Below are 230,686 nucleotides of genomic sequence, written 5' to 3' on the forward strand. Positions count from 1 at the left end.
TTTTTTAAGTCCCTATGAGGATATGCTTTAGGGAATTATTTTTAAATCATGAAAATATTAATTTTTTCAAGTCCCGATTCAAATTATCTCATGGACCATCATACAAAGATACTGCAAAAAAGAGTAAGTTAAATTAATACTTCCAACAAACACCATTAATAATATTAAGTAAAGCTTGAATTTACTTACATGCCGAAGTGTTTTTCAACTTTTTTAAGCTCATCAGATATATACAAAGTGACTGCAGACATACACTTTCACACTTTCTGCAGGATGTACAGTTATGTGCCTGTCGGTCCTCATACAAATGAAACTTGTATTGGACAGAATTTACAGACTCATCCTGCAGCATGTCCATATTGTACTCCCTGAAACACTTGTTAATATCACATAAAATTTATAGGTATCCTTTAATCGAAATCATAATATCATTCAAAAATTAAACAATGATTAATATTTATAAAATAATATCCATAAATAATAATAAATAATAATAAATAATCAAATATGTTCATCATAATTATAAATAAATTTAAAATTTATTAAAAGAAAAATTTAAATATAAATGATATCTTAAAAATATAATTAATTAGGAGTTTATTAAATATGTCCAACTTTAAATTAATGGAAACATTACAGTATAAAAGTGAAAATAGCAATATTGAAGGTGATTTTTTAATTGGTGAAGACACACTATGGGCTTCACAAAGAGTAGTTGCAGAGATTTTTGGAACAACAACTCAAAACATATCCAAACATTTTAACAAAATTATAGAAAATGAAGAGCTTATAGAAAATGAAGTTAGTATAAGTTCTAAAAAACTATTTGGAGAGAATTCCGAGTTTATCAACTCAGAGTTGAAAAACTATAAAAAAGGTGGAAGACCTCAAAAATGGTACAATTTAGATGCAATAATATCCATATGATATAGAATTAACAGTAAAGAAGCAACACAATTTAGAAAATGGTCAAATAAAATTTTAAAGGAATATATGGTCAAAGGTTATGTTCTTGATAAAGAATTACTTAAGAAAGGTGGAAGATTTACAAAAGATTATTTCGATGAACTATTAGAAGAAATTAAAGAAATAAGAATATCGGAAAGAAGATTTAATCAAAAATTAACAGACTTATATGCAACAAGTTACGATTACGATAAAAATGCAGACATTACTAAGGAATTCTTCGCAACAGTTCAAAACAAAGTAATTTATGCCGTAACACAACAGACCGCCGCCGAAATAATAGATTCCAGAAGTGATGAAAATGAGACAAATATGGGATTAACAACATGGAACAAAGCACCTAATGGAAAAATACTTCTTAATGATATAGTCATATCCAAAAATTATTTAAATCAAAAGGAATTAAAAAGATTGAATAACCTGGTTGATGGATTCCTTAATTTAGCCGAATCAAGAACAATAGATATGATTCCTATGAGCATGAAAGATTGGAAATCATTGCTAGATGATTATATCAAATTATCAAGATTGCCAATACTGGTCGATAAATGAAAAATATCCTCAAAAACAGCAATAAAACACGTGAAAGAAAAATATGAAAAATTCCGTGTAAATCAAGATAAAAAATTCGAATCAGACTTTGATAAAATGATTGAAGAAATTAAACGTATCGAAGGGAAATAATCAATATTTCCCCTCCCCATTCTTCTATTGTATAAACCGATTAAAGAAGAAACAATTACACGATTTTAAACCAAGATAATGAATTAGAACAAAGTAAATAAATATTTCCATAAACATTACTGGAAATATCATCAAAAGTTTGATTTTACTTACATGCCGAAGTGTTTTTCCACTTTTTTAAGCTCATCAGATATACAAATTGACTGCGGACATACACTTTCACACTTTCTGCAGGATGTACAGTTATGTGCCTGTCGGTCCTCATTCAAATGAAACTTGTATTGGACAGAATTTACAGATTCATCCTGCAGCATGTCCATATTGTACTCCCTGAAACACTTAGGTATGTTTACACCGAATGGACATGGCATGCAATAGTTACAACCCGTGCATGGAATGCTGTTTAATTTTTCATATTCGGTTTTTACCTCAAACAACAATTGTTTATCCTCATCCGAGAGCATTCCAGTTTGTGCATTATCCACCAGTGCAATATTTTCCTTTACCTGTTTGAAATTACTCATTCCACTTAGTACGCAGTTTACCTCTTTTTTGTCCCATAGGTAATTGAATGCCCATTCACGGTAATTATATTGCCGATCTGATTTTTTAAAGATGTCTTCCACACTTTTTGGGTGGTTGCCGGCAAGTTGTCCTCCACGTAGCGGCTCCATTATCACTGTACCGATATTCAGGTCATGTAATTTACGTATACCCTCAAGTCCCGGGTTTTCATCATAGTCCAGGTAGTTTAGTTGTGTGAGTGCACACTCCCACTTGTCATAGTCCTCGAGTATCTGACTTAAAAGTTCATATGATCCGTGTGTTGAGAAGCATGCATGTTTTATTCTTCCATCACTTAAGGCTCTGTCTACAAATTCATATAATCCAGCTTCCCTAATATCCTCATAGTAGGAATCCTTTATGGAATGAACGTAGAACAACTCTATTGAGTCTCGTTGTAGTCTTTCTAATTGTTTGTCCAGTGTCGCGTCAAAGTATTCCCAGGAGGTTATCTCCCATGAGGGCATCTTGGTTGATATGTGTATATTGCTATATCCGTTTAGCAGTTCTCCGATTATGCTTTCGCTTACACCCGGTTTTGATCTGTCGATGGTGTGATATACCCATGCCGTGTCAAAGATGTTTACTCCCTTTTCTACTGCATATTCAATCATCTTTTCTGTTTCTTTAATATCCACGTGTTCCGGGTGTTCATCAATAAGTGGTAGTCTCATTGCCCCAAAACCCAGTATTGATGCTTTTATACCTGTTTTTCCCAAAGTCCTATATTTCATATGTATATATTTGTAAAAAGAGATTATTAAATGTGATAAGATTAGGTATCTTCTACCATTATTATTGGAGTTTCATACAAAAATAGATCCAATTAAAAAAAAAAAGATATAAAAATAGTAAAAAAAGAATTATGAATTATTTATATAATTCATGTTTTTATTTAACGCACTGATAGCATAAGCATCATTTACTATGCTTCTAAGATCATCAAAGCCGACATTTTTTCAAAAAAGATATCCGATTATTCTTTTTGGCCAAATTCGACTTCAAACAAGACTACCGGATATTCCAAATCAAAGTTTGTGATTACTTCAGGATGTACTTCACCATAGAAACCAGTGAATGTAAACGGTAGTTTATCATCCAAGGCGACTGCTTTGAAGTCTGCACATCGGCCGGGGATAAATATTGAATTGTCACTTTCTGATATGTTCATTTCAAAGCCCATGTTTGATACGAATGATTCGACTATGGCCTTTATGTCGGTATAGTTGGCATTTGAGGATACCATTGCGGCGGCCATTTTTTTAACTGTTCTCATTTTGACCTCGGCGGATTCATCAATGTAGCCTACATCACCTATTTCAAATATCTTCTGTGGAAGTTCCTCGTGTTTGTTGTCCTCGAGGAATTCAAGAAGGCTGTTTACCAAGCTTTTTCTTATCATCGTACGGTCCTGTGTTATTGGCTGGGCAACTGTGATTCTGTCTTCTTCTACCTCTTTGTTGAGTTTTGTGTAGTGTTGGTCTTCACTGGTTAGCATTAGGCTTTTTATCTCGGTAAATCCCAGTCCTATCATTACCTGTTCAAGGATTTGATCAAACTGTCTTTTAGGGTCCGGGTTGGCTATTGTGGAAAATGTTGGCAGTTCAGCAGGCAGATCATTGAATCCGTAACCTAATGCTATGTTTTCTATTATGTCAACTTCGTGGAGTATGTCTATACGATATCTTGGCACCGTTACGCGGACAGTATTGTCATCCACCTTTTCTGCGTTGAATCTGGTTTTTTCCAGTGTTTGGATGATTTTTTCCGCGGTCAGTTCCATTCCAATGTATTCGGATGCTGTGTCCACGTGTACATCAAGTACTTTGGCATCAAACTGTGGGTATGTTATGTTGTCATGGTATGGGTATACTACTTCAACTTCCTCTATTGAATCAGCGTTTTCCGATAGGTTTGATGCGATTATGTTTAGTGCATTGGTTACTGCAGTTAGGTCTGTTCCGGTCACGTCAATAAATAGGTTTTTGGTATCTGTTGTTAGTTTGGTTAGGTCACTGTTTATTATCGGTGGCATGGACATGATATTGTCGTTGGAGTCAACTATCAGTGGATATTTGTCATAGTCACTTATTAGCTTGGAGTATTTTTCTCCCTTGTCATGCGTTTTTAGTATTTGGTTTAAGGTTTCCTCATTTTCACAGTCCAGTGCTACAAACTTATCCTCATCCGGTGTTCCTGCCTTGTAGTAGAATGGCCCTGTTACCGTATCGTAGTCATGTATTCCTATTGCGACCTTTTTTCTGTCCCTTCCTATTACCCAGTGGAGATGTTCCTGAAATTCCATGATATTTTTTAGTTCATCATCATTTATTTCCACACCTTTTATTATACAGGAGGCTACATATGGACGTATGTCCTCCAAGTCGGCATCCACTGTCAGGGTTATGTCGGTTGGAACTACTTCATATTCGGGCATTCCAACTTCTATATCCAGGTATCCTTTAAGTGCCCTTACTATTCCCTCGATACTATAATAATCCGGTCGGTTAGGGAAAAACTCTGCTTTTACTTCCTCTTCATCGTATGATTCAACATCACTTGATATCATCGGCAGTATATCTATAAGCTCTTTTTTATCTAACGTACAACCTAATTGTTTGAATAATTCATCATATGTAAAGTTTATAACAGGCATTCTATCAATCCTTTAGTTTTTTGTTTTTATTTCTATAATGCTAATATTATCATGAAAAATATAGATTCTACTGTAAAGTGCAGACATCTATGCTGTAATGGTGTCATCTTCCATTCATAGAAATTATGTGTTAAATCTATTATCAAATGAATGGATCCTGCCAGTACTCCAATGGTAAATGACTGGAATACCAACGCCAATACTATAAAATGGAATATTGCCTCAAGCACTTCATGTACTATCCATGCTACAAATGCAGAGTTTACCATGTGGTATATCATTTCACCGAATATAATGTAGAAATCACTGAATGTATGCCATAGGATTCCATGCAATATATCAGAACATGCCAGTACAACTGCAATATAAAACCATAATATGCTCATAAGTATCACCCCATTGAAATTGGAGTTGAATTTCTATTTTTTTTAAATTTTTCAAATATATTACTATACTTATGTTAATATATATAATTTATATTTAATTAATGTTGGCAATTAAATGTATATATTGCTTTGTTAGAGGATATAAGAAATGGCGGATACCCCCATAGCATAACGGGTAAAAATGCACATGTGAAATGATTCGATAATTTAATAATTAAAGAAGCTTTATTATGTAATTTTTATATGACAAGAAGCATAATAAGTATTTATTTGCAAAAAAGTCGTTGTATCTTTAACTTGTTTTATTCAACAATGACCGTATTTTCCAACATGTTTTTTATTCAAAAAGTTGACCATGAAAAAATTACATAACATTGTGAAGTTTTAAATATTATCGTTTTTATAACATATATTATATAGTAATTTTCAAAAATCAACTAAGGAGGGGTTTAGATGAAACCACCATGTGAAATAGTTGTATGGTATGTTATCCCATCCATTAGATCAAAGCTTGCAAAAGAGTTATTTGAACTTGGCATGAAACAGAAGGATATTTCAGAGCAATTAGACATCACACAGCCCGCCGTAAGCCAATACCTAAGAGATAAACGTGGACATGAAATGGAATTCAACCCAGTGGTAAATCAATACATCAAGAATATGGCCCGTGACATGATGGATGGAAAACTGGAACCGATGGATTTGATACCAAGATTCTGCCATATCTGTAAGACAATCAAGACACAGGAAGTACTCTGTCAACTGCACAAAGAAAAGGTAAATATTCCAGAGTATTGTAGTGCATGTATGGGCAGTGAATCCGAAAACTGTCTAAACTAAAAAATCTATTTAATCTCCCTTTTTTTAAACATATTTTTTTGCATTAATTTAATTATTGACGTTAACGTTAAATTGTACTGTTTTGGATTTGATTTTTGAACTGGGATATACTGATTACATTTATATATCATGACATACATAATATACCTAACTAACGGTAGGTAGTTTATATGAATACTAAAGAAAAGATTTTTGATGTAGCCCTTGATTTATTTTCAAAAAAAGGATATGATTCAGTTTCCCTTAGAGAAATTGCTGAAGAAGTGGGAATTAAAAAAAGTTCAATATATAGTCATTACCCATCCAAAGAAGCAATACTTATGGACATATTTGACTATTTAACCAATCTTTTTGAATATGATGAATTGCTCAATAGTAAAGATTTGGATTTGAATGCAAACAATGAAATACTGCTTCAAAATCCGGAAAAATTTTATCATAAAGGTTCCGAAGCCATGAAGCAGATGTTTTCACAGGAAAAAAACCTTAAAATCTGGAAACTGTTATTCATTCAGATGCACCATAACGATGTAATCAGGAAATATTTCCAAGATGAAATTCTTGCCAAACCACTGATGTTCTGGGAGGGATTTTTCACTATTTTAAAAGAAAATAGTATAATTCGCCAGGAATGCAATCCAAAACTATTGGCAAAGGAATACTACAGTTTTCCGATTTACCTGATTTTGGAAATCTGTATGAAATATGATGACATTCCCCCAAGTTCGCTGGAAGATTTCTTTAACCAAGCAGAAGAGCATGCCAATTTCCTACTTGATTGTGTGAAGGTGAATTAAATGGATTTTGATATTCAAGATTATCTGGCAGGCGGTGTTGAAATCATCCTGAAGGATGCAATGCGTGCAACACTAAAAAATCCCAAGGAAAGCTTGTTTTTGCTTAAATTTTCAAAACATGCTAAAAAAGCTACTAAAATCAGACGAAAGTATGCTAAAAAAGGTAAAAATATTCCGGCTTTCCTGATAGCAAGCATTACAAGCAGTTGCAACCTGCACTGCACAGGATGCTATTCACGCGCACATGATGCATGTAATGATGACAAGCCACAAAAACAACTTACTGACGATGAATGGGAAGACATATTCAGGCAGGCAAAGGAACTTGGAATAAGTTTCATTGTTCTTGGCGGTGGTGAGCCGATGCTTAGAAGAGATGTCATACTAAAAGCAAGCAGACATCATGAAATTCTGTTTCCCATATTTACAAATGGTACCATGTTGGATGAAGAGTATTATGATTTGTTAGATAAAAATAGAAATCTGGTTCCGGTTTTATCAATAGAAGGAAATGAGGATGTGACAGATTTTAGAAGAGGAAAGGGTGTTTATAGGCAATTGATTGATTCAATGAAATATATGAGAAAAAATAATATTATCTTTGGGGCTTCACTCACATTTACTAAAGAGAATTTGCCAACACTACTTTCAGATGAATATATCAGTCAATTGCATGATTTAGGATGCAAAGTATTATTTTTCATTGAATATGTCCCTGTTGATGCCGATACTGTAAATCTTGCTCCCGGTAATGAGGAGAGGGAACTGTTATTGAATGAGATTAACTGTTTGCGTCAGGAATATTCCGACATGATATTTCTATCATTCCCGGGAGATGAAAAGACATCCGGGGGTTGTCTTGCAGCAGGTAGGGGATTTTTCCATATTAACTCACATGGCGGTGCCGAACCATGTCCTGCTTCACCATATTCCGATGTTAATGTCAATGATGCATCCCTTATTGAAGCTTTGAATTCAAACTTGTTTAAGTCCTTAAGGGATGGAGGCATTCTTATGGATGATCATGGTGGCGGTTGTGTGTTGTTTGAGCATAAGGATGATGTTGAAAGGATTTTGAAAGATGAAAGATAATTGGCAAGTGGTCACTTATATCCAACCATTTACCGGCATCCCCCCATTGTAAACTTTTAACTTTACCTGATGCTAAAAAAATATAATCCAAATGAAAGTACTGTTTAAATCCTCATTCCAATAAATTGTCAGTATTGATTCATCAGTTGTTGTTTTCAGGTTAAATAAGGAGATGTATCTAAAAATCAAATAATGTTGTTTGCTTTGGTTCAATATATCTTATTACTTCCGTATCAATTAGATTGTCATTTTCTTTAAGATGTCCAAGAAGTAATGGTGATTTCTCATCATGCAATTTAATAACATTTTTAGGAATATCGGGTTTTCGATTTGCATAGCAGTATTTGCACTCGTTTAAACAGGAGTTATATGCCCCTATATCCCTTGATGGAATACAGTGACAGTTTTTCCTAATTCCACTGGCTTTAACATCTTTATAGACTACTCCATGTGCCTGTTCCAATATTTCACGGGTGGTGCAACCTGCCGGATGAATACCATATTTCTCATAACTCTCATTTGTTGCACATGTTTGAGTGTAAAGATTATACTTCTCGGATATCTCTCCAATCCCCTTCAATAGCCTCACTTTATCTTCTTGAGTAAGCGGGATTATTTCTGGCATGTTCTGTTCAACTTTCTTATACATGTCAACAAAGCTGAAGATGCATCTGTAAACCAATGGTGAAATCCTTTCGGCCATATGTTCAAATGTTTCCAAGTGTTTTTCAACCGTGTATTTTTCAGTTAGAAGTATAGGATCGTATCTCCAAAGAATTTTATTCCTGCCAACAATACCTGATAAGCTTTCCAATGTTTTGATTGACCGGTCTATTGTTGGAACTTTAGGTTCTATATCATTTCCATATGCAGTAATCGTATAATTGCAGAGTATATTGTATTTTTCATCTATCTTGCCTATATGTTTCAATATTGGCTGGTAGTTTTTAGAGCAGAAGAGAAGACAATCCACATCTTCAGGCTTTAAACTTAACTTGTATACATTCTCTCTTGCAAATGGATTTCTTGAATATGCATATCCCTCACGAAGTCTGTTGAGTAGCCATGGAGTATAATAGTTTACTATATCTGTTCTTCCGCCAACATTTATTATCATATATCACACTACCGGTATATTTATCTGATTTAATTATTGGACGGGAAAATATTTAATGATAACTAAAAATTTCATGAAAAAATGATATGATGGAATTGATGAGAATACCTGCAGTATCATGACAAGAAAATGTATGGATAAAACTAGTCTTATTATTAACCTATATTACTTTTTTAAAAACTTTTTGAAAATAAAATGATTGAAAAAAAAATTAAAAGAAATTTAGAAGTCGGTTTCAGTTTCACTGAGCGGTAACCACTTCTTGTCCTTATCGGATAGGATGATTTCATCCAAATCATCGATTGGCCAGTTGATGGCAATTTCCTCATCATCCCATTTGATTCCGCCTTCATCATCTGCCTTGTAGTAATCGGTACATTTATATGTAAACTCCGCAGTATCTGATAAGACCACAAATCCATGTGCAAATCCGGGTGGTATGTAGAACTGTTTCTTGTTATCCTCGGAGAGTATTACACCCTCCCATTTGGCATATGTGGGTGAGTCTTTACGTAAATCCACGGCCACGTCAAAGACTTCTCCCCTGATTACACGTACAAGTTTTCCCTGTGGCTGTGTGTACTGGAAGTGAAGTCCACGGAGAACTCCCCTCTTGGATTTGGACTGATTGTCCTGTACAAATTCCTCATCTATGCCTGCTTCGGCAAATTCTTCCTTTTGGTATGTTTCCATGAAGTATCCTCGTTCATCACCGAATACCGTTGGTTCTATAACGTACACTCCCTCGATGGATGTTTCATTAAATTTGAACTTTCCCATATCCAGTCACCTACTGATTTTCAACATTTGAGTAGTAATCCAATTGGTCATCTATAATGTCACTAACTGTATGTTTAACCTCTACTCCCAGTTTCTGGATTTTCTCGGTGTTTGAAAATAGTATTGGCACCTCTGCAGGCCTGAATCTTGCAGGGTTAAACTCTACCTTAACTACTCCTTTATCGGTTTTTACGTTTATTCCCTTATCCTTGATTGTGTATTCGAGTTTGTTATCCAGCAGCATTGAGTCTACCTTGGTTTTCTCAAATGATACTCCATAGTATTTGTCCGTGTTGATTTCAGTCGGATTGTTAACCTGTTTGTCACCATTGAATGTCTCGATTGATTCGACGTTATAGCCTGCCTGATTCAAGCTTAGGAGGATGTATGTGATAATTGAGTTTGTTCTCATTGATCCCTGATTGTATACGTTTCCGCTTTTTGCCTTCTGTGCCAGTGCAATGTATCCTTCCACTATATCGTTTACGTGTGTCCAGTCACGGAAAGCGTTCACATTACCTATTACTATTTTATCGGTTAATCCCATCTTAAGCTGCATTACCTGATTTGTTACCACGCTTGTTACGAACATGTTTCCACGTCCGGCTCCTTCATGGTTGAATGCACGGCTGACTACAGTATCCACATCATAGGAGTGATAGTAGTTACGTGAGAGGTAGTCTCCGTATACCTTACTTACAGCATATGGACTCATTGGCCTGAGTGGGTTTGTCTCTGATATAGGCAGTTCATCTATTTTTCCATCTACTATATCCGGAAATATTGAACCGTATTGTTTTATGATTGAATCATATTGTTGTTTTGATGAAAATACCAATCCGTATTCTTCACTTGAACCTGCAAATACCATACGGGCATCTGTATCGGCTAGTCTCATTGCTTCAAGTAGGTTGTTTGTACCTTTTGAGTTGTTATCCTCGGTATCTGTTGGGTTGTCAAATGATTGTGGTACGAATGACTGTGCTGCAAGGTGGAATATGTAGTCAGGTTCGGATTCCTTTAATGCCTTGCTGACAGCAGTATAGTCTGTTAAGTCCCCTGTTAATGGTGTGAATTTACCGTTTAAGTCATGGTTTTTAATATTTTTTGGTATTGAACCGTCTGATCTTCTACGTACTAGTCCATATACGTTTGAACCTTCATTTATTAATTTTTCTGCGAGATAAGCTCCTACAAATCCACTGATTCCTGTTATTAGTATGTTTTTGTTTTTTAGTGACATGTTAATTATTTCCTCCAGAGAGTGTGTTCTTGAATCTATTGTTATATTATGATTTACTATGTTACTATATATGTTTCAAATGATAATTATAATCTGTTATTTTTTTATCATGGACTGTGCCAAGTCGACATATTCATCCACTATTTTATCCCAGTCAAAGTATTCTTCAACACGGGTTCTGCCATTGAATCCTATCTGTTTTTGAAGCTGTTTATCATTCAACAACAGTTCAATTTTTTCCTTTAATGCCTCCTTATCCCTTGGCTTTACAAGATATCCACTATATCCATCATCTATTACATTTACGGTTCCGCCTGATGCATATGCAATTACCGGTTTATTGCAGCAGTTTGCCTCCGCCAGTACAAGGCCAAATCCTTCACGTGTGGATGGAAGTACCAGCATTGCAGATTCTTTGATTTCACGTATCAATTCCTCATCCGTCAAGTCCTGCTTGAATGTTATGGAGTCGTTAAGGTGGTAATCGTCAACCATCTTCACAAGGTTTTCCTTTTCCTTTCCACGTCCCACTATAGTGCAGTTGACCTGGGGGTTTGTTTCTTTTATTTGTTTGACTACTTCTATAAGGTCATCCGCGTGCTTATGTGTGGCCAGTCTTGCAACGAAGATTATCCGATTGTCATCATATGAGTCCACATGTACCTTGTCAAACTTTTTAATGTCAACACCACAGTACAAAAGTTCGATGTTATCTTCACTTACGTTGAAGTCCTCAATCAGTGATTTCTGTGTTGCGGGACTTATTGTTAATATCTTATTATATGGCAGTTTAAGAAGTACTTTTTCCATCAAACTGGCAGTATTCTTGGATTGCAGCCATTGATCATTATTTGTTGTACTTGTATCATATACCACCCCTATTATTGGTGTTCTCTTGATTTTTGCCATCAATGATGAGGACAATAGTGGTGAATATGCCTGTGCATCTATCAGGTCATATTTGTGTGTCAATAACCACCTTGATACGGCAAAGAAGTATTTTATAAACGCTCCACCGCTTCTGAATGGGATATTCTCAATTTTTGGTCCGATGTGATATATGTTTATTCCATCCATCTGTTCATATTCCAAGTCTCCGGCTATCTTCATTGTGAGCAGGTCCACCTCGTGACCCAATTCCACCAGTCTCTTAGCCATATCATAGTATCTGTGTTCTCCTCCACCATTATAGTAGGGTACACAGAACTCTGCAACCATACATATCTTCATATTTTTTAACATCCTTAATCTGCTTTTGACATATTTTCTAAAAAAAAATATTTACTGTCTGATATATTTATCCGCTTTTTAATATTTTAAATGATTATAATTAAATATCTAATTATCATTATTGTTAAATATTTATCTGATTGAGGATATATAAGAAATTAGAAGTGGATATGAAATAGAAGTTATTGGATGTCCAATAGATATCTGCTAAAAAAATGATTACTATGCAAGTTTAAATAAGGGAAAATAAGGTGTTTTTTATGTTAAAAGTAGTTGGTATTGTAGGAAGCCCTAGAAAAGATGGAAATACTGAGTATATGGTTAGAAAATGTTTGGAGTATATTTCACAGGAGGATATTGAGGTGGAACTTGTAACGCTTCATGATAAGAATATAAGTTTCTGTGTAGGCTGTGATTCATGTAAAGCTACAAACAAGTGCGTGATAGATGATGACATGCAGATGCTGACAGACAAAGTCAGGGATGCCGATGGAGTGATAATGTCAAGTCCAGTATACTTCGGTGACATGACAGGCCTTGCAAAGACGTTTATTGACAGGTTAAGACCATTACGTAATGTTCATGCATTCAAATACAAGGTATGTGGTGCCGTCAGTACCGGAGGATTTCGTAACGGCGGACAAGAAAGTACCATCGCATCAATTCATGACTTCTTCCTGATTCAGGGAGGTATTGTTGTGGGTGATGATAGGCCAACGGCACACTACGGTGCTACGGGAGTAGGGGATACGTCGGATGATGACACTGCAGATATTACCTGTCAAAATCTGGCAAGAAGAATGGTGGACGTGCTTAAAAAGATTAATGACTAACAAGCATTACCTAAAAAAGATTTACAAAAAGATTATTAATGGAGTGTTATAATGGACGTGTTTGACAGATTTCTAATAGGAGATACCCATGACATTGAATGGTGCTTCGACAATACCCACTTCATCAAAAGACTGAATCAGAATAGAATATCAAGAAGTTTCATAGTGGATACCGTGTTTAATGAAGAACCCCTACGATATGAAGTAAACGGTAATGGAAAATATGAGGTATTCTTCAAGGCACCGGACAACAAGGATTACAAGGAGATTAAAGTGGTATTTGCATGTGCTGACAATAGAATAGACCTTGTAACCATTATGCCATTGGGAAGTACCGAAAGACAAAAGAACAGATACAAATCAGATAGCTATAAAAACTTGGAGAAAAAAAGGCTGCAAGCCATCAGAAAAAGAAAATAAGAGCGTATCCCATGATGTTAAAAAATGTAATGGTGGTTGTATGGATAATTATCTAATCGTAACACGAAGCACTGATTATGTAAAAGTGAAAGGATAATTGAAATATCACCGGACTTTGAGTTTTAGTTATTATTTTTCAAATCTTCGTCCAAAAAAAAGAAGTTGAGGAAAATGGGGATGGTTGTCCCCATAAATTATTTTTATTGATGTTCTACCTTTAATTTGTCACCAGGCACATCCACATTTAGAATATAACAATACTTATCATTAGATAATTTGATTACTACTTTTGCACTTTTTATCGTATTGGTTTTGGTAGCGTTTCCTGCAATTATAGGAGTTTTCACAGTACTGCCATCCGTAATCTCTGTTACATAATCCTTCTGATAGTCTTTAGACAAATCAACCTTTAATTTATTTGAGTCCAATGACATATTGTTAGCAATAGGATCCTGTTCAACACTATAATCCACTACATCCACTACAGATTTATTTTCATCATAATATGTGATGTTAACTTCTTTTTTCAAGGTATTGAAGTCTTTGGTTATATCCTCAACAAAATGTTCTTTAGCATAATCCGCATCACTTTTTGCTGATTGATTTGTCGGCGTGTAGTTAGCATCCCACGAAATCCTGTCCAAGTCAAGTGTTAAACTACCGTTCAATGTCTTATTATCATAATAGGCAGAGTCAGATCCACCCTTACCATAATCCATGAAAAAACTGGATGAATAATCATTATTGTACTTGAATGTTAACGTTGAATCATCGGGCGTTAAATTACCGCTATTTTCACTATGGCTATTTCCCAACAGCAACACCACAATACCGATAACTGCCAAAAGTGCAATAATAACCAGTATTGATTTCTTATTCATTATAATCCCACTTATGCTGTTGTTGTATTGTTGGTTGTGTCATTAGCATATACTTGACCTAATGACGTACCATTGGTATAACTTAACAGGAACGGATAATCATTTTCCATTTTAGTGATTTTATTTACGGTTTGATTCATATCCTTATCTTTTTTCTCAAATTTTGGTGCTATTTGAGTTATTTTATTAAATGCTTCAGATTGACCGATTTTACCGGATTTATAATCTTTAAATGCATTGAATACTTCTTTATAATCATCAATTCCAGACTGGGTTTGGTTAAAGTACTCAAGAATTGCTCCTATATATTCTTTACGTGTTTGATTTTTAACAGAATTATTTAAATCAACCAATATTTCCGTATCATTTTTAATTACTTCAGACATATTATCTGCTAAGGAAATCATTTGATCACATTGTTCAACTGTTGGTTCAGCACTTTCATTAATATTTAATGCTTTCGTTTGATTTTCAATTGTTTCCATATCTATTGACACTTGTGCCATCTTTTCATTGTATACTGTTTCTTCATCAGGGAATAATACCATAAATGCCACCAATGCAAGTGCCAGTACAACTATTATTCCAACGATTCCGAGAATTAATTTCTTCTGATCCATAATTATAAACTCCAAACTTTATTTATAATAAATCCAAAAACAAGCAATGACCCATTTTATGATTAGTATGCCACTTAGAATAATGGATAGTTAAGTAAATAACAACCAACCGTCATGTGCCTATTTAAAAATTTATTATATAATTATACTTTATTTTAATTAGAATATAAATCAAGTAAAGAATTTGGTTTATCCAGACATTTAAGTTTAACAAATGGAAATAAATAATATTGGTTAGAATAAAATAGGCAATATTAATTTAAATTTAATGAAAATACAATAATACTACAAAAAAAGCACTTGATTGAGTTGTCATGACAGTAGAAAATGAACATATTATGGATTAAATAATTAAATATAGATTATGAGCAAAATAATTAAAAAAGGCACCATCAATAAAAAAAAAAGAAGAATGGAGGATTATGTTTTAATTAAAACAGTATTTGCACGGCTTGAAACATACTTACCGTTTTCTCCGGCTATGATAGTCACCTGATGCAATCCTTTGGACAACGTTGCATTAACCTTATAATTAATGGTTCCAGTTGTAGTGTTGAAAGAATAACTCTTACCGTCAACCTTTATAACAACGGAAGTTTCCTTATTGAGTAGCTGATTGTTATCATCAAGAATTTTTGCCTTAATATAACTGGTAGCACTACTTGTAAACATAGGTTCTGCTTCAATGTGTGTGTTTAAGCGGTTCATCGTAAGCTGTGCTGTAAGTTCTACCCTTCCATACTTTTTGGAAGAGTATACTGCAGTCAGGTTGTGTGTTCTTGCGCCTAAGGAATCAGGTATCTTATAGTCAAGTATACCAAGACCTTTGGTTATATTAACAACAACTGCATTACCCTTAGCGTCTTTGAGTGAAACGCCATTTAATTTGAATACAAGCTGACCGCCATTGATATCCGCACCATCCTCCGATAGGTGTGCTATTAACTTAAGCCTATCACCAGGCTTAACGGTACTTGCACCCGTAAGTATACTCATGATATTATTACTTTTTGTATCACCACTCTTGGATGTTGACTTTGTATTTAATGTATTGTTGATGTAATTGGTAGTAATCATAGCAGATGACTTGATAAGTACCGTTTTAACAGTTGCACCCATATATTTACCGTTTTCACCGGAGATGATGGTCATATTGTAATAACCGTTTCCAAGTGTTTGTGTGATTTTGTAGTTTATTGTTCCGGTTGTTGTGTTTAATGTGTAGCTTTTACCGTTTAGTTTTATACTAATCGTTGTTTGTTTGTTTAGTGCATGATTGTTTTGATCTACTATCTGGGCTTTAACTTGTATTGTATTTGTTGTCGTGTATAATGGGTTTACATCGATGTGTGTGATGTATTTGGATATTGTCATTGGAGTTGTTAGTTCCACCCTTCCATAGCTATTAGATGCATATACCGCCGTTAAGTTATGTGTACGAGCACCCAATGTATCGGGAATCTTATATTCCAGTATTGCAAGTCCTTTCTTGATATTTACCACCACTGCATTGCCATTAGCGTCTTTAAGTGATACGCCATTTAATTTGAATACTAGCTGACCTCCATCAATATCCACTCCATTGTCCTTGATGTGAGCGATAAGTTTTACAGTATCCCCCGGTTTTGTATCAAATGATCCCGTTAAGAGTTCCATATCCGCCTTGTATGTTCTGTTTACTGTCAGGTTGCTTCTTGAAGCCTGTTGGGTCATATTTCCAAGGTAATTTGCAGTTATATTTATTGACTTGTCATTTTTGTTTATGGTATAGTTTGTTATGGCTATTCCACTGTTGTTTGTTTTTAGTGTACTTGTTTTACCGTTGATGTTTACTGTTATGTCCTGATTTTTAAGTGCCTTGCCGTTTCCATCCTTTAAGGTTATTGTTATTTTTACGTTATCATTTACTCTTGGCTTGGTATTATTTGTTTTTATTGTTATGCTGCTTTGTAGTACTTTTTGACTGATGAATGTGTTGTTTTTCTTGAAGTTATCCATCTGTGTACTTGGAACCATGTTACTGTAATCGGTATCATAGTATATCACATTACCTGTTGCGGTCGTGTTTTCTGTTATGCTTAATTGTGTGTCACTTCTATCGGTACTGTTTATGAATATGTTTTTGGTGATTTTGTTTTGTTGACCGTCATCATCTACTGCTGATCCGGCATTAGAAGCGTAGTTGTCTATGAAGATATTCTGGGTTATCGTTGCATTGTTTGCATATGTTTTTATTGCTCCACCATAAGGACTTGTGTTATTGACAAAGGTATTGTTTTTGATGAGTGTTTTTTGACCGGCATCATATATTGCTCCTCCATAGAGTTCATTTCTTTCCCACCAGTAATTGCTTGGCTGGAATATGGATGATCCTTGGACTTTGTTGCTGTCAAATAGGTTATTTGTTATTGATACATTTGTTCCGTTATTGTATATGGCTCCTCCATGGAATTCTAAGGCATAGTTTATACTTGAAAATTGTGAAGGTAGAACTGGTGTTACCTGATAATTACGTGTGAAGTTACTGTTTGTTATTATGGTATTGTTTCCTGTATTGTATATTGCAGCATTATAATGGGCTACATCAGCTATTATAATATTGAAAGCAGTTCTCATTTGATCTGCTGAACTCAGTGGAAGACCGGCAAATGATTTGATGATATCATGTTTAAATGTACAGTTATCCACTTTTAATGCTCCGTCAAGGTTTTCTATACTGCATTCACCTGCATCTCCCATGAAGTTAATATTTTTAAATGTTATGTTCTTATTTTCTATGGTAATTTTATCTTTGAATGTTATTGTCTTATTTTCCTGACCCATAATTGTAAATTTATTCGTTCCACTTTTTACAGTCTGGTTATTTATGATGTATTCATCATTATATGTGTCGCTGTTATTTTTAGTTACAAGGTATAATATTTCATTATCTTTTACTATGCTTAAGGCATATGTTAAGTTTGTTGGAGTGTTTATTGTTTTTCCATTACCTTTGGCGTTGCTTGATACGTAAATGTAACCTTGTATAGGTTTTGGTGCTTCTTTTACAGTTATCTTTGTGGTGTTTGTGCTTGCATTGTATATGTTGTTTCCGGAATATTGAATTGTTATTGTCTGATTTCCCTTGGTTGATGGAGTGTATGTTTTTGTTGCAATTCCATTGGCGTTTGTCTTGACTGTGGATTTTGTACCGTTGATATTGAAGATGATGTTTTGATTGTTTAGTTTATTATTGGATGTATCTGTCAGTGCTGCTGTTAGTGTTATGGCATTATATGCATAAGGTGATTTGTTTGATATGTTGAGCGTTAATTTAGTGTTTACTTTTGGCTTTGAGGTTATTTTTACTGTTGCATTACTCATGTTATAGACCGTATTTCCCTTGTATTTGGCTGTTATATTTATTGTAGCTGTTTTGGTTGGAGCATAGTTTTGTGTGACCAGTCCATTGGCATTTGTTTTGAGCGTGTAACTTTTACCGTCTATTGTGAGGGTAATGTTCTCATTTGCCAGTTTATAATTGTTCACATCACTAAGTGTTGCATTTATTGTCACATTGTTTGTTATTATTGGAGTGGTGTTTGATACTTTGAGAGTTACTTTAGTAGCTACCTTTGAGTTTGCACCGGACTTGCTGCGTACAGCAATTTTAACAGACAAACTGCTGGCATTATATGTTGTATTGCCATTGTATTTGGCCGTTATTGTTACTGTACCTATATTTGTTACTTTATGTGATTGTGTGATGGTTCCGTTAGCATTGGTTTTTAGGGTGTAATTTTTACTATCGGTTATGAGCTGGACATTTTGATTTGCCAGTTTTTTATTGTTTTCATCTGTTAATATAGCACTTATGGTTATGGTAGTGTTTACTATAGGTGTGGTGTTTGATACCGATAATGTCAATTTGGTAGCGTATTTTCCTTTGACTGTTATCTTGGTTGAATTAGTGCTAGAGTTATAGGCGGCAGTACCGTTAAATTTAGCGGATATTGTCAATGTTTTAATTGCATTTGTAGTGTATGTTCGGGTTGCTTGACCATTAGCATTGGTTTTAACCGTATATGCTTTACCGTCAATGGCAAATGTTATGTCCTGGTTTGATAGTTTGTTATTGTTTGAATCTGTTAATGTAGCCGTAAATGTCACGTTTTTTCCCAATTCAGGTGTAGCGTTAGATGCTTTGAGTGTCAGTTGGGTATATAACTTGGTATATTGATTATCGGCAATGTTTGTATCTTCACCTTCATCCACAATCATATTATTATCTTTTGATGGATTGTTTATCAATGTGTTATTAGTGATGTTTACTTTATTTGCCTGGTTATATATTGCCCCTGCATTTGTAGCATTGTTATTTGTGAATGTATTTTTGGTTATTGTGATTTTTGATGAATCATAATCCTCATCCCCATAATAACCTATTGCTCCACCATTATTATCTGCAGAGTTATAGTCAAATATATTATTTGAGATTGTGGTTTTATTTCCTATTTCTACAAGTACTGCTCCCCCATCGATATCGGCATGATTGCCTGTTAGGAGGTTATTTGTTATGACAAGTCCGTTGTTATTTGTTTCAACATCATCATAATCCTCTTCAAGGGTTACATAACTTGATATTGCACCACCATAATCGGCCGTGTTGTTTTTGAATGTATTGTTGTTTATTTTAGTATTTCCCAGATAAATTGATGGATCTGATTCTGAAAATACAAGACCGACGTTTTCTATGGCACCACCATATGTTGCGGTATTTTTGATAAAGGTATTTCCGGTAACGTTCAAGTCACCATAATAATTGCATATTGCCCCACCATCGGCTTGAGCACTGTTATTGGTAAATGATGAGTTTGTTACATCAGCATCTCCACAATATAATGATATTGCTCCGCCATTATATCCCGTATTGTTGATGAAGTTACTTTTTGTTACTTTTATATAGCCCTCTTCATTTACAATGGCCCCACCGTTTGTATCGAAATATCCATTGTTTTTAAAGGTACAATTATTAACAGTGATATTTCCACCATAGTTTCCTATAGCACCTCCACCACCACCATCATCGATTAAAGTATTAGAGATAAACGTGGAATTGCTTATTTTTATATCCGCGTAGTAGCTGTGGATAGCTCCCCCATAATATGAAGCAGTGTTGTTTGTAAATGTTGAATCAGTTACATTCAACTGACCATGTACATAAATTGCTCCACCATTATTTTGTGCTATGTTATTTTTGAATGTACTATTTGTTACCGTGATTGATGAGTAATCATCACCAAATATCACAGCTCCTCCTTCATCAGTGCTGAAGTTAGTTAATATTGCGTTTTTTAATATGAATGTATATCCTTCACCAACTTTCATGAATTGATATGTGTTTTTTCCATTAAATGTTGATCCGTTGGCATTGATTGTTAATTTATATGCCCTGCCTGTTTGATTCCATGTCATGGTTTGGGTTGTATCGTAACTTCCTTTTTTTAAGTTAATGGTATACTCATCATAATCGGATGATTTAGCATTATTGACTTTATTAACTAAATCATCATAACTTGATGCGGTTGTTGTATATGTTTGCAAAGGACCTTCCATATTCTTAGTATTCTTAGTATCGGTTTGTATTTTATTATTAGCAATTTTATTGTCCTGAACATCCACGTCATGTGATGTTGTTATGACCCTATCATCCGATTGTGAATCAGGAGTGATTGGATTATCTGATATGTTATCAGCAGCAACAAATGTCACTGATAACATTATAAGTGCGAACAATAATATTAGCTTTAACTTCTTGTTTTTCATAATATCACGATATTCTTTATTTACATAACAAAATCCCAATAAATCATTAATTATTAGTTATTTGGCAATTATATTTTGAAATAACAATAAAATAACCTATAATATGATAATAAAATGATTTAAAAGCTTTTATTATATAAGTAATGTTTTATCATTACAATTATTTATAATTAAATAATAACATTTGAAAGTTATTTGTTGAAAATGAACTTGAAGGAAGAAATGACTAAAAAATCCAGTTATCTTAAGGAGGATGTAAAAAAAGACACATACTGTAAAAAAAATAAAAAAAAGGGATTTCAATTATGAAATTGTATTATGACCAATTTGCCCAACACTCTCATCAGATGTTGATTCACCATAATTATTAATCATGTTTAAAATATTACTACACTTGTTAGTTTGATAAAAATAGTATATATAACAAGAAAAGCTTTTGATAACAAAATAAAACGTTTCAAAGCAAAATATTTAATCAAAAAAGGCGGCATAAGACATGTGGTTTTACTGAGAACTATTTACATACGATAAAAAAATATCTTAATATATTTAATAGAATAGATATTTTAATATATAATAATTGTTCCAGGTCAAATTATGAAAAATGTCAGCATCATAGTTCCATGTTATAATGAGGAAGAATCGGTAAATATTTTTTATGAGAGAATCAAAGAGGTCATAGATAGCCTTTCAAACTCTTACTCCTTCGAAGTTATTTTTGTTAATGATGGTTCAAAGGATGATACATTAACCAATATTAAAACTTTAGCAGACAGTGACCCGATAATCAGGTATATCTCATTCAGCAGAAACTTCGGTAAGGAATCAGCACTGTATGCTGGTTTGGAAAAGTCAACGGGTGATTATGTTGTTGTAATCGATGTTGACCTGCAGGATCCGCCGGAATTAATTGTTGACATGCTTGATATTGTTGAATGTGAGGATTATGATATCGTTGCAACCAGACGAAGCACACGTGAGGGTGAACCGATAATCAGGTCTTTTTTTGCACGGATGTTCTATAGGTTAATTAACAGAATCAGTGACGTTCAACTCGTTGACGGTGCACGTGATTATCGTTTGATGACAAGACAGGTGGTTGATTCCATTCTCAGATTATGTGAATACAATCGTTTCTCCAAGGGATTGTTTAATTGGGTGGGCTTTAATACGAAGTGGCTTGAATTTGAAAATATTCAAAGAACCGCCGGAGAAAGCAGCTGGTCATTCTGGTCATTGTTTAATTATTCGATAGAGGGCATTGTTGCTTTTACCACCGTTCCCTTATCCATTTCAACACTCCTGGGTGTGATATTTTCCATCATATCATTTATCATGATTATAGTGATAGTGTTAAGAAAGATACTCTTTTCAAATCCAGTCGAGGGATGGACTTCAACTGTAAGTATAATACTGCTTCTTGGTGGTATTCAGCTGTTGTCTATCGGTGTACTGGGCAAGTACCTGGAAAAGACTTACATAGAAACCAAAAACAGGCCCATCTATATCATTAAGGAAAGCAACTTGGATGACAACAAGAATCAAAAAATAGAATAAATTTTTTTTAAAAATGAAAAAAGAAGCCCTGTTAAAAGGGCTTTTTTAGCAATCTTTCCCCAATAATTAAACACAACATCTTTTAAATGCTTTTTCCGTTATACTTATCGAGATTTAATGCATTATTTTTAAATGAAACTATGAGTGTGCATATAGCATCTCCAGTGATATTTACTGCAGTTCTGAACATGTCAAGGATATGGTCAATTCCCATTATCATAGCGATTGCATCCGTTGGGAGACCGACCGAGTTAAACACCATATTCAATGTAATAAGTCCTACGGAAGGTACGCCTGCAGTACCGATTGATGCCATTACAGCCGTGAATATAACGGTTAGAAGTGCGGATAATCCCAGATCAATACCATATGCCTGAGCTGCGAACATTATGGCACATCCCTGCATGATTGCGGTACCGTCCATGTTGATTGTAGCTCCCAATGGAATTGTAAATGAGGACATTTCCCTTGAAACACCCATTTCTGATAGTTTTTCCATATTTAATGGTATTGTTGCATTGGATGTTGAAGATGAAAATGCAAAAAACATGACTGAGAAAAATCTCCTGAAAAACTTTATCGGATTTAGTCTCGTGAATATCACCAACAATACAGGATATACTACAAATGCATGAATTATCAGTCCCACTATTACGCAAATGAAATATTTCATCAATGGAAATAATCCATCGAAGCCCAGTCCTGCGATGTCCTGGCCATCAGACAGAAAACACCTATAGGTGCAAATTTCATTACGATACTTGTCATTTCCATCATGACTGTATTTGACTCTGTAAATAACTTATTAAGAGTTTCCGTTTCATCCTTTAATTTGGCCAGTATTAACCCAAAGAGTACTCCGAATATAATTACGGGTAACATGTCCCCATTAGCCAGTGAATTTATTGGATTGTCGGGGATAATGTTTAATATGGTATCGGTCATTGTGACGTTGGTCGTTACGGTTGTATTGGCTGTGATATTCATCATGTTCAGTCCGACACCAGGCTTGATTATCATGGCTATCATCAAGGATATTGTGATTGCCAATGCCGTTGTTATCAGATAGATGAGTATTGTTCTTCCACCGATTTTTCCTATCTTACTTATATCAGAGATTGATGCTGTTCCCACTACTATTGAAAAGAATACCAGCGGTACAACCAACATTTTCATTAACTTAATAAACCCATTACCTCCAAGATAGAATACATTGTTTATTAGAATTATGTCTTTTATGAATGGATTCTTTACATAGAAGTTCAATATTAACCCCAGTATAAAACCGAGAATCATTCCTATTAATATCCAATTGTTAAGGTTTATATTTTTTATCCTATTTAATATTTAAAAGCCCCCTGTTTAATGATTTAAAATATTTAATGAAGTATTTATTATTTTAAAGAGAAATCTATGATAAATTGATGATTTAATAATGATTATCCTAATTATAATATGTGATTAGTAAAATGTGATAATTTTTTAACTATAAAAAAAGTAATACAATAGTCATTCGACTATTATATAAATGGTACGGGATTTATTGTAGTTGTATTTACAAGTGTTTGCATGGCTGTCTTATTGTATTTACCTTTTACGTCCATTTTATATACTTTTTCATTTTTCTCGTAGTAATAAAAGGTATCCACTGAGTTATCGTTTTGTTTTACCGTTACACTTGTTAAGTTCACAGTACCTAGAGGATATGTTTTACTGTCTATTGTGTAGTTTCCCCCGGCTAAATGATACTGTTCAATGAGAGAATCCAACGTGCTTTGTTTATCCAATTCGTATAATGTATATTCCGTCTCGTTATTTGATATTACTGTACCGTTGTCTCTATGTTCTGATGTGAATCCGTCGGGTATGGATACAGATGATGCTCCTATCTTCGCATTATAAGTGGAATTATATGCCAGTACCGCATATATTGTAAACATAACAAGGAGTATTACCACTACAATACCTACTATTTTTCTATCCATATATAAAACGCCTCTTTCATTATTAATAATGTTTATATTTTTTATATTAAATATACTTTTGTATTATGAGAATATCATTCAATGCGGTTAATTTATAGTACAAATATAAAAATAGAAAAAAGCTATGAAAAAATGAGTTTATATGATGGCATGACTAATCAAATCCTCCTTGTTGGATAACAGCTGCACATAACCGTTTTCTGTCTTATATAGGAATGCATATTCCCCGTTTTCTTCCGAAAAAATCCCGTCTTTGTTGGCTATTGTCTTATGAATGCCCTCACTTTCTTCAAGAAGATCCACCTGACTAAGCAGGGAGTCGGATGTCAGAGAGTACCCAACCATATATGTTATATGGTCATCTCCATTATTAAAGACGCAACGTGATCCCCTTATTCCCTCAAGTGATGGATCATCACTGTAGAAATCCAATTGTGTGCTTTTCTTATCCTCCTTGAATCCGTCGGGAATGTTGAACGTCACGTTTTCCAATACAAGTTTGCCATCAGTCATGTTCATATGGCTTGAATCATTGGTAAATTTAAGCTTATCCGACATGACATTTGCAAGGTTTGTTCCATCCACGCTGTAAACTGCCGATAATGATAATGTCAGCATCAGCAATACCAAAATTATTTCCAGTTTATTTTTCATTTTTTTTATCACTAAAAAAGATTGTCATATTACTATATTTAAATGACAGTAAATATATTATTGCATGAAATCAGTTTTTTATGACAAATCTATCTGGTATCCTATTGGTTGAATGGAATACCCAATGTATTAACCTATATCATTTCATTATTGTTCATCCCCGACAATAGTGACATTCATGATAATCATTATTATCTACTTTTTACATAAATAGTATTAAATGAAAATTGAATAAATTAAACAAATTCTAGTTGAGGTCAAAAGATGAACAAAGAAGATATTCCACCAATTACATCGGATATATACATTATTTTATCCAGTTATAACGAAGAAGATACATTGGAAGAAGTTGTTGATGGCCTAGTAGAACGTGGATTTAAGGTTTTGATTATTGACGATGGTTCCAAGGACAATACTCCTGCAATAGCAAAAAACCTTGTTAGAAAATATAATCCTATGGTATTTTACTACAGACATAGGATAAACGTTGGCCTTGGAGGTGCCATAAAAACGGGTATCAAGGCCGCCCTAAAAAGAGGTGCGGATATAATGATAACCTTTGACGCCGACGGCCAGCATAACCCTGATGACTTGTATAACATGTATCCTCCCCTACAGGAGGGCAAGGCAGATATTGTAATAGCCAGCAGGGACTTTAGTGACATGCCTACCGGCCGTAGATTCGGTAATACCGTGATGAACTACATTACATATATATTCCAGGGAAAGATGGTTACCGATTCACAGTCCGGCCTCAGAGCCTTTACAAGTGAAACGGCAAGAAAGTTAGATTTGAAAAGTCCACAGTATGGTATTTCATCGGAGATTATTGGTGAGATTAAGAGGAAGAACTTACGATTTATGGAAGTGCCCATGACTACCATTTATGATGAACGTACAATCCAGAAGGGTACCAACACCACTGTCGGTATAAAGATTGTATTGGAGTTTATCAATGAAACACTTAAAAGGTAGGTGTTGGATGTGTTTACTTATCAGATAATAATTATAATAATCAGTATTTTAGCAATATCCTTTTCGATTAAAAAGTATTATGAAAATAACTTTAGCCTGGCTACCTTTGTGGCATGGATTCTCATATGGATATTGGTCATTGTAATATCGCTATTTCCATCCATAACCACCCATATTGCATCACTGTTCGGATTGGGTAGAGGATTGGATGCATTATATATTGCAGCCATCATCCTATCCTATTATGCCATGTTCAAGTTATACAACAAGATGGACAATCAACGTAAACGTATTGATGAATTGGTTAGTGAAATAGCCATCTACAACAATGAACAAGAAGATGACGATTGAACATAATTATAAATGAGCCTAACCTCCCCCTTTTTTAACATTTTTTGGCAATTATTTATTGAATTTATTAATTAATGTCCCACATTATGCATTTATACAAATTAATCATTTAATGATGGATTTTAAAATAAAATAATAATCATATATATTAAATCCAACATAAGAATAATTAATAAAAAAAGATTAAACATATCAATTTTTTTGAAAAAATATTAAAGAAGTGAAGCAAATGAGTTCTAAAAATTACTGGACAAAAATACGAGAAATAGCCATAGACTTAAACAAGATAGGTAAAGAAAACTTTGATGAAACAAGCCTGGATGAACTTGTCCCGATTCTTGATGAGATAGAAGTTATCGCACACAATGACAATATAGACTATGATTCAGCAAAACTAATCCTATCGGATGAGGGAATGATCAATTCACTGGAAACAATAAGGGACTTCTATATCTACATAGGTGCAAGACTGGAAAGGGAAAACGCATATGAAATCATTGAAGGCGGAGAAAATGCATGGGAAGTGCTTGACACATTCCACTTCTATGAAAGATATGAAGGCCTTCTAAGCAATGAATCAAAACTTGTACCCTTTGATGAAAATACCAAACTTGTGTTTATTGGAAGCGGACCACTGCCTGTTACACTGATAATGTTTAACAAGATGTTCGGATGCAAATGTGTGGGCATAGAAGTTCAGCCGAGCGTGGCAAAACTATCACGCCACATCATCAGAAGACTTGGACTGGATGACGACATTGAAATAGTTATCGGTGATGAAAGATACGTGGGCCATCTTGACTATGACGTTATCATGGTTGCTGCATTTGCAATACCAAAAAGCAAGGTATTCGGTAACCTGTGGGAGATTGTGGATACTGACACGCCAATATTATACAGGACATACTCCGGTATGAGACAGATGCTGTATGAACCTGTAAAGGACGTTGATCTACGTGGATTCCATCAGGAAGGATTGATGTTGCCTACAGGTAACGTTAACAACACGTCAGTACTTGTCAAGAAGATAGTGTAACTTCCAACCTTCTATTTTTTCAACTTCGCATTTAACAAAAGACATTAATAGATTTCCTGAATATAAATAATTGTTAAAAAATATATGTTAACATATACTTATATTTAGGATTAATAATATAAATTAAATATAACTTATGATTATCGATATAACATAATAAATCTAAGGAGGATTAACCATGTTTCCTGGTGGAAAGATAAACGCTAAACAATTAAAACAAATGGAAAAACAAATGAAAAAAATGGGTATGAACATGAAGGAACTTGACGATGTTGAACAAGTTGTCATTACCCTTAAAGATAAGGAAATAGTTATTAAAAATGCTGAAGTAAGCATCATGAAAGCTATGGGACAAGAGACATACCAAATATCCGGTGATGCCGAAGAAAGAATTAAAGGCAGCAATGAAGATACAAGCATTGAAATATCAGATGATGATGTGGAACTTGTTGCAAGTCAAACAGGAGTAAGTGCTGAAAAAGCAAGAGAAGTACTGGAAGAAGTTGGTGGAGACCTAGCTGAAGCTATAATGAAACTTGAATAAACATATTCATCATTTAACCTTCTTTTTTTTATAAAAAAACTATTTTTGTTTTTGATAATTGTCTATTGCTAAAGTTAAACTTATATTTCATTGTGATATTTTTATCGTCAATATTATGATAAACATCAAAGATAAATATAAGGAAATTTATATAGATATATTATATTAATAGAACAGACTAAAGATGAAAAAAAAAAATAATAATATAAAGGTGATCTTTTGAAAGTAATTGTTGATGGGTCAAACGTAGCATATTATGGACAACAACCCAATGAAGAAACAGGAAAAATAACTCCAAGTCTTAAAACTCTAAAAGTGGCTATAAGCACTCTTGAAAAATTAGGACATGAACCAATAGTATTAGCTGATGCACCATTACGACATGAAATTGATGATAAAGATAGCTTTAATGAAATGATTAAAAACGATGAGGTTTTCCCAGTACCTGCCGGAACCATCGCTGATCATTACATATTAAACTTAGCATATGAAAAAGATGCTAAAATATTATCAAATGATTTTTTCAGAGACTATCAGGATGAATTCCAAGATATTCCAAGCAGAAGACTACCATACAGAGTAAAAAACGGTAGATTCCAAATCGGTAAACCAGCACCACCTAAAAAAGTAAAAAATATACTTCAAAAAATCTGTTCTAAATCATTAAACGAATTTGAAAGACGCGGATTTGATGTGTACAAATCCAAGAAAAACAGAAAATTCAGCGGATTAGCCGTTGCTCAGGAAGCAATCAGTAGAGTAAGCAATGAAGAAGACAATGCCATTGACTCCAAGTTAGAGAACGTATTCCTCAAGATACCTATTCTCAACAAGATGGTCGGATTTGTAGATGACGATATGGAGGATTGCGACTTCCTAATATTCGTACTGGTAAATCCTAAAGACTATAAGGAAGCAGTACGTAACGCCGGGACCATTGCCGTAACGGTTAGAAACAAGTTGAACCTAGATCATTCTCCACTTGTAGCTGTGAGAAATGATTTGTTCACAAGACCGGGTACATTTGAATTGAACATAATCTACTCGGATGAAGTACTTGAAGAAAGTCCATATAACTTAAATATCATAATAAATGACTCAGACTACTCATTTATTAAACATAATTCAAGAAATATAGCAAGTACGCTAGCTTCAAGATTAGGAACATGGAAGTTTCCTATAGTATCAGTAAAACCAAGTATGTTAATGGAAAAACCAGGACAGTTTGAAATTTCTATTGAACGTGGAGGTAAGAGATAAATGGCTTTTGACGGAATTACAAAAAGCCTTTTTAGCCGATTATTAAACAAAAAAGTTATCAGTATTGGTACTAAGTATTTTGCAACAAATGATTTGGAAACAGAATATGTGGGCTTGATTAACCTGACAAAGACCATGCTCGTCGAGGTTGAGCCTGCTAAAATCAACAGCCAAAGCATATTTGAAAACCTGGAACGTGAAATTGACCAAAGAGACCTTCCGAAGAACAGGAAGTTTATCGAAATAAAGCCGGCAGATGATTCAATCAATGAATTTGCATTACTTAGTAATATCATAATGGGTAGTGACCGTTATCTATACATAGAACTTTTCATGCCTAATCGCATAATCGAGACATTCGCCAACATCATCATTGAAGCCAATGGAAAGATTATAGAAAGAAGCCATTCGGAGCTTGTAAGCCACATGCCATCTAAGAAAGAGGCAATCAGAATAGCTATCGAATTGATTAAACTGGGTATGAACAACAACTGTAACGTAAGGGCATCCGTTGGTATGACCGGAGCTGCATCCATTGAAAGGGCCATTGAAATGAACAATGAGATAGGCCAGGTATCGGGAGTAGCATTCACCAAGTTAGGTGGAGAATATGGAGTCATATTTGAAGAAAAGCCAACCGACAAGATGATACACCTTGCACCGGCAGAAATTGATAACTTCATGTACATCGATGCTAAGGATTCAACGGGTTTTATTGCAAAGTACGGTAAGGACAAGCTCATTGAAATAATGAACGACATCAATGAGTACATTGCAACCGAAAGTAACGGTAAGATAGAAGGGTATCGTATCGGTGGAGACGACTTGATTATTAACTTCGCCAACAAGGAAATAGCACTCAAGACAGCACTTGATTGTGCATGGTACGCGTTAAACAATAACCTTAACCTGCGTATAGGTATTGGAAAGTCAAGACGTGAAGCTGGTGAAAATGCACACCTGACCGACTCAATTAAAATACATGACGATACGCCCGTTATCGTATTTGACATTGCTAACGGTAAATATGCATATTACATTCCTACACCATTTACCAGAAGTGCTTTGGAGTTTTTAGAAACCAAGAAGTTAACCATGATAGGAGTATTCATATTTGTATTCCTGGCAACACTTATCGGATGGAATACCCAGAACACATGGCTGGGATTTGCCGCTATGATTATAGCAGTGTTGTTTGCATCAATAACTAACTAATATGGGTGATTATCATTAAAGCAGAACTTGAATCAAAATTATTTATATTATTACTGGTCGGTATAGTAGCAATAATGTTTGGTAGTGTTGCATCCATATTTATTCACATTGACAATATATTTGATAACACAAAAGATGGCGTTAGTGACATAGTATCCAATAATAACTCCAACTCCAACTATTACAATTCATCAAGCTATAACTCAAATTACAGCTCAAAAAGTTACAACAGTTCATATAATGACTATGATGATGAAAATGCTACGTTATCCGATAGGATAAAAGAGTATTTGAATAAAATATTGAATAACAACGACAAATAATGGACAAAAATCCATTATATAAAACTTCTTTTTTTAAGTGACCATGATGGATTTTTTTAAACAATAAAAAGACTATTTATTTTAAAGGAGGTACAATCTTCATGAAAGAATTAGATATGGGAATATGTTCCATTGATAGCATTAAAGCCAATGGCTATAGAGAAGGAAAATATGGAGTGACTATACTCTACCATGAAAACTCCACTGCAGCGGCTGTATATACATCCAATCAGGTATATGCGGCACCAATCACAATTACAAAAAAACATATCGCCGACGGAAAAATATCCGCCATTCTTGTAAACAGCGGAAATGCAAACTGTTATACCAAAGAAGAAGGAATCAAGAATGGATTGGAACTGGCAGAACTTGTAGCGGATAAATTGAACATCCCATTGAACGAAATGGCAGTCTGTTCTACCGGAGTTATTGGAAGACAAATGCCACTGAATATACTTAAGCCCGTTGCAATAAAATCGGTTGAAAAGCTTGCAAACTCAAGGGATAATGCTACAAATGCTGCAGAGGCAATTATGACAACCGATACCGTGAGCAAGGAGTGTGCAGTTGAATCAACATTGGCCGACGGTACGCCATTCAGGGTAGCGGGCATATGTAAGGGTTCAGGTATGATAGCACCGAATATGGGTACAATGCTTGGATTTGTTACAACCGATTTGACATTAGATAAGGATACCCTTCAGACGGCCCTTAACAAGGCAGTTAAAAAATCATTCAATATGGTCGTGGTAGATGGTGATGAAAGTACCAACGATACTGTTATCCTAATGGCCACAAATGACATTGAAGCAGAATATGATGAAAACTTCCAGGAAGCACTTGATTATGTATGTATGAGTCTGGCAAAGCAGATAGCCAAAGACGGTGAGGGAGCAGAAAAATTCATGGAAGTTACCTGCAGTGGTGCAAAAACACAGGACGATGCAATCCTTGTCTCAAAAAGTATCACGTCAAGCAGTCTTGTTAAGACTGCACTTAAGGGTGCAGATCCAAACTGGGGCAGAATCATCTCAGCCATGGGATACAGCGGTGTCGAATTTGACCCTGACATCGTGTCAATATCAATATCTTCAAAGACCGATAAGGCCGTGATTGTTGATAAGGGTTATGTGACAACATATGATGATGAAAAAATATTAGAAAAGGCTGAAAACATTATGAAACAAAAGGACGTGTTTATAGATGTCAACTTACATGATGGAGACTGTAGTGCAACCAGTTATGGTTGTGACTTAACATGTGAATACGTCCACATAAACGCTGATTATACAACATAACATTAATAGATGGTGAAACAAATGAAAACAGGAGAAGTAAAGAATAAAGAGGATGAATTAAATATTAGTAACGTTTTGATAGAGGCTTTGCCATATATCAAGAAGTTTCATGACAAGAAGATTATGATTAAGTATGGTGGACATGCAATGATTGATAAAGCTTCCATGAGTTCAACAGCCCGTGACACGGTACTTTTAAAGTATGTTGGTATGCAACCGGTTGTAGTTCATGGTGGTGGCCCGGAAATATCCCGTTCAATGGATAAGATGGGTAAAGAAGCAAAGTTTATCGGAGGATTACGTGTAACCGATCAGGAAACAATGGATATAGTTAAGATGGTATTGGTTGGTAAGATCAATATCGATATTGTGTCACAAATCTGTTTACATGGAGGTAAGGCTATAGGAATGTCCGGTAAGGATAACTTCCTTATTGAAGCATCCAAAAGGGATCCTGCCAAGATTAAACATGAAAACGGTGAAATTCTTGAAGTTGACCTTGGTTATGTAGGTAAGATTAAAAAAATTAATTCAAAACTTATTGAAGATTTAACCGCAAACAACTATGTACCTGTAATAGCACCTTTAGGAAGTGATGGCGAGGGAAATACATTAAATCTAAATGCCGATACTGTTGCAGGTTCCCTAGCATCCGCGATTGATGCCGAAAAGTTAATCGTTTTAACCGATGTTCCTGGTATCATGACAGACCCTGAAGATCCGGACAGTATCATCAGACGTATCCGCGTGGATGAACTTAGGGAATTGATGGATTCCGGAATTATCAAGGGTGGAATGATTCCTAAGGTGGAAACATGTATCAATGCCGTTGAAAATGGAGTTAAAACTGCACATATATTAGATGGCCGATTAAAACATTCAATTCTTCTTGAAATATTTACCAAAGATGGTATTGGAACAATGATCAGAGAATAAGCACCCACTTTACCTCCCCCTATACAATTTTTTTTTAAAAGGTTTAATTAATATGATGAAGTCACTTAAGTTAAATAATGCACAGATGAATCGGTTTATTGGAAAAACCAGTCATCTGCATCATCAAAGTCCACATCAATATGAGAAGATTAGAATCAATGATGATGGAATTATTTTTATACTCTACAACTCAGGTTCACTTGTTTATGAGGACAATACTCAAACGAGGAATTTTATTAACGGCAATCTTAAAGACGTTTTCAAGTATAGTCAGTCAAAAGGACAATCAAACAACAGGTCTCATGATAAAAAGTCAAATGACCATAAATATCAGAAACGTTATCATCACAAAAAAAGATATCCTAAAAAATCTAAAAAACAAGACGATGAAAATACTGAAGAATCCCTTAATAATTCAAATATTTTAATATCAAAGTATGATTATACGATAGGCTCTGATGAAACTGGTAAGGGGGAATGGTTTGGACCTCTTGTTGTATGTGCGGTAGCTACATCAAACAGTGAAAATATTAAGTTAAAGGATGCAGGAGTCAAGGACAGTAAAAAATTAAACAAGAAACAGATAATGGAAGTCTATGAAAATATTATGGAAATGAACATAAAACATGAAGTAATAGCACTAAGACCATTTAGCTACAACAAGCTCTACAACAAATTCAGAGATGAGGGAAAAAATCTAAACCACATGCTGGCATACCTTCATTCCAAGGTGATTAATATGCTGCTTGATGAAATAGACTCGGAGGATACATTGATAATCATTGACAAGTTCGATGCAAAAAAGATGAACGAATACCTCAATACGCAATCCAACATGATTCAGATAGAAAATGGTGAGAGATTCATACCAGTTGCAACAAGTAGTATTATTGCAAAGTATCATTATGAAAAAGTATTAAATGAATTAGAAGAAAGATATAATATTAGATTAAACAAAAAAATCAAGATAAGAAATATCGATAAAAAAATACTTGATAAAGTTGCTAAGACACACTTTAAGAACATAGCAAAACACTTGTATTAACAGATATCTTTAGAAAACAAGGAGTGATTAGATGAGTAAGATAGATGTAGCAATTATAGGAGCCAGCGGTTATACCGGTGGAGAATTGATGAGAATCCTATCAAGACATCCAAAAGTTGAAATTACCACGGTTACCAGCCGTAAGAGTGAAGGGGATGATGTAAGCACACTACATCCACACCTGGAAAACCTGGATTTGCAGTTCACAAATCCTGAAAACAAGGACGTGGATGCTGATGTGGTATTCTGTGCAGTGCCACACGGAGCATCAATGAAGATAGTGCCGGACTTCCTGGATAACGGTTCCAAAGTGGTGGATTTAAGTGGAGATTTCAGATTCCAGGACGTTCCCACATATGAGAAATGGTATGGAATGACCCATCTACACCCTGAACTTGAAGCTGTATTCGGTCTTCCGGAGATAAACCGTGACCTGATTAAAGATGCAAACCTGATAGCAAATCCGGGCTGTTTCCCTACCGGTGCAATTCTTTCCAGTCTTCCTCTTGTTGAAAACCAGTTAGTTGACAGGATTATACTTGACAGTAAAAGTGGTGTAAGCGGTGCGGGTATAAAGGCCACATCAAACAGCCATTTTCCAACATGCAGCGATAACGTAAAACCATATGCAATTGCAAGTCACAGACACACCCCCGAAATAAGGGAACAGCTCAGAAACTTCGGTTCAAAGGATGTTAAAGTATCATTTACCCCTCATTTGGTACCGGTAATACGTGGTATCATAACAACAAACCACAGCATATTGCTCAAGGACAATGTTACGGCTGATGACATCTACTCCTTATACAGCCAGTACTATAAGAACGAACCGTTCGTACAGGTTCTTAAAGACAACAACATTCCTCTTCTTGCAAGCGTAAGAGGTTCCAATTATTGTCAGATTGGTGGTATATCCCTTGATGATGAAGACGAGCTTGTAGTGATATCCGCTATTGATAACCTCGTGAAAGGGGCATCAGGCCAGGCTATTCAAAACATGAACATCATGTGTGGATTTGATGAAACGGAAGGACTTAAGGAATTAGGATTATATCCATAGGAGGACGAACAATGACGGACATAGTTATATATTACTCACGTACAAAAAATACAAAAAAGGTTGCAGAAGTAATTGCAAGAAAATACAATACAGAAATACTTGAAGTTAATGATAAACGGAAAAGAAACGGTATCCTAGGATTTATCACAGGAGGTTATGATTCCTTATTTGAAAAGGATACGAAAATCGAATATGAAAAGCTTGACTTGAAGGATTATGATACAATATTTATCGGAACTCCAGTATGGGCTTCAAAACCTACACCTGCAATTGTACAGTTTATTAAGGAAAATGAGTTCAGCGGTACCAATTGTGTTACCTTTGCTACTATGATGGGTAGTGGTGGAGAAACTACAATCAATGTTTTGAATAATATGATAATAAGCCAAGGTGGAAACGTCAAGGATTCATTTATCTTAGCCGTTAAGAATAATGATATTGAAGAATTGACAAATGAAGCCCTGGATGATCTGGAGTTATAACCACCCTTTTTTTCACTTTTTTAGAAATTATTTATTGATACAGCCCAAATTGGATATTTGTTTTGTATGAAAAAGAGTTTGAAGCTTGTTTTTGTAAAAATAGAATGTTTGTTATTGTCAATTGGAGTTTATGAAAAATTATTAAGAAAAGAAAAAAGCGATTATTCCAGTTCGATTGCCATTGCTTCTTCTTTTCTTAATGCTAATGAGAAACCTTGTATACGTATTGCTACTGGGTATCCTAATGGTGCTCTTCTTTCGAGTTTTATTGTTGTTCCTTTTACTAATCCCATTTCCCTAAGGTGTTTTCCTAGTGATCCGTGGATTCTATATTTTTTTACTCTTCCTATTTCACCTAATTCTAAATCGTCAACTGTTTTTACCATTTTTATTACCTCGATTATAATTTGATAATTACCTATACCCCCATGGGTATACTATATACTATACCCCCTATAGTATATAAAGTTTTCCCAAAATTCCCTTTAGCATAATCAAAAAAGATGGAATAATAATCACCAAAACCCCCATAAAAAGTACAAAATAAGAAAACTACAAAAAATAAATTACACATATTAAAGTTTTTTTGAATAAAATATCAAACAAATATATTTAACATAAAAACAAAAAATGATATTAGAAATTTAATCAATGATAATATGAGAAGCTTAACAATATACTATTCCAAAGGCGGTAACACAAGACTCGTCGCAAATACCCTTAAAAGTGAGATAAAAACCCATAGACTCGAAGTAATAGATTTATGGGAAAATAAAACACTATCAGAACTCCTTTTTCCAACAATAAGAAATTCAGCACAAATAAAACCAGATGGCATAACAGTAGACCCATATTATGAAGTGGTATTTGTAGGTACGCCTGTATACTTCGGATCAGTTACCCCAGCAATAGCACGCTTTATCAAAAAGACCGATTTTCAGAATAAAGACGTTATCCTGTTTAATACATTCAAATACGCAGGATATAAACATTCAATAAGAAGACTGGCCAAGCTTGTTAAAAAAAGTAACGGAAATGTTGTCCATGCATTCGGCATTAAATGTAACGGCACGGATGAGGACATAATAAATTGCACCAAGAAAGCCATCAAAGAATTAAGTATTTAAGCTAGTAAAAAGTAATATTTAATAAGTGATTAAAGATGTCATTACTAATAGTATATTCCTCCGGAAAAAAAATTCAATATATCTCAAACATAATAAATGAAAGGTATGACTCAGACATTGTTGAAGTAAAGGACCTTAATAGAAAAAAAGGATTTTTAAACAATCTTAAAAGTAACTACGCCGCCTTTCGCAATAACACTACAAAGATTTCACCGGAGCATATTGATTTAGAAAAATACAATCTGATATTGCTTGGATGTCCATCCACATTGGGAAATATCTCACCGGCACTAAATACGTTAATAGCAAACTGTGACTTCAGCAATAAAGATGTGATGATATACACAACAACAAACGGAACCAATGCCACCGGCGTGCTAAAACAAATGAAAAAAGCAGTTGATAAAAAGCATGGCAAAGTGGTAAACTCATTTATCATAAGAACAAACAATAAAACAAACCAAGAACTGCTCATCAATACAGTTAAGCTCCTGCCCCAACTAGATATAGACTTATATATCTAACATTTACTATTTTTTTGAACCTAAATATTATTTCTACTCCAAACAGTATTTGAATATATTAAATTATCTTGAAATGAAGTACATGATAAAAAATACTCTTACATCAAAAGCATGAAAAAATAGTTTGAAAAAATAAAAATATGGTGATTATTGGTTGGAATATTCCTCTTTCAACCTTCGTTTTACTTCATCCCATACCAATTGTTCCTCACCACAACCGGATACGAGGATGTAATTATACTTGGAGTGTTTAATTAACTTTATGAGATTGTTTATCCTTTTTTCAAAGTCATATTCCACAGGAATAAATTTACTGTCATATTCATCCTTGATTTGATTATAGTACTCCTGTGCCTTTGTAACAGATACTCTGCCCGGAACAACAATCAAACTAACAGGATTCAATCCCCTGATGGCTACCTTATGGTCCTCGAATACATCATCCTCATATTCATCAGGAGTATTGTAGATGAATTCCACATCACCTTCAGAGTATAAATCCATGAGCAATGCATTTACCTTAAGGGCATCCCCATTATCACCCTGACCGATACCAACCAACTTACCGTCAACTTCAAATATCTCAAATCTGCCAGGAGGAAGAATTGTAAAGTCCAGCTGGTTGAAGTAATCTTCAATCTTTTCATTAACATTCTCCATTTCATTGGTAAATGTTGCATATACCGCTGTAGAACATAATATGTTATACAGATTATGTATTCCAAGCATTGGTACGGTCATAGTCACGTTTATATCCAAATCTTTATCGATAATGTAGTTATATACCCTACCTTCAATAGTTATGAGCCATTTATCATCCTGAGTTTCAAATCGGGTAAGCTTAATATCAGGTTCGGGACGTTTGAATCCACAATCACATGAGTATATCCCTCTTTGATTCATATAATACTTAACATAAGTTAACTGCTTACCGCAATTCGGACATTTCACTACGGGTGATTCAAATATATCCTCAAGAAAGTCAAGTTCAAATCCGTAATAATTAACGTGAACGTCTTTCTCCTTGTTAAGTCCAATATAAGCAGTATTAGGATCATCACAGTTAGTTATTACTACCCCCTTATCCATGGCCTCACTAAGCAATGTCTTTGCCTTGACGTAATCCTCGAATGACTTCTTTACACCCAGTACCTGCGTGTGTTCACGGGAAATGTTGGTATATGTCACGCCTATCGGACTTACCAACCTTTGAACATTATCCGGCTCGCCGTGTTCAATATCACGTATACCATACTCGAATACTCCAAGTTCAGATTTGTTCTCCAATATTCCCGTTGTCAATGCATATATCGTGTTGTTGTCCACACTGGTAGACAGGTTCATGTCCCTATTCAACAGATCTATTGCCATGGTAGTTGTGGTGGTCTTACCGTTTGTTCCGGTTAATAATATTGAACCGATGGCTATCTGTTCATCGGCCAGCTGAGGCAGGTTTTCCCTTCCGGCATATTTGAGAAAGAGATATCCCGGAAAACTTTTTCCACCCGTAGGCAGATAATGCATCGACTTAAGCGTGAGCTGACTAAACTTTTTTACAATTTTATACTTTATATTGCTCATAATAAATAAACTCCCTAAAACGGCTATCGGTAAAAAGGATAAATTAAAATCAATACCCAATTATCCGTTATATTTTGATTTGAAGTTGAGTATATTCTCAAAACGATTAATCCATATGGATTAATATAATGCTATAATATGTTTTATATTAATAGATATTTAAAAGTATTTAGAATTACAAGGACTGTAATGGCTATGATAAAATAAACTGGAAAAGGACAAATAATCACAGAATAAAATATTTAATGAAAAAATTCCGGACTAATAAGAAGGATAACCTGCCAATTCATCGAATAAAACACAACAAATGATTTGAAAAGTCATTATTTGCTATTGTTCAACAAAAGAAGATCGTGATATACTATACAACAACTTATTAACAAACGCAAACACGAATGTATTTGTCAATGGGTATTTCATAAAGCAATAATCACATAAATTTTTATATATATTTATTAACATAACTAGTATTATGATATTCTAATAATTAATCCATTGAAATATTTCTTCTTTAATTATTATAGAATATACAACAACAAAACAATTTTACAATAAATCTAGGAGCGTAACGAGAATTGACAGATGTAATTAAATATATCAGTAGACAATCTCATAAGCCTCTTATTTTAATTCCCGTAATTTTAATGATAATATCCCTTCTATACATTGGTGTATTCGGATTGAATCAAGGTGTAGAATTGAAAGGGGGTACATTGGCTACAGTGGAATTAAAACATCCAATGACTGAATCAGAGATAACAAATTTAGTTAAAGACAAACTAAAAGTAAATGACGTTCAAACCTCATTAAGCGGTAACACTGCAACCATCACCGTATCGGGTGACTTGGATGCTGCACAGTTTAGTGAGATGTTTGCAAATGACTTTAATGTACTTAGTTTTAAGAGTGTTGGAGCCTTACTAAGTGATGCTGCAATGGGACAAATTGCATATGCATTGATATTTGCATTCTTATTCATGTCCGCTACGGTATTCTTTGTATTTAGAGACTTCATACCTTCCATAGCTATCATATTATCAGCATTGTGTAACATATCCGTTGCCGTTGGTGGTATGTCACTGTTCGGCATACCTATCTCAATTGCAAGTGTAGGTGCATTACTCATGCTTATAGGGTATGGTGTGGATACGGATATTCTTCTTACCACACGTTTACTTAAACGTAGGGAAGGAACTGTAGATGACAGGGCAGAAGGTGCATGTAAAACAGGTATCGTATTAAGTATCACGGCTTTAGCATCAATGTTAGTATTATTTATAGTTGTTAAAATATTCATCCCATCTGCACAGGTATTGGCTGACATATCAGCGGTGCTTGTAATGGGACTTTTATCAGATTTAATGTCAACATGGCTTATGAATCTAGGAATTCTAAAATGGCATATTGAAAGAGGTGGTCACAATTAATTATGAAACAATACAGTTTTTAAAAAGGCCACGAACACTATTACTAATAGCCTTAGTAGCAATAAGTATAGCTAGTGTAGCAATATTTGGATTACAGGAAGGACTTGACCTGCAGGGTGGATCCATGATTAACCTACACCTTAGTGAACCAGTTGATCAGGACACCATGAATACCGTAACTGCAATCTTAGATAAAAGGTTGAATGCATTTGGTATTTCAGACGTAAAGGTAAGACAAAGTGGAAGTCAAGACGTGATAGTGGAAATTGCAGGGGTAAAACCCGAGGAAGTAGAGCGAATCATCAGTACGCCGGGTAAGTTTGAAGCTAAAATCAACAATCAGACAGCCATTACCGGTGCAGACATTACTAGTGTATCCGGTGCTGAAGTAACAGGAAACAGATGGCAGGTACCATTCAGTGTATCAACGGCCGGAGCTGAAAAATTCGCAAAGATAGCTGAAGGCCAAGCAGGTGCAAAGGTAGAGATGTACCTTGACGATAAGCTCATCTCCGATCCTGAATTGGATGCCGGACTAGCAAACGGTAAGGCATCAACCGAAATATCAGTTTCAGGTGGAGAAGAATCCAAACAGGCAGCTCAAGAAAAAGCTACCGAAATCCACACAGTATTAGAATCAGGGGCTTTACCGGTTAAGCTGGAAGTAAATGGAGTAAACAGCGTATCTGCTGAACTTGGTTCACAGTTTGAACAGGGATGTCTCATGGCAGGACTACTTGCACTACTTGCAATAATCGTAGTAGTAAGTTTCAGATATAGGGCACCGTCACTTGTACTTCCGATAATTGTAACCACTCTTTCAGAGCTGATTATCATTCTTGGATTTGCATCCATCATTCACTGGAACCTAGATTTGGCTGCAATTGCAGGTATGATTGCATCCATCGGTACCGGTGTAGACGACCAGATTGTTATGACTGATGAGGTTTTAGCTCGTCGTGACAGAAGTGACAGAAAAAATATCGTTAAAACCAGAATTAAAGGTGCATTCTTCATTATATATGCATCAGCTGCAACCCTCATTGCCGCTATGCTTCCATTAGCATATATCGGATTTGCAAGAGGTTCAACAGGTATTGGTATGTTAACCGGTTTTGCAGTTACAACCGTTGTAGGTGTACTTGTAGGTATCTTCATCACAAGACCTGTATTTGCCGATTACATGGAAACCTTCCTTATCCAGTCCCCTAAAAACAAGATGCAAAATGTTAAAAAGGGTGAAACAAAAGTCAAAGACAAGAAGAAAGGAAGAAAAACCATTGCAAGAGAAGAAGCAGAAAAACAAAAGAAAAGACGATAATACCATTAACCCCCATAATTTATTTTTTTTAAAATCAATTCATCCAGCCAATGTATTCTACATTTAAATTCAATAATGAAAAAATTCTTATAGTATAAAATACTATTTTTTAAATATGTTAAACAAAGACCATCCTAGATATGAATCATTACTTTTAAGACATAAGATTGTAGAAGCACACAAAAATGGCATACTGGCAGATTCCGGTATGATAGCCCACGGTAGAGGGGAAACATACGATTATCTTATCGGTGAAAAGACTACTGACAACAGCATAAACACAATCAAGGTATCGGCGGCCTATTTTTTAAATGCAAAAAGACCTGTATTGAGCGTAAACGGTAACACCACCGCCCTGGTAGCTGAGGACATTGCAAAACTGTCCAAAATGCTGGATATTCCTGTGGAGATTAACCTGTACTATCGTACAGATGAGAGGGTTAAACGCATTGAAGAGGTTTATAAAAAATTGGGAGTCAAAGAAATCTTAGGTACCAACGATGATGAATTTATAGATACTCCCAATCTTAACGGGCCAAGAAGTCCAGTTAGTATCGATGGAATAAGCAAATCAGACCTTATATTCATACCATTGGAAGATGGGGACAGGGCAGAGGCATTATATAACCTTGGAAAAACAATAATATCCGTTGATTTAAATCCATTGTCACGTACGGCACAAACCTCCACGGTAACCATTGTAGATAACATTGTGAGGGCCATGCCCCTATTGATTAAATATGTTGAAGAATTTGAAGATTACAGTAGTGATGAATTAACAAAAATGATAAATAACTTCGATAACAAAGTAAACTTAGATAACTCAATAAGAGATATTCTAAATAGATTTGAATTATAATAATGTTTAATGTGTAATTAATAGATCATATAGGAGTTTATTAATTTGAAAGTTTATGGAATTACAGGTCTTCCAGGTTCCGGAAAAAGCATAATATCAAAATTTACTGAAAATGAAGGCATACACATTATCAGCATGGGAGACATAGTACGTAAAGAGGCCAAAACATTAAATTGTAGTTCTGAAGTTGCTGCCGTAAGCTTAAGAAAGAAATATGGCAACAAAATTATTGCAAAGCTATGTGTAGATGAAATACAGAACATCTCCAGGGAAAGTACTGATAAACAAAAACGCTTTCAGCATGAATTTGAAGATGACATTTATATAATCGAGGGAATCAGAAGTTCACATGAAGTGGACGTATTTAGGGAAAACTTCGATGACTTCACGATAATAGCAATTCATTCAAGTCCAAAGACCCGATTCGAGAGACTTAAGAAAAGAAATAGGAGTGATGATTCCTCCGACTTCAAAACATTCCTGGAAAGGGATATTAGGGAACTCGAATTCGGTATTGGAAATGTCATAGCCAGTGCAGATTTTATGATAATTAATGACGATCCGATTCAGGATAAACTGGCCCAAATGATAAGTGAATATAACAACGAGATTAACCAGTCAAATCAGTAGAATAGTCAAAGAAGTACTTATTGATAATTTAAAGATAATTAACAGAGTTTATAGGAGCATAATAATTTGAAAGTATATGGAATTACCGGCCTTCCCGGATCGGGAAAAAGTATCATATCACGACTTGCTAAAAATGAAGGCGTTCACATCATAAGTATGGGTGATATCGTACGTAAAGAAGCCGAAAAACAGAATTGTAGTTCTGGAGTTGCTGCTGTAAACCTAAGAAAGAAATATGGGGATAACGTTATTGCCGAACGCTGTGTCGAAGAGATACAGAACCATTCAAGAGACAGGCTGAACAATCAGGGCAATACCCTTACAAGGATATACACTACAAAAAACCAAAAGCAATCCCAGCGTAAGTTTAAAAGGGTTGAACAGGACGTTTATATCATAGAAGGTATTAGAAGTCCATTTGAGGTAAACATCTTCAGGAGAAACTTCAAAAACTTCAAAGTAATAGCAATCCATTCAAGTCCGGAGACCAGATTCAACAGACTTAAAAGAAGAAAAAGAAGCGATGATTCCACCGACTTCAAAACATTCCTGGAAAGGGATAGAAGAGAGCTTAAATTCGGTATTGGAAACGTTATAGCAACTGCAGATTTTATGTTGATAAATGATGGTCCCATACCTATATTCAAGAATGTTGTACGAGGATTGATTGATCATGAAATTAAACCAAAACGTAAGCCATACAAAAATCATAATAAAAACAAGAATAAACCAAACAGAAAGCATCGAAAAAATCCAAACAACTATAAGAAACATAACAAGCAAAACCCCAACAATAGAAACAAGAAGGACTTTAGAAATAAGAGGAGATATTAATCTTTTGAATACTGTAAAAAACAGAATCAACAGGGAAGGACTTAATGATGTAGCCGAAAATATTTTAAACAAGAATAAGGAAGATAATTCCACCTTCTTCTATATCAACAAGCAATCGGCTTACAATAACAAGTTTCACATCACCGACGTTGACTTATCACCCCTCGGGGATATCAAAGTAGAATTATATGATGATGATATTGATGAATTAATCGAATATATCATCAACTGACCACCAACTTTTTCTAAAAAAAATTGCTTATCATGATATGTAAGTATATGACAATAACGAGTTATCCGTTCGGATATGCAAAGGCGAGTTTATTGCTCGTTTATGGAATAGTCATATTTTTCTTCCAGATGTGCCTTCGTGATGTTATAAACTCCGCTGTCGACGTTCCATATGATTTCTGCATCATCTATTACTATTCTTCGATCGTAGAAGGGTGCATCAAGTACCAGCGTTTCTGCTTCTCCTCCCTCGAATGCAGGATGCAAACCGTATTTTTCATTCAATTTTATCAGTTCATCTATCACTTCATGGGTAATTGTTCTGCCCAGCCAGTCCTTTGTAAGTCCGTATGCCGCCGTACTGGATATTATTATTTCAAATCCTTCATCGACAAGTTCCCTCATATATTCAACCGGATTTACATGCCATAGTGGTGATACTGATTTTAGTCCTATTTTCTCACATATCCTGTCTATCCTGGATTTCTGATAGACCGATTCGAGTGCTCCAGAGTATACACATTCAACACCCTTGTTTTTAAGTCTTATCAGTGCATTTTCCACATCGTCAAGTTCCTCTTCCTTGACTCCGTCTGTCAGTACGTCAACTGTTGGTATTTCCATTGCCGCTGCACAGTAGTCAACCATGTGTATGTTTGGCACGTGGAACATGTATGATTCCTTGTTTCTTGATACCATGGCAAGCAGTGCGTATATTTCATCGTTATTTTTAATTGCCTTATAAACCGCCATTGTACTGTCTTTTCCACCGGAGTATAAAATTACTGATTTCATCATATTACCTCGTAAAAATTGCTTTAAAAAAAAAGTTTATTGGATAAAAAAAAGTTTTAGAAAGTGGAATATAAGCTACTTATTTACGTTTTGGACGTACACGTGGTGCATTCCTTTTGGTATTTGTTTTAGCGTTTGATTTGGTGTTTCTTTTAGTAGCTTTTTTGGTACTTTCATTCTTATTTGATGATTTTTTAAATGGATTGAATGAGAATCCTTTTTTGGATTTCTTTTCCTCTTCAAATATATCATTTGATGTAGTTGTTTTCTTTTCCTTTAAGTCATCTGCAGTTAATTGTTTGAATCGTTTGTTTGAACCTATGGTCTGTTTTGGACTTTCATTGAATGATTCATCAAAGATATCGATTGAATCCTTGCTAGCCCTTCTGGAACGTGTTTTTCTGTTTTCTGTTCCCGGTACAACTTTACGTTTGATTCTTTCACGGTCGGATGATGTTTTTCGTTTTTTCCTGAATTTGTTGATGAGTGTGAATATGCTGTCTACAAAGAATCCTGCAAGTGCAACCAGCACTCCCAGTACTCCCGATAGGATTACTGCATTAAATTGGTTCGGCAGGTATTTGTTAATCTGATTTATCATGTCCTCTGTTGGTCCTGTGATGTTAAGAACTACGGCATCATTTTCGCCTATTGAGGAGATTATCTTTGTTATGTTGTTTGCCTTGACTGTGGCATTTGCCTGCATTGAGGTGTATTTCAGGTGCGTGTATGTTTGTTGGCCGAATGTGTAGTATATTGAATCCAGTATGCCCTGCGGATCTGCCTGGTCGTTCATGTTTACATAGAACGTATCATTGGCTATTTCGTCTACCGACGTGATGTTCTCATTTGTTCCATTTAAGAATGACAGGAATCGTGCCTTTTCATCATTGTTGGCGAACTGTTCATCCACCTTAAATGTTATTCCTGTATATTCTACTTTTTCAACTCCTTCTATGGCGGAGATATTGTTTATTATTTCAGTCAGGTTTCCATTGGTTGATAATTCCAACTCGACGATATCCGTTCCGGCAACACTTTCTTCCACTATTGTACGTGTAACGTCAGGCAGGTCTTCCACCATTGGTGCTGCTAAAAATGCACCTGCAACTACTCCCACTACCAATCCCAATACAACTACTGTTATGAGATTCTTTTTACCTATGTATGGGGTCAATAGTGCAGATGAAAATACGAATATCATTGCCAGCAAGTACAATACCAGCATTATTATTACTATTATTACATCCATATTTTTCCACTTCCTTATAAATAAAAAATTTTTTTAGTAATTATTAGTATTTATATTCTTAGTAATATTTGTACTTTATTTTATATTCACCCGTGGACTGGTGTATGGAAAGTTATTTTATTTCTGCATTCGAAGGTAATCTTTAGGAAAAAGGTATTAATATATTGGAGTATATATATTATTAGTTTACTCGGTGGATTAGTATGGATTTGAAAAAAGAATTGATATTGTATGTTGTTTTTGGTGTTTTGACTACTGTTGTCAATATCATTGCATATGTTGTTTTTGCTAAGTTTTTGAATGTCGATTATATCATATCGAATATTATTGCATGGTTTTTATCTGTATTATTTGCATACATCACCAATAGGATTTGGGTATTTGAAAGCAAAAGTGATAATATTCTCAGGGAGATTTCATTGTTTTTTGGAGGAAGACTCTTTTCGGGTGTTGTTGACACGTCACTTCTATATCTAATGGTAGATATTTTATTGATTGGAGATTTTGTATCGAAGGTAGTCACGCAGATAATCGTTGTGGTATTAAATTACGTAATCAGCAAATTAGTGGTTTTCAAATGATTGGCTACATAATCCATAAAACGTCGCAATCATAACCTTCGTTTAAAAAGGGATTAATAATAAGCCGGGTTATGAATAAATGAATGTGCAAAATGATTAAAAAAAAGTATTAATTTTTAAAATAATTGTAATAAAAATAATATGCGTTAATCATATATATAGTTAATCCGGAATGAATTAAAAAATACTTAAAAATTAAACAAATTATGTTAAGTATATATATTATGATAAATATAACAAATATTATTAATTAAAAAGGAGGAAACACTTATGGCAGTTTTACCAAAAGCACCAGTTAAAAGAATTTTATCAAACTCAGGTGTATCAAGAGTAAGCGATGAAGCTGTAGATGCATTAATCAATGTATTAGAAGAATATGGTGAAGAAATATCAAGAAAATCCATTAAACTAGCAAAACACGCTGATCGTAAAACCATTAAAGCAAGTGATATTTTATTAGCAAGCGAATAACTAAATATCCTTTAAACATTTATTTTTTTCTATTTTTAATTTTCAATGAATAATATTTATCCATTAAATGCCTCCCCATTAAAGAGTTTCAATATACAAGCACACTATTTTTCCCATTAATCAAAAAATAAATATTGAAAAAATAATCATCTAAAAATTTATAACTTCAAAAACATATATAATTTTATAATAAGATAATAAATTATAATCAAAAAATATCTAAAAGCGAGGAAAAAACAATGAAAGAATTACTCAAAAAACTATCAGAAGCCTGCGGTATATCAGGTTTTGAAGATGATATACGTGAAATACTAAAAGAAGAACTATCAGACTGTGTTGATGAGATGGAAACAGATTTAATGGGAAATCTAATCACAACACACAAAGGTAACCAAGACAAACCTAGCGTAATGCTTGCAAGCCACATGGACGAAATCGGTTTAATGGTAAGCTACATCGACGAAGACGGATTTTTAAGATTTGTAAAAATCGGCGGAATAAACGACCAGATGCTACTAAACCAAAAAGTATACGTTAAAACAGAAAAAGGTGACATACCAGGTATAATCGGTTCAAAACCACCACACATCACAAGTGCATCAGAAGCCAAAAAAATAATCACATACAAAAACATGTTCATAGACATAGGTGCCAAAGACAGAAAACAAGCAAAAGAACTTGTATCAATAGGAGATCCAATCGTATTCCACACCGAATTTGAAGAATGTCTAAACGACCTTGTAATGGGTAAGGCACTTGACAACCGTGTAGGATGTGCAGTAATGGCACAGGTAATGAAGGAATATGACGGTGACGTTACAGTATACGGTGTGGGAACAGTCCAGGAAGAAGTGGGACTTAAAGGAGCAAAAACAAGTGCATTCAAATTAAACCCTGACATGGCAATAGCATTAGACGTTACAATAGCAGGAGACCATCCTGGGGTAAAAGAAGAAGAAGCATACATCAAGGCAGGAAAAGGAACCGTTATCTCACTGACTGATGCAAGCGGTAGAGGACTCATCACCCACCCAATGATGAAAAAATTACTTGTAGAAGCAGCAGAAGAGGCAGGCATCGACTACCAAGTGGAAGTAGGTGACGGCGGAACAACCGACGCTACAGCAATACACCTGACACGTGAAGGAATAGCAACCGCAACACTCTCCAGCGGTTCAAGATACATACACACACCTATAAGTGTTGTAAGTCTTAAGGACATGGATGATACAGTAAAACTCATCATCGCATTTTTAAACAAATTATAGATTGATGTATAGTTACATCAATACCCTCCTTTTTTTGTAAAATTATTATTATATTCAAATATCTCCGCCAAATCATAATACTGATTAAATAACTATTTTAATAAAAAAACCTAAGAGCATAGCTAAAAAAATAAAAAAAAGTAGTTTGAGGTAAATTAAGCTATGTTTAATCCACCTATCTGTATATGGCTTGTTGCATCCAATTTATCCTCAGATTGTTGATAAGCATCACCCATGAAGTTATCCCATCCTTTTATGGATTCCTGATGATAATTTCCAGGATTGTTTCCACCTAGTTCTATGCTTGAACGAACATAAAGCTTACCGTTGTTTTGTTGGAAGTTTAATCCTCCAACCTTGATTTCTGATTCCAGATGTGTATATCCTGATGGACTTCCTCTGACATCCAATCCACCGACGGTTATGTGTATGTCCATATCCTGTATCTTATTGTTGTTTAACTGTAATGTCACTCCACCAAGAGTTACATTTGCATTTAACTGTCTTACCTGGCTTTGTGGGGTGAAGTTTGTTGCAAATCCACCGCACAACACGTCACCGTTGATGTTGTAGATGTACTTGTTGCTTAGCACTACCGTATTTGCTGCACTGTTGGAGGACACGTCCACATCCAATGAGTCATTGTTTTGCGTGTAACGTACCGTCGTAGATGAGTTGTTGTAGTTTGATGAGGTAATGTTATATATGTTATCAGTATCTGCAAAGATTACGTTAACACTTCCCACCTTCTGATGTATGTTCATGTTTATTACTGGCTGAACCTGCGTTGAATTGTTTAATACGAAGTTCAATTCCGTTTTATTTGTAGCTTCATTATCAAAAAATGTTGCATTTTCTAAATTTTCCGGTAATAAAATTATTGAAGAGGTTGTTCCCTGCTTTTCATTTGATTTAATGAAATAGGAGTTTACTCCCACAATACCTATTGACAGAATTAATGCAACTATTATTATAATTGCTATTGTTTTACTTCCATCCATTATACTATCCCCATTAGAATTGCTAATATGATTAGCCATAAACCGTATGTTGATAGGAATGCCTTACCAAAGTCCATACCATACTCTGTAGCTACGGCAGTAATTACTATGACAAACTGCCATAATATAACTAGTAGTATGACCGGGAACAAGAACATCTTATTCAATACTGTTAATGCCAATCCCACTATTAAAAATATGTATAAACAACTAGGATAACATATCAAATTATAACATGCAAGTAACTTACCGTCTCCGCCAAACAATACTTTGGCAAATATGTGTATCGTTACTGCGTGTATGAATTTAAATATAAGCGTGAATATTATTGCGATTACTCCCACTACCACACCGAATGTTAAATCCTGCAGTAATATACCTATCATTAAAGATAAAAAGGCTAGATAGAATACTACTGATAATATTCCATAAAATCCTTTCTTTTGACCTCTTAAATAAAATAGTTCCTCTGGAGATATGATTAACTTACCACTATCTGAGAAAAATTCTATTATTTTTGATATCATAAATATATTTTTGTTTCTGAAAAATAAATATATTGCCCCATTTTACAATAGTGAAATTTAAAAAAATTTATTGCTTGGATAAAAAATACTTTAAACGAGTGTGACATATTATTATGTAGTGATTATATATGGATGCTATCAGTATTATTGCAAGCAGTAGAAGAAATGGCAATTGTAAACAGATTGTTGACAAGATAACAGAGGGAATCATTGAAAATGGCGGAACAAATAACATTTATTTCATAGAGGACATGAATATCAGGGGTTGTCAGGGATGCCGTCGCTGCAAAGACTTGGATAATCCGACAAAATGCATATTGGATGATGACTTCAATAGGGTTATGGAAAAGATTGAAGAGGGACGTGCACTGATATTTGCAGCGCCCAATTATTTCGGTGAGATTAACGCACAAGGCCACCTGTTCATGGACAGATTCTTTTCCATGACCAAGACAACCCCCAACAGGTTGAAGGACAATCCAAAAGCAGTTATCATACACACTTATGGTGCAAGTCAGGGACATTATGACGAATACATAAACTCCCGTACGAGACGATTCACATCAATAGGATTTGACGTAGTGGACGTACTGTCAGTAGGTGAAAACAAGCCATCAAAGGGTGATGGTAGCAAGGTACTTTTGAAAGCCAAAGAGATAGGATTGAATCTATAAGATAGCGGAGTAATTTAAAATGGATATTGAAGAGAAAATACTGGACATTCTCAATAACGAGGATAAGATCATATTGGCAGAAAGTCTGCCGGATGAGTACAAGAAGGAAATTCTAAAATTGGAGATGAAACGATTAAATGAGATGATACCCCTCATCAACAAGGGATTACAGGAAGCCTTTGAAAAAGAGCATATCATTGTAGTGATAAATGACAAAAGAGGATATATCATACCGGATGAGGATTTGATTCCCACATTAACCCTACAGACGGAAAACGGTAAGATAATAGGTGAAGAGATATATGACCCGGAGGAGTTGGAGGAGTTACAGGATGATCCCGAAGCATATTTCATATCGGAGCATTTCGTAACCTATCCAAACATGTCCACCCCCGGAGAAAAGCAGTTCTTTGTCATCTCACAATTATATGATGAACTGGAATGTGAAGATAAAATCAGAAGTCTCGGCACAAAGATGGTTATCTCTGCACCGTCAACCGAGGCTGACCATTACATCAAGGACTGCTATGACATATCACATGAGGATAGAATTACCACGATGATAATAGGATTTGACGAATAACTATTATAAAAAATAATTTTAAAAAAAAGATATACCTAATAAAATCAATATAGTTAAACATAGACAATAACTAAAGAGGATATCATAAAAATGTCAGCAAGGGACGATTTATTAAATGCGATAAGACAATTGCCACAGGTTTTAATAGCCGAGTTCATGGATGATGAGATGAAAAAAGCCGTTGTTGAATATGAAATGAAAAGATTGAATGAACTCATACCATTTATCAACAAGGGGATGGAAGAGGCATTTCAGCTGGAAGAGGCTATCGTTGTCGTAATAGACAACAGCATCAAATCAAAACGTATCGAAAATTCATATGACAACAATGACACCACATTTACCCTCAGAACAGAAAGCGGAAAGATAATTGGTGAAAGCATATATGATGAAGAGGAATTGGAGGAATTAAGAGATGATCCTAGTGTAACATTCTTATCAGATAACTTCGTTACATACAATGATATTTCAGCTTATGGAGAGAGGCAGTTTTTTGTTATGAGTAGTACCAATAGCAGTTTCTTTACGGATACCAATTTGGAATCACTTGTTAGCAAATTGACCGTTGCAGTTCCGTCAACCGAAACTGATCATTACATTAGGGATTGTTTTAATCTGGAACATGATGCGGAGATTGGCTCGCTAATCATAGGTTTTACCGAATAGTTTATTTATCATCCCCATAGAACAAGAGGATATTCATATTGATAGAAAAAAGATAATAAGTTTAAATTAAAAAAGAAAGAGGGAGAGTTTTTTATGAAAGTTGTAACATTAATAACGTCATCACACCGCAACGGTTATACCAAACAAATCGTTGACAGATTAACCATTGGAATTCAGGATAACGGCGGATCAAATGAGGTGCTGTTTATGGATGACTATGACATCAAGTATTGTACCGGCTGCAGGGCATGCCAGAAAGGTGGAGGATGCATTCTCGATGATGACTATAACGAGATTATCGACAAGATACGCCATGCCGATTACTTCATATTCACGGCACCGGTATTCTACAATGATATTGCAGGTCATTCCAAGATGTTTTTAGATAGATTGGGTTCATGCAACTATGACGCCGAACTTACAATTCCCGAGACAAAAGCTTTGCTTATGATTACCCACATGTCAAAAAATATCAATCCATTCGTCATAGAAAATACCCACAGATGCATGGCAACGGGTAACTTCCAAGTCAATAAGATTCTGGATATCGGCAGTTTGATTATGGATGGCAAACTTGATGAATTTGAGTTAGAAGATTATGAGGATATAGGATATGAATTGGAGGAATATGAGGTAATACCACATAAGTTAGACCTTGAATCCGCTACATTGTAGCTAAAAAAAGATGGGCTTTTGTTGGATTTGATGAACAATCCCACTTATTGCCCGTTATTTTTCATCCTATCCTCCTGCAATACATCATATATCGTTATGGCTAATTTTTCCGGTATTGATGGAACTTTCTTAATATCATCAAGGCTGGCATCATATAATCCGTCAAGATTTTCAAAGTATGTAAGCAGTGCCTGTTTTCTCTTTTTTCCCACTCCCGGTATGTCGTCGAGTATTGACTTTGTAAATGCATTTGCCCTCAATTGCCTGTGGAATGTTATTGCAAATCTGTGTGATTCATCACGCACGTACTGAAGCAGATGCAGGGCGGTTGACTTTCTTGGAAGTATTATGGGTTCGCTTCTGCCGGGTACGTATAGCTCTTCAAACTTCTTGGCCAATCCCACCAGTGGTACATCGGTTATGCCCAGATTTTTGAATACCTCAACTGCCATTCCGAGCTGTCCCTTACCACCATCAATCAGTACCAGATCCGGCTTTATAAACATTGAATCCTTTTCATCAATTATACCCTGATAATCAGGTGCTAATCGAGAGTATCTTCGTGTTATTACTTCTTTCATCATTGCAAAGTCGTTTGGTCCGGGAGTGTTCATCTTGAACTTGCGATACATCTTCTTTGCAGGCTTTGCATTCTCGAATACCACCATGGATGCTACTGCATGTATACCTGAAATGTTTGATATGTCGAATGCCTCTATATGATATGGAAGCCTTGGAAGGTTAAGGTATTGTTCTAGCGTAAGCAACGGATTTTCCATTTCCTTGGTCTTTTCTGTCAGACTGATATGTGCATTTTTCTTGGCTATCTTGATTAATGTGAAGTAATGTCCGTCCTCGGCAATCTTTATCTTTATCTTATGTCCATGCTTTTCTTCCAGCCATTCAAGTATGATTTCCTCATCTTCTATGTTATCTTCCAGTATCAGCTCATCAGGACATGGTGCTATGGAGTAGTATTGTTTAATAAACTCTGTGAGAATCTCCCTATCGCTAAAGGCATCTATCTGGTTTAACAATACGTCATCCTTTTTATTGGTTTTACCGTTTCGTACGGATAATATCACTACCGCCGCCTGTGAATCGTTATGGTCTATTCCGATGATGTCCTGGTTTACATCCATTGTTGGTTGAATGTTTTGTTTTTCAAGCGTTACTGTTATCGTCTCTATCTGGTCTCGTATGAGTGCTGCCTTTTCAAATTCCATATTCTTGGAGTATTGGTTCATCTGCCGGGTCAACTGTTTTATCAGTGTCTTGTGTTTTCCCTGTAGAAGCAGTTTTACCCTTCGAATGTTCTTTTGATAGTCTTCCTGTGAGATGTTATTCATGCATGGAGCACTGCATTGTTTTATCTGATAGTTAAGACAGGGCCCGTCCATGTTTTTACATGTTCTTATCTTGAAGTTCTTGTTGAGAAAGTCAATAAATCCCCTTGCATTTGTCACGTCGGTATATGGCCCGTAGTATGATGCTTTATCATCAATTATCTTTCGTGTTACGTGTATTCTTGGATATGTGTCATTTGTTATCTTGATGTATGGGTATTGCTTTCCATCCTTCAGGTCTATATTGTAGTGTGGCTTGTATTTTTTTATAAGATTTGCCTCTAGAATCAATGCTTCCTTTTCGGTGTTTGTAAGGATGTATTCAAGATATGCGAAGTGTCTCATCATTACCTGTGTCTTTGGCCTGTCCAGTTTATCTTCGTCCCTGAAGTAGCTTTGAACCCTACTTCTTAGTTTCTTTGCCTTACCAACGTATATTATTTCATCATCACTATTGTGCATGATGTATACTCCTGGCTTCTGGGGCAATTCACTGGGATTGGTTATTCTCATATTGACACTCCTTATTATTATAGAATATATTATCTATCTTTTATTTATTAATATTTTTTCGTGAAAGATTAGTGGTGTTTGGAGGTTATATATTAAATATTTGAATTTGATTCCCGTTGATTTTTCTAAAAATGGGAATGGGCGTGGAAAAGTTGCAAAAAAAGATTTGAAAAAATAGAAAGTCATGATGACTTTCTACAAGTTAGTTTTCACCTTTTTTATCATTATTGGATGAATCTGTGTTTTTAAAGTCCAAATCATTGTTGTTTTGATTATCATTTATTGGAGAATCATTTCCGGATTGTTCCGGATTGCCGTTTGGATAATTCTGTTGATATTGATTCTGTGAATTATCATAGCTTTGACTTGGATTGTTTTGTTGATTATAACCTTGTTGTGGCTGATTATAACCATGCTGTGGATAACCTTGATTAGGCTGATTATAACCCTGATTTGGCGGATATCCCTGATTTGGTGGATAATAACCGCCAGGTACTTGGTTATATCCTCCTTGAACCTGATTACCTGATTCATCAGCATATCTTGACTGATAGTTAGGAGCACCCGGTTGATACATGGCATTATATTGGGGTACTAATCGACTTTGATATACCAAACTAATCATACGTGCATTAGCCAATAACAGGTATGTTGTCGCAATTGCCATGATAATATTACCAATCAATGGAATAATACCTGCAAATGAAAATACTAATAATATCAAAAACATTATTATTACAAATATTATCTCTATAGCAAAGATGTTTCCTATACCTATCTGTTTTGCAAGATTATATATGTTTTTTACATCAAATGCTTCAGATAAACTGTTTGTTTCTGCCAGACGTGCAATGGCAACAAAATCCATAATTCCAAGTAGGATAAACATTATCAATGCTAGAACTATTACAAAAAGCAGTATCAATCCAATTATTGCATCCGAATCACTGTAATAATATGAGTTTAGCGTAACCATCAATAATGCCCATGCAATAATAAAGATGATTGTCGGAATGATGAAATATCCAATACGAACAATAACAGCTTTTAATCCACTTACAAAGAATCTTTGTATATCAAAATCAGGTAATTCAACAGATCCAAATGATTTCTTTATCGTTTCAATGCTTATTCCAGAATTTATTATAGTTACTGCCAAGTATATTAACAAAATAAGCAATAAACCCATCAATAACAATCCATAATCCATCCCGGATGCATTTTCAATATAACTATCAACATTCGTACCAATTGTGAAGTCCATGAAATTCATGAGAAATGTCATTACCTGTAATATTATAGCAGGTATGGACAGTATCACCAACTTTTTAAAATCCGACAATGGATATCTTAATGAATTCTCGAGTACGTAACCAAAATCCATATATTAAAACCTCCTTAATTAAAATATTTTCATATAGTATTATCTTTTTCAACAAGACATATTAAACTTATTTATTATTATAGAAGTTAATAAGAAGTACTTTTTACATAAATATATATCATGTCAAAATTCAACCTACATTCAGATTATAAAGCATTTGGAGATCAACCCCAAGCTATCAAATCCCTCGTTGAACACTTCCAAAACGGCAGCAAGGAACAGGTGCTTGAGGGTGTAACAGGTTCCGGTAAAACATTTACCATGGCCAATGTTATTGAACAGCTGGATAAACCAACACTTGTCATGAGCCACAACAAAACATTGGCGGCACAGCTTTTTGAGGAATTCAAGGAATTCTTCCCGGACAATGCAGTTGAGTATTTTGTTAGTTATTATGATTATTACCAGCCGGAGGCATATGTAGCCCAGACCGATACATTTATAGATAAGGAATCATCAGTTAATGAGGAAATTGACCGTTTAAGACATTCAGCCACACAGTCACTTCTTACCCGTGATGACGTAATTGTAGTAAGCAGCGTATCATGCATCTATGGTATCGGTTCTCCGGAGGATTATGCGGAGTTTACACTGCAGCTTGAAAAGGAACAGATCATCACACGTGAGGAGATTATCAGATCACTTGTTGAAATGCAGTATAATCGTAATGATATTGAATTTGAAAGGGGTAAGTTCAGGGTACGGGGAGATGTACTTGAAATCTTTCCGATTAACGCTAACTATGCCCTTAGAATAGAGATGTGGGGAGATGAAATTGATGTCATATACAAGATTGACCATTTGAAGTACAACATCATCGAAGAATTGAGAAAGGTAATCATCTTTCCTGCCAAGCACTTCGTTATAGCCAGAGAAAAACAGGAAATAGCAATAAATAACATTAAAAAGGAATTGGCCGAGCGTGTCAACACATTCAATGCCACGGGCAAATATGTTGAAGCCCAACGTATTGAACAGCGTACTAACTTTGATATTGAAATGATCCAGGAATTGGGTTACTGCAGCGGTATTGAAAACTATTCAATGCACATGAACGGAAGAACATGGGGTGAAACACCATACTCCCTGCTTAGATACTTCCCGGATGATTACTTGACAATCATCGACGAATCACACGTTACAGTACCACAGATTCGGGGCATGTATGAAGGTGACCGTGCAAGAAAGGAAAACCTCGTACAGTATGGATTCAGACTTCCAAGTGCAAAGGAAAACCGGCCGTTGAGATTTGATGAATTCATGGCACAACAGAACCAGGTCTTGTATGTATCGGCTACTCCCGCACCATTTGAATTGGGACGTTCACAGAATAAGGTTGAACAGATTATCAGGCCAACGGGACTGGTTGATCCAAAACCTATCATAAGACCTGTCAAAAACCAGGTGGATGACCTGTTAGGTGAGATTAGAAAACGTGTACAGAACGACCAGAGAGTGCTTGTTACCAGTCTGACCAAGAAGATGGCGGAGGACTTGACTGACTACTACATCAAGATGGACATAAAGGCAAGATATCTTCACTCCGAGATAACGACTCTTGAGCGTACCGAGATTATTGACGACCTACGTCGTGGAGAATTTGATTGCCTTATAGGGGTTAACCTTTTAAGGGAGGGATTGGATTTGCCTGAGGTATCACTTGTGGCAATTCTTGATGCCGACAAGGAGGGTTTCCTACGATCACAGACATCACTTATACAGACCATCGGTAGAGCTGCACGTAACGTTGACGGTGAAGTAATATTATATGCTGACGTTATGACCGACAGCGTACGTAATGCCGTTGAAATAACAGAGCGTAGAAGAAAGATACAGATTAAATACAACCAGGATCATGACATCATACCTAGAAGTGTTGTACGTAAACTTAAAGACAAGAAGATTAAAGAGAAAATGGATGACCTTCAGGACATCGACAACATTACATCCGATGAAGTGGATGAAATGATTAAGGAACTGGAAAAACAGATGAAACAGGCCGCCAAGGAACTTGACTTTGAACGTGCAGCCAAACTGAGAGATCAGATAATCCAACTCAAAGAATAAAAAAGTAGTTATGACACAAAGTTCATGATTGCTTATCAAGATGGTTAACTGATATTTATCTTGGCTAATCAATGGGGGGTCCTGAAAAGTTTTCTTTAAATATTAAAAGATTCAAATGTATTAGTTACCAAAAAAAATCAAAAAAATGATAAAAATATGGGAGACAAATTCCATGCAATCTAAGGATAAATTAAGAAAAGAAGCAATTCAAAATAAAAAGATAATAGTTAAAGGTGCCAGGGAGCATAACCTGCAAAATATTGACCTGACAATCCCACGTGACGAATTCATTGTAATAACAGGTCTTAGTGGTTCAGGTAAATCCTCACTGGCATTCGACACGATATACGCCGAGGGACAACGCAGATATGTCGAGTCATTGTCTGCATATGCCCGACAGTTTCTTGGACAGATGGAAAAGCCTGAAGTGGATTACATCGAAGGATTATCCCCAGCCATATCCATTGACCAGAAGACAACACGTGTAAATCCACGTTCAACCGTGGGAACCGTTACGGAAATATATGATTATCTTAGATTATTATATGCCAGAATTGGAATTGCCCACTGTTACAACTGTGGAAAGGAAATATCCCAACAGACGCCCGGCCAGATATCACAGATAATAATTGATGAAAATGAACACCAGAAGATACTGGTACTGGCCCCCGTAGTCAAGGACCGTAAGGGAATGCATCTTAAGGTCTTTGAAAAACTAAAGGAAAAGGGTTTTGTAAGAGTAAGAGTAGATGGTGAAATATTATCCTTAGATGAAGATATTAAACTTAACAAGAACAACAAGCATGTCATAGAGGTTGTAGTGGACAGACTTAAGGTGGCCAATAATGAAAACTTCAGAAAACGACTGGTCGAATCGGTTGAAACTGCCCTAGATATAGGTGATGGACTTGTAACAATAGCAAGCAATGATGCGGATACGCCAGATCAAATTTATAGTGAGGCACTGGCATGTCCAGATTGTGGTATCAGCTTTACTGAAATCAGTCCACGTATGTTTTCATTCAACAATCCACAGGCTGCATGTCCATTATGTAACGGTATAGGAAGTACCATGGAGGCAGACCCGGACCTGGTTGTACCAGATAAGACATTGAGCATACATGAAGGTGCAATAAAGCCTTGGAGTAACTCCACTAAAACGGACACATACTACAATAGGCTGCTGGCGGGTGTTGCCAACCATTACGGATTTAATCTTGACGTCCCATACCACACGTTAAGCCAGAAACATAAGGACATACTGTTATACGGCAGCGGTGATGAAAACATAACGTTTACCTTTGAAACTTCCGGAAAAATAAGAAATAAGACAAAACCATTTGAGGGCGTAATTCCATACATGAAGCGGTTGTTTATCGAAACAAAGTCACGTTACAGAAGAAAGGCCACCCGTACATACATGTCCCTTAATGATTGTCCGATGTGTCACGGTGACAGGCTCAAACCAGAGATGCTTGCAGTTACAGTGGGAGACATTAACATTGCAGATTTGACCAAGCTCTCACTCAGTGACTGTCAGGAATTCTTTAATAACCTCGAGTTAACCGAAAGACAGGAGTTTATCGGACATGAAATTCTTAAGGAAATCAATGAGCGATTATCCTTTTTAAATGACGTGGGACTTAACTATCTTACACTTGCCCGTTCATCAGGTACTCTCTCCGGTGGTGAGGCTCAGAGAATTAGACTGGCCACACAAATCGGTAGTCGATTGGTCGGAGTATTATATGTGCTTGACGAGCCGTCGATAGGTCTTCATCAAAAGGACAATATGAAACTTATCGAAACGTTAAAACACCTACGGGACATTGGAAATACTTTGATAGTTGTGGAGCATGATGAAGAAACCATTCTTGAGGCCGACCACGTGGTTGATATAGGCCCAGGTGCAGGTGAACATGGAGGACTGCTGATAGCACAGGGAACACCAGAGGAGGTAAAGAACAATGAGAATTCACTTACCGGCCAATACCTGTCAGGCAAGAAGTCCATTCCAATACCTAAGAAGCGTCATGAGGGTAACGGTAAGAAGATAACCGTTATAGGTGCATCCGAAAACAACCTTAAAAACATCAACGTAGACTTTCCTCTTGGTGAATTTATTTGCGTTACCGGCGTAAGCGGTAGCGGTAAAAGTACGTTGGTTAATGAAATACTTTATCATGGAATTGATGAAATATTAACCCATAAGCATAAGCATAAGGTCGGCAAACATAAAAGCATCAAGGGCGTTGAAAATATTGATAAAATCATCGTCATTGATCAATCCCCGATTGGACGTACACCCCGCTCCAATCCCGCAACATATATAGGACTTTTCACACATATACGTGAATTGTTTGCCCAAACTCCTGAGTCAAAACAGCGTGGATACAAGCCGGGCCGTTTCAGCTTTAACGTTAAGGGCGGACGTTGTGAAGCATGCAGCGGTGACGGTATCGTACAGATAGAGATGCACTTCCTGGCTGATGTATATGTGCCGTGTGAAGTCTGTGATGGTAAACGTTACAATCATGAGACCCTTGATGTTCGTTATAAGGGAAAAAACATCAATGATGTGCTGGAGATGACCTGTGATGAGGCACTTGAATTCTTCGAACATCTGCCTAAGATTAAAAGGAAGCTTCAGACACTTGTGGATGTTGGTTTAGGTTATATCAAATTAGGTCAGCCTGCAACGACTTTATCGGGTGGAGAGGCACAACGTGTTAAACTTGCAAAGGAACTTAGTCGTCAGAATACATCCAATACATTGTATATCTTGGATGAGCCTACAACAGGTCTTCACTTCGAGGACATCAACAAGCTCCTTAAGGTATTGTGTAAGTTGAGAAATCAGGGAAACACATTGATTGTCATTGAGCACAATCTTGATGTTATAAAGACCGCTGATTATATCATTGACCTGGGACCGGATGGGGGTAAGTATGGTGGTGAGTTGATAGCCAGCGGTACACCGGAGGAAATTATCAAGACAGACACATATACTGCCCAATATCTGAGGAGTACACTTGAAAAAGAATAGAAGACATGAATTGTTCGGGTAGTACAATATTATTCGTTAATAATATATCAACATGGATTCATATATTTACAAGCATATTATTGGAAAAGTATATATTAGGATTTTACCATAATAATATAATAAGTATATATAATACTAATATTAAAAAAATAATTAGGCGATGAAAATGAAACTCCAATTCTTAGGAACTGGTGGAGGTAGATTTGCAACGATTAGCCAGAAAAGAATGACAGGTGGTTTCAGAATTGATGATATGGGTAAGAGAAATATCCATGTTGACCCAGGACCTGGTGCACTAGTACGTAGTCACCAATATGGATTAAATCCACGTAAAATTAACATGTTACTTGTAAGCCATTGCCATACCGACCATTACAACGATGCAGAAGTATTAATAGAAGCTATGACACAAGGAATGACAAAAAGAACAGGACATGTAATTGCAAGTGAAAGCGTTTTGAACGGACATGAGGATATTGGTCCGGGGATATCACGATATCATCAAACCAAACCAACAGTCTCGACAATTCATCCAGGAGATGTTATCAAGAATGGCCCAATTACAGTAAGAGGTACTGCTACTCATCACGGCGATCCTACCTGCACTGGATTCAATATTGATTACAACGGTTTCTCCATTAGTTATACTGCAGATACTGAGTATTTTCCGGAGTTACATGAAGACCACGAAGGTGCGGATGTATTGATTGGCTGTGTGATTAAAGAAGGAGAACGCAGAATAAAAGGCCATTTAAGGACTATGGACTTTCAACAGTTAATCGAAGAAGTTCAGCCAAAACTAGCAATAATGACACACTTGGGGGTTAATCTTATAATGAATAATCCATTCCAGAATACAAGAGTTATAACCCAAAATACTGGTGTTAGAACTATTGCAGCAACTGATGGATTAGCTATAAACTTAGACCCATATTTAGAAGATTGATTTTCAAACCTTCTAAATTGTTTTTTTAGATGCCATGGTAGCTCAGCCCGGCACAGCACTTGATTCGTAATCAAGGGATCGAGGGTTCAAATCCCTCTCATGGCTTATCTTATTATAATAACTATTTTTTAATTAAAACTTTTGGGAATCAATTCCCGATTTCCAATATTTTTAAATGATTATTCTTAAGAATAAACAATAATTTTTAAAAAAAAGTATTTTATGGTTGTTAACAAATAACAACCAATATAATTATTTATTAATGTTATCAGGGTGAATAAATCCCGCCCTTATCATGTAATCAGCTATGACCATGTTACATGCTGATTCTGCCACGGTTGTTACCCTTGGACATATGCATGGATCATGACGGCCGGTTATGTCAATGGTATCGTCACATCCAGATTCGAGATTTATCGTGTTTTGAATGCCACTTATTGATGGAGTCGGCTTTACTGCTATTCTAAGAACCAACGGCATTGAATTGGTCATACCACCGAGTACTCCTCCTGCATTGTTTGTTCTGCTTTGTATTTTGTCATCATCCATATAAAACTCGTCATTCATCTGGCTGCCTTTGAGTGTTACGCAGTCAAATCCAAGCCCCACTTCAACGCCTTTTACTGCACCGATATTCATCATCACCTTTGCCAGGCTTCCATCGATCTTATCAAATACCGGCTGGCCCAATCCTATAGGCAGATTGTCTATGATTACCTCGACTATTCCGCCAAGTGAGTCACCGTCTTCTTTGGCCTTTAATATTTCCTCTTCCATTTTCCGAGCTGCTTCAAGGTCGGCACATCGAACGTTGTTTTTTGTTATGTTTTCCTTTATCTTATCTAGAGTGTATCTTTTTTCTGCCTTTACATTATATATCTGCGTTACATGTGCCGTTGTTGTTATGGAATATCTTTCAAGCAGTTTCTTTGCAACTGCTCCCCCGATTACATGGCCGATTGTTACTCTTCCGCTGCCTCGTCCTCCACCACGATAGTCATAGTTGATGTATTTTTCATACCAACATAAGTCACCATGACCCGGTCTTGGCTTGTTAATCAGATTGTCATAATTTTTACTAATCTGATCCTTGTTTCTTACTATGGCGGCTATTGGTGTTCCATCCGTCTTACCCTCAAATATTCCTGAGAGTATTTCCACCTGATCCTTTTCATCACGTGAGGTGGTTATTTTACTTGTTCCGGGTCGTCTTTTATCAAGTTCTTTTTGTATATCCTCACGTGTCAATTCAAGTCCCGCCGGACAGCCATCTATTACTGCCCCCAATGCTGTTCCATGACTTGAACCGAATGTTGTTACCTTAAATATTTTTCCTGTTGAATTTGATGACACTTCATTTACACCCATATTCGTTTTTTTATAAGTAATTATATTTTTCATTCTTAAGATTAATAATTTTATCTTTTGATTATATTTTTCGATTATTTTGAACAATAAGTTTAAACAACATTTTTCAATCTTGGAAATTATCATTTTAAATTGGTTTGGATTATTTAAATTAAGGGTTGGATGTCTTGATTCATTATCCTAAATTAACCAATAAGTTAGATTAATAATAATATCATTATATTAAAAAGGTTAAAATCATTGCTGCCTAGAAACACGTATTTTTGAAGTCGAAACACTTCTAATAAAAAGGGGAAAAATAGAAATATTGTCGGAATAGTTAAAAAGTTTACTGCCCTGACAATAATACATTAGAAATTCATGACTTGGAGTTTAAGTAGAAATGTGTTGTGTTATTGAGAATCTTATTGTTTTATACTTACTGCATTGACGACATCATGTAATTTAACATTATTATCGATATGTTGATTTAAATCCATTTCACATTCATTTTTCAGTTTAAGATTTAAATTAATACCAATTCTATCCCCATCAACATTAAACCGTAATTTCAATGTTTTAAAATCGATTAAATCCTCTTTTTCTACATCAAATTTCTTTGATACATTAATAATCTCTATTGACTTAGGTAACTTGTCAACATCATATTCCAAAAATACTCCCTCATCCACTTTCATCACACCATCAAACTCATAATCAACTGGTATGGAAACAAACATTGCATCAGCAACTTCATCATAAGAATATACTTCATGCAAAACCATAATAACACCTTCTTTCTAATTATATTTTTCTATCAACAGCATCCAAGTAATCTACTGATTGTATTATTGATTCACATACATTTGGTATTTTTGTATCGAGAAATTCAATTATTTCATCTTCCGTTTTATTTTCTGATTCATCACAAAAAGAATAATCAAGAGCAGTTGAGCAAATCCAATCATTTATCCATGACTTATCTATATGCATCAGTGGATAAACGACATCATTCTCCAAGCTGTTTGTTATCTTATTTCCTGTTATCATTAAACTGATGTAATCCGATACAAAGTCATTGATACACAGGGTACTTACCAGTTTATTTGCCTCGTCAATGTTGTCAGTTAGCCGTATCCCATACTTTCTTTTATATGGTTCCAGGACCACCTTCAACAATACACTTTCAACACTACCGTCATCTTCTATATAAAGTATGTCCCTTGGCATTATCTGATTTTTCACAGTCCTTGATACCTTAACGCATATCTTCTGGAATAGCTTTGATCTTATCACTTGAATATCTGGGTAGGACTGGTGAAACTCGTCCTCCTTCTTTCTTGAAAATCTTGAGAACTTAAGGTTATTGACGTATATCTCCTCTTCATAGAGACTGACATATCTTGTATCAACGCCCAACTTGTTAAGTGTCTTTATTAGCATACGCTCTTTATCATCCATATTAATCATGCTTCAACTGTTTTATCATTTCAATTGTCTGATGAATATCCAACTGTCCGGGTGCGGATTTGTTTCCAACCGATGCATATGTTATGGGTGAACCCATTATCGGTGCGACAATCCTCGTATATGTACCCAGATTGTCCATACTTATGGCAATTAGGTTATCGTTTTCCAAAAGCAGCCTTAAAATCACATACGTATCTTCAATGCTGTTGGGTTTAACAGCTATTTTAGCTATATCTCCCATGCCTGATGCCTCGTCTATAATCTTCTGAAGGCTGTCAAAGTCCATCGTTTGTGAAAAGTTATGATAGGATATGATTGTCTTATCGGCGGCATCGATTACCCTTTGAATAAGATCTTTTTCCGTGAAGAGTTCCACATCCACGATATCGGCCAAATCGGCATTATCAACGAGTATTTGAATACGCTCACCTTCGCTTCCCTCAAAGAATCCTCCCTCAAGCTTGGTCCTGTTTGTAAGTATTATCTTTTTATCGGTCAAATGCTTTACCTGACCCAGCAGTTCTTTGGCAATGTGAGTGTTGACATCATCTATCAAATCCAATCTTAACTCGATATAGTCTATATCCTCATCTTTTATCATGTTGACTGTCTTAATAATGTCTTCAATGTTATTATCAGTTATTGATGCACATACATTGGTTTTAATTTTTATCATCCCATTTATTTGTTTTGAAAATCATTCATCTTATTAATTAATATATTGCTAATAATAGAAATATATAACATAAGTTAAATTGTTGGGGGCAGATTTATATGAAAATGATTTGTATGGGACTGGACATATCGGATAATGATATTTCATGCAGCAAAGATATTGTAAATAATGTGGATGAATCGTTAAGTGAAATTGTTGATGATAATGTTATATTTTCAAAAATTACCAATGTAACAGGTGATGACATTACCGTTACCACAATCATTAATGATGATTCATCAAGAGATGCCACCAATAAACGGGTATATGACATACTCCATGAGAATGCGTTGGGATTTGATGACTTGGATGGTGTGGCAGAAAGTATGGCTGATGCCGGTGAAGGTATAAGCTATGCCGAGATTGAATTGAACCGGGATTTCTACCCTGATGCGGTGGTTGTGGCATTTGACACGTATTGTGGTGAATCATTCGTATCAGATGTGGCATTGAAGGCTACAAAGGCAATTGAGGGTATGGATAATGTTGGATGCGTATCATGCAGCGTTGTGGATGATGTTAAGAAAATCCCCGGTGTTGGATATGTATCACAAGATACCGATGACCCTGTTATTGTGGCTAGCGTTGAAAATACCGGTGATGTTGGAGTTGTAGCGGGAGCGGCCATTGGTGCAATTCTCGGTTATCAGAACACCTATCTTGTCAAGAGAAATACCCCCTGCAATGTCATACCGGGCAGTGCCATCTTCAGTGTCAGTGCCATTATGAACTGTAACATTATCGATTTATCACATGCGTTTATACATAGATGCAGAGTATTGGAATGAATCACTTATTAATTCTATCAATACAATTATTAAATTATGGATTTTTTATTATGGTTAAATGCTTAAAATCCCCATTATCATATGTAAAATAAACTTTTTATATGATTAATGATAAAAATATATAATGAATATAATAAAGAAAGTGTAAGTTTAAGAATTAAACTTAATCATGTTAGAAAAGTTTTAAATAAAAGGAGAGATTTAATTGATTTTACTTGATGAAAATACTGAAGCTATTGTACAAGGAATTACAGGAAAACAAGGAAGTTTCCACACAAAAGAAATGTTAAAATACGGTACCAACATCGTTGCAGGTACCAGCCCTGGTAAAGCAGGACAAGAAGTAGAGGGCATACCTGTATACAACTCAGTTGAAGAAATCAAAAAACATCACCCTAACATAAACGCAAGTATAATCTTCATTCCGGCACCATTTGTAAAAGATGCCGCATTTGAAGCAATATCCGAATTAGACCTTGTTATTATCATAACAGAACATGTGCCTATACAGGACTCAATGGAAATAATCAAGTACGCACAGGAAAATAATACCACAGTAATCGGACCAAATACTCCAGGTATCATCACACCTGAAATCGGTAAACTGGGAATTATGCCGACACACATATTCAACAAAGGAAAAGTTGGACTGGTATCAAGAAGCGGAACATTAACATATGAAATTGCCAGCCAAATAACAGATGCAGGACTTGGTCAAAGTACATGTCTTGGAGTAGGAGGAGACCCTGTAACAGGTATGGACTTCATTAGTGCATTGGATGCATTTGAAGCAGATCCTGAGACAGAAATGATTGTACTTCTTGGTGAAATAGGTGGAATAGCCGAGATTAAAGCGGCAAAATATGCACAGGAAAACATATCCAAGCCAGTCATATCATTTATTGCAGGTGTATCAGCACCACTAGGTAAACGTATGGGACATGCAGGTGCAATCATCGAAGGTACCGACGGTACAGCCCAACATAAAAAGGAAATCATGAGAGAATATGGAGTACATGTAGCCGATGTACCTAGTGAAATCATTTCAATAATTAAAGGATTATAATTAATTTACTAAAAAAACAATTTTTTAACATGAAAAAACAAGCATCATTACACGCTTGTACTCTTAAACTTCAATTTTTTTAAAGTTCTCGTTTTAACATAAATATAATAAAATACTTATCTGATACAAACAAGATATTTCAATAAGATAAAAAGCATTTATTACATGTGAACATGGGGGATTAATAGTGGACTTAAATATAGATGAAATATTAATGAAATTGGAAAGTGGTGAAATAAAGATTCATCAACTGGAAAAAATATGTGACAGTGCTAACCAGGCAACAGACATCAGAAGACAATTTATTGAAAACAAGACGGACACAAAACTGGAACACATCGGAAGCTATTCAATCGACATGACGGATACGTCCAAAAAGAATATTGAAAACCCTATCGGTACGATACAAGTACCAGTAGGTGTAGCAGGACCACTTAAAATAACAAATGATGAAGAGACAATAAATACATATGTGCCATTGGCAACAACTGAGGGAGCATTGCTTGCATCAGTAAACAGGGGTTGTTCAGTTATCAGACGTTCCGATAACTGTAAGATATCAATAGTCAACAACCAGATGACAAGGGCACCTGCCATTAAGACAAAATCAGTATTCGAGGCAAACAAGCTAAAAAAATGGATTGAGGACAACTTCGATAAAATCAAGCAATTGGCTGAAACCACTACAAGCCACGGCAAATTACTCAAGATAGATCCAATAGTAATCGTGGGAAGATACGTATATCCACGTTTTGTATACTATACCGGCGACAGTATGGGTATGAACATGGTTACAATAGCCACTGAGACAGCCTTATCCCTTATTGAAGAGGAAAACGACATCCAGGTAATAGCATTGAGCGGTAACCTCTGTGTTGATAAAAAGCCTTCCGCCATAAACATGGTTGAAGGTCGTGGAAAAAGCATAGTGGCGGAGGTAACCGTTCCCAAGGAAATAGTTGAAAAGACCTTGAAGACCACTACCGAAGCCATCGTAGAGGTAAACTATGTTAAAAACCTATTGGGTTCTGCCATAAGCGGCAGTTATGGTTTCAATGCACACTTTGCAAATATGGTGGCGGCCATATTCCTGGCATGCGGTCAGGATCCGGCACATGTGGTTGAAGGAAGTATCGGAATTACCTCAGCCGAAAACAAGGACGGCGACTTATACTTTAGCATAACACTTCCGGATTTACCTGTGGCCACTATCGGTGGAGGTACAAGACTTGAAACCCCATCAGAATGCTTGAACATGATGGACTGTAAAGGTTCGGGTAAGGTCAACAGATTTGCAAGTATCGTGGCCGGCATTGTACTGGCGGGAGAGTTATCCCTTGCAGGTGCACTTGCGGCAGGTCATTTAGCTCGTGCTCATAAGCAATTGGGCAGATGAGCTTTGAAATTCAAAGTCAGACAAAATATATTTATGAAATAAGAGTTAGATTAGATATGAAGATAACATTAAAGCAGATTATTAAGGATTATATAGAGTTAAGCAGGTATGTGGCGTTAGGATCGCTTGACGGCATATTGACCGTACTGAGTATATCCCTTACGGCTGCTGTTGTAGGAATAACAGGCGGCACTACAGTCAATCCATTGACAGTGGGATTAACCGGACTTAGTGGTGGTATAGCCATAGCATTATCCAACGGTTTTGGTTCCTATGTAGGTGAACAGGCAGAAGAGGGAAAGGTTATACGGGAACTTGAAAACAAGATGCTTCTTGAGGAAAGAACACTTGACGATACGCTTATTCACCAACAGGCAAAGTATCGTGTATTCATGAGTATGCTTACCCATGGAAGTGCCAGCTTTATGGGTTCATTCATACCGTCAATACCTTTCTTCATATTCAGTGACATATACACCGCACTTACGGCCACCCTTATAGTGTGTTTCAGTATGATGATTATACTCGGATGCTATCTCGGCAGAATATCCAAGGAGAGCATGACCAAGACAACACTAAAAATCATCAGTGTGGGTGTGCTCATTGTCATAATCAGTTATCTCATGGGCGGAGGACATGGAGCATAATAAGCCCCATTTTATTCTTTTTTTTAAAAACCAGCATTTTTTATCCCTTATTTTACCATTACACTTTAAATAATAAATCATTATCCCTACGGATAACTATCAATTACATTCTCTTGAAATCTATCTATAAGTTTCAATTTAAATTATCAAATTCAAGAGGCCATTATTCCATCCAATAGACTAGGCAGTTGCCCTTTCTTATGATGAAAAATTAATAGGGATATCCTAAAACATATTAGTTATAAAATAGATAAGTAAATATATAATATAAAATTGTATTATTTTTACTAATAATATTCAGAAGGAGAATTTAAATGATTAGATGTATATCATGTGGAGCAGAATACGACGATGATGAAATAATATACACTTGTAAAAAGTGTGATTCAATCCTTGAAGTTGAAGTTAATGTAGATAACATATCCAAAGACATATTTGAAAACAGACGTGACAACATATGGAAATATAAGGAATTCCTACCTGTTAATGCCGATAACAGAATAAGCTTGGACGAAGGTGGAACACCATTTTGTAAATGTGACAAGATAGGAGATGAACTCGGAATAGACCTATACGTTAAAGTTGAAGGATCAAACCCTACCGGCAGTTTTAAAGACAGAGGTATGAGTGTAGGTACAACAAAGGCTGTGGACTTGGGTGTTGGAATGGTGGGTTGTGCATCTACTGGTAATACATCCGCATCATTATCAGCATATGCTGCACGTGCAGGACTTAAATGTGCAGTACTGCTTCCGGCAGGAAAGGTTGCTTTAGGTAAACTTGCACAGGCCATGTTCCACGGAGCAAAAGTGTTTGGTGTAGATGGAAACTTCGATGATGCATTGAAAACTATCACCAAACTGGCATTGGATGGTGAATTATATCTTTTAAATTCAATTAACCCTTACAGACTGGAAGGTCAGAAGACCATAGGTATGGAAATAGTACATGATCTTGGATGGGAAAGTCCTGACAGAATAGTACTTCCTGTGGGTAATGCCGGAAACATATCCGCTATCTGGAAAGGTATAAGCGAATTTAAAGAAGCCGGATATATGAAAGATACGCCTATGATGACCGGTATTCAAGCCGAAAACAGTGCACCAATAGCAAATGCGGTCAAAGCAGGTACCGATGAGGTAATACCTGTAGAAAACCCTGAAACCATTGCAACCGCCATCAGAATAGGAGCACCTGTAAGTACCCTTAAGGCTATGCGTGCCATTAAGGAGTCAAACGGAACTGCCGAAACTGTTACTGACGATGAAATACTTGATGCACAGAAATACCTTGCAAGAACAGAAGGAATCGGTGTGGAACCGGCTAGTGCAGCATCTATTGCAGGTCTTAGAAAACTTGTTGCCAATGGGGATATCGATAAGGGCGAACGTGTCGTATGTGTCGTTACAGGTCACGTGCTTAAAGATCCTAATGTGGCAATTGAAGCATGTGAAGAACCAACACAGGTATCATCAGATCCCGAAGCAATTAGAGACGTTATAAGAACAATGTAACCCCTACACCCCCACTTTTTTTTAGATGGAATTTTTCAATTTCATAAGCATCCTACCATAATCATATTAATAAGTATTTCTAAATTAATATTAGTACGTTTTAACGAAGCCAAAAAATTAAAAAATAACGGGAATCAATATTTATGATTACAGGATATTTGAAAGAAATTTATAACATGGAAAATCTAAGGGGATACTTCCATAGAAACAGAAATTACATCATAGTTGTAATTGCCATATTTGTCATATCATTGATTATCGGATATGTTTTCAGGGACGTGTTCGCAGATTACGTGATTGAAGCCATCAGGAACATGGCAAAAAACATTACAAATGATACATCCTCCCTATCGCTTGGCATATTCCTAAACAACTTAAGGGTAGCATTTATTATCATATTGATGGGATTTTTGTTTTCAATATTTTCATTGATGATACTCTTTACAAATGGTGTGCTGATAGGATTTATGTTTACAATTGTACCGGCACCATTGATGCTGATTTATACATTGCCCCATGGAATATTTGAGATACCTCAGCTAATTCTGACTGTGGTATGTGCACTGCTTGTTACAAAGCTTGAAATCAACCTTATTAAGGGAGTGCTTCAACGTGACAAAACATTCAAGGGAGAAATAAGAAATTCGTCAACGATAATAAAAGACATTATACTTAGCATTACGATTATAGTGGTGCTTCTTGTCATAGCAGCCCTCATTGAAGGATATGTGACACCAGTTTTAGGTGGGGCTGTAACCAAGTTTTTGGGAATAACCTTTTAGGGGAGTTTTGATACGATGATGATAATAATTACCGGAACGCCGGGATGTGGAAAGACGACCATTTCAAAGATACTGTCAAATAAAATAGATGCAAAACTCATAAGTATCAATTATCTGTTGGACAATTATAATCTAAACCTTGGTACTGATGAAGTGCGAGGATATAAAATAGTTGATGTGGATAGGATGAATCCGATTGTTGATAAAATAAAGGAAGACAACACTGACAGGACCATCATCTTCGAGGGTCACCTTGCACAGGACTATCCAAATGCCGATAAAATAGTCGTTCTTAGATGTAATCCAACAGAACTTGAAAAACGATTAAACACGAGAGATTGGACAGATAAGAAAATCCATGAAAACATTGAAGCAGAAATACTTGGAATATGTACCCAGGAAAGCTATGAAACATATGGAGATATTGTCCAGGAAGTGGATACAGGCACCAGGACACCAATGGAAGTGGCAGAAGTCATTGAAGATATAATAAACGACAAAAAAGAATATCCGCTGGGTGAGATTGATTACCTTGAGCAATACTTCCACATGCTGAATTGACCAAACAACATATCCCTGTGAATATAAACCCCACAATATGGCTTAATTATATACATTAAGCCAAAAAAACTGTTTTTTTAAAAAAATAATAAAAGAAGCAATATAGAAAAATCATCCTAATTGTCATGTCTTATGTTAGAAATGGCAAATATCGGTAGAATTACCGGCCATATCCCTATTCTTCCAGCCCAAAAATCAAATATTAATACTAACTTGATAATCAATGGAAGTGATGAGTCAATGTATGATGGTGCAAGTCCTGTATTGCCCACTGATGCTGCAACAACTGAAACCGCCAGCTGTATATCCCGACAATGTATAAGCACTATTGCCGTACTTACTATAAACAGCAAAACATACAGAAATATATAAATGTGTATGATGCTGATTGTTTCGGATGAAATCTGCCGGGATTGTCTGTCGTGGAAGACCCTTCTTTTGATTACCATATTTTTAGGCAGGAACATGCGCTGGACTTCCCAGATTATTGACTTGAACATTATTATTATGTTATATATCTTTATTCCACCTGCGGTTGAACATACACATCCTCCTATAAACATTAGCAAAACAAGTATGCTTGTACTAAAGGGTGTCCATAGGTTTATGTCGGTTGTTGAAAATCCCGTTGATGTCAATACGCTCGTTACCTGAAACAGGGAATGTCTCAGTACCATTATTATGTCATGATTATAGAATCCTTCAAAATACAGATTCAATGCTATTACGATTGTGGCCACTATTATTATCGTGAAGAATACCCTCAATTCCACATCCTTTATAATATTGGACCAATCCCTCTTCATTAAGCGGTAGTGTATCAGAAAATTCGTTCCTCCCATAATCATCAAAAGCAATGTCACCAGTTGTATGAACGGATTGATGAAGTCATCAAGATTTGTCGGATTTACGGAAAATCCACCGGTACCCAGTGCGGTGAATGAATAGCATACCGCGTCAAAGGGACTTAATCCCGTAAGAAGATATAATGTTATTCCGATGATTGTCAGTACAAGATATATTTTTATGAAGTTTTTTGCATTGTGAACTATGTTCGGATTTATCTGCTCAGTTTTTCCTTCGGCCAGATATAACCTTTTCAAATTGGATATGGATGGACTTATCACCAGAAGCAAGAAGATTATACCCAAACCGCCGAACCATTGCAGTGTGCTTCTCCATATGGCAATGGAGTATGGTAGCAATGAACTTTCATATAATGTAAATCCGGTTGAGGTTATACCAGACATGCTTTCAAAGTATGCGTCAATGAAGGATAAATCCCCCGATATCAGAAAGGGCAATGCCGAAAAGAGTGTTGTTATTAACCATATTAGCATTACAAAAAATAGCGATGCCTTCAGGGACAGTTTCACATTCTTATCGTATTCGGTTTTATAGTACAATATTACTCCGACGATTATGGAAAGTAGTGCTGAGATTAGAAATGAATATAGGTATTTATCCGGATCATGAAATATCAGGGCATTTGCTATTGGAATTATCATGAACATACCCAATACCATCAGTACGATTGCAAGATAATATGCTATGATATTATATTCATTTGCCTTAATAGTAACCGTATTAAATACTTTCATTGTATCCCCTTTTGAAAATAAAAAAGTAATATATAAAATCATTTTAATATTAGTTTTTATAGTTATATAAATTTAATTATAAAAATTACCATAATCTTTGTATAAAAAAATATGAATGTAATCTATTACTTTTTATAAAATAAGATAACTTGAAAATCATAGATACAATAATCAACAAATCTTGGCCATATATTGTTATGATTAAAGATTTACTTGAATTTAATAAAAATAATTATTTTAAACAATTTTCTAATTTTTGTATTTTTGAAAAGAACAATTGGAATAGATATTTGATTTAAAGATTTTTGTATGATTTCATTGCCATTCTGATGGAATATGCCGAATCATAAAATAGGATTATTCTTAATTGATATTAGAGTTGAAGAACATTTTTAATAAATTTCCGATAAAATACCCCCCGACTATTATTATAATGATGGAGCATAATGACAAATCAGCCATAATGGAAATAAAAGAATATGACAGTAATTTGTGAAAGATTTCTTCCACATGAATCAGGTTATCGGCAATATCCAACCCACATTTATGGCAACTTTTTTAAGGAAAATTAGATTTTTTACATAACAAGCAACATAACATATTTAAGTAATGTAAAACATAAATTATATTATTGTTCTTAAGTTACTATCTAGATTTTATGCTTGTCATAAAGTCATTCCTTGCACTTAAGAAGAATATTCTATACTTTTTTAGAGGATTAGATATTTTTGAGTAGAAGAAAACGACCAAAATGGACAAATACTATCGCCTTAGAGCGTATGGAGATTTTATTTAATCTCGCCGAGAAGGAGTTTTCAAATCACCCGGAAAGATCTAATCGTTATGTTAAGTTAACTCGTAGTATCTCTACTAGATATAACATTACATTACCACATTATTGGCGAGGAAGATTTTGTAAAAAATGTAATTCATTCCTCAAACCTGGAGCTAACTTAAGAGTAAGACTTTCAGGTGATTGCATATCAAGAAAATGTCTTGAATGTGGACATACAACGAGAGTATTATATACTCCTAAGCAAGATTAGGTATAAAAGAGTGATTATATGAGCAAAATCCAAAACAAAAAAGAAATAATGAGAAATTCACTAAACGCTGTTGAAATTAATATTGGAAAAAACGGTATTAATGAAAGCGTATTTGAGGAAATCAGACGTCAGCTTAAAAATGGTGAAATCGTCAAGATACGATTTACTAGAAGTATCGCATCCAATAAGGATGAATTTTTAGAAGAAATCGTTACAAATACGAAAAGCCAACTTGTTGATGTCAGGGGCAATGTAGCCGTATTATATAAACGTAAGAGATGAATCTCTAAAAGATTATAGTCTTTATTTGATAATATATTAATTTAATAGGAGGCAAATTAAACCATGACAACAGCATTCGATGTACCTGCTGATAGTTTAATTAGCGCAGTAAGTAAAGAATTAAAAGAAAATGATAAAATTAACGAACCTTCATGGGCACAGTTTGTAAAAACCGGTGTACATAAAGAACGCAGACCGGAAAACCCAGATTGGTGGTATGTGAGAACTGCTGCATTACTAAGAAGAGTATATGTAGATGGTCCTGTAGGACTTAGCAGATTACAAACCAAATACGGTGGAAATAAAGATAGAGGAACCAACCCTGAAAAATTCAGAAAAGGTAGTGGATCTATAATTAGAACAGCTTTAAATCAATTAGAAGAAGCAGGATACGTACAGAAAACCGAAGAAGGTAGATGTGTAACACCTGCAGGTCAATCTTACTTAGATAACAAAGCAACCGAATTAATTAAGGACATGCCTGAATTATCAAAATACTAAGTATTGAAATGTATATTGGAGTTGTATTATCATGAGTGAACTTGATGATATTAGGCGTAGAAGAATGGAACAGTTAAGACAACAACAAATGCAAATGCAACAACAACAAGGTATGGATTACCAGCAGATGCAGCAAGAAGAGCAAATGAGACAACAGTACGAAGAACAGAAAAAACAAGCCTTAAGACAAATATTAACTCCCGAAGCACGTCAAAGACTAGCAAATCTTAGATTAACCAAACCGGAACATGTAAATGCATTGGAGATGCAGTTAATCCAACTGGCCGAAGCAAGACAGATTCAGATTCCAGTTAGTGACGCTACCCTAAAGCAAATCTTAAGACAGATGACTGGTCAAAAACGTGAAATTCACATTACAAGAAAGTAAAAATAGATTCTGTGTATTCTTATGAAAGCAGCTATTACTTATAGTGGAGGAAAGGACAGTTCATTGATGGCCGTCATATTGGATCGTTTAGGCTATGAGGTGGAATTGATAACCGTAAACTTTGGAGTATTCGATTCTACAAAACCGGCAACAGAGTCTGCTGCAAGTCTTGGCTTTAAGCACAAGGTATTGGAGCTTGATGAGCAGATACTCTTTGATGCAGTGGATATGATTATCGAAGATAACTTTCCAAACAACGGCATTAACCATATTCATCATAGCGTTCTTGAAATACTTGCAGACAGTTATGACATTATAGCTGACGGTACCAGACGTGAGGACAGAATTCCAAAGATGAAGTTTAACGAGATTCAAAGCCTGGAGGATAGGAAAAATATCCAATACATTAACCTAACAGGTATTGGCTATAAGACTATCAATGATGTGAGTGACAACCTGTTCATTTTACAGAAGGCTGAAAGTGACATCCATAACAGCAGTGATTATGAGATGGAAATAAGAGTCCTGTTAAACGAGAAAGGATATGACACCGATGAAATCTTTCCAAGACACATTCAATCAAGAGTTATAGGATGGAATAAAAATGAGTAAAAATAAAAAATTACCTGAAAAAATTAGATTAGCTAAAAAAACCAAACAAAACAGAAGAGTTCCTATATTTGCAATGATGAAAACATCAAGAAAACTAAGAACTCATCCAAAAGCTAGACAATGGAGAAGAAGTAAAATTAAAGTATAATCTTAATTTTATATTTAAAGCTATTAGGAGTGTATATAATGGAAAGAATTTACACAATCCCATTAAGGGATGTTAAAAGAGTACCTAGAAACAAAAGGTCACCTAAAGCAATGAGATACATTCGTGAATTCATAGAAAAACATATGAAAGCTGAAGATGTAATCATTGACCAATCAGTTAACGAAAAAATATGGGAAAGAGGAATCGAAAAAATCCCATCAAAAATTAAAGTTAAAGCTGTTAAAGAAGATGAAACAGTGGAAGTAACATTAGTAGAAAACTAGACATTTTTTTACTAATTTATGCTAACTATGAGATTATATATTACTTAAACAACCTTTATCATATAATACGAGTTACTAAAGGCTTAAGTAGTAAATGTATACATGTAAATAAGAGAACTTAATCACCTCTCTGCTACTTAAATATAATTTAATTGTTTAAGAGATGGGCAGTTGAATTATATTGTTACATTAATAATCAAATTAAATTCACAGATGGAGTGAAAATATGATACAACGTTTTGACATAGATGGTAATCCTAACTTAGGAGTATCCATACTAGCAAAGGATAATGTTGCTATAGTTTCTCCAGGACTTCAAGATTCATATACCAAAAGTATTGAAGAAACACTTAAAGTACCAATTATCAAAACACCAATCTGTGGTAGTAATCTAGCAGGAGCATTAATGGCTGGAAATTCAAACGGTCTAATTGTATCACCACATATCTTTTCACATGAATTAGATATTATTCGTGAACATGATATTAATGTTGAAATAATGCCTGATAAATTAACTGCAATAGGAAATATTGTTGTGGCTAATGATAATGGAGCTATTGTACATCCGGACTTATCAAAGGAATCAAGAAGGATTATCCGTAAGACACTGGAAGTAGAAGTCACAGAAGCTACCATAGCTGGTTTTGATATTGTGGGTTCAGCAATAGCTGCTACTAACAGGGGTGCGTTAGTACACCCAGATGCAACGGATGAAGAATTGGAACTTGTTGAAGATGCACTTGGAGTGACTACTAAAATTGGTACAGTTAACCGTGGAGTTAAACTCGTAGGAGCATGTATCATTGCAAATTCAAATGGAGTCATTGTAGGAAATAAAACTACAGGACCGGAACTAGCAAGGATTGACCAAGTATTTAACTTATTTGAGGAATAATTATGATAACTAAAATCTTTAGAGTAAAAGGAAAATTATTAGATATTGATAAAACAAAACCATTTACAAGAGAACTTAAAGGTATTACAGAAGACGATGTTAAAGAAAAATTATACTCCGACTTCGGAAGTAAACAACGTCTTAATAGGGATAAAATAATTTTTGATGAAATTATTGAAATTAGTGCTGATGAAGTTACAGATCCTGTTGTAAAAGATTTATTATAAAAGCTGTCAGTAGGAGTGTATCATTATGGATGATAGACAAAGATTAGAACAGATGGTCACAGAATTAAATCAACTACAGCAGCAGGGTGAAACAATTGCTCAGCAAATTGAACAGTTAAACGTTTCACTCAAAGATATTCAAACAGCCGAAGAAGCCGTTAAGGGTATCGAAGGTGCGGTGGGTAAGGAAACCCTTATACCAATCGGTGCCGGATGCTTTATTACCGCAGAACTTAAATCAGAAGATGTGCTTGTTGGCGTGGGTGCTGATGTTGCAATAAAAAAATCACGTGAAGAAACTGTTGAAACACTATCCAAGGACAAGGAAGAAGTTCAAAAACTAATCTCTTCATTGACCGAACAGTTACAGAAAATCAACGATTACATTGCACAGAAAAGACCTGAAGCAGAAAGATTAATGCAGCAAGAACAACACGTACATTAATCTTCTTTTTTAACCTTCTTTTTTTACTATTTTTGTATTGATTAGTATTTTTTTCCATATTTATTAGAAAGCTGTTCCAATTATTTTTTTTAATATGTTCAAATGGGTGTCATGAAAATAATAATATATACTTATTTAAAATGATAACTAATCATATATAATAAATTAAACTCCTAAAGAATAAATAACCTCCATCTTTAAAATCACAATATCCTCCCCAGATAAAGCCATAATAAACAAGAACACACCTATAACAATCACTCTAAAAGATGAAAACAACCAAACATTAGCAAATCAGGAAATACTATTAACAATAAATAATGAACCCCAAACAATCACAACAAACGAACAAGGAACATACACCTATAATTATACACCAACAGAAATTGGAGACATAACAATCACAGCCAAATTCAATCAAACAAATGAATACACCGAATCAGAAAATACCATAACTATTACAGTAATAGAAACAAAATTAACAGTAGCCCCTATCAATTCACAAGTAGGCCAAAAAATTAACATAACCGCAAGAATTCTTGCAAATGATGAAACATACACATCAATCAATTCAGGAAAAATAATCTTCAAAGTAAACGGAAAAACCCTGAAAGATGCTGACGGTAAAGTCATATATGCCAAAGTAGTAAACGGTGTTGCCACCATAGAAAACTATGAAGTACCAAACAACTGGGCTAAAGAAGACAATACAATTGAAGCAGTATATTCAGGATCAACACAATGCGACAAACTAACAAGCGAAAAAGTAAACATAACAGTAGAAAAAGCAACACCAACACTCACCACGGCTGACATCACAGCTCAAGCCGGTGAAACAATCACACTCACAGCAACAATAACAGATGGTAACAATGCAATCAACACGGGTAAAGTAGTATTCAAGATAAACGGTAAAACAGTCAAAGACACTAACGGCAAAGTAATCTACGCCAAAGTCACAAACAACCAAGTAAACTTCACATACACACTACCAAGTGACATGAAGTCTAAGGAGTACAACCTGACAGCTACCTTCATCAGTAGCGACTATGATAAACTTGAAGATGTTAAGACATTAACAGTAACCGTATAACCACCCCCATTAAATGAGAGAATATAAATATAACTCTCATATAACCACCATTTTTTTTCCAATCATAATATTTCAACACCCCCAAATCAGTTATATGGACATATTAGCCCGACAAAGCATGTAATTTTTGATTTGAATTATAATATTCAAAGTATTTAAATAATATTCCAAAGGATTATTCTAGCTTAATATTAAAATGAAGAATAATGATTAGGATATTTCTAAATTCAAGTATCGAATAGAAATACAGAGATACCTGAAGAAGCATTTGAGGAAAAACCCACGTATAATTATAAAAAAAAATTGTATAAAAAATATACAACTACAAAAGTATATAAAGAAGTATTGTATATAAAATATACATAGGTGATAGTAATGTTAAATGAAATACTTGGAGATTACCCCCAAATTAAAGTATTGGATTACCTACTGACAAATCCTTTCGCAGAATTAAGTAAATTACAACTTGCAGTCGGAGCAGAAATTTCCAGAATCACATTAAATAAATTTATTGATGACATGATAGATAAACAGTTGATTATAAAGTGTTCAAACTCAAAATATAAATTAAACATAGAATCACCGATTATTATAAAATTAAATATGATACTGGATGAATTAAATAAAATCGCAATAACAGAAGCAATGAAGTACGCTGATGAACCATATGATGAACTAAGTGATGAAGAATTAGACATGATATGTGATGAAAATGCACCCGACGTGGACTTATACAAGTTGGAAAAAGAAATAATGAATACAGAAAATTACAATATCCTCATCGAAGACAATAAGGAAAAATATCTACTGACAATAGAACGATAATCCAAAAAATAATGAGGCGTTAATTATGGAAAATGAAAATATACCCGTAAGCAATATTACAATTAACCCCCAATCTGAAATTATCCACACATCATCAGTAGGTGTAGGTGGAGATTCAGAGGAAATAAGAATATTATTATTCAACAAAAGAATAATATCCCAAGAAAACAAAATCGAAATCACCACCGAATCCAATACACAAATAGTAATGAATAAAAAAACAGCACTCCAATTGAAAGAACTGCTGGAAAATTATCTAGAAGAATAAGAAAAAGAATATTTTATGGTGATTACATTGGGATTGAAAGAAAATGAAAAAACAGAAATCAGAAAAGCTATCCTATTCTTCTTATATAGAAATCATTACTGGCAAAAAAGACACACTCCCATATCCAATATTTGCAATAAACTATCAAATCATCCCTGCAAATACATCAACAAAGAATTAAAAAAATTATATAAAGATAAACTAATCAGATTTAAAAAAACAAATCATGGTACAGATGTTTTTATGAATATCCACAAAAAAACAGAAATTGAAGAAGAAATAAAAGACAAACTAGAGCAATTAAACAGATGGCAATAAAAACACACGACAACAAAATCTGACCTAGATATCTATCAAATTAACAAATTCAAAAAACCTCTTCATCTATAGAAAAATAATCAAATAATACAAATATGAATCAATACCACAATAATCAAGGGTGATAAATTCATCAACACAGCAAGGTACGCCTCAAAATTAAAATAAACCAATCAAGAACTCAAACAGCAAAGTAATCTACGCCAAAGTCACAAACAACCAAGTAAACTTTACATACACACAACCAGCCGATATGAAGACCAAGGAGTACACCCTCACAACTACCTCATCAGTAGTGATTATGATAAACAGAAGACGTTAAAACATTAACCATAACAGCATAAAGTACATATGATAAGAGAGCATACCCTCTCTTATACTCCCCTCCTTATTCTGATTCTAATACCCATTTTTATCATCACAAAATTTTTATTTCGTTATGTAATTAGTATACCGAAGTAAAAAAATACAACACAACACTATCAAAAAAATAACACTACCTATCAAAACCAACCCCCAACTCAACAGCAACCCCATCACATCTTTTTTTAAACAGCAAAAAAATAATCATTTCACATTAGAATTTCCGAGATTAATGCCTGTTTTAATATAACAATCATGATAAATGGAGTTTATTACCTTTTATATGTGGTTATGTTGGTGTATTGATTGATGATTGGTGAATGATGTTATAATACCTATATCAGAAGGGTTCTGATATTGATTGAACTGATTTCTCATCATATAATGCAATGTGTGTTTTTTACATTATAATGAATTTTCCATTACATAATGCAATGTGTGTTTTATACATTATAATGAATTTCTCATTATATTTATATAAAATGTTTTCAAAAGATATTAACAAGGTGTTTTACTATGAGAAATTTACCATTGGGAAATGATAATGACTTGGATCAAAGTCAATTTTACAATAGAACAGAAGAAATTTCATTTATTAAAGATAATCTGGAATTGGCCAAGAAAGCTTCGACCCCAACGATACTGCTGACAGGTATTAGAGGAGTTGGAAAAACCGCTCTAATGAAAAAAATAAAAAAGGATTTGGAGAATGATTATTTGGTTGTATACATGGACTTGTCTGCTATGGATAAATATAAAAAGGATAAGCTGACACGCTTTTGTTTCATGAAACTATTCTATGAATCATTCATAAGAGCATGTAACGAATCGGATATCATAACTGTTGACAAGAGAATTATGAAGTTTTTCAAAACACGTAATTTTAAATTTGATAGACTGGAATCAGTCAACGATATTCCGGTTCCTATTCTTAAAAGCCAAGAGGATTATTCCAAATTTACTGATTTTGTCATGAATCTGCCTCAAAAAATTTATGATGATTACCTTAATGACATTGATGGCGTTTTAATATTCATGGATGAATTTCAAATACTCAAGCAACTTGATGAAGATGTAAATAGCTTTCTATGGTATATCCGAAGCGTTATCCAATCACAAAGAAATATCGGTTACATATTCTCGGGAAGTATGAGCATTAAGGATGAACTGATATCTGATATAGCAGGTCAGAAAGGTGCTTTTGGTGGAAGAATATTGAATTATGAAATTAAAACATTTTCCCATGCTACTACAAAATCTTATTTAAATGAAAAAGCTGAATATCTACAATTTACTGATGATGGTTTTGACAGGTTCTATAACTGCACTAAAGGCATTCCATTTTACATCAATACTTTTGCAAGATTATTACCACCATTTGAACAGTTGGATGAAGAAAGAATAGTAAGTGAATTTAAAAAGAGCCTCCCATATTTGCTAATCCACCTGACAAATGAATGGTATAAACTAACAGCCCAGGAACAGAGAATAATCACGGCATTAGTTGATAAGCCACTACGTAGGATTGAAATTGCAAAAAAGCTGAATGTCACCAGTGGAGCTATTGGTGCATCCCTAAAGAGATTACAAAACGAAACATTGATTGAATTAAATAATGGACAATACCAAATATATGATTCCATCTTCAGAACTTGGCTAAAAATGGAATATGAAGAAAAAGGGGATTATCCCTACTGAAACGTTATCACTTGCTGATAAAGACTTCATCATATTTTTAGTCCATGAACAAAATCAAATACTTCAAGTTGAACAGAATCAATATCATCTATCTTAGATACTTCATTAAACAACATTTAAACATCAACACTATAACAGTAAAGTAATTATATGTTTTAAATTAAACATATAGTCATTAAGAAGGAAAGTGATAAACATGTTCAAAGGTTTTTATAAAAGTTTAGAAAAACTATCTAAAAAGTTAACACAAAAACAGGAAAGAATTGATAAAGAAAAAAAATACAGGGTTAAAAAGGATAGAAAATAACTTACCTTTACCCATTAATTATTTATATTACCCAATTAACAATCAATAACTATTTTTTGGTGAATTTATGGACTTTAGAACTCGAAGAGTTTTACTTGGAACTCCTTTCGTTATGATATATGAATTTTTTGCATTCAAATACTTCTTTAGCCTATTTATGACCATGAATAATTTATATCTAATTCCTCTGATAGTAATTTTAGAAGCCACTCACATCATCCCAACATTTACCGAAAGGAAAAAATCGTCTAAAATAGGCAGATATATGTCCACATTCTACGGAGTATATGAATGGTTTTTGATGATGCTGTTTTTATATTTAGTGATTTTCTACGGCATTGGAGCATTTGTTGTGCTTCCAAAATCGATTTATTTAATGGCACTTGCAGTGATTATGGCAATAGGAGTCTATGCATATATACATGCACATAAGATAATCATCAAAGAACATGTACTGGAATTTGACAAGATAGATAAAGAGTATAATATACTTCACTTCTCAGATGTGCACTTCGGATCGGTCAGACACAAAGAACTCATCAAGGACTTATCATGTAAAATACAGGAAGTGGAGGATAAATGTGACTTGGTAATCATCTCAGGTGACCTTACAGACGGTTCATCAGTAATAGAGGAGGATGACATGATGGCCCTCAAAAACATTACGATTCCGGTAATCTTCACCTCAGGTAACCATGACTATTACAGGGATATTGAAAGTGTTCATAGAGCATGCCAAAAAGCCAATATCATAATACTGGAAAATGACAGTTATGAATATGAAGACCTGAACATATACGGCTTGAGCTATAGCTTCGGTGACATTCCAATGCCTACACGGGATGAACTTAAAAGTGCTGTCAAAGAGGATAAGCTGAACATTATCAACTTCCACATCCCTAACGGGTGGGATGAATTTACAAATATGGGATTTGATATCCAGCTATCAGGACATACCCATGGCGGTCAGTTTTATCCTGTGATACCTTTCGGCAAACTAATCTATGAGGGACATAATATGGGCCTTTTTAAAAAAGTTATAAATAACAAGAATCATTACCTTCATGTAACTACTGGCGTTGGCTCCATGGATGTTCCTATGAGGTGGGGTACCGACTCTGAGCTGGTAATTTTAAAATTGATTAAGACAAATTAACTTAATATTTTTCAATTACTTTTTATCCTATGAAATACATATATAATAACAGTATAATTCAAAATTTGAAATATTAATAAGGATTGTGAGAAATTGTTCGATTTTTTAAAAAAGAAGTTAAATAAAACCATTAAAGATGCTTCTGAGTCTACAGAAGAAGAAATGACACAACATGATAAAGAGTTTGCAAAAGATTTGGATAATCTCGAAGAAGCATTTAGTTCTATTGAAGATAAATATTCAAAGGATTCATCTGATGAAGAAAAAGTAGAAGAGGTATCGGATGAGGATGAAAAGACTATTCCTGAAGATGGTGATGAAAAAGAGGACAGCATTAGCGATGAAAGTACAGGAGTAGAAGAAGATGCTCCTGAGGCTGAAGAGGACTCATCAGTCGAAGAGAGTGCTCCTGAAGAATCGGAAGACATAGATGAAAGCAAAGTGGAGGAGGAATCAGCATCCGATGATGAAGAAACAATAGATAAAGAAGATGAAGAAAGTGGTCCGGAAGATACTGATGAGGATACTCAAGAAGAAGGCGAAAAGGATACTGATAAAAAGGATTCAGAAAAGTCTGATACGGTAGATAAACAGAAAACTGAGGAAACAAAAAAGGGCAGATTCTCATTCTTCAGACGAAACAAAAAAGAGGAAGAAAAACCTGAGGAAAGTGACGAAGAGGATGAAAAAGTCGAAGAGGATATTGCTCAAGATGAAGAGGACACATCCGAAGATACATCCGATGATGTGACGGAAGAAACATCTTCAACCAATGAAAGTACTGAAGAAACTAAAGAAGAAGAGAAAAAAGAAGAGAAAAAGGGCAGATTCTCATTCTTCAGACGAAACAAAAAAGAGGAAGAAAAAACGGAAGAGGCAAAAACTGAAGAAAAAACCGAAACAACAGAGGAAACTACTCAAGATGAAGAAGACAAGAAAGAACCTGCTAAGCAAGCCAAGAAGGATGAAGAAGAATCCGGTGGAATGTTCTCATTTATCACCAAGAAGACCATCAAGGAAGATGACATATCAGATATACTTGATGAACTGTTCATGTCACTTCTTGAAGGTGATGTGGCATATGAAGTTGCCGACAGAATAGTTGAATCTGTAAAAGAGGACCTTATAGGCAAGAAAATCCAACGTAGGGGAGATATGGAATTATTCACCACAAACGCATTGAAAAAGGCCATTACAGAGATTATTGATAATGGTTCCTTTGACCTATTGGGTGAAATTGAAAAGTCAAAACAGAATGGCGAACCTTATAAGATAATGTTTGTAGGTATAAACGGTACTGGTAAAACCACCACCATAGCCAAAATGGCTACATACCTTGAAAAACATGGATACTCCTCTGTATTTGGTGCATCAGATACATTCAGGGCAGGTGCTATCGAACAGTTAGAACACCACGCCAAGAAACTTAACCTGAAAATCATCAAACACGAAAGAAACTCTGATCCTGCCGCTGTAGCTTATGATGCCGTTGAACACGCCAAAGCTACAGGTAAAAATGTCGTACTCATCGATACATCCGGTCGTATGCAGACTAATGCAAACCTCATGGATGAGATGAAGAAAATCAAAAGGGTATCCCAGCCAGACTTTGTGATGTATGTGGGTGATGCACTTATGGGTAATGATGCAACCGAACAGGCAACGAAATTCAATGAAGTAATTGACATTGACGGTATCATACTTACAAAGGCTGATGCAGATGCTAAGGGTGGAGCGGCATTATCCATCGGACATGTAATCCATAAGCCAATACTCTTTATCGGTACTGGTCAATCATATGATGATTTAATGGAATTTAAACCGGAATGGATGATTAATCTCATATTCGAAGAATAAACCCCCATTTTATTTTTTTAAAACTTTAACCTGATTTTTATAATATAACTGTTAGATACTCTTATCCAGCTTACTAAAATAGATATTTTATTAAGTTAAATAGTTATATCAGCAAAAAATAGTTTTTGTATATACTTAAAATATTTTTATATAAAATACTGTGCTTTCTACACAAAGCACTCACCTGAAAATAGTATGGAACAATTCCTGCATAAAGCATGACAAGAAACTCGTTTCAATAGTCCAATAATTATAGTATAACCATGATAATTATAAACATCTAATCAAATATGTTAAAAAGTAGTTTTAATGTACCAGTCAACAGCACATAAAAATGCTGTTGACTGAAAAAATCTAATCAATAGTTGTAATTATCATATTTCGAAATATATTATGTAAAGATAATTACATTAATATTTCTATGTATACTAATTTTTATAGTTATTCTAAAATATTATCAAAAAAAGATAAGAAAAATTAAATTAAATTAATTTTCCGATTGGGTTATCGTTTGGTTGCACCGTATACGGCATTGCCGTAATATTTCCAGATGACATCAATATCCTCAAAACCCGCTTCTTCAAGTAGATTTAAGTGTTTGGTTAGCGTGATTGGTATATCATTGACATGCCTTTTATGTCTATGTTCACTGATATCCTGAGAGGATACCCCATTGTCTTTCATGAACTCATCAAAGACTTTCTGATTTAATTCTTCGTTATATTTACTGGCAGCCTTTATCACATCAGCGTTATAAAATACGCCCCCATTATTTAATGCAGCATATATGTGTTTGTACATCTCGAGTTTTGCATCATCAGATGGTATGTGATGTAGTGCGAGGGAGGATATGATTGCATCATAATTATCGATGATGTCAATTATCGTAAAATCCCCCAGCACGTATTCAATTGAATCATAACCGGATAACTTCTCTTTGGCCAACTCCAGCATATTTTTTGATAAGTCAAGGCAAGTCACATGTGCCTTCGGATATCTTTCAAGAACCTTCTTGGTTATGTTACCTGTTCCACAGCCAAGATCCAATATCCTTAAATCCTCTTTATCGAAGGGTATTGCTTTTATCAGTGCATCAATCATTTCATCATATCTTGGTATATTCTTATATACATTATCGTCAAAGTTTTCTGCTTCATTATCAAAGTGTTGTCCCAATTTTGACATTTAAATTCACCTTATATTATTTCATAGTTAAATTTGGTATCAACGAACAATACTATGAGCATTCCTATTATTCCTATTACCAGGCAGATAATTAATGAGAACAGATCTCCCATTACAATGTTTTGCATCGGCACACGTAGTGAACCCAACATTATACCGATTAATGCAGCTACTGTTAACTGTTTATGATTTTCCAGTAGGTATTTTATTATTCTGCTCATTATCATAAATCCACAGACTGCCCCTCCTACGAATACGATTATCTCCACTATTGATATTCTGTGAAGTACATCTATCATGTATTCATATTGACCCAACAAGAGAAGTAGTGATGAACCTGAAATTCCGGGAAGCAGCATTGCACATATGGCTGTGAAACCTGATATGAAAAGTACGGGCAGTGAATGTGATGCCTGTAATGGATTCAATCCAACAAATAGGTATGCGAGTATTGCAAATATTATTGTGGTCGTTATTGCCTTTATGTTCAACGCATCCAATTGCTTGTAGAGTATGTATATTGATGCAAGTATCAAACCTGCAAAGAAGGAATATGTATATCCTGCATAGCTTCCCAGTAAAAAGTTTATCACTCCGGCCATCAAGACCATAGCCAGTACTACTCCTAGACCCAATGGTATGAAGAATTCAAAGTCAACCTCCTCAAACAGCTGATCTTTAAATCCTTTCAGATCCGCCTTGAGCAATGGCTTTAAGAATAATAGTTTTATATTACTTATGGAGGCTATTAACTTGTCGTATATTCCGGTTATTAATGCTATAGTACCACCGGATATTCCCGGCATGATATCCGATGCTCCCATTAAAAATCCCCTAAGGAATATTTTAAGTAAGTCCATATAATCTGTCATGTCTTTTTCTCCCCCTTATAAAAAATTAATAATTTAGATATTAATAGTTATATAAATTATATGATATATTTTTAATTAATATATCTGTGAAAAAGATCAAATTTTGATAGAAAAAAATATCTTTTTATCATATTCATATAACAGTTAATTAAAATCGCATATTTTATCCAAAACTCCAAAAATCCCCATATTTTTTATTTAAATTAAAAAGTACCGAATTTAAAATAACATAACTAGATTTAAAATAAAATAAACATGATAAAATATATTAATAAAAATTCATATAAAACATATTAACAAAATAGAGATATTCTAAAAATCATATAAAAATTTTAAAAAGCATATATGAGTTAAATATTACTAAAAAAGACTAAACAATTAACAACAGACCCCGTGAGTAATATCCCTACTTTTGTTTTACATGTAATTCAATAATAGAATTACGTTGAAAAAAGAAAAATTGAAATTCAAATTTAGATATCAGGAGAAATAACTGATAAGTATGTTGAATAATAAAAAAACATTCTTATTCTTCACGATTCTGATAACAGCATTATTTGCCATGACAATTGTTAGTGCAACAGATAACAACGACATGACATCAGATACAGACATGCCGGCAATTGATGAATCCCCATCAGCAAGTGATAACGTTAACATGATTAGTGAGAAACAAGAAGTAAATAAAGATGATAATAACAACAAATTGAATACTGTTTCAACAACAAATACTCTGACAAAACACAATACAAAGAACATTAAAACAAAAACAGAAACAGTTACAAATTACAGTCAACTGGTAAGTAAAATCGAGGATGCCACGACAACAACCAAAATAACATCCAAAAAGATAAATACAAAAGTCACATCAACCGTTGTAAACAAGAAAGTAGGCAATAGCAGCATTAATGTAACGCTTAAAACGTCAGACGACAATGTAATATCCAACGCTAAGATAACCGTTTTAGATAAAAACAATAAGATAATTGCAAATGCCACAACAAACAATAAGGGAATTAGCAATATAAAACTTGACTTATCCGGTGGAACAAATTCATTAACTGTTAAATATGATGGTAACGCCACATATAATCCATCAAATACAACGGTTTCAATCAACGTAGAGAAACTTACGCCAAAAATTACGTTAACGGCTACAACACCGGTTGTTGTCAATCAAACAATTATAATAACTACAAGCGTTAAAGATGCAAACAACAAGCCAATTACTGGAAATGTAACAATCAGATTAAACAACAACATCCTTAAAACAATAACGCTCTCTAACGGACAGGCAACAACTACAACCAAGATAACAAACAGCGGCTCCAATCAGATTATAGCAACATACAATGGAAATGTCAATTTCACGACCATTACCGCAAACAAAACCGTGACGGTAAACAAGCTAAACACGACGTTAAATATATCAGCAAACAATACTGCTCCAAGGGTAAATGATAAAGTGAAAATAACCGTATCATTAAAAGACTCATCAAACAAAGCCGTTTCAAATCAAAATGTGACAGTCAAGATTAATGAAAAATCATATGCATTAACTACAGACAAGAATGGAAATGCAATTGCAGATTACACCCTAACCAAGAGTGATAAGGCAGTAAACGTAACGGCCACATTCAAATCAAACGGCAATTACCTGGCATCCAAGAATTCACTCAACATTACAAGAAAATACCAGGCGGATATGGAACTCTTAACAGGATCATTTGACACAAAACCTGGAGATACTGTTAAACTCATAGCACATATTCAGGACAATCACATGGACATTGATGGAGGTCAGCTAGTATTCAAACTAAATGGAATGTCACTTAAGGATGAAAACAGCAGTGCGGTAATAGTCATAATCAAGAATGGCCTTGCAATACTCGAATACAAAATACCTGACACCCTTGGTGCTAGAACACATAACTTAACTGCTGTATATGCTTCAAACACCTATGGAAGAGTAGAGTTGACAACGCCTATGACCATAGGAAAATACGTTACACACATCGACGTAAATCCATTATACACTACAAACAACAAAATACGCATCAAGGCACAAATAGTCGACCAGAACAATCAGGCATTAAACAAGCAAACAACTGTAAGCATAAAACTAAACGGTAAAAGTTACACATTAAACACGACCAACGGAACAATAGACTACCAAATAAATCAAACACTTGCAAACGGTTACTACAACATTACAATAATAAGTGGAGAAAACGGTAAATACCTGGGTTCAACTGCTAAAACAGTACTCATTAAATCGGTCACCGAAATAAAAACTAATTACATCAACAACACATTAAATACCAAAACAACGACAAAAAGTGGAGACATAAAAACGGGTAATGTAATGAGCATACTGACAGGTGCAAGTATTATAAAACCTGGTGACAGATTAAAACTAATTGCACACCTATCTGATGAGCAGATAGACATAAGCGGTGGACAACTTGTATTCAAACTAAATGGATTATCACTTAAGGATGAAAACGGCAGTGCAGTAATAGTTAAAATCAAAGACGGACTGGGAATACTTGACTATAAAATACCGGATACATTAGGTGCAAGAACACACAACCTGACGGCTGTTTACTCATCAAGCAAATATGACAGGGTAGAGTTATCCACAGACCTAACCATGAACAGATTAAACACACACATTGAAATAGACCCAATATTCACCAGTTCATCTACAAATTACATTAAAGCCCAGATACTGGATGACAACAACCAGCTAATCAACAAGCAAACACAGATAGTTATTAAAATAGACGGTAAAAGTTATAACCTGACAACGTCTAACGGTAAGATAAACTACAAAGTACCAACAATACTATCCAAGGGATTACATCAGATAACAATCATAGCAGGAGAAAACGGCAAATACATATCAAGCAGAAAGAATACAGTACTCATACAAACCTAAATACACTTTAACCCCCAATTTTTTACTTTTTTTACTACAAAAATAGCTTTTATTTAATTTCAATCATCCTAATTATAAGATACAGTTCTTCGGTTATGATAATTTTTGGAGTGTACTTTGAATTAGGATAATGGATGAAAAAATTTTTTAGTAACGACTTTAAGATATAATTTCATAAGGAGGATATCTTGATGTTAGGAGAACATGAATTGAAGAAATTATTTCCGGAGTATGCCGATTCAATAGAGGCATCCGGTATTGACTTGAAGGTAGATAGAATATTCAAACAGGCCAGTGGCGGTTCCTTAATTGATAACGTTAAAAATTTGCCAGAACTGGAGGAAATTACTGATGATATTGTCATATTGGAGCCTAAAACTGCCTATAGCGTTATGATGGAGGGCAAGATTAAGATTCCTAAGGGTTATACCATGCTTTATCTGCCAAGATCTACACTTCTAAGGTCATTTATCTCAGTTCATACTGCCGTGGGTGATCCTAATTTTTATGGAACCCTGCAGTTTATGGTTGTCAACAACGGTGAATATCCATTTAAACTAAAGAAGGGTGAACGTATTGTTCAGGCCGTTGTGTTCCCGGTTGAAGGTTCCGGTGAATATAATGGTTCATATCAAGAAAAGGAAGATGAATGATTAAAATGAAGACTGATAAAAATATTGCACAATATCTTGTTAATAAACTGGAAAAAGAGGGAGTGGAGTACATATTTGGTTATCCCGGCGAACAGGTTCTGCCGATATATGAGGCTTTACGCAATTCCAAGATTAAGCATGTGCTTGTAAGACATGAACAGGCAGCGGCTCATGCTGCTGATTGTTATGCCAGAATAACCGGCAAGTATGGTGTTTGTATTGCAACGGCCGGTCCCGGTGCAATGAATCTGGTTATGGGTGTTGCAACGGCATACAAGGATAATGTTCCTTTGATTGTAATTACGGGTGATGTTGAAAAGGCCGACAGGAATAGCGATTGTTTCCAAGAGATGGACATCAATGGTGTTTTTAAGCCGATAACCGTTAAGTCATACTATTCCTGTACTCCCGAGAAGCTTGAGAACAATATAGAGGAAGTGTTCAACTATAAAAAAAGTGGTATCAACGGGCCGTTCCACATCAATATACCAAAAGATGTTCAAAATAAACCAATGAATATACACCACAGGACCATTACAAAGAAAAAAATAGGGGATGTTATTGAATCTTCGATTTTAGATACAATTAAAGATATAGATGATAGCATAAAACCATTAATTATTGTAGGTTCCGGTGTGATTTATGGGGGTTGTATTGATGAGTTAAAAACCTTTGTTGAAAAAACACAAATACCACTTACAACAACATTCACATCACGTGGCATCATCTCCGAATATGATGATATCAACCTTGGATTGACCGGTACACGGGGAACAAAAGAGGCCAACTATGCTGCGGGTCATGCGGATTTGATACTTGCACTGGGCTGCAGATTATCCGACAGAACTCTCAAGCATGTGGCTACAAAAAACATCATACAGATAAACACCAACGTCGAACATAACCGTGCAGGCAAATTCTACAACTATAACATCAAGGAATTTTTGGAAAAAATGAACGAAAAGGACCTGCCCCAAAAAGATGACAAATGGCTGCATAGGATAAAGTCCCAGGGTGAATATCCACCTAATGAAATTGATAAAACGGACAATCTGCATCCTGAAGAGGTAATAAACACAATATTATCAAAGGAAAACAGGAACATAACCTTCATATTCGATGCGGGACAGAGCCCAACATACTTTACCACGAATTCAAAGGCAGAAAAACACGGACAACTGCTCTTTTCTGGTGGGTTTGGGCCTATGGGTTTTGCATTACCTGCAAGTATCGGTGCAAGCTTTGCCACGGATGACGTTATAATAGCATGTCCGGGTGACGGGTCAATACAAATGACGATAGAGGAATTGGCCACTATACATACCTATAAGCTACCCGTTATTATCATAGTACTTGACAACAACCTTCTTGGTATTATAAAGCAGTGGCAGGATATGCAAGAGTTGCCGAATTACCAGGTAAAACTGGATAACCCTGACTTCATAGGATTGGCCAAGGCATATGGCATAGACGCCGAAGAGATTACAAGCATAGAACAGTTAAGCATGAAACTTGAGGAGGCAATTGAAAAGAGGAAGGCAAAATTATTCCACGTTATGATTGAGGACGTGCATATACCAATGCCCAACCATTAAAACAAAAAAATAGCGTGACATGAGTTTTATTAAAAAAAAAAGTGATTGGTAAAAAAAAATAAATTTAAAAAAAAACGAAAAAATAATCGGTTGTAGTAAGTATCACTTCATGGCGATATCCATTACACTGAACTTCTTCTTATTATCCTCTTTTTTACCTAACCCCACATCCAAAGTGAAGTTAAAGTCTTTTTCTACGGTTTGATCCAATTCATCAAATGAAAACATCAGCTGTTCATCCATTAATTCATTTATCTTATCGAATATCATTTTATAGGCCGTGCAGTGTGGATCCACCTGGTTTACTTCATGATTTGACATTACCAGTGCATTATATGGACATCCTCCACGACAATACTTGATGTGTTTGCAGTCGGCACAGTCTGTGTCAACGAAATCCTTGAATTCATGCAATAACTTTTCTGCCCGGGAGTCCATAAGCTCCTCATATGACGGCTTATCCGATACGTGTCCCATCACATAGTCGGGCATGTCCACAAATCGGTAGCAAGGATAGATGCTCCCGTCAGGCCCTATTGCAAATGTTGAATCCATACAGTCCACATATGTACATACGAATCCTGTCTTCATGAAGACTGCCTTACATAGGTGGTCAATATTTTTTAGCTCTATCTCATCTGCCAAATCAAGGTATTCATCAAGCAGGTATAACAACAATTCACCATAATCTTCTGGTTCCAATGCGAAGTTATCGCTTTTATGACTCTTTATTGATGGAAGTGCAGGGTGTATCTTCATGTTAAAAGCATTGCCCTTGAAGAAGTTGAATATTTCCTCCTTGTATTTAATGGAGTAGTTTGTAAACGTGCTTATGAAACTGCATCGAAGTCCATGTTTTTTGGCTATTTCATATCCTGCCAACGTCTTGTCATAGTATCCAACTCCACGCTGAAGGTCATTCAATTCTTTTGGGCCGTCCAGGCTGCTTCCTATGGGAACTTCATATTTCTTGAAGAGACTTGCCAGTTTATCATCCATCAGCCACAGGTTTGTCTGGATTGCATATGCAGGATAAAGATCATCAAGATGCGTGCTTATCTTTTCAAGGGCATATTCATAGAAGTCATATCCTGCAAGTAATGGCTCTCCCCCATGGAATGTGAATGTCACCGGTTCTTTTTTAAAGTCCTCGAGCCATTCTACTATGTCATCCATGGTTTCTTTTGTCATCACCAGGCTTGTTGTCTCTGAACTCCAGCAGTAGCTGCAATTTGCGGGACATCCCATTGTCGGTATTATCATTATGTGCATATGGTTTTCACCTGAAATAATATGATTTGAAGGAAATTATTCCTCCAGATAGTAGTATTCGCCTTTTTCTTTTTGTTGACGGTCAAGGTAACTGTCGTATTTGTTTACTCTTGGCCTGTTGGTTTCCTTATCTCTACGGAAGGTTATTTCCACGTCGGATAGGAATTTGTTCATTGCATCCCTTAAGTTTATTGGTGCTGTCGCCTTACCGTATTGGCTTGATTTTCCATAGAATACCATTGCCCTATCAGATATGTAGTCGATGAATACTATGTCGTGGTCTATGATTATCGCTGATGTATCGTCCCTTGTGATTACGTGTTTTATTGCCTTTGCTATTTTGAGCCTTTGTTCCACGTCAAGAAATGCAGTCGGTTCATCCAAGAGGTATAGGTCTGCTTCCTGTGATAATGTTACGGCTGTTGCCAGTCTTTGCATTTCCCCACCGGATAGTTTGCTTACCTGTTTGTCGATTATTTTGTCCAGGTCAAATGGTTTTGATATGTCTGTTTTAAATACGTTTGATCCGTATCCCTTTGCATGGGTGTATAGGAAGTCTTCTACACTTCCATCGTAATCTGACTGTATGTACTGTGGTTTGTATGCTATTTTTATTTCCTCTTCTATTTCACCGGAATCTGGCTTTACCACACCGGCCAGCATTTTAGCATATGTTGTTTTTCCTATACCGTTTGGTCCGAATGCCGTGATTACCTGGCTTCTGTTGAGTTCTCCCTCTTCTACCTCAAGTTGGAAGTTTTCATATTTTTTGGAAAAGTCAGAGTATTTTGTTATTGTCTCTGATTCTATCATGTCACTTGGTGGTCTTATCTCGAATTCTATCGGCTGCTTTCTTATTCGTATATTTTCCTCGTTTAAGAATCCGTTGATGTAGGCGTTTATTCCTACTCTTACTCCACGTAGTTTGGATACTACACCGTATGCCCCTTCCTGGCCGTACATTACGTGCACGTAGTCACTCATCGCGTCAAGGGTCGCCAGGTCGTGTTCGATTACAAGTACGTTTCTTTTTTCTTCAGTCAGTTGTCTTATTACCTGTACAGTGTTTAGTCTTTGTTTTACGTCAAGCCATGAGGTCGGCTCGTCTATGTAGTAGAAGTCTGCGTCTTTGAGTACTGCCGCTGCTATTGCTATTCTCTGTAATTCTCCTCCGGATAGGTTTGCCAGTTTTCTGTCAAGTGTTGATTCCAACTCCAGTGTCTGGACTATTTCATCCATCTTGTTTCTTTCATCCACTCCCTCCAGTAGTTGGGATACGTTTCCTTTTACTACTTTTGGCAGTTGGTCTACCATCTGAGGTTTGTATGATAGTCTTATTTCATTGTTTGATAGTTTTTTGAAGTAGTTCTGCAGTTGGGATCCCTTGAAGAAGTCTATCGTTTCATCCCATGTTGCTTCATGTTCATAGTTTCCGTAGTTTGGTATGATTTGTCCGGATAGTATGTTCAGTATTGTGGATTTTCCTATACCGTTTGGTCCAAGTAGTCCCACTACTGATCCTTCCTCTATTGTTGGCATTCCGAATAGTTCAAAACTGTTTGGACCATAGCGGTGTATTGGCGTTTCGGTCAATACTTCTGGCAGGTTAATTATGTTTATTGCATTGAATACACATCTGTTTGTACATATTCCACAACCGGAACATAATTCCTCCGATATTACTGGTTTTTTATCTTCTTCACTTATGATTATGGTATCCTCTTCCATCCTTACTCCAGGACAGTATTCTATACACATATAATTACATTTTTTTGGTTGGCATTTATCTTTATCCAATATTGCAATTCGGCTCAAAAATAACACTCCCCCTTGATTTCGTATTTGTATAAATAATGTTGATTAAAAAGAATTGATATTAATATTTTTTTGATTGTGATAAACTGTTTTTAAAAATCATTGATAATTATATACTATATTTATAGTTAGTGATATATATCTTTATATTTTTTTAATGTGAAAGTTGAATTGAAAATAACCGAAGCATAATCACTATTTTTAATATTTAATTAGGTAGTATTAGTTAATTTAGATAAAAAAAATAGTTTTTGTAAGTATATGTGATTTTATATAAAAAATTGTTGAATAAATAGAAAAAGAGTAATAAAATGATTATATTCAATAATAACAGCACCATTGGACTATTTAGACAGGACTTAATATAAAAAATATACAATGTATAATATAATTGGCAATATTAAAACAATTTATACAAATATATTTCCAATACTAAAAATACCAGTATCAAGTTATATATAGATAGTCCCATTTTATGTCTAGTTAATGAATTACTTTTATTTTAATCTATGGTTAAAGTATTTATAGCAGCCATAGAAATCTACAATTAAAACTACTTAAAATCTTATTTTAAAAAAATAATATTAATCTTTTATTTTAGATAAACCTTTAATTTTATGTCTATTTATTTATTTTATAATATGTCAAGTCTTATATTTTCATATACCAATATATAAAAATTATGATGTAAAAAACAATACATATAAATACTACAAAGATATACTAAATTTTATAGGAGTGATAATATGGAACAATTACCAATTGCACCTATGGGTAGAATTTTATCTAATGCAGGTGCTTCACGTGCTACAAAAGACGCAAAAATAGAATTATCCAAAAAATTATCAGAACTTGGAGAAGCTATTTCTGTAGAAGCAGTAGCCATAGCAGAACATGCTGGTAGAAAAACTGTAAAAGTTTCTGATATCGAATTAGCAGTAAAATTAAAATTTTAAATAGAAAAAAAAAACTTTAATTGGTTAATTTTTTAATCAAAATCTGACACATTAGTTATTAAATAATAACTATAAAATAACTTTTTTTATTCACATATTTTTTTATTTTTTTATTATAGCCCAAAAGGATATTATGTTTAAAACGTTAAAAAAATAAAAAATAATTTTTTTCTTTCATTAAAAAATCCGAGGATAAACATACTATTGGCATTTAACTTTTTAGGATAGAACATAATTTATTTAATTAAAATAAAAATTTTAGTAAAGCATTGGAAAAACACGACCTGATTTTAAAAATAAAGCATCATTGAACTTTTTCTCAAAAATAACTTAATTTTGCATATTCTCATGTCAATACATGATTATACACTAAACATATCCCCCATAAAAAGAACACAAAAATACACCCCACTTAGTATGCAACTATTAAAAAGTATAATTCTAAGATTTGACAAATAGATAAATAGAAACATATAAAAAGATAAGGGGAAAGCGAATATATGATAAATGAGATTAAAGAATTTATTGACAGGAATCGTTTAGATATTTATTATATATTAATACTAGTGGCATTACTGTTAATCATAAGCATTCCCAAGTTATTAGTTCAATATAACGCGGGCATCATTAACTGGGACACATACCTGTACCTGGAAAATGGTCGTTTATATGCCAAGATGGGCTGGGGTGACGTTCCAAGCATATCACCAGTTCTTCCATTGATACTTGCAAAGATATTCCTGATAAGAGGACATACATTTCAGGAGGCAATATTTACTGTCGACGTATTATTTTACATACTGGGAGCAATAGCATTATACCTGCTTTTAAGATACAAGTTTGACTACAACACAAGCCTTCTTGCAAGCATAATCTATGCGACATTCACCCTGCTGTATTCATGGGTCGGCATTGGAGGAAACGACATCATAGGAGTAACCGGAACAATACTGACAGTCTACCTGATATTAATTTCAAATAAATATTCAAACAAGTTCTATCTTCTGGCAATTCCAATTGCGGCATATGCATTTCTATCAAGATATACTGCAGGAGTGATGATTTTTGCCATATTGTTTTTCATAATAATCAACAAGATAAATCTTAAAGAATTAAAATATATGATAGCAGGTTCAATACTTGGAGTAATCAGTATTTCATGGTTCTTATATGAATTCAACAAGGCACTGGACACTCCATTTCCGTTTCTTGGACAGTTCAGTGGAACTGTACAAAACACGCCCGTCCTTGATTCCGGTTATCTTCCTGATAACACATACTTCCTGAGAAATCTGCCGCAATACCTGTCAAGCCATATCAATTCAAACAATTTTAACAGCTGGGTAAATCCATCATTCAATGACCCGTCAATAATCTCATATATACTGATTATAATGATGATAATTGGATTTGCCGCCATAGTCTACAAGATATTTAAGGCCGTCCGTGACAACAAAGAGGATTTCCTTCAAATAAAAAACATTATCCTTCTGGCAGTACTTGCAATAGTTGCGGCTGTATGCATATTGACCATAGGAACATCATACATCATCACGATACTGCTGTTTATGGTTGTGCTTGGAGGATTATATTATCTGTTGAAGGATTACCCTATAGAAAAGCTCGACTATGAATTTCTGATGATAAGCCTGTTTGTGGTATATCTAGTGTTCCAGTCAATATTATCCACCAAAAACGATCGATACTTCATAACGGTCCTGCCGTTTATAGCATACTTCATAGCATGCGGAGTATCATGGATATATGAACTGATGGATAAGCATGTATCCCCATTAGAAGTCAAAAAGAGAAGTGTCAAACTATCAAGCATCATATCGGCGATATTAATAGTTTTCCTGATAGCAAACTCTTTGGCATACTGCTATGACACGCCGACGGAGAATCATTACGAAGACATTGAAGAAGCCTGCAGTTGGCTTACCGGCTATGACAACAACATAACAAATCAGACCATTATCGTATCGGACAACTGGCCAGCGGTTACGTGGTACTTGAATGTTTATGGTCAAAGGGGAGTGTTGAATGTCAAGAATCAGTCCCATTACTGGCTCTTTTCAAGAGACATACTAATCCAAAACGAGACCAATCATGCGGCCACCTATTACATCGACACACACAATGACATCAAGGCAGACTATCCTGGACTTACCAAGATATACCGGACGGGGGATGTGGTTATCTATGAAAATGATTACATACTAAACAACAGTAATGCAACTGTCGAATGCGACGATTATATTAACTATATCAACAATACACTAGAAAGCGTTAAGGGCAATTATGGTGATGTAAATGGAAAGTTATGATTATAAAACGGACAAGCTGTTATATCTGCTTGTGATTATTTCATGCGTTTATACGGGAGTTCTGATTTACTGCCAAAACATCATAGGAATCAGTTACTGGGATATCTTCGTTTACCTCAATAACGCCATGCTGTTTTCACATATAAACATCGGCAGCCAGCTGAGTGTTCCGCCGATTCTATCCCTGATTACATCAATACCATTCCAGATGGGCTTTATAAGCGAGTTGACGCTCTTTTGTGTAAGTGGAGTATTGTTTGTATTCTTGATGATAGGAATATACATATTGTTTAATTACAGATTCAAACGTGAGTATTCATTTATTGCAAGCATCATATTTTCAATGACATCACTTGTTGTTACATGGGCCGTAAGCGGATCCAATGATTTACCGTCACTGGCATTTGCCATATGGGCCATCATATTTACGATAAAGGCCGTCAATGAGGATTTCAAATACTACTATCCTGCTTTCGGATTGTTTTTATTATCCTTCTTCACAAGATTTACTGGAGGATTTGTACTTATTGTAATGATATGCTACATATTGTTAAATCGCAAGAAGGTTATGGGACAACTTACCAAGAAGAATATTATGCAATTTGTACTGTTCTTTTTATTGGTTTTTGGAGTCATATCAGTCATATATTATTCTTATCTTGGTGGCATTCCATTTATCAGCCAGTTTATTGAAGTGTCAAACAGCAATCAGGTATCAAGCGTCAATGTGGGATATGAGTTAAATACGTTCTATTACATTGAACACCTGCCTCAGTTTATCAGTTCATATTCGGTTAATGATTTGTACTTTTCATCATTATCTACAGTGTATAATACGCCCACACCGTTGGCATACGTGATTTTACTGCTGTCGACGGCGGGTGTGATCTTATTTATGGCAAAGATATTCAATGAGGACAATCGCATAGACAAATCATTCAAATATAAGATAGCATTATTGGCAATAATATGCATTTTTATAATAATTAGTTATTCACATATATCTTACTTGATAACAGAATTATTGTTTATAGCATTGGTGTTATTATTATACAAATTACTTCCAAATAAATTAAATAAAATCGACTTACTTATGATATTATGGATGGGAATTTTTATTATATTGCATTCTTATCACCCGGTAAAAGTTGATAGGTATATTGTGACAATAATAATACCAATAATATATTTCATGATTATAGCAGTAGACAACATAAGCCATTATCTTAATAATAACAAAGTACCATTAACCATATTGACGATAATCATGATATTGATGATAGCATTCAATGCTAGCTACATGCAGTCAATCACCCATGAAAATCCCCATACCACGGAGGAAAAGAGGGCAACACAATGGCTAAAGGATTATGACAATAACCTTACGACAGAAAACATATCCTCGGACAGGGGAGTAGTATTCAGCTGGTATCTTAAAAAATACGTCTACACCACAATACCAAGGGTACTTGAAAACGGTAACGAAAGCCTGGAGGATAAACTCGATTCGATAAATGCAAAATATTACATAGACTCAAGCAGTAACCTTACAGGAATAGAAGGATATCACAGGATATATTCAAACAACAACAGCCAATATAAACTGGCAATATATGAAAAGGACAACAGATAAAAATTCAAACAAATATATTAAGTATAAACCCATATATACCAATACAATTAGACTACAAATGGAGATAATATGTACACAAAACAACAGCTCATCCATGAAATAATGCAGATAAGAAAGGAAATAGGCCATGAGGAAGTAGTTCCAGAAATTAAGGAGATCCACTACAATAATGATGAACTGACAATCATAACACCAGATAGACCAGAGAAATCCATCATAATCGGAAAAGGAGGATGGGTAGTGGGAAAACTACGTGAAAAATTAGGGATAAACCAGATTCACATCGTAGCATATACTGACCTGATACTGAAAGAGTACCAAGTAGGCTTATCTGTAAAGCATGTCGAATCGTTAATCAAGGACAAAAAAATACCAGAGGAGTATTCTATTGTATTTAACGGCATACACGATCTTTTAAAACAAAAACATGAAGCGATATATGACAAGTCTGTGATAGAAATGTTCATTGACGAAAATATTGACAGAAAAAAAATAGATGGCACCAAGTGTTATGTGGCATTATCCGGTGGAGCAGACAGCAGTTTTTCAACCATATTTGCAAAGGCCTTGGGCTTTGACGTTAAATGCATAAGCGTATTTGCAGGTACCATCATCCTACCGAGCAAATTCCAGAGAAACATTAACAACCTGTGCAATAAACTCAACTTGGAGCATGAATACCTTGAAACTGATATGGATGAGGTGATACAGGAAGCATTGAAGGGAAACATCCACCCCTGCGGACAATGTTCAAGCCATACCTCAAGTGTAATAAAGCAGAAACTTGAAGATGATGACATTAAAATCGTTATCTATGGAGATTTACTGTCAACGGGTTCAAGATCAATAATAATCGATGATGACATTATTAGAATAAACCTGCCGGCACTATTTAGAATGGAAAAAACAGAGATTAAAAATATCAATGCAAAGTTTGATGTTGAAAAAATAAAGGGATATGGTTGCCCATTGATTGTTCAAGTGCATGAGAAATATCCACAGTATAAGCAATTCTCAATACAAAGAGTGCTTAGAGAAACACGTTCCGGTATATTGGAACCCGGCGAGGCACTTGAATTAATTAAAACTATTTAATTATCTGAAGCACACCATACACTATCAAAAATATTGCAATAACATAAGCCACTAAATTCGGATAGATTAATATCAATAAACCACCGATGATAGCGGCCACATTTAATAGTTGGTTTGTATTGTCTGACATAATACTATTATATATTACTTTGATTATTTAAAAGTAATGCAGACATATTGAAGATATCTTCCATAACAGAACATAATTATTATATAAAAGAGTTAAATGAAAAAAAGAGATTAAAAAGAGATTATTCATGAATGATTATTCACTCAAATAATCTTCCATTATTTCAATGGATTCTTCCACCGCACTAGGAGCACATCCACCCTTAACCGTCCTACTTTTTACGTTTTTAAGCGGATTTAATGCCTGTGATACCAGTTCATCCCCCAGATTTATTGGACTGCCCGTAACCATTTCTGATATCCGGTTTACATAGTCATCATCAATATCGTTAGTGCCTATTCCTTCATCTATAGCCTCTGAGACGATTCTTCCAACTATCTTATGGGCTGTCCTAAATGGGATATTCTTGTGGCGTACCATTACGTCAGCCAGTTCGGTTGCAGTTGCAAAGTTTGCACCCGCCAGGTATTCGGTACGGTCCTTATTTATCGTCAAGGTACTAATCATGCCGTGCATGATTTTCAATATTTCATTGGTGTTGTCTATTGCATTCCACAGGTGTGGAGATACTTCCTGTAAATCCCTGTTGTAGCTGTGTGGAATACCCTTTATCATGGAAAGAACAGTCATCAGTTCACCATATGCTATGGTACTTTTTCCTCGGGCCAGTTCTGCTATGTCCGGGTTTTTCTTCTGTGGCATGATTGATGATGTTGAGGAGTACTGGTTTGAACATTCCACCATTCTAAATTCATAACTGCTCCATATTACCACTTCATCAGCCATTTTACCAAGAGTTGTGGATAGCATTGCATAGTCAAATATTGCCTCTGCTGCAAAGTCACGGCTGCTTACGCCATCTATGGAGTTATCCATCACCTTAGTAAAGCCCAGCAATTCTGCCGTCCTGTTTCTGTTTATTGGAAATCCTGTGGTAGTTAGTGCTGCACTTCCAAGAGGTGACATGTCCACACGTTTATATGTATCTTCAAATCTTTCACAGTCCCTTCTTAGCTCATTGGCATATGCCATCAGGTGATGGGCAAATGTGTTTGGCTGAGCATGCTGCAGGTGGGTGTATGCTATAAACAGTGTGTCAAGGTTGTCCTTTGCCATGTCCACTATTGTCCGGATGAAATCCTTTATGGCACCGATTGTATTTTCTATTTCTTCCTTGAGGGCAATTCTAACATCTGTACATACCTGGTCGTTTCTGCTTTTGGCCGTATGCATGAAGCCAGCCTCTTGACCTATCAGTTTTGTTATGTAGTCTTCCAGTGCCATATGAATATCCTCAAATGATGGATTCATATCCAATGCATCAATTCCTTCCGTTTCCAGCTTATCCAATGCATCCAATATTTTTTTTGCGGATTCTTCAGGTATTATGCCCTCTTCCATGAGCATTGTTGTATGTGCCCGGTTGCATTTTATATCAGCGTCAAATAATCTTCTGTCAAATTCTATTGATGATGAGAACTTGGCTGCATCATCTGTCATTTGACCGTCAAAACGTCCTGCTCTAAGATCCATGATATCACTTCACATATTTTATTATTTTTTATTGTTAACGTAAATTAATGTTTTTTATTATTTCTCGTAATCTATTATTTATCTTTGTATTTTCCATCTAATGAAATTAACGAATGACACCCCACTCCTTTTAATTATAGCAAATTTTTTTTATTTTGAAAAGTTTGGATATGTTGGTGAATCCCTGTTAAAATGATTATGGATAATGATGTGATAAGATTAAATTAGAAAAAAATGTCTGAATAACTTTAATTATAAAAATTAGATTTTTGGATGTGAATTTGAATTATTGAAGATTTTTGAAAAAAAAATAAAAGGAAAAGAATAAAATTGTAATTTTATTATTGAACTTTTATGTCTGTAATGTTTTGTCTACAAGCATTGTATGCGTAGGTTGCACCAGCGACCATTTCAAGAGTTCTGATTGTTGTGTTAGCGAACTTGGTTGGAATATCCACTGTTATGTCAACGGTTCCGTTTACAATTGCAAATGTACTCGTACCGCTATCTTTACCATAGGTTTCACCGTTTATTTTTATACATGAAGTGGTTGTACCTACGGTGGTATGATTAGACGGATCTAAGAGTTTACCTTTGATGGATAATTTTCCATTAGATACCGTTGCCGTGACATTAAAGTGTGTGTCAACTGCTTCAATTGTTAGAGTTGCATTAGCTTTAGCACCATAGAAGTCTTTATATGAGTATGTAGCATTTATTGTGTAGTTTCTTGCTTTCATACCATCAGGGACTGTGTAGTTGAATACAGCTTGACCGTTTACAACTTGTACTTGTATTGGGTTTCCGCTAGCATCTTTTAATGTTTGACCATTAAGTTTAAAGATTACAACACCATTTTGTAGTTTAGCTTTTGTAGAGTTGTCTGTTACAGTAGCGATGAATTTAACTGTTTTATCCATGCTGCTTGTACCCGGACTTACGGCTAAGTTAATGTTTGCTGTTCTGTATTTCATGGTCAATTTATTTGGTCCTCCACGGCTTGCCTCATAGATTCTGTTGGTTCCACTGTATACTGCTGTAATGTTATAGCTTGATCCTCTCCAACTTAATGGAACTGTGAATTTGACCTTAGCTACTCCATTTTCTACTTTGGCAGATACAGGAGTTCCATTAGCATCTTTTAGGGTTACACCGTTAAGTTTTATTACTACAGTACCTTCTGTTACTTTATGGTTGTTTTCATCTGTTACTTTTGCAACAAATTCAATTGTGTCACCGATTACTGCTTCCATATCATTCAGATCTACCCTGGTTTCAAGTTTAATAACTTCTACGGTTGTGTTGTCCGTATCCTTATTGTATTTTGAAGTTCCAAGATATCTGGCTTCTACTGGATATATTCCATTTTGTTTGTTGGAGTAGTTTTTGTATATGGTTCCGTTTGTTAATTTGACCGTACCTATATCTGTACCGTTTACAAATAGCTGTACGTTTCCTTCTTTAACTAGGTTGCCATATGAATCTTTTACAGTAGCGTTTATTAGATATGTCTTGTTGATTTTTACAGTGTTTATCGGTTGAATTGTTATGTTCACGTTGAGTTTTGCATCCATTGTAACTGATTTACTTACTGGAGCATATGTACTGTCACCAGGAGAGGTAACGTTGAGTTTTGTTCTTCCGGCAGGTACATTTACAGGTATCACGGCATTTCCGTTTTTGTCGGTTTTGCCTTCTCCTACTTTTTTACCGTTTTCATCATAGATTTCAACCGGTGCATTTGCAAGAGGTTTGCCTGTTACAGGATCAGTTAGTGTTACATTTACACTGGCATTTCCTACGGTATTGTTATTGACGGTAGCGTTCATGGCGGATTTACGTCCTACCACATCAACATTCTTGATTGTTGCTGATGAGTTAGTGAAGTTTTTGTTTCCTCCATAGTCAAGGGTAATGTTATATTTACCTTTATCCGTTATGTTGGTGACTATTGTTGCCACTCCATCTTTAACTGTTCCTTTTCCTACTACTTTTCCATCTACAGTCGCAGTTACAGGACCGTTTGGAATACTTTCACCAGTTGTTTTGTCAGTTACGTTAGCTGTAATTGTTACGTTTCCTGCTGTTCTGTTTGTTACTTTTCCGGTTGTTTTTGTTGGACGTTTTGCTACGTCTATCGGAACAGTTACTTTAGCAGGGCTGTATGTTTCGTTACCAGGATAGTTTATTACAACATTTTGTTTTCCTACCGGTAGGTCAACTGGTACTACAACACTACCGTTTGAATCAGTAGTTGCTGGGATTTCTGTACCGTTTGGTAATTTTACTGTTATAGGTGCATTTGGAATAGGTTCTCCAGTTGCAGGATCTGTAAGTGTTACGTTTACTGTTGTGTTTCCAAGGGTACTGTTTGTTACTTTAGGAGTTATTGTTGCTTTACGTCCAACTACTTTGGTTGGAATTAGGCTTGACTGGCTTTCAGTGTAATTTTCATTACCTTTGTATTTAGCCGTTATGTTGTAGTCTCCTATTTCATCAATACCTGTTACTATGGATACAGTATTTGTACCATTTAAGACTCCGTTTCCAATAATTTTCTCATTACCATATTTGTCTACAGCTACTATGTCAACTGGACCATTTGTTACTGGTTTACCGTTTTGTTTATCGGTTACAGTTGCTTTGACTGTTACGTTACCAGCTGTTTTGTTGGTAACTTGAGCAGTTGTTTTTGTTGGACGTGGTTTTACATCCACTTTTGCTGTGGTATTTGTTGTGTTATATGTGTCATTTCCTGGGTATACTATGGTTAATTCTTCAGGTCCGACCGGTACGTTTGCGGTTATGTTTGCATTACCGTTTTTGTCAGTCTTACCTTCTCCTACTTTTGTACCGTTTTCATCATAGATTTCAACTGGTGCATTTGGTATAGGTTTACCTGTAGTATCATCAGTTAATGTTACACCGATAACTGTTTTGTTTAAGGTGTCGTTTACTACACTAGCATTTACTGTTGCAGTTCTACCTACTATTTCTTCCGGCACTTTGGCAGATTTACTTGGTAGGTATTTGTCTGTTCCATTGTATGCTGCTGTGAAGTTGTATTTGCCTTCTTTGTTTAGGTTTGTGACAACTGTTGCAATTCCATCATGTACTTCTGCCTGTCCGATAGTCTGTGTTTTGCCATCTGGACCTGTAGCTTGGATGGTTACTGTACCGTTTGGTACTTTGTTACCGTTTACATCAAGGACTTCTGCTTCAATTGTTACGTTTCCTGCTGTATTGTTAACGACTTCCAGTGTGGTGGTTGTATTGATTTTTGTTACTTTTACATCTTTTAGTGTTGTTTCATTACCGTTGAATACGTCATTTCCATCATATTTGATGTTGAATGTGTATTTTCCGACTTCATCAATATCTAATTTGATGTTTCTTGCAACTCCATCGACTACTTCTCCTTCTCCAACTTTTACGTCATCAACGAATACTTCTACTTTACCACTTAATACTTTTCCGGTTGTGTCTTTTCCATCAACTTTAACGTCTATTGTGACGTTTGTTACAGTAGCGTTTGTTACTGTAGCTTTTACAGTTGTGTTAAGTTTAGCTACTTCAAATGAAGTATTGTTATACTCGGATTTGAGGTATGCGTTTGTTGTGTTTTCCACATAGTATCCGGTAATTGTTACGTTTTTACCAACGGTTGTGTTGGTGTATTCGTATAATCCACTACCTTCAGTTATGTCTACTTCCACGATGTCACCGTCAACGATTAATAATACTGTACCGTTTACAGGGTTACCTAATTCATCGGTTACATTTACTTTAATGTTTGATGTTCCATTAATTATCACGTCGTTTGATGTGATGTTAATGAATGTTGGCATGTATTTTACGTTTACGACTTCTGTTGCGTTATCAGCACCTAGATATACTGGTGTTTCATTGTATACAGCGACAATATCAATATGTTCAGCATTGAATGGTGTATATGGTATTGTTACCTGACCATTTTCATCTGTGGTTAAGTTTCCACTAGCTATTTCTTTACCGTCTTGAGTTACTACAACACTTACAGTTTCACCAGCAGGTAATGTGCTTGTTTCATTTGAAACAGTTATTACAGCACTTGTTGGTTTGTGTGCAGTTACTGGTGCATCTGGTTCGATTACAATTGTAGTTTCTCGTTTGGCTATTTCTATTGTCACATCTACTGGTTCTACTTCTTCATAACCTTCTGTAGGTTCAGTTAACTCTGCAGTTATGGTTACGTTTTTACCTTCTTCAGTATCTTTGAATTCATATGTTCCGATACCATCTTTAACTTCAACAGGTACTGGTTCATCTACTCCAGGAATTGTTATAAGAACAGTTCCGTCAAGTGGATTACCATCCTCATCAGTTAAGTTGATGGTTACTATGCTTGTACCGTTGATTGTAGTGTTTTCAGCGGTAACGGTCATGTTGATACCCATAGCACCTACATCTTCAATGATTTCTGTTTCTTCACCATCATTGTATTGAGGTGTTTCATCAAAGATTACAGTAATTTCAATATCATCAGTATTTTCTGGTGTAAATGGAATTACTACCTGACCATTTTCATCAAGCTCAACTTCATCATTGAATAACTCAATATCACCTTGAGTTACAATCACACTTACAGTTTCACCAACAGGAATACTACCTTCCTCAGTTGAGACTGTGATTGTAGCATTTGTAGGTCTGTGAGCAGTCACATCATCCTCAGGTGCAATGTCAATAATGACATCTAACTTGTCTACATCAAATTCATCAGTATCAGGTTCTGATTCGGCATAACCATTATCCTCATCAGCTAATACTTTAGCACTTACTTCGACTGTTTTACCATCTTCCGTATCATCATATACATATACTGCTTTACCCTCTGTATCAGTAGTTACAGTTTCAACTTTAGGTTCACCAGTGCCATCATCAAATGTTAACTCCACAGTTGCACCGGCAACAGGATAACCTAATTCATCGGTTACAACAACTTCAACAGGAGTTGTACCGTTAATTGCAGTATCATCCACAGGAGTAATTTCAACATTTGTACCCATAGCATTTACATCAAGAATAACTGTACCGGCAATTGCTTCAATATATACATCATTTTCTGGATGTACAACATTAATCGTTACTGGTTCAGTTGTTACTGGAGTAAAGTCAACAGTTACCTGACCAGCATCATTTGTCTTAGCAGTTACTTCTGCTAATACATTGCCTGCTTCATCGGTAATTGTTACTGTTACCTCTTCACCTGCTACGTTATCTTCAGTTTCATTTGTTAATGTGATAACGACAGTTGCAGGAACATGAGCAGTTAACTCTTCTGGTGCATCGATATCTATGGTAATATCAAGTTTTTCAACTTCAAACGTTGTACTGTTTGTTTTTGATTTGAGATATCCGTTTTCTGGATCTGCTTCAAAGTAACCTGTTACAGTTACCTCTTTACCAACTGTTGTATTGGTGTAGTCATATACTGCTATACCTTCATCATTTGTTTCAACTTCTACCATTTGACCGTCAACGATTAATACGACAGTACCAGTTACAGGATTGCCTTCTTCATCAGTTACATTTACTGTAATGTGACTTGTACCATTGATGGATACATCTTCTGATGTGATGTTTAGGTATGTGTTTGTAGATTTAATGTTTCCAATTGTTGTTTCAGCATCACTAGCCAGATATACTGGTGTTTCATCGAATACAGCTGAAATTACTATATCATCAGTGTTTACAGGCACAAATGGAACATCTACAGCACCATTTTCATCAGTAGTAAATGACATGTTGTCCACTAATACTGTATCACCTTGTTTTACAGTAACATTTACTGTTTCACCAGCCGATAATGTGCTTGTTTCATTTGAAACAGTTATTGTAGCACTTGTAGGTTCATGTGCCTTAATAGGACTTTCAGCTACAATTTCCATAGTAGTGTCCAATTTAGCTACTTCAAATGTTACATCTACTGGTTCTACTTCTTCATAACCTTCTGTAGGTTCAGTTAACTCTGCGGTTATGGTTACGTTTTTACCTTCCTTAGTATCAATATATTCAATTGTAGCAATACCAGTTTCATCAACAGCTACAATTCTAGGTTCGTCTTCACCAGGAATTGTCACTTCAACAGTTCCACTGATTGGATTGCCGTCCTCGTCAGTCAAGTTAATAGTGATTACACTTGTACCGTTGATTGTGGTGTTTTCAGCGGTAACGGTCATGTTGATACCCATAGCCTCTACATCGTCAATGATTTCTGTTTCTTCACCATCATTGTATTGAGGTGTTTCATCAAAGATTACAGTAATTTCAATATCATCAGTATTTTCTGGTGTAAATGGAATTACTACCTGACCATTTTCATCAAGCTCAACTTCATCATTGAATAACTCAATATCACCTTGAGTTACAATCACACTTACAGTTTCACCAACTGGAATACTACCTTCCTCGGTTGAGACAGAGATTGTAGCATTTGTAGGTCTGTGAGCAGTCACATCATCCTCAGGTGCAATGTCAATAATGACATTTAACTTCTCTACTGTGAATTCTTCCGGTTCATCAGTTTCAGATGTTGCATAACCATCATCATTTGCTACTAATGCAGCAGTTACTTCCACTACTTTACCCTCTTTGGTATTATCGTAGACATATACTGCTTCACCATTTTCATCAGTAGTTACAGTTACAGCTTCAATATTTCCCTTTTCATCCTCAAATGTTAATCCCACAATTTGACCAATTACAGGATTACCTAATTCATCTGTTACAATAACTTTAACATCAGTTGTACCATTGATAATTGTATCTTCAGGTTCTTCAAGTTCAATTGTAGTTTTAATTTGAGCAACTGAATTTTCAGCCATAGCCGTACATTCTAGATATACATCATTTTCAGGATGTACAACATCAATTGTTACAGTTCCATCTGTTACAGGTGTAAAGTCAACAACAAGCTGACCCCTATCATTAGTAACAGCAGTCACATTAGCAAGTACATTACCAGCTTCATCCGTAATAACAACAGTTACCTCTTCACCAGGAACAACAACTGTTTTATCAGTGTCATTGGTTAATGTAACGGTTGCAGTTGCAGGAACATGAGCAGTTAAATCAGAACTGACCTCTAAATCCATGTAGATTGGTAATTTTTCAACTTCAAATGTTGTACTGTTTACTTTGGATTTTAGATATCCGTTTTCTGGATCTGCTTCAAAGTAACCGGTTACAGTTACGGTTTTACCAACTGTTGTATTGGTGTAGTCATATACTGCTATACCTTCATCATTTGTTTCAACTTCTACAAGGTTACCATCAATAGTTAAGACAACTGTTCCACTTACTGGTTTACCTTCATCATCAGTTACATTTAGTGTAATGTGACTTGTATGATTGATTGATACATCTTCAGATGTAATGTTAAGGTTTGTTCCAATAGATTTGATGTTTCCAACAGTTGCACTGTTTTCTGATGGGTTATATACATCGTCACCTTCATATGTAACTGTGATTACTACATCATCAGTATTTATTGGTGTGAAGTCTATTACAAGTTTTCCATCTTCATCAGTGACTAAATCATCTGCTGGTTGTTTGATAGGTACTGGAATACCATTTTGTGTTACGGTAACTTCAACTTTCTGATTAGGTAATAATACACCATCACTTGATAATGTAATAGTAGCACTTGTTTCTTTATTAGCGGTTATTGGACTTTCAGGTTCTATTTCAATAGTAGTGTCTAATTTAGCTACTTCAAATGTATCTGGTTCTGAAGGTTCTGATTCAGCATAACCATTATCCTCATCAGCCAATACTTTAGCAGTCACAGTTACATTCTTACCAACTGTAGTGTTGGTATAATCAACTGTTGTCATACCATTCTCATCAGTAGGACCAATAGTAATAGTATCTTCTTCACCATCTTCATTAACAATAGTTAAATTAACTTTTACACCAGCAACAGGATTACCTTCATCATCAGTTACGGTTACTTCTATAGGAGTCTTACCACCGATTGTGGTATCGTCTATTGGAGCAATTACAACATGAGTACCAATAGCATCTATATCAGTGATAGTTGCAGATTCTTCACCATCATAATATTGAGGTGTTTCATCAAAGATTACCAGTATTTCAATTTCCTCCATATTTTCCGGAGTGAATGGAATTACAACTTGACCATTCTCATCAAGAGTTACTTCATCATTGAATAACTCCTCATCATCCTGAGTAATAACAACACTTACAGTTTCACCTACAGGTATACTACCTTCCTCGGTTGTAACGGTAATAGTTGCAGTTGTAGGAACATGAGCAGTTACTTCATCTTCAGGAACAATATCAATTATAACCGGTAATTTTTCAACATCAAATTCATCACTTGTACTTGACTCATCTGAAAGATCATAACCATCCTCAGCAACCTCGGCAGTAACACTTACAGTCTTACCTTCCTCAGTGTCATCATAAGGAATAGTTATCGTACCATCTTCACCGGTAGTAATTGTCACGACAATAGGTTCACCAGTACCATCATCAATGGTTACTTTTACAGGTACACCCTCTACAGGATTACCATCCTCATCAGTGACAACTATTTCAACGTTATTTGTTTCATTAATCTTAATGTCATCCAGTTGAGTAACTTCAAGAGTAATCTCTTTTGTATCTACATCAAATGTAGGATATTCACCAGTTGCTTCATCTTTATTGTCTGCATATTGATATACATCATTTTCAGGATGTGTTACTTCAACAGTTATTTTACCACTATCTTCAGGAGTAAAGTCAACTACAACTTGACCTGCATCATCTGTAGTAGCAGTTACATTTGCAAGTACATTTCCATCCTCATCAGTTATTACAACTGTTACTTCTTCACCTGGAACAACAACCTGTTTCTCGGTGTCATTGGTTAACGTTACCGTAGCAGTTGCAGGCTCGTGAGCAGTTAAATCCTGACTTACTTCAAGAGTAATGTCAATAGGTAACTTACTTACTTCGAATGTTGTACTGTTTACGCTGGACTTGAGATATCCAGCTTCTGAGTCACCAACATAGTAACCGGTTACTGTGACATCCTTACCGACATGGGTATCATTGTACTCATATACAGCAGTACCATCACTTTCCAGTTCTACTTCCACAAGGTTACCGTCAACTGTTAACATTACTGTACCAGTTACAGGGTTACCTTCCTCATCAGTTACGTTTAACCTGATGTGACTTGTACCGTTAATGGATACATCCTCAGACGTAATGTTTAGATAGGTATTTGTAGATTTAACATTTCCAACGGTTGCAGTGTTTTCTGCCTCGTTGTAAACAGGACTACCCTCATATTCTACTGTGATTACTACATCATCAGTATTTTCCGGCATGTATGAAACTGTTACTTGACCGTTTTCATCGATAGTTAATGGCTCGGCTTCCTCACTTGAATCATATAATACCGTATCACCCTGTTTTATAACAACAACGACCGGTTCACCTTCAGGTAAAGCTTCACCATCACTAGTTAATGTAATAGTAGCACTAGTCTCTTCATGAGCAGTTACAGGTCTTTCAGGAACTATTTCAATAGTTGTGTCCTTCTTAGCTACCTCGAATGTATCTGGTTCTGAAGGCTCTGATTCAGCATAACCATTATCCTCATCAGCTAATACAGTAGCAGTCACAGTTACATTCTTACCAACTGTAGTGTTGGTATAATCAACTGTTGCCTTACCATTCTCATCAGTAGGACCAATAGTAATAGTATCCTCTTGGCCATCTTCATTAACAATAGTTAAATTAACTTTTACACCAGCAACAGGATTACCTTCATCATCAGTTACGGTTACTTCTATAGGAGTCTTACCACCGATTGTGGTATCGTCTATTGGAGCAATTACAACATGAGTACCAATAGCATCTATATCAGTGATAGTTGCAGATTCTTCACCATCATAATATTGAGGTGTTTCATCAAAGATTACCAGTATTTCAATTTCCTCCATATTTTCCGGAGTGAATGGAATTACAACTTGACCATTCTCATCAAGAGTTACTTCATCATTGAATAACTCCTCATCATCCTGAGTAATAACAACACTTACAGTTTCACCTACAGGTATACTACCTTCCTCGGTTGTAACGGTAATAGTTGCAGTTGTAGGAACATGAGCAGTTACTTCATCTTCAGGAACAATATCAATTATAACCGGTAATTTTTCAACATCAAATTCATCACTTGTACTTGACTCATCTGAAAGATCATAACCATCCTCAGCAACCTCGGCAGTAACACTTACAGTCTTACCTTCCTCAGTGTCATCATAAGGAATAGTTATCGTACCATCTTCACCGGTAGTAATTGTCACGACAATAGGTTCACCAGTACCATCATCAATGGTTACTTTTACAGGTACACCCTCTACAGGATTACCATCCTCATCAGTGACAACTATTTCAACGTTATTTGTTTCATTAATCTTAATGTCATCCAGTTGAGTAACTTCAAGAGTAATCTCTTTTGTATCTACATCAAATGTAGGATATTCACCAGTTGCTTCATCTTTATTGTCTGCATATTGATATACATCATTTTCAGGATGTGTTACTTCAACAGTTATTTTACCACTATCTTCAGGAGTAAAGTCAACTACAACTTGACCTGCATCATCTGTAGTAGCAGTTACATTTGCAAGTACATTTCCATCCTCATCAGTTATTACAACTGTTACTTCTTCACCTGGAACAACAACCTGTTTCTCGGTGTCATTGGTTAACGTTACCGTAGCAGTTGCAGGCTCGTGAGCAGTTAAATCCTGACTTACTTCAAGAGTAATGTCAATAGGTAACTTTTCAACTTCAAATGTTGTTGTGTTTACATTTGATTTGAGATATCCAGCTTCTGGATCTGCATCGAAGTAACCTGTTACAGTTACATTCTTACCTACCTGAGTATTGTTGTATTCATATACAGCACTACCTTCTACAACGTCCACTTCTACAATCTGACCATCAACGATTAAGGTAGCTGTACCGTTTACCGGATTGCCTTCCTCATCAGTTACATTCAATGTAATGTGACTTGTACCGTTAATGGATACATCCTCAGACGTAATGTTTAGATAGGTATTTGTAGACTTAATGTTACCAATTGTTGTTTCAGCTTCAGCTGAGTTATATACAGGTGTTTCATTAAATACTGCTGTGATTGTAACATCATCAGTATTCTCTGGTGTATAATCAACAGTTACTGTACCATCATCATTTGTTACAAATGTATCATTTACAAGTACAATATCACCCTGTTTAATGATAACTGTAACCTCTTCACCTGCAGCTAAAGCACTTGTATCATTATATACTGTAATGTTAGCGCTTGTAGGTTCATGTGCTTTTACAGGACTTTCAGGCACTATCTCAATAGTAGTGTCCAGCTTAGCCACTTCAAGCGGTACAACAACAGGTTCAACAGGATCATAACCATCGACTGGTTCAACCAATTCGGCAGTTACATCAATAACTTTACCTTCATCAGTATCCTCATAGATAATTGATCCGGTACCATTTACAACTTCTACAGGTATAGGTTCATCCAATCCAGGAATAGTTATGTTTACAGTTCCGTTAAGTGGATTACCATCCTCATCAGTTAATGTAACAGTAATGTTACTTGTACCGTTGATTGTAGTGTTTTCAGCAGTTACGTTCATAACAATGCCCATAGCTTCCACTGGAGTTATGACATCATCTGCATCGATATCCTTGTATTGAGGTGTTTCATCAAAGATTACTCTTACTTCAATATCCTCCGTATTTATTGGCGTAAATGGAATTACTACCTGACCGTTTTCATCAAGAGTACCTTCACCATTGTATAACTCCTCATTATCCTGAGTAATGATTACATTTACAGTTTCACCGACAGGAACACTTCCTTCCTCGGTTGAAACAGTAACTGTTACATTTGTAGGTCTGTGAGCAGTTATGCCATCTTCATAGTCGATATCGATTGTAGTTTCTAGTTTGGCTACTTCAAATTCATCATTAGCAATTCCTGATGCACCATAACCATTTACCCAATCATTTTGAGCTGCAGCACTTACATCTACATGCTTACCTTCTTCAGTATCGGTGTATGTATATACTACCATACCATTCTCATCGGTAGTGACATTTACTTTTACAGGTTCTTGACCTTCAACCTCAAACGTAAATGTTACGTTTACACCGGCTACAGGCTCATCAGTGAAATCAGTGAGTACTGTAGCTGTAATAATGCTTGTACCATTTATTATAGTGTCTTCGGCTGCGAGATTGACAATATGAGTGCCTATTGCATTTACGTCAGTTATTTCTTTTGAAGCTTCCTTTTCATTGTATGCATCACTTTCAGGATGTTCAACAGTAATTGTAATCTTTGAATCACTTGCAGCTGTTACAGGAGTAAAGTCAACATAAACCTTACCATCAGCATCAGTAACAGCGGTGACATTAGCAAGTACATTACCTGCTCCATCCTTAATTACTACAATTACCTCTTCACCAGGAACATTATCATCAGTCTCATTGGTTAACGTAATGGTTGCAGTGTAATCCGTGTGAGCAATCACCCGTTCAGGTACCTCAATATCAATGGTTAAATCAAGTTTCTTAACTTCAAACTCATCAGATGTCACAGGACTTCTAATATAACCATTTGTTACATTATCAGCAAAGTAACCAGTTACAGTTACGTTCTTACCAACACTGGTATTGGTGTATTGATATTCACCATGACCATTATCTACAGGAACTTCTACAAGTTGACCATCAACTGTTATTATAGCAGTACCTGTTACTGGTTTACCATTAGCATCAACAACTTCAACGTTAATAACGGCGGTATCATTGATACTTACATCATCGGTTGAGATTGTCATCACTGTGTCGATTGGTTTGATGTTATTTACGATTGCAGTGTTTTCTGCTTCATTGTATACATCGTCACCTTCATATTCAACTTTAATTTCCACATCATCAGTATTTACTGGCGTGTATTGAACTGTCACTTGACCGTTTGCATCAATAGTAGCTGTTGTCTGATTAAGTGGTATGCCATTCTGTGTTATAGTAACTTTTATCTCTGTACCTTCAGGTAAAGGTTCATCATCACTAGTAACTGTTATGGTAGCACTTGTTTCTTCATGAGCAGTTACAGGTCTTTCAGGAACTATCTCAATAGTAGTGTCCTTCTTAGCTACCTCAAATGTATCTGGTTCTGAAGGCTCTGATTCAGCATAACCATTATCCTCATCAGCTAATACCTTAGCTGTTACAGTGACGTTTTTACCAACGGTTGTGTTGGTATAAGGTACTGTTGCTACACCATTTTCATATGTAGGACCAATAGTTATAGTTTCCTCTTCGCCATCCTCATTGACGATAGTTAACTCTACTTCTACACCAGCAACCGGATTACCGAATTCATCAGTTACGACTACTTCAATAGGAGTAGTTCCGCCAATTACTGTATCATCTATTGGAGTAATCTCAACATGAGTTCCAATAGATTCAACACCAGTAATAGTTGCAGGTTGTTCAGCACTATAGTATTGAGGTGTTTCATCAAATGTTACTTTAATGTTAATCTCTTCAGTAGTTTCTGGTGTAAACATTATTGTAAATTTACCATCGTAGCTAAGTGTAATATCTTGTTCGAATAACGTGTCTTCATTATCACCTTGAGTTACGGTAACTGTTACAGTTTCACCAACAGGAATGATTCCTTCTAATGTTGTGATAGTTATTTCAGCACTTGTTGTTTTATGAGCAGTTACATCATCTTCAGGTACAATATTTATAGTAGGAGTTAACTTATCTACCTTGAATTCATCACTTGTACTTGATTCATCAGAAAGATCATAACCATCCTCGGCAACATCGGCTGTAACACTTACAGTCTTACCTTCCTCAGTATCATCATAAGGAATGGTTATCGTACCATCTTCACCTGTAGGAATTGTCACAACAATAGGCTCACCAGTACCATCATCAATGGTTACTTTTACAGGTACACCCTCTACAGGATTACCATCCTCATCAGTGACAACTATTTCAATATTATTTGTTTCATTAATCTTAATGTCATCCAGTGGAGTAACTTCAAGAGTAATCTCTTTTGCATCTACACTAAATGTAGGATATTCACCGGTTGCTTCATCCTTATTGTCTGCATATTGATATACATCATTTTCAGGATGTGTTACTTCAACAGTTATTTTACCACTATCTTCAGGAGTAAAGTCAACTACAACTTGACCAGCATCATCTGTAGTAGCAGTCACATTAGCAAGTACGTTTCCGTCCTCATCAGTAATTACGACTGTTACCTCTTCACCAGGAACAACAACCTGTTTCTCGGTGTCATTGGTTAACGTTACCGTAGCAGTTGCAGGCTCGTTAGCAGTTAAATCCTGACTTACTTCAAGAGTAATGTCAATAGGTAACTTGAGTACATCAAAGTCATCAGATGTTACAGGACTTCTGATGTAGCCGTTTGTAACATTATCAGCAAAGTATCCGGTTACAGGTACGTTTTTACCAACACTGGTATTGGTGTATTGAATTTCACCATGACCATTATCTACAGGAACTTCTACAAGCTGACCATCAACGGTTAATATTGCCGTACCAGTTGCAGGATTACCTTCAGCATCAACAACTTCAACATTAATGACAGCAGTACCATTGATGCTTACATCATCAGCGGTGATAGTCATAACCGTATCGATTGGTTTGATGCTTGAAACTGTTGTGCTGTCTTGTGTACCATAATAATAATCATCGTTGCCATCATATTCTACTATGATTTCAATGTCATCAGCAGTTTGTGGCGTGAAGTCTATTGTTACTTGACCGTTTTCGTCTGTCGTTAATGTTTCAGTAGCGATTGCTTCGCCATTTTGCATTACGGTTACTTTAACTTGTTCACCAGCAGGTAGTGGTTGATCTTCACATGAAACTGTTATATCTGCACTACTTTCCTTATGAGCAACCACAGGAGTTGCAGGGTCAATATCAATTGTAGTGTTTAACTTATCTACTTTGAAAGTTTCAGGACCAGCTTCGGATTCTGCATAACCATCGCCAGCTACCAGTTCAGCAGTTACACTGACTGTTTTACTTATTTCTGTTTTGTCATAAGTGTATGTTGCTACACCGTTTTCATCAGTTACTACTGGTACTGGTTCATCGATACCTTCAATTGTTAATTCTACTGTTTCACCGACAACAGGGTTTCCTTCATCATCAGTTACAACAACTGTTATAGTGCTTGTACCGTTGATTATGGTGTCTTCTGTTGTAAGTTCTATCGTAGTTTCACGTTCTCCAACATTATCAAATGTATCCTCATCGGTTGTGTATTTGTATGCATCACTTTCTGGGTGTTCAACGGTTACCGTTACCGGAGTGATTGTTATAGGAGTAAAGTCAACCATTACTTGACCATTGCTATCTGTAGTAGCAGTTGTATCGGCCAATACATTGCCTTCTTCATCTGTTATCACTACGTTTAGTACTTCACCGGCAACATTATCTGCCGTATCATTGGTTAATGTGATGGTTGCTGTTGCAGGTTTGTGAGCAGTTAAATCTGTACATGCAATGTCTGTGTATATGTCGAGTTTTAGAACTTCAAATTCGGTTGAATCGGTTCTTGATTTTACATATCCGTTATCAGCGTCTTCTTCGAAGTAACCTGATACTTCCACGGTTTTACCTACATGTGTATTGTTATATTGATATGTAGCAGCACCATTAGTTATGTCTACTTCTACGAATTTACCATCCACTAAGAGTAATACTGTACCGGTTACAGGATTACCTAATTCATCGGTTACGGTTATGCCAATATTTGCAGTTTCATTGATACTTACATCACTGGATGAAAGTTCAAGGTATGTTTTCATCTCTTTGATGTTCGTGAGTGTTTTATCGTCTTCATTAGCATTGTATACATCGTTTTCTGCATAGTTTACTGTTATTTCAATGTCTTCTGTGTTTAATGGTGTGAAGTCTACTGTGACTTGACCATCCTCATCGGTATATACTGTTGTTGAATTGAGTATTTCTCCATCCTGTGTTATGATTACTTCAAGTGGTTCACCTTCTGCTAGGTGACTTGTACTGTTGGATATTGTGATTGTTGCACTTGTAGGTTTATGTGCTTTAAGATTTGATTCTGTTTGTATGTCGATTGTAGTGTTTAACCTATCTACTACAAATGAAGTTGGATCACTTTCTGAAGCTTTATAACCATTTGTTTCATTTGCAATATATTTGGCTGATACACTTACTTCTTTGTATGTTTCTGTATCATCATATGTATATGTTGCAATACCATTTTCATCAGTTTCAATGGTTTGTGGTAAGTCTTGACCATCAATGGTAAATTGAACCTGACCTTTTACAGGATTACCTTCTGAGTCGGTAACGACAGCAGTAATGGTACTTGTACCGTTAATTGTGGTATTGGTTGCTGTTACTGCTGTAACTGTATCAATTAACAGGATAGGTGCAATTTCTTTAGTAGCCTCGGACCGGTTATATACCTCATTTTCTGGATGATCAGCAATTACTGTAATTTCACCGCCAGTAACTGGAATGAATTTAACTTCCACTTGACCATTCTCATCGGTTACTGCTTCAATTTCAGTAGCTAATATATTGTCATATGCATCTTTAATTTCTATGTTAACTACTTCACCAACAACTGGTTGTCCATCATGAGTTAATGTGATTATAGCAGTTGCTTCTTTGTGAGCGGTTACATCAGAACTGTTTGTGATTTCAATATCTGTACCTAACTTTAATACGTCAAATTCGGTTGAATTAACAGGTGATTCTAAATATCCTTTAGTTTCATTTGCCATGAAGTAACCTGATATCTCTACATGTTTACCAATCTCTGTATTAGTGTATTGATATAATCCAAGTCCATCAGTTATTGGTACATCTACAAAGTTACCATCTACACTTAATCTTACTGTACCATTAATATAATTACCATTTTCATCAGTAACTACTAGATTAATGTCACTTGTTTCATTAATTGAAACGTCAGTTGATGTAATATTTAATTGTGTAGGAATATGTCTGATTTTTATATCAATCTCTTTTGAAGCGTTGGATGGGTTGTAACTGTCATTTCCTGCATATGTAACAGTGATATTGTAATCGAATGTTGAATTGATCTTTATTGGAATGGATTCATATGTACCATCAGGGTTTACAGGAACCGTTAATGGCTCATTATTCCTACCAATAGTAATTACAACTTCCACAGGATTCTCATCAGTTGAACCTATAGGATTGTCATCCTCATCTTTTAATATACCTGTGATTACTATTTCTTCACCGACATATGCTTCATCCACGGTATCCAATGTTACTGTTGTATTTTTAATGTAGTATACACGGAACTTATATGTACCGTTCAGGTAATGCTTATCTGATTTATAATCTAATCTTACAACGTTTTCATAGTCTGTAAAGTCATCGGCAGCAAAGTCAATGGTTATCAATGAATCATCAACTTCTCCAGTGAAAAATGGAGTTTCTTCATCATTTAAGTATGCATATACTGTACCGTTTCTTACTAAATCATTATATACTTCCCTGAGTTTGAATTCAACATCAGTTGTATTATCAGTAGCATTTACTATTACACTGACACCATCAGTTATTTCTGTACCATTTACTAGGTTTACATCAGGTTCATGGACAAGGGTTACGTTATAACTTAATGTATTGTTGATGTATGTGTTTCCACTCATTGTAGGTGCACCAAAGTAATTATCTCTTGCTAACATATCACGATAATTATTAGTGTTGTTCTCAAAGTAATTGTTATTGAAAGTAACATCACCAAAGAGTGGTTCAATATTAAAGTTTTCTTCATCAACACTGTTAATAGTGTTATTAATGAACCTATTATTTTCGAATAAAGCTTCATCAAAAGCAAAAGTACCAATAGTACCCGCTCTACCTTTACTATTAGCAAATACGCTGTTTGTTACAGTTAATGTACCTCCTTCATCCATAAATAATGCTCCATTACCTCTTGAGAAATCATCAGGATCATCAGAAGTACTCATATTATCAACAGTCAGACCATCCATGGTGACATCACCACCAGCATTAATTAGTAGTCCACCAAACTGATCTGCATAACCATTTCTTACTTCAGTATTTTCAACAATTAAAGTACCACTATCAACATTAAATGCTGCACCATTCATTGCAGTCATATCAGTTAACTTTGAATTTTTTACTGTTGTAGTAGCATCATAATTTTCAGTATAAATGGTACCACCAAAGTATGAACTAGAATCATCTTTAAGTATCTGAACTTTAGTGATATTAACATTGTCTATAACAACGTTTCCACCAATGTTAGCAACAGCACCACCAAAGTCACTGGCAGTTAAGTTTGTGAAATTTGTATTAGTAATATTAGTTTTACCACCATCATTTATGATAGCTCCACCTTGTGTTAAAGCTGTAGCATTAGTAATACTGGTATTGTCAATTGTTAATGTTCCACCCTTGTTACTGAATGCTGCACCATAATCACCAGTCATATTATATAATGATGAATTACCCATAGTTAATGTAGCCTTATTATATATGGTACCACCATACATAGCACTAGCATCATCTTTATACTTAATTTCTACATCACTAATATCAGTATCATTTATTTCAACTGTACCAGCTAAGTTAGCAACTGCACCACCGTATTGATTTGCGGTTAGATTGGTCATGGTAGTGTTGTTAATAACCGTTTTACCATCATCATTTACGATAGCTCCACCTTCACTTAATGCGTTGGTGTCATTAATGGTTGTATTGATAATGGTTAATGTTCCACCTTTGTTGCTGAATGCTGCACCGTAATCACCAGTCATGTTATTCATTGTTGAATTACCGATTGTTAATGTAGCCTTGTTATAGATTGTACCTCCATATCTGGCATCTTCATCGTCAGCTTCTGTAATTTCAACGTTTTCAATAGTGGCGTTGTTCATTGTTACTGTACCTGCTAGGTTTGCTACTGCACCACCGTATTTTTTAGCAGTTGAATTTGCGATAGTTGTATTGGTTATGTTAGTTTTACCACCATTGTTTATGATAGCTCCACCTTCACTTAAACCTTCTGTATCATTAATAGTAGTATTAATTATGGTTAAAGTAGCATCACCACCATTGTTGCTGAAAGCAGCACCATAATCACCAGTAACATTATCAATATTTGAATTTGTAATGTTTAATGTGGCTTGATTATATATAGTACCACCATATTTGGCTGTGTCATCACCTGTGTTTACAATGAGTACATCTTCAATATTTGTATCATCAATGATAACAGTACCAGCTAAGTTTCCTACTGCTCCACCATAGTTATTAGCAGTTACATTACCAATTGTTACATTAGTAATATTAGTTTTACCACCATCGTTAATAACAGCACCACCATCACTTAAAGCAGTAGTGTCATTAATTGTAGTATTTTTTATAGTTAATGTACCACGTCTGTTACTGAAAGCAGCACCATAATCACCAGTCACATTATCTATTCTTGAATTTGTAATGTTTAATGTAGCTTGGTTATATATAGTACCACCATATTTACCATCCCCACCAGTTTTAGTGATGTTAACATTTTCAATAGTAGTATCATCTATCAATACAGTACCCAATAAGTTTGATACGGCACCACCATAGTTACTAGATGTTAAATTGGTGAATGTAACATTGGTAATGTTGGTTCTACCACCATCGTTAATAACAGCACCACCTTCAGTTAAAGCAGTGGCATTGTTAATAGTGGTATTCATTATAGTTAAAGTACCATCCATATTATTGAAAGCAGCACCATAATCACCAGTAACATTATTCATGGATGAATTACCCATAGTTAAAGTACCCATATTATAGATTGTACCACCATATTTAGCATCAGCATCTCCAGTATTTTTTATTGATACAGAGTCTATATCCGTATCATTAATTAAAACTGTTCCTGCTAAGTTAGCAACTGCACCACCATAATTTTTTGCTGTTACATTACCTACAGTAACATTCGTAATGTTTGTTCTACCATTACGGTTTACAATAGCTCCACCTTGACTTAAAGCTTCGGTATCATTTATAGTAGTATTGATAATGGTTAAATTACCAGCAATATTACTGAATGCAGCTCCGAAGTCACCAGTCATATTATTTAATGATGAGTTACCAATTGTTACATTACCTTGTTTGTTATAGATGGTTCCACCATATGCATCGTCTTGAGTTCCGGTTTTGGTGATGTTGACATTATCAACATTTAAATTGTTAATGGTTATATTACCTTCAACATTTGCTATTGCACCACCATACTTGGCAGAGGTTAAGTTTGTCATGTTGACGTTTTTAATGTCCATCTTACCGTTATGGTTAATGATAGCTCCACCTTCAACTGATGATGTTGCATTGATGATTGTCACATTTTCAACGTTGAATACAGCCTCATTATTTAGGAATACTGCACCGTTTTCACCAGTTACATTAGTGAAATTACAGTTTCTAACTGTTACTTGAACCGGATAAGCATAACTGTTATTTGTTTTGGTTGCCGAAATTGCTCCACCATATGCTATATTTTCTGGTTGATCTTGTATGTTAGTAACATTGGTCGAATTAATTAACCGGAATGTCGAATTTTCAATTAATGCTGTAGCATGATTGTAGTTTGCTATTGCACCACCATACTGGTTTGCCTCAATTCTTTCAAAGGTACAATTGATTACATGTATATTACCTCTGTTATCGATAGCTCCTCCCACATTTGCAGTTTTTTGATAATCCTCTTGACCACGTTTGATTCCACTGGCGTTTCCATCACGGAATACTATATTTTGGATTGTGACAGTACTTCCAATAGATACACTGAGCATGTTGGTTGTCCAGTTTTTACCAGAGAACACTATGGTTTTTCCTTCTTCTCCCATCAATGTAACAGTGATAGGTTTATTATCCGCAACATATACTGCAAAGTCTTCTGCTTCATAAACAGTTTCATGAGCAAGATCATCACTATCATCGGCCATCATATATATGACAGAAGCCTGAGAATTACCATCTTGAACTCGTGCAAATGCCGTGTATATATCAGTCGGGTCATTTATTGTACCTGCGGCATTAGGTCTTTCATTTGCTTTAGCACCACCAGATGGCGGGTTATCCATAGTACCTACATAATGCGGTCTTACATATATGTAGTCTGGATAATGATTATCCGTCGGCGTCTGTTTTATGTTCTTACTATGCGTCGTATCTGTTTGTTGTATTTCATTATTCGTATTTCTCGTATTCTTTTCTTCATAGTTTTCTTTCTTTATTTCATTCGTCTTCGTATTGCTTACTGTTTCTTCTACATCACGTGTCACTTGGACAGATGTTGTATCGGAAACCACCTTTTGTTCAATACTTGTCTGATTTCCATCATCTACGCTTGCAGCACTTAATGCTGTTATTCCCAAGAGTAGTATCATGGTTATCGAGATAAATATCAAACTCGATTTCACATGAAACTTCAAGGTGTTATCCTCCTTGATATATAGTAACTAATTAAAAAATTAATTACATTATATATTATGTGAATTTATGAATATATAAATAATGGCATATCAAAAAACATTGATATATTGATTTATTTAAACATTAAACAAGAAATAATCCTTAGATTTTATTGGATGTAATACACCGGATTCAGAGAAATAATGAAATTTGTTTATTTATTTTGATAATTATGATGGATTTTTTTATATAATATTATTTTAAAAATAGCATTATTTATAAATTTTATTATAAATATCATTTTGTATTACATAAATATTATTATAAATATCATGATATTAGATTATTTTGTATAATATTAAAGAGACATATACTAATTTTGTTTAAAATATACAATGTTTAATATAAAATGAAAGAATAATGATTAGTAATGACAGTTAATCATAATGATAATTACCATTATTTTTATTTTTTAATGAAACATTATGATTTTTTTTAGAAAATTATGATAATTTACATAAAAATAAATTATTTATTAACCTATTAATCCTAACAATTACAAATAGTTATTAATTGACATTGAAAATATGACAAAACATGATTAACAAATGTTGTAAAAATAACCAAAGATGATAAATCTTAGTTTGGTAATAATAGTACCAATCAATTGATTTTTCAAAATAAAAATAAAAAAAATATAAAAATTTTTTTTGGGGGTCAGTTGATTAATGTATTTTTAGATTCGTGTTTCTAATTATATATTATATTGTATGTTATATTTATTCATTTTTCCATTGTGTGTATCCACAACGACCACATGAATATCTGTCCCCATGGTCTGCCATGAAGATACCATGTGAACATCTTACACATTCAGGGTTTTTTCTTACGATTTTACCATCTTTTACTTCGTATAATTCGTATTTTTTAGACATTAAACTATCCCCTTTATTTATTCGTCTTCAGCTTCTTCTTCAGCTGGAGCTTCTTCAGCTTCTTCTTCAGCAGGAGCTTCTTCTGCTTCTTCTTCAGCTGGAGCTTCTTCTTCAGGTTCTTCGTTCTTAACTTTTACAGATTCAGTTTCAATTTCATTTAATTTTTCTACAGAGTCATATACTTTTGCTAAACCTACTGCTTTAGCTTCTCCGTAACTAGGCTTCATGCTGTCCACCACGAGGAGATCCTTAGATGAGTCTTCTAGTGCTATGAGTTTGTGTTTCACATCTAGGATGTTTGGTGTTCCTTCGGTTGGATAGTCACATTCGAATTTGATTTCTGTCCTATTTAATAATGGGTTTTCTATTTTTTCTAATATTGTTATTTCCATATTATCGTTATTCCTTAATTAATTGATTATAATAATTTAAAGCCGTATCATAGGCTTTTGTTGAATTCACCAATACAACCCCTTCTTTTGGTTGTCCATATAATATATATGTATCTTCAGGTGAATTGAGTATTGCTGGTAGTACTGCCAAATCCTCTTCACCATCAACTACGATTATGATTGGATTGTCGCTTGTTGATGTTTTGATTGAATCGGTTATCAATTCTATTAATTCATCGGTTAGTACTCCTGGTGGATTTTCAACATATACTATGTTGTCTGTATGATCCAAGTTGTGTTGTACAGGCCTGCGTTCTATTAAATTATCGACAATACATATCTGAGGCGTTAAGTCCAACTCAACTAATGTTTTTGTTGTCACGTCCCCTATACCGATTACCAGTTTTTCATCGGATAATTGTTTTTGTATTGCTTCTTTGACTTCATCAATAGATTCATGCAAGTTACCTAATGGTTTTTTCAACTCTTTTCTTAAATATTTGGGTAATTTTAGCACAAATATCGCCCTTTAAATTTATTCTTCTTTAACTCTTAAGGCATATCTTCCAGGTATTGTGATATTTAATTCCTTAGCTAAGTCTGAATCATCAGGATCTAGGATAACTACTAATCCATTCCAATTGTTTGATGTTTTATATCCACATAATGGACATTCATCCTCAAATGATATTATATTACATCTTGGACATGCTTTTTCTGCCATCACATAATCTCCTATATAACTTGTTCATACTTTTACTTTTTCTTGCTTTTTTCTTCATCAATCCATTCAAAACGACCTAGTCCAGGTTGTCTCATGGTCAAACCAATCTTACAGTCCTTGGTTGTTTTACCCTTTATACTTACTGCCACAATTCTGGCACGTACAAAGTCAGGCTTTTCTAAAGATTTAGGAGTTTCTTTAGCCACCAATGCTCCACGTTTTTGATCATATGTTATGAAGTCATCGGTTACCTGGGATACGTGGACTAATCCATCGATTGGTCCTATTCGTATGAATGCACCGAATTCGGTTACTTCCATTACTTCACCGTCAACCACTTCATGCAGTACCGGTTTAAAGAATAGTGCTTTAAATGTTACATGATAAAATGCTGATCCATCACCTATGACCACTTGACCAACATTATGTTCAAGTATGTCAGTGACCATTACCAATATACCTAATTTCTTATCTGTCTTACCGACATATTTCCTGTTTAAGATTTCAATTGCTGTTTCTTTAAATGGATTATCAAAGCTACTTGGTGGTATTCTAACAGTATCTTCAATTGTTGTTAATTCATACACTTTCTATACCCCACAAGACTTATTCATATTTTTCTTTATAGAGTTCTATTGCGTGAAGTACTGCTTCTTTTGCAGCTTCATTATCTTCCCAGCCATTGATTTCAACTGTTTTGTTTTCAAGTGCCTTATATTGGCTGAAGAAATGTTCAATTTCCTTAAGATAATGTTCTGGTAATTGTGATATATCAGTTATATCTGCAAATCTTGGATCTTCTACAGGTACTGCTAATAATTTATCGTCGCTGTCTCCTTGATCTATCATTCTCATGATACCTATTGGTCTTGCGTCAATGATACATCCAGGGAAAGTTGCCTGGTCCATTATTACGAGTACGTCAAATGGATCTCCATCTTCCCATAATGATTTTGGCATGAATCCATATTCAGCCGGATAATGGAATGGTGAGAATAACACTCTGTCAAGAGCAAATGCTTCTTTGTCCTTATCGTATTCGTATTTGTTACGTGACCCTGTTGGTATTTCTACTACAACTGTGATTTCATTAGGTACGTCTGATCCTGCTTCTATATCTTTCCAAAGATTCATTATTTTTCCTCCAGTAATTAATGCTTTTCGTTATTTGTTACGTTTTATATAACCATCGACTTCCAAATATCTGTGTTGTCTTAGATAAACTACACTTATGCCAAGTTCTCTAGCCTTTTTACGAAGATTCCTGTCATTTGTACACAGCACGTCATCTGCTGTGCAATATTTAAGCAGTAGATTATCCACGTGTTCTGTCTTGTCTATTTGAACTGTTTTAAAAACTTCACTTTTAGCTATCTGCAATGCAATTGTAGCGGCCAGCTTGTTTTTACCTTTGGAATTTCTTTTTAGTTTATCTAATTCATCAAGTACAAGTGATGGAACTATTAATTCATAATATGATGGTAACCGACTCGTAAGTTGTGTGACTACATCCACATCCTTTTGAATCATCATCATCAAAAATTTGTATCAACAACCGCCTTATGATTTGATGATACCATAACCTATTAGCCTCCATCTAGCTCCAACACGACGGCTTAATGCAACACGTTGTCCTTCTTCTGCACATACTGGTAATTTTAGTTTTACATCTACTTCCTTATCTCTAGCACTGGTAACAAGTCCTATGGTAGTGGACGTTCCCACGTTTATCATCAAGTTTTCAGAAGAATGTATAGGTTCCACGTCTGTTTCATCCTTGGTTCCGACAACCCTTTCAAGCAGGTTTGTCTTCATGGTAAACTCCTGGATTGTTGGTGGTAAAGTACCTGGTTTTCCTGCTATAGAACCTGATAATGAATCTGCCTTGGTAAGAGCTGGGTCAAGCAGTAATGCTATACCTATTAATCCTCCAGGTCCAACATCGTCAACGAATTCATCGGCAGCTTCAAGTCCGGTGATTGTTGATATTAAGCTGACCCATTCGGATTTGCCCTTACGTTTAACCTGTATTCCAGGTTTTATTTCTATCTCATCGCCGAGTTTGAATTTACCCTGTACGAGTGAACCTCCAATGATTCCACCTTTGATTTTCTTTGGATGTGTACCCGGTTTGTTTATATCAAATGATCTTGCTACGAATAGTTTAGGATTTTTACGTACTGATCTTCTAGGTGTCTTGATAAACTTCTGTATTGTCTTGATTAATACGTCGATGTTTGCACCCTGCTGAGCTGATATAGGTATGATAGGTACTCCTTCTGCACAGGTTCCCTTTACGAACTCCTTGATTTCATGATAGTTTTCTATAGCCTTTTCTTTTGGTACTGTATCTATTTTGTTCTGAACTACAATTACGTTTTGAACACCTATTACATCCAATGCCATTAAGTGCTCTTTTGTCTGTGGTTGAGGACATGGCTCGTTGGCACCGATAACCAATATTGCACCGTCCATTATGGCGGCTCCTGAAAGCATTGTTGCCATTAATGTTTCGTGTCCCGGTGAATCAACAAATGATACTTTTCTAAGTACATCAGTTTTAGAACCGCAGTGTTCACAAGTTTCTTTTGTAGTGTAACATTGAGGTGATGGACATTCATTGCATCTTCTGAAGGTTATGTCAGCATAACCTAATCTGATTGAAATCCCTCTTTTAGCTTCTTCGCTATGAGTATCAGTCCATATTCCTGATAAAGCCTTTGTGAGTGTGGTTTTACCATGATCAACGTGACCTACTAATCCAATATTTACTTCGGATTGTACTTTCATAAGTTACACCCCCATATAGATTATTAATGGTATATTAAGAATCTATTCTTCTTGTTCTTCTTCAGCTGGTTCTGCGAAAATTTCAGTTAGTGTTTGTTCTCCTCTTTCTGAAACTTTTACATTAATTTGTGAGATATCATCTGCAATTGTGTTTCCACGTACAGTTTTTCTTCTTCTTAAACCTTTTCTTGTTGGTTTAAATCCAATTCCACCACTTACTAAACTTTTGAATCTGCGTGATCCGTCTACATCTGGTTTCATTGGGAATCCGTTTTTGTCACTTCCACCGGTGATTTGTAATTTGTAACCTTTGAGTCCTAAAACTCCACCGTTAAATTCATCACCAATTTTAAGTCCGTTAACGATTTTTGCATCTTTATCATCTAATTCTAATTGGTATGTTACATCTGCATCTGATACAACTACTTTGTATACCATTATATGCCTCCGTTATTTGTTTAATTTATTTATTGAAGGGTAGTTTATTCTACCTTTTTTTTTATTTACCTATTCATAGTAATCTTCAAACTCGCCATCATCAAGTGTGTCAAGTTGGCTCCAGTCTGTATTGACTACTCCCCACATTGAATCTTCACATTCCTGTTTGATTTGCTGTAGCTCTTCCATGGTCAGTATTTCGTCGTCAAGGAATTTGCTTTCGAATTCATTCTTGAGTGTTAAAAAGTTTGCCTCGTCCATGTCCACGTATAGTACGTCGCCTTCTTCAAAGTCCTTTTGGAAGACTGCTGAGCCTATGGCCATTGCAACCTTTGAACCTCTGGATGATTTCGGCAGTGTTTCTCCCTTATCTTCCATACTGTCTACGGTTCCTACAATATGACCGTCCTTGTTGATTAAAGTAACGCCTTTTTCGATTATTCCACTCATTACTTCAATACCGGCGATTGCAGGTTTGCTTTTTCTGAATACTAATTTAGGTATTATTCTGATTTTAGCAGGACGTATGATTGAATCCAGTCTTGCCTTCTTCTTACGTTCTTGAGCCGTCAGTAACCATTCCTGGTAATCCTCGGTTATTTGATAGATTACTTTATCTCGGAATATCTTTATGTCTTGACCCTGTAGTTCTTCCTGTGCTGATGGCAATAGGTTTACGTTGAATGCTATGATTACACCGTATTTTTCATCCTCTTCATGCATTATTGATGCATTTATGATGTCACGACGTGATACGTCCCCTATTTCAGCGGACTTGATTGGAATGTCCATTCCATCAAATATGTTTACGAGTGCCTCCAGGGATCCAAGTGTGTCTGCCTTTACGATTATTCCGACATCATTTGTCTGTATGCGTATATTGTCCACTTCTGATAGCAATTCCTCATGGATGTTTGCATCATTGTCGTTTGCCACCTTGAGGGGTGAACCTGATACCACATCATCGACGTGTGGTGCCACTATCTTTACACCGGCTGCTGCAACTATCTGTTCGGTATCCTCAAACATTGTATGGGATTCCCTGATTTCCTCCAGTGCATTCGGTTTAAGAAGTGATCGTATCTTGGTAGATATTACCTTGTTGTCCTTTGTAAGTAGCATTATGCGGTCATCCTTGTTTAGTACTCCATCGTATAATATTGTGTCGATGGTTAAACCGAGACCCTTTTCTTCCTTAACTTCAAGTACCGTTCCTGCTGCAGGTGCGTCCTCTTCTATTTGAAGTTGCTGACTGAGGTATTGGTATGCCAGTCCCAGTAGCATGGTCAATAGTTCAGGTATTCCTTCACCTGTCATGGCACTGATAGGTACTATTGTTATTTGACTTGCAAAGTTACTTACACGGTCAAATCTTTCTGATTCAAATCCTTTTTTATGCAATTCTCCAACTATTTCATAAATCTTTTGATCTAAATCAAATGCCACATTCTTATGCTGATTTTGTATTGATTCTGAGAAGGATACGTATTTTTTTGATTCTGTATCTTCTTCATCATCTGGTGAATTCCATCCAGGGATTCTGTCAATCTTGTTTGCAGCTACTACAAATGGTGTTTTGGATGATTTCAATATGCTTAATGCCTCATATGTTTGAGGTTTAAATCCTTCATTGATATCCATTATTAAGATTGCTAAATCGGCAAGCGAACCTCCTCTTTTACGAAGGGTCGTGAATGCTTCATGACCTGGCGTGTCTATAAAGAATAATCCTGGTAGCTTTTCTTGGATATTCATTTTTGCCAGAAAATCACCACAGATTGATGAGATAACATCCATTGGAATTTCCGTTGCTCCGATGTGCTGTGTTATTCCACCGGCCTCCTTGGATGCAACAGTACTGCCCCTTATATTATCTAAAAGAGTAGTTTTTCCATGGTCTACATGACCTAGAACAGATACTATCGGTGATCTAGTCTTCATTTTCCTTATCTCCTTAAAAAAACATTTCATTATACAATTTGTATAATCCTTTTAACCGGGTTAAATAAGTTCAAAGTTCTATTGTTTTTATCCTGATGTGACTCTGACAACTATTTTCTTGATTTCCTGAAAAAGAATGGTTAATCCTAGAACATATTGCTTATTTTAATGTATTGAATAAATTCACTCAAACTAATAAGTCGTGGTTTTTTTTTATTTTATTATTTTTTTACGCGTAAATTAAAATAAATTTTTTAAAGGGTTTTTGGATGAGTTATTAGTCTTTATGCACTATCCAATAATTTTTGTTTTGTTAAATGTAATAACAAAAAGAGCAAAATTAAAGAAAATTATTGCTTTTCTTATAGCTCTTCATAAATTATTGCTTCATCAGGTAATTCATAATCACAGAATTCTGATTCGTCGAAGAATAATTTAATTTCTCTTTCTGCTGATTGTTCAGAATCTGAAGCGTGTACTACATTACGGCCTAAGTCTATTGCAAAGTCGCCTCTGATTGTACCTACATCTGCTTCTTTTGGGTTTGTTGCTCCAACCATTTTTCTTACTTGAGCTATTACGTCATCACCTTCAAGTACCATTGCAAATACTGGTCCTGAGGTTATGTATGATACTAAATCTGCAAAGAATGGTTTTTCACTATGTTCACCATAGTGTGTTTTTGCAAGGTCTTCTGAAATCATAAGAGTTTTAGCTGCTATTACTTTTAATCCACGTTCTTCAAATCTTGAAAGGATTTTACCTGTTAATCGTCTTTTGACTGCATCAGGTTTTAACATTGCGAATGTTCTTTGTTTCATTGTTTAACCCACTTAACTTTTCTTGGTATTCTTCCAAGTTTATTATTTTTTTCACATTTACTACTACAGAAGAAATAAATTGATCCATCTTTACGAACGTACATTTTTCCTGTACCTTCTGGTATTTCTTCTCCACAGAATGAACATGTTCTCATTTTTAAACTCCTGTTATGTATATAAAAGAATTTCTTTTACAATAAAAAAGATTACAATCATCATCCATAGAATCTATGGAGTTCTGATTTCTTTTGCTTCTCTTATTGTATCCAGTAACATTAGGATGTCGCCTTCTTTGATAGCTCCCATAACGTTTCTAGTGAGAATTCTTCCTTTATCTCTTCCATCAAGTATTCTGCATTTTACTTGCATTACTTCTCCAGTCATTCCTGTTCTTTTTAAAACTTCAATAACTTCTGCTGGAGTACCGTCTTCCATATAATCACCTTATAAAATTTGATTGGTATAAAAATCTAATACTGAAGTTTTTTTACTATATTTAAAAAATTAAAAGAAAGAATAAGAACATCGTTTCCTTATAATAGAATATCTTTTAAGTCCGTTTAAATAGTGTAAAATTATGATACTTCAATTTAAGATACTTATTTTCCTAAACTAGGTCCAATCACGATTAGTTTTTGAGTTCTGCGACTTTTTCAACAATTTCATTTACAAGTTCTTGACCTTCACCAGCATCAATGATACATGCGGATGCGGTACCAACTTTAAGTCCTGCAGCTTCTCCTAATTCTTCTTTGGTTGGAAGATATACGTAAGGAATTTCTTTTTCTTCTGCTAAGATAGGTAAGTGTGCTACGATTTCAGCTGGTTCAATATCTTCTGCAATTATAGCGAGTGCTACATTGCTTCTTTCGATATTTTTAGTAACTTCGTTAGTTCCTTTTCCTATTTTACCTGTATCTCTTGCTATTTCTAAAGCTTCATAAACTTTATCAGCTATTTCTTTTGGTACTTCAAAATTTGCCATTTAATTTCCTCCAATTATCATCTGGCTTTTTAACCATCCATTTCAAGGTCTAAAAAGTTACATCAAATTATCTAACGATAAGTTGATTGTCTGATTATTATATAAAATATTAATACACCCGACTGTAATTTTTAAGAACTTGTTGTCTGATTAAATGGCCATTCTAAAAATATAAATTTTATATTAAAAAATATTCTAATTTAAAACTCCTTAATGAGTGATACTCATTCGCTCACAGTTTTAAGTATGTTAAAAATTAGTTATTTAATACTATGTTTTGTATAATATAAATACTTTGCGATGGTACAGAAGGACATATTTATTGAATCATGAAATTGATGTGTATCCCATCATCACAGAGCTGATTTAATTCTTAGTTGTCACGTGCTAATCATGTTGATTCAATGTTGCTTTCATGTTTTTCTTTTCATCTTTAACTGGGAGGAGTCATCATTTATATATTAGTATACCCATATATAATTATACCCATAGGGGTATAGGTATATTAAAGATATCCCTAAATAATAAATAAGAGGAACCCGAAATGAACATGACACTAATAACCGACATAATAAATATAGTCAGCATTACAAGCATAATGGCAGTTATGATATACTACAGTTTCATATTCAAAAAGACAAGCGTCCAACTATCCAAAATAAGATCAGACAGACAAAAGACATTATCAAAGTAAAAACTAATTCCGCATGCATCCACATAATTCCATTGGCAATACGAGCAATCACATTACCTGACAGCACAAAATATATCAATAATCCAAAGGATTAATGAACCCCCATTATTACTTTTTTTTGAAATCATGAATTTATACTAAAGTATAACATGACATATCCTCAAAAAGGATATTTTTTCCAAAAATTTTTTTAATGAAGTATAGTATATATATGATATATAACCATATAATCTTTAAATAATTCCATGAGGATAAAGTTATTATGAATCCATATATTGAAATATTACGACCTGCAAATGCGGTGATGGCATCAATAGCAGTGCTGCTCATGGCAGTAATAAGCCACGTATACAACATCAACATCATCTTTGGTGCACTAGCCGTATGTATAGCAACGGGTGCCGGAAACACTATCAACGATTACTATGACTATGAAATCGACAAGATAAACAAGCCCGCCCGGCCAATTCCATCAGGCAGAATATCCCTGAAAAATGCATTATACTACAGCCTAATACTATTTGCCATAGCAACAATAATTGGCTTTTACATATCAGTTCCAAATGGAATACTGGTAATACTCTGTTCGGCCATAATGATTGTATATGCCTATGACTTCAAGAAAAGATGCCTGATAGGAAACGTTACCGTCAGTCTGCTTACCGCGTTGACCTTCGTATTCGGTGGACTTATAACGCATGACTTGTACATAAGCGTTATACTTGCGGCATTTGCATTTCTGATGACACTCTCACGTGAGATTATAAAGGACTGTGAGGACATCGAGGGAGATATTAAGGAGAATGCCCATACCCTTCCGATAGCATATGGTATAGAAAACAGCATAAAGCTGGCCTTTGCAACAAACATATTGACCTGCATACTCACACCACTGCTATATGTCTATGGAATCTTCTCACAATATTATATGATAGTGGTACTAGTAGCGGACATAATATTCATATACTGTGGAGTATTAACCCTTAAGAATCATGACAAAGATATATTACATAAGGTATCGAAATATATGAAAATCGCAATGCTCATAGCATTCGTATCGTTCATATTCGGAAGTGTGATTTAAACAAACAAATAGGGAGACAAAATTAATGGACATTAGTGACATTTTATTACATGACGAGACAATCTTTCAGGACATGACAGTATTCAACTCAGATTACATCCCTGAAAACTTCAAGCTAAGACAGGCACAAATGGAAGAGATGGCATTATCATTAAGACCTGCACTGCTCAAGGGCAAGCCTATAAACAACCTTATACTGGGACCACCGGCTACCGGTAAGACAACTGCAATCAAGAAGCTGTTTGAAATGGCCGACTTCGACTGTGACGACACGTTGATATGCGTATACATCAACTGTCAGCTGCACTCAACAAAATTCGACATATTCAGTCAGATATACAAGAAGATATTCGGACATGCCCCTCCTGAGACGGGTGTCCCATTTTCAAGGATATACAACAAGATAATGAATCATCTTATCGAATCGGATAAAGCATTGATAGTTGCATTGGATGACATCAACCACCTCTTTGCAAGCAACATGATCAGTGAAGTATTTTATGACATTCTAAGGGCATATGAATCCTTTGAAGGTGTACGTACAGGACTGTTTGGCGTACTGAGTGACCTTAACTTCAGACATGTTCTTGACCAGAACGTAGGATCAATATTCAATGCAAATGAGATAAACTTCAATCCATACACATATGATGAAACGTACAAGATACTTGAGGAAAGGGTACGTCTTGGATTTTTCCCGGGTGTCATCTCGGATGATCTTATAGAACAAATAACCGATTACACCTATGAAAGTGGAGATTTACGACTGGGAATTGACCTGTTAAGAACAAGCGGAAACAATGCAGAGATAAACGCTTCACGTAAGATAACACAGGAAGATGTTGATAAGGCAATCAAGAGTGCTACAAGCATGAGCCTCAATTACATACTCGACGCATTAAATGAAAATGAACAGAAACTACTATTGTACATTGCAAGGGCAAGTGAGGAAGAGTTAACATCGGGTAAACTATACAAGGGATATAAGAGGGAAAATAACATAAGCTATCCTACATTCAATCGTCTTGTAAACAAGCTTGAATTCTACAGACTGATAGATACCACCTATACCAGTACAGGCAAAGTAGGAAACAGCAGAATCATCACACTGCGATTTGACAGTAAGGACATTAAAGAAAATCTTAAACAACATGCCCCTAAACTATATTAAGTAAATATATTACTTAATCCAATCACACTTTTTTTTATGAAACAATTATGAGGAAGATATTATTATGGATAAATTCAATTATTTTGAGACAACAGCAGATATAGGCATAGATGTAAGGGCAAACAGCATAGAGGATGCCTTCATAAGCTCGGCTCTTGCCACGATGAATCTTGTAACGGACGTTGACAAGATAAATCCGGTAATAACAGAGGAAGTTGAGCTTGTATCCGAGGATTTGTACGCTTTGCTCTATGACTGGGTAACTGAGGTAATCATGCTTATGAACTGTGACTTCTTTATCGCCAACAGGTATGACTTAAAAATCACTAAAGATGATGAGAACTACAAGTTGAGTGCAAAACTATACGGAGATACCTACGATACAAACAGGTACAACTATAAGACAGAGGTCAAGGCCATAACATACCACATGATGAAAATAGAGTCTGTTGAAAATGAGTATCATGTGAAGTTTATTGTGGATATCTAGAAAATGATTTCAAAGCATAAAGTCCATAACGATAATTTTCTTATTTGACAAATCCCACATAATAATGAAGTGAAGTCCCATGAAACGATATATTGAAAGATTAATAACATTAATCAACTATGAAAGAGAGGAAGAAGTCAAGGTAATGGTCAATGAAATAAAGAAGATGACCTCCTATGAGAGAGAACAGATAGGAAGAGCCGTAAACAACATGAAGGGCAAACGCCTTGCCAAGGAACTTGGTATGACCATAGTCCAGTACGGTAGAAAAAAGAGAATCGACTGCGAGATAAACGTGGGAGATGTTGTGCTTATCAGTACGGACAATCCCCTTAAAAGTAACCTGACTGCAACCGTCACAGAAAAGGGCGGCAGATATCTTCAGGTGGCATTTGAATCCAAAGTACCCCGATGGGCTCTCAAGAAGAAGGTACGCCTGGATTTGTACGTTAATGACGTGACTTTCAGGAGAATGGAGGATAACCTTAAGAACCTGTCGATTAATGCAAAACATGCACTTGAATATCATCTGAACATGAAAAGTCCCAAAAAGGAAAACGATGTCTACCTGGAATACATCGATACGTCACTGAATGATTCACAAAAACTGGCCGTTAAAAACGCGTTGTCCTCCCAGGACTTTTATCTTATTCACGGACCCTTCGGTACAGGTAAAACCAGGACACTCGTTGAACTGATATATCAGGAACTAAGACAGGACAATAAGGTACTTGCAACGGCTGAAAGCAACACGGCCGTAGATAACCTTCTTGAAAGACTTGCCATGAATGAAAAGATAAATATAACAAGACTTGGTCATCCTCAAAGGGTATCTTCCGAAAACATTAAACACACACTGGCATATAAAATCAACAGTCACCCCCTAGGTGCTAACCTTGAAAGCTACTATAACATCATAGATGAATATAATGAGGAAAAAACATATTATACCAAGCCGAAGCCACAGCTGAGACGTGGATTAACCGACAATCAGATAAAAAGATGTGCCAGCAAGAACAAATCAACCCGTGGCGTGGATAAAAAGATCATCCAGTCCATGGCCAGGTGGATTGACTATGACGAGAAGGTTAAGGAAATCTATGACAAGGTCAAGGTTCTTGAAGACAAGATAGTCAGGGAGATTATTGAGGAAAGTGATGTTATCGTATCCACGAATTCCTCTGCGGCACTTGATGTAATAGCAAAGTACAAGTTTGACGTGGCGGTTATTGATGAGGCATCACAGACAACCATACCAAGTGTGCTCATACCGATAGCCAAGGCACATAGATTCATACTTGCAGGTGACCACAAGCAGTTGCCCCCAACCGTTATAAGCACTGATGCATATGAGTTGGAGGAAACGTTGTTTGAATCGTTGATAGAAAAATACCCCCACAAGGGCCAGCTGCTTAATGTCCAATATCGTATGAATGATGAATTGATGAGGTTTTCTAATAGTCAGTTCTATGATAACCTACTTGAAACCGACAGCAGTGTATTTGACATTACATTAAATGACTTTGATATTAATGATGAAAAAACCATGGAGTTTATTGACACCAGCAACATGAACGATAACAGGGAAGCTCACCTGAACGACTCAAAATCATTCGTCAACAGAACCGAAGCCAGAATATGTATAGAGCTAGCTAACGACTACCTTGACAAAGGAGTAAAGAAGGAGGACATCGGCATTATCAGCCCATACGCCGACCAGGTAAAACTGATATCCGAACACATCGATGTTGAAGTAAAAAGTGTCGACGGATTTCAGGGCCGTGAAAAGGAAATCATTATCATATCCACCGTACGAAGCAACGACAATGGGGAGCTGGGATTTCTCAATGACCTGCGGCGTTTGAATGTGGCCATAACACGTGCCAAACGTAAACTGATTATCGTCGGAAATCAGGATACCCTGAAGTATAACAGGACTTATGAGAAACTGATTAAGTCATCCCTTTATTAGGGGTATTTGCATAAATAATTTTTTAGATTATTTATTCATTTTAAACTAACCCATAATCCAATTTTTCCCCACATCCCACTTTTTTTAGTCACGCGTTAAATATTAAATCAGATAGTTAATGTCCCCCATTGGATGATTGCATTGAAGCTTTTTATCTGACATTTAGGAAATAACTCTATGGCAACTACCAACATCTCACCATTTCCACTTAATTATTTTTTCATTTAATGAACATATCCCCAGTTATGAAAAATATAATTATCAGAGGACAACATTTCCTCCAATGGAATGTATCCGAAGGAAAATAAAAAGTTCATACGAAAAAATAAAATACTATCCTAAACACATAATTATATAATAATAAATGATAAACAAATTTTTTTATAATAATAATATTTTACACGTGATAACATATGGTAACTAAAGCTGATTTAGAAAAAGTAAGAGACGGAGTATATGAAATTGCATCCAGCAAGGAAAAAGGTATGAGAGTATCTGCCAGAGTATATATGGATGATGAATCCGTAAAGACGATAGATGACGGTACCCTTCAACAAGTAGCTAACGTAGCACACCTAGAGGGTATACAGAAAAGATCCATTGGACTTCCAGATATTCACTTCGGATACGGTTTCAGTATCGGTGGAGTGGCAGCATTTGCCGAAAACAACGGTGTCATCAGCCCAGGTGGTGTGGGTTTTGACATAAACTGTGGAGTAAGGCTTGTCAAGACAAACCTAACCAAAGAGGACATTGCACCATACATGAATGACCTGGTTGAAGACCTGTTCAAAAAGATACCATCAGGTCTAGGAAGCAACGGCATAAAACACCTTAAGGAAACAGAGATTGATGAAGTACTTCAAAACGGTGCCAAATGGGCCGTGGAAAACGGTTACGGATGGGATGAAGACCTCAAATACCTGGAAGAAAACGGTTGTATGGACATAGCAAATCCTGATGAGGTATCATCAAAGGCAAAACGTCGTGGCATTCCACAACTCGGTTCTCTCGGTAGCGGTAATCATTTCCTGGAAATCCAGACAATTGGAGACATATATGATGAGGATACCGCAAAGGTATATGGGCTTGAAAAGGACCAGGTAGTCGTTCTCATCCATACAGGTTCTCGTGGCTGCGGTTACCAGATATGTGCCGACAACCTGAGGGAGATGGATAAGGTAGCAAAAAGATTGAAGATGGACATACCTGACAGACAACTTGCATGTGCACCGATAGACTCAGAAGAGGCACAGAAATACCTGCAGGCAATGGCATGTGGGGCAAACTATGCATGGACCAACCGTCAGATGATCCAGCACTGGCTACGTGAATCATTTGAGACAATCCTTAAACAGGACGCGGACAGCCTTGGCATGAACGTGTTATATGATGTGGCACACAATATAGTAAAACGTGAACAGCATAAGATAGGCAAGATGAACAAGACTGTCTACGTCCACCGTAAAGGTGCAACAAGGGCATTCGGTCCAGGACGTAAGGAGGTTACACAGGATTATCGTGATGTGGGACAACCTGTTCTAATACCTGGTACAATGGGTACTGCTTCATATGTACTTGCAGGTACCGATACTGCAATGGAGGAAACCTTCGGTTCAACTGCTCACGGTGCCGGCAGGATGCTTTCAAGAAGTGGTGCTAAGAAAGAGTACACACCTGAAGAGATATCACAGCAATTAGCCAAGAAGGGCATTGTTCTTAAGGCCAACAGTCCATCCGTTATAGCCGAAGAAGCACCTGGAGCATATAAGGATGTTGACAGTGTTGTTAAAACGGCAAATGACACGGGTATCAGCAAACTTGTTGCACAGATGTTACCGCTTGGTGTGATTAAGGGGTAATTAAATGATTGGCGTTATTGGAGGAACAGGTGCCGAAGGCATACTTGACATGTACCCTCTTATTGAAAGCAGGGATATCAAAACGGACTATGGAGTAAGTCCTACAATCAGCATACTTGAGGTTGAAAATAGACAGGTAGCATATATTCCACGTCACAGCAAAGGTCACAGTACTCCTCCACACATGATTAACTACAGGGCAAACATTGAGGCACTGCACCTGATTGGAGTAAGTGACGTATTTGCCACAAACTCCGTGGGTTCACTTGATGTTGACATACAACCTGGAACGCTGCTTATTCCGGATAACTTCATAGACTTTACAAAAAATAGGGTTCAGACATTTTATGATGATAAAGTAGTTCACATCGACTGTACCAATCCATACTGTGAGGGTTTAAGAAATCTTCTGATTGAAGGCAATGACGTTTGTCCAAGGGGAATATACATAGCCACTGAGGGGCCACGATTCGAGACCGGTGCCGAGATTCAGTTTTATAAGAGTATCGGTGGAAAGGTTGTAGGCATGACAGGCGTACCGGAAGTGGTGTTGGCAAGGGAAAAACAGATGTGTTATGCCAGCATATGTGCCGTCAGCAACTACGCCGCATCAATATCCCCCACCAACCTTACAGTCAGTGAAGTTGTTGATGCCATGAAAATGTGTGAGGAAAATTTAATTGAATTATTGACAAGTACAATTAAAAAAACTGACAAAAATAGGGATTGTAGCTGTAAAAAATTGTTAAATGATGCAATAATATAAATAAGATAAAATAATAATAGAAAATATAAGAGCGTTATATTATAAATAAAAAAAAATCTTAATCAAGGGGTGTACTATGATAGACAATATCATTAATGAAATTGAAAAACTCAAAGAAGAAAAAAATGCTATAATTCTTGCACATAATTATCAGCCAAAGGAAATTCAGGAAATAGCAGATTTTGTAGGTGACTCACTGGAGTTATGTATCAAGGCAAGCCAGGTGGATGATGCCGACATCATAGTGTTCTGTGGAGTAAACTTCATGGCAGAAACTGCCGCAATAATAAGTCCTGAGAAAAAAGTTCTACTGCCTGATAATCGTGCAAACTGTCAGATGGCAGATATGGTTTCACTTGAAGAGTTAAAACAGAAGAAAAGTGAAAATCCAGACAGTCCTGTGGTACTCTATGTAAACAGTCGTGCTGAAACCAAAAGCGAGGCAGATATCGTATGTACATCAGCCAATGCGGGCAAGGTTGTAAGCAGTCTTGACGGTGACAACTTCATATTTGCACCGGACTATAACCTTGGAACATACTCAGCCAAGTTATCAGATAAAAATGCATTAATAGTACCGGAAGATGGACATTGCTATGTGCATACAATGTTTAAAGTTGAAGACATCGAAAAAGCAAGAGAGGATCATCCAAATGCAAAGATAGTTGTACACCCAGAATGTAATGATGATGTAAGACAACTTGCAGATTATGTTGAAAGTACCGGTGGTATGGTAAGATTGGCCAAAGATCCATCAATCAAGGAGTTGGTTGTCGGGACCGAAATTGATTTGGCCACTAGGCTTAAACGTGAAAATCCCGATAAGGAATTTTATCCGTTAAGACGTGACGCCTTCTGTCTAACCATGAAACTCATAACACTTGAAAAGGTATTTGAATGTCTTAAAGAGGAAAAATACGAAGTAACAGTTGACGAGCCTATTGCAAGCAAGGCACGTGTTGCAATCCAGAGAATGTTAGATTTATCATAAATCTAACCACCCAACTATTTTTTTAATGATTTATCCCAGAGTATAATAACCGATTTAAGTTATGCTTCAATCCGGATTATTGATTATCCACAATTATATAATATGAACCCTTTTTTTGAAAAATTTACGAGTGACTACAATATTGATGTCACCTGTTTAATTGCTCATAATTAGAAAAAAAATTTTATATGAAAATCAAAATATATAATATTATACTTTTGATAAAAATTATTCACATAAAAAGGTTGTAAAAATGGAGATTAATAGAGAATTATTTGGAAAGACACGCTTTAAGCTACTGGTAGCCTTCTCATTAATCCTATTGGCAATCATCATACTCGTAACCGACAGCATTGATGCTGTCATAACCAACATTCTATGGCCACTTCTTGAGGGATCATCCGAGGGAAAAACAGTCATATTTCTTGGAATGATTGGCTTATTTATCATACTTGATGTGGCACTTGACAAAAGCAAATTTATCAATGACAAATTCTACTTTAATGACAATAATCGATTTAGATATTTGCTGGCAACAATACTTATCCTACTTGGCTGTGCATTCTTCGGATTTATAGTGGAGTTATATATTCGTCAATCCATGGGCGTTAGTCCATTTACGATATTGACATCAATGCACCCCTATCCCAGCACATCCAGTCCAATGCATTCACACGCATATAAATCAGTTTTCGGTATCGTTTCATATTATATGGCGCCAAGTCATGTAAATACCGGCATATCAATACTTAAGTATGTGGCCCCATATGCATATGTTGTAATACCTGTATGGCTTGTATCATACATTACAGGATTACTTGCATTTCATAAGATGACCGGACTTAACAAGGTGGTTTGTATCATTGCATTGACTCTGGCACTTATCGGCCTGCTTGATGGAGGCTTATATTCTCAGCCGTTTTTAATAGGTATTGGATTTTTATGGCTGATGTATTATACAAATGATGAAAAGCTGAAGCTTAAGCACTTCATAAAGCCTGTCGTTATAATGGGATATATTCTCCTGGTTGCAATGATTTGCGAGGTTGGTGGTAGTGACACGACATATCATACACTGACCGTTATAAACCAAAGCGAACCGGTTGACATGAGTGAGTATAACATTGTTGAATGTATTCAGGACGGTGAAAAAACAACCTATGTGATGAACACGACGATACCGGATAAAGAGTTGATTACATCGGTATTTGATAAGTTTAAGGATAAAAGTGATGCAACATTCATGTCCTGGAACTTCTACTCATACTTTGACAATCCAAATGTGGAGATATTGAATAATCATTCAGTATAACACCACCCGGCACCTTATTTTTTCAAATCTTAAAAGGCATTAATAACAGATTATTAAATAATAAATAGCATATTTAACATATATCTTTATTGACAATGATTTAATGTGATTTTTTATGAAACTTAGTATTATTATACCTACATATAATGAAGAGGAATACTTGCCGAATCTACTTGAAAGCATCAAAAGGCAGGATTTTGATGATTTGGAGGTAATCGTGGCAGATAGCCATTCCACGGACAAAACGGTTGAAATAGCAAACAGTTACGGTTGTAAAATTGTAAATGGCGGTCTTCCGGCTGTAGGTAGAAATAATGGTGCACGTATTGCCACTGGGGAGTTTCTGTTATTTTTAGACTCCGATTCTGTGTTGACAAATGACTATCTTAAACAGGCTGTTGAGGAGTTTGAGCTGCATAACCTCGGCATTGCAATTACACAGATTGTACCGTTAGAGAAGGGTTTTATTAATGAATTATCACATGAATTTGCAAATTACATGACCAAGAAGATTTCTGCCATCAAGCCACATGGTGCCGGCTGTTACGGCATATTGACTTATAAATCACTGCATGAAGAGGTGGGCGGCTTTGATGAGGCCATTGATTTTGGAGAGGATACCGATTATATTGAAAGAGTGGCTAAAATTAGCAGGTTTAAGGTACTTGAGACTCCACGGCTTCTCATATCAACCCGTAGGCTTAAGGAGGAAGGCCTTAAAACAATTGCCTGGAAGTACGCCAAAAGTACTGCATACCAGTTGATGGGACGTAAGGTTACCCTTAAGCAGCTTGACTATAGCTTTGAGCATGAAAAGCATAACACGCGTATATTCTATTCCCTTTGTGGTGAGGGATTGGGTCATGCAATCCGTAGTGCCGTTGTGATTGAATTCTTAATAAATGAGGGATACGACCTGATGGTATTTGCCAGTGACCGTGCTTATGATTATCTTAACGCCAAATTTGAGAATGTGTATTATATTGGCGGATTCAATACCGTTTATGAAAACAACAGTGTAAAAAACAAGAAGACCTTTGCATATAACATGAAGGACGTGCCAAGTGATCTTAAAAACAATATGAGCATGATGTATAAGTTGGCCAGGAAGTTTAAGCCGGACATTATCGTATCTGACTTTGAATTTTATGCAAACCTGCTTTCGCATATGCTGAGAATACCTCTTATCAGTATTGACAATATGCACGTATTGACCGAGGCCAGGTATTCATCCCCCCATAAGTACCTGAAGGATAGGATTTTCAGTGAAGCGGTTGTTCATGCATTCATACAGAAGGCCGACAGAACATTAATCTATTCATACTTCTATCCCGAACTTAAAAACGAGGGCACCAAGTATGTTGATCCGATTATTAGGGACGAAATTATTAACCTTAAATCAACGGTTGGAAGTCATATCCTCGTATATCAGACGAGTGACTCCAATAGGAAGTTAATTGAACTTCTTAAGGATAATCCGGACAAGAAATTTATCATATATGGTTTTCACAAGGACTTAAGGGATGATAATCTTCTCTTTAGAACATTCAGCGAAACACAGCTGTATGATGACTTTAGAAGTGCCGAATGTGTCATTACCAATGGCGGTTTTTCATTTATCACCGAGGCCTTGCAGTTGGAAAAGCCTGTTTTGAGCATTCCAGTCAATAAGCAGTTCGAACAGATACTTAATGCAATCTATATCGATAGGCTGGGCTATGGTGAGCATCATGATACCATCAACCAGGAGATACTTGACAATTTCCTTGATAATACCGACAAGTACAGAAAAAACATTCAGAATAACTTCCATAAGCTAAAAAATAATGATGAAACATTAAATGAACTCAAGAATGCCATTGATGAAGTTGTAGGAAAGAACAATTAGATAACCCCCATTAATTTACTATTTTTTTAACTAATCCCATGGTAATTATTTCAATAATAATTCAGGAAATCCATGGCAAATCATTTTAATAACATTAATCATAGATAATATTAAGAATTTAAATAATTGGAGCAATTTAAATGTATAAAAAGATATTGATGATAACGGCAGTTGTTGTAATCATACCAATGTTAATATCAAGTGTAAGTGCTGTTGGTATGGCTTCGGCAGGTTATGATGATTTGATAGGTTACTATGGCCTTGACACCCCGGCGGGAAGTTCCGGTTATACCTACTCCATTGCAACGGATGATGGAGTCTTCTATATGAGTGACGAGCAGGCAGATACTCTCGGTAAGCGTGACTACACCCTGCATAAGCTGGTAGAGTATGACTTAAACAAGTATAGTGATTCATTTGGGCCTGATGCTGTAATCTGGGGAAGTGGCGGTTTTAACTTTGTATATGATCTTCATCATGACAGGGATACCGAGTGCTTCCAGATAGAAAATAACCAGGAGTTTTCATTTGACTATAAAAGTGGCCAGCATGTTGGATACAACAAGGACGCCAAGGTTGTAACCAGGCTTTACAATAAGGATGGAAGTGTAATGACATAAACACACTCCTTTTATCATTTTTTTATAAAAAAGTACATAAATCTCTTTTTAAATATATACATTTATGTTTAGACCTATGAGAAGAATTAATCAACAGTTAGATATGAATGAATGTATGAGTATAATTGAAAAGTCCCCCAGGGGTACATTGGCTGTTCTGGGTGATGATGACTACCCATATACCGTTGTCTTAAATTATGTTTATTATGACGATAAGATCTATTTTCATGGAGCCCAGGAAGGTCATAAGCTAGACAGCATAAGAAATCATGATAAGGTATCCTTTTGCATACTTGATGATGGAGTTAAACTGGAGGATAACTGGTGGCTTACATTTAGGAATGTCATCTGTTTTGGAAGGATAAATGAAATTGATGATAAAGAAAAGATAATTTCCATTTTAAGGTTGTTTGGTGATAAGTATTTTCCAAGCAATGATATTACAAACGATGAAATTGCCAAATTCAAGGACCGTACATTGATTTTGGAGTTGGAAATCGAACATGTGACTGGAAAGCGGGTTAATGAAAAATAACATCCAAAAAAAGTGGGAAAAGATTAATGATTGATGTATGTCATCAAGAAAAATAAGAAAAAAGGGATTATTTCAATTGTTCAAGCAATGCCTTTTCAAACGATTCATAAGATGGGGTCCTATCCGTGAATATTTCAAAAGCGGTTATTCCCTGATAAATCAGCATGTTTGTACCACTGATTGTGGTGGCTCCATTATCCTTTGCCATTTTAAGTAGTTTTGTCTCCAGCGGATTGTAGATTATATCCATTACCACATGATTTCCATTTATTTTTTCGGTTTTTATGGGAGTATCTGCATCTACATTAGGATACATTCCTATTGGTGTGGTGTTTATGATTATATCCACATCTTCAAGTATAATGTCTGCTTTTTCAATGTCCACATAGCTTATCTGGTCAAATCCCGTTTGTTTTTTTAGGTTGTCTATCAATTGAATTGCATTGTCCCTGCTTCTGTTTGCTATTGTTAAACTGTTTATTCCATGATTGAGCAATGTGAATGTTATCGCCTTTGACGCTCCTCCAGCACCCAGTACGAGTACCTTTTTATCTTTAAGATCCGTGTATTTTTCAATGGACTTAACTGCCCCGGTTCCATCGGTATTGTATCCCCTGGCTATCCCATCCTTAAATCTTATTGTATTTACCGCATTGATTCGTCTTGCCGTGTCGTCAACTTCATCCAGGTATTCTATTATATCCGTCTTGTAGGGTATTGTCACATTCAATCCAACCAATCCCATGGTCTTGGCCGATTCTATAAGATGGGATAAATTCCCTTTTTCTATCTTGAATGCCACGTATACATAGTCCATACCCAGTTGTTTATATGCCGCGTTGTGCATCGGTGGAGATAGACTGTGTTCTATGGGATTGCCTATTACGGCCACCACTTTTGTCTTTCCTGTTATCATATGTTCATCTTCCTTATCAATTATCGATTATCACAAAAATAATTAAAGTCATCATATTGTTGTTTTACATATTTTTAGTTAAAATTATTATACTATTAGTTATATATATTTAAATATTAGTAAATAATGAAAATGTCTGTATGAATTGTTGATGGATACAGTGATATCCTTTGACAGTTTATGTGAATGTTTAATTATTTTTTCAAGAGTTTAAAATGTGTCTTGTTTTAAAGTATATTTAAACCACCTATTTTTTTATATTATTAGGATAAGATGTGTTTTATTTAGTTTTACCCTGGTTTATTTATCTTGACTGTATGGATTATGATTAATGTAAGTATTCCAGTATAGAATTAAATTTTATAAGTAATTTTAGGACGTGTATTAAATATGGATTTTACAAAACCAAGAGGAACAAGGGATTTTCTAATAGAGGATATGAAGGAACGTAAATACGTTGAAAATACCATTAGAAAGACAGTTGAAAGTTATGGATTCAATGAGATAAAAACGCCGATATTTGAGGATTTGGAACTGTTTACCACAAAAAGTGGAGATGCAATAAAGGAGGAGATTTATCACTTCCAGGATAAGGGCGGCCGTGACTTGGCATTAAGGCCGGAACTTACAGCCAGCGTGTCACGTTTATATGACAACAACCTCCAGAAGAGTGCAAAACCGTTGAAGATGTACTACTTCGGCAGCTGTTTCAGATATGAACGACCACAGGCAGGACGTTTCAGACAGTTCTGGCAGTTTGGCGTGGAGGTTATAGGTGGAACACCCGTCTATAACGAGGCCGAGATAATAGCAATGGCAAACGAGACCCTTAAAAGATTGAAGATTCAAAACTATGAGGTTGCAATAGGCCATTTGGGAATAATAAAGGGTGTTCTAAACCACCTGGATATCCCATCAGATAAACAGACACAAATCATTGCCAGTATCGATAAGCAAGATTATGATTTGCTTGATGAAATCCTTACAACATGCAATGTCAACGATGAATATAAAAACATCATCACAAGCATCATCAATGTCAACGGCTCACATGATGATTTAAACAGCATCCGGGATTTACTGCTGGACATACCAGAAAGTATGGAAGCATTAGAGCAGTTGAATGAAATATTGACCGTTGTTGAGGCATTCGGATTTGATGATTATACCGTGAAGTTATCCATTGCACGTGGTCTTGACTATTACACGGGCGTCGTATTTGAGATATATGTACCCGAGCTTGGTGCCCAAAAACAGATTACCGGTGGTGGAACATACAAGCTAACAAGCCTATTTGACAGTGAAGACGTAGAATCCACGGGATTTGCATTTGGTTTTGACCGTATCATGGAAGCGTTCCACAAGCAGAAACTTGAAGTGGAAGAGGACAACTACAACAAGGTACTTGTCGTTCCTATCAAGAAGGAATTCAAAATGGAAGCCATCAAGGTTGCACAATTACTTAGAAATGCAGATATCATAACGGACATTGACCTTAAGGGCAAGAAGCTTAAGAAAAATCTGTCCTTTGCAAACAGCAACAACATCAACAATGTAGTGTTGATTGGAGCACAGGAAGTTGAGGATGGTACCGTTACGTTAAAGCATATGGATAGCAAAGAGCAGGTAACAATTCCACGTGATGAACTTGTGGACAATATACTAAACGAGTAGGGAAGTGTATTGTATGATTGAACCTAACTTTAGGCATGAAATCAATGGTAAAAAGTTAGCAACCGCCATTGTCCAGGATTATAATACAAATGAAGTGCTGATGCTTGCATTTATCGATAAAGATGCTTATATCAAAACAGTAAAAACCAAGAAGGCACACTTCTATAGTACCAGCAGAAATAAAATATGGCTTAAGGGTGAAGAGTCAGGCCATACACAGGAAGTACAAAAGATACTCTTTGACTGTGACAGGGATGCCGTGATATTCAAGGTCAAACAGAATGGTGGAGCATGTCATACTGGTCATTATTCCTGCTTCTATAGCGTGCTGTCAAGTGACAATAACAGTCTTATAGAATTTGGCGATAAGGTATTTGACCCGGATGAAATCTATAGCAAGTAGGTGTAATCCATGAAAATTGTACCTGATACCAGCATTATTATAGATCAAATGCTTACCAAACTGATAGAGGATTGTTTTGAAAATGCGGAAGTGCTGATACCGGAGGCCGTGCAGTCAGAGATTGAAAACCATGCAAACAGAAGAAAGGATATTGGATATAGTGGTATTGATGAGCTAAAGAGGCTGCGTACCCTTGCTGATGAGGGAGTTATTGACCTTAAGTATGTCGGCAGACGTCCACAGTTGGATGAGGTTTCACTTGCACGCGGTGGTGAAATAGATGCGATGATCAGGGATATTGCAAGAAAACACAACGCCACCCTGGTTACCAGTGACAGACTTCAAAGTCAGATAGCAGAGGCACAGGGCATTGACACATACTTCTACCAGAAGCAGGCCCCGCAAATTGTTAAAACCGAACTTGAGAAGTACTTTGCAGATGACATATCAAGCATACATCTTAGGGAAAATACCGTGCCAATGGCCAAGCGTGGAAAGCCCGGTCAAATCGAGTTGATTGAACTTGACTATGTTCCGCTTAGATATAATGACCTTGACAGGATAACGAATGAACTGTTGGCTCAGACCCAGCTTAGACAGGACGCATTTATTGAAATAGAAAAAAATGGAGTGAAAGTCATTCAATTCGGCAATTTAAGAGTAACTGTTGCCAAACGTCCATTTGCGGATGGATTTGAGATAACTGCCATTAAACCTGTTAACAGGCTTGACTTGATAGACTACGACGTTTCCGAGAAGTTGCTTAAAAGATTATCCGATGAGGCTAAGGGAATACTTGTAGCAGGTTCTCCAGGTGCGGGTAAGTCAACCTTTGCCCAGGCTTTGGCGGAATATTATCATTATGATTTGGAAAAGATTGTTAAGACCATGGAAAATCCTAGGGACTTGAATCTTGATGATAACATTACACAGTATGCTCCACTGGAGGGAAGCATGGAGGATACGGCTGACATACTTCTTCTTGTGAGGCCGGACTTCACTTTGTTTGATGAGGTTAGAAAGACCCGTGACTTTGAAATATACTCAGATATGAGACTTGCGGGTGTGGGAATGATTGGAATTGTCCATGCTACACGTGCAATTGATGCAATTCAAAGATTTCTGGGACGATTGGAGTTGGGTGTCATCCCATCTGTCATCGATACTACAATCTATATAGAGGATGGTGAGATTAGATCAGTCTACTCCATTGAACTGACAGTCAAGGTGCCTACCGGTATGATTGAGGCTGACTTGGCAAGGCCTGTTATAGAAATAAAGGATTTGGAAACTGAGGAATTGCTGTATGAAATATATACATATGGTGAACAGACAATCGTGATGAACGTCAACAAGCCGAAGGATTCAAATAAGGAGGACAAGTCATCAGTTGACAAGATTGTAACCCGTGTCATTAGAAATGAAATTTACAGGATAGTGCCTAACGTGGCTGTTGAGATATCACTGTTGTCAAATAACCGTGCACTTGTAGAGATTGACCCTGAATATGCAGGTACCATTATAGGCAAGAACGGCAAGACAATAGAGAAAATAGAGGAAAGAGCCGGTATAAGCATTGAAGTGCAGGACTTGGAAGTCAAGGAAATTGAGGACAAGAAGATTATCCCTGTAAGCATTTCCGGCAACTATATCTCACTTAACTTTAGAAAAGAGGATATTGGTGCAAGTTATGATATCATAGTTGAAGGAGAGTATCTTTTTACCGCTACTGTTGGTAAAAAGGCCAATATCAGACTTAAAAGAAATATTGAGATGGGCGAGATTATCATCAAAGCCATGAAAAAGGATGAACCGGTATATGCCAGACTAAGAAATGAGGACTTTTATTAAGCATTGAATTATTCGGGAGATTATTATTATGAAATTCAGTATTTCAACTCATGGATTGTATCCTGCAAAGATTGAAAATGTTTTGGAGTTTATTGACAGGGTTCACTTCAGGTATTTGGAGATTGTTAAGGAATATCCATATTATGATGTGACAAGCGATGACCTATCAAGTTATGATATTAACTGCAGCATTCACTCACCAATCAGTGACATTAACATAGCAAGCCATATGGACAAAATCAGGGAGGCTTCAATCAGGGAGATTGAAGATTCCTTCAGGATGGCCAATGATATCAATGCCGAATGTGTCGTGGTTCATCCGGGTACAATTTCTTCGATGGCATATAAGTTTACCGATAAGATTTTGGAGTACAACACGGACAGCCTAGTTAAGTGTCAACGACTTGCCGAGGAGTATGGCGTCAGGATGTGTCTTGAAAACATGCCCTTGGTTGATGGACTGCTGTACTCGAATATTGATGCCCTCTTTGAGTTTGTTGAACAGACACTTCACTGTGACATTTGTATGGACGTGGGACATGCATATACCAATGCATTCGGCGTTGATGAGATGTTCAAATCAAGTGATATCCGTCACGTGCATCTTAGCGACAATGACGGCTCATATGATATGCATGACGCGTTAGGCTCCGGGGATATTGACTTTGTAGGGGTATTTGACACTCTTGAAAGGATTAAATATGACGGCATATGTGTCATTGAGGTTAAAAGTCTTGCCAATGTATATAAGAGCATTGACTATTTGAAGAGTATTGAAAGGATTTAGGTGTTTATTATGATGAATTCTATTTTAAAGGATGACCGTGTAATAGTTATTGATGAACATGCCCATAACCTATATAATAAGCGTTATTATGGTAACCTTACCAATATCGGACTGGAGTTATCACTCATTGAAGCATTGTATCTTTTAAACAAGGACAAGATACTTATCTTTGATGGTGAAAACATCGTTGATGAAAAACGTTTGACTGGCATCATAAAGGACAGGCATATCTATTCCCATTATCTTGTCTATAGTGACCTTCGTACACGCGGCTATATCATCAAGACCGGATTTAAGTATGGAAGTGACTTCAGGATATATGAGCGTGGACATAGCCCCGGTGACGGTCATTCCAGTTTTCTTGTGAAGATTTTGTCAGAGGAACAGAACATTAATGTCACTGACTTTTCAAGCTATGTTCGTGTAGCTCATGGTGTCCGTAAGACTTTGCTGTTGGCTGTTGTTGATGACGAGTATGACATTACCTATTATAATGTTGAATGGACAAGGCCGTAACAGGTTTGTAGAGTGTTAAAAAGAATGGGATTTTACTTGGAAAGAATAATCTCAAAAAGCGAAAATGTAAAAAGGATTATTTGAAAGAAATAATTATTAAAGAAAAATCTAAAAAAATATATTATGACATATTAATATTATCTTTGAAATTAGTTTAAGGAGTGTTTTAATTTGAATATGATTGATCCATGGGGTTCTTCCATCATTGACTATGAGAAGCTCACACAACAGTTTGGTATAAAGGCATTTAAGGATGTTGTAGGTGACATTCCGGATGCCAGTAAATTGATGACCAGAGGAATCATCTTTGGTCATAGGGATTATGAAAAGATAACCGATGCATTGAATAACAACAAGAAATTTGCTACCATGACCGGTATGATGCCCAGCGGCCGTATGCATATCGGACATAAGATGGTTGTGGATCAGCTTAAGTGGTATCAGTCCATGGGCTCTGACATCTACCTGTCAATTGCGGATATGGAGGCATATGCTGCACGTAACATAAACAAGGAGGAGTCAAGACGCCTTGCATTGGAGGAGTACATCGTCAATTATATTGCATTGGGCCTTGATGTTACAAGGGATAACTTCCATTTGTATCTGCAATCGGAAAATGATGACGTTAAAAACCTGGCGTATCTGATTGGTAAGAAGATTACATTTAGCCAGATGCGTAGTATCTACGGTTTTGACAACAGTACCAACATATCTCATATCTACACGCCGCTTTTGCAGGTAGCCGACATTTTGCATCCACAACTGGAGGAACATGGCGGTCCTAAACCCGTCATTGTACCTGTCGGTCCCGACCAGGACCCACATATAAGACTTACAAGGGACATTGCGGCAAAGTTTAATGAAGAGTACTCCTTTGTTGAGCCGTCAGCTACGTTCCACCGCTTCATGACCGGCCTTACGGGAGAGAAGATGAGCAGCAGCAAACCTAAAACCGCAATATACTTAACCGATACTGTTAAGGATGCTGTTAAAAAGACCAAAAGTGCCAAGACGGGCGGACGTGACAGTCTTAAAGAGCAGAAGGAACTTGGAGGACAGCCGGATAAGTGTTCAATATATGAGTTGCTTGTATACCATCTGGTGGATGATGACAGTAAACTGGAAGAAATCAAGGACAAATGTCTCAATGGTGAAATTCTCTGTGGCGAGTGTAAGGCATGTGCCTGTGAGCTGTTAGAGAAAATGTTTGAAGACTTGAACTCAAAAAGAAGCGAAGCCGAAGAGATTGCCGAAAACCTACTGTAAGCAGAATTAAAGCAATGGCTTCAGGTAAAGTTTATTAATTATTATCTACTAAAAGGTTATTATTAACGAAGTGATGAATGTGAATGTGAATATTAAAAAGATAAGTGTTGACTATTTTAACAGAATGAAGTATTACTGTTTATTATCAATGGTGATTTTTGTTGCATTTCTTCTGTTATCATACTTTTATCCATCATTCTTTAGTAGCATAATGAGTCAGGCTCTGCAGAACATGCGTGATGGTGTAACTAATGGACAGATACTTCTTGAGACAACGTCATTATTTATAAATAACTTTACGGTTGCTCTAAACATTTATACCAGCGGCATCTACCTGAGCATTCCGTCACTTTATCTGCTGGCATATAATGCGGCCATGGTCGGTTATACAGGTGCCAGTTTGCCATTGAATTACTTCTTGGCCTACACCCTGCCACATGGTATCTTTGAGTTGACTGCCATCATATTATCTGGTGCTGCCAGTTTCAGGTTGACTCATGGAATCCTAAAGTTATTTGCGGGAATCAACTTCAAGGTGGAAAATAAGGGGGAATATTTCTTCAGGAATGCCGAGAATTGTCTGATGATGATTGTTGACAGTGCCGTGCTTATGGTTATAATCGCGGTATTGCTTCTTGTTGCGGCATTTATTGAAGCCAATATCACGTTGGGCATTGGCCAATTTGTTACGGGTATCTGATAGTTTTAGAGTTGACTTCTGATGTTTTACTTCGAAATAATCCCCTTCCGCTTTATCTTTTTTAAAATGAATTATTTTATATGAATATGACTTTCCTTTTTAGATGAGATATTTTCATTTATAAATGATAAGTAAATTATAACTTGTAAGTTATAACTTATAACATATAATAATTATTAATTAGTTGATTATAGTTAAGAGTAAAATTAATTAAAATAGCCATATTTTTAAATATTAAATTAGAAATAAAATTAATTATAAATAATAATAAATTATATACTTTGAAAATTACTAAAAAAGGTGTTTATAATGGTTGAAGAATTAGAGGAAATATGGACAAATTATGATAGACAAACCGTATTTAATTATGTTGAAACAAGATTACACCATTACTTATTTACTAAAATATTTAAAGATGAAGCAGAAATAATGGGTAAAATCATCGAAATATCACAACAGGAACTTACAGGATTTAAATTAGCATACTTCTTAAACATTCCTGAAACAAAGTACATCATAGAAAACTTCGATGAACTTGAAGAATACCTTGCAGATAAGGATACCACCGAAAAACCATACTCCAGCATACTTCAGGTAATCAAATACATGTTTGAAAACGTTAAAAACAGTGATGCAAACAAGGTTGAAAACACGAACTTTGACGGGGATAAACTGGCATGCATCAACTCAACGATTCTGGACAACAAGAAGAAAATCAGCCAAATACTTAAAAGCGACCTGATGGCAGATTGCCAAGTGCCTGATATCGTAGACTTATACCTTCTTGAAGAGGCATGTAAGGCCAGTGATGAAATATACAACCTTGCAAAATCATATGAGGTTTATGATGAGCTATTTGTTTTCCCATCCAAAATGGAGCTGTACAATACCATCACGACAAACATCCTAACGGCACTAAGCAATGACAAACTATTTGAATTGTACGTACTTTTAAATACCTTGGAGGTACTTGAAACCACAAAAGGTACAATTACATTCCAGAAAGCAGGGGTATCCGAACTGGCCGAATACTACTACCAGGTAGAGGAAAATTCCATGGAACACACCACTGTTATGCAGATATTCTTCCATGACTTGCCTGAAGAGTTAAGTGCCAAGTTCAAACCGCTGCTCAAATATCCATACATCTGTCTACGTATGACAAACTCGGTAAAGGCACAGAACTTGACACGTGTAAGTTATTTGTTACTTGAAATTGAAAGAATTACGGATAACCAAATCAAGTATAAGTGTAAGGCTACTGAGGATATTCGTAACATTCTCGTTGTATGGGATCACCGTCTGTTCAATGATGAAAAGTCACACATCAAGGTACTTGACTACAAGACACTACAGATGGGACTTAACAAATCATTCGGTAACATCTTCAAATTCCCTAACATCGAAAACGTGGATGCAATCCTTGAATACCTGCCATACTTTGAAGATACGACAAACGAGTTTGTAAGAATCGAAAACGGTCAACGCTATTATGACGATGAGGCGGACTTCTTCAAGGATGACATCTATCAGGAAAACATCTACAGGACATATGACAACCTCAAGGATTGGGAGGAAAAAGGTTGGAATTACATCAACAACCATGAGCTAATCAAAAGGCTTGATCTTATCACAATCCAGAAGATTATCTATCTAATCATGCAGAAGGAAAATACCAGGCCAGGATTTTTAGGTAAGCTTATGGAAGACGGTACCGTTTTAACCATCCTCAGAAGGTTAAAGGAAATCAGGGACATCAACAAAAGTGAAATTACAGAACTCTATTCACCATATAAGAAACTCAAATGTTGTCCTATACACGATCCGGACTTCTATGCTGAGAAGGAAAAAGAGATGGATGGTCTTGTATCACGTCAGTCAGAGGAATTCTCTGAAGATGAGCTGAACGTTAAATAACCACCATAATTTCTTTCTTTTTTTATTTTAAAAATATTCATTGCTTATTATAACTATTTTTTATCGTTGGATTTCAAATATGTTCAATAATTGTTTATAAATGTAAATTCCCATTTGAGTTTTTCATAACATGTTAAAAAAACGTATTACTTTTATCTTTGACCATTTATATAATAGTATTACAATAATACGAGTATATAAAGCTTATTTTAAAAAAGTATTACCTATTGACCTTATTTTCTTCAAAAATCCATGAAAAATAGCTCATTTATCAAATACTTTATATATAATAAAAATAAAATATATTATATGACAATGAGTAATACGAATTAATAATTTTATATTACTATTATCAAATCTTTAAAGAAAAAAATTTTCAAGGAGTAAATAAAATGCACATAGGTGATGGTTATCTCTCACTTCCAATTGACATAATCACATATATCATTGCAATCGTTGCATTGTATTTCGCATTCAAATGGAGCAGAGAAAACCTAGATGAAAAATACATACCATTACTTGCAGTGCTTGCCGCAGGAATATTTGCAATCCAATCATTTAACCTACCGGTACCATTTGGTTCAAGTGGTCATCTACTGGGTGCCGCATTGGTTGCAATCATATTCTGTAGCCCATATGCTGCAATAATAGTATTAAGTGTAGTGCTTATATTACAAGCATTGTTCTTCGGTGACGGAGGAATAACTACACTAGGAGCAAACATATTAAACATGGCAATAGTAGGTGGATTTGTAGGATTCTACGGATTTGACTTCTTAAAAGACAAAATCGGAAAATACCCAAGCATATTCATAGCCGCTTGGGCCGGTTGTTTTATAGCTGCCCTTGTAGCTGCTGTCGAAATGGCTTTAAGCGGAACATTCCCACTTGACTTAGGATTGTTCTACATGGGTGGATACCATGCAATGATAGGATTTATCGAAGCAATCATTACAGTAGTCATAATCAAAGGATTAGAATCTGTAAGACCAGACTTATTAGCTTGGAATAGGTGATAATATGGAAGCAAAACATGTATACATAGGAATATTCGCAATAGCATTAATTGTATGTGTCTTATCACCATTTTTAGCTTCAGGTGATCCTGATGGTTTAGAAGCATCAGCAGAACATATTGGTGAAACTCACGATGCCGCTATAGCAGCATTAGAAGCTGAACCTGTAGTAGCTCCAGTCATGCCTGATTATACATTTGAAGGCATGGAAGATAATCCTCTAGTAGGTGTGGCCTGTCTGATATTTGGAGCCATCCTGACTGTAGCCTTAGCTTACGGAGTATTCTACGTAATAACAAAAAAATAGTATAAATGATATTTATACTCCCTAAACCCCTTTCCTTTTAATAACTGATATTACAAAAACAGTTAATAAGATTATACAATTTAATTGAAAGATTATCCATCATATTGACAGAATATAATATATAACTAAAAAGACATAATTAACTACTGACAACAACAGGGAGTAATGACATGGTAAGTGCAAGTGCATTAATGGAACAGGAACTTTTATCCAGTAAAGACAGCATTCTACACAACATCGACAGTAGGATTAAACTTATAGTCCTAATATTGACTATACTAGCTGCGGTTACAACAACAAACTACACGATTCTTGTCATACTTGAGCTATACCTTATAGCATTGGTTATCATTGCCAAGATACCCCTCAAGCAGGCATTTATCAAGGTACTTGTAATACTGCCCTTCGGATTATTCATTGCATTATTTCAGCCGTTTATCCAGCCAGGAGATGTATTGTACACGTTACCGTTTGGAATCAATATAACACTGCAGGGTCTTCAATTTGCACAGCTTCTGTTGTCACGATTGGTGATAAGCATAACGGCCATCGTGTTATTCTCATTTATTACCCCAATGAACAGTATTGCAGAGGCATTCAGAAGGTTGCATATGCCAAATGAATTTGCAATGATTTTTTCATTGTTCGTCAGGTTCATATTCCTGTTTTATGATGAATTCGAAAGTATTCGGCAGGCACAAAACAGCAGATGCTTCAGCCTATCAAACAATACGCCATACCTGTGGAAGGTCAAACAGGTCGGATACGTATTTCTGATGATGTTTATTCGTTCATATGAACGTGGAGAAAGCGTGTACAACAGTATGGCAAGCAGAGGATATAGTGCCAGCAGTACAATATATTATAAGGATGAACGATTATCCCTAAACAGCATATTATACCTGCTTATTCCGGTAGTACTCATCATAGCATTAAATGTCTTGAATTATCTGCATATAATTTAAGGCCTTCTATTTTTTCCATAATTATTTTTTTAGATTAGAAAGAAAACAAATAATAACTTTTTTAAATATCAAATTACATATAGTATAATCAATAATAAATGGTAATTATTTTATCAAAAATAGAATAAGATTACATTAAACCATAATTTCAAAGACCAATCAGGTGAAAATAAAATGGAATCCATAATTAAATTAGACGACGTTAGAGTAAATACATGGGAAATGGGTAAAGTTAGAGCAGAAGTTAAAAATGCAGATGGAGTACCCTTAAACGGTAGGGCAATTGTTAAAATCAATCATATTTCACGTATCCAGGGATATGTTGTAAACGGCATATTTGAAGAGGAACACGATTTTTCAGATTTATATGATGACGAATATGACTTATACATGATTTACGGTGGAACAGAACACTCTGATCCTGCTGATGCTACTGCAAAGTTATATTTAAATCATGACAAACCAGTTGAAGTATCATTATTTGACCTGCAGAATGCCTGTTACAGATTAACCAAATGGATTGATGTAAACAAAAAACTACCTGGTAAAATAGCTATTAAAAAGGATCAGATAAGCATTGGAAACCTATTATATGCACTTGCATCAAGCATTACAAAGTTAAATGATGATGACCGCTCCAATATTATGATTACCAAATTCAACCCACCTAAAGTATCCAGTGAAAACATCACAGAAGAGATTCAGTTAACTCAGGACGAATATGTTTCAATAGCTGATGAGATTGTTTCAACAATGAACGATACCAAGGATAGCCCAGCCTATGTTGAAGTCAACGGTGAAAAGCTCGGATTTATGAACTTGATTTACACGTTCTGTAAAATCGTGTCTAACAGTTCCGAAAATGGATTGATATCCAGCGTATACATTAGACCTTGGAAGGATATTGTAGCAAAATGATTATTTTAATTCATTAACCCTTTTTTAATCTTTTTTTCATCTAATTTTTAATGTAGTTTCAATTATAGTGCATTCATCTCAACTTTTTGAATATGAATATCGGCTTGCATATTTTAAAATTAGATGGACAAACTGCAGATTTCACATGTAATATTTTTCCGTGATTAATAGTGGCACTTTTATTAAAGACAACATTGATAATTCACCATAGAAGCCCATCAAAATACCATATCGTAATAGCCAATTGAAACATAATCAAATAGCTAAGAAAATTTAGATAATTGGATGATATACATATGCATATTAATGTATACATATCAATATTTTTAAGAAAAAATAGGAAAATAAGAAAATACCAACAGGAATATTAGTTAATAATATTAAGAATAAAATACAAAAAGATAACATAAAGTGGATATTTAAAAATTATATTTAAACTGATTTTAATTTAAAATTAATAAAACTTATTTAGTGTGATAAAATGTCAGCAGCAGAAGATAGAATTAAAGAGATTGAGGCAGAAATTAAGAAAACTCAAAAGAATAAGGCAACATCACACCATATAGGTAAGCTTAAGGCCCAAATAGCACAGCTTAAAGAAAAGATTGAAAAACGTAACAGTCAAGGATCCAAGGGAGAAGGTTTCCACGTGAAAAAAAGTGGAGATTCAACTGCGGTACTTTTAGGATTCCCATCAGTGGGTAAATCGACAATCCTAAACTACCTTACAAATGCAAATTCAAAGGTAGGAGCATATGAATTTACAACACTGGACATTGTACCCGGAATAATGAGTTATGAGGACGCTAAGATACAGATACTGGATATTCCAGGAATCATCAAAGGTGCAAGTAAGGGTAAGGGTAAGGGCCGTGAAATATTGTCTGCTACCAGAAACGCGGATTTAATCATCATGGTACTTGACGTGTTCCAGCCGGAACATATGGATGTAATCCTTGAGGAAGTGAGAAATATCGGTGTAAGGCCTAACGAGAAAAAGCCACTGGTAAAGGTATCCAAGAAGAAAATGGGAGGATTAAATATCGTCTCAACTGTACCACTAACTTATATAGATGAAAAGACCATCCATTCAATTTTAAGTGAATACGGTATTCACAGTGCTGATGTGGTTATAAGGGAAGACGTTACAATAGACAGGTTCATCGATGCATTGGAGCCAAACAGGGCATACATACCAATGACAATAGTAGTTAACAAGATAGACCTTGCAAGTGAGGAACACCTTGAAAAGCTACGAAAGAAACTTCCAAATGCACTCTTTGTATCGGCAGACGATGGGATTATGATGGAAGAGATGAAGGAAAGGATATTCGTTGATCTTGACCTGATGAGACTGTACCTTAAGCCGCAGGGTAAGAAGGCTGATATGGATGAACCATTGATTATACGACGGGGTTCAACTATTGAGGATGTTGCTCGTAAATTACACAGGGATTTTGTCAAGAACTTCAAATACGCTAAGGTATGGGGTAAATCGGTTAAATTCCCTGGTCAAAAAGTGGGATTGGACCATGTACTTGAAGATCATGACATCGTAAGAATCATCATTAAAAAATAATATTTCAAATTAAAGAAATGTTAAACACTTTTAATGTAATCTTTACAAAATATTGGGTAGCATATATATTATATAATGAGTATATAATTAATTGTACCCACAAGAATTTTTATTATTAAAAATTGTGATTTCATCATATAATTGTCTATATAAAAAAATTATATAGAATCACAGTTTATTTTTATCTTATTTTTAGAAACTTTAAACCAATTTATATATAAATTATTCTGTTATTATTACTTTTTCAATCCATTATGAGTTATCTTGTCCGAATTGATTATGGATGTTTTATCACACAGGCTAAGCACTTATTTTACCGATTTTAAACTAGGATCAGTATGCAATACTTTGCTAAGTGACATTTCACCAAACTAATGATACATGACAACACATAGTTTAGATAGTAAAAATTTAGAAAAATCCAATTGTTAAAAATAGGTCTTGTTATTACGAACTTTTAAAAACATTGGATTGAAAATAAGCAAAATGTTAAGTAAAACTTAATTAATTTTATATGATAGTTTATGTAAATAATTAATTGTACCCACAGAAACATATAATTACATTTGTGATAAATATAATTCTTCACTAAATTATACTAGTCACAAATTCTTTTTATTAAACTTTTTTTATAAAGCATGTTTTAATTCATTCAACACTAATTTTAACGAATATTTTATTATATTATAAGCTTATTCTATAAATACACAATTTAAATTTAATTTAATAAATGTTAAGTATAGTAAAAAAATAGTTCAAGTAGCTACGAAGCTTTAATTTTCATAGAATAGAAATAATCGAAATTTAAGAGTAAATAAGTTAAGGTTTATATGTTATTTCATTCATATTATATAGTATACCCACAGACATATATAATTTAAAAACTTGTGATTCAATAATTTTTCGTATGATTATTTCAATCACAGTTTTTCATTTTTTTCAAAATCCAAGATTACTAATTTTTAAGTTCAATTACCCGAATACTTGCAGTTGTATTTTCATTTGAGCATTTCAAATTCAATTTGAGGATTGTTTTTTATTAAATCATCGGTTATTCGTCGGGCATAATCCAATTTTAATCTTTTGATATCATCAGCCTTTTCTATCGTTTCTTTATTGTTTGGCCGTGAGTATTTAGTGGTATATTCACCGAAGTCCATACCCGCCAATATGATCTTCTTCATTTTAAGTGCGTATACTGCTATGTGTATTGCACGGTCCCCATCGGTAAATCCGCCATAGTTAACAACATGTCCTATTGGATTTGTTTGTGTTGTGGCAACTACCCTTTCAAGTTGAGGAACATATTTTCTGATTTTATCCATGTTGTCTCCATGTGCATGTACATATATGGTTGATTTGTTTCTGTTTGAGTAGATGATGTCATCCATTTTCCCGTCAAGGTCTGTGACAATAATGTCGGGGATTATCCCTTCTTCAACAAGTGCCGTTGTAGCCCCATCAGCTGCAATTATTATATAATTGTCTTCATCAAGTATGGTTTTAATTGATGATATATGTTTTTTTATTGATGGTCCTGCTCCAAAAATGATACATTTATCCACGCCATGTACATCAACCGTTGTTTTTTGATGAATTAATGAATCAAGCAGTTGTGCAGATATCTCATCGGCCTTCATATCATAGCCAAAATCATCCAATATCCGTTCATACCACTTATCCCAGTTATTGTATTTTACACTTATCATTTGACATCCGAATCCATAGTTTACTTATACTTAGATATATTGATTAATTACTTAAAAAAGATTATTGAAAAAGATTGAGAAAGATTAAAAAGAATGAAAAACATATATAGATATTAATATAGTAAGTTGTTAAATTTTAGATATTGTTGATATTAGTTAAACCAAATAACTAAATAACCTTATTATAGAATTATTTTATTAAAATATCATATTTGGAGGATAACCTATGGAAGATACATTATTAATGATTCCAGGACCAACTACCGTCCCTAAAAGAGTACTTGACGCTATGGCTCAACCTATTACAAACCACCGTGGACCTGTCTATGGTGAAATATTAGCCGAAACTACCGCTATGATGTCAGAAGTGTTCCAAACTGATAATCAGTCATACCTGTTAACAGGATCAGGAACTTCCGCAATGGAAGCAGCTATTGCAAACATTGTCCAGAAAGGAGATAAAGTCATCAATGTCGTCAGTGGTAAATTCGGTGAAAGACTCCAACAACTAACAGAAGTGTTTGGTGGAGAATCAATAGAGGTAACAGTACCATGGGGTCAGGCAGTAGATCCTGAAGAAGTTAGAAAAGCACTTGATGAAAACAATGACGCAAAAGCCGTTACAATGATTCACAATGAAAGTTCAACAGCTGTAGTAAACCCAATTGAAGAGGTAGGTAAAGTATTGAATGATTATGATGCACTATTTGTTGTTGATACAGTTTCATCACTTGCAGGTGACACAGTTAAAGTCGATGACTATGGAATAGACATCTGTCTTAGCGGTTCACAAAAATGTATTGCAGCACCACCTGGTATGGCAGCCATTACAGTAGGCGATGATGCATGGAAAGTCATTGATGAGGTTGACTCACCTACATACTACTTGAACATGAAAAAAATGAGAAAAATGGGAAACAAAAATCCACCTCAGACTCCATATACTCCTAACGTATCATTGACCTATGCTATGAATGAAGCATTAAGCATGGTCTTAGAAGAAGGACTTGATAACCGTATCAAACGTCACCACACAGGTGCTAAAGCAACTCGTGCAGCTGCTGAAGCATTAGGACTTAGCTTGTTTGCCCGTGAAGGTGATCGTTCCAACACATTAACAGCTATCAACATGCCTGAAGGAGTAAGCGATGGTGATCTTCGTGGAACTATGAGAAACAAATACCAAATTGAAATTGCAGGTGGTCAAGATCACCTAAGCGGTAATGTTTTCAGAATTGGTCACATGGGTATTACCGGTTTACATGAATTAGCAATGACATTTACATGCTTGGAAATGACCCTTAAAGAGTTTGGATTTGAATTTGATGCAGGTAGCAGTGTAGCAGCAATTCAAGATGCTTTCAGTAAAAATATGTAATATTTTATACTGATTACCCTTTTTTTATTACTTTTTTTATCGATTTTTGTATTTTTGTTTAATTGTTTTTTGCAATACATTTATATACTATGTAGTTTAAAGTAGTATTATCGGAAGTGTGATTCCGATTTCCGATACTATATAAAATAAATTTAAGAAAAAATAAAAGAAAGAAAACAAACATAATAATAATTAACAAAGGAGGATTAATAAGTGACCACTGAAGCACTACTAAACACAGGAGATACCGCATGGATACTCATATCAACAGCATTAGTAATGATTATGACACTACCCGGTCTAGCATTATTTTACGGAGGGATGAGTAAAAAGAAAAACGTGCTGAACACGATGTTCTTATCATTAATTGCATTTGCAATAGCCTGTGTAATATGGGTATGTTATGGATATCAATTCGCATTTGGAAGTACCATCGGTGGATTTATAGGAATGCCTGCAAATTTCCTATTACAGGGAATACCAATAGACATGATACATCCCGATACTACCATACCCGAATTATTATTTGTTGTATTCCAAGCAACATTTGCGGCAATAACAGTAGCCCTGATAACAGGAGCTATAGTAGGAAGGATGAAAGCAAAAACATGGATATTATTCACAGTAATATGGCTAACACTCGTATATATCCCAGTAGCACACTGGGTATGGGGTGGAGGATGGTTAGCTCAGATGGGTGCATTGGACTTTGCAGGAGGAGCCGTAGTACATCTTAACTCAGGTATAGCTGCTCTTGCGCTGATTATATTATTAGGTCCTCGGAAAGATACAAGATTACTACCTCACCACTTAGGATATGCTGTGATGGGTGCAGCATTACTATGGTTCGGATGGTTCGGATTCAACGGAGGTTCTGCCCTAGCAGCAAATGGACTGGCAGCAAATGCCATGATAACAACAAATACAGCTGCGGCTGTTGCTATGATTACATGGGTACTTATAGATATATTTAAAACAGGAAAACCATCAGTACTCGGTGCAATAACCGGTGCGGTTGCAGGACTAGTTGCAGTAACACCTGCAGCCGGATTTGTAGATGTTCCCGCTTCAATAGTTATCGGTTTTACAACCGTATTTATTTCATACTATTCAATATCATACCTGAAACCAAAACTGGGTTATGATGATGCATTGGATGCATTCGGAGTACATGGAATGAGCGGTACCTGGGGTGCAATACTAACGGGAGTATTCGCTTCACCAGCAATAAACGGTGTTGCAGGACTACTGTATGGAAATCCAACACAACTTGTAATACAGATAATAAGCATAGTGGCAGTAGCCATCTATTCATTCATATTGACTTATGTAATAGCAAAAGTACTTGACAAAACAGTAGGTCTAAGAGTGGATGAAAAAACAGAGATCGACGGATTAGACATGAACGAACATGAAGAGATAGGTTACAGAATATAGGATTAGTGATAATATGAAAGAGATAACTGCGATAATAAGAACGGAACGATTGGATGCTGTTAAAGACTCCCTTGAAGAGATTGATTGTAAGGGTATAACAGTCATGGAAGTTAAAGGTAGAGGAGAACAGCTGGGTGTTGAAGAGAAATATCGTGGAAACAGTTATAGGATTGACTTGCTTCCAAAAATCAAGTTGGTTAGCGTTGTAAAGGATGACCAGGTAGAAACTGCAGTGGAAACAATATGTCAAGCAGCACGCACGGGTCATGTAGGTGATGGTAAGATATTCATCAAAGACATTGAAGAGGTCATCAGAATAAGAACCGGAGAACGTGGCGAAGGTGCATTATAACATTTTTAATACCTGAACTCCCATAACCCCCATTTTTTTAATAAAATATTGAAATAAATAAAAAAATAGATACTCAATATCCACAGAATATTGTTTATAAAACTTTAAATCAAAGAAGGATAACTTTACTATAAAAAAAAGGATATTGGAGAAAAATCAATTATTTTTCATCAAATTGTGGAATTCCAGTTATTCTTAGTCCACCATAGTGGGATTTGTATTTGATATTTAATCCGATAAGCAGTGGTGTGATTTTTTCTACCATACGTGCTTTTTCTAGTTTTCCACAGTCAATGCATCTTACACCTGGTATTTGTTCGATTAGTTCTGCAACTGTCTTTTTAGCGTCATTGTCATCACCTGATATTAAACAGTCACAGTCAATAGGCTCAGGTATGTTTTCCAGGTGTGAATTACTTATGTTGTTAAATGCTGATACTACTTTTACACTAGTTTTTTTGAGTATTTTGGCTGTTCTTTCAGCTGCTGATCCTTCCATTAAGTCAACAAATCTTGCAGGAGAACCACCGATGGCTGTTTCAAGTGGCACTGTTGCATCGATTAGTATTTTATCATCCACAAATTCCTTGATTGAATTTAATGTTGGTTTTTGTGCTGCAAGTGGTACCGTTAATATTAATAGTTCCCCTTCTTTTGCAGCGTCTTCATTTGCCATACCACAAATGTTTATATCATAATCTGATAATAATTCTTTAACTTCCTCTACTTTTGTCAAAGCTTTTTCTTCGGTTCTTGAACCGACTATGATTTCCTCACCAGCTATTGCCAATCTTTTAGCGATGTTTAAACCTTGTGCTCCTGTTCCACCAATAATTGCAACTTTCATATTTATTACCTCATTTTGCTTAAAGATATTAATTGACTACCCATAATTAATAATCAAACTAATTCTTAATTATACTATAAACTTAATATTATATATATTTATCTTTAAATAATTATAAAGAATATATAGACAATGTTTAATATTATGATAATATAAATGAAAATAATATTGATAAAAACAGAAATATTTAATAATGTTATAAAAAAATAGGAAAAAAGATTTGACAATTATCATTATATTATTAATGATTAATAATGAAGAATGAATATATCAAATATAATGATTTATCATAATTCTAATACGTCTTTTATCTTGTATGTACACCTTTTAACGGCACGAGCAGCTTCAAAGAAATCCAATTTTTCATCTTCAGCCATCTTAACCGGCACAATAGTTTGTACCCCTCGTTTACATAAAATTACAGGAACACCCAACGATACATCATATACTCCTTCAACTTCACCTTCCAAATAGGTACTGACACTTAAAATCTTATGTGAATCATTGACAATTGTGGCAATCAAATTTGATATAGCATATGCAGGGCCATACTCTGTAGCACCCTTTTTACTGATTATCTTGTTACCAGCGGATTTAACAGATTTAACCAAGTCATGTATATCCAAATCACTATCTTCTACAAAATATTTCAATGGTATACCACCGATAGTTGTAGAACTCAACAACGGAACCATATGATCGCCGTGTTCACCGATAACCCTCGTATGTATTTCCCCACTGTTGATATTATAATGCTTTGCAAGCATTGTCTTTAACCTAAGGGAATCAAGGTGATTCCCAAGACCGATAACACGTGATTTATCAAATCCACTAGCCTCTAATGCAATTGTTGTCATCACATCAACAGGATTTGTTACTATCAATATTATGCAATCCGGTGCATATACTGCAATGTTTCTGGCATATTCCTCAATAATCTTAGCATTTGGAACGGCCAAGTCAAGTCGACTCATACCCTGTTTACGTGGTGTACCGGAAGTGATTAGAACAATCTCCGAACCTCTTATATCCTCATAGTCATAGGAAGGGGTTAATGTTACATCAATGTTGTCAGCAGATAGTGCATCATACATATCACGTATTTCACCTTTTACTCGTTCATTACTAGTTTTTCTTGAAAACAATACTATTTCATGTATCTGATCTTCCTTAGCCAATTTGAATGCTACATTTTTACCAATCGTACCTGAAGCACCAATAATTGTAATCTTTACCATCTTTTAATCAACCCCTTTAATTTGTTTAAATTTATATATTAATTTTATATATGTAATTCATAATAAAAAAAAGTTTTTATCAAAAGAAATATGAAAGTTTTTTGAAACAAGATTCTCCTGAAAAGAACAATAATAAAAAAATAAGAATAAAAGATATTGGATTACACGATTAAAAATAATAATTAAAAATAAATTCCAAAAAAAGTAGGAGTAGAGAGGTTATTCATTCATTTTATCCAAAGCAGCTTGAGCATTGACCTTGGTAAACCCAGTTTCTTCTATTTCAATTAAATCCTCTAATGCTTTTTTAGCTTCAGGTCCACCTATAGCTCCTAAACCAAGTACACTACCACTTCTTACATAGCTTTTTTCATCTTTTGATGCTTCAATTAGAACATCAAGTGAACTTGGATCAGCAATTTTACTTATAGCCCATACTGCCTGACCACGAGCTCTCCAATCTTCACTTTTAGCTTCCTTATTTAATACTTCAAGAGCATCCGTTCCGTAGTCAGCTAATGCCGTACTTGCATGTCTTCTAACCCATTTGTTATTATCATACAGTAGTTCTGCTAAGACAGGAATACTGCTTGGATCTTTGAAACTTTTAACTATGTCAATTAATGTAACCTTAATATTCTTGTGATAAGGTTTTAATAATTCTTCATGCAAAACTTCAATTTCTTCAGGCATATTCATGGCAACGGTATTTTCTGCCTCTAATCTTACAAAATCATCTAAATCATTTAAGTCTTTGATAGCATTTCTTACATCTTCAGCACTCATAATAATTCCTCATAAAATTTATTAATATTTATCATTATGTTTTTTACTTTTCCTTATACATTAATAGTACTGTAAAGTATATATTTTTAACGAATTGCTTTTATTAACCGAATAGCAAAAATAGAGGCACATCATTATTAAGGAATTGAAATTCCTACATAAGTTATATTAACCTATTAAAGAATATACAATAATATATGCATAATATAAAAGAGATATGCTTTAATCAAGAATTAAAAATGATTAAGAAATTAATTTGTGAAAAATAATATTTATATGAAGGAGAATAATTATGTTTAAAATCACAGTCATACCGGGCGATGGCATAGGTACAGAAGTTATCCAATCAGCCGTTGAAATTCTTGAAACTTTAAATACCAAATTTGACTTTGTTTATCAAGATGCAGGTAAGGATTGCTATGATAAATGTGGTACGAACCTACCATCAGATACCATTGAGTCCTGTAGAATCAGTGATGCCACATTATTTGGTGCTGTTACATCAATACCTCAACAAAAAAGTGCTATAGTAACTCTTAGACGTGAACTTGACCTGTATGTTAACCAAAGACCCATAAGATCATATGAAAAAGAAGACATAAACTTCACGATTATACGTGAAAACTCAGAGGGACTATATGCAAATATTGAGGAAGATCATGGTGATGAATGCATTGCCACTAGAAAAATTACATACAATGGCTGTGAACGCATCATAAAATATGCATTTGAATATGCAAACAAGACTAATAGGAAACGAGTTACAGCAAGCCACAAAGCCAATGTTTTACCCGTAACCGATGGAATTTTCAAGGACACATTCTATAATATTGCAGAGGCCTACAAAAACATTGAATCTGATGATTATTATATAGATGCCACTGCAATGTATTTGATAACCAAACCAGAATACTTTGAGGTCATAGTTACAACAAATTTATTTGGAGACATACTCTCAGATGAAGCAGCCGGAGTTGTCGGTTCCTTGGGATTATTGCCATCAGCAAACATTGGAGATGAAACGGGATTATTTGAACCAGTACATGGCTCAGCACCAGATATTGCAGGCAAAAACAAGGCCAACCCAATAGCAACAATATTATCAAGTGCATTAATGCTTGAATACTTGGGAATAAATAATGAAGCAGAACTAGTTAACAATGCAGTGGAAGATGTTATCAAGGAAGGAAAAGTCAAAACACCCGACCTTGGAGGCAATCACAATACAAACGATATAACAACAGCCATACTCCAAAAAATGTAATATCTTTAAAAAAATAATTCTATAATTCTTCAACAAAATATATTATTAGTATAAAGAACATAAATATAAATATATAATTTATTTATTTAGTTAAAATAATAACAAATGGGCTTTAAAAACAACACACCCATAAGAATAATTAACTTTAGTGAACCCTAAGAACAAAGGGGGATAGCTTGGTTACTTCAATATTTGATAACCCAAGAATTTTCTGTCATATTAGATGGAAAATGTTCATAAATAACTAAAAAATAAGCTAGAAGAATTTTCTAGTAATCAAATGAATATTATTTACCTTGGAGGGTACAATAAATGAAAACAACTGTAAGTATTATTAAAGCAGATATTGGTAGTGTAGGTGGACACGCTGTAACACACCAAGCTCTTAAAGACAAATGTAATGAAATGTTAGCACAAGCTAAAGAAAGTGGATTATTAACTGATTTTTACATAACCAACTGTGGTGACGACATCGATATGATAATGACCCACACCAACGGACCAGACAATGAAGAAGTACACAAATTAGCATTTGATACTTTCATGGCCGGAACTGAAATTGCAAGAGATTTAAAATTATACGGTGCAGGTCAAGACTTATTATCAGACACATTCAGTGGAAACATAAAAGGTATGGGTCCAGGTAGTGCAGAAATTGAATTCAAAGAAAGAGGCTCAGACCCAGTCTTTGCTTACTGTTGTGACAAAACAGAACCAGGAGCATTTAACTTACCATTATTCAGAATGTTTGCAGACCCATTCAATACTGCAGGATTAGTAATCGACCCTACATTACACGGTGGATTCGACTTTGAAGTATATGATGTAATTGAAAACAGAAAAGTTACAATGTCCTGTCCGGATGAAATGTACGACTTATTAGCATTAATCGGTTCAACAGGTAGATATGTAATTAAAAGAATCTTCAGAAGATCAGATGGTGAAATAGCAGCAGCTGTAAGTACCGACAGATTAAACTTAATGGCCGGTAAATACATAGGTAAAGATGACCCAGTTGCAATTGTAAGATCACAATCCGGATTCCCAGCTGGTGGAGAAACATCCGAACCATTCGCATTCCCACACTTAGTAAGTGGATGGATGAGAGGATCACACAACGGTCCTTTAATGCCTTGTGCTGAAGCTGATGCAAGACCTGTAAGATTCGACGGACCACCACGTGTATTAGGACTTGGTTTCCAAGTAAGTAATGCCAGATTAATTGGTCCAGTTGACATGTTTGCAGATCCAGCATTTGATGAAGCAAGAAAAACCGCTACAAAAGTAGCTAACTACATGAGAAGACATGGTCCATTTGAACCTCACAGATTACCTTCTGATGAAATGGAATACACAAGTCTTCCTGGTGTACTAGAAAAACTTGAAGACAGATTTGAAGATATGTAATTTTTTACATATTCATTTTTTTTTATTAGTGACCCCCATATCAACAAAGCAATTTTTACAATTTTTTTATTAGGTTGAAATACATCATTAACTTCAATAATATTTTCTTAATGATTATTAAAACTCATCATAAAATAAACATTAAAAAAATACAAATTCATCATTGAAAAATTAAGTCAACATGGATGTTTCATTAAATTCAACATAACTTTTTTTATGAAACATTACTAAAAATCAATGTCAACATAATTATTTTTAATCATCATTGAATTCATCATAATTACATCATTTCATCATTGAAATGCAACATATTTCATCACTCATAAGTAGAAAAAATTAAAATTCAACATTGAACAATATACCAATAAAATTATATAAAAATAATAAATAATGCTAAAAAAATAGAAATAAATATAAGAGTAACATTAAAATAAGTAAACTTCTGAATCTGAATTTTTTAAGAAAACAACATTAAAACAACATGAAAAAATATAAATTCATCATAAAAAAAGTGAAGTCAACATAATGAAAATATCACTTCAACATAGAAACCTTTAAATACATCAAAGAATAAATAATAAAATATGAAATACAACATGATAAAAATTGACTCAACATTTGATTCCATAGATTACAACAGTCTAGGTCAAATGAAACAAAGAAGTCAACATAAAAAAAATGTCAATATTAAAATCAATAATGATTCAATAAGGAATAAAATATATTAATCCTTATAAATCAAATTAGAGAGATGGGCAGTTGTAATAATACCTATTACATTATTGTCACGATCAATTACAGGTAAACCAGAAATATTGTGTTCTTTAAGCTTGGAAGAGACATCATAAATTGAGTCATCTTCATAACAAGTTAAAACATCTTTAGTCATTATTTCATCAATAGTATCTGAGTCAGTAGCAATTGCTTTAGATAAATCCCAAGCAGTTACTATACCTATCAATTGATTTTTGTCATTAAGTACGGGTATGTGTGTTTTATTCCCATTTAACATTAATTCAGCTGCCTCTTTAATTCCCTGATTCACTGATAGTGTGAGAACTTGTTTAGACATGACATCTTTAACACGAGCCTTTGATAGGAAATTTGATAAGATATAATTCAGTTGACCATTTTCAATAAGAAATGCATCATGACCATATTCAGAATTTAACTTAGAATAGGATACATCGACGTTAAGTGAATTAAGTACCATTACAATTTCTTCAAGTTGTTCTTGTGTATAAAGCCAATCAGATGATATAGATATAATTAGCATACGTGATTTGATATGTTTAAGTCCTTCCTCAAGGGAATTATTAACACGCAAGTCAAAGTAATCCAATGCTTTAGTAAGGTAAAGGTAACTATTGGCGTCGAAGCGTTTAGTAAATGAAAATCCTTGGTGCTTAAGGTAACTTTCAACTTGGAACTCCGTATCAAAGTTGTAGCTAAATTGATCTTTGTCCTGAAGACGTCTACCAAATTTCTCACGCATCGAATCATTACTGAGATAAGTGATATGTCCAATCATTCTTGCTAATGATAATCCATATTCCGGATAGGAATTGGTATTGTAATATTTACCTTGATTCCAAGATGGATCTTCAAGTATTGCTCTACGTTGAACCTCATTAAATGCTATTTGTTGAGTAGTAGAGTAGGCTCCAGCAGCTATTACAATAGCATTGCGTATCATGTGCGGATATGATACCGCCCATTGTAATGTTTGCATACCACCCATTGAACCCCCAATGATAGCAAAGATATATTTAATATCAAGATAGTCTAGTAACTTTTTTTGTGCATTAACCATATCCTTAATGGTGATTATTGGAAAATCCAATGCATAAAAGTCACCTGTATCTGGATTTATGTCACTAGGCCCTGTTGATCCTTTGCAACTGCCGATAACGTTAGAACATATGACAAAATATTTTTTTGTATCTATAGGTTTACCAGGTCCTATTATGGAATTCCACCAGCCAGGCTTTTCATCACCATCATGCCAGCCGGCAGCATGTGCACTTCCGGTAAATGGATGACAAACCAATATTACATTGCTTTTTTCATCATTTAAAGTTCCATATGTTTCATATGCAATTGTAGGTTTTTTTAATTTTGTACCAATTTCCAATTCCAAATCTTCTTCCAAATGACAATATTGTGTTTTTATCATACCTATCGATTTTCCATAGCTCATGTTCTCACCCCTATTAATTTATTTTCTATTAATAATCTTTATTTATTTCATGGTATATATTTTTAAAGTATTTTTTTGAAAAAATCATTGAAAAAAAAGGTAGGTGGGAGGTTAAAAAGTATTGTATAATTATTGGATTTTATCCAATGCCTGGTCCACATCAGCCAGTATATCCTCTAAATCTTCGATTCCAACAGAGAATCTAATCAAATCTGGGGTTACACCAGTAGCTAGTTGTTGTTCTTCGGTAAGCTGTGAATGTGTAGTGGATGCTGGATGTATTACCAATGATTTTGCATCACCTATATTAGCCAGTAAGGACAATAGTTCAGTATTGTTTATAAATTGGATTGCTCCGTCATATCCTGATTTTAATCCGAAGGAGACTATTCCACCATAACCTTTTTCCGCATATTTTGATGCTATTTTATGGTTTGGACTGCTTTCAAGTCCGGAATAGGTTACCCATGCTACTTTTGGATGTGCTTCCAAGTGTTTAGCTACTGCTAAAGCGTTTTCTGCATGTTTTTCAATCCTTAAACTAAGTGTTTCAAGTCCCTGCAGGAGTAAGAATGAACCGAATGGACTTGGTACAGCTCCGGTATCTCTTCCCAGTACTGCTCTTATTCTTGTAGTGAATGATGCAGGACCAAATGTTTCATAGAATTTTAATCCGTTGTATGTTTCATCGGGTTGTGTTAATCCAGGGAATTTTCCATTGTCCCAATTGAATTCTCCTTTTTCTATGATGATACCACCGAGTGTTGTTCCGTGTCCTCCAATGTATTTTGTTGCACTGCTTGCTATTATGTCTGCACCGTGGTCAAATGGTCTGACTGATCCTATTCCTACGGTATTGTCTGCTATTAATGGTATGCCGTTTTCATGTGCTATCTCGGAGATTACATCAAAGTCAGGTATGTCAAGTTTCGGGTTTCCAATGGATTCTACATATATTGCACGTGTTTTTTCATCTATAGCATCAGCAAATTCATCCGGTGACTGTGAATCTACAAATTTTACTTCTCTTCCCAAATCTTTTAATGTGTTTTCAAATAATTCAAATGTTCCACCGTATAAGTTATCTGCTGATACAATATTATCTCCTACTTGAGTCAGGTTAATTATAGCATAGAATATTGCGGATAATCCAGATGATGTAGCATATGCTGCTGTTCCACCTTCAATTGCAGCCATTCTTTTTTCGAAGGCTTCCGTGGTTGGATTTGTCAGCCTTGTATATATGTTTCCACCTTCCTGTAGGGCAAATCTATTTGCAGCCTGCTGGGTGTCGTCAAATACGTAGGATGTTGTTTGGTATATAGGTACTGCTCTTGATCCGCTATTGTCGGTTTCTTCTTGTCCTACATGCAGCCCTATTGTGGCAATATTTTTTTTATTCTTTATTTCGTACGCCATTATATCACTTCTTTTTGTTTCTTTTGTCTTTATTAATCTATGTTTAAAATGTATTTTATAAGTTATTATTTTTTAAGTATAATCATTTTAAGAAATATAATTTTCATTCAAAAAATTATATAACAATTGTTATATTTTTTATAGTATATATATTTAACTGATACAAAGTCAACATGAAAAGCAACATTAAAATAATATTAACTATAAATATAAAATCAATATAAAATGGGAATCTGATAAAAATGTCTGAAGATAAAATTATACGAAAAACTATACAAATAAAAAATTCATTATGGGATCAATTTCAAAATAGGATAGAAGAGATATATGGCACAACCTATAAAAAACAGGGCGAAGCAATAGAAACAGCAATAACAAACTATGTAAACAATATAGATCAGGACCCTAATGAAAAAGAAGAGTTAAGAGATACGATAAACAATTTAAAACAGGAAAATACCCAACTTAAATTAGACGAAAAAGAGGCCCAGAATAAAATTCAACAATTAGATTCCCAAATGCAACATAAGGATAATGAAATTCAACACTTAAACAAAGAAGTCGAAAGACTTGAAGAAGACAACAACAATAAGAATAATGAAATAAACAACATGAAACAACAGTCACAAAACAACAGATCCCAACTCGAATCAAAAATAGATGAACTAACCCAAATCAATGAAAATCTTTCATATGAGAATAAAAAGTTAACTGATGAGAAAACAAGTGCCAAACTACAGTTAAATGACTATGAAAAGGATATCCAAAATATAAACGATAAGGAAAAACTTCTACAACAAAACATTGATAAGTCAAATAGGAATAATGAAATTCTTCAAAAACAGGTAAATGACCTTAAGGAAGATAAAAAGAAAAACCTTGAAGAAATCGAAGAACTTAAAAAAGAAAGAAAAAGATTACAGACAGAAAATAATCAGCTTACACAGAATCTTGTAGATTCAGAAGCCCAATATGAAAACCAGCTCTCCGAGTACAAGAAGGCAGTAAATAAAAAGGAACATACACAGGAAGTATTGAACAAACAGCAATTAGAGTTAAACGAAGCATTGAAAAAATTGGAAAAATACTCCTATGCTATGGGTAAGCTGGAAAACATGAGCCTAATCGACAGACTATTTAACAGAATACCTGAAGAGGTCAAGGAATTAGTTGCCGCAGAGAAAGCAGAGGAATTAACTGAATAAATCCTCCAAGAAGATGGTGTCAAATAGGGATATCGAATCGAACAGATTATTCATATTGGTGGCACCATCCAACAATGACCTATCTGCTATAATTATCAACTTTTTTCTAGCCCTTGTTATTGAAACGTTTAACTGATTCTTCTGGGATAAAAACTTTTTTTGAAAATCATTCAGAAGTCTTCTTGAACTTTTACAGAATGAAATTAATATAACATCTTTTTCTCTTCCCTGAAATCTGTATATTGTATCACATTCTATATCCAATTGCTTATCTTCAAGCAATCCCTTGATATACATTTTCTGTTTTTTGTAGGGTGTTATCACACCTATTTCATCACATGATATTTCATTTATAATAAGTGCATCGATTATTGACATGACCAGTTCTGCCTCATATTCGTTGATGCATCCGCCGTCGGTATTCAGTTGATAGTATTCCACGTTTGATGTGTCGATGAGCGTTACTGGTGATTCATCAAGCAGCAGATGATTGTCATTGATTAATACCAGTTTTTTATATACATTTTTTTCATGACTTTTAAGTCGGTTGTTATAGTAGAGTTTGCTTGATATGTCAGATATCTGGGGATTCATACGGTATTGTATATTGAGAAATGTGTAATCATCGGGATATTTTTCTATCATATGGTTGAATATTGACTTTGTTAGTATTGAATCATGATTTATGGTGATGGGCTGAAGTTGCATGTCATCTCCTATAAGTATGAACTTATCTGTCTTAAGCAGTGCTATTAATGCCAGGTATGTTGGTACTTGACTTGCCTCATCCATGATTACGTAATCAAATTCCATGTCCTTGGTCAGTGCTGATGAAGAGGATAGTACAGTGGATGCTATAATTTGTGCATGTTGATATACATCCGTTGTTATTATTTTCTTTATTTCATCTATTCTATCATTATTTTTAGATATCTCTTCAATAATATTGCTTCTGATTAATTTAGTGTCGATATTTCGAAGGCTATATTCATTATTATCGAGGTGATAGAATTTTGATATTATTCTTCTAATTAGTGAGTGATGATTATTTTTCTTTACCAGCATATATTCATCATCAACAGATAATCTTTCGTATTTACTTTGATCTTCTCTTAACAATTTATTCCGCAATTCAAGGTCCTTGATGATTGGAAATGATGGGTGTTTTTTTAACTTAGAATCGATATGGTAGTGGTGTAGTTTAGGATTTATTTTATCCCTATTTCCTATTCGTAGAATATTGTCCTCGGGCAAGTCGCCCAGCTTTTCCAAGATGTTGTCTATGGCTATGTGGGTGTGTGTTGTAATCAGAATTCTATAATTGTTACTGTAGAGGTATTTTATTATTTCCACAATGGAATGGGTCTTACCAGTTCCGGGCGGCCCCTTGATTATATGAAACTTCCTTGTTGAGATGGAACTGTTTAATGCCAACTGCTGTCGCTGGTTCAATGATTTTACATTGCATTGTTTGTCGTCATATCTGTTATTATAATCATCAAGCAGTGCCTCTAAAACTTCAATATTTTGTTGGTTAAGCTTATTGTCCTTTATTGCTGTAAGCAAATTTTCAAGTTTAAGTATTATAATATCATTTTGGAGGTTGTTTATTTTTATTTCCTGATTTTTATAGAATGATGACTTATTGTTTAGCTTTATTTTCAAGTTCTTGTTATTGTTTTTAAGTATGATGCCCTGTATTTTATTTATCTCCACTGTTGTGTTTTGAGCTATCTTGGATGATTTGTATAATGATACACCTATGATGTCATCTTTGATGTCTGTTATTCGTCCACGTATTTGCTTGTTGTTTATTTTCTCTTTTCTTATCAGGTCTTCAAAGTCCGTGATAAAATCTTTTAATATGTATTTGTTAATCATAATAGTTGTAATAATAAATTATATAATAAGTAATACATATAATTTGCTGGACAATAATAGAAGCATAATTAATGAAAAAACAAGTTTTATTTTGAATGAATAATAAAGAGAAAGAACTCTTTATTAAACATTATAGGATATAATAGAAATAGATGTGACTCCATTTCATAAATACCTTAAATGTACTGATTAATACTCCTTAAAATCAATACAAATAAGTTAAGTTTTATAAGTTTTTAACAATTTTGTAAATTGTGTTTAATTATCTTTAATTAAACAATTAAATCTATGTATCAAATATATAATAAGTTTTAGCATAATTACAACATATTAAAAAATACGATAAACAGTCAAACTATATAAAAGAGTATTTGTCAGTAATTGTTTATAAGAAATCAATTATGTATATTACCATAAATGAAAAAAAGGCCGTTAATCACTATTCAAAAATAAAAAAGGATAAAGGAAAAAATTATTCCCTTGATTTTTTCAGGGATTCGACCATGTCAATCTCCTTGATTTTACGACTTAACAATAAGTTAACTACTATGGTTAAACCTATTACGCAAACAAATGTTATCATTATCGTCGGCAGGTTATAGTTTATGGGATAGTAGAACGTATCCCCCGATGAGTCCATGATTACCCTCAAGACCTTATAGCCCAGGGGTACTCCCAGGATAAATCCGATTGATGCCAGGAATATATGTTGGGCTAGAAACATCCTACGTATGATGCCGCTGGTAAAACCCAAAACCTTCAGGGTAGCAAGATCTATTTCAACCTCAGTAAAAGATAAAATTCCCAGGCCATAGAGCATCACTATAGAAAGCAGCAATGCAAAGATAAGAAGTATTGCTATTAACAGATTACCAGATTCCATCATATCATCCCAACTTTTTTGTAAGTCGTCAATGGTAAATATGGCGGATATTCCATCGTAACTACCATTAACAGCGTTTCTGGTTACAATCATCGTTGGTGTGAAATTTATGTCAAGTTTATCCGATTTATCTTGACTGATGGTTATTCCCTGATTGGATGGATCTGCATTAATCTCATCAATGATGGAGTTAATCCACTTGTCTTCTCCATATAATCTCCACTGGATACTATCCCCCTTATCCACTCCCAGTATTTCTGCTGTTTTTCTGGTTAATGTTACACCATCATGAGGCAGTTTCATCGCCTTCATTTTTTCATCTGTCGGTGTGATAAGTGAGGTGTCGTTATATACGTTTAGGTTTACTGTCTTTTTGATATCATTGGCCCTTATTTCTATGGGTTTTGTCATTATCTGTGTTCCGTTGACCTTTTTTGTCACGTCATCAACTTGGGCTATCGTTGCATTTTCCTCTATTATAAGTTGGGTTTCATAGTGATTGATAGTTCCATACTGCCATGTTTTTAAGTCATTCATCCCATCCGACATGCCAAATGCGGAGATTAATAATATTGTACAACCGATTATGCTTACGACCGTTACAAGAGACCTTATCTTGTTTCTTTTGATGTCACGGATATTCCAGCGGGCATTGAATCCCAACTTTTTCCATATTACCGTTTTTTCAAGTATTGAATTGCCGGATATCTTTGGTGGCTTAGGTTCCAATGTCTCTGCGGGCGTTTGTCTTACGATGTTTTTTGTGGATAGATATGTGAACAATACTGATATAACTATCAAGAGTAATGCAACATATACAAATGAGATATCAAATCCGGATTTCCATACGGGAAGTGTGTAGAATGAACTCATTGATGGATAGAATAGGTATGGTAAAGAGTTTACGCCTATTACCAATCCGAGAACGCTTCCGGCTACCGTAAGATATAATCCATAGGATATGAAATGATATATGAGTGATTTGTTACTGAAACCAAGTGCCTTTAATGTTCCAATCTGTGTTCTCTGGTGTGATACTATACGTGTCATTGTGGTTATTAAGGTCAGTAGGGCAACCACTACAAATATCACCGGAAACATGCTTCCAAGCATCTTATGCTGATCGATTTCAGACTGGAATTGCAGTACGCTGGTATGGTCCTTGAATGGAAGGAACGTGTAGTTTTTAAGCTTTACATTGTCATCCAATTTACCCTGATACTTTTCAGGTGTGTCTTTTGTTTTTATCAATAGCGTCGTATATGGGATGTTGTCTGTTGGATATGCCTTGTATGATGCGTAGGCAAAACCCTGTAGTTTAAAGTCAGGTATTATACTTTCATCTGACTGTTCATATACGTATTCTGGTGAATAACCCAGTCCGCGTATGGTCTTTTCTATGTTTAATCCATTGTATTTGAGAGTTATGTTATCTCCTATCTTTAGATTATGGGCATCTGCAAATCTTTTGTCCATCCATATTCCATCCTCATCATCGAGATTTATGTTCTGTCCTTCTACAGCCTGGTATTTGGATATCTTGTTTGATTCTATGTAGTGAAGCTTCACCGTGGGATTCGAGTCCATCTCTGCGGTGGTACTTATTACAAGTTGTCGTTCAACATCATCGGTTGAATCCATGTTTTTTATTTTATCTAAGGTGGTGTTATTTATATTATCAGAGTATACCCATATATCTGCCATGTTGTTGTCCTGGTAGAATGAATCGACTGTTTGTTGTATTCCCGTTGCCTCTGCTCCTACGCCGGCATAGATCATGAGTGTTAGAAAGGACATGAGAAATATTGATATAAATTGCATTTTGTGTTCTTTCATGTCCCTTAGCATCTTTCTAATTAGCATTTGTATCACCACTCTATCTGGTCTATGTCCATTGGATTTCGGTTTATTTCCACATCTTCTATTTGTCCATTTTTGATGTGTATTATTTTATCTGCCAGGTATGACAGTTGGTTGTTATGTGTTACTATGATTACCGTTGTTTTATGTTCTCTGGCTAAGTTTAGAAGCATGCCGATTATATGGTATCCTGTATTGGAGTCCAGTGCACCTGTAGGTTCATCACATAATAGCAGTGCAGGTTGTTTGGATATTGCCCTTGCTATGGATACTCTTTGTTGTTCTCCACCGGATAGTTCTGATGGGAATTGATTGGCGTGTTCTTCGAGGCCTACCTGCCTTAGGTATTTGATGCCATCTATTTTGTTATCTATCACGTCATTTATTAGTTCTATATTTTCTATTGCCGTTAGGTTTGGTATGAGGTTGTAGAATTGAAAGATGAATCCTACTTTATCTGCACGATATTGTGTTAGTTGTTTTTCATTGTAGTTAGATATTTCCTCATTGTCTACTGTTATGGTACCGCTTGTTAGTTTATCCAGTCCTCCAAGTAGATTAAGCAGTGTTGACTTTCCACTTCCTGATGGTCCCAGTATTACTACGAACTCTCCCTCATCTATTGTGAAGTTAAGATTGTTTGCAGCTTTGAGTACATTTGTTCCTATTATGTATTCTTTTGTTACGTTCTTAAATTCTATGATTTGTGACATTGTTTTATTTACCTCCTTTTGATTTATTTATTCAAATATGTTATAGCGTATTTTCATGAATAGATTTGAATAATTATTTTTATTTAATTTTTATTGAAATGGAAATTGTTTTTTAATCAATATATTAATTTCTTACAAAAATCAGCACTATGTAATAATTATATAACAACTACTATATATATTTAGGTAAGCCTAAAATTACATCCTGATAAAATAAATACTTAACAAGATACAGATATAATAACATGACAGAAGAGAAAATAGAACAATTGGAAAATAGAATAAAGGAATTAGAAACCACCAATAAGATAATCCAAGATGAATTAGATGCCAAAACAAACGATTATAAGAAAATGGCCATGGAAGTAGGACAGGTCATCTTCCAGAATGAAGATTATGAGTATGAGATAAAAAAACTCAAAGAAAAAATAGAATCATTAAATAATCAAATCGAGATGTTGAAAACAGAAAACAATGAATTAAAAAAATTTAAAGAAGAAGTGGAATCATCCACCACGTGGAAACTAAAATCAAAATTCTCATGATGGACGACTATAAAAGTTCATCGGCAAATATAACATAATCCTCTTTTATACTCTTTTTTGGTACTTCATAGTCATCTGCAGGATAACCCAATACCACATGGCCAACACCTATATAATCCTCTGATAAGCCCCATACCTTAAGCAATTCCTTGGCCTGTACTGAATCAAATTCTTCACGAGCCCTGTGAATCCAACATGACCCTATATCCAATGCCGTTGCTGCATTCAATATATTGCCAATGGTTAATGACGCATCCTCGACACATGTAGGTACATTCTTATCGGCAAGAACTATCAAAAGTGTTGGAGCATTATAGAACGGATCAATATCACCCAACTTTTCTTGTATTTCATCAGGAAAACAGGACAAGTTCCACTTGGAGAATCTTTCAATGATATCCTTTCTTTGGATAACAATTATCTTTGGTGATTGAAGGTTCATACCACTAGGGGCATTACATGCGGCATCCAATATTTCCCTCAAATCATCATCGCTTATCTGTTTATCGGTAAATTTCTTTACGCTTCTTCTTGTTTTTAGAGCTTCCATACAATCCATATTATTTTCACCTTTTGTTTTTGTTTTTAAATTGTTATATTTATTTATCATTACATTACTGTATATACTTTGTCAATCTTTTTATGGCATCATGCTTTTCTTTATTATCAAGCTTTGCCTGCTCCAGGGAATCCTTGATTGTCTGTATAGAATGGTCATATACCTCCCTGTCAACAGGATATGGGAAGCCGTCCTTTCCCCCATGGGCAAAGCTATACTTAACGGGATCTTCCCAGCTTGCCTTCTTACCATATACCAGGTCACTGATTAGTGCAAGTGCCCTTATCTTCTTTGGCCCGATTCCCTTGAGGGATATCAGTTCCCTGTAATTGTCGGGCTGTACTTCATAAGCATTCTTGAGTACTTCAAATTCCCTATCGGATAAGTCCATATCCAGTACTGGATGATGTGAGGGCATGGTAAAGTTCGGTTGATTGTTAAATGAAGTGGGATCATCATCCGTAGAGTCAAGGTTGAAGTAGTCGCTTAATAATGTCTGTTTAGGATCCTTTCTTTTAAAGTATGTTCGTAGATGTTCAGGGTTATCGTTTATCAAGTCAACGCTTATGTCCCTAGCCTCCCTACTATCCTTGCTTGACATGTCCAATGTATCCGGTTCTTTCTTGTCACATTCAATCGCAGTGTGCGGACTTGAGAGGAATTCGTCCAAATCCGTGCTCATCCAATGATAACGGCGTGCATACTTGTTGTCCAGGTTCATACCCTGCTGGACTACGGCCCAACTGCCCTCCTCCGTTAAGAAGAAGTTATGCTGATATAATGTGTACTTATCCTGTATGCAGGAGTTATCAATCTTTGCAGATAGCTTTGATGACCTGACCAAGTAATCTGTTGTCTTATCAGATAAGTTAAATTCATCCCCCATCCTGAGCAGTTGTCCGGGAGTTTTCAGTGAATTTTTACCCTTACCACCTAGAACCGCTATGCCATGTTCTTCGGCATTCAGGCTTGCACGCAATGCACCGCATGTTGTAGTGGTTGTACCCGAGGAGTGCCAGTCAAATCCTATAACACATGAGAATGCCTGAAACCAGTATGGATTGGATATTCTGTTTAAAAATTCCTCATGTCCATACTCCTCCAGTATGACCTCCGTAATGGCCCCCGATAACTTTACCATCCTATGCCATAGCCACCGCGGTGTATGATCGGTATGTAACGGCAGATTCACAAAACCTTTTCTTTGCATATATTATGTTATAACCTTTAAGTAATATAAATGTGAAGCGGGATTGATAAGTACTGGAGTACCATTTAATTAATTACGAAAGTATTTAAATAGTATCATGAACAAAATTATAGAATACTTTATTTAGTATATTTACATATATAATATACAGTGGAATATATATGATTGAATTTGTTAATTTGAGTAAATAGGGAGGTTAGTATGAATACTAAATTAATATTAGCAATAGCAATCGTTGCATTAGTAGGAGTGGTTGCTGCAACATATCAAATAAATAATACAAATAATTTAACCAATTCATATACGGATGTTGAACCTGAATTACAGGTTGAAGCCGGTGCTAGTGATAGTGTAGATTCTGTTATCGGTGCTGACTCAGCAAATAGTGCTAGTTCAAATAAGAATAAGCAAACTGCAAAAAAAAGTTCTTATAAAAGCAGTTCTAAACAGAACAATAAGGTATCTTCAACAAGAAATGGAGGTTCATCCTCAAGTGGTTCCTCAACCGGCACATCAACTGCATCAACCGGTGGTTCCGGCCAGAATGCAGGTAGTCAATCTACGATAGATGCTTATAGTGTTGCCCGTAGTGCAGGTATTCAAATGGGTGCTACATCAACCAGATTTATCAGTTCATTTATTGTTGACGGTACAGTGTATAATGTTTACGGACAGTATAAGAATGGTAAGCTCGTTGGTGAGACCGAAGTAAACACCAAAACAGGTCAGATTACCGGTGGAGCATATATTGGTGAAGTAACTGGTGACAGCAGCAATAATGATAATAGTGGTAGCAGTTCAGCTAACACAGATAGTGGAAGTAGTAGCTCTGACAGTGGTAGCGATACACCTGTTATAGTTGATATTACTAATGAAACCGAAGGATAACGGTTTCCCTTTTTTTAAATATTTTTTTTAATCGTTTCTTTTTCTTGCAATCAATTTTCTTAATTATGGTTTTTAATAATAACTATAAATCAGCATTGTCTAATTATTTTAATTCTTTAACATCTAGGGGACAACAACTCCTATCGAATCATTCCTTGTTACCTATTTAATTATTGTTAGGATATATCAGGATTGGAGAAGATTGTTTTAAAATTAATAACTTATAACTTTTTACATATAAGTTATAACTTATAAGTTAAGAGTTTAATAAAAAAGATTGTTGGAAAATAATATGGATTAAATAAATTGTTGTTTTTAAAAAATAGTAAGAAAAAAACTTTGAAGGAACTAAGCCTTCAAAGTTATAAAAAATCATACTTTTAGAATTGTAGTATAGGTAGCACGCGTAGATGAATAAGCTTCTCTACCAAGTGTTACAATCATGACTTCCTTAGGATTAGATGTCATTGAATCAATAGTCATACTGATTTTTCCATCCATTGCAGAGTATTTGATTACTTCTCCAGATGTATCCTTCATAGTTACCCCATTAACTTTTATGTTGAATCTGGTGTTTCCTACAACGTCATTTTTCTGATAATCCTTAATGACGGCATTAATTGTTATCTTCTTAGTTGCCTGTTTGAATGTCACATTATAGAACTGGACACTTGTCGTTGACTGTTCGATATTGTATGTGGTCTGATTTGAAGCATCAACATAGTCCGGATGAGTATAGTGTGCTACAACCGTGTAGTTTTTATAGTCATCTGTACCTAAGACTTTTCCTCCAACTCCTCTAGGTATTCTATACTTGTAGGAGCCGGTTCCATTCTTGATGGATATTTGAACCGTCTTGTTGTTTGCATCGGTTAATGTTATTCCGTTGACTTTTAATGTTGCAAGTGCTTTTGCTGAGTTGATCGGTGCAACATTATTTTTGTTATGAGTCTTGTCTGTAACATTAATTGTAAATACAATATTCTGATTTTGTTGAACCATATTTGGGGTGGCTGTTACAACAACTTGTGCTTTTCTTAATGATATATTCATTTTAGATGAAGTGGTTGTCTTGGATGAATTATAGTTAGCATTTCCACTATATGCTGCGTCAAGTTTTTTGGATGAAACCAATTTATTGTTTGCAACAAATGTGTAATTTGCCCATCCGTCTTTAACACCTATTTTTACTATTGGATTATCTCCCTCTAATAGTCCACCTTTACGTAGTGTCTGACCATTGAACTTGTAGATTACATATCCACCGTTTAATGGGTTACCGTTAGTATCTGTAACTCTTGCTGAAAGAGTCATATTCTCTTCAACAAATGCTGTTACTGGACTTACGGTAATTACGCTGGCTTGTTTAGGGAGGTTGGAAATGGTAGTGGTGGCACTACCATATGCTTCACGGTTACCTGTTACAAGAGTTATGTTTTTAACTTCTTTTACATTATCAGGTAGTTTAAAGTCTACATCGACTTTACCATTTGTAGCATTGAATAGTACCGGTTTACCATTTTCATCCGTAAGTGTTATTCCATTGACTTTTACTCCGACAACATTTGTACCTACAACGTTATCCCCATCTCCTTCAACTAGGTTTGCATCGATTGATACTGTACGGTTATCCATTGTCACCTTATCAACAACAAATGAGATGTTATCTTCTCTTTCGATGTTGAAGTTGGACGTGTTACGTACATCATAGTAGTCAGGATGGTGATATACAGCTGTTACTGTGTAGTTTTTGTAGTTACCTGTGTTACCTTTCATTCCACCCATACCGTTAGGTATGTAGTATTCGGTCTTAGCAACTCCATTTACAACTGGTACTTTTAGGACGTTTCCATCAGCATCTTTGACGGTTAGTCCATTGACTTTGAATATCACATAGCTTCCCGCATCATTTATTGGCCTTACGTCACGTAGGTTGTGTGTAATGTCGTAAATGTCTGCAACAAGTGTGATGTTCTGTCTTTGTTTTCCAATTGTTGGTTCTGTTGAAGCGATTACTTGAGCGGTTCTTAGGCTTACGTTTGCCGGTGTTGTACCATCAGTTCTGTTTTCAGCGTAGTGTTCATTTGCAATGTATACTGCGGTGATGTTTTTAGAGCTGATTAGTTCTCTTGTAGCAGTGAATGTGTATTTGGCTACACCGTCTACTACTGGAACTTTAAGTACATTTGCACCTGATAGTTTTCCACCATCTTTGAGTGTTACACCGTTTATCTTGAAGATTACATTTCCTTCAGTTACTTTGTCACCGTTTGCATCGGTGATGTTAGCTTGTAGGATGATTTCCTCTTCAACATATGATTTGATAGGATCTACAACTATTTTTACGCCTGCTTTGGATACGTTGAATTTCGTGTCAACTTTTGTAGCTTCATGGTCATCATCACCTGCATAGGTGACTGTTACATTGTTGACTCCAACTGTATCTGCTGGGTATGTGTAGTTGTATACTCCATTTTCATCTGTTTTTACAGGTATGTCTTCACCGTTTACTGTAATTGTAACTGGTGCGTTTGGAATTGGATTTCCATCCTCATCAGTTAATTTACCACTTATCTGGGTGGTGTTACCGTATGTAGTGTTTTTGATTGGATCCGGCGTAATTGTTGAGTTGTGTTTTGGAACATTGACTGTTACGTCTTTTGTCGTAGATGGATAATCATCTGTAGGCAAGGTTTCAACAGTTAGATTATGTTCTCCAGGTTCCAGTGGAACTGTTATGTCAACGGTTCCGTTGTGTACTGTACCATTTCCAATTACTGTACCGTTTTCATCTTTAATGACTACTGGTATGTCATCAACTGGGTCTCCATCCTCATCGGTTACGTTTACTTGTATGGTTGTGTTGGTAGGGTTTGAATCTGTAACATTAGCATCGGTAGTTACATCTATTTTATCAACTGTGAATTCTTTGGATTCACTTGCTGGGTTATAGGTTTCATTACCTGGGTAATCCACGGTTACTGTGTGATTACCTGCTTTTGCTACTGTGTAAGTTTCATAGTTACCATCATCATCTGTAGTTACGGTGTCAATTACAACTCCGTCAATGCTTATTTCTATTGGTGCATTTGGAATTGGATTGCCATATTCGTCCGTGAGTGTACCGTTAATTTCAAGTGTTTCATTTGCCTTGATAGGACTTGTAGTGTCTACTGTTAGGTTTGAATCAACTTTTTCCACATCAATGATTGTGATGTTTTCTGTTGCTTTGCCAACAGCGGATTGGTTGGTAGCGTTACTTGCAAGGTAGTAATCGTTTTCCTGGTATTCCACTTGTACAAGTAGTTTTCCGGATTCGCTTACTGGGATTGTAATGTTTGCTACGCCATTTGTTAATTCTTCACTAGCAAGTTGGTTACCGTCAATGTCTTTGACTATTACAATACCTTCTGTTACAGGTTCGTTTGTCTGGTTGGTTACTTTAACGCCTACTGTTACGTTTGTGGTTGTATTGTTTAATATTTCCACGCTTGTTTTTGTAGGTATTTTAGTTACATCTATTACCGTGATGTTTTCATTAGGTGTACCTATAGCACTGCTGTTAGTAGCGTTGCTTGCTAGGTAAATATCGTTTTCCTGGTATTGAACGATAACTCTAATTTCTCCTGCTTGTTCTGCTGGGATAGTTATGTTTGCTTTACCGTTTGCCAGTACTTGTGATTTTAAGATGTTTCCAGATTCCTCCATGACTATGACCGTACCTTTGCTTACAGAATCACCTGTCATGTTGGTTACGCTTACACCTATCGTTACATTACTTAATGTTGTGTTTAAAATCTCAACTGTTGTGACTGTTGGGATTTTTGCCACGTCTATTACAGTAACGTTTTCATCAGGTGTACCTATAGCACTGCTGTTAGTAGCGTTACTTGCAAGGTATATATCGTTTTCCTGGTATTCAACTATTACTCTGAGTTCTCCGGCCTCATTTACCGGTAGAGTTATAGTTGCCTGACCACCAGTTAGGATTTGACTTGTGATTACCCGTTTGTTATCAGCATTTCTTACTAATACTTCACCTTTGGTTACTAAGTCACCTGAACTGTTTGTAACGTTTACACCTATCGTTACATTGCTTAAGGAATTGTTTAGGATTTCCACACTTGTTATTGTAGGTATTTTACTTACATCTATTACGACAACTTCTTCATCAGGTGTTCCTATAGCGGACTGGTTGACAGCTTTACTTGCATTATAGATATCATTTTCCTGATATTCAACGACAACTTTAACTTCGCCCACACTGTCTGTTGGAATTACTATTGTAGCTTTTCCACCATCTAATGTAGCGGCTGTTATTATTTTGTTGTTTGTAGCATTGCGTACTATTACTTCACCTTTTCTTACTAAGTTAAGAGTTTCATTGGTTACATTTACAGCAATAGTTACATTACCGACTGTGTGATCTAATATTTCTACATTTGTGATTGTAGGTATTTTTTCAACATCAATAACGGTTATGTGTTCTTGAGGTGTACCAATGGCTGACTCGTTAGTAGCATTGCTTGCAAGGTATATGTCATTTTCCTGATACTCGACAACAACTACGAGTTTTCCTGCGTCATCAGCAGGTATGTTGATTGTTGCACGTCCGTTTACCAGTGTAGCATTTGTTATATTTTCACCGTTTAGGTCTTTAACGTATACTTCACCAGTTGTTACTGGAATTTCAGTCATGTTTGTAACCGTTACGCCTATTGTTACATTGCCGAGAGTATTGTTTAATACTTCAACCGTTGTTTTTGTAGGTATTTTGGTTACATCAATGATTACAACTTCTTTATCAAGAGGATCGATAGCTGACTCGTTAATGGCTTTACTTGATAGGTAAATGTCATTTTCCTGATACTCAACTACAACCTTAAACTCTCCAGCGTGTTCTGCCGGGATAGTGATTGTAGCTTTACCATATGCTAGGCGAGCTTCAGCAATCTTATTGCCTTGAGTATCAAATACGTATACGTCACCTTCACTTACAAGTTCAGTGCTACTGTTTGTTACGTTAACAGCAATAGTCACATTACTTAAGGTAGTGTTTAAAATTTCAACATTTGTGATTGTTGGGATTTTATCCACACCAATGACTATGATGTTTTCGTCGTCAGGACTGATTGCTGACTCGTTTATAGCGTTACTTGCAAGGTAAATCTCATTTTCTTGGTATTCTACAATTACTTTTAATTCTCCAGCTTTTGTTACTGGCAGTTGAATAATTGTTTTTTCTCCAGATAATTCTTTACTAATTATTGTTTCACCAGATTCATCTTTAATAACTACTGTACCTATAGTTACAAGATCTCTGGTTTCATTTGTAACATTTACACCGATTGTTACATTTCCAAGAGTTGTGTTTAGTATCTCAACACTTGTAATTGTAGGTATTTTAGTCACATCAATAATAGTGATGTATTCATCATCTGTTCCAATAGCTGACTGGTTGACAGCTTTACTTGCATTGTAGATATCATTTTCAAGATATTCGACAATGACTTTAAGTTCTCCTACACTACCTGTTGGAATAACTATTGTAGCTTTTCCACCATCTAATGTAGTGGAGTTTAATATTGCATTGTTTGAAGCGTTGCGTATTACTATATCACCTTTTCTTACTAAGTCAAGAGTTTCATTGGTTACATTTACAGAAATAGTTACGTTACCTAATGTATGGTTTAAAATTTCTACGCTTGTAATTGTAGGTATTTTATTTACATCGATAACTACAACTTCTTCTGTAGGTGTATTAATGGCTGACTCGTTAGTAGCATTGCTTGCAAGGTATATGTCATTTTCCTGATACTCGACAACTACCATTAGTCTTCCTGAGTCATCACATGGGATGTTGATTGTTGCACGTCCGTTTACCAGTGTTGCATTTGTTATTTTTTCACCGTTTAGGTCTTTAACGTATACTTCACCGGTTTTTACTGGACTTTCAGTCATGTTTGTAACCGTTACGCCTATTGTTACATTGCCGAGAGTATTGTTTAATACTTCAACCGTTGTTTTTGTAGGTATTTTGGTTACATCGATGATTACAACTTCTTCATCAGGAGTATCGATAGCTGACTCGTTAATGGCTCTACTTGGTAGGTAAATGTCGTTTTCCTGATACTCAACTACAACCTTAAACTCTCCAGCGTGTTCTGCTGGGATAGTTATTGTAGCTTTACCAGCTGCTAAGGTAGCATTAGCAATCTTATTGCCTTGAGTATCAAATACGTATACGTCACCTTCACTTACAAGTTCAGTGCTACTGTTTGTTACGTTAACAGCAATAGTCACATTAGTTAAGGTAGTGTTTAAAATTTCAACATTTGTGATTGTTGGGATTTTATCCACGCCAATGACTATTATGTTTTCGTCGTCAGGACTGATTGCTGACTCGTTTATAGCGTTACTTGCAAGGTAAATCTCATTTTCCTGATACTCAACGACTACTTTTAGCTCACCGGCTTTGCTTATCTCTAGAGGAACAATTGTTACTCCATCGATTGGCACGTTTTTGAGTATATTTCCTTGAGCATCCTTAATGTATACTTCACCTGTAGTTACAATATCAGTAGTTTCGTTTGTAACGGTTATGCCTATTGTTACATTACCAAGGGTAGTGTTTAATATTTCTACACTTGTAACTGTAGGTATTTTTTTTACATCGATAACTGTGACATTTTCCAATAGTGTGCCTATTTGGCTTTTATTGGTAGCATTGCTTGCTAGGTATATATCATTTTCATTGTAGTGAACAATCACACTTAATTCTCCGGCTGCTACATCATCAAGTGTTATAGTAGCTTTTCCTTTAATTAGTTCTACAGTGATTATTTCACTATTGTCTAAGCCTAATAATGATACATATCCTTCAGATACAAAGTGTCCAGTTTTGTTTGTAACGTTTACCTCCAGCACAACATTGTTTACTGTAGCATTTACTATTGTAACTGTTGTATTTGTAGGTATTTTACTTACATCTATTACTGTGATGTTTTCATCAGGTGTACCTAAAGCACTGCTGTTTGTAGCATTACTTGCATAGTAAATGTCGTTTTCCTGATATTCGACTATTACTTTTAGCTCACCAGCGTGAGTTGCAGGGATGAGTATAGTAGCTTGTCCATCGGTTAATTTTTTACTAGTCAACATTTCTCCTGTCTGAGCATCTTTAACATATACTTCACCTATAGATACGAAATCAAGGTTTTCATCTGTGACTGTTACTCCAATTGTTACATTGGTTAATGTATTGTCAAGTATCTCTACAGTTGTAATTGTAGGGATTTTCTCAACATCAACTATGATGATTTCTCCTTGAGGTGTACCGATAGCTGACTCGTTTGTAGCATTGCTTGCAAGGTATATTTCATTTTCATTGTAATGTACAACTACCATGAATTCTCCTGCAGGAACATCATCTAGGGTAATGTTAACTTCACCATCAGTTAAATCTTTTGTAACTATTACTTCACCATTAGTATTAAGTACGGATACTGACCCGGTTGAAACTTTTTGGGCTTCATCGGTAGTATTGGTTACTGTGATAGCTAATGTCACGTTTCCAACTGTGTTGTTTATTATTTCCACGGTTGTTTTTGTAGGGATTTTTGTAGCAGTGAACGTTACGTTTTCACTTTCTGCCTGTGCAATTGTTTCAGTACCGACAAATGTTGCATTTGCATGGTAATCTCCAATTGTTAATGGTGTGTATTCATATGAATAGATACCATCATGGATTTCTACTTCACCTACTTCGTCTCCATTTACAAAGATTTTAACTATTCCTGATTCAACTGGTGCATCTGTATCATCACGTACTTCACCAGTTATTGTTACTGGATCTCCTACGATTACTGATTCAGGCACAGCTTCAATTGTTATTGTAGCGGTTTGTGGAAATACTTCAATATCGATTACGTTTTCATCAGGTTGACCTATCTTATCAGAGTCTGTAGCGTTGCTTCCAAGGTAAATCTCATTATCAATGTATGTTACGTTTACACCGATTGGGCCAACTTCGTTAACATCCAGTGTTAGGTTTATTCCACCGTTTACTAAGTCACCTTCAGCAATTACTAGACCTGTACTGTCACGTACTACAACATGACCTGTTCTTACAGGTTCATTTGTATTGTTGGTTGTGGTAATTGCCAATGTTACATTTCCAACAGTGTTGTTGAGTATTGTAACGTTTGTTTTTGTAGGGATTCTGTTTACGGTGAATGTTATTTCATCACTTGTGACGATTGGCTCATCATTTGCATCATAATATGTTGCATTTGCGGTGTATTGACCGTAAGTTACGTATTGACTGCTGATACCATTTAGATACTCATCAGGTGAGTCGTATCTGATTTCTGTTCCGTTGGATAATGTTACTATTACATATCCGTCTTCTACGAATGTTACACCATCAGCATAGGTTACTTTACCGTTGATTGTTATGTATTCACCCACAAGGATTTCGTCTTTATCAGCATTGATTGTGATAAGCACTGCTGTGTCAACGGTGTCTATGTGAGTAAATTCATTACCGTCGCGTGTTTTACCTGTACTGTTTAGGTATGTGTCGTTTCCAGGATAGACTACTGATACTTGGATCTCAGCTTCATCACTGTCTATTTTTATAATAGTGTCCTGACCGGTTATATCCACGGGTCTGGATTCGCCGTCAACAGTTAGGTTTAGTTTACCTTCGGTGATTACTTTGTTAAACTGTGTATCAGTTACTCTTACACTTATAGTCACATTGCCTTTTGTATTGTTTAAAATATCTACTGTTGTAGCTGTAGGTATTTTACTTACATTGAATGTGGCATTTGCACTTACATATTCATAAATGTCATTTATGAATGATGCGTTTACAGTGAAATTACCTGCAATGTCACAGTCTTTTGTAAATTGGATTATTCCGTTTCTGCTTGTTGTCCTATTTTCGGAGAATACAACATTTCCATCTTGATCATATATTGTGATGTTTACTGGAGCTCTTGATATAGGGTTATCATCCATATCATAGAGGCCTACCACTATACGTACACTTTGACCTACGAATCTTTCGTCAGGTGTGACGTCTAATTCGATTTGTGCATGGTCTTTATCTGCTGTAATCTCATCGAATGGTTCATCAAGATTATCGGCATCCATTCCAATACTTTCAAGGTATGTGTCATTACCGAGGTATTTGACACTTACACTTACCGTATCGGTTGTTGTAATATCTAATCCTATTACGGTTTGTGTGCCTGTGATTCTCTCGGTTGTTGTTGTACCATCCACAGTTACTTCAAGTATACCGCTTGTAATAGCAGCATCATTTTCATCAGTAACGTTTACGCCAATAGTTACATTTCCTACTGTATTGTTGATTATACTTACAACTGTATTTGTAGGTATTTTATTTACAGTGAAGGTTGTGCTATTGGTTTGTTTGTTGATTAAGTCATTACCGACAAATTCAACTTCTGCAGTGAATATTCCTTCCTTATATGATGTGTAGTTTACGCTGTAGTATCCGTCTTCTAGTGTTGTTACGTCAAATCTTGTGCCGTTTACCCTAATTACTAGGTCTTCTCCAACGATTGCCGTACCGTTTGCATCTACAAAGTTACCTGAAATATTGTATACTGCTCCTACTGTTGATTCTGTAGGATCTACATTTATACTTAAAGTTGAGTTGTGTAGTTTTGCAGTTATATTGGTAAATAGTTCATGTGTAACATTGTCATATCCGGTACTTGCTTCATAGGTATCATTACCAAGGTATCTTACGGTAATTGCCACTACTTTTCTGTTTTGTGTTACAGGAACTGTGATTCTTGTAACTCCAGTTTCATTAATCTCATAGGTGTATGTTCCTTCGAGGATAGCGATAGATAATAGTTTTCCACCACTTGTAATGTTTGAACCATTCAATGCATCTTTTACTTCAACGTCTATCTGTAGGTTACCCATTGTATCATTTACAACAGTTACATACGTATTTGTTGGACGTTTGTCTACTTCGTAGGTTGTAGATGCATTTGTTGGGTTTACATAATCGTTTCCACCATAAACGGCAGTTACGTTTATTATTCCAACTTTTAGTGAAGTTCTGTTGTATTCATAGAATCCATCTTTAACTTCAACGTTTGGTATAAATTGTACTACTTCACCGCCATATATTAAAGTTAGGTTTACTACACCGTTAAGTGGGTTTCCCATTCCGTCAACAAGTGTACCGTTGTAGGTTATGTTGTTGAATACGTATACAGGACTTGGTCCTTCCTTAATGGTTAATGTAGCGTTCTGTTTGTCAGCGGTGATATCGGTAAATTCGTTTAGTTGATCCTGGTCATATCCGATACTTGGTAGGAATGTGTCGTTTCCAACATATTCTACTTTCACATCAACCGTGTTGGTAGTTGTGATATCCAATGGAATATTGGTTACTGTTCCAGTTATTGGGTATGATACAGGTTCTCCATCACCGATTGTTACATTAATTGTACCTTCGGTAATTGGAAGATCGTGGAACTTATCAGTTACACTTACGTTTATACTTACATTTCCAACGGTATTATTAGCAATAATCACTGTTGTGTTAGTAGGTAATTTTTCACCAGTATAACTTGTAAGATTGGTTGCATTGTTGTACTTGTCACTACCGTTGTAGTAAGCCACAACTTCAACAACATCAGGTATATGCACATGTCTTACATAGGTGTAGTAACCTGCACCGTTGGTTGTTACGTTTACTGCATCCATACCATTGAATGATAAGGTTACAGTAGCATCTGCTATAGGCATTCCACTAGCATTCATTAATGTACCTATTATCGTCATACCTGTGGTTACAGGAACTGAATCACGGAATGTACCGACTGTTAGTGTTACATTCTGTTTTTCAACGTCAACTTCGGTAAATGGTGTGGATCCTTCTTCGGTTCCGTTCATACCAGTACTTGGGTTGTACTTTGTATCACCAAGATAGTTAACCGTTACATGTACCGTACCACTAGTTTCAACATCAAGTTTAACAGGAATAACTCCACCGGTTACTTCAATAACCTGAGCAGGTTGACCTTCAACTTCTACAGTAATGTTTCCACTGGTTACCGGATTGTCACGTTCATCGGTCACATTTACATCAATAGTTACATTACCTGCAACATTGCTTACAACTGTAACAACTGTAGTAGTGTCCAGTTTAGATACTTCAAAGGTTGTCTCATTACTGATTGAACCTACTGTACCAAGCGTTGACGTAAATGTAGCGACTGCTGTAATTTCACCAGCTCTAACGGTCGTGTACTCATACTCGTAAACACCGTTTTCATCAGTGAACAGATCATGTCCAACAGAGTCAACAACTAACGTAATTGCACGGTTAGCCATTATCTCTCCAAGACCATCCTTAAGCGTACCGTTAATCATTACAACATCACCCACTTTAGCATCACTAGCATTATTGTAAATGGTTAGATTTGCATGCTGGGTTAATACTGTAATATTTGTAATGTTACCCGTACTTGCCTCATAAGTAGCATTACCATTGTAAACTACCGTTACAGGAGTATAACCTGCATGTTCAACAGGCAATTCAATATGAGTAACTCCACTTACATTGATACTGATAGGATCTAATGTCTTATCACCTACAGTAACAGTTAAAGTACCTTCTTTAAGGATTACATCAGTTTCAAGAGCATCCTCAACAACAACGTCAATACTTGTAGCACCAACGGTATTGTTCACAACCGTTACACCGGTTATGGTAGGACGTTTATCCACTTCATATATGGTTGAATTCTGAACCGCATTGATTGTGTCATTACCATCGTAGTAAGCAGTTACGTTAAGAACATGACCAACAGCGATGGATTCTCTCGTCCATGAATAATGTCCGTCTTCATCCGTCTTGACTGTTTCATTTCTTGCAATCTCAGTAGTACCACTCATTACGATAATACGTATTGTAGCATCCTTAATAGGTTCACCCATACCGTCAAGTAAAGTACCTTCATATGTAACATCCTCGTATACATATACAGGACTTGGACCTTCCTGTATGGTTAATGTAACGTTCTGTTTGTCAGCGGTGATATCGGTAAATTCGTTTAGTTGATCCTCATCATATCCGATACTTGGTAGGAATGTGTCGTTTCCAACATATTCTACTTTCACATCAACCGTGTTGGTAGTTGTGATATCCAATGGAATATTGGTTACTGTTCCAGTTATTGGATATGATACAGGTTCTCCATCACCGATTGTTACATTAATTGTACCTGCGGTAATTGGAAGATTGTGGAACTTATCAGTTACACTTACGTTTATACTTACATTTCCAACGGTATTGTTTGCAATAATCACTGTTGTGTTAGTAGGTAATTTTTCACCAGTATAACTTGTAAGATTGGTTGCATTGTTGTACTTGTCACTACCGTTGTAGTAAGCCACAACAGCAACAAGACCAGGTATATGCACATATCTTTCATGTGTGTAGTAACCTGCACCGTTGGTTGTTACGTTAACTGCATCCATACCATTGAATGATAAGGTTACAGTAGCATCTGCTATAGGCATTCCACTAGCATTTAACAGGTAACCAGATATCATCATACCTGTGGTTACATAAACTGAATCACGGAATGTACCGACTGTTAGTGTTACATTCTGTTTTTCAACGTCAACTTCGGTAAATGGCTCTGAACCATCATCGGTTCCGTTCATACCAACACTAGGGTTGTACTTGTCATTACCAAGATAGTTAACCGTTACATGTACCGTACCACTAGTTTCAACATCAAGTTTAACAGGGATAACTCCACCGGTTACTTCAATAACCTGAGCAGGTTGATCTTCAACTTTTACCTCAATGTTTCCACTGGTTACCGGATTGTCACGTTCATCAGTCACGTTTACATCAATAGTTACATTACCTGCAACATTGCTTACAACTGTAACAACTGTAGTAGTGTCCAGTTTAGATACTTCAAAGGTTGTCTCATTACTGATTGAACCTACTGTACCAAGCGTTGACGTAAATGTAGCGACTGCCGTAATTTCACCATCTCTAACGGTCGTGTACTCATACTCGTAAACACCGTTTTCATCGGTGAACAGATCATGTCCAACAGAGTCAACAACTAACGTAATTGCACGGTTAGCCATTATCTCTCCAAGACCATCCTTAAGCGTACCGTTAATCATTACAACATCACCCACTTTAGCATCACTAGCATTATTGTAAATGGTTAGATTTGCATGCTGGGTTAATACTGTAATATTTGTAATATTACCCGTACTTGCTTCATAAGTAGCATTACCATTGTAAACTACCGTTACAGGAGTATAACCTGCCTGAGTTGTAGGTAAGTCAATATGAGTAACTCCTGTAGAGTTAATTTCAACATCAAATGATTCGGCATCTCCAACTGTAACTGTCAAAATACCATTAGTGAGTACTGTATCAGTATTAATTGCATCTTTGACAACTACATTAATGTCTGTAGCACCTACTGTATTATTTAGAACCGTTACACCTGTTGTTGTAGGACGTTTATATACTTCATATACGGTTGAATTCTGAACCGCATTGATAGTGTCATTACCATCGTAGTAAGCAGTTACGTTAAGAACATGACCAACAGCAATGGATTCTCTCGTCCATGAATAATGTCCGTCTTCATCCGTCTTGACTGTTTCATTTCTTGCAATCTCAGTAGTACCACTCATTACGATAATACGTATTGTAGCATCCTTAATAGGTTCACCCATACCGTCAAGTAAAGTACCCTCATAGCTAACATCCTCATATACATATACAGGACCTGGTTTTTCTTGTATGGTTAATGTAGCGTTCTGTTTGTCAGCGGTGATATCGGTAAATTCGTTTAGTTGATCCTCGTCATATCCGATACTTGGTAGGAATGTGTCGTTTCCAACATATTCTACTTTCACATCAACCGTGTTGGTAGTTGTGATATCCAATGGAATATTGGTTACTGATCCAGTTATTGGATATGATACAGGTTCACCGTCACCGATTGTTACATTAATTGTACCTGCGGTAATTGGACTGTCATAATGGAATTTGTCAACTACGCTAACGTTAATGCTTACATTTCCAACAGTATTGTTGGCAATAATTACTGTTGTGTTAGTAGGTAATTTTTCACCGAAATAACTTGTATGATTGGTTGCATTGTTGTACTTGTCACTACCGTTGTAGTAAGCCACAACAGCAACAACATCCGGTATATTAACATATCTTACATAGGTGTAATAACCTACACCGTTGGTTGTTACGTTTACTGCATCCATACCATTGAATGTTAAGGTTACAGTAGCATCTGCTATAGGCATTCCACTAGCATTCAATAAGGTACCGGTTATCGTCATACCTGTGGTTACATAAACTGAATCACGGAATGTACCGACTGTTAGTGTTACATTCTGTTTTTCAACGTCAACTTCGGTAAATGGCTCTGAACCATCATCGGTTCCGTTCATACCAGTACTTGGGTTGTACTTGTCATTACCAAGATAGTTAACTGTAACATGTACGGTACCGTTAGTTTCAACATCAAGTTTAACAGGAATAACTCCGCCGGTTACTTCAATAACCTGAGCAGGTTGATCTTCAACTTTTACCTCGATGTTTCCACTTGTAACTGGCATGTTACGTTCATCGGTCACGTTTACATCAATTGTTACATTACCTGCAATATTGCTTGCAACTGTAACAACTGTAGTTGTGTCCAGTTTGGATACTTCAAAGGTTGTTTGGTTACTTAATGTATCAACTACACCTTCCGTATCGTAGAATGTTGCGACTGCCGTGAATGTGCCTTCTTTGACAGTTGTGTAGTTGTATTCATATCTACCGTTTGCATCTGTTGTCAGGTAGTGTGAGACCTCATCGAGGACTAATGTAATTTCACGGTTAGCCATTGGTTGGTTACCGCCGTCTTTGAGTGTACCGTTAATCATTACAACATCACCAACTTTAGCATCACTAGCATTATTGCTAATGGTTAGGTTTGCTGTTTGGGTAGTTGCCGTAATGTTTGTAATGTTACCCATACTTTCATTGTATGTAGCGTTTCCATCGTATTTAACTGTTACTGCTATATATCCAGCGTGGGTTGTAGGTATGTCTATGTGAGTTGTTCCGGTACTGTCAATGTTTTTGGTAAATTCATCTGTACCGACAGTAACTGTTAATGTACCTTCCTTGAGTATTACATTATCTTCAAGAGCATCCTCAACAACTACGTCAATGCTTGTAAATCCTACTGTGTCATTTACAACATTTACAATAGTGGTTGTTGGACGTTTGTTAACTGTGTATACAGTGGAATTGTTTACTGCATTGACAACCTCATTACCACCATAGTATGCTGTTACGTTAAGAAGCTGACCAACAGCAATGGATTCTCTCGTCCATGAATAATGTCCGTCTTCATCCGTCTTGACTGTTTCGTTTTTAGCAATCTCATTTTCACCGCTCATTACTATAATGCGTATTGTAGCATCAGCGATTGGTTTGCCCATACCGTCAAGTAATGTACCTTCATATGTTACTTCTTCATATACATATACTGGACTTGGTCCTTCTTCAATTGTTAATGTAGCGTTTTGTTTAACTGTTACATTTATGATTTGATCGGAACCGCTTTCGTTGGTAGCTATACTTGCTTCGTATTTTTCATCACCAAGATATTTTACTTTTACAGTAAATGGTACGCCAGCTTCATCAATGTTGAGTTTTACTGGAGTAGTTGTTCCATTGATATCTACGGTAAATGGTGTTTGTTGCAATACAGTTACTGTGAATTGTCCTTGTGTAACTGGGTTGTTGTCTTTGTCAACTACAGTTACGGCTATTGTTACGTTACCTGCAGTATTGTTTAGTAGGGTCATTGTTGTTGTTGTAGGTATTTTGACTACATCAAATGTATCTTCATCTGAAGTTACGGTATCATAGAATGTTTCCATACCATCATATACTGCTTTAACTGTGTAAGTATCAGCCCGTGATTTGCTTACATTATAGGAATATTGGCCGTTTGAATCTGTGATAACTGTAGTTACTCCTTCATCATCGATGAATAGTCTTATAATTGCATTTGCAATTGCATGTTCACCATCGGTGGTTAATTTACCTGTGATGGTTACGTTTTCATCGACGTATACTTCATCTTCAACTGCTTCACATGTTAATGTTGGTTTAAGAAGTGCAACTGAGATATCTTTAGTTGCAGTAGTACCCTGATAAAGTTCATCTTCAGCAAATTGTGCTGTTACACGTAATGTTGAATTGTCTTTAGGTGTGTATTGTACTTCTATTACACCATTAACTGTTGTAAGACCAGTTGTGTCAATATTTTGACTGTTTACATTTATGATAATTGATTTACCATCAATTACCTCTTTTGCATCGGTAGTATTTGTGAGATTTACTTTGATTGTTATTGTCTTGTTTACTTCAGCATCAGTGACGTCTTCGATTGTAATTAATGTTGGCATTTTAATTACTCTGTATGCGGTAATTGCTTCTGCCCCATTGGTTACATCAAGTACATAGTCGTATACGGCTTGTACTACATATGAGTCTGCACTATATGCTAGGAATTCATCCCAAGGATTTGTAGTTACTGTGTATGAATAGTTTCCATTAGTGTCAGTTGTTACATTAGCGATGTTTTCTCCATTGATGTACAATTTAATTTTTGCATTACTAATGTTTCCGACCTGGTCATGTAAATTACCTGATATCACTATGCTTTGATTTACATAGGATGGGTTTGGATTTACATTTACTGATAAGTCAGATGGCATTAAATCTGCTTTGACGATTGTTTCATTTACACATGGCTTGAATGTGTAATTTCCATCATAGGTTACACGTATTGTAACTTCTGATATGTTTGTTGGCGTGTATGCAATGATAAATTTACCATCAGTACCCGTTACATTATTGAATGTTGCTACTACATTATTATTTACAATAATTTCAGTAGTTACTGGAGCACCAGCAATTATAGCATCATTTTCAGTATCTTTTAATGTTACTGTTGCAGTGAATTCTTCTTTAGCATAACGTACACCATCTACTTCTATAGTAGCATTTGTAGGTATTCTGCTGTCTAATACTTCAATTATTTCAGAGTCTTCACTGTATAGATATACATCATTTTCTCCGAACATACCTTTAACTGTTATTTCACCAACTGTATCTGTGTTATATGAAATAGTTGCTACTCCATTAACTACATTTACAGGTGCTTGTTCTTGATCGTTGATTATGAATGTGAAGTTTCCATTATAGTTAACTACTGGATAACCTTCTAATCTTTCGATACTGTCATCCACTTCAACATTGGCTGTAATAGTTATTGTAGAACGGTTGTATACATCGTTTTCCATTGGGTTAATGGTTACTTTTGTAGGTATTTTAACGATGTCATATGCTTTGGATTCTGTTGCACCATTAGTTACATCTAATACCATATCATATTTAGCTGTAACTTGATAACGTGTTCCAGTGTATTGTAGGTATTGTCTTAGATTTTCATCATCATTTGTTAGGACTAATGAATATTCACCACTGCCATTTGTATTTACAGTAGCTACTTCTTCACCATTTATTGAAATAACTATAGGTGCATACGGAATGTATTCGGATACTTCATCAGATAGTTTACCTGATATAATTACAGTTTCATTTATGTAAGCAGGATCAGGATTTACATCCAATGTTAATCTGCTTGCAATAAGTGATGCCTTATCCCTAGCAGTATTGCTGCTAGCATTGTATACTTCATCTCCATCGAATGCTGCTGTAATTACAACATCTGTGATGGTACGAGGAGTATATTCAAAGCTTATTTGACCATTTGCATCAGTAGTATCATGTATTTGTCGAACTACCACATTATCAATTGTTACATTTGCATGTACAGTTTTACCTTGAAGGATAATATTATCAGTAGCATTTCTTAGAGTTACTGTAATATTAAATGGTCTTTTTACAACGTTTACATTTGTAATGTCTATGTCGATTGTAGTGTTATAACGGTATATTTCTACATTTGTAGTTGTGTTTTCTGCTGCATAATTTGCATTGTCATAATAACCTATGTCAACAGGGAATACTCCTGCTACATCTGATACTAATTCAACAATGAAATCACCGTCAACTGTTTTATTAGCAGTGTAGGTTATATCATTGATTTTCATTGTTATTGTACCGTCAGTTAGTTTGGTTTCCCCAACGGTTACATTTACTCTTACGCTAGCAGTTTCACCAATTGTGTTGTTTACTACTTCTATTACATTTATTACTGCATCACCTGCGTTAACTGGAATGTCATCTACAGTAGTATCGTCACTACCATTATAGTAATCATTTTCAACATATACTGCTTTGATACTTAAAGGCGTATTGTCTGCAGGAACATATGTTGTGGTTGCAACTCCGTTTGCTACATCGATTGTGCCGATTGACTGGTCATTTACATAAAATTCCACGTAACCTTCGTTAACTGGAGGTAAATTATTTCCAACCGGATTTACATTTGCCGTGATTGTGAATTCCTCATTAACCTTAGCAGGACCATTAGCAGTGATTGTGGTTGTAGTGTTAATCTTATAAACATCAAATGTTGTACTGATTGACTCTGCCTGATATTCCTGTCCAATATCATATATTAATACTGGAATATTCTTTCCTGCATGTTCAGATGTTAAGTTTACTTCATAATCATTATCTGAAGTTAAATTAGCAACATATGTCTTTCCTTCGATATCCATTAGAATGGTACCAAGAGTTAATTTTCTTTCACCATTTGTAACATTTACCTTAATGGATACTGTTTGATTTATAGTGTTATTTGTAACACTTACAACAGTAATATTTGCATCTCCTTTTGCAACTATTATTGATTCTTCACTATCATCTTCACTAGGATTATAATAATCATCACCAATAAATTGTGCAGTTACGGTTAATTCTCCTCTTTGTGTAGGAGTATATTTAATTGTTGCAATTCCATTTGTTACATTTACTGCTTCTTGTCTATGACCATTAATAGTAAATACAACCGTTCCATTGGAGTTTACTACTCCTGTTTCTGGGGTTACAGTTGCTGTAATAGTCATTTCACTATGTACTTTAGCCTCAGGTAATGCGTTAACGACTGTTGTCGTATCAATTTTTTCAACTGTTACATCTTTTGTAGCAACACTGGCCTCATATAAATCGTCACCGTCAAAGGTTGCACGTACTATAATTGTACCGGCATTTTCTGATTTGACTGATGGAATTGTTACGATACCATTATTTGTCTGTAATGTGTACTGTGTTGTTTCTCCATCAATTGTAACATTTACATTTACTGTTTTTTGATTGATTACTTCCTTAGCATCAGTGGTATTTGTTAAGTTAATTACTATATCGAATGTTTCATTAATTTTAACAGTACTAGGTGTTATGATGTCTAATGCAGTTTCAATTTTATTTACAGTATATGTGGTATGTGCTGCAGGACTGTTATATGTAACATCCCTTTCTCCACCGTATTCTGCTATGACAACATAAGGTTGGCTATTATATGCTAGATATGGATAGTATTGATTGTTTTTAGCCATGTCTAAATAGTAATAACCGTTATCATCCGTTAATACTATGATTCTTTCTCCATCATTGATGGATAATGTAACGTTTTGATTTTTGATAGGTCTATCATTGTAGTATTTTGCATAACCATAAATTTTTATGGATTCATTTACGAATATTGGTGTTTTATTCACGGCTACGGTTAATTTAGCTGTTGGTAATTCTATCTCGGAAGTATCAATAATTTTATAATTGCTTGATTTGAAATAGTAATCATCACCATTGAAATTAGCTGTAATGTTGATTGTGTGAATGTTTTGTGGTTCGTAAGCTACAGTAATAGTTCCCTGACCATCTGTTATTTTAACATCATATATTTTTGGAGTTCCGTCAACAGTTACGTTTACATAAATGTTTTTACCTTCAAGAGCTTCTCCGCCTGTCCTATTTGTTAATTTGACTGTTATGTCAAATGATTCAAATACTTTGAATTGATCAGTTGAGGTTGTTATCTCGATATCGGTTACATAACGATCGTCGATTACGTTTATTTGGTTGGTGTCATCATCACCTAAGTAATAATCATCACCTGCAAATGTACCTGTGACTGAAAATTCACCAGCGGTAGTTGCTGGATAGGTTGTGGTTGCAACTCCATCCACTACGTCAACTGTTACACTTTGTTCTCCATTAATTATGAATGTGAATGTACCTGCTGAATTGACCGGTGGATATCCACCAAGTGTTGGGTTTACATATGCCTTGATTTCAACAGGAGTACCGGTTGTTGTGGAAACTTCCGGAAGTGTTACAGTTGTAGGAACTTTAGTTACTTCAAATGTTTCTGTAACAGGACTTGTTACATAATACTGGGTTCCACTGTATGTAGCGGTGACTGTTTTTGTTCCTATTGTAGGACTACTGTAATCTGAAAATGTTGCACTTATTAATTCATCGGTTTTTGTAGCAGTGCTTGTATAAACATCAATTGTAATGGTAATACTACCAGTATCTGTCACATCCTGTCCGTTGAACTGTAGATGTGCTGTAATACTTGCTGTTTGATTGATATATACATTACTAATTTCATCAATTACCAATGTTGCCTCTACTGGATTCATTGTGAGTGTTTCTGAACCAGTACTGTATAGGAATAATTCATTTTCACCGAATGAACCGGTTATGCTTATTGGTCCAACTGTATTTGCTGTGTATGTAGTTGTTGCAACTCCATTTACTACATTAACTGTTGTTTCTTCACCATTAATTATGAATGTGAAATTACCATTATAGTTAATGGCTGTTGGATTATCAATATCTTCAACTACATTAGCTGTAATTGTTATTGTATCACCATATGAAACTACTCCACCTGTTGCGGATGTTGTTACGTCAGTTATTGTAGGTACTTTTGTTACAGTAAAGCTACTTGTATTGGTTTGGCCATTTGCATTATTTTCAATGCCGTCAAATGTTGCGGTTAATGTGAATGTGCCAATTGGTGCTTTTGCTGTAAAGGTTGTTGTGAATGTTCCATCACTTTCAGTAGTCACATCGTTTATGGTATAACCGTCTGCAGTAAGGTGTACTGTCTGACCGGCTATTTTTGTACCGTTAGCATAACTGAGGTTACCTGTTATGGTAAATGTTCCGTTGATGTGTTTACTGTTTGGAGTTACACTTACATTTAATAACGTATCAGCTAGTGCAATATCTTCTCCACGGATTGTTGTTTGATTTTCGCTTGATTTGAAAACATTATTTCCAGCATATCTTACAACAATAAGTATATCTTCACTGTTACTTTCAGGAATAAAGCTTACGCTTGTATATCCATCATTATCAGTGTTTGATACAGTGTATGTTGTACCACCGATTGTTACGGTTAGTGGCTGATTTGCTATTCCAGGATTTGGAACATCAGCATCTGTTAGAGCTGTCTGGTTAACTAATCTGAATTGAATAGTTGCCGTCTCTCCGACAGTATAACTGTCAGCCCCTATTATCCAAACTTCAGTTGGATCTTTAGATGAGTCAATAACCAAATCTGTAGTGTCGAATATTGGATATTCTCCATCAAACATGTGAAGTGCACCGACTGGCACTGTGCCAGTTTCCTGAACATAATCTGAAACTTTTATGCCAGTTACAGTGTAATCACCGTTAGCGTCTACCGTAGTGGTAGTTATAGGAGTACCACTAATGTTTAGTGTAACGGATTTTCCTGCAATGCCTTCCATTCCTGTTATTGTGTAACGTACATATGGGTCTGCATCAGTACCTTTATAATTAATTTTAATGAATTGATTTATAGGTAGTGTTTGATCATCAGAATCTACTCTTTGATCAATACTGATTTGTCCATCGTCAATTCTGTTTAATAATTCATTATAGTCATCATTGCTTAATGTGACTGATACTTCTGCAATACCATGCAATACTCTTACATCATTGAAGTATGAATTTCCAATTGTAATGTTTACTCTACCGTCATCTGTCCAGTCATCAAATTCTTTATCAGTAACGTTTATTTTAAGTGTTACATTACTTACATAGTCAAGGTTTCCAGTAATGTCAAATGTATCATCAAGTGTTACTGTACTTGGATTTACATCCACAGTAATCTTAGCTACGTTGAATGATAAGTTTTTACTGAATGTTACTTCTTGACCTTCATGTGTTACTGGAAGTAGTAGAATAACTGGTATTTTACCTTCTCTATCACTTGTGTATACATATTCGAAGTGACCTGTAGCATCTGTTTGGCATGGATATTCCACACTGTCAATCATTAATGTAAAGTCAATTACCTGTGGGTCATAGAACTCTTGGGTAGCAGAGCTAACTTCATAGTAGTCATGTTCATTAGCTACTACATTGAATGTTAAAGTTCCATCCCTTACTTTGTTTCTTTCTTCACGACTTAATGGTATTTCATAATCGATATTTCCACCGATAACTTCCAATTCTCTTGCAATAATAATATCTTCACCAGTAGTACTGTCATGAGCTGTGATATTTATTGTACATTCAGGTACTTTTCTATTGTTATCTGTTGGGTCAGTTATATTAATATCCAATACAACATAACCTAAATAGTTAAAGTCACCTGAAATAGTTACATCTTCACCGACATTTACTGCTTTTGGTTCAAGAGTCCCGTTTAATTGGACAACTTGGAAGTTTGTTCTACCATAAATGTCAAATAATTCATTTAAATGATATGTGGCAAGAACAGGTGTTCTACCATATTCTAATGCTGTTGCTTCATACTCATAGTAACCTTCATTATCTGTAGTTACTGTATGTTCTCTGTCATATACTAAAAGAGTAATTTCAGAGTTATTTACTGAACTGTTACCTATTAATGTAGGTGTAATTAAGGCTGTATCATTACATGTGAATACTATGTTAAGACTGCTTGGGTCTTCCATGTATTGTATCATGTCACGATTACTTACATATACCGTAACGGTCATGTCATTTTGATCAATTTCCATGTAACTGGCTAATAATTCACCTTGACCTTCATCGTATTGGCCACCGTATAATGTGACATTTAGATATGGATTGTCTCTGAGGTTTACGTTATCAACGTGTACATTATATGTGAAATTGGCCACATAATCAAGGTAACCGTAAATCATTACTTTATCATTTAATCTGTCAACAGCAGGTACTGCTGTAGCATTTAAAGTAGCTCTGGTTACAAAGTAATTTGTACTTGCACTGTCAGTAGGAGTATATGCATATACGGTTTTTTCACCTACTAATCGGGTTGTACGATAATGTTGGTAATAACCATTTTCATCAGTATGGGCTGTTACTACATCTGAACCTACTCTTAGAGTTACTTCTTGATTTGCCGCATTGTTGGATGCACCGATAGGTACTGCGGTTAATGGAGCATGTTCGATGTTATCGTATAATGCTATGAATTGTAGGCTTTGATAGTCATTTACTTCATCTAGTGTTGCAGGAATAAGTACTGTTGCTGAACCGCTGGATACGTCAATATATCTGGCTACTAATTCACCGAGTTGTCCATTTTCATTACGGTATAGACTAACCCTTTCATGGATATTTGGATCTCCACCGGTAATCTGAACCTGAATAGTATTTTCAAATGATTCATAGTTACCAAATATTTTTACTAGATGTCCTTCTCTTACAATCTTAGGATCTGCATTGACACTAAGCATGTGTCTCCTATAGTGTTGATAATGTTTATAATCAGAGATAAAGCTTACTCTTAAATCATCAACTGTTAATGGAGTTATTTCATCCTTATCAAGAGTAATAACTGCAGTTCCATTTACAACTGGGAAATCACCTATGAAATTACCATTAGAATCTGTGACCCTAATAGTACCATTGGTTACTGTAGTATTATATCTTGAATAATTATAATAACCATTAACACCAACTTCAGAGTGTCCTGGTTCATATCTAGTATCCATTACATCAATATTGACAGTTAATGTTAAAGTTTCTGCTCCATCAACCACATTAGTAATTACTGGATCAGTTACATTTAATGCATTGTTAACATATGTGTTGTTGGCAACAAGATGTGTTCGAGGATTATAATAATCCGGATCTAAATAACCAAACAATATATCTTCATATAATCCAGTAGTACTATCAAGAGGAATAACGGTGTTGTTATTAAAAGTGTTGTTAACTATTTGAATATTTTGATACCATGATGGTGTACCATCTGCATTAGAACAAAAGTTAATTATCCATGGATGATACTCACCATTTTCCCATATTTCATTTGAATCAAAAGTGTTACCATATGCATAAAGAGAAGGTGCACTTAAAACATGAGGATTCATATAGACAATAGATGAACCTTCCAAGTGGTTCTTAGCTATTGTATTATTTATTAAACAAAATACTCCTTCAATATTAAATAAACAAGATGTTCCATATCCAATATTTTCAGAAATATCATTACCTATAAGTGTTAAATTACCACTCATTGCATAGAATAAACAATCTTCTTCCTCATTTCTTACATGACCATCAGGTAAATAGTTATATTTAATGGTATTGTTTTCAATTACAAAAGTCTGAGAACCCATTTCTACATCTACAACAACACCCTTTTTAATACCCGTGTTATATTCAATAGTATTATTCCTAACTTTCACATTTGTAGAAGATAATTGAACACCAAAGACTGTACCTTGATTTGCACTATTATTAATAATAGTGTTTCCTTCTATCAAAACATCATTTTGAGTATTTAGATAAAATGCTGCAGACATATTAGTTGCAGTATTATTGAAAATTCTATTATTAATTATTCTAGCCTCAGTTACTCCAGAATCTAGCCTAAATACAGTACCATTATCACCTGTATTGTTTTCAAAAGTACAATTTGATGAGTATACCTTACCAGCAATTCCATGGACAATATGTGTAGCACTATTATTTACAAAAGTACTGTTGATAAGATTAATACTACCATGCCAATTAGAAACAATTAACGATGTACCCCCACCATTAATCATAGTTAAATTTGCTAAAGTAATCATTCCATCATTATTAGATTGGAAAACTGTAATACCATTAGCATTAATAGTTTGTCCATTACCATTGATAACTAATTGTTTAACTTGAGTATTTTCTGTAATTTGAATCAACTGATCTGCAGTATATGTTCCAGGATTAAGAGTAATCCTAACTACGTCATCCATAGTATAAGTTCGTCCATTTATTATATTCAGAATATCCTGATAATTATTAGCAGTATAATTATACTGTGCAGCCTTAAGTGATTTTTCGCCGGTTTTTGTAATTGTTTTTGTCGATTCTTTGTCGTCGCTTGAAGTCGTTTGTGTATTTGTTGTATCACTTGTATTAGCTATTTTTTCTACGTCTGCCTCCGGTGCAGCAGTTGCCGCATCGGATTGTACCACATTATCCACATCATAGTTGGCGGGTGTGGATAAACTATTTGTGTCCTTTATTACTTGTGAACTGTTATCGTCTATCGCCGAAACCATAGACATTCCCATTAGGAGAATAAGCACCGTTACAAGTAATATAAGAACATGTTTTTTAATCGTTGTCATCTTGTGACTCCTATTTTTAAACATTTTCTTAGATTTTAAATTGTTTTAGGTACATATCAACAGTTTAAAATAAGCTAAACACGGATTGATTATGGAAGTTATCCATCTTTTAATATTATATTCATGTAGTAGTCGTTGTGTTTATCCTTGCTATTTTAAAAATAAATATTAACAAGGATAAACTCTTTATATCTATTTTTGTTCAAAATTAGATATAGAAAGCTATTACTTTATAGAAACATATCGATGAATCAATATATATTAGTTCATTAATAGTATCATATAATAAACAATGTTTAATTGATTATGAAATACATATTATTTTACACAGAAACTTATTAAAATAACTGCTCATTTTCAATGATAAACATCGTTTAAAATGACAATATCCAATGATAATATCCTATTGATAGCTAATCCATAATTTAGCCATACTTTCTATTTTATTTCTTATAATATATAATAATTATTAATTTTTAGTGAAGATTATTTTTTAGTTTTTGATAGTTTTTTCGAATTAAAAGAAGTATTATTGAGTTTGATTGAAAGAAAAATTTTTTCATAAATGGCTTGATAAAAATGAGATTATTATTTATTGAAAATGATAAAAAAATGTATTTAGATGTTTAATTACATCTCTTTTTTAAAATGCAAAGAATAAAATGCAAATATTGTTAATATTTAATAAGAAATACATGTATCAATAAATTTTTAATAGATGTATTCATATCAACTTTAAATTAGATACAAAAATATGATAAAAAAATTTTGTCCTTGAAAAATAGATCGTTATAGCCTTGACGTATTTTTTTGGATAATACATTATCATTCATGAAGTTTTAGAATAACAAATAATTGGCAAAAAATTTAAACCAGCATAGATAAAATAAGAATAATATCTCCACATACCCCATAACGACCCAAAAAACACTTTTATAGTTAAATAGAAAGACTATCTTTAAAGGAAAGCTCATAAAAAACTTGTGACTTCTAAACATTCACATACCTATTCAACATGATATATCATATAATCATTTAATAATCATGTAAAGAAAAGACCCTACAAATAATATAAAATAGACATGATTTAAATCAATTTAACATGGACACTATTCATATTAAATAATTTCCATTTGATTATATGATAGGTTTTAGGAAATGGAAAAAACAGGTATTAGTTACTATAATGGGTCATATAAAAAAACACATGAAAAAAACTAAATTCATAAATATCCGGTAAAAATGAGTTGATTTCTAAAATAAATGCTAAAAAAAATAAAAAAAGAAAAAAAATGGTAAATTTAGTGTAGAAAAAATAATCAAAAGAAAAAGGAGTGTATAATTATTTCTAATTATACTTTGGTTATGTTGGTAGTAGTGTATCTGCCACCAAGATATCCAACTCTTTCCCCTGTTACAAGTTCTATACTGTTTATCTTATCGACGTTGTATGGTAATATGATGTTTAAGTCAACATCTCCATCAACAGCCTCATAGAAGACTGTCCTGTTATTGATTTTATAGGTTTGACCATTTATTTTTAAACATAATGTGTTTGTTCCTTTAAGCAGGTTCTTATGATAATCCACTATCTTGGATTTGATGGTCATTTCCTTAGTCTGTGTATTTAATTTTACGCTATTGTTTACAAATGAGATTGGGGATCTTTCAACGCCGAATGTTGTAGTGTTGTTTACACCTGGGTTGTAGCTTCCACTGCCGAATACTGCCATTACAGTGTAATTCTTATCGGTAAGATTTGTGTATTTACCGGCAAGACCTGCTGGTACATAATACTGCATGGTTGCTACACCGTTTACAACTTTGGCCTGTTTAGCTGTTCCATCCTCATTCTTAATGGTTATACCGTTTACCTTAAATACTACAAAGTTATCATCATAGTCTTTTACCCGTCCATTATTCTTACCGCCGGTTACGTCAGTTACTACTGCCTTGAGTGTAATGTTTACATCCTGTTTAGTAGTTTTTACAGTTGTAACTGTGATTTGAGCGTCTCGTTTTACAAGACTTGCCTGTCCGGGCACAATTGATCTTGAACTATAATATTTGCTGTTTCCACCGTATGCTCCAGTTATGTTTACAGCAGATCTTAGGTATGTATCTGCCACTACTGTAACTGTAACTGTTCCGTTTACTGGTGATAATATCATAGGATCTCCTTCAGGGCTAAACTTACCATTTGTTCTTAATGTTAATCCGTTAACCTTAAATACAAATTGTCCACCGGTCACTTTTGTACCAAATTCATCCGTAACTGTTGCACGTAATGTGATGTTGTCACCGAGTACTCCTTTTACATCATCTACTTTTACAAATGTAATTATCTTACTTGCATTGTAGGTGCTGTTTGCTTTAGCGGAGTTATAGGTGTCATCACCATTAAACTGTGCCGTTACATTATTTAATCCTACATATGTAGTATTATATTCCAGTGTGTAGTCACCATAACGGTCTGTTGTAACTGTTTTTGTTACTCCATCCATGTTAAGTGTTACTTTTGCCTTGGCTATTGGGTTTCCATTAATATCAGTAAGTTTACCCGTGATTTGTGCTTTTTGTGTAAGGGTAATGTTTTTGATTGGGTTGATTGTGATGATTGCCTTGTTTTTGTTGACAGAGATTGCTTGAGTTTTACTTGAAGGATTTACAAAGTCATTTCCATTATATGTAATGGTTACGTTTTGTTTTCCTGCAGGTACATCTAATTTGATAGTTGCAGTTCCGTTTTTGACAACTCCTGTTCCTATCACTTTACCATCCTTGTCTGTAACGGTTACTGTTCCATTTGGAACTTTGTTACCGTTTTTGTCTGTGACGTTTACTTGTATTGTGGTGTTTCCTACATTTGATCCTGTTTGTTTGGATTTTATTGTAGAGTTTACTTTTACTGTGAATTTTGTCTGATTATTTGATGGATTATATGTTTTATTTCCTGCGTAACTAACTGTCACATTGTTTACACCACCAGTAGTGGTTGTGTATGCAAGCGTGTAGACACCCTTGCTGTTAGTGGTGGTAGTGTATGACTTGTTGTTAACTTTCACTGTTATGTTAGCATTTGCTATTGGCTTGTTGTTTGAATCTAATAACTTACCAGTAATGTTCACTTTATCTCCAACAGATACTGTTTTTATAGTATTTATTGGGATTGTAGTGTTGATTTTCTGGGTTGTAATTGTAGTGCTTGTACTTTGTTTTTTGTACTCGCCCGTACCATTGTATGTTATGTTAATCGGCGTTTTTCCAGGTGTTGTGTTAAGTGGTACTTTAGCCGTACCGTTTACAACCGGAGCCGTTACATTTGTACCGTCAGGCATTGTTACAATTACTGTTCCATTTTTAACAGGTCTTCCTTCATTATCAGTTACTTTTACTTCTATTGAAGTGTTTCCTGCCGTATCATTGGTTTGTTTTACATCCAGTACAACATCCTTCTTGTTGACTGTGAAGTTTGTTTTGTTAGCTGTTGGGTTATAAATTACATTTCCATCATATTCTACTGTGATATTGTTTTTACCACTAGTTGTTGTTGTGTAGACAAGTGTGTATTCACCTGCCTTATTTGTAGTGGTATTGTATCTTTTACCATTTATTGTGACTGTTATATTAGCGTTTGTAATGTCAACACCGTTTTGATCTTCTAAACTACCGTGTATGGTGACGTTATCACCGATTGTCACATCATTTATCTTATCAATTGGGATTGTAGTGTTGAGTTTTACTGTTTTTACACTAGCGGTGGTATTTAATTTATCGTAGACACCTGTACCGTTGTATGTTACGTTTACATCCATTGTTCCAGGTATTGTGTCAAGTGGCACTACTGCTTTACCGTTTTTGACAGGTGCAGTTATGTTTGTACCATTTGGCAGTGTTACGATTACATTACCTTCATCTACAGGTTTTCCATCACTATCAGTTACGTTGACTTCCAGTGAAGTATTTCCTGGAGTGTTACCCACTTGTGCTACAGCCATTGAAGTCTCTTTCTTGTTGACGGTTAACTCTTTGCTTTCACTTGTGACTGGATTTATCACTCCATCCTTACCGTTATAGGTAGCGGTTACTGGGAGTTTACCGGCCTTATCTGTAGTGTAATCATATGAGTATTTTCCATCAGTTACGTTTACTGTGTATTTTTTGCCGTCAATATCTATTGTTACAGTTCCGTTAGCTATAGGTTCACCCATTCCATCCGTTACTGTACCATTGATGGTTACCACTTCACCAATGGTTACTTCATCCTTGTCAAGAGATATTGTAATATCCGCATCTTGTTTTTCAACGTCTACTACGATTATTTCTTCACTTGCTGTTCCAGCGGCACTACTGTTTGTTGCATTGCTTGCTAAGTATAGGTCATTTTCATTGTATGTTACAACCACGCTTAACTGTCCATCATGTTCTACAGGTATTGTAATGTTTGCAAGTCCATCCGTTAAGTTTTCGCTTACAAGTTCATTACCGTTCATGTCATAAACGGTTATGTTACCCTGTATTACGTTTTCATCGGTTAGATTTGTTACATTTACGCCTATTGTCACATTTCCGACTGTTGTGTTTATGATTGTTACATTTGTCTTGGTAGGTATCTTACCGACTGTGAAGTTAATTGTTTGACTTGTGGATTCTTCAACAGTGTCATTTCCAAGGTATGTGGCATTTACTGTGTAGTTTGCTATTTCACTTGGAGTGTATTCAAGAGTGTATTTGGAATCAATTATGTCAACGATTTCTTCGGTTCCGTTTACGTTAACTGATACTTTACCTTCTGTAATGACGTTTCCAAGTTCATCTCTTACCTCTCCAGTGATGATTACGCTATCACTGATTATTATGCTATTGTTGTTTACTTCAATAGTTATTGTAGATTTTTGTTTTACTACGTCAATAACCGTGATGCTTTCTTCACCAGGTGCTGCACTACTGTTTGTAGCGTTGCTTGCATAGTAGTAATCATTTTCCTGATATTCTACTATTACATGGAGTGTATCTGTGTTGGATACTGGTATTGTGATGTTAGCTTTACCGTCAGTTAATTTGCCTGTTGCTATGGCTTCACCTGTTGAGTTATCTTTTATGATAACTGTTCCTTCGCTTACATAACTAGTTGTCATGTTTGTAACTTCAACGTGTACCGTTACGTTTCCAGCAGTATGGTTTAGTATATCTGCTATTGTAACTGTAGGCATTTTGGTTACATCTATAACTATTATGTTTTCCTTCTCAGGATCAACAGCTGATTTGTTTGTAGCATTGCTTGAATAGTAGTAGTCATTTTCCTGATATTCTACTCTTATTTCAAGTTCTCCACCAATTGTTGCAGGTACTGTGATGTTTACACGACCGTTTACAAGTGGTGTTTCATCTACTATGATATTGCCATCTGCATCATATACCACTACACTTCCTTTGTCTACAAGACTATCTGTCATATTTGTTACATTTACTCCTATTGTTACATTACCGAGTGTTGTGTTTAGTATTTCAACATTGGTGATTGTAGGGAGTTTTGTTACGTTTATGACTGTGATATTTTCTTTACCAGGTGCTGCACTACTGTTTGTAGCGTTACTTGCATAGTAGATATCGTTTTCTTGATATGTTACTATTACCTCGATTGGTCCGGATGTTGTGGCCGGAATTTGCAAGGTTACATGTGAATCTGTTAGTTCACCGTTTGCAAGTATTTTACCTGTTGTATCGGTTACTACAACTGAACCAGTTGATACATCTCCATTTGATGTGTTTGTTACGGTTATACCTAGTGTTACATTGTTGATACTGGTGTTTAGTATTTCAACTGTTGTAATTGTAGGTATTCTCGTTACATCTATGAGTATGATTTCCTCATCAGGTGTTCCGATTGCACTGCTGTTTGTAGCGTTGCTTTGAGCATAGATGTTGTTTTCATTGTAGGTTACAATTACTCTTAACTGTCCTATGCTGTCTACTGGTATTGTAATGTTAGCTACACCTTCATGTAATGTGCTTTCATTTAATACTTTTCCAGTTGTATCTTTTACAGTGATTGTACCTTTGTTTACTAATGTTTTTGTAAGGTTAGTTACATTTACACTTAATGTTACATTGTTTAATGTTGTGTTAAGTATTTCTACATTTGTAATTGTAGGTATTTTATTTACTGTAAAGGTTAATTCTTCACTCATTGCAGGGGTCATACTGGCATTACCAAGATATTTGGCTTTGACTATGTAGTTACCTGCAGTTATTCCTGTGTAGGTGAGTGAGTATTTTTCATCGGCTATTTCAACTGTTTTTTCTGATGTTGTTCCGTCTTCATCGGTAACATATACCGTTACGCTACCTGCTTTGACTACTTCACCCATTCCATCAAATACCTGACCGGTTATGTTTGTATTTTCTGAGATGATAATTGATGTTTCAGTGAGGTCTATGGTTATAGTTACACTTTGTTTTTGTACATCAATTACTGTGATGTTTTCACGTTCTGGTTCGGTAGCACTTTCGTTTGTAGCGTTACTTGCAAAGTAAATGTCATTCTGTTGATATTCAACTACTACTTCAATTAATCCGGATTCAAGTACTGAGTCCAGTTTAATTACGGCATTGCCTTCGTTGATTCTGCCTGTTGCCAGTATTTGTTCATAGTTTGAAGCGTTGTGTATGTATACGTCACCTGTTGTTACGGATTCTCCTGTCATGTTGGTTACTGTTACATTTAGTGTTACGTTTCCTGCTACATTATCAAGTATTTCTACTGTGGTAATTGTAGGGATTCTTGTAACATCTATAACAGTTATGTTTTCTTTGCCAGGTAGTGCCGTGTCATTTAGTGCTGTACTGTTTAGGTATAGGTCGTTTTCAACGTATTTGACAACTACTTCCAATGGACCGATTGCTTCTGCAGGAATAAGTATATCTGCTACTCCATCAGTTAGGTTAGCTTTTGCTAATTCATTTGAATCGGTATCGTATACTATTATGCTTCCCTTAGTTACTAAGTCCTCGGTATTGTTTGTTACGTTTACTCTGATTGTTACATTGGATAGTGTTGTGTTTAATATTTCAACATTTGTTACTGTAGCAATCTTATCGACTGTAAAGCTGGTTGTATTTTCAACTGCGTCAACTGCACTGTTTCCGGCATATACTACTTTTACGTCTACTGTTCCATTGTATATTGGTGTGTAGACTATGGAATATACACCGTCATCATTTGTTTTTGTGATGATGCTTGTACCGTTTACGATTACTTCAACATATGCATCGGCAATAGGATTATTCATTCCATCTGTGAGTGTACCGTTTATAGTTACCTCCTGATAAACTATAGCAGCAATAGGTGTTGCATTAACAGTGATTGTAGCATTCTGCAATCCTACCGTAATGTTTTCAAAGACTTCACCGGAAGCCTTATCAACACCCACACTTGAAGTGTAATTCTCATTTTCAAGATATGTTACACTTACAGCCACATCACCAGCATCAGCAATGTCAAGTTTAACTGTCGTATTAACACCAGCCACATCAACAGTCACATTCTTACCAGCAACTGTAACGTTAAACTGACCACTAGTTACAACTTCACCACTACTGTTGGTAACAACCACATCAATAGTCACATTACCAGCAGTATTATTCAAGACTTCAACAACAGTAGTTGTCGGCATCTTATTAACAGTAAAGTCAACAGTTTCACTAGTTACACCATCAACCGTAGCATTACCAAGATATGTAGCGTTCACATCATAAACACCAGCAGTGTAAGTTGCATTCTCAACGGTGTAATAACCATCACTGATTGTCGCATGAACTGTCTGTCCATCAACAACCACATCAACATTACCTTCGGTTATGAGGTTGCCCATACCATCAAATACCTGACCACGAATAGTTACAACATCACCCATAATCACACTAGGATTAACAACTTCAATTGTAATTGAAGCTTCCTGTTTAACCAAGTCAATTACGGTTACGTTTTCATATTCAGGACTTGCGGCAGATGAATTTGTAGCATTGCTTGCCATGTATACATCATTTTCATTGTAGTGAACAATTACTTCCAATGTATCATCACTAGCCACCGGTATTGTGATAACTGCTTTACCATCAGTTAATTCTGCAGTTGGTATTGTACTGATTACGTTACCATCTTTGTCAAGTATGTTTACTGATCCATTGTTTACAACAACATCAGTCATGTTTGTAACTGTTACTTCAATTGTGACGTTACCTGCGGTATTGTTAAGTATTGAAACACTTGCTTTTGTAGGTATTTTACTTACAGCAACGTTTGAATCAGTACTGCTTGCAAGGTATAAGTCATTTTCAACATAGCTAACTGTTATGTCAACAGCTACTGCATCATGAATATCCAATGTAATATCGGCTACACCACCAGTAATGTCAGCTTCTCCAAGTATAATACTTGAATCAGATGAGTTATATACGATGACATGACCATCAATTACAAGATCTTCAGTAGTGTTTGTTACGTTTACTCTGACTGTCACATTGGATAGTGTCGTGTTAATTACTTCAACATTTGTAATTGTAGCAATCTTATCGACTGTAAAGCTGGTTGTATTTTCAACTGCGTCAACTGTACTGTTTCCGGCATATACAACTTTTACATCTACTGTTCCATTGTATAATGGAAGGTAGACAATTGAATATACACCATCAGCATCAGTTCTTGTTAGCTCAACAGTATCGTTAACTGTTACTTCAACAACTGCATCAGCGATAGGTTTACCCATACCATCTGTGAGTGTACCGTTTATTGTTACATCCTGATATACGATAGCAGCGCTAGGTGTTGCGTTAACAGTGATTGTAGCATTCTGCAATCCTACCGTAATGTTTTCAAGGACTTCACCGGAAGCCTTATCAACACCCACACTTGAAGTGTAATTCTCATTTTCAAGATATGTTACACTTACAGCCACATCACCAGCATCAGCAATGTCAAGTTTAACTGTCGTATTAGCACCAGCCACATCAACAGTCACATTCTTACCAGCAACTGTAATGTTAAACTGACCACTAGTTACAGCTTTACCACTACTGTTGGTTACAACTACATCAATAGTCACATTACCAGCAGTATTGTTCAAGACTTCAACAACGGTAGTTGTCGGCATCTTGTTAACAGTAAAGTCAACAGTTTGGCTAGTTACACTATCAACCGTAGCATTACCAAGATATTTAGCGGTTACTTCATATGTACCGGCCGTGTATGTTTGATTGTTGATACTGTAATATCCATCCACAATAGGAGTTGTAATGGTTATTTCATCAACAGTAACATTTACATCACCAGTAGTTATGAGGTTGCCCATACCATCAAATACCTGACCACGAATAGTTACAACATCACCCATAATCACACTAGAATTAACAACTTCAATTGTAATTGAAGCTTCCTGTTTAACTAAGTCAATTACGGTTACGTTTTCATATTCAGGACTTGTAGCTGATGAGTTTGTAGCATTGCTTGGGTAGTAGTGTGTGTTTTCTGTGTATGTTACATTTACGTATAACGTATCTGTATTTTCTGTTGGAATTACAAGTATTGCTTTTCCATTTTCCACATTGCCTGTTACGATAGTTCCACTTGCATCGGTTACAACCACTTCACCCATATTTACAGGTTCACCGGTTGCATTTGTTACTGTGACTTCTATTGTAACGTTACCAGCTGTGTTGTTAAGGATTCTTACAGTTGTAGTTGTAGGTATTTTATTTACAGTGAATTCTACATTTTCGCTTGTAATGTTACTTACATTTTCATTTCCGAGGTATGTAGCGTTGACTGTGTATACTCCTGCAGCTATTGTAACATTTGTTATTGTGTACATTCCATCTTTGAGTTGTGCTTGATATGTTGTACTGTTTATTGTTACGTTTACTGTTCCTTCAGCTATTGGTAATCCCATTCCATCGGTTACTGTTCCATATATTGTCACGTCTTCACCAATGACTACTGTGTCTTTGTTGGTGTTTATTGTGATTGTAGCGTTTTGTTTTGCTACGTCAATGTATGTGATGTTTTCATCGCTAGCACCTGACGGTAGGCTTTCATTTCTGGCATTGCTTGATAGGTATATGTCATTTTCATTGTATGTTACGTTTACTCCTATTAGTGTTGGAGTTGTTACATTTAATGTTAGGTCTATACCGCCATTTACCAGGTCGCCTTCGCCGATGATGTTGCCATTTTGATCATGTACAACTACATGACCTTTTGTTACTGCATCACCGGTAGCGTTTGTTGTGGCAATATGTACCGTTACGTTGCCTATTGTGTTGTTTAACACTTCGACGGTTGTTTGGGTAGCTATTTTTGTTACATCTATTACTGTGATATTTTCTCTTCCGGCTTCTGCTGATTCATTTAAGGCAGTGCTGTTGTAGTAAATATCATTTTCAATGTATTTTACAACCACTTCAAGTATTCCATCGGTAGTTGTAGGTATGATTATGTTAGCTTTTCCATCGGTTAACTCTGCATGGGTTAATTCGTTACCGTCTGTATCATAGACTATGACTTGTCCTTTCTCCACTAACTGTGATGTACTTGTGTTTGTTACGTTTACACCTATTGTCACGTTGTTAATGAGGTTACTTATGATTTCCACATTGGTGATTGTAGGTATTTTTGTAACGTCAATAACGGTTATTTCATCAAATGGACTTACTGCACTGTTGTTTGTAGCGTTGCTTGGCAAGTATACATCATTTTCATTGTAATGTACAATTACTAGTAATTCACCGGTTTTGTCAACTGGTATTTGTATATCCGCCATACCATCGGTTAGTTGATGGTTTTCTACAAGAACATTTCCTTCTCTGTCATATATTGTCACCGTACCGTCTTCAACGTTGACTCCGGTAATGTTTGTTACATTTACACGGATGGTTACATTGTTGAATGTTGTATCAAGTATGGTTACATTTGTTTTTGTAGGTATTTTACCTACATTTATGACTATTGTTTCATTATCTCCAGCTGCAGCTGATTCATTTGTAGCATTGCTTGCCATGTATACATCGTTTTCATTGTAGTGAACAATGAATTTGTATTCTTTGGCTTCATCAAATGGTAGTTTGATTACAACTTCACCATTATCGAGCACTAGTTCATCTAAATCACCTATTACATTACCGTCCGTATCAAGGATTGTTACGTTTCCTTTTTCTACGGATTCACCGGTTTGATTTGTGACTGAAACCCTGATTGTTACATTGCTTAATGTAGTGTTTAGTATTTCCACACTTGTGACTGTAGGGATTCTGGTTACGTCAATCTGGGTAATGTTTTTATATGGATCTTCTTCACTTAGTGATGAGTTTGTAGCATTGCTTGCCAGGTAGGTGTCATTTTCCTGATATTCTACTATGACATCTAACTTACCTATATTATCAACTGGAATTGTTATATTAACTACTCCATCAACAACTTGTGCTTCTGTTATTACTTGTGCATAATCTGATGCATTGCGTACTTTAACTGTACCGTTTACATCATTGCCGTATACATCAACTACACTTACTTCAACTGTTACATTGGATAGGGTAGTGTTTAATATTTCCACACTTGTTGCTGTAGGTATTTTAGTTACTTCAAATGTTGTTTCATTTGTTGCAACATTATAGTTGTCATCTGTAAATGTTGCAGTTACGGTTATTTCACCTAATCTATCAGATTGATAGTCAAGTGTGTATCCACCGGTACTGTTGGTTTTAACAATAAAGTCATTACCGTCAACGTTTACTGTTATGTAACTATCAGTTATTCTGTTGCCCATACCGTCAGTTAGGTTACCTGATATGTTTACATTTTCACCAAGATAACAACTTGAGACATTGGTTTCAAGTGTAATGTTGGCTGTTTGTTTTACAACCGTGATATTTGTTAACTCTTTGTTATCATCAGTATTGTTAGCAATACTTGGTGCGTAGTAATCGTTACCGAGATATTCTACACTTACAGGTATGTCTCCTACTGTTGTAATTGAGGTTAATGGAACCGTTAGGTTTTCTTTACCATCAATTAAGTTTACAGTATAAGTTTTACCTGCAATGGTGATGTTTACATCACCGGTCATAGTAGTGTTTCCATCTGCTCCTACTACTTTAATGTCGATTGTAACGTTTCCAACAGTATTGTTTAGTATTGTAACTGTTGTAGTTGTATTTATTTTATCTACAACAAATGTCGTGTTGTTTGTAGATGACTTGATTAATACGTTTGCATTATCTGTAAGTACATCATTAAACTCTGCGGTTACATTGTTAACTCCGACAATATCCGTCATGTATTCATGTGAATATCCGTCTTCTGTTAGCTCTACCTCTACAGGTGATTCTTCATTTACAGTTAGGTATACATGTCCTTCAGTTATTTCATTGCCCATTCCGTCATATACATGTCCGGTAATTGTTACTTTTTGACCGGATGTCTGACTTTCTGGAATTACAACAACTGTTATTGAGGATTGCTGACTATCTGCATTGAATACTGTGATTTCTTCACCGGTAGTTGAGTTTAATCCATTGCTTGATAGATATGAATCGTTTTCAACATATTTTACGTTGAAGGTTACTTCATCTGTTGTGTTGATGAATGCATTGCCGTCCAACGTGATTGTTGAATTACGTCCTATTACCGGGTATTGTTCTGTTTTGCCGTTTACTGTTACTTCAAAGCAACCTGCAGATATGATATCTGTATGTCTGCCTGTCACGTTTTCTGTAAAGACAACGTCAATTGTCACATTACCTTGGGTATTGTTTATAACAGTTACATTTGTTATTGTAGGTATTCTATTTACAACATAACTTGTAGTGTTATTTGCAGGACTTATTGATTTATCTACACCATCATATACTACTTTTACATCATAATTTCCTTTATTTAGGTTGTTTATGATGTATGAGTATTCACCGTTTCTGTTTGTTTCAACTGTTGCTTTCAATACATCATTGATGTATATTTTTACATCAGCTGTTGATATAGGCCTATCCTGTCCATCAGTTAATATACCACTTATTTTAACGCTTTCATCAACATATAATGAAGACTCGTTAACGTTAACTGTTATTGTGGAATTTGATAGATGGATATTTTCCGGATCGATTGTTTGAGTATCATTGGATCCTTCATAGAGGTCATCTTCAGCAAATACTGCCATAACAACTATCGTTTCATTGCTTTGTGGCGTGTAACTTACAACAATTGTTCCATTTTCATCAGTTAATGGTACATTGCTTAACACTTCACCATTTACTGTTATGATAATTGCTTTGTCACTGATATTGTTGGCATTTGCAGTATTGTTTGTTAGTCTTACTTCAATGTCGAATGGTACGAATACCTCTACCTCATCAGGTAGGGTTACTGTAACATTTGTAGGCATTTTATGTACGCTGAAATGTGTTGTATCGCTATCACCAAGAATTGCATTAGCTATTCCATCATATACAGCTTGTACTGTGTATTCACCGGCAATCTCATGGTTTAATAGATATGAGTATTCACCGTCACTATTGGTTAATACACCTGTTAAGTAGTTACCGTTTAGATAGATTGTAACTGGTCCTCCAACGATTTTATTTGATTGTCCATCAACCAGTTTACCGGAGATTGTTACATTATCACCTGCATATAAAGCTGGTTTATCAACTTTAACTGTTATTTGTGACTGTGACAATCCAACGTTAACGGTTAATTCCGTTTCGTTTCCAAGGTATACATCGTCACTTTCCTCAAGGTATACTGCCTTAATTACTAATGTAGTATTGTCTCTTGGTGTGTATGTTATACTTGTTTTACCATATTCATTGGTTTTTGGAATACCGGTTATTGGTATGTCATTTACGGTTATGATAATGTTTTTACCGGCTATTGGAGCATTGCTGCTGTTAGTTAATGTTACTTCAATGGTAAATTCCTTGTTTACTTCCACATTATTAATTGGAGTAATAGTTATGGTTGTAGGTATTTTACCAACAGTATACTCTACAGCATTGCTGTCTGCACCGTTTACAGTATCGTTACCAATATATGTGGCTGTTACTGTGAATGTGCCGAGTGCTACTGTTTGATTTGATACTATAATCTTACCATCCAGAACGTGCATGTCATCCCTGTTAACTATTTCATCTCCATCGATGTAGATTGTTACATCATCAAGTTTTGTTACTTGGTTTCCATCGCTGTCTGTGACATTAACTATTATATCAACTTTTTCTGATAGAATCAGTGAAGTTGTGTTAACATCAACTATTACAGTAGAGTTTAGTTTTGCAAGGCCGATTACAGTTGTGTTTTCCTTATCTGGAGTTACTCCACTAGTGGTGTTATGATATACACTTGAGTTGTAGAGATCATTTTCAAGGTAGGTTACATTTACTTCCAGTGGATCCATATTCTCGGAAGGTATATTGACATTAACTTTTCCATCAATATCAAGTTCTTCTTCAATAATAGTTCCATTGGCAAATGTTACTTTGATTTTACCACTTATTGGACTTCCGGTTTCATTTGTTACACTTACTTCAATAGCTACATGACCAAATGTATTGTTTATTATTGTTACATTGGTTTTTGTAGGTATTTTATTTACTGTGAATTGTACATTTGTGCTTGTTACACCAGCACTGTCACCAGCACCAAGGTATGTTGCATTGACTGTATATTCACCTGCACGTGAAGCCGTGTATGTTAAGTTATATGAACCGTCACTATTTACCATTACAGTAGTGTTTGTACCATTAATTGTTACATTTACCTGTCCTGATGTGATAAATTCATTGTTAACTGTTACTGTACCGCGTATATAAACGTTTTCACCAACAATCAATACTTCAGGATTTAATCCTATGCTGATTGCTGCTTCCTGTTTAACTACGTCAATATTTGTAATGTTAATATCAGGATCATCACTTGACAGACTGCTGTTTGTTGCATTGCTTTCAAAGTATACGTCATTTTCTTGATATGTTACGTTTACTTTGACAACACCAACTGTGTTGACATTTAATGTAATGTCCACTCCACCATTTACAAGTTCTCCTTCACCGACAATTACACCAGACTGGTTATGTACTACTACATGACCGCGTTCTACCGGATTATCAGTTAGGTTTGTAACTTTCACATGGATGGTTACATTACCGATGGTATTGTTTAATATTGTTACATTGGTTTTTGTAGCAATCTTAGTAACGTTGAATGTTGTATTGTCATAGCATGAGTTATAATTATCGTTTCCATCAAATGTGGCGTTGACAATTATGTTGTCTGCTACCTTACTTGTTGTGTAGTTTATTGAATATCCACCTGTATTGTTGGTTTTAGCATGATAAGCTACTCCATCAATGTAGATTACTAAATCTGTGTTAGGTATATTATTCATCATTTCATCAACAAGCTGACCGCTGACTGTTACGTTTTCACCAAGGGTAACATTTCTAGGATTTACTTCCACGGTGATTGCTGAATTTCTTGGAGTTACTGTGATGTTCTTAAGAACTTTGTTATCATCAGTATTGTTTGCAATACTTGGTAGGTATGTGTAGTTACCTGTGTATTCAACTTTTACGCTGAAGTTTCCAACATGTGTCATGTTGTCACGTAGGTAGACAATTGTGTTGTCCTGACCGGATAAATCCACTTCAAAGGCGTCATTACCGGCTATGGTAATGTTTACTTTACCTTCCCTGATGATGTTATTATAGCTGTCTACAACTGTAATGTTTAATGTTACATTACCAACCGTATGGTTGGTGACTGTTACATTGGTAGTTGTAGGTATTCTTCCAATAGTTAATTCAACATCTTCGCTGGTTGCAATTAATTCCTCTTTATTGTATGAGGAGTTAATTGTGACCGTACCGTTATAGACTGGTGTGTAGTCATAGTAGTATGTTCCGTCCTCACTGTTGAATGTTGCAGTATAATCTGTTCCATTTATTTTCACAGTTACTGTTGCATCCTCAAGTAGAGGTTCTCCAGTTTCATTATAGACTGTTCCACTTATTCTTACAATTTCTCCTATTATTACATCAGTCTTTTCAAGGTTGATTGTAATTTCAGGGTCAACCGTTACTGTAATAAGGGTAGTGTTTTCCTGACCTGCAGGAGGATTTAATCCTGTAGCGTTGCTTGGAAGGTAATTGTCATTTCCTTCATAGGTTACGTTTACATAAATGTCTCCAGGTTCGGTTACACTTAGTGTAATGTTAACTTTACCATCGGTTAAATCTCCTTCACCCAATACAGTACCATCTGTTGCATCGGTTACTATTACGTGACCTGTAGCAATTAAATCCTCTGTATCATTTGTTACGTTTATTGCTATTGTTACGTTTCCGGCTGTTGCGTTTAATATTTTTTCAATATTTGTTGTACTTGCAGCCTTGTCAACACCAATTACTATAACATCCTGATCGAGTGCAAATGCTGATTCATTTCTGGCATTGCTTGAGAGGTATTTAGGATTTTCCTGATAATAGATAAGTAGTTTATCTGTACCTGCATCAATGTCAACGGTAAATTCAACATTTCCTCCTGAAACATCTATAGGTTCTGGAGTTAGGATTTTACCCTGTATGAAGTCATATACATAGACATATCCTGTTGTTACAAATTCACTAGGGTCTCTTAGATCTGTTACGTTTACTCTTACGGTTACGTTTCCATAGGTATGGTTGATTATTGTTGCATTGGTCATTGTAGGTATTTTATTTACCACATAGTCTACTGAGGTACTGTTTATTTCATTTACAGTATCATTACCATGATATGTAGCGTTAACTGTAAATGTACCGTTAGCAGTTGTCTGTATTCTTGCCGTGAAATTACCGTCAACTACTTCTATTAAGTCTTTGGAGATTGCCACATTGTTAATGTAGATATCCACATCATCCTTATCGGTAATCTGGTTGCCCATTCCATCTGTTATGTTGACTTTAATGGTTACATATTCATCAACGAATAACTCTGTTGGGTCAACAGATATATCTATAGTTGCATTCTGTTTTTCAACAGGTATTTCTATGGTATCATCACTTTCAAGGTACTTGTCGTTTTCATTGTAGGTAACTTTAACGTTTAATGTTTCAGTATCATCGGATGGGATTGTTATATTCACTTTACCGTCTGTAAGGTTTTTAAGTGTAATAGGTGTTCCATCATCAAGTTCTACCGTTACATTACCTAAATCAACTGGCTGACCTGTTTCATTGGTTACGGTTACTTCTATTGTAACATTGCCAGTTGTCTGGTTAACTATTCTGATAGTTGTAATTGTTGGCATTTGAATAACTTCTTGTGCTTCAATTACCGTTGAACTTTCAGTGTAGTTTTTATTTCCTAGGAATTCTACAACAAAGTCATATTCTCCAATTTCCTGGATGTCCGTGAGTATTGTTGCATTTCCATTCTTGAGATATCCTACACCTACGATTTCATCATCAACTTTAACCACAACGGCTCCTGTTTTTACAGGTACACCTGTTTCGTTATCTGTTACCGTTACATTTAATGTTACATTGCCTATGGTTTTGTTTATAACCTGTGCAGTTGTTCTGCTTGGTCTTTGTTCTACAAATACTCTTATGGTTGTATTTGTAGAGTTGTATGTATCGTTACCAGGATAGGTTATGAGCAAGTCATTTACCCCTACAGGCAAGTCTACTGGTATATCTACCAGACCATCAGATCCAGTTTTGCCAGTTACATTTGTACCGTTTGGTAATGTTATTATTATATCTGCATCAGACAATGGATTTTT

The 230,686-nt window shown here is 35.4% G+C and carries 162 protein-coding genes, 1 tRNA gene and 2 pseudogenes (1 of these 165 running past the window's edge); 103 read left to right on the forward strand and 62 right to left on the reverse strand.

Annotation, left to right across the window (positions count from 1 at the left end; all coding sequences use genetic code 11):
• Positions 1-181: 181 nt before the first annotated feature.
• Positions 182-358 (reverse strand): hypothetical protein, encoded by a 177-nt coding sequence (locus AW729_RS11230; protein ID WP_162685786.1) that lies wholly within the window; start codon positions 356-358, stop codon positions 182-184.
• 248 nt (positions 359-606) lie between these two features.
• Between AW729_RS11230 and AW729_RS11500 the strand changes: the two genes are divergently transcribed.
• Together AW729_RS11500 and AW729_RS11505 are read left to right on the forward strand one after the other, a co-directional pair.
• On the forward strand, positions 607-927 hold the full coding sequence (locus tag AW729_RS11500) for a hypothetical protein (protein ID WP_236951260.1): 321 nt from the start codon (positions 607-609) through the stop codon (positions 925-927).
• 6 nt (positions 928-933) lie between these two features.
• Positions 934-1,518: a virulence RhuM family protein gene (locus AW729_RS11505; RefSeq protein WP_257791421.1), complete on the forward strand. Its 585-nt coding sequence runs from the start codon at positions 934-936 to the stop codon at positions 1,516-1,518.
• A 281-nt stretch (positions 1,519-1,799) separates the two neighbouring features.
• On the opposite strand, the gene AW729_RS04025 is transcribed toward AW729_RS11505, so the two are convergent.
• From AW729_RS04025 to AW729_RS04035, 3 genes are all read right to left on the reverse strand, one after another.
• Entirely contained in the window at positions 1,800-2,948 is a 1,149-nt protein-coding gene (locus AW729_RS04025) for an aldo/keto reductase (RefSeq protein WP_112123895.1), read from the reverse strand.
• Between the two features lie 242 nt (positions 2,949-3,190).
• On the reverse strand, positions 3,191-4,870 hold the full coding sequence (gene pheT, locus AW729_RS04030; protein ID WP_112123896.1) for a phenylalanine--tRNA ligase subunit beta: 1,680 nt from the start codon (positions 4,868-4,870) through the stop codon (positions 3,191-3,193).
• 32 nt (positions 4,871-4,902) lie between these two features.
• Complete coding sequence (locus tag AW729_RS04035; protein ID WP_112123897.1) at positions 4,903-5,256, reverse strand: hypothetical protein; 354 nt, start codon at positions 5,254-5,256, stop codon at positions 4,903-4,905.
• Between the two features lie 453 nt (positions 5,257-5,709).
• Here AW729_RS04035 and AW729_RS04040 point away from each other — a divergent pair, with 453 nt between their 5' ends.
• From AW729_RS04040 to AW729_RS04050, 3 genes are all read left to right on the forward strand, one after another.
• Positions 5,710-6,096, forward strand: coding sequence for a transcriptional regulator (locus tag AW729_RS04040; RefSeq protein ID WP_112123898.1), 387 nt, complete (start codon positions 5,710-5,712; stop codon positions 6,094-6,096).
• A gap of 170 nt (positions 6,097-6,266) precedes the next feature.
• On the forward strand, positions 6,267-6,893 hold the full coding sequence (locus AW729_RS04045) for a TetR/AcrR family transcriptional regulator (RefSeq protein WP_112123899.1): 627 nt from the start codon (positions 6,267-6,269) through the stop codon (positions 6,891-6,893).
• A complete protein-coding gene (locus AW729_RS04050; protein WP_112123900.1) occupies positions 6,894-7,985 on the forward strand; it encodes a radical SAM/SPASM domain-containing protein in 1,092 nt (363 codons plus the stop codon).
• A 178-nt stretch (positions 7,986-8,163) separates the two neighbouring features.
• Here AW729_RS04050 and AW729_RS04055 read toward each other — a convergent pair whose 3' ends face one another.
• The 4 genes from AW729_RS04055 to AW729_RS04070 all read right to left on the reverse strand — a co-directional run bounded on the left by AW729_RS04055 (position 8,164) and on the right by AW729_RS04070 (position 12,355).
• Positions 8,164-9,102, reverse strand: a complete 939-nt coding sequence (locus AW729_RS04055; RefSeq protein ID WP_112123901.1) for a DUF1848 domain-containing protein — start codon at positions 9,100-9,102, stop codon at positions 8,164-8,166.
• Positions 9,103-9,324: 222 nt separating this feature from the next.
• Complete coding sequence (rfbC, locus tag AW729_RS04060; protein WP_112123902.1) at positions 9,325-9,882, reverse strand: dTDP-4-dehydrorhamnose 3,5-epimerase; 558 nt, start codon at positions 9,880-9,882, stop codon at positions 9,325-9,327.
• 10 nt (positions 9,883-9,892) lie between these two features.
• A complete protein-coding gene (locus tag AW729_RS04065) occupies positions 9,893-11,125 on the reverse strand; it encodes a GDP-mannose 4,6-dehydratase (RefSeq protein ID WP_112123903.1) in 1,233 nt (410 codons plus the stop codon).
• Positions 11,126-11,221: 96 nt separating this feature from the next.
• On the reverse strand, positions 11,222-12,355 hold the full coding sequence (locus tag AW729_RS04070) for a glycosyltransferase family 4 protein (RefSeq protein WP_162685787.1): 1,134 nt from the start codon (positions 12,353-12,355) through the stop codon (positions 11,222-11,224).
• Positions 12,356-12,615: 260 nt separating this feature from the next.
• Here AW729_RS04070 and AW729_RS04075 point away from each other — a divergent pair, with 260 nt between their 5' ends.
• Both AW729_RS04075 and AW729_RS04080 read left to right on the forward strand, forming a co-directional pair.
• Positions 12,616-13,188, forward strand: a complete 573-nt coding sequence (locus tag AW729_RS04075; RefSeq protein WP_112123905.1) for a flavodoxin family protein — start codon at positions 12,616-12,618, stop codon at positions 13,186-13,188.
• Positions 13,189-13,239: 51 nt separating this feature from the next.
• Positions 13,240-13,608, forward strand: coding sequence for a DUF4258 domain-containing protein (locus tag AW729_RS04080; RefSeq protein WP_112123906.1), 369 nt, complete (start codon positions 13,240-13,242; stop codon positions 13,606-13,608).
• 200 nt (positions 13,609-13,808) lie between these two features.
• Here the strand turns inward: AW729_RS04080 and AW729_RS04085 are convergent, their stop codons facing one another.
• The 3 genes from AW729_RS04085 to AW729_RS04095 all read right to left on the reverse strand — a co-directional run bounded on the left by AW729_RS04085 (position 13,809) and on the right by AW729_RS04095 (position 20,914).
• Positions 13,809-14,489, reverse strand: a complete 681-nt coding sequence (locus tag AW729_RS04085) for a hypothetical protein (protein WP_112123907.1) — start codon at positions 14,487-14,489, stop codon at positions 13,809-13,811.
• Positions 14,490-14,500: 11 nt separating this feature from the next.
• Entirely contained in the window at positions 14,501-15,109 is a 609-nt protein-coding gene (locus AW729_RS04090; protein ID WP_112123908.1) for a hypothetical protein, read from the reverse strand.
• A 420-nt stretch (positions 15,110-15,529) separates the two neighbouring features.
• Positions 15,530-20,914 (reverse strand): Ig-like domain-containing protein, encoded by a 5,385-nt coding sequence (locus AW729_RS04095; RefSeq protein WP_112123909.1) that lies wholly within the window; start codon positions 20,912-20,914, stop codon positions 15,530-15,532.
• 597 nt (positions 20,915-21,511) lie between these two features.
• Here AW729_RS04095 and AW729_RS04100 point away from each other — a divergent pair.
• Entirely contained in the window at positions 21,512-22,471 is a 960-nt protein-coding gene (locus tag AW729_RS04100; protein WP_112123910.1) for a glycosyltransferase family 2 protein, read from the forward strand.
• Between the two features lie 82 nt (positions 22,472-22,553).
• On the opposite strand, the pseudogene AW729_RS04105 reads toward AW729_RS04100, so the two are convergent.
• From AW729_RS04105 to AW729_RS04115, 3 genes and pseudogenes are all read right to left on the reverse strand, one after another.
• Positions 22,554-23,767, reverse strand: a pseudogene (locus AW729_RS04105) (dicarboxylate/amino acid:cation symporter).
• Positions 23,768-23,991: 224 nt separating this feature from the next.
• Positions 23,992-24,456, reverse strand: coding sequence for a hypothetical protein (locus AW729_RS04110; RefSeq protein ID WP_112123911.1), 465 nt, complete (start codon positions 24,454-24,456; stop codon positions 23,992-23,994).
• Between the two features lie 138 nt (positions 24,457-24,594).
• A complete protein-coding gene (locus AW729_RS04115; protein WP_112123912.1) occupies positions 24,595-25,110 on the reverse strand; it encodes a hypothetical protein in 516 nt (171 codons plus the stop codon).
• A gap of 264 nt (positions 25,111-25,374) precedes the next feature.
• On the opposite strand from AW729_RS04115, the gene AW729_RS04120 reads away from it, so the two are divergent.
• From AW729_RS04120 to AW729_RS04175, 12 genes are all read left to right on the forward strand, one after another.
• A complete protein-coding gene (locus AW729_RS04120) occupies positions 25,375-26,085 on the forward strand; it encodes a glycosyltransferase family 2 protein (RefSeq protein WP_112123913.1) in 711 nt (236 codons plus the stop codon).
• Between the two features lie 9 nt (positions 26,086-26,094).
• Positions 26,095-26,436 carry a DUF2304 domain-containing protein gene (locus tag AW729_RS04125; RefSeq protein WP_162685788.1) on the forward strand — a complete coding sequence of 114 codons (342 nt, stop codon included), beginning with the start codon at positions 26,095-26,097 and terminating at the stop codon, positions 26,434-26,436.
• 229 nt (positions 26,437-26,665) lie between these two features.
• Positions 26,666-27,472: a nicotianamine synthase family protein gene (locus tag AW729_RS04130; protein WP_112123915.1), complete on the forward strand. Its 807-nt coding sequence runs from the start codon at positions 26,666-26,668 to the stop codon at positions 27,470-27,472.
• Positions 27,473-27,650: 178 nt separating this feature from the next.
• The gene (locus AW729_RS04135; protein WP_112123916.1) at positions 27,651-28,016 is read left to right on the forward strand and encodes a nascent polypeptide-associated complex protein; all 366 of its coding nucleotides are present in this window, start codon (positions 27,651-27,653) and stop codon (positions 28,014-28,016) included.
• A 219-nt stretch (positions 28,017-28,235) separates the two neighbouring features.
• Entirely contained in the window at positions 28,236-29,276 is a 1,041-nt protein-coding gene (locus AW729_RS04140; protein ID WP_112123917.1) for a Zc3h12a-like ribonuclease, read from the forward strand.
• Positions 29,277-30,491, forward strand: coding sequence for a hypothetical protein (locus AW729_RS04145; protein ID WP_112123918.1), 1,215 nt, complete (start codon positions 29,277-29,279; stop codon positions 30,489-30,491). It abuts the gene before it with no gap.
• Positions 30,492-30,496: 5 nt separating this feature from the next.
• Positions 30,497-30,814 (forward strand): hypothetical protein, encoded by a 318-nt coding sequence (locus tag AW729_RS04150; RefSeq protein WP_112123919.1) that lies wholly within the window; start codon positions 30,497-30,499, stop codon positions 30,812-30,814.
• Between the two features lie 95 nt (positions 30,815-30,909).
• A complete protein-coding gene (gene argJ, locus AW729_RS04155; protein ID WP_204355208.1) occupies positions 30,910-32,112 on the forward strand; it encodes a bifunctional ornithine acetyltransferase/N-acetylglutamate synthase in 1,203 nt (400 codons plus the stop codon).
• 21 nt (positions 32,113-32,133) lie between these two features.
• Positions 32,134-33,048, forward strand: coding sequence for an acetylglutamate kinase (gene argB / locus AW729_RS04160; RefSeq protein ID WP_204355196.1), 915 nt, complete (start codon positions 32,134-32,136; stop codon positions 33,046-33,048).
• 52 nt (positions 33,049-33,100) lie between these two features.
• Positions 33,101-34,093 (forward strand): ribonuclease HIII, encoded by a 993-nt coding sequence (locus AW729_RS04165; protein WP_112123922.1) that lies wholly within the window; start codon positions 33,101-33,103, stop codon positions 34,091-34,093.
• 31 nt (positions 34,094-34,124) lie between these two features.
• Complete coding sequence (argC, locus tag AW729_RS04170; RefSeq protein WP_112123923.1) at positions 34,125-35,153, forward strand: N-acetyl-gamma-glutamyl-phosphate reductase; 1,029 nt, start codon at positions 34,125-34,127, stop codon at positions 35,151-35,153.
• 11 nt (positions 35,154-35,164) lie between these two features.
• Positions 35,165-35,635: a flavodoxin gene (locus tag AW729_RS04175; protein ID WP_112123924.1), complete on the forward strand. Its 471-nt coding sequence runs from the start codon at positions 35,165-35,167 to the stop codon at positions 35,633-35,635.
• 161 nt (positions 35,636-35,796) lie between these two features.
• Here AW729_RS04175 and AW729_RS04180 read toward each other — a convergent pair whose 3' ends face one another.
• Positions 35,797-36,021 (reverse strand): FeoA family protein, encoded by a 225-nt coding sequence (locus AW729_RS04180; RefSeq protein WP_112123925.1) that lies wholly within the window; start codon positions 36,019-36,021, stop codon positions 35,797-35,799.
• A gap of 273 nt (positions 36,022-36,294) precedes the next feature.
• On the opposite strand from AW729_RS04180, the gene AW729_RS04185 reads away from it, so the two are divergent.
• A complete protein-coding gene (locus tag AW729_RS04185; RefSeq protein WP_112123926.1) occupies positions 36,295-36,762 on the forward strand; it encodes a flavodoxin in 468 nt (155 codons plus the stop codon).
• Between the two features lie 35 nt (positions 36,763-36,797).
• Complete coding sequence (locus tag AW729_RS04190) at positions 36,798-37,286, forward strand: flavodoxin (RefSeq protein WP_112123927.1); 489 nt, start codon at positions 36,798-36,800, stop codon at positions 37,284-37,286.
• Positions 37,287-37,433: 147 nt separating this feature from the next.
• On the opposite strand, the gene AW729_RS04195 is transcribed toward AW729_RS04190, so the two are convergent.
• Positions 37,434-38,870, reverse strand: coding sequence for a Mur ligase family protein (locus tag AW729_RS04195; protein WP_394339563.1), 1,437 nt, complete (start codon positions 38,868-38,870; stop codon positions 37,434-37,436).
• A gap of 641 nt (positions 38,871-39,511) precedes the next feature.
• Here AW729_RS04195 and AW729_RS04200 point away from each other — a divergent pair.
• The 6 genes from AW729_RS04200 (at position 39,512) to AW729_RS11405 (ending at position 44,170) form a co-directional block, all read left to right on the forward strand.
• Complete coding sequence (locus AW729_RS04200) at positions 39,512-40,294, forward strand: protein translocase subunit SecF (RefSeq protein WP_335645360.1); 783 nt, start codon at positions 39,512-39,514, stop codon at positions 40,292-40,294.
• Complete coding sequence (locus AW729_RS04205; protein ID WP_112125227.1) at positions 40,281-41,615, forward strand: preprotein translocase subunit SecD; 1,335 nt, start codon at positions 40,281-40,283, stop codon at positions 41,613-41,615. Before AW729_RS04200 ends, AW729_RS04205 begins: the two co-directional genes overlap by 14 nt.
• A 115-nt stretch (positions 41,616-41,730) precedes the next feature.
• A complete protein-coding gene (locus AW729_RS04210; protein WP_112123930.1) occupies positions 41,731-42,474 on the forward strand; it encodes a phosphopantothenate/pantothenate synthetase in 744 nt (247 codons plus the stop codon).
• A 45-nt stretch (positions 42,475-42,519) separates the two neighbouring features.
• A complete protein-coding gene (locus AW729_RS04215; protein ID WP_112123931.1) occupies positions 42,520-43,104 on the forward strand; it encodes an AAA family ATPase in 585 nt (194 codons plus the stop codon).
• Between the two features lie 66 nt (positions 43,105-43,170).
• A complete protein-coding gene (locus AW729_RS04220; RefSeq protein ID WP_112123932.1) occupies positions 43,171-43,938 on the forward strand; it encodes an AAA family ATPase in 768 nt (255 codons plus the stop codon).
• The gene (locus tag AW729_RS11405; protein WP_236951272.1) at positions 43,868-44,170 is read left to right on the forward strand and encodes a hypothetical protein; all 303 of its coding nucleotides are present in this window, start codon (positions 43,868-43,870) and stop codon (positions 44,168-44,170) included. Before AW729_RS04220 ends, AW729_RS11405 begins: the two co-directional genes overlap by 71 nt.
• A gap of 89 nt (positions 44,171-44,259) precedes the next feature.
• On the opposite strand, the gene AW729_RS04230 is transcribed toward AW729_RS11405, so the two are convergent.
• Together AW729_RS04230 and AW729_RS04235 are read right to left on the reverse strand one after the other, a co-directional pair.
• Entirely contained in the window at positions 44,260-44,964 is a 705-nt protein-coding gene (locus tag AW729_RS04230; RefSeq protein WP_112123934.1) for a diphthine--ammonia ligase, read from the reverse strand.
• Positions 44,965-45,043: 79 nt separating this feature from the next.
• On the reverse strand, positions 45,044-46,216 hold the full coding sequence (locus tag AW729_RS04235) for a hypothetical protein (RefSeq protein WP_112123935.1): 1,173 nt from the start codon (positions 46,214-46,216) through the stop codon (positions 45,044-45,046).
• Between the two features lie 203 nt (positions 46,217-46,419).
• On the opposite strand from AW729_RS04235, the gene AW729_RS04240 reads away from it, so the two are divergent.
• From AW729_RS04240 to AW729_RS04250, 3 genes are all read left to right on the forward strand, one after another.
• On the forward strand, positions 46,420-46,797 hold the full coding sequence (locus AW729_RS04240; protein WP_112123936.1) for a GtrA family protein: 378 nt from the start codon (positions 46,420-46,422) through the stop codon (positions 46,795-46,797).
• A gap of 270 nt (positions 46,798-47,067) precedes the next feature.
• Positions 47,068-47,268 (forward strand): histone family protein, encoded by a 201-nt coding sequence (locus AW729_RS04245; protein ID WP_112123937.1) that lies wholly within the window; start codon positions 47,068-47,070, stop codon positions 47,266-47,268.
• A gap of 239 nt (positions 47,269-47,507) precedes the next feature.
• Positions 47,508-48,536 carry a M42 family metallopeptidase gene (locus AW729_RS04250; protein WP_112123938.1) on the forward strand — a complete coding sequence of 343 codons (1,029 nt, stop codon included), beginning with the start codon at positions 47,508-47,510 and terminating at the stop codon, positions 48,534-48,536.
• A gap of 155 nt (positions 48,537-48,691) precedes the next feature.
• Here AW729_RS04250 and AW729_RS04255 read toward each other — a convergent pair whose 3' ends face one another.
• Both AW729_RS04255 and AW729_RS04260 read right to left on the reverse strand, forming a co-directional pair.
• Complete coding sequence (locus AW729_RS04255; RefSeq protein WP_112123939.1) at positions 48,692-49,537, reverse strand: hypothetical protein; 846 nt, start codon at positions 49,535-49,537, stop codon at positions 48,692-48,694.
• Positions 49,537-50,064 (reverse strand): YIP1 family protein, encoded by a 528-nt coding sequence (locus AW729_RS04260; protein WP_112123940.1) that lies wholly within the window; start codon positions 50,062-50,064, stop codon positions 49,537-49,539. Before AW729_RS04260 ends, AW729_RS04255 begins: the two co-directional genes overlap by 1 nt.
• Positions 50,065-50,192: 128 nt before the next feature.
• Between AW729_RS04260 and AW729_RS04265 the strand changes: the two genes are divergently transcribed.
• The 4 genes from AW729_RS04265 (at position 50,193) to AW729_RS04280 (ending at position 52,662) form a co-directional block, all read left to right on the forward strand.
• The gene (locus AW729_RS04265; protein WP_112123941.1) at positions 50,193-50,738 is read left to right on the forward strand and encodes a flavodoxin family protein; all 546 of its coding nucleotides are present in this window, start codon (positions 50,193-50,195) and stop codon (positions 50,736-50,738) included.
• 19 nt (positions 50,739-50,757) lie between these two features.
• The gene (locus tag AW729_RS04270; protein ID WP_112123942.1) at positions 50,758-51,321 is read left to right on the forward strand and encodes a hypothetical protein; all 564 of its coding nucleotides are present in this window, start codon (positions 50,758-50,760) and stop codon (positions 51,319-51,321) included.
• Between the two features lie 90 nt (positions 51,322-51,411).
• On the forward strand, positions 51,412-51,987 hold the full coding sequence (locus AW729_RS04275) for a hypothetical protein (RefSeq protein ID WP_112123943.1): 576 nt from the start codon (positions 51,412-51,414) through the stop codon (positions 51,985-51,987).
• A 93-nt stretch (positions 51,988-52,080) separates the two neighbouring features.
• On the forward strand, positions 52,081-52,662 hold the full coding sequence (locus AW729_RS04280; protein WP_112123944.1) for a flavodoxin family protein: 582 nt from the start codon (positions 52,081-52,083) through the stop codon (positions 52,660-52,662).
• Between the two features lie 44 nt (positions 52,663-52,706).
• On the opposite strand, the gene uvrC is transcribed toward AW729_RS04280, so the two are convergent.
• Together uvrC and AW729_RS04290 are read right to left on the reverse strand one after the other, a co-directional pair.
• Positions 52,707-54,521, reverse strand: a complete 1,815-nt coding sequence (uvrC, locus tag AW729_RS04285; protein ID WP_112123945.1) for an excinuclease ABC subunit UvrC — start codon at positions 54,519-54,521, stop codon at positions 52,707-52,709.
• A gap of 202 nt (positions 54,522-54,723) precedes the next feature.
• The gene (locus AW729_RS04290) at positions 54,724-55,905 is read right to left on the reverse strand and encodes a DUF4013 domain-containing protein (RefSeq protein ID WP_112123946.1); all 1,182 of its coding nucleotides are present in this window, start codon (positions 55,903-55,905) and stop codon (positions 54,724-54,726) included.
• Between the two features lie 120 nt (positions 55,906-56,025).
• Here AW729_RS04290 and uvrB point away from each other — a divergent pair, with 120 nt between their 5' ends.
• The 4 genes from uvrB to AW729_RS04310 all read left to right on the forward strand — a co-directional run bounded on the left by uvrB (position 56,026) and on the right by AW729_RS04310 (position 62,069).
• Positions 56,026-57,972, forward strand: a complete 1,947-nt coding sequence (gene uvrB / locus AW729_RS04295) for an excinuclease ABC subunit UvrB (RefSeq protein WP_112123947.1) — start codon at positions 56,026-56,028, stop codon at positions 57,970-57,972.
• Between the two features lie 172 nt (positions 57,973-58,144).
• Entirely contained in the window at positions 58,145-61,018 is a 2,874-nt protein-coding gene (gene uvrA, locus AW729_RS04300) for an excinuclease ABC subunit UvrA (RefSeq protein ID WP_112123948.1), read from the forward strand.
• A 160-nt stretch (positions 61,019-61,178) separates the two neighbouring features.
• Positions 61,179-61,964: an MBL fold metallo-hydrolase gene (locus AW729_RS04305; protein WP_335645358.1), complete on the forward strand. Its 786-nt coding sequence runs from the start codon at positions 61,179-61,181 to the stop codon at positions 61,962-61,964.
• Positions 61,965-61,995: 31 nt separating this feature from the next.
• Positions 61,996-62,069: transfer RNA gene (locus AW729_RS04310), tRNA-Thr, on the forward strand.
• A 147-nt stretch (positions 62,070-62,216) separates the two neighbouring features.
• Here the strand turns inward: AW729_RS04310 and aroC are convergent.
• The 4 genes from aroC to aroD all read right to left on the reverse strand — a co-directional run bounded on the left by aroC (position 62,217) and on the right by aroD (position 65,457).
• Positions 62,217-63,332, reverse strand: coding sequence for a chorismate synthase (gene aroC / locus AW729_RS04315; RefSeq protein WP_112125228.1), 1,116 nt, complete (start codon positions 63,330-63,332; stop codon positions 62,217-62,219).
• Positions 63,333-63,736: 404 nt separating this feature from the next.
• On the reverse strand, positions 63,737-64,096 hold the full coding sequence (locus tag AW729_RS04320; RefSeq protein ID WP_112123950.1) for a DUF2283 domain-containing protein: 360 nt from the start codon (positions 64,094-64,096) through the stop codon (positions 63,737-63,739).
• Positions 64,097-64,115: 19 nt separating this feature from the next.
• The gene (locus AW729_RS04325; protein WP_162685789.1) at positions 64,116-64,772 is read right to left on the reverse strand and encodes a hypothetical protein; all 657 of its coding nucleotides are present in this window, start codon (positions 64,770-64,772) and stop codon (positions 64,116-64,118) included.
• A 1-nt stretch (position 64,773) separates the two neighbouring features.
• Positions 64,774-65,457, reverse strand: coding sequence for a type I 3-dehydroquinate dehydratase (gene aroD, locus AW729_RS04330; protein WP_112123952.1), 684 nt, complete (start codon positions 65,455-65,457; stop codon positions 64,774-64,776).
• A 98-nt stretch (positions 65,458-65,555) separates the two neighbouring features.
• Between aroD and AW729_RS04335 the strand changes: the two genes are divergently transcribed.
• From AW729_RS04335 to AW729_RS04365, 7 genes are all read left to right on the forward strand, one after another.
• A complete protein-coding gene (locus AW729_RS04335) occupies positions 65,556-66,284 on the forward strand; it encodes a hypothetical protein (protein ID WP_112123953.1) in 729 nt (242 codons plus the stop codon).
• A gap of 205 nt (positions 66,285-66,489) precedes the next feature.
• Positions 66,490-67,350: a succinate--CoA ligase subunit alpha gene (gene sucD / locus AW729_RS04340; RefSeq protein WP_112123954.1), complete on the forward strand. Its 861-nt coding sequence runs from the start codon at positions 66,490-66,492 to the stop codon at positions 67,348-67,350.
• 214 nt (positions 67,351-67,564) lie between these two features.
• On the forward strand, positions 67,565-68,746 hold the full coding sequence (hmgA, locus tag AW729_RS04345) for a hydroxymethylglutaryl-CoA reductase (NADPH) (protein WP_112125229.1): 1,182 nt from the start codon (positions 67,565-67,567) through the stop codon (positions 68,744-68,746).
• Positions 68,743-69,393, forward strand: coding sequence for a TIGR00267 family protein (locus tag AW729_RS04350; RefSeq protein ID WP_236951262.1), 651 nt, complete (start codon positions 68,743-68,745; stop codon positions 69,391-69,393). The genes hmgA and AW729_RS04350 overlap by 4 nt, the downstream gene beginning before the upstream one ends.
• Positions 69,394-69,707: 314 nt before the next feature.
• A complete protein-coding gene (gene thrC / locus AW729_RS04355; protein WP_112123955.1) occupies positions 69,708-70,907 on the forward strand; it encodes a threonine synthase in 1,200 nt (399 codons plus the stop codon).
• Positions 70,908-71,050: 143 nt separating this feature from the next.
• Positions 71,051-71,689 (forward strand): stage II sporulation protein M, encoded by a 639-nt coding sequence (locus AW729_RS04360; protein WP_112123956.1) that lies wholly within the window; start codon positions 71,051-71,053, stop codon positions 71,687-71,689.
• A gap of 15 nt (positions 71,690-71,704) precedes the next feature.
• Positions 71,705-72,250 (forward strand): adenylate kinase family protein, encoded by a 546-nt coding sequence (locus AW729_RS04365; RefSeq protein WP_112123957.1) that lies wholly within the window; start codon positions 71,705-71,707, stop codon positions 72,248-72,250.
• Between the two features lie 116 nt (positions 72,251-72,366).
• On the opposite strand, the gene AW729_RS04370 is transcribed toward AW729_RS04365, so the two are convergent.
• Positions 72,367-73,851, reverse strand: a complete 1,485-nt coding sequence (locus AW729_RS04370) for a TrkH family potassium uptake protein (protein ID WP_162685790.1) — start codon at positions 73,849-73,851, stop codon at positions 72,367-72,369.
• 779 nt (positions 73,852-74,630) lie between these two features.
• Here AW729_RS04370 and AW729_RS04375 point away from each other — a divergent pair.
• The 17 genes and pseudogenes from AW729_RS04375 (at position 74,631) to ftsY (ending at position 86,564) form a co-directional block, all read left to right on the forward strand.
• A complete protein-coding gene (locus AW729_RS04375; protein WP_236951273.1) occupies positions 74,631-74,897 on the forward strand; it encodes a ribonuclease P protein component 4 in 267 nt (88 codons plus the stop codon).
• 18 nt (positions 74,898-74,915) lie between these two features.
• Positions 74,916-75,179: a YhbY family RNA-binding protein gene (locus AW729_RS04380; protein ID WP_112123960.1), complete on the forward strand. Its 264-nt coding sequence runs from the start codon at positions 74,916-74,918 to the stop codon at positions 75,177-75,179.
• A gap of 63 nt (positions 75,180-75,242) precedes the next feature.
• Entirely contained in the window at positions 75,243-75,680 is a 438-nt protein-coding gene (locus AW729_RS04385; protein ID WP_112123961.1) for a 30S ribosomal protein S19e, read from the forward strand.
• Between the two features lie 31 nt (positions 75,681-75,711).
• Positions 75,712-76,068 carry a DNA-binding protein gene (locus AW729_RS04390; protein ID WP_112123962.1) on the forward strand — a complete coding sequence of 119 codons (357 nt, stop codon included), beginning with the start codon at positions 75,712-75,714 and terminating at the stop codon, positions 76,066-76,068.
• A gap of 21 nt (positions 76,069-76,089) precedes the next feature.
• Positions 76,090-76,680: an asparagine synthase-related protein gene (locus AW729_RS04395; RefSeq protein ID WP_112123963.1), complete on the forward strand. Its 591-nt coding sequence runs from the start codon at positions 76,090-76,092 to the stop codon at positions 76,678-76,680.
• Entirely contained in the window at positions 76,673-76,828 is a 156-nt protein-coding gene (locus AW729_RS04400; protein ID WP_112123964.1) for a 50S ribosomal protein L39e, read from the forward strand. The genes AW729_RS04395 and AW729_RS04400 overlap by 8 nt, the downstream gene beginning before the upstream one ends.
• A gap of 38 nt (positions 76,829-76,866) precedes the next feature.
• Positions 76,867-77,112, forward strand: coding sequence for a 50S ribosomal protein L31e (locus AW729_RS04405; protein ID WP_112123965.1), 246 nt, complete (start codon positions 76,867-76,869; stop codon positions 77,110-77,112).
• A 226-nt stretch (positions 77,113-77,338) separates the two neighbouring features.
• Positions 77,339-78,007, forward strand: coding sequence for a translation initiation factor IF-6 (locus tag AW729_RS04410; protein ID WP_112123966.1), 669 nt, complete (start codon positions 77,339-77,341; stop codon positions 78,005-78,007).
• A 2-nt stretch (positions 78,008-78,009) separates the two neighbouring features.
• Positions 78,010-78,234 carry a 50S ribosomal protein L18Ae gene (gene rpl18a, locus AW729_RS04415; RefSeq protein ID WP_112123967.1) on the forward strand — a complete coding sequence of 75 codons (225 nt, stop codon included), beginning with the start codon at positions 78,010-78,012 and terminating at the stop codon, positions 78,232-78,234.
• 25 nt (positions 78,235-78,259) lie between these two features.
• The gene (gene pfdA, locus AW729_RS04420) at positions 78,260-78,679 is read left to right on the forward strand and encodes a prefoldin subunit alpha (protein ID WP_112123968.1); all 420 of its coding nucleotides are present in this window, start codon (positions 78,260-78,262) and stop codon (positions 78,677-78,679) included.
• A 232-nt stretch (positions 78,680-78,911) separates the two neighbouring features.
• Positions 78,912-79,109: pseudogene (locus AW729_RS11750) on the forward strand (Ig-like domain-containing protein); the annotation flags it as partial.
• 1,038 nt (positions 79,110-80,147) lie between these two features.
• Positions 80,148-80,597 carry a hypothetical protein gene (locus tag AW729_RS04435; protein ID WP_112123970.1) on the forward strand — a complete coding sequence of 150 codons (450 nt, stop codon included), beginning with the start codon at positions 80,148-80,150 and terminating at the stop codon, positions 80,595-80,597.
• A gap of 25 nt (positions 80,598-80,622) precedes the next feature.
• Positions 80,623-80,865 (forward strand): hypothetical protein, encoded by a 243-nt coding sequence (locus AW729_RS04440; protein WP_112123971.1) that lies wholly within the window; start codon positions 80,623-80,625, stop codon positions 80,863-80,865.
• Positions 80,866-80,892: 27 nt separating this feature from the next.
• The gene (locus AW729_RS04445; RefSeq protein ID WP_236951263.1) at positions 80,893-81,183 is read left to right on the forward strand and encodes a hypothetical protein; all 291 of its coding nucleotides are present in this window, start codon (positions 80,893-80,895) and stop codon (positions 81,181-81,183) included.
• Positions 81,184-82,062: 879 nt separating this feature from the next.
• Positions 82,063-83,244: an ATP-binding protein gene (locus tag AW729_RS04450; RefSeq protein ID WP_112123973.1), complete on the forward strand. Its 1,182-nt coding sequence runs from the start codon at positions 82,063-82,065 to the stop codon at positions 83,242-83,244.
• Between the two features lie 374 nt (positions 83,245-83,618).
• Positions 83,619-84,707, forward strand: coding sequence for a metallophosphoesterase (locus AW729_RS04455; protein ID WP_112123974.1), 1,089 nt, complete (start codon positions 83,619-83,621; stop codon positions 84,705-84,707).
• 477 nt (positions 84,708-85,184) lie between these two features.
• On the forward strand, positions 85,185-86,564 hold the full coding sequence (ftsY, locus tag AW729_RS04460; protein ID WP_394339564.1) for a signal recognition particle-docking protein FtsY: 1,380 nt from the start codon (positions 85,185-85,187) through the stop codon (positions 86,562-86,564).
• A 504-nt stretch (positions 86,565-87,068) separates the two neighbouring features.
• Here ftsY and AW729_RS04465 read toward each other — a convergent pair.
• Positions 87,069-87,749, reverse strand: coding sequence for a trans-aconitate 2-methyltransferase (locus AW729_RS04465; RefSeq protein WP_112123975.1), 681 nt, complete (start codon positions 87,747-87,749; stop codon positions 87,069-87,071).
• A gap of 11 nt (positions 87,750-87,760) precedes the next feature.
• Positions 87,761-88,573 (reverse strand): DUF368 domain-containing protein, encoded by an 813-nt coding sequence (locus tag AW729_RS04470; RefSeq protein ID WP_112125232.1) that lies wholly within the window; start codon positions 88,571-88,573, stop codon positions 87,761-87,763.
• Between the two features lie 550 nt (positions 88,574-89,123).
• On the opposite strand from AW729_RS04470, the gene AW729_RS04475 reads away from it, so the two are divergent.
• From AW729_RS04475 to AW729_RS04485, 3 genes are all read left to right on the forward strand, one after another.
• A complete protein-coding gene (locus tag AW729_RS04475) occupies positions 89,124-91,562 on the forward strand; it encodes an Ig-like domain-containing protein (RefSeq protein ID WP_112123976.1) in 2,439 nt (812 codons plus the stop codon).
• 191 nt (positions 91,563-91,753) lie between these two features.
• Positions 91,754-92,215, forward strand: coding sequence for a deoxyuridine 5'-triphosphate nucleotidohydrolase (locus tag AW729_RS04480; RefSeq protein ID WP_112123977.1), 462 nt, complete (start codon positions 91,754-91,756; stop codon positions 92,213-92,215).
• 5 nt (positions 92,216-92,220) lie between these two features.
• Positions 92,221-93,810: a thiamine pyrophosphate-binding protein gene (locus AW729_RS04485; RefSeq protein WP_162685791.1), complete on the forward strand. Its 1,590-nt coding sequence runs from the start codon at positions 92,221-92,223 to the stop codon at positions 93,808-93,810.
• 102 nt (positions 93,811-93,912) lie between these two features.
• Here AW729_RS04485 and AW729_RS04490 read toward each other — a convergent pair whose 3' ends face one another.
• Positions 93,913-95,082 (reverse strand): TIGR04083 family peptide-modifying radical SAM enzyme, encoded by a 1,170-nt coding sequence (locus AW729_RS04490; RefSeq protein WP_112123979.1) that lies wholly within the window; start codon positions 95,080-95,082, stop codon positions 93,913-93,915.
• Positions 95,083-95,118: 36 nt separating this feature from the next.
• The gene (locus tag AW729_RS04495) at positions 95,119-96,897 is read right to left on the reverse strand and encodes a ribosome biogenesis/translation initiation ATPase RLI (RefSeq protein ID WP_112123980.1); all 1,779 of its coding nucleotides are present in this window, start codon (positions 96,895-96,897) and stop codon (positions 95,119-95,121) included.
• A gap of 746 nt (positions 96,898-97,643) precedes the next feature.
• Here AW729_RS04495 and AW729_RS04500 point away from each other — a divergent pair.
• The 4 genes from AW729_RS04500 to AW729_RS04515 all read left to right on the forward strand — a co-directional run bounded on the left by AW729_RS04500 (position 97,644) and on the right by AW729_RS04515 (position 102,908).
• The gene (locus tag AW729_RS04500; protein ID WP_112123981.1) at positions 97,644-97,853 is read left to right on the forward strand and encodes a histone family protein; all 210 of its coding nucleotides are present in this window, start codon (positions 97,644-97,646) and stop codon (positions 97,851-97,853) included.
• Positions 97,854-98,353: 500 nt separating this feature from the next.
• A complete protein-coding gene (locus AW729_RS04505; RefSeq protein ID WP_112123982.1) occupies positions 98,354-100,180 on the forward strand; it encodes a glycosyltransferase family 39 protein in 1,827 nt (608 codons plus the stop codon).
• Positions 100,167-101,813, forward strand: coding sequence for a glycosyltransferase family 39 protein (locus tag AW729_RS04510; RefSeq protein ID WP_112123983.1), 1,647 nt, complete (start codon positions 100,167-100,169; stop codon positions 101,811-101,813). The genes AW729_RS04505 and AW729_RS04510 overlap by 14 nt, the downstream gene beginning before the upstream one ends.
• Positions 101,814-101,882: 69 nt before the next feature.
• Positions 101,883-102,908 (forward strand): ATPase, encoded by a 1,026-nt coding sequence (locus tag AW729_RS04515; RefSeq protein ID WP_112123984.1) that lies wholly within the window; start codon positions 101,883-101,885, stop codon positions 102,906-102,908.
• On the opposite strand, the gene AW729_RS04520 is transcribed toward AW729_RS04515, so the two are convergent.
• The 17 genes from AW729_RS04520 to rpl7ae all read right to left on the reverse strand — a co-directional run bounded on the left by AW729_RS04520 (position 102,901) and on the right by rpl7ae (position 135,191).
• The gene (locus AW729_RS04520) at positions 102,901-103,038 is read right to left on the reverse strand and encodes a DUF3096 domain-containing protein (RefSeq protein ID WP_112123985.1); all 138 of its coding nucleotides are present in this window, start codon (positions 103,036-103,038) and stop codon (positions 102,901-102,903) included. The genes AW729_RS04515 and AW729_RS04520 overlap by 8 nt on opposite strands.
• Before the next feature lie 135 nt (positions 103,039-103,173).
• Positions 103,174-104,571, reverse strand: coding sequence for an argininosuccinate lyase (gene argH / locus AW729_RS04525; protein WP_112123986.1), 1,398 nt, complete (start codon positions 104,569-104,571; stop codon positions 103,174-103,176).
• A gap of 341 nt (positions 104,572-104,912) precedes the next feature.
• Complete coding sequence (locus AW729_RS04530; RefSeq protein ID WP_162685792.1) at positions 104,913-126,185, reverse strand: Ig-like domain-containing protein; 21,273 nt, start codon at positions 126,183-126,185, stop codon at positions 104,913-104,915.
• A gap of 759 nt (positions 126,186-126,944) precedes the next feature.
• Entirely contained in the window at positions 126,945-127,121 is a 177-nt protein-coding gene (locus tag AW729_RS04535; RefSeq protein WP_257791423.1) for a 30S ribosomal protein S27ae, read from the reverse strand.
• Entirely contained in the window at positions 127,118-127,492 is a 375-nt protein-coding gene (locus tag AW729_RS04540; RefSeq protein ID WP_112123989.1) for a 30S ribosomal protein S24e, read from the reverse strand. Before AW729_RS04540 ends, AW729_RS04535 begins: the two co-directional genes overlap by 4 nt.
• 7 nt (positions 127,493-127,499) lie before the next feature.
• Positions 127,500-128,009: a GTP-dependent dephospho-CoA kinase family protein gene (locus AW729_RS04545; protein ID WP_162685793.1), complete on the reverse strand. Its 510-nt coding sequence runs from the start codon at positions 128,007-128,009 to the stop codon at positions 127,500-127,502.
• Positions 128,010-128,027: 18 nt separating this feature from the next.
• Positions 128,028-128,216, reverse strand: a complete 189-nt coding sequence (spt4, locus tag AW729_RS04550; RefSeq protein WP_112123991.1) for a transcription elongation factor subunit Spt4 — start codon at positions 128,214-128,216, stop codon at positions 128,028-128,030.
• Positions 128,217-128,248: 32 nt separating this feature from the next.
• Complete coding sequence (locus AW729_RS04555) at positions 128,249-128,803, reverse strand: DNA-directed RNA polymerase (RefSeq protein ID WP_112123992.1); 555 nt, start codon at positions 128,801-128,803, stop codon at positions 128,249-128,251.
• A 19-nt stretch (positions 128,804-128,822) separates the two neighbouring features.
• Positions 128,823-129,350, reverse strand: a complete 528-nt coding sequence (locus AW729_RS04560) for an inorganic diphosphatase (protein WP_112123993.1) — start codon at positions 129,348-129,350, stop codon at positions 128,823-128,825.
• A 30-nt stretch (positions 129,351-129,380) separates the two neighbouring features.
• On the reverse strand, positions 129,381-129,749 hold the full coding sequence (locus AW729_RS04565; protein ID WP_236951265.1) for a PIN domain-containing protein: 369 nt from the start codon (positions 129,747-129,749) through the stop codon (positions 129,381-129,383).
• Positions 129,750-129,776: 27 nt separating this feature from the next.
• Entirely contained in the window at positions 129,777-131,006 is a 1,230-nt protein-coding gene (locus AW729_RS04570; RefSeq protein WP_112123995.1) for a translation initiation factor IF-2 subunit gamma, read from the reverse strand.
• Between the two features lie 42 nt (positions 131,007-131,048).
• Entirely contained in the window at positions 131,049-131,444 is a 396-nt protein-coding gene (locus tag AW729_RS04575) for a 30S ribosomal protein S6e (RefSeq protein WP_112123996.1), read from the reverse strand.
• Positions 131,445-131,513: 69 nt separating this feature from the next.
• Complete coding sequence (gene infB, locus AW729_RS04580; protein WP_112123997.1) at positions 131,514-133,385, reverse strand: translation initiation factor IF-2; 1,872 nt, start codon at positions 133,383-133,385, stop codon at positions 131,514-131,516.
• Between the two features lie 362 nt (positions 133,386-133,747).
• Positions 133,748-134,206, reverse strand: coding sequence for a nucleoside-diphosphate kinase (ndk, locus tag AW729_RS04585; protein WP_112123998.1), 459 nt, complete (start codon positions 134,204-134,206; stop codon positions 133,748-133,750).
• Complete coding sequence (locus tag AW729_RS04590; protein WP_112123999.1) at positions 134,203-134,361, reverse strand: 50S ribosomal protein L24e; 159 nt, start codon at positions 134,359-134,361, stop codon at positions 134,203-134,205. The genes ndk and AW729_RS04590 overlap by 4 nt, the downstream gene beginning before the upstream one ends.
• Before the next feature lie 73 nt (positions 134,362-134,434).
• The gene (locus AW729_RS04595) at positions 134,435-134,641 is read right to left on the reverse strand and encodes a 30S ribosomal protein S28e (protein ID WP_112124000.1); all 207 of its coding nucleotides are present in this window, start codon (positions 134,639-134,641) and stop codon (positions 134,435-134,437) included.
• A 193-nt stretch (positions 134,642-134,834) separates the two neighbouring features.
• Positions 134,835-135,191, reverse strand: coding sequence for a 50S ribosomal protein L7Ae (gene rpl7ae, locus AW729_RS04600; RefSeq protein ID WP_112124001.1), 357 nt, complete (start codon positions 135,189-135,191; stop codon positions 134,835-134,837).
• Between the two features lie 544 nt (positions 135,192-135,735).
• Between rpl7ae and AW729_RS11240 the strand changes: the two genes are divergently transcribed.
• The 12 genes from AW729_RS11240 (at position 135,736) to AW729_RS04655 (ending at position 148,576) form a co-directional block, all read left to right on the forward strand.
• Entirely contained in the window at positions 135,736-135,885 is a 150-nt protein-coding gene (locus AW729_RS11240; RefSeq protein WP_162685794.1) for a hypothetical protein, read from the forward strand.
• 262 nt (positions 135,886-136,147) lie between these two features.
• Entirely contained in the window at positions 136,148-136,969 is an 822-nt protein-coding gene (locus tag AW729_RS04605; protein ID WP_112124002.1) for a UbiA family prenyltransferase, read from the forward strand.
• Positions 136,970-136,994: 25 nt separating this feature from the next.
• Positions 136,995-138,140 carry an ORC1-type DNA replication protein gene (locus AW729_RS04610; RefSeq protein ID WP_112124003.1) on the forward strand — a complete coding sequence of 382 codons (1,146 nt, stop codon included), beginning with the start codon at positions 136,995-136,997 and terminating at the stop codon, positions 138,138-138,140.
• Positions 138,141-138,204: 64 nt separating this feature from the next.
• Positions 138,205-138,630, forward strand: a complete 426-nt coding sequence (locus AW729_RS04615; RefSeq protein WP_112124004.1) for an archease — start codon at positions 138,205-138,207, stop codon at positions 138,628-138,630.
• 79 nt (positions 138,631-138,709) lie between these two features.
• Positions 138,710-140,602, forward strand: coding sequence for an IGHMBP2 family helicase (locus AW729_RS04620; RefSeq protein WP_112124005.1), 1,893 nt, complete (start codon positions 138,710-138,712; stop codon positions 140,600-140,602).
• Between the two features lie 413 nt (positions 140,603-141,015).
• Positions 141,016-142,464 (forward strand): RtcB family protein, encoded by a 1,449-nt coding sequence (locus tag AW729_RS04625; RefSeq protein WP_112124006.1) that lies wholly within the window; start codon positions 141,016-141,018, stop codon positions 142,462-142,464.
• A gap of 4 nt (positions 142,465-142,468) precedes the next feature.
• Positions 142,469-143,230, forward strand: coding sequence for an MTAP family purine nucleoside phosphorylase (locus AW729_RS04630; RefSeq protein ID WP_112124007.1), 762 nt, complete (start codon positions 142,469-142,471; stop codon positions 143,228-143,230).
• A 76-nt stretch (positions 143,231-143,306) separates the two neighbouring features.
• Positions 143,307-144,221, forward strand: coding sequence for a quinolinate synthase NadA (nadA, locus tag AW729_RS04635; protein ID WP_204355197.1), 915 nt, complete (start codon positions 143,307-143,309; stop codon positions 144,219-144,221).
• Between the two features lie 253 nt (positions 144,222-144,474).
• Positions 144,475-145,533, forward strand: a complete 1,059-nt coding sequence (locus tag AW729_RS04640) for a hypothetical protein (RefSeq protein WP_112124008.1) — start codon at positions 144,475-144,477, stop codon at positions 145,531-145,533.
• Positions 145,534-145,648: 115 nt separating this feature from the next.
• Positions 145,649-147,421, forward strand: coding sequence for an MJ1255/VC2487 family glycosyltransferase (locus AW729_RS04645; RefSeq protein WP_112124009.1), 1,773 nt, complete (start codon positions 145,649-145,651; stop codon positions 147,419-147,421).
• A 140-nt stretch (positions 147,422-147,561) separates the two neighbouring features.
• Positions 147,562-148,041, forward strand: a complete 480-nt coding sequence (locus tag AW729_RS04650) for a hypothetical protein (RefSeq protein WP_112124010.1) — start codon at positions 147,562-147,564, stop codon at positions 148,039-148,041.
• A 115-nt stretch (positions 148,042-148,156) separates the two neighbouring features.
• A complete protein-coding gene (locus AW729_RS04655) occupies positions 148,157-148,576 on the forward strand; it encodes a pyridoxamine 5'-phosphate oxidase family protein (RefSeq protein WP_204355198.1) in 420 nt (139 codons plus the stop codon).
• A gap of 67 nt (positions 148,577-148,643) precedes the next feature.
• Here the strand turns inward: AW729_RS04655 and aroE are convergent, their stop codons facing one another.
• Entirely contained in the window at positions 148,644-149,492 is an 849-nt protein-coding gene (aroE, locus tag AW729_RS04660) for a shikimate dehydrogenase (RefSeq protein ID WP_112124012.1), read from the reverse strand.
• 390 nt (positions 149,493-149,882) lie between these two features.
• On the opposite strand from aroE, the gene hisS reads away from it, so the two are divergent.
• The 13 genes from hisS to AW729_RS04725 all read left to right on the forward strand — a co-directional run bounded on the left by hisS (position 149,883) and on the right by AW729_RS04725 (position 163,391).
• The gene (hisS, locus tag AW729_RS04665; RefSeq protein WP_112124013.1) at positions 149,883-151,166 is read left to right on the forward strand and encodes a histidine--tRNA ligase; all 1,284 of its coding nucleotides are present in this window, start codon (positions 149,883-149,885) and stop codon (positions 151,164-151,166) included.
• A 16-nt stretch (positions 151,167-151,182) separates the two neighbouring features.
• Complete coding sequence (gene hisI, locus AW729_RS04670; RefSeq protein WP_112125234.1) at positions 151,183-151,569, forward strand: phosphoribosyl-AMP cyclohydrolase; 387 nt, start codon at positions 151,183-151,185, stop codon at positions 151,567-151,569.
• Positions 151,570-151,578: 9 nt separating this feature from the next.
• Positions 151,579-153,420, forward strand: coding sequence for a PINc/VapC family ATPase (locus tag AW729_RS04675; protein ID WP_112124014.1), 1,842 nt, complete (start codon positions 151,579-151,581; stop codon positions 153,418-153,420).
• Between the two features lie 28 nt (positions 153,421-153,448).
• Positions 153,449-154,207, forward strand: coding sequence for a sugar phosphate isomerase/epimerase (locus AW729_RS04680; protein ID WP_112124015.1), 759 nt, complete (start codon positions 153,449-153,451; stop codon positions 154,205-154,207).
• Positions 154,208-154,219: 12 nt separating this feature from the next.
• Positions 154,220-154,723, forward strand: a complete 504-nt coding sequence (gene endA, locus AW729_RS04685; protein WP_112124016.1) for a tRNA-intron lyase — start codon at positions 154,220-154,222, stop codon at positions 154,721-154,723.
• 177 nt (positions 154,724-154,900) lie between these two features.
• A complete protein-coding gene (locus tag AW729_RS04690; RefSeq protein WP_112125235.1) occupies positions 154,901-155,989 on the forward strand; it encodes a tryptophan--tRNA ligase in 1,089 nt (362 codons plus the stop codon).
• A 79-nt stretch (positions 155,990-156,068) separates the two neighbouring features.
• Positions 156,069-156,689 (forward strand): stage II sporulation protein M, encoded by a 621-nt coding sequence (locus AW729_RS04695; protein WP_162685795.1) that lies wholly within the window; start codon positions 156,069-156,071, stop codon positions 156,687-156,689.
• A gap of 309 nt (positions 156,690-156,998) precedes the next feature.
• The gene (locus tag AW729_RS04700; protein WP_112124018.1) at positions 156,999-158,606 is read left to right on the forward strand and encodes a DUF6508 domain-containing protein; all 1,608 of its coding nucleotides are present in this window, start codon (positions 156,999-157,001) and stop codon (positions 158,604-158,606) included.
• 392 nt (positions 158,607-158,998) lie between these two features.
• Complete coding sequence (cbiM, locus tag AW729_RS04705) at positions 158,999-159,622, forward strand: cobalt transporter CbiM (RefSeq protein ID WP_112124019.1); 624 nt, start codon at positions 158,999-159,001, stop codon at positions 159,620-159,622.
• Between the two features lie 4 nt (positions 159,623-159,626).
• Positions 159,627-159,929 carry a PDGLE domain-containing protein gene (locus AW729_RS04710; protein WP_112124020.1) on the forward strand — a complete coding sequence of 101 codons (303 nt, stop codon included), beginning with the start codon at positions 159,627-159,629 and terminating at the stop codon, positions 159,927-159,929.
• 170 nt (positions 159,930-160,099) lie between these two features.
• Positions 160,100-160,894, forward strand: coding sequence for a cobalt ECF transporter T component CbiQ (gene cbiQ, locus AW729_RS04715; protein ID WP_112124021.1), 795 nt, complete (start codon positions 160,100-160,102; stop codon positions 160,892-160,894).
• A gap of 174 nt (positions 160,895-161,068) precedes the next feature.
• Positions 161,069-161,812 carry a hypothetical protein gene (locus AW729_RS04720; RefSeq protein ID WP_112124022.1) on the forward strand — a complete coding sequence of 248 codons (744 nt, stop codon included), beginning with the start codon at positions 161,069-161,071 and terminating at the stop codon, positions 161,810-161,812.
• Between the two features lie 481 nt (positions 161,813-162,293).
• Positions 162,294-163,391 carry a GTP-binding protein gene (locus tag AW729_RS04725; RefSeq protein ID WP_112124023.1) on the forward strand — a complete coding sequence of 366 codons (1,098 nt, stop codon included), beginning with the start codon at positions 162,294-162,296 and terminating at the stop codon, positions 163,389-163,391.
• A 998-nt stretch (positions 163,392-164,389) separates the two neighbouring features.
• Here the strand turns inward: AW729_RS04725 and AW729_RS04730 are convergent.
• Positions 164,390-165,100, reverse strand: coding sequence for a 6-hydroxymethylpterin diphosphokinase MptE-like protein (locus AW729_RS04730; protein WP_112124024.1), 711 nt, complete (start codon positions 165,098-165,100; stop codon positions 164,390-164,392).
• A 226-nt stretch (positions 165,101-165,326) separates the two neighbouring features.
• On the opposite strand from AW729_RS04730, the gene AW729_RS04735 reads away from it, so the two are divergent.
• The 3 genes from AW729_RS04735 to AW729_RS04745 all read left to right on the forward strand — a co-directional run bounded on the left by AW729_RS04735 (position 165,327) and on the right by AW729_RS04745 (position 168,267).
• Entirely contained in the window at positions 165,327-166,478 is a 1,152-nt protein-coding gene (locus AW729_RS04735) for an alanine--glyoxylate aminotransferase family protein (protein WP_112124025.1), read from the forward strand.
• A 213-nt stretch (positions 166,479-166,691) separates the two neighbouring features.
• Positions 166,692-167,915, forward strand: coding sequence for an ammonium transporter (locus AW729_RS04740; protein ID WP_112124026.1), 1,224 nt, complete (start codon positions 166,692-166,694; stop codon positions 167,913-167,915).
• A 13-nt stretch (positions 167,916-167,928) separates the two neighbouring features.
• Entirely contained in the window at positions 167,929-168,267 is a 339-nt protein-coding gene (locus tag AW729_RS04745; RefSeq protein ID WP_112124027.1) for a P-II family nitrogen regulator, read from the forward strand.
• A gap of 160 nt (positions 168,268-168,427) precedes the next feature.
• On the opposite strand, the gene npdG is transcribed toward AW729_RS04745, so the two are convergent.
• The 3 genes from npdG to AW729_RS04760 form a co-directional block, all read right to left on the reverse strand.
• The gene (npdG, locus tag AW729_RS04750; protein ID WP_112124028.1) at positions 168,428-169,114 is read right to left on the reverse strand and encodes an NADPH-dependent F420 reductase; all 687 of its coding nucleotides are present in this window, start codon (positions 169,112-169,114) and stop codon (positions 168,428-168,430) included.
• 287 nt (positions 169,115-169,401) lie between these two features.
• Positions 169,402-170,352, reverse strand: a complete 951-nt coding sequence (locus AW729_RS04755; RefSeq protein WP_112124029.1) for a malate dehydrogenase — start codon at positions 170,350-170,352, stop codon at positions 169,402-169,404.
• Between the two features lie 219 nt (positions 170,353-170,571).
• Entirely contained in the window at positions 170,572-171,138 is a 567-nt protein-coding gene (locus AW729_RS04760) for a HEAT repeat domain-containing protein (RefSeq protein WP_112124030.1), read from the reverse strand.
• 292 nt (positions 171,139-171,430) lie between these two features.
• Between AW729_RS04760 and AW729_RS04765 the strand changes: the two genes are divergently transcribed.
• Together AW729_RS04765 and fbp are read left to right on the forward strand one after the other, a co-directional pair.
• Positions 171,431-172,402 (forward strand): isocitrate/isopropylmalate dehydrogenase family protein, encoded by a 972-nt coding sequence (locus tag AW729_RS04765; RefSeq protein WP_112124031.1) that lies wholly within the window; start codon positions 171,431-171,433, stop codon positions 172,400-172,402.
• Between the two features lie 312 nt (positions 172,403-172,714).
• Complete coding sequence (gene fbp / locus AW729_RS04770) at positions 172,715-173,809, forward strand: fructose-1,6-bisphosphate aldolase/phosphatase (protein WP_112124032.1); 1,095 nt, start codon at positions 172,715-172,717, stop codon at positions 173,807-173,809.
• A 724-nt stretch (positions 173,810-174,533) separates the two neighbouring features.
• Here the strand turns inward: fbp and AW729_RS04775 are convergent.
• Together AW729_RS04775 and AW729_RS04780 are read right to left on the reverse strand one after the other, a co-directional pair.
• Positions 174,534-176,009, reverse strand: coding sequence for a homoserine O-acetyltransferase (locus AW729_RS04775; protein WP_112124033.1), 1,476 nt, complete (start codon positions 176,007-176,009; stop codon positions 174,534-174,536).
• Positions 176,010-176,138: 129 nt separating this feature from the next.
• Positions 176,139-177,428 (reverse strand): O-acetylhomoserine aminocarboxypropyltransferase/cysteine synthase family protein, encoded by a 1,290-nt coding sequence (locus AW729_RS04780; RefSeq protein WP_112124034.1) that lies wholly within the window; start codon positions 177,426-177,428, stop codon positions 176,139-176,141.
• Between the two features lie 242 nt (positions 177,429-177,670).
• Between AW729_RS04780 and AW729_RS04785 the strand changes: the two genes are divergently transcribed.
• On the forward strand, positions 177,671-178,633 hold the full coding sequence (locus AW729_RS04785; RefSeq protein WP_112124035.1) for a hypothetical protein: 963 nt from the start codon (positions 177,671-177,673) through the stop codon (positions 178,631-178,633).
• Here the strand turns inward: AW729_RS04785 and AW729_RS04790 are convergent.
• The 3 genes from AW729_RS04790 to AW729_RS04800 all read right to left on the reverse strand — a co-directional run bounded on the left by AW729_RS04790 (position 178,622) and on the right by AW729_RS04800 (position 183,970).
• A complete protein-coding gene (locus AW729_RS04790; RefSeq protein WP_112124036.1) occupies positions 178,622-180,514 on the reverse strand; it encodes an AAA domain-containing protein in 1,893 nt (630 codons plus the stop codon). The two genes, AW729_RS04785 and AW729_RS04790, sit on opposite strands and share 12 nt — an antisense overlap.
• 472 nt (positions 180,515-180,986) lie before the next feature.
• Positions 180,987-183,260 (reverse strand): ABC transporter permease, encoded by a 2,274-nt coding sequence (locus AW729_RS04795; RefSeq protein WP_112124037.1) that lies wholly within the window; start codon positions 183,258-183,260, stop codon positions 180,987-180,989.
• 5 nt (positions 183,261-183,265) lie between these two features.
• Positions 183,266-183,970, reverse strand: coding sequence for an ABC transporter ATP-binding protein (locus AW729_RS04800; RefSeq protein WP_112124038.1), 705 nt, complete (start codon positions 183,968-183,970; stop codon positions 183,266-183,268).
• Between the two features lie 245 nt (positions 183,971-184,215).
• Between AW729_RS04800 and AW729_RS04805 the strand changes: the two genes are divergently transcribed.
• Positions 184,216-184,515 (forward strand): hypothetical protein, encoded by a 300-nt coding sequence (locus tag AW729_RS04805; protein WP_112124039.1) that lies wholly within the window; start codon positions 184,216-184,218, stop codon positions 184,513-184,515.
• A 7-nt stretch (positions 184,516-184,522) separates the two neighbouring features.
• Here AW729_RS04805 and AW729_RS04810 read toward each other — a convergent pair whose 3' ends face one another.
• Together AW729_RS04810 and AW729_RS04815 are read right to left on the reverse strand one after the other, a co-directional pair.
• The gene (locus AW729_RS04810; RefSeq protein WP_236951266.1) at positions 184,523-185,074 is read right to left on the reverse strand and encodes a nitroreductase; all 552 of its coding nucleotides are present in this window, start codon (positions 185,072-185,074) and stop codon (positions 184,523-184,525) included.
• 55 nt (positions 185,075-185,129) lie between these two features.
• A complete protein-coding gene (locus tag AW729_RS04815) occupies positions 185,130-186,284 on the reverse strand; it encodes a DUF763 domain-containing protein (RefSeq protein WP_112124040.1) in 1,155 nt (384 codons plus the stop codon).
• Between the two features lie 201 nt (positions 186,285-186,485).
• Here AW729_RS04815 and AW729_RS04820 point away from each other — a divergent pair, with 201 nt between their 5' ends.
• On the forward strand, positions 186,486-187,172 hold the full coding sequence (locus AW729_RS04820; protein ID WP_112124041.1) for a hypothetical protein: 687 nt from the start codon (positions 186,486-186,488) through the stop codon (positions 187,170-187,172).
• A 372-nt stretch (positions 187,173-187,544) separates the two neighbouring features.
• Here AW729_RS04820 and AW729_RS04825 read toward each other — a convergent pair whose 3' ends face one another.
• Positions 187,545-212,876 (reverse strand): Ig-like domain repeat protein, encoded by a 25,332-nt coding sequence (locus AW729_RS04825; RefSeq protein ID WP_162685796.1) that lies wholly within the window; start codon positions 212,874-212,876, stop codon positions 187,545-187,547.
• A 1,352-nt stretch (positions 212,877-214,228) separates the two neighbouring features.
• A protein-coding gene (locus tag AW729_RS04830) for an Ig-like domain repeat protein (protein WP_112124043.1) crosses the window boundary here: on the reverse strand, positions 214,229-230,686 show its 3' portion. It continues 13,035 nt past the right edge of the window; the window shows 16,458 of its 29,493 coding nt (coding positions 13,036-29,493); its start codon lies beyond the right edge, outside the window; its stop codon occupies positions 214,229-214,231.

Origin of the sequence: Methanosphaera sp. BMS (assembly GCF_003268005.1) — an archaeon.
GTDB lineage: Archaea > Methanobacteriota > Methanobacteria > Methanobacteriales > Methanobacteriaceae > Methanosphaera.

Excerpts from the sequence above, each read along its gene's own strand:
- cbiM (WP_112124019.1), top strand. The coding sequence starts at position 158,999 with ATGCACATAGGTGATGGTTATCTCTCACTTCCAATTGACATAATCACA.
- ndk (WP_112123998.1), bottom strand. The coding sequence starts at position 134,206 with ATGAAACAAAGAACATTCGCAATGTTAAAACCTGATGCAGTCAAAAGA.
- infB (WP_112123997.1), bottom strand. The coding sequence starts at position 133,385 with ATGAAGACTAGATCACCGATAGTATCTGTTCTAGGTCATGTAGACCAT.
- AW729_RS04235 (WP_112123935.1), bottom strand. The coding sequence starts at position 46,216 with ATGGATGTAATAATAGTAATAATAATGCTGGTATTGTACTTGCTGGCA.
- AW729_RS04450 (WP_112123973.1), top strand. The coding sequence starts at position 82,063 with ATGAGAAATTTACCATTGGGAAATGATAATGACTTGGATCAAAGTCAA.
- AW729_RS04405 (WP_112123965.1), top strand. The coding sequence starts at position 76,867 with ATGGAAAGAATTTACACAATCCCATTAAGGGATGTTAAAAGAGTACCT.
- AW729_RS04265 (WP_112123941.1), top strand. The coding sequence starts at position 50,193 with ATGGATGCTATCAGTATTATTGCAAGCAGTAGAAGAAATGGCAATTGT.
- AW729_RS04610 (WP_112124003.1), top strand. The coding sequence starts at position 136,995 with ATGGACATTAGTGACATTTTATTACATGACGAGACAATCTTTCAGGAC.
- AW729_RS04230 (WP_112123934.1), bottom strand. The coding sequence starts at position 44,964 with ATGAAATCAGTAATTTTATACTCCGGTGGAAAAGACAGTACAATGGCG.
- AW729_RS04210 (WP_112123930.1), top strand. The coding sequence starts at position 41,731 with ATGTTAAACAAAGACCATCCTAGATATGAATCATTACTTTTAAGACAT.
- AW729_RS04110 (WP_112123911.1), bottom strand. The coding sequence starts at position 24,456 with ATGGATAGAAAAATAGTAGGTATTGTAGTGGTAATACTCCTTGTTATG.
- AW729_RS04200 (WP_335645360.1), top strand. The coding sequence starts at position 39,512 with ATGATAATATCCCTTCTATACATTGGTGTATTCGGATTGAATCAAGGT.
- AW729_RS04475 (WP_112123976.1), top strand. The coding sequence starts at position 89,124 with ATGTTGAATAATAAAAAAACATTCTTATTCTTCACGATTCTGATAACA.
- AW729_RS04700 (WP_112124018.1), top strand. The coding sequence starts at position 156,999 with ATGGTTGAAGAATTAGAGGAAATATGGACAAATTATGATAGACAAACC.
- AW729_RS04595 (WP_112124000.1), bottom strand. The coding sequence starts at position 134,641 with ATGGAAGACGGTACTCCAGCAGAAGTTATTGAAGTTTTAAAAAGAACA.
- argC (WP_112123923.1), top strand. The coding sequence starts at position 34,125 with ATGAGTAAGATAGATGTAGCAATTATAGGAGCCAGCGGTTATACCGGT.
- AW729_RS04570 (WP_112123995.1), bottom strand. The coding sequence starts at position 131,006 with ATGAAAGTACAATCCGAAGTAAATATTGGATTAGTAGGTCACGTTGAT.
- AW729_RS04505 (WP_112123982.1), top strand. The coding sequence starts at position 98,354 with ATGATAAATGAGATTAAAGAATTTATTGACAGGAATCGTTTAGATATT.
- AW729_RS04435 (WP_112123970.1), top strand. The coding sequence starts at position 80,148 with ATGTTAAATGAAATACTTGGAGATTACCCCCAAATTAAAGTATTGGAT.
- AW729_RS11230 (WP_162685786.1), bottom strand. The coding sequence starts at position 358 with ATGGACATGCTGCAGGATGAGTCTGTAAATTCTGTCCAATACAAGTTT.
- AW729_RS04565 (WP_236951265.1), bottom strand. The coding sequence starts at position 129,749 with ATGATGATTCAAAAGGATGTGGATGTAGTCACACAACTTACGAGTCGG.
- AW729_RS04540 (WP_112123989.1), bottom strand. The coding sequence starts at position 127,492 with ATGGAAATAACAATATTAGAAAAAATAGAAAACCCATTATTAAATAGG.
- AW729_RS04690 (WP_112125235.1), top strand. The coding sequence starts at position 154,901 with ATGATTGATCCATGGGGTTCTTCCATCATTGACTATGAGAAGCTCACA.
- AW729_RS04730 (WP_112124024.1), bottom strand. The coding sequence starts at position 165,100 with ATGATAAGTGTAAAATACAATAACTGGGATAAGTGGTATGAACGGATA.
- AW729_RS04335 (WP_112123953.1), top strand. The coding sequence starts at position 65,556 with ATGAAAATGATTTGTATGGGACTGGACATATCGGATAATGATATTTCA.
- AW729_RS04095 (WP_112123909.1), bottom strand. The coding sequence starts at position 20,914 with ATGAAAAACAAGAAGTTAAAGCTAATATTATTGTTCGCACTTATAATG.
- AW729_RS04725 (WP_112124023.1), top strand. The coding sequence starts at position 162,294 with ATGTCAGCAGCAGAAGATAGAATTAAAGAGATTGAGGCAGAAATTAAG.
- AW729_RS04400 (WP_112123964.1), top strand. The coding sequence starts at position 76,673 with ATGAGTAAAAATAAAAAATTACCTGAAAAAATTAGATTAGCTAAAAAA.
- AW729_RS04050 (WP_112123900.1), top strand. The coding sequence starts at position 6,894 with ATGGATTTTGATATTCAAGATTATCTGGCAGGCGGTGTTGAAATCATC.
- AW729_RS04260 (WP_112123940.1), bottom strand. The coding sequence starts at position 50,064 with ATGATATCAAAAATAATAGAATTTTTCTCAGATAGTGGTAAGTTAATC.
- AW729_RS04575 (WP_112123996.1), bottom strand. The coding sequence starts at position 131,444 with ATGGTATACAAAGTAGTTGTATCAGATGCAGATGTAACATACCAATTA.
- spt4 (WP_112123991.1), bottom strand. The coding sequence starts at position 128,216 with ATGGCAGAAAAAGCATGTCCAAGATGTAATATAATATCATTTGAGGAT.
- AW729_RS04810 (WP_236951266.1), bottom strand. The coding sequence starts at position 185,074 with ATGGATTGTATGGAAGCTCTAAAAACAAGAAGAAGCGTAAAGAAATTT.
- AW729_RS04590 (WP_112123999.1), bottom strand. The coding sequence starts at position 134,361 with ATGAGAACATGTTCATTCTGTGGAGAAGAAATACCAGAAGGTACAGGA.
- AW729_RS04320 (WP_112123950.1), bottom strand. The coding sequence starts at position 64,096 with ATGGTTTTGCATGAAGTATATTCTTATGATGAAGTTGCTGATGCAATG.
- AW729_RS04305 (WP_335645358.1), top strand. The coding sequence starts at position 61,179 with ATGAAAATGAAACTCCAATTCTTAGGAACTGGTGGAGGTAGATTTGCA.
- argB (WP_204355196.1), top strand. The coding sequence starts at position 32,134 with ATGAAAACAGGAGAAGTAAAGAATAAAGAGGATGAATTAAATATTAGT.
- AW729_RS04615 (WP_112124004.1), top strand. The coding sequence starts at position 138,205 with ATGGATAAATTCAATTATTTTGAGACAACAGCAGATATAGGCATAGAT.
- AW729_RS04055 (WP_112123901.1), bottom strand. The coding sequence starts at position 9,102 with ATGATAATAAATGTTGGCGGAAGAACAGATATAGTAAACTATTATACT.
- AW729_RS04365 (WP_112123957.1), top strand. The coding sequence starts at position 71,705 with ATGATGATAATAATTACCGGAACGCCGGGATGTGGAAAGACGACCATT.
- rpl7ae (WP_112124001.1), bottom strand. The coding sequence starts at position 135,191 with ATGGCAAATTTTGAAGTACCAAAAGAAATAGCTGATAAAGTTTATGAA.
- AW729_RS04520 (WP_112123985.1), bottom strand. The coding sequence starts at position 103,038 with ATGTCAGACAATACAAACCAACTATTAAATGTGGCCGCTATCATCGGT.
- uvrA (WP_112123948.1), top strand. The coding sequence starts at position 58,145 with ATGCAATCTAAGGATAAATTAAGAAAAGAAGCAATTCAAAATAAAAAG.
- cbiQ (WP_112124021.1), top strand. The coding sequence starts at position 160,100 with ATGGTAAGTGCAAGTGCATTAATGGAACAGGAACTTTTATCCAGTAAA.
- argH (WP_112123986.1), bottom strand. The coding sequence starts at position 104,571 with ATGGATCTTAGAGCAGGACGTTTTGACGGTCAAATGACAGATGATGCA.
- AW729_RS04795 (WP_112124037.1), bottom strand. The coding sequence starts at position 183,260 with ATGCTAATTAGAAAGATGCTAAGGGACATGAAAGAACACAAAATGCAA.
- AW729_RS04390 (WP_112123962.1), top strand. The coding sequence starts at position 75,712 with ATGAGTGAACTTGATGATATTAGGCGTAGAAGAATGGAACAGTTAAGA.
- AW729_RS04805 (WP_112124039.1), top strand. The coding sequence starts at position 184,216 with ATGACAGAAGAGAAAATAGAACAATTGGAAAATAGAATAAAGGAATTA.
- AW729_RS04395 (WP_112123963.1), top strand. The coding sequence starts at position 76,090 with ATGAAAGCAGCTATTACTTATAGTGGAGGAAAGGACAGTTCATTGATG.
- AW729_RS04560 (WP_112123993.1), bottom strand. The coding sequence starts at position 129,350 with ATGAATCTTTGGAAAGATATAGAAGCAGGATCAGACGTACCTAATGAA.
- AW729_RS04410 (WP_112123966.1), top strand. The coding sequence starts at position 77,339 with ATGATACAACGTTTTGACATAGATGGTAATCCTAACTTAGGAGTATCC.
- AW729_RS04780 (WP_112124034.1), bottom strand. The coding sequence starts at position 177,428 with ATGGCGTACGAAATAAAGAATAAAAAAAATATTGCCACAATAGGGCTG.
- uvrC (WP_112123945.1), bottom strand. The coding sequence starts at position 54,521 with ATGAGAATAACCAATCCCAGTGAATTGCCCCAGAAGCCAGGAGTATAC.
- AW729_RS04755 (WP_112124029.1), bottom strand. The coding sequence starts at position 170,352 with ATGGTAAAGATTACAATTATTGGTGCTTCAGGTACGATTGGTAAAAAT.
- AW729_RS04280 (WP_112123944.1), top strand. The coding sequence starts at position 52,081 with ATGAAAGTTGTAACATTAATAACGTCATCACACCGCAACGGTTATACC.
- AW729_RS04245 (WP_112123937.1), top strand. The coding sequence starts at position 47,068 with ATGGCAGTTTTACCAAAAGCACCAGTTAAAAGAATTTTATCAAACTCA.
- AW729_RS04645 (WP_112124009.1), top strand. The coding sequence starts at position 145,649 with ATGAAACTTAGTATTATTATACCTACATATAATGAAGAGGAATACTTG.
- npdG (WP_112124028.1), bottom strand. The coding sequence starts at position 169,114 with ATGAAAGTTGCAATTATTGGTGGAACAGGAGCACAAGGTTTAAACATC.
- AW729_RS04630 (WP_112124007.1), top strand. The coding sequence starts at position 142,469 with ATGATTGGCGTTATTGGAGGAACAGGTGCCGAAGGCATACTTGACATG.
- AW729_RS04485 (WP_162685791.1), top strand. The coding sequence starts at position 92,221 with ATGAAGACTGATAAAAATATTGCACAATATCTTGTTAATAAACTGGAA.
- AW729_RS04620 (WP_112124005.1), top strand. The coding sequence starts at position 138,710 with ATGAAACGATATATTGAAAGATTAATAACATTAATCAACTATGAAAGA.
- AW729_RS11500 (WP_236951260.1), top strand. The coding sequence starts at position 607 with ATGTCCAACTTTAAATTAATGGAAACATTACAGTATAAAAGTGAAAAT.
- AW729_RS04790 (WP_112124036.1), bottom strand. The coding sequence starts at position 180,514 with ATGATTAACAAATACATATTAAAAGATTTTATCACGGACTTTGAAGAC.
- AW729_RS04440 (WP_112123971.1), top strand. The coding sequence starts at position 80,623 with ATGGAAAATGAAAATATACCCGTAAGCAATATTACAATTAACCCCCAA.
- AW729_RS04775 (WP_112124033.1), bottom strand. The coding sequence starts at position 176,009 with ATGAGCTATGGAAAATCGATAGGTATGATAAAAACACAATATTGTCAT.
- AW729_RS04745 (WP_112124027.1), top strand. The coding sequence starts at position 167,929 with ATGAAAGAGATAACTGCGATAATAAGAACGGAACGATTGGATGCTGTT.
- AW729_RS04785 (WP_112124035.1), top strand. The coding sequence starts at position 177,671 with ATGTCTGAAGATAAAATTATACGAAAAACTATACAAATAAAAAATTCA.
- AW729_RS04325 (WP_162685789.1), bottom strand. The coding sequence starts at position 64,772 with ATGGATGATAAAGAGCGTATGCTAATAAAGACACTTAACAAGTTGGGC.
- AW729_RS04180 (WP_112123925.1), bottom strand. The coding sequence starts at position 36,021 with ATGGTAAAAACAGTTGACGATTTAGAATTAGGTGAAATAGGAAGAGTA.
- AW729_RS04510 (WP_112123983.1), top strand. The coding sequence starts at position 100,167 with ATGGAAAGTTATGATTATAAAACGGACAAGCTGTTATATCTGCTTGTG.
- AW729_RS04650 (WP_112124010.1), top strand. The coding sequence starts at position 147,562 with ATGTATAAAAAGATATTGATGATAACGGCAGTTGTTGTAATCATACCA.
- AW729_RS04240 (WP_112123936.1), top strand. The coding sequence starts at position 46,420 with ATGGATTTGAAAAAAGAATTGATATTGTATGTTGTTTTTGGTGTTTTG.
- AW729_RS04035 (WP_112123897.1), bottom strand. The coding sequence starts at position 5,256 with ATGAGCATATTATGGTTTTATATTGCAGTTGTACTGGCATGTTCTGAT.
- AW729_RS04710 (WP_112124020.1), top strand. The coding sequence starts at position 159,627 with ATGGAAGCAAAACATGTATACATAGGAATATTCGCAATAGCATTAATT.
- AW729_RS04455 (WP_112123974.1), top strand. The coding sequence starts at position 83,619 with ATGGACTTTAGAACTCGAAGAGTTTTACTTGGAACTCCTTTCGTTATG.
- AW729_RS04490 (WP_112123979.1), bottom strand. The coding sequence starts at position 95,082 with ATGCACATAATGATAATACCGACAATGGGATGTCCCGCAAATTGCAGC.
- hisS (WP_112124013.1), top strand. The coding sequence starts at position 149,883 with ATGGATTTTACAAAACCAAGAGGAACAAGGGATTTTCTAATAGAGGAT.
- rfbC (WP_112123902.1), bottom strand. The coding sequence starts at position 9,882 with ATGGGAAAGTTCAAATTTAATGAAACATCCATCGAGGGAGTGTACGTT.
- AW729_RS04085 (WP_112123907.1), bottom strand. The coding sequence starts at position 14,489 with ATGAATAAGAAATCAATACTGGTTATTATTGCACTTTTGGCAGTTATC.
- AW729_RS04675 (WP_112124014.1), top strand. The coding sequence starts at position 151,579 with ATGAAAATTGTACCTGATACCAGCATTATTATAGATCAAATGCTTACC.
- AW729_RS04255 (WP_112123939.1), bottom strand. The coding sequence starts at position 49,537 with ATGGATGGAAGTAAAACAATAGCAATTATAATAATAGTTGCATTAATT.
- AW729_RS04470 (WP_112125232.1), bottom strand. The coding sequence starts at position 88,573 with ATGGGAGCATCGGATATCATGCCGGGAATATCCGGTGGTACTATAGCA.
- AW729_RS04500 (WP_112123981.1), top strand. The coding sequence starts at position 97,644 with ATGGAACAATTACCAATTGCACCTATGGGTAGAATTTTATCTAATGCA.
- AW729_RS04815 (WP_112124040.1), bottom strand. The coding sequence starts at position 186,284 with ATGCAAAGAAAAGGTTTTGTGAATCTGCCGTTACATACCGATCATACA.
- fbp (WP_112124032.1), top strand. The coding sequence starts at position 172,715 with ATGAAAACAACTGTAAGTATTATTAAAGCAGATATTGGTAGTGTAGGT.
- AW729_RS04640 (WP_112124008.1), top strand. The coding sequence starts at position 144,475 with ATGGAGATTAATAGAGAATTATTTGGAAAGACACGCTTTAAGCTACTG.
- thrC (WP_112123955.1), top strand. The coding sequence starts at position 69,708 with ATGATTAGATGTATATCATGTGGAGCAGAATACGACGATGATGAAATA.
- nadA (WP_204355197.1), top strand. The coding sequence starts at position 143,307 with ATGATAGACAATATCATTAATGAAATTGAAAAACTCAAAGAAGAAAAA.
- AW729_RS04075 (WP_112123905.1), top strand. The coding sequence starts at position 12,616 with ATGTTAAAAGTAGTTGGTATTGTAGGAAGCCCTAGAAAAGATGGAAAT.
- AW729_RS04185 (WP_112123926.1), top strand. The coding sequence starts at position 36,295 with ATGAGAAGCTTAACAATATACTATTCCAAAGGCGGTAACACAAGACTC.
- AW729_RS04275 (WP_112123943.1), top strand. The coding sequence starts at position 51,412 with ATGTCAGCAAGGGACGATTTATTAAATGCGATAAGACAATTGCCACAG.
- AW729_RS04350 (WP_236951262.1), top strand. The coding sequence starts at position 68,743 with ATGAGCTTTGAAATTCAAAGTCAGACAAAATATATTTATGAAATAAGA.
- AW729_RS04375 (WP_236951273.1), top strand. The coding sequence starts at position 74,631 with ATGGAGATTTTATTTAATCTCGCCGAGAAGGAGTTTTCAAATCACCCG.
- AW729_RS04120 (WP_112123913.1), top strand. The coding sequence starts at position 25,375 with ATGAACAAAGAAGATATTCCACCAATTACATCGGATATATACATTATT.
- AW729_RS04250 (WP_112123938.1), top strand. The coding sequence starts at position 47,508 with ATGAAAGAATTACTCAAAAAACTATCAGAAGCCTGCGGTATATCAGGT.
- AW729_RS04165 (WP_112123922.1), top strand. The coding sequence starts at position 33,101 with ATGATGAAGTCACTTAAGTTAAATAATGCACAGATGAATCGGTTTATT.
- rpl18a (WP_112123967.1), top strand. The coding sequence starts at position 78,010 with ATGATAACTAAAATCTTTAGAGTAAAAGGAAAATTATTAGATATTGAT.
- aroE (WP_112124012.1), bottom strand. The coding sequence starts at position 149,492 with ATGATAACAGGAAAGACAAAAGTGGTGGCCGTAATAGGCAATCCCATA.
- AW729_RS04385 (WP_112123961.1), top strand. The coding sequence starts at position 75,243 with ATGACAACAGCATTCGATGTACCTGCTGATAGTTTAATTAGCGCAGTA.
- AW729_RS04130 (WP_112123915.1), top strand. The coding sequence starts at position 26,666 with ATGAGTTCTAAAAATTACTGGACAAAAATACGAGAAATAGCCATAGAC.
- AW729_RS04735 (WP_112124025.1), top strand. The coding sequence starts at position 165,327 with ATGGAAGATACATTATTAATGATTCCAGGACCAACTACCGTCCCTAAA.
- pheT (WP_112123896.1), bottom strand. The coding sequence starts at position 4,870 with ATGCCTGTTATAAACTTTACATATGATGAATTATTCAAACAATTAGGT.
- endA (WP_112124016.1), top strand. The coding sequence starts at position 154,220 with ATGAATTCTATTTTAAAGGATGACCGTGTAATAGTTATTGATGAACAT.
- AW729_RS04065 (WP_112123903.1), bottom strand. The coding sequence starts at position 11,125 with ATGTCACTAAAAAACAAAAACATACTAATAACAGGAATCAGTGGATTT.
- pfdA (WP_112123968.1), top strand. The coding sequence starts at position 78,260 with ATGGATGATAGACAAAGATTAGAACAGATGGTCACAGAATTAAATCAA.
- AW729_RS04800 (WP_112124038.1), bottom strand. The coding sequence starts at position 183,970 with ATGTCACAAATCATAGAATTTAAGAACGTAACAAAAGAATACATAATA.
- uvrB (WP_112123947.1), top strand. The coding sequence starts at position 56,026 with ATGTCAAAATTCAACCTACATTCAGATTATAAAGCATTTGGAGATCAA.
- AW729_RS04720 (WP_112124022.1), top strand. The coding sequence starts at position 161,069 with ATGGAATCCATAATTAAATTAGACGACGTTAGAGTAAATACATGGGAA.
- aroD (WP_112123952.1), bottom strand. The coding sequence starts at position 65,457 with ATGATAAAAATTAAAACCAATGTATGTGCATCAATAACTGATAATAAC.
- AW729_RS04070 (WP_162685787.1), bottom strand. The coding sequence starts at position 12,355 with ATGAAGATATGTATGGTTGCAGAGTTCTGTGTACCCTACTATAATGGT.
- AW729_RS04480 (WP_112123977.1), top strand. The coding sequence starts at position 91,754 with ATGTTAGGAGAACATGAATTGAAGAAATTATTTCCGGAGTATGCCGAT.
- AW729_RS04380 (WP_112123960.1), top strand. The coding sequence starts at position 74,916 with ATGAGCAAAATCCAAAACAAAAAAGAAATAATGAGAAATTCACTAAAC.
- AW729_RS04045 (WP_112123899.1), top strand. The coding sequence starts at position 6,267 with ATGAATACTAAAGAAAAGATTTTTGATGTAGCCCTTGATTTATTTTCA.
- AW729_RS04465 (WP_112123975.1), bottom strand. The coding sequence starts at position 87,749 with ATGTCAAAATTGGGACAACACTTTGATAATGAAGCAGAAAACTTTGAC.
- hmgA (WP_112125229.1), top strand. The coding sequence starts at position 67,565 with ATGAAATTGGAAAGTGGTGAAATAAAGATTCATCAACTGGAAAAAATA.
- AW729_RS04370 (WP_162685790.1), bottom strand. The coding sequence starts at position 73,851 with ATGAAAGTATTTAATACGGTTACTATTAAGGCAAATGAATATAATATC.
- AW729_RS04190 (WP_112123927.1), top strand. The coding sequence starts at position 36,798 with ATGTCATTACTAATAGTATATTCCTCCGGAAAAAAAATTCAATATATC.
- AW729_RS04655 (WP_204355198.1), top strand. The coding sequence starts at position 148,157 with ATGAGTATAATTGAAAAGTCCCCCAGGGGTACATTGGCTGTTCTGGGT.
- AW729_RS04290 (WP_112123946.1), bottom strand. The coding sequence starts at position 55,905 with ATGGATTTTGGTTACGTACTCGAGAATTCATTAAGATATCCATTGTCG.
- AW729_RS04040 (WP_112123898.1), top strand. The coding sequence starts at position 5,710 with ATGAAACCACCATGTGAAATAGTTGTATGGTATGTTATCCCATCCATT.
- AW729_RS04825 (WP_162685796.1), bottom strand. The coding sequence starts at position 212,876 with ATGACAACGATTAAAAAACATGTTCTTATATTACTTGTAACGGTGCTT.
- AW729_RS04090 (WP_112123908.1), bottom strand. The coding sequence starts at position 15,109 with ATGGATCAGAAGAAATTAATTCTCGGAATCGTTGGAATAATAGTTGTA.
- AW729_RS04625 (WP_112124006.1), top strand. The coding sequence starts at position 141,016 with ATGGTAACTAAAGCTGATTTAGAAAAAGTAAGAGACGGAGTATATGAA.
- AW729_RS04820 (WP_112124041.1), top strand. The coding sequence starts at position 186,486 with ATGAATACTAAATTAATATTAGCAATAGCAATCGTTGCATTAGTAGGA.
- AW729_RS04025 (WP_112123895.1), bottom strand. The coding sequence starts at position 2,948 with ATGAAATATAGGACTTTGGGAAAAACAGGTATAAAAGCATCAATACTG.
- AW729_RS04100 (WP_112123910.1), top strand. The coding sequence starts at position 21,512 with ATGAAAAATGTCAGCATCATAGTTCCATGTTATAATGAGGAAGAATCG.
- AW729_RS04515 (WP_112123984.1), top strand. The coding sequence starts at position 101,883 with ATGTACACAAAACAACAGCTCATCCATGAAATAATGCAGATAAGAAAG.
- AW729_RS04765 (WP_112124031.1), top strand. The coding sequence starts at position 171,431 with ATGTTTAAAATCACAGTCATACCGGGCGATGGCATAGGTACAGAAGTT.
- AW729_RS04145 (WP_112123918.1), top strand. The coding sequence starts at position 29,277 with ATGGCTTTTGACGGAATTACAAAAAGCCTTTTTAGCCGATTATTAAAC.
- aroC (WP_112125228.1), bottom strand. The coding sequence starts at position 63,332 with ATGGGTGTAAATGAAGTGTCATCAAATTCAACAGGAAAAATATTTAAG.
- AW729_RS04680 (WP_112124015.1), top strand. The coding sequence starts at position 153,449 with ATGAAATTCAGTATTTCAACTCATGGATTGTATCCTGCAAAGATTGAA.
- AW729_RS04175 (WP_112123924.1), top strand. The coding sequence starts at position 35,165 with ATGACGGACATAGTTATATATTACTCACGTACAAAAAATACAAAAAAG.
- AW729_RS04760 (WP_112124030.1), bottom strand. The coding sequence starts at position 171,138 with ATGAGTGCTGAAGATGTAAGAAATGCTATCAAAGACTTAAATGATTTA.
- AW729_RS04080 (WP_112123906.1), top strand. The coding sequence starts at position 13,240 with ATGGACGTGTTTGACAGATTTCTAATAGGAGATACCCATGACATTGAA.
- AW729_RS04270 (WP_112123942.1), top strand. The coding sequence starts at position 50,758 with ATGGATATTGAAGAGAAAATACTGGACATTCTCAATAACGAGGATAAG.
- AW729_RS04360 (WP_112123956.1), top strand. The coding sequence starts at position 71,051 with ATGATTACAGGATATTTGAAAGAAATTTATAACATGGAAAATCTAAGG.
- AW729_RS11240 (WP_162685794.1), top strand. The coding sequence starts at position 135,736 with ATGAACATGACACTAATAACCGACATAATAAATATAGTCAGCATTACA.
- AW729_RS04605 (WP_112124002.1), top strand. The coding sequence starts at position 136,148 with ATGAATCCATATATTGAAATATTACGACCTGCAAATGCGGTGATGGCA.
- AW729_RS04135 (WP_112123916.1), top strand. The coding sequence starts at position 27,651 with ATGTTTCCTGGTGGAAAGATAAACGCTAAACAATTAAAACAAATGGAA.
- AW729_RS04115 (WP_112123912.1), bottom strand. The coding sequence starts at position 25,110 with ATGAAAAATAAACTGGAAATAATTTTGGTATTGCTGATGCTGACATTA.